The organism is Stenotrophomonas sp. 86428_Sma (assembly GCF_056481585.1).
In genome coordinates this window covers 992,989-1,222,439 of record NZ_CM151156.1, presented here as the reverse complement: position 1 = coordinate 1,222,439, position 229,451 = coordinate 992,989, and the positions used below count along the sequence as shown (strand labels likewise).

General features: G+C 65.2%; 197 protein-coding genes, 1 tRNA gene and 1 pseudogene (2 of these 199 only partly in view). 99 read left to right on the top strand and 100 right to left on the bottom strand.

Annotated features, from left to right (window positions below; translation table 11 throughout):
• From ACZK3J_RS05495 to ACZK3J_RS05470, 6 genes are all read right to left on the bottom strand, one after another.
• Positions 1-40 carry the start of an NMCC_0638 family (lipo)protein gene (locus ACZK3J_RS05495; RefSeq protein WP_049398870.1) on the bottom strand. It extends 542 nt beyond the left edge of the window, so 40 of the gene's 582 nt are visible here — the first part of the coding sequence; its start codon is at positions 38-40; the stop codon falls past the left edge of the window.
• Between the two features lie 128 nt (positions 41-168).
• Positions 169-672 carry a GNAT family N-acetyltransferase gene (locus ACZK3J_RS05490; RefSeq protein WP_197655670.1) on the bottom strand — a complete coding sequence of 168 codons (504 nt, stop codon included), beginning with the start codon at positions 670-672 and terminating at the stop codon, positions 169-171.
• 14 nt (positions 673-686) lie between these two features.
• Positions 687-1,124 (bottom strand): hypothetical protein, encoded by a 438-nt coding sequence (locus ACZK3J_RS05485; RefSeq protein ID WP_032127634.1) that lies wholly within the window; start codon positions 1,122-1,124, stop codon positions 687-689.
• 72 nt (positions 1,125-1,196) lie between these two features.
• The gene (locus ACZK3J_RS05480; protein ID WP_197655669.1) at positions 1,197-2,939 is read right to left on the bottom strand and encodes a GGDEF domain-containing protein; all 1,743 of its coding nucleotides are present in this window, start codon (positions 2,937-2,939) and stop codon (positions 1,197-1,199) included.
• A gap of 162 nt (positions 2,940-3,101) precedes the next feature.
• The gene (locus ACZK3J_RS05475; protein WP_012510371.1) at positions 3,102-4,127 is read right to left on the bottom strand and encodes an AI-2E family transporter; all 1,026 of its coding nucleotides are present in this window, start codon (positions 4,125-4,127) and stop codon (positions 3,102-3,104) included.
• A gap of 135 nt (positions 4,128-4,262) precedes the next feature.
• Positions 4,263-5,111 carry an isocitrate lyase/PEP mutase family protein gene (locus tag ACZK3J_RS05470; RefSeq protein ID WP_134950926.1) on the bottom strand — a complete coding sequence of 283 codons (849 nt, stop codon included), beginning with the start codon at positions 5,109-5,111 and terminating at the stop codon, positions 4,263-4,265.
• 108 nt (positions 5,112-5,219) lie between these two features.
• Here ACZK3J_RS05470 and ACZK3J_RS05465 point away from each other — a divergent pair, with 108 nt between their 5' ends.
• Positions 5,220-6,116 carry a LysR family transcriptional regulator gene (locus ACZK3J_RS05465; protein WP_134950927.1) on the top strand — a complete coding sequence of 299 codons (897 nt, stop codon included), beginning with the start codon at positions 5,220-5,222 and terminating at the stop codon, positions 6,114-6,116.
• Here ACZK3J_RS05465 and ACZK3J_RS05460 read toward each other — a convergent pair.
• Positions 6,104-7,156, bottom strand: a complete 1,053-nt coding sequence (locus tag ACZK3J_RS05460; protein ID WP_134950928.1) for a sensor domain-containing diguanylate cyclase — start codon at positions 7,154-7,156, stop codon at positions 6,104-6,106. The two genes, ACZK3J_RS05465 and ACZK3J_RS05460, sit on opposite strands and share 13 nt — an antisense overlap.
• 104 nt (positions 7,157-7,260) lie before the next feature.
• On the bottom strand, positions 7,261-8,268 hold the full coding sequence (locus ACZK3J_RS05455; RefSeq protein ID WP_049422751.1) for a LacI family DNA-binding transcriptional regulator: 1,008 nt from the start codon (positions 8,266-8,268) through the stop codon (positions 7,261-7,263).
• Between the two features lie 95 nt (positions 8,269-8,363).
• On the opposite strand from ACZK3J_RS05455, the gene ACZK3J_RS05450 reads away from it, so the two are divergent.
• From ACZK3J_RS05450 to ACZK3J_RS05430, 5 genes are read left to right on the top strand one after another with little or no spacing between them, the layout of a single operon-like run.
• Positions 8,364-9,416: a sugar phosphate isomerase/epimerase family protein gene (locus ACZK3J_RS05450; protein WP_478476526.1), complete on the top strand. Its 1,053-nt coding sequence runs from the start codon at positions 8,364-8,366 to the stop codon at positions 9,414-9,416.
• Between the two features lie 27 nt (positions 9,417-9,443).
• On the top strand, positions 9,444-10,661 hold the full coding sequence (locus ACZK3J_RS05445) for a nucleoside permease (protein ID WP_478476524.1): 1,218 nt from the start codon (positions 9,444-9,446) through the stop codon (positions 10,659-10,661).
• A 12-nt stretch (positions 10,662-10,673) separates the two neighbouring features.
• A complete protein-coding gene (locus ACZK3J_RS05440) occupies positions 10,674-11,798 on the top strand; it encodes a Gfo/Idh/MocA family protein (protein ID WP_478476522.1) in 1,125 nt (374 codons plus the stop codon).
• Positions 11,799-11,817: 19 nt separating this feature from the next.
• Positions 11,818-12,681, top strand: coding sequence for a sugar phosphate isomerase/epimerase family protein (locus tag ACZK3J_RS05435; protein WP_478476521.1), 864 nt, complete (start codon positions 11,818-11,820; stop codon positions 12,679-12,681).
• Positions 12,682-12,699: 18 nt separating this feature from the next.
• The gene (locus tag ACZK3J_RS05430) at positions 12,700-12,996 is read left to right on the top strand and encodes a c-type cytochrome (protein WP_478476519.1); all 297 of its coding nucleotides are present in this window, start codon (positions 12,700-12,702) and stop codon (positions 12,994-12,996) included.
• 30 nt (positions 12,997-13,026) lie between these two features.
• Here the strand turns inward: ACZK3J_RS05430 and ACZK3J_RS05425 are convergent, their stop codons facing one another.
• From ACZK3J_RS05425 to ACZK3J_RS05395, 7 genes are all read right to left on the bottom strand, one after another.
• Positions 13,027-13,770 (bottom strand): 3-keto-disaccharide hydrolase, encoded by a 744-nt coding sequence (locus tag ACZK3J_RS05425; protein ID WP_478476518.1) that lies wholly within the window; start codon positions 13,768-13,770, stop codon positions 13,027-13,029.
• A 14-nt stretch (positions 13,771-13,784) separates the two neighbouring features.
• Complete coding sequence (locus ACZK3J_RS05420; protein ID WP_369353425.1) at positions 13,785-14,360, bottom strand: gluconate 2-dehydrogenase subunit 3 family protein; 576 nt, start codon at positions 14,358-14,360, stop codon at positions 13,785-13,787.
• Positions 14,360-16,045: a GMC oxidoreductase gene (locus ACZK3J_RS05415; protein WP_478476516.1), complete on the bottom strand. Its 1,686-nt coding sequence runs from the start codon at positions 16,043-16,045 to the stop codon at positions 14,360-14,362. Before ACZK3J_RS05415 ends, ACZK3J_RS05420 begins: the two co-directional genes overlap by 1 nt.
• A 27-nt stretch (positions 16,046-16,072) precedes the next feature.
• A complete protein-coding gene (locus tag ACZK3J_RS05410; RefSeq protein WP_478476514.1) occupies positions 16,073-16,969 on the bottom strand; it encodes a hydroxypyruvate isomerase family protein in 897 nt (298 codons plus the stop codon).
• A 558-nt stretch (positions 16,970-17,527) separates the two neighbouring features.
• Entirely contained in the window at positions 17,528-18,310 is a 783-nt protein-coding gene (locus ACZK3J_RS05405) for a hypothetical protein (RefSeq protein ID WP_478476512.1), read from the bottom strand.
• 582 nt (positions 18,311-18,892) lie between these two features.
• Entirely contained in the window at positions 18,893-19,216 is a 324-nt protein-coding gene (locus ACZK3J_RS05400; protein ID WP_478476510.1) for a hypothetical protein, read from the bottom strand.
• A 185-nt stretch (positions 19,217-19,401) separates the two neighbouring features.
• Complete coding sequence (locus ACZK3J_RS05395) at positions 19,402-22,776, bottom strand: RNA-directed DNA polymerase (RefSeq protein WP_478476509.1); 3,375 nt, start codon at positions 22,774-22,776, stop codon at positions 19,402-19,404.
• Between the two features lie 889 nt (positions 22,777-23,665).
• Between ACZK3J_RS05395 and ACZK3J_RS05390 the strand changes: the two genes are divergently transcribed.
• Together ACZK3J_RS05390 and ACZK3J_RS05385 are read left to right on the top strand one after the other, a co-directional pair.
• Positions 23,666-28,750 carry a hypothetical protein gene (locus ACZK3J_RS05390; protein ID WP_478476507.1) on the top strand — a complete coding sequence of 1,695 codons (5,085 nt, stop codon included), beginning with the start codon at positions 23,666-23,668 and terminating at the stop codon, positions 28,748-28,750.
• 117 nt (positions 28,751-28,867) lie between these two features.
• The gene (locus ACZK3J_RS05385) at positions 28,868-29,647 is read left to right on the top strand and encodes a hypothetical protein (protein ID WP_478476505.1); all 780 of its coding nucleotides are present in this window, start codon (positions 28,868-28,870) and stop codon (positions 29,645-29,647) included.
• A gap of 1,186 nt (positions 29,648-30,833) precedes the next feature.
• Here the strand turns inward: ACZK3J_RS05385 and ACZK3J_RS05380 are convergent.
• The 10 genes from ACZK3J_RS05380 to ACZK3J_RS05335 all read right to left on the bottom strand — a co-directional run bounded on the left by ACZK3J_RS05380 (position 30,834) and on the right by ACZK3J_RS05335 (position 53,934).
• The gene (locus tag ACZK3J_RS05380; protein WP_478476504.1) at positions 30,834-32,888 is read right to left on the bottom strand and encodes a hypothetical protein; all 2,055 of its coding nucleotides are present in this window, start codon (positions 32,886-32,888) and stop codon (positions 30,834-30,836) included.
• 20 nt (positions 32,889-32,908) lie between these two features.
• Positions 32,909-34,450 (bottom strand): site-specific integrase, encoded by a 1,542-nt coding sequence (locus ACZK3J_RS05375; protein WP_478476502.1) that lies wholly within the window; start codon positions 34,448-34,450, stop codon positions 32,909-32,911.
• Positions 34,440-35,771 (bottom strand): site-specific integrase, encoded by a 1,332-nt coding sequence (locus tag ACZK3J_RS05370; protein WP_478476501.1) that lies wholly within the window; start codon positions 35,769-35,771, stop codon positions 34,440-34,442. The genes ACZK3J_RS05375 and ACZK3J_RS05370 overlap by 11 nt, the downstream gene beginning before the upstream one ends.
• Before the next feature lie 136 nt (positions 35,772-35,907).
• Positions 35,908-36,483: a single-stranded DNA-binding protein gene (locus ACZK3J_RS05365; protein ID WP_149908858.1), complete on the bottom strand. Its 576-nt coding sequence runs from the start codon at positions 36,481-36,483 to the stop codon at positions 35,908-35,910.
• A gap of 192 nt (positions 36,484-36,675) precedes the next feature.
• Entirely contained in the window at positions 36,676-37,230 is a 555-nt protein-coding gene (locus ACZK3J_RS05360; protein ID WP_132809494.1) for a toxin-activating lysine-acyltransferase, read from the bottom strand.
• Positions 37,227-44,123, bottom strand: a complete 6,897-nt coding sequence (locus ACZK3J_RS05355) for a cadherin domain-containing protein (RefSeq protein ID WP_478476500.1) — start codon at positions 44,121-44,123, stop codon at positions 37,227-37,229. The genes ACZK3J_RS05360 and ACZK3J_RS05355 overlap by 4 nt, the downstream gene beginning before the upstream one ends.
• Entirely contained in the window at positions 44,068-49,761 is a 5,694-nt protein-coding gene (locus ACZK3J_RS05350) for a calcium-binding protein (RefSeq protein WP_478476498.1), read from the bottom strand. Before ACZK3J_RS05350 ends, ACZK3J_RS05355 begins: the two co-directional genes overlap by 56 nt.
• Positions 49,754-50,374 carry a hypothetical protein gene (locus ACZK3J_RS05345; protein ID WP_100437499.1) on the bottom strand — a complete coding sequence of 207 codons (621 nt, stop codon included), beginning with the start codon at positions 50,372-50,374 and terminating at the stop codon, positions 49,754-49,756. Before ACZK3J_RS05345 ends, ACZK3J_RS05350 begins: the two co-directional genes overlap by 8 nt.
• Entirely contained in the window at positions 50,371-51,765 is a 1,395-nt protein-coding gene (locus ACZK3J_RS05340) for an HlyD family type I secretion periplasmic adaptor subunit (RefSeq protein WP_100437498.1), read from the bottom strand. Before ACZK3J_RS05340 ends, ACZK3J_RS05345 begins: the two co-directional genes overlap by 4 nt.
• A gap of 30 nt (positions 51,766-51,795) precedes the next feature.
• A complete protein-coding gene (locus tag ACZK3J_RS05335; RefSeq protein ID WP_478476497.1) occupies positions 51,796-53,934 on the bottom strand; it encodes a type I secretion system permease/ATPase in 2,139 nt (712 codons plus the stop codon).
• 258 nt (positions 53,935-54,192) lie between these two features.
• Here ACZK3J_RS05335 and ACZK3J_RS05330 point away from each other — a divergent pair, with 258 nt between their 5' ends.
• From ACZK3J_RS05330 to ACZK3J_RS05315, 4 genes are all read left to right on the top strand, one after another.
• Complete coding sequence (locus tag ACZK3J_RS05330; protein ID WP_423168390.1) at positions 54,193-55,224, top strand: LacI family DNA-binding transcriptional regulator; 1,032 nt, start codon at positions 54,193-54,195, stop codon at positions 55,222-55,224.
• Positions 55,225-55,353: 129 nt separating this feature from the next.
• Positions 55,354-56,256: an ABC transporter ATP-binding protein gene (locus ACZK3J_RS05325; RefSeq protein WP_032129584.1), complete on the top strand. Its 903-nt coding sequence runs from the start codon at positions 55,354-55,356 to the stop codon at positions 56,254-56,256.
• A gap of 12 nt (positions 56,257-56,268) precedes the next feature.
• On the top strand, positions 56,269-59,853 hold the full coding sequence (locus tag ACZK3J_RS05320; RefSeq protein ID WP_478476496.1) for an ABC transporter permease/M1 family aminopeptidase: 3,585 nt from the start codon (positions 56,269-56,271) through the stop codon (positions 59,851-59,853).
• A 170-nt stretch (positions 59,854-60,023) separates the two neighbouring features.
• A complete protein-coding gene (locus ACZK3J_RS05315) occupies positions 60,024-60,404 on the top strand; it encodes a hypothetical protein (RefSeq protein WP_149908861.1) in 381 nt (126 codons plus the stop codon).
• Here ACZK3J_RS05315 and ACZK3J_RS05310 read toward each other — a convergent pair.
• The 6 genes from ACZK3J_RS05310 to ACZK3J_RS05285 all read right to left on the bottom strand — a co-directional run bounded on the left by ACZK3J_RS05310 (position 60,394) and on the right by ACZK3J_RS05285 (position 67,198).
• On the bottom strand, positions 60,394-60,702 hold the full coding sequence (locus ACZK3J_RS05310; RefSeq protein WP_149908862.1) for a hypothetical protein: 309 nt from the start codon (positions 60,700-60,702) through the stop codon (positions 60,394-60,396). The two genes, ACZK3J_RS05315 and ACZK3J_RS05310, sit on opposite strands and share 11 nt — an antisense overlap.
• On the bottom strand, positions 60,699-61,163 hold the full coding sequence (locus ACZK3J_RS05305; RefSeq protein ID WP_149908863.1) for a GNAT family N-acetyltransferase: 465 nt from the start codon (positions 61,161-61,163) through the stop codon (positions 60,699-60,701). Before ACZK3J_RS05305 ends, ACZK3J_RS05310 begins: the two co-directional genes overlap by 4 nt.
• Positions 61,164-61,278: 115 nt before the next feature.
• Positions 61,279-61,665, bottom strand: coding sequence for an SseB family protein (locus ACZK3J_RS05300; protein ID WP_149908864.1), 387 nt, complete (start codon positions 61,663-61,665; stop codon positions 61,279-61,281).
• Between the two features lie 141 nt (positions 61,666-61,806).
• Positions 61,807-63,522: an alpha-amylase family glycosyl hydrolase gene (locus ACZK3J_RS05295; RefSeq protein WP_478476493.1), complete on the bottom strand. Its 1,716-nt coding sequence runs from the start codon at positions 63,520-63,522 to the stop codon at positions 61,807-61,809.
• Complete coding sequence (locus ACZK3J_RS05290) at positions 63,522-65,009, bottom strand: MFS transporter (protein WP_478476492.1); 1,488 nt, start codon at positions 65,007-65,009, stop codon at positions 63,522-63,524. The genes ACZK3J_RS05295 and ACZK3J_RS05290 overlap by 1 nt, the downstream gene beginning before the upstream one ends.
• The gene (locus tag ACZK3J_RS05285) at positions 65,006-67,198 is read right to left on the bottom strand and encodes a glucosidase family protein (protein WP_478476490.1); all 2,193 of its coding nucleotides are present in this window, start codon (positions 67,196-67,198) and stop codon (positions 65,006-65,008) included. Before ACZK3J_RS05285 ends, ACZK3J_RS05290 begins: the two co-directional genes overlap by 4 nt.
• Positions 67,199-67,435: 237 nt before the next feature.
• On the opposite strand from ACZK3J_RS05285, the gene ACZK3J_RS05280 reads away from it, so the two are divergent.
• Positions 67,436-69,487: a glycoside hydrolase family 97 protein gene (locus ACZK3J_RS05280; protein WP_478476488.1), complete on the top strand. Its 2,052-nt coding sequence runs from the start codon at positions 67,436-67,438 to the stop codon at positions 69,485-69,487.
• 251 nt (positions 69,488-69,738) lie between these two features.
• The gene (locus ACZK3J_RS05275) at positions 69,739-72,507 is read left to right on the top strand and encodes a TonB-dependent receptor (protein WP_253144219.1); all 2,769 of its coding nucleotides are present in this window, start codon (positions 69,739-69,741) and stop codon (positions 72,505-72,507) included.
• 244 nt (positions 72,508-72,751) lie between these two features.
• On the opposite strand, the gene ACZK3J_RS05270 is transcribed toward ACZK3J_RS05275, so the two are convergent.
• Positions 72,752-73,986 (bottom strand): IS3 family transposase gene (locus tag ACZK3J_RS05270; RefSeq protein WP_223224739.1). Its coding sequence is split into 2 segments (ribosomal slippage): positions 72,752-73,635 and positions 73,635-73,986, totalling 1,236 coding nucleotides; the frame shifts between segments, so codons are not numbered across the junction.
• Between the two features lie 119 nt (positions 73,987-74,105).
• Complete coding sequence (locus tag ACZK3J_RS05265) at positions 74,106-75,719, bottom strand: alpha-glucosidase family protein (protein WP_478476486.1); 1,614 nt, start codon at positions 75,717-75,719, stop codon at positions 74,106-74,108.
• A gap of 214 nt (positions 75,720-75,933) precedes the next feature.
• On the opposite strand from ACZK3J_RS05265, the gene ACZK3J_RS05260 reads away from it, so the two are divergent.
• Positions 75,934-76,932 (top strand): polyprenyl synthetase family protein, encoded by a 999-nt coding sequence (locus ACZK3J_RS05260; protein WP_100437486.1) that lies wholly within the window; start codon positions 75,934-75,936, stop codon positions 76,930-76,932.
• 96 nt (positions 76,933-77,028) lie between these two features.
• On the opposite strand, the gene ACZK3J_RS05255 is transcribed toward ACZK3J_RS05260, so the two are convergent.
• Positions 77,029-77,820 carry a dienelactone hydrolase family protein gene (locus ACZK3J_RS05255; protein ID WP_478476484.1) on the bottom strand — a complete coding sequence of 264 codons (792 nt, stop codon included), beginning with the start codon at positions 77,818-77,820 and terminating at the stop codon, positions 77,029-77,031.
• Between the two features lie 133 nt (positions 77,821-77,953).
• Between ACZK3J_RS05255 and ACZK3J_RS05250 the strand changes: the two genes are divergently transcribed.
• Positions 77,954-78,541, top strand: a complete 588-nt coding sequence (locus ACZK3J_RS05250) for an SMI1/KNR4 family protein (protein WP_134951842.1) — start codon at positions 77,954-77,956, stop codon at positions 78,539-78,541.
• A 61-nt stretch (positions 78,542-78,602) separates the two neighbouring features.
• Here the strand turns inward: ACZK3J_RS05250 and murD are convergent, their stop codons facing one another.
• The 3 genes from murD to ACZK3J_RS05235 form a co-directional block, all read right to left on the bottom strand.
• Positions 78,603-80,012, bottom strand: a complete 1,410-nt coding sequence (gene murD / locus ACZK3J_RS05245; RefSeq protein WP_134951843.1) for a UDP-N-acetylmuramoyl-L-alanine--D-glutamate ligase — start codon at positions 80,010-80,012, stop codon at positions 78,603-78,605.
• Positions 79,993-81,345 (bottom strand): UDP-N-acetyl-alpha-D-muramoyl-L-alanyl-L-glutamate epimerase, encoded by a 1,353-nt coding sequence (gene murL / locus ACZK3J_RS05240; RefSeq protein WP_478476482.1) that lies wholly within the window; start codon positions 81,343-81,345, stop codon positions 79,993-79,995. Before murL ends, murD begins: the two co-directional genes overlap by 20 nt.
• Before the next feature lie 76 nt (positions 81,346-81,421).
• The gene (locus ACZK3J_RS05235) at positions 81,422-84,016 is read right to left on the bottom strand and encodes a bifunctional aspartate kinase/diaminopimelate decarboxylase (RefSeq protein ID WP_478476481.1); all 2,595 of its coding nucleotides are present in this window, start codon (positions 84,014-84,016) and stop codon (positions 81,422-81,424) included.
• 75 nt (positions 84,017-84,091) lie between these two features.
• On the opposite strand from ACZK3J_RS05235, the gene ACZK3J_RS05230 reads away from it, so the two are divergent.
• Positions 84,092-84,964: a PhzF family phenazine biosynthesis protein gene (locus ACZK3J_RS05230; protein WP_478476479.1), complete on the top strand. Its 873-nt coding sequence runs from the start codon at positions 84,092-84,094 to the stop codon at positions 84,962-84,964.
• A 131-nt stretch (positions 84,965-85,095) separates the two neighbouring features.
• The gene (locus ACZK3J_RS05225) at positions 85,096-85,974 is read left to right on the top strand and encodes a PhzF family phenazine biosynthesis protein (protein ID WP_478476478.1); all 879 of its coding nucleotides are present in this window, start codon (positions 85,096-85,098) and stop codon (positions 85,972-85,974) included.
• Between the two features lie 162 nt (positions 85,975-86,136).
• Here the strand turns inward: ACZK3J_RS05225 and ACZK3J_RS05220 are convergent, their stop codons facing one another.
• Positions 86,137-86,568, bottom strand: a complete 432-nt coding sequence (locus ACZK3J_RS05220; protein WP_005408443.1) for an OsmC family protein — start codon at positions 86,566-86,568, stop codon at positions 86,137-86,139.
• Positions 86,569-86,940: 372 nt separating this feature from the next.
• On the opposite strand from ACZK3J_RS05220, the gene ACZK3J_RS05215 reads away from it, so the two are divergent.
• The 4 genes from ACZK3J_RS05215 to ACZK3J_RS05200 all read left to right on the top strand — a co-directional run bounded on the left by ACZK3J_RS05215 (position 86,941) and on the right by ACZK3J_RS05200 (position 89,184).
• Positions 86,941-87,339 (top strand): HU family DNA-binding protein, encoded by a 399-nt coding sequence (locus ACZK3J_RS05215; protein ID WP_010483539.1) that lies wholly within the window; start codon positions 86,941-86,943, stop codon positions 87,337-87,339.
• Between the two features lie 254 nt (positions 87,340-87,593).
• Entirely contained in the window at positions 87,594-87,902 is a 309-nt protein-coding gene (locus ACZK3J_RS05210) for a DUF3861 family protein (RefSeq protein WP_049398822.1), read from the top strand.
• A gap of 55 nt (positions 87,903-87,957) precedes the next feature.
• Entirely contained in the window at positions 87,958-88,506 is a 549-nt protein-coding gene (locus tag ACZK3J_RS05205) for a hypothetical protein (RefSeq protein WP_478476476.1), read from the top strand.
• An 81-nt stretch (positions 88,507-88,587) separates the two neighbouring features.
• Positions 88,588-89,184 carry a YceB family lipoprotein gene (locus tag ACZK3J_RS05200; protein WP_012510326.1) on the top strand — a complete coding sequence of 199 codons (597 nt, stop codon included), beginning with the start codon at positions 88,588-88,590 and terminating at the stop codon, positions 89,182-89,184.
• 72 nt (positions 89,185-89,256) lie between these two features.
• Here ACZK3J_RS05200 and ACZK3J_RS05195 read toward each other — a convergent pair whose 3' ends face one another.
• Positions 89,257-89,724, bottom strand: a complete 468-nt coding sequence (locus ACZK3J_RS05195) for an SET domain-containing protein (RefSeq protein WP_012479369.1) — start codon at positions 89,722-89,724, stop codon at positions 89,257-89,259.
• A gap of 209 nt (positions 89,725-89,933) precedes the next feature.
• Between ACZK3J_RS05195 and ACZK3J_RS05190 the strand changes: the two genes are divergently transcribed.
• The 5 genes from ACZK3J_RS05190 to ACZK3J_RS05170 all read left to right on the top strand — a co-directional run bounded on the left by ACZK3J_RS05190 (position 89,934) and on the right by ACZK3J_RS05170 (position 95,236).
• On the top strand, positions 89,934-90,389 hold the full coding sequence (locus ACZK3J_RS05190) for an SUF system Fe-S cluster assembly regulator (protein ID WP_005408436.1): 456 nt from the start codon (positions 89,934-89,936) through the stop codon (positions 90,387-90,389).
• 17 nt (positions 90,390-90,406) lie between these two features.
• Entirely contained in the window at positions 90,407-91,882 is a 1,476-nt protein-coding gene (gene sufB / locus ACZK3J_RS05185) for a Fe-S cluster assembly protein SufB (protein ID WP_043396952.1), read from the top strand.
• A 74-nt stretch (positions 91,883-91,956) separates the two neighbouring features.
• Positions 91,957-92,721: a Fe-S cluster assembly ATPase SufC gene (gene sufC / locus ACZK3J_RS05180; RefSeq protein WP_019337095.1), complete on the top strand. Its 765-nt coding sequence runs from the start codon at positions 91,957-91,959 to the stop codon at positions 92,719-92,721.
• The gene (gene sufD / locus ACZK3J_RS05175) at positions 92,721-93,983 is read left to right on the top strand and encodes a Fe-S cluster assembly protein SufD (RefSeq protein ID WP_478476474.1); all 1,263 of its coding nucleotides are present in this window, start codon (positions 92,721-92,723) and stop codon (positions 93,981-93,983) included. Before sufC ends, sufD begins: the two co-directional genes overlap by 1 nt.
• The gene (locus ACZK3J_RS05170; protein WP_005408431.1) at positions 93,980-95,236 is read left to right on the top strand and encodes a cysteine desulfurase; all 1,257 of its coding nucleotides are present in this window, start codon (positions 93,980-93,982) and stop codon (positions 95,234-95,236) included. Before sufD ends, ACZK3J_RS05170 begins: the two co-directional genes overlap by 4 nt.
• Positions 95,237-95,784: 548 nt before the next feature.
• Here ACZK3J_RS05170 and ACZK3J_RS05165 read toward each other — a convergent pair.
• From ACZK3J_RS05165 to ACZK3J_RS05135, 7 genes are all read right to left on the bottom strand, one after another.
• Complete coding sequence (locus ACZK3J_RS05165; protein ID WP_238380386.1) at positions 95,785-96,318, bottom strand: hypothetical protein; 534 nt, start codon at positions 96,316-96,318, stop codon at positions 95,785-95,787.
• 590 nt (positions 96,319-96,908) lie between these two features.
• Entirely contained in the window at positions 96,909-97,415 is a 507-nt protein-coding gene (locus ACZK3J_RS05160) for a hypothetical protein (RefSeq protein WP_157805892.1), read from the bottom strand.
• Between the two features lie 1,263 nt (positions 97,416-98,678).
• On the bottom strand, positions 98,679-99,146 hold the full coding sequence (locus ACZK3J_RS05155) for a hypothetical protein (RefSeq protein ID WP_149908883.1): 468 nt from the start codon (positions 99,144-99,146) through the stop codon (positions 98,679-98,681).
• Between the two features lie 146 nt (positions 99,147-99,292).
• On the bottom strand, positions 99,293-100,102 hold the full coding sequence (locus tag ACZK3J_RS05150) for an RHS repeat domain-containing protein (RefSeq protein WP_478476472.1): 810 nt from the start codon (positions 100,100-100,102) through the stop codon (positions 99,293-99,295).
• A 648-nt stretch (positions 100,103-100,750) separates the two neighbouring features.
• Positions 100,751-101,212: a hypothetical protein gene (locus tag ACZK3J_RS05145; protein ID WP_143048182.1), complete on the bottom strand. Its 462-nt coding sequence runs from the start codon at positions 101,210-101,212 to the stop codon at positions 100,751-100,753.
• 5 nt (positions 101,213-101,217) lie between these two features.
• Positions 101,218-102,156, bottom strand: coding sequence for an RHS repeat-associated core domain-containing protein (locus ACZK3J_RS05140; protein WP_100437472.1), 939 nt, complete (start codon positions 102,154-102,156; stop codon positions 101,218-101,220).
• A gap of 3 nt (positions 102,157-102,159) precedes the next feature.
• Entirely contained in the window at positions 102,160-107,478 is a 5,319-nt protein-coding gene (locus tag ACZK3J_RS05135) for a wall-associated protein (protein ID WP_478476470.1), read from the bottom strand.
• 241 nt (positions 107,479-107,719) lie between these two features.
• On the opposite strand from ACZK3J_RS05135, the gene ACZK3J_RS05130 reads away from it, so the two are divergent.
• The 13 genes and pseudogenes from ACZK3J_RS05130 to ACZK3J_RS05070 all read left to right on the top strand — a co-directional run bounded on the left by ACZK3J_RS05130 (position 107,720) and on the right by ACZK3J_RS05070 (position 121,136).
• Entirely contained in the window at positions 107,720-108,259 is a 540-nt protein-coding gene (locus ACZK3J_RS05130; RefSeq protein ID WP_032129242.1) for a GNAT family N-acetyltransferase, read from the top strand.
• Entirely contained in the window at positions 108,256-108,588 is a 333-nt protein-coding gene (locus tag ACZK3J_RS05125; RefSeq protein WP_100437470.1) for a non-heme iron oxygenase ferredoxin subunit, read from the top strand. Before ACZK3J_RS05130 ends, ACZK3J_RS05125 begins: the two co-directional genes overlap by 4 nt.
• Before the next feature lie 202 nt (positions 108,589-108,790).
• Positions 108,791-109,195 carry a hypothetical protein gene (locus tag ACZK3J_RS05120; protein ID WP_100437469.1) on the top strand — a complete coding sequence of 135 codons (405 nt, stop codon included), beginning with the start codon at positions 108,791-108,793 and terminating at the stop codon, positions 109,193-109,195.
• Positions 109,196-109,349: 154 nt separating this feature from the next.
• The gene (locus ACZK3J_RS05115; protein WP_134952094.1) at positions 109,350-111,638 is read left to right on the top strand and encodes a TonB-dependent receptor; all 2,289 of its coding nucleotides are present in this window, start codon (positions 109,350-109,352) and stop codon (positions 111,636-111,638) included.
• A 68-nt stretch (positions 111,639-111,706) separates the two neighbouring features.
• Positions 111,707-112,426: a tetratricopeptide repeat protein gene (locus ACZK3J_RS05110; RefSeq protein WP_149908885.1), complete on the top strand. Its 720-nt coding sequence runs from the start codon at positions 111,707-111,709 to the stop codon at positions 112,424-112,426.
• A 10-nt stretch (positions 112,427-112,436) separates the two neighbouring features.
• Complete coding sequence (locus tag ACZK3J_RS05105) at positions 112,437-113,114, top strand: Fe2+-dependent dioxygenase (RefSeq protein WP_061479225.1); 678 nt, start codon at positions 112,437-112,439, stop codon at positions 113,112-113,114.
• Positions 113,115-113,278: 164 nt separating this feature from the next.
• A pseudogene (locus tag ACZK3J_RS05100) lies at positions 113,279-113,672 on the top strand (hypothetical protein).
• 146 nt (positions 113,673-113,818) lie between these two features.
• Positions 113,819-116,239 (top strand): TonB-dependent receptor domain-containing protein, encoded by a 2,421-nt coding sequence (locus tag ACZK3J_RS05095; protein ID WP_478476469.1) that lies wholly within the window; start codon positions 113,819-113,821, stop codon positions 116,237-116,239.
• Positions 116,240-116,447: 208 nt separating this feature from the next.
• On the top strand, positions 116,448-117,086 hold the full coding sequence (locus ACZK3J_RS05090) for a PepSY-associated TM helix domain-containing protein (protein ID WP_005408421.1): 639 nt from the start codon (positions 116,448-116,450) through the stop codon (positions 117,084-117,086).
• A 26-nt stretch (positions 117,087-117,112) separates the two neighbouring features.
• A complete protein-coding gene (locus tag ACZK3J_RS05085; protein WP_049398798.1) occupies positions 117,113-117,631 on the top strand; it encodes a DUF2271 domain-containing protein in 519 nt (172 codons plus the stop codon).
• 76 nt (positions 117,632-117,707) lie between these two features.
• On the top strand, positions 117,708-118,511 hold the full coding sequence (locus ACZK3J_RS05080) for a DUF4198 domain-containing protein (protein WP_100437464.1): 804 nt from the start codon (positions 117,708-117,710) through the stop codon (positions 118,509-118,511).
• A gap of 52 nt (positions 118,512-118,563) precedes the next feature.
• Positions 118,564-119,535 carry an FAD:protein FMN transferase gene (locus ACZK3J_RS05075; protein ID WP_414576627.1) on the top strand — a complete coding sequence of 324 codons (972 nt, stop codon included), beginning with the start codon at positions 118,564-118,566 and terminating at the stop codon, positions 119,533-119,535.
• The gene (locus tag ACZK3J_RS05070) at positions 119,532-121,136 is read left to right on the top strand and encodes a sulfite reductase subunit alpha (RefSeq protein WP_414576625.1); all 1,605 of its coding nucleotides are present in this window, start codon (positions 119,532-119,534) and stop codon (positions 121,134-121,136) included. The genes ACZK3J_RS05075 and ACZK3J_RS05070 overlap by 4 nt, the downstream gene beginning before the upstream one ends.
• Before the next feature lie 342 nt (positions 121,137-121,478).
• Here the strand turns inward: ACZK3J_RS05070 and ACZK3J_RS05065 are convergent, their stop codons facing one another.
• The 4 genes from ACZK3J_RS05065 to ACZK3J_RS05050 form a co-directional block, all read right to left on the bottom strand.
• Positions 121,479-122,087, bottom strand: coding sequence for a HutD/Ves family protein (locus tag ACZK3J_RS05065; protein WP_478476468.1), 609 nt, complete (start codon positions 122,085-122,087; stop codon positions 121,479-121,481).
• 34 nt (positions 122,088-122,121) lie between these two features.
• Complete coding sequence (locus ACZK3J_RS05060) at positions 122,122-122,847, bottom strand: murein L,D-transpeptidase catalytic domain family protein (RefSeq protein ID WP_071228075.1); 726 nt, start codon at positions 122,845-122,847, stop codon at positions 122,122-122,124.
• A gap of 17 nt (positions 122,848-122,864) precedes the next feature.
• A complete protein-coding gene (locus ACZK3J_RS05055) occupies positions 122,865-123,950 on the bottom strand; it encodes a L,D-transpeptidase (RefSeq protein ID WP_478476467.1) in 1,086 nt (361 codons plus the stop codon).
• A gap of 352 nt (positions 123,951-124,302) precedes the next feature.
• Positions 124,303-124,629, bottom strand: a complete 327-nt coding sequence (locus tag ACZK3J_RS05050) for a ComEA family DNA-binding protein (protein WP_012510302.1) — start codon at positions 124,627-124,629, stop codon at positions 124,303-124,305.
• Between the two features lie 199 nt (positions 124,630-124,828).
• Here ACZK3J_RS05050 and ACZK3J_RS05045 point away from each other — a divergent pair, with 199 nt between their 5' ends.
• The 4 genes from ACZK3J_RS05045 to murU all read left to right on the top strand — a co-directional run bounded on the left by ACZK3J_RS05045 (position 124,829) and on the right by murU (position 128,459).
• A complete protein-coding gene (locus ACZK3J_RS05045; protein ID WP_010483606.1) occupies positions 124,829-126,322 on the top strand; it encodes a M20 family metallopeptidase in 1,494 nt (497 codons plus the stop codon).
• Between the two features lie 70 nt (positions 126,323-126,392).
• Positions 126,393-126,662, top strand: coding sequence for a GlsB/YeaQ/YmgE family stress response membrane protein (locus tag ACZK3J_RS05040; RefSeq protein ID WP_049398791.1), 270 nt, complete (start codon positions 126,393-126,395; stop codon positions 126,660-126,662).
• 64 nt (positions 126,663-126,726) lie between these two features.
• Complete coding sequence (locus ACZK3J_RS05035; protein ID WP_478476466.1) at positions 126,727-127,752, top strand: aminoglycoside phosphotransferase family protein; 1,026 nt, start codon at positions 126,727-126,729, stop codon at positions 127,750-127,752.
• The gene (murU, locus tag ACZK3J_RS05030; protein WP_478476465.1) at positions 127,749-128,459 is read left to right on the top strand and encodes an N-acetylmuramate alpha-1-phosphate uridylyltransferase MurU; all 711 of its coding nucleotides are present in this window, start codon (positions 127,749-127,751) and stop codon (positions 128,457-128,459) included. Before ACZK3J_RS05035 ends, murU begins: the two co-directional genes overlap by 4 nt.
• Before the next feature lie 519 nt (positions 128,460-128,978).
• Here the strand turns inward: murU and hda are convergent.
• The 3 genes from hda to ACZK3J_RS05015 are packed head-to-tail and all read right to left on the bottom strand — an operon-like array spanning position 128,979 to position 131,991.
• The gene (gene hda / locus ACZK3J_RS05025) at positions 128,979-129,686 is read right to left on the bottom strand and encodes a DnaA regulatory inactivator Hda (protein WP_032130359.1); all 708 of its coding nucleotides are present in this window, start codon (positions 129,684-129,686) and stop codon (positions 128,979-128,981) included.
• Positions 129,686-130,855: an AI-2E family transporter gene (locus tag ACZK3J_RS05020; protein ID WP_032130360.1), complete on the bottom strand. Its 1,170-nt coding sequence runs from the start codon at positions 130,853-130,855 to the stop codon at positions 129,686-129,688. The genes hda and ACZK3J_RS05020 overlap by 1 nt, the downstream gene beginning before the upstream one ends.
• Positions 130,852-131,991, bottom strand: a complete 1,140-nt coding sequence (locus ACZK3J_RS05015) for a DUF2066 domain-containing protein (protein WP_032130361.1) — start codon at positions 131,989-131,991, stop codon at positions 130,852-130,854. The genes ACZK3J_RS05020 and ACZK3J_RS05015 overlap by 4 nt, the downstream gene beginning before the upstream one ends.
• A gap of 99 nt (positions 131,992-132,090) precedes the next feature.
• On the opposite strand from ACZK3J_RS05015, the gene purM reads away from it, so the two are divergent.
• The 7 genes from purM to ACZK3J_RS04980 all read left to right on the top strand — a co-directional run bounded on the left by purM (position 132,091) and on the right by ACZK3J_RS04980 (position 137,017).
• Positions 132,091-133,149, top strand: coding sequence for a phosphoribosylformylglycinamidine cyclo-ligase (purM, locus tag ACZK3J_RS05010; protein WP_100437458.1), 1,059 nt, complete (start codon positions 132,091-132,093; stop codon positions 133,147-133,149).
• Between the two features lie 22 nt (positions 133,150-133,171).
• On the top strand, positions 133,172-133,660 hold the full coding sequence (locus tag ACZK3J_RS05005) for a hypothetical protein (protein ID WP_100437457.1): 489 nt from the start codon (positions 133,172-133,174) through the stop codon (positions 133,658-133,660).
• Positions 133,657-134,079 (top strand): hypothetical protein, encoded by a 423-nt coding sequence (locus ACZK3J_RS05000; RefSeq protein WP_032130364.1) that lies wholly within the window; start codon positions 133,657-133,659, stop codon positions 134,077-134,079. Before ACZK3J_RS05005 ends, ACZK3J_RS05000 begins: the two co-directional genes overlap by 4 nt.
• A 41-nt stretch (positions 134,080-134,120) precedes the next feature.
• The gene (locus tag ACZK3J_RS04995; protein WP_049398166.1) at positions 134,121-134,783 is read left to right on the top strand and encodes a DUF2238 domain-containing protein; all 663 of its coding nucleotides are present in this window, start codon (positions 134,121-134,123) and stop codon (positions 134,781-134,783) included.
• Positions 134,780-135,439: a phosphoribosylglycinamide formyltransferase gene (purN, locus tag ACZK3J_RS04990; RefSeq protein WP_100437456.1), complete on the top strand. Its 660-nt coding sequence runs from the start codon at positions 134,780-134,782 to the stop codon at positions 135,437-135,439. The genes ACZK3J_RS04995 and purN overlap by 4 nt, the downstream gene beginning before the upstream one ends.
• A 67-nt stretch (positions 135,440-135,506) precedes the next feature.
• Positions 135,507-136,331, top strand: coding sequence for a DUF3108 domain-containing protein (locus tag ACZK3J_RS04985; RefSeq protein ID WP_100437455.1), 825 nt, complete (start codon positions 135,507-135,509; stop codon positions 136,329-136,331).
• 2 nt (positions 136,332-136,333) lie between these two features.
• The gene (locus ACZK3J_RS04980) at positions 136,334-137,017 is read left to right on the top strand and encodes a DUF3108 domain-containing protein (RefSeq protein ID WP_100437454.1); all 684 of its coding nucleotides are present in this window, start codon (positions 136,334-136,336) and stop codon (positions 137,015-137,017) included.
• Positions 137,018-137,139: 122 nt separating this feature from the next.
• Here the strand turns inward: ACZK3J_RS04980 and ACZK3J_RS04975 are convergent, their stop codons facing one another.
• From ACZK3J_RS04975 to ACZK3J_RS04965, 3 genes are read right to left on the bottom strand one after another with little or no spacing between them, the layout of a single operon-like run.
• A complete protein-coding gene (locus tag ACZK3J_RS04975; protein WP_032130368.1) occupies positions 137,140-137,469 on the bottom strand; it encodes a hypothetical protein in 330 nt (109 codons plus the stop codon).
• A complete protein-coding gene (murA, locus tag ACZK3J_RS04970) occupies positions 137,466-138,737 on the bottom strand; it encodes a UDP-N-acetylglucosamine 1-carboxyvinyltransferase (RefSeq protein ID WP_071228066.1) in 1,272 nt (423 codons plus the stop codon). The genes ACZK3J_RS04975 and murA overlap by 4 nt, the downstream gene beginning before the upstream one ends.
• 21 nt (positions 138,738-138,758) lie before the next feature.
• Complete coding sequence (locus ACZK3J_RS04965; RefSeq protein WP_005408396.1) at positions 138,759-138,989, bottom strand: BolA family protein; 231 nt, start codon at positions 138,987-138,989, stop codon at positions 138,759-138,761.
• A gap of 54 nt (positions 138,990-139,043) precedes the next feature.
• On the opposite strand from ACZK3J_RS04965, the gene ACZK3J_RS04960 reads away from it, so the two are divergent.
• From ACZK3J_RS04960 to rapZ, 10 genes are all read left to right on the top strand, one after another.
• Positions 139,044-140,045, top strand: a complete 1,002-nt coding sequence (locus ACZK3J_RS04960; RefSeq protein WP_100437453.1) for a KpsF/GutQ family sugar-phosphate isomerase — start codon at positions 139,044-139,046, stop codon at positions 140,043-140,045.
• A 66-nt stretch (positions 140,046-140,111) separates the two neighbouring features.
• The gene (locus tag ACZK3J_RS04955; protein ID WP_049398160.1) at positions 140,112-140,660 is read left to right on the top strand and encodes a KdsC family phosphatase; all 549 of its coding nucleotides are present in this window, start codon (positions 140,112-140,114) and stop codon (positions 140,658-140,660) included.
• On the top strand, positions 140,657-141,232 hold the full coding sequence (lptC, locus tag ACZK3J_RS04950) for an LPS export ABC transporter periplasmic protein LptC (RefSeq protein ID WP_049421534.1): 576 nt from the start codon (positions 140,657-140,659) through the stop codon (positions 141,230-141,232). The genes ACZK3J_RS04955 and lptC overlap by 4 nt, the downstream gene beginning before the upstream one ends.
• A 104-nt stretch (positions 141,233-141,336) precedes the next feature.
• Positions 141,337-141,888, top strand: coding sequence for a lipopolysaccharide transport periplasmic protein LptA (gene lptA, locus ACZK3J_RS04945; RefSeq protein ID WP_423166852.1), 552 nt, complete (start codon positions 141,337-141,339; stop codon positions 141,886-141,888).
• Positions 141,888-142,607 (top strand): LPS export ABC transporter ATP-binding protein, encoded by a 720-nt coding sequence (gene lptB / locus ACZK3J_RS04940; protein WP_049400688.1) that lies wholly within the window; start codon positions 141,888-141,890, stop codon positions 142,605-142,607. The genes lptA and lptB overlap by 1 nt, the downstream gene beginning before the upstream one ends.
• 40 nt (positions 142,608-142,647) lie before the next feature.
• A complete protein-coding gene (locus tag ACZK3J_RS04935; protein ID WP_279913695.1) occupies positions 142,648-144,072 on the top strand; it encodes an RNA polymerase factor sigma-54 in 1,425 nt (474 codons plus the stop codon).
• 58 nt (positions 144,073-144,130) lie between these two features.
• The gene (hpf, locus tag ACZK3J_RS04930) at positions 144,131-144,448 is read left to right on the top strand and encodes a ribosome hibernation-promoting factor, HPF/YfiA family (RefSeq protein WP_004147311.1); all 318 of its coding nucleotides are present in this window, start codon (positions 144,131-144,133) and stop codon (positions 144,446-144,448) included.
• A gap of 21 nt (positions 144,449-144,469) precedes the next feature.
• Complete coding sequence (locus ACZK3J_RS04925; protein ID WP_032130191.1) at positions 144,470-144,922, top strand: PTS sugar transporter subunit IIA; 453 nt, start codon at positions 144,470-144,472, stop codon at positions 144,920-144,922.
• On the top strand, positions 144,919-145,869 hold the full coding sequence (gene hprK / locus ACZK3J_RS04920; protein WP_005408388.1) for an HPr(Ser) kinase/phosphatase: 951 nt from the start codon (positions 144,919-144,921) through the stop codon (positions 145,867-145,869). The genes ACZK3J_RS04925 and hprK overlap by 4 nt, the downstream gene beginning before the upstream one ends.
• 27 nt (positions 145,870-145,896) lie before the next feature.
• Positions 145,897-146,781 carry an RNase adapter RapZ gene (rapZ, locus tag ACZK3J_RS04915; RefSeq protein ID WP_032130190.1) on the top strand — a complete coding sequence of 295 codons (885 nt, stop codon included), beginning with the start codon at positions 145,897-145,899 and terminating at the stop codon, positions 146,779-146,781.
• A 142-nt stretch (positions 146,782-146,923) separates the two neighbouring features.
• On the opposite strand, the gene ACZK3J_RS04910 is transcribed toward rapZ, so the two are convergent.
• Positions 146,924-148,275 (bottom strand): IS3-like element ISStma2 family transposase gene (locus ACZK3J_RS04910; RefSeq protein ID WP_329916253.1). Its coding sequence is split into 2 segments (ribosomal slippage): positions 146,924-147,828 and positions 147,828-148,275, totalling 1,353 coding nucleotides; the frame shifts between segments, so codons are not numbered across the junction.
• A 329-nt stretch (positions 148,276-148,604) separates the two neighbouring features.
• On the opposite strand from ACZK3J_RS04910, the gene ACZK3J_RS04905 reads away from it, so the two are divergent.
• The 7 genes from ACZK3J_RS04905 to ACZK3J_RS04875 all read left to right on the top strand — a co-directional run bounded on the left by ACZK3J_RS04905 (position 148,605) and on the right by ACZK3J_RS04875 (position 154,466).
• Positions 148,605-148,997: a PTS sugar transporter subunit IIA gene (locus tag ACZK3J_RS04905; protein ID WP_049462131.1), complete on the top strand. Its 393-nt coding sequence runs from the start codon at positions 148,605-148,607 to the stop codon at positions 148,995-148,997.
• The gene (locus ACZK3J_RS04900; protein ID WP_005408385.1) at positions 148,990-149,259 is read left to right on the top strand and encodes an HPr family phosphocarrier protein; all 270 of its coding nucleotides are present in this window, start codon (positions 148,990-148,992) and stop codon (positions 149,257-149,259) included. The genes ACZK3J_RS04905 and ACZK3J_RS04900 overlap by 8 nt, the downstream gene beginning before the upstream one ends.
• 2 nt (positions 149,260-149,261) lie before the next feature.
• Positions 149,262-151,031 carry a phosphoenolpyruvate--protein phosphotransferase gene (ptsP, locus tag ACZK3J_RS04895; protein WP_100437450.1) on the top strand — a complete coding sequence of 590 codons (1,770 nt, stop codon included), beginning with the start codon at positions 149,262-149,264 and terminating at the stop codon, positions 151,029-151,031.
• 194 nt (positions 151,032-151,225) lie between these two features.
• Positions 151,226-152,587: a magnesium transporter gene (gene mgtE, locus ACZK3J_RS04890; RefSeq protein WP_010483662.1), complete on the top strand. Its 1,362-nt coding sequence runs from the start codon at positions 151,226-151,228 to the stop codon at positions 152,585-152,587.
• Between the two features lie 59 nt (positions 152,588-152,646).
• Positions 152,647-152,913, top strand: coding sequence for a hypothetical protein (locus tag ACZK3J_RS04885; RefSeq protein WP_010483664.1), 267 nt, complete (start codon positions 152,647-152,649; stop codon positions 152,911-152,913).
• A gap of 70 nt (positions 152,914-152,983) precedes the next feature.
• Positions 152,984-153,802 (top strand): carboxylesterase family protein, encoded by an 819-nt coding sequence (locus ACZK3J_RS04880; protein WP_189720659.1) that lies wholly within the window; start codon positions 152,984-152,986, stop codon positions 153,800-153,802.
• Between the two features lie 172 nt (positions 153,803-153,974).
• Complete coding sequence (locus ACZK3J_RS04875) at positions 153,975-154,466, top strand: REP-associated tyrosine transposase (protein WP_071228058.1); 492 nt, start codon at positions 153,975-153,977, stop codon at positions 154,464-154,466.
• 88 nt (positions 154,467-154,554) lie between these two features.
• On the opposite strand, the gene ACZK3J_RS04870 is transcribed toward ACZK3J_RS04875, so the two are convergent.
• From ACZK3J_RS04870 to ACZK3J_RS04860, 3 genes are read right to left on the bottom strand one after another with little or no spacing between them, the layout of a single operon-like run.
• The gene (locus ACZK3J_RS04870) at positions 154,555-155,505 is read right to left on the bottom strand and encodes an aspartate carbamoyltransferase catalytic subunit (RefSeq protein ID WP_032130186.1); all 951 of its coding nucleotides are present in this window, start codon (positions 155,503-155,505) and stop codon (positions 154,555-154,557) included.
• A 15-nt stretch (positions 155,506-155,520) separates the two neighbouring features.
• Complete coding sequence (gene ruvX / locus ACZK3J_RS04865; protein WP_180846525.1) at positions 155,521-155,988, bottom strand: Holliday junction resolvase RuvX; 468 nt, start codon at positions 155,986-155,988, stop codon at positions 155,521-155,523.
• 19 nt (positions 155,989-156,007) lie between these two features.
• Positions 156,008-156,574 (bottom strand): YqgE/AlgH family protein, encoded by a 567-nt coding sequence (locus ACZK3J_RS04860; protein WP_014036231.1) that lies wholly within the window; start codon positions 156,572-156,574, stop codon positions 156,008-156,010.
• 91 nt (positions 156,575-156,665) lie between these two features.
• Here ACZK3J_RS04860 and ACZK3J_RS04855 point away from each other — a divergent pair, with 91 nt between their 5' ends.
• Together ACZK3J_RS04855 and ACZK3J_RS04850 are read left to right on the top strand one after the other, a co-directional pair.
• Positions 156,666-158,453: a DUF4153 domain-containing protein gene (locus ACZK3J_RS04855; protein ID WP_478476464.1), complete on the top strand. Its 1,788-nt coding sequence runs from the start codon at positions 156,666-156,668 to the stop codon at positions 158,451-158,453.
• Positions 158,450-158,992: a DNA-3-methyladenine glycosylase I gene (locus tag ACZK3J_RS04850; protein ID WP_478476463.1), complete on the top strand. Its 543-nt coding sequence runs from the start codon at positions 158,450-158,452 to the stop codon at positions 158,990-158,992. Before ACZK3J_RS04855 ends, ACZK3J_RS04850 begins: the two co-directional genes overlap by 4 nt.
• 73 nt (positions 158,993-159,065) lie before the next feature.
• Here the strand turns inward: ACZK3J_RS04850 and ACZK3J_RS04845 are convergent, their stop codons facing one another.
• From ACZK3J_RS04845 to ACZK3J_RS04835, 3 genes are all read right to left on the bottom strand, one after another.
• Positions 159,066-159,773 (bottom strand): YitT family protein, encoded by a 708-nt coding sequence (locus ACZK3J_RS04845; RefSeq protein WP_032130182.1) that lies wholly within the window; start codon positions 159,771-159,773, stop codon positions 159,066-159,068.
• A gap of 93 nt (positions 159,774-159,866) precedes the next feature.
• Positions 159,867-160,316 carry a GNAT family N-acetyltransferase gene (locus tag ACZK3J_RS04840; RefSeq protein WP_071228056.1) on the bottom strand — a complete coding sequence of 150 codons (450 nt, stop codon included), beginning with the start codon at positions 160,314-160,316 and terminating at the stop codon, positions 159,867-159,869.
• Between the two features lie 96 nt (positions 160,317-160,412).
• Positions 160,413-160,625, bottom strand: coding sequence for a DUF4287 domain-containing protein (locus ACZK3J_RS04835; RefSeq protein ID WP_049400678.1), 213 nt, complete (start codon positions 160,623-160,625; stop codon positions 160,413-160,415).
• 302 nt (positions 160,626-160,927) lie between these two features.
• Between ACZK3J_RS04835 and ACZK3J_RS04830 the strand changes: the two genes are divergently transcribed.
• The gene (locus ACZK3J_RS04830) at positions 160,928-161,827 is read left to right on the top strand and encodes a LysR family transcriptional regulator (RefSeq protein WP_049463612.1); all 900 of its coding nucleotides are present in this window, start codon (positions 160,928-160,930) and stop codon (positions 161,825-161,827) included.
• A gap of 55 nt (positions 161,828-161,882) precedes the next feature.
• Here ACZK3J_RS04830 and ACZK3J_RS04825 read toward each other — a convergent pair whose 3' ends face one another.
• From ACZK3J_RS04825 to ACZK3J_RS04815, 3 genes are all read right to left on the bottom strand, one after another.
• A complete protein-coding gene (locus ACZK3J_RS04825) occupies positions 161,883-162,866 on the bottom strand; it encodes an aldo/keto reductase (RefSeq protein WP_100437446.1) in 984 nt (327 codons plus the stop codon).
• 181 nt (positions 162,867-163,047) lie between these two features.
• Positions 163,048-164,211 (bottom strand): PilT/PilU family type 4a pilus ATPase, encoded by a 1,164-nt coding sequence (locus ACZK3J_RS04820; RefSeq protein WP_049400675.1) that lies wholly within the window; start codon positions 164,209-164,211, stop codon positions 163,048-163,050.
• 79 nt (positions 164,212-164,290) lie between these two features.
• Positions 164,291-165,328 (bottom strand): type IV pilus twitching motility protein PilT, encoded by a 1,038-nt coding sequence (locus tag ACZK3J_RS04815; protein WP_006422551.1) that lies wholly within the window; start codon positions 165,326-165,328, stop codon positions 164,291-164,293.
• Positions 165,329-165,415: 87 nt separating this feature from the next.
• Between ACZK3J_RS04815 and ACZK3J_RS04810 the strand changes: the two genes are divergently transcribed.
• Complete coding sequence (locus ACZK3J_RS04810; protein ID WP_100437445.1) at positions 165,416-166,093, top strand: YggS family pyridoxal phosphate-dependent enzyme; 678 nt, start codon at positions 165,416-165,418, stop codon at positions 166,091-166,093.
• Positions 166,094-166,111: 18 nt separating this feature from the next.
• Positions 166,112-166,933, top strand: a complete 822-nt coding sequence (gene proC / locus ACZK3J_RS04805) for a pyrroline-5-carboxylate reductase (protein ID WP_100437444.1) — start codon at positions 166,112-166,114, stop codon at positions 166,931-166,933.
• Between the two features lie 59 nt (positions 166,934-166,992).
• Here the strand turns inward: proC and ACZK3J_RS04800 are convergent, their stop codons facing one another.
• The gene (locus ACZK3J_RS04800) at positions 166,993-167,868 is read right to left on the bottom strand and encodes a LysR family transcriptional regulator (protein WP_100437443.1); all 876 of its coding nucleotides are present in this window, start codon (positions 167,866-167,868) and stop codon (positions 166,993-166,995) included.
• A 100-nt stretch (positions 167,869-167,968) separates the two neighbouring features.
• Here ACZK3J_RS04800 and ACZK3J_RS04795 point away from each other — a divergent pair, with 100 nt between their 5' ends.
• Positions 167,969-168,571 carry a short chain dehydrogenase gene (locus ACZK3J_RS04795; protein WP_100437442.1) on the top strand — a complete coding sequence of 201 codons (603 nt, stop codon included), beginning with the start codon at positions 167,969-167,971 and terminating at the stop codon, positions 168,569-168,571.
• A 73-nt stretch (positions 168,572-168,644) separates the two neighbouring features.
• On the opposite strand, the gene soxR is transcribed toward ACZK3J_RS04795, so the two are convergent.
• Positions 168,645-169,079 (bottom strand): redox-sensitive transcriptional activator SoxR, encoded by a 435-nt coding sequence (soxR, locus tag ACZK3J_RS04790; RefSeq protein WP_071228048.1) that lies wholly within the window; start codon positions 169,077-169,079, stop codon positions 168,645-168,647.
• A 29-nt stretch (positions 169,080-169,108) separates the two neighbouring features.
• Here soxR and ACZK3J_RS04785 point away from each other — a divergent pair, with 29 nt between their 5' ends.
• A complete protein-coding gene (locus ACZK3J_RS04785) occupies positions 169,109-170,530 on the top strand; it encodes an MFS transporter (protein WP_478476462.1) in 1,422 nt (473 codons plus the stop codon).
• A gap of 38 nt (positions 170,531-170,568) precedes the next feature.
• On the opposite strand, the gene ACZK3J_RS04780 is transcribed toward ACZK3J_RS04785, so the two are convergent.
• Both ACZK3J_RS04780 and ACZK3J_RS04775 read right to left on the bottom strand, forming a co-directional pair.
• The gene (locus tag ACZK3J_RS04780; RefSeq protein ID WP_478476461.1) at positions 170,569-172,590 is read right to left on the bottom strand and encodes an esterase/lipase family protein; all 2,022 of its coding nucleotides are present in this window, start codon (positions 172,588-172,590) and stop codon (positions 170,569-170,571) included.
• On the bottom strand, positions 172,590-173,564 hold the full coding sequence (locus ACZK3J_RS04775; protein ID WP_478476961.1) for an Lnb N-terminal periplasmic domain-containing protein: 975 nt from the start codon (positions 173,562-173,564) through the stop codon (positions 172,590-172,592). The genes ACZK3J_RS04780 and ACZK3J_RS04775 overlap by 1 nt, the downstream gene beginning before the upstream one ends.
• A gap of 171 nt (positions 173,565-173,735) precedes the next feature.
• On the opposite strand from ACZK3J_RS04775, the gene ACZK3J_RS04770 reads away from it, so the two are divergent.
• Positions 173,736-174,140: a GFA family protein gene (locus ACZK3J_RS04770; protein ID WP_012510263.1), complete on the top strand. Its 405-nt coding sequence runs from the start codon at positions 173,736-173,738 to the stop codon at positions 174,138-174,140.
• Positions 174,141-174,408: 268 nt separating this feature from the next.
• Here the strand turns inward: ACZK3J_RS04770 and ACZK3J_RS04765 are convergent, their stop codons facing one another.
• Positions 174,409-177,510 (bottom strand): efflux RND transporter permease subunit, encoded by a 3,102-nt coding sequence (locus ACZK3J_RS04765; RefSeq protein ID WP_423163225.1) that lies wholly within the window; start codon positions 177,508-177,510, stop codon positions 174,409-174,411.
• Positions 177,511-177,514: 4 nt separating this feature from the next.
• Positions 177,515-178,699 (bottom strand): efflux RND transporter periplasmic adaptor subunit, encoded by a 1,185-nt coding sequence (locus ACZK3J_RS04760; protein WP_100437438.1) that lies wholly within the window; start codon positions 178,697-178,699, stop codon positions 177,515-177,517.
• Between the two features lie 152 nt (positions 178,700-178,851).
• Between ACZK3J_RS04760 and ACZK3J_RS04755 the strand changes: the two genes are divergently transcribed.
• The 3 genes from ACZK3J_RS04755 (at position 178,852) to ACZK3J_RS04745 (ending at position 183,088) form a co-directional block, all read left to right on the top strand.
• Positions 178,852-179,535, top strand: coding sequence for a response regulator transcription factor (locus ACZK3J_RS04755; RefSeq protein ID WP_100437437.1), 684 nt, complete (start codon positions 178,852-178,854; stop codon positions 179,533-179,535).
• Entirely contained in the window at positions 179,513-180,898 is a 1,386-nt protein-coding gene (locus tag ACZK3J_RS04750; RefSeq protein WP_100437436.1) for a sensor histidine kinase, read from the top strand. The genes ACZK3J_RS04755 and ACZK3J_RS04750 overlap by 23 nt, the downstream gene beginning before the upstream one ends.
• 99 nt (positions 180,899-180,997) lie before the next feature.
• The gene (locus ACZK3J_RS04745) at positions 180,998-183,088 is read left to right on the top strand and encodes a TonB-dependent siderophore receptor (RefSeq protein WP_478476460.1); all 2,091 of its coding nucleotides are present in this window, start codon (positions 180,998-181,000) and stop codon (positions 183,086-183,088) included.
• Here ACZK3J_RS04745 and ACZK3J_RS04740 read toward each other — a convergent pair.
• Complete coding sequence (locus tag ACZK3J_RS04740) at positions 183,072-184,589, bottom strand: MFS transporter (protein ID WP_134951853.1); 1,518 nt, start codon at positions 184,587-184,589, stop codon at positions 183,072-183,074. The two genes, ACZK3J_RS04745 and ACZK3J_RS04740, sit on opposite strands and share 17 nt — an antisense overlap.
• Before the next feature lie 107 nt (positions 184,590-184,696).
• Between ACZK3J_RS04740 and ACZK3J_RS04735 the strand changes: the two genes are divergently transcribed.
• Positions 184,697-185,632, top strand: a complete 936-nt coding sequence (locus ACZK3J_RS04735; protein WP_478476459.1) for a LysR family transcriptional regulator — start codon at positions 184,697-184,699, stop codon at positions 185,630-185,632.
• Between the two features lie 39 nt (positions 185,633-185,671).
• On the opposite strand, the gene ACZK3J_RS04730 is transcribed toward ACZK3J_RS04735, so the two are convergent.
• Complete coding sequence (locus tag ACZK3J_RS04730) at positions 185,672-186,535, bottom strand: DMT family transporter (protein ID WP_049400660.1); 864 nt, start codon at positions 186,533-186,535, stop codon at positions 185,672-185,674.
• A 133-nt stretch (positions 186,536-186,668) separates the two neighbouring features.
• On the opposite strand from ACZK3J_RS04730, the gene ACZK3J_RS04725 reads away from it, so the two are divergent.
• On the top strand, positions 186,669-188,048 hold the full coding sequence (locus ACZK3J_RS04725) for an aminotransferase-like domain-containing protein (protein ID WP_478476458.1): 1,380 nt from the start codon (positions 186,669-186,671) through the stop codon (positions 188,046-188,048).
• Here the strand turns inward: ACZK3J_RS04725 and ACZK3J_RS04720 are convergent.
• Positions 187,987-188,931, bottom strand: a complete 945-nt coding sequence (locus tag ACZK3J_RS04720) for a LysR substrate-binding domain-containing protein (protein ID WP_478476457.1) — start codon at positions 188,929-188,931, stop codon at positions 187,987-187,989. The two genes, ACZK3J_RS04725 and ACZK3J_RS04720, sit on opposite strands and share 62 nt — an antisense overlap.
• Positions 188,932-189,046: 115 nt before the next feature.
• On the opposite strand from ACZK3J_RS04720, the gene ACZK3J_RS04715 reads away from it, so the two are divergent.
• Together ACZK3J_RS04715 and ACZK3J_RS04710 are read left to right on the top strand one after the other, a co-directional pair.
• Positions 189,047-189,745, top strand: a complete 699-nt coding sequence (locus ACZK3J_RS04715) for a glutathione S-transferase family protein (RefSeq protein ID WP_478476456.1) — start codon at positions 189,047-189,049, stop codon at positions 189,743-189,745.
• 87 nt (positions 189,746-189,832) lie between these two features.
• Positions 189,833-190,507, top strand: a complete 675-nt coding sequence (locus ACZK3J_RS04710; protein WP_423163218.1) for a class I SAM-dependent methyltransferase — start codon at positions 189,833-189,835, stop codon at positions 190,505-190,507.
• 3 nt (positions 190,508-190,510) lie between these two features.
• On the opposite strand, the gene smqnr is transcribed toward ACZK3J_RS04710, so the two are convergent.
• Positions 190,511-191,158: a SmQnr family pentapeptide repeat protein gene (gene smqnr, locus ACZK3J_RS04705; protein ID WP_478476455.1), complete on the bottom strand. Its 648-nt coding sequence runs from the start codon at positions 191,156-191,158 to the stop codon at positions 190,511-190,513.
• A gap of 160 nt (positions 191,159-191,318) precedes the next feature.
• Here smqnr and ACZK3J_RS04700 point away from each other — a divergent pair, with 160 nt between their 5' ends.
• A complete protein-coding gene (locus tag ACZK3J_RS04700) occupies positions 191,319-192,095 on the top strand; it encodes a DeoR/GlpR family DNA-binding transcription regulator (protein WP_049400656.1) in 777 nt (258 codons plus the stop codon).
• A gap of 11 nt (positions 192,096-192,106) precedes the next feature.
• Positions 192,107-193,240 carry an MFS transporter gene (locus ACZK3J_RS04695; protein ID WP_478476454.1) on the top strand — a complete coding sequence of 378 codons (1,134 nt, stop codon included), beginning with the start codon at positions 192,107-192,109 and terminating at the stop codon, positions 193,238-193,240.
• 9 nt (positions 193,241-193,249) lie between these two features.
• Here the strand turns inward: ACZK3J_RS04695 and ACZK3J_RS04690 are convergent, their stop codons facing one another.
• From ACZK3J_RS04690 to ACZK3J_RS04675, 4 genes are all read right to left on the bottom strand, one after another.
• The gene (locus tag ACZK3J_RS04690; RefSeq protein WP_478476453.1) at positions 193,250-194,755 is read right to left on the bottom strand and encodes a PepSY domain-containing protein; all 1,506 of its coding nucleotides are present in this window, start codon (positions 194,753-194,755) and stop codon (positions 193,250-193,252) included.
• A gap of 11 nt (positions 194,756-194,766) precedes the next feature.
• Entirely contained in the window at positions 194,767-196,905 is a 2,139-nt protein-coding gene (locus ACZK3J_RS04685; RefSeq protein WP_478476452.1) for a TonB-dependent receptor, read from the bottom strand.
• 129 nt (positions 196,906-197,034) lie between these two features.
• Complete coding sequence (locus ACZK3J_RS04680; protein WP_149908928.1) at positions 197,035-197,430, bottom strand: DUF2946 family protein; 396 nt, start codon at positions 197,428-197,430, stop codon at positions 197,035-197,037.
• Positions 197,431-197,621: 191 nt separating this feature from the next.
• Positions 197,622-198,002 carry a tautomerase family protein gene (locus ACZK3J_RS04675; RefSeq protein WP_049463481.1) on the bottom strand — a complete coding sequence of 127 codons (381 nt, stop codon included), beginning with the start codon at positions 198,000-198,002 and terminating at the stop codon, positions 197,622-197,624.
• A gap of 288 nt (positions 198,003-198,290) precedes the next feature.
• On the opposite strand from ACZK3J_RS04675, the gene ACZK3J_RS04670 reads away from it, so the two are divergent.
• Both ACZK3J_RS04670 and ACZK3J_RS04665 read left to right on the top strand, forming a co-directional pair.
• Positions 198,291-198,854 carry a hypothetical protein gene (locus ACZK3J_RS04670; protein ID WP_182267339.1) on the top strand — a complete coding sequence of 188 codons (564 nt, stop codon included), beginning with the start codon at positions 198,291-198,293 and terminating at the stop codon, positions 198,852-198,854.
• A gap of 251 nt (positions 198,855-199,105) precedes the next feature.
• On the top strand, positions 199,106-200,284 hold the full coding sequence (locus ACZK3J_RS04665) for an integrase arm-type DNA-binding domain-containing protein (protein ID WP_478476451.1): 1,179 nt from the start codon (positions 199,106-199,108) through the stop codon (positions 200,282-200,284).
• A 30-nt stretch (positions 200,285-200,314) separates the two neighbouring features.
• Here ACZK3J_RS04665 and ACZK3J_RS04660 read toward each other — a convergent pair whose 3' ends face one another.
• The gene (locus tag ACZK3J_RS04660) at positions 200,315-200,932 is read right to left on the bottom strand and encodes a hypothetical protein (protein ID WP_478476450.1); all 618 of its coding nucleotides are present in this window, start codon (positions 200,930-200,932) and stop codon (positions 200,315-200,317) included.
• 103 nt (positions 200,933-201,035) lie between these two features.
• On the opposite strand from ACZK3J_RS04660, the gene ACZK3J_RS04655 reads away from it, so the two are divergent.
• From ACZK3J_RS04655 to ACZK3J_RS04625, 7 genes are all read left to right on the top strand, one after another.
• Entirely contained in the window at positions 201,036-201,248 is a 213-nt protein-coding gene (locus ACZK3J_RS04655) for a MerR family transcriptional regulator (protein ID WP_478476449.1), read from the top strand.
• Between the two features lie 73 nt (positions 201,249-201,321).
• Positions 201,322-201,681, top strand: coding sequence for a S24 family peptidase (locus ACZK3J_RS04650; protein WP_478476448.1), 360 nt, complete (start codon positions 201,322-201,324; stop codon positions 201,679-201,681).
• Positions 201,678-201,968 (top strand): hypothetical protein, encoded by a 291-nt coding sequence (locus ACZK3J_RS04645; RefSeq protein WP_164221793.1) that lies wholly within the window; start codon positions 201,678-201,680, stop codon positions 201,966-201,968. The genes ACZK3J_RS04650 and ACZK3J_RS04645 overlap by 4 nt, the downstream gene beginning before the upstream one ends.
• Complete coding sequence (locus tag ACZK3J_RS04640) at positions 201,965-202,219, top strand: hypothetical protein (protein ID WP_478476447.1); 255 nt, start codon at positions 201,965-201,967, stop codon at positions 202,217-202,219. The genes ACZK3J_RS04645 and ACZK3J_RS04640 overlap by 4 nt, the downstream gene beginning before the upstream one ends.
• A 5-nt stretch (positions 202,220-202,224) precedes the next feature.
• Positions 202,225-202,659, top strand: a complete 435-nt coding sequence (locus ACZK3J_RS04635; RefSeq protein WP_478476446.1) for a hypothetical protein — start codon at positions 202,225-202,227, stop codon at positions 202,657-202,659.
• Between the two features lie 736 nt (positions 202,660-203,395).
• Complete coding sequence (locus tag ACZK3J_RS04630) at positions 203,396-204,826, top strand: phage major capsid protein (RefSeq protein WP_478476445.1); 1,431 nt, start codon at positions 203,396-203,398, stop codon at positions 204,824-204,826.
• 191 nt (positions 204,827-205,017) lie between these two features.
• The gene (locus tag ACZK3J_RS04625) at positions 205,018-208,734 is read left to right on the top strand and encodes a phage tail protein (protein ID WP_478476444.1); all 3,717 of its coding nucleotides are present in this window, start codon (positions 205,018-205,020) and stop codon (positions 208,732-208,734) included.
• Positions 208,735-208,839: 105 nt separating this feature from the next.
• Here ACZK3J_RS04625 and ACZK3J_RS04620 read toward each other — a convergent pair.
• The 14 genes from ACZK3J_RS04620 to ACZK3J_RS04555 form a co-directional block, all read right to left on the bottom strand.
• A tRNA-Val gene (locus ACZK3J_RS04620) sits at positions 208,840-208,914 on the bottom strand.
• A 134-nt stretch (positions 208,915-209,048) separates the two neighbouring features.
• Positions 209,049-209,402 (bottom strand): PilZ domain-containing protein, encoded by a 354-nt coding sequence (locus tag ACZK3J_RS04615; RefSeq protein ID WP_004146965.1) that lies wholly within the window; start codon positions 209,400-209,402, stop codon positions 209,049-209,051.
• Positions 209,399-210,355: a DNA polymerase III subunit delta' gene (locus ACZK3J_RS04610; protein WP_197655864.1), complete on the bottom strand. Its 957-nt coding sequence runs from the start codon at positions 210,353-210,355 to the stop codon at positions 209,399-209,401. The genes ACZK3J_RS04615 and ACZK3J_RS04610 overlap by 4 nt, the downstream gene beginning before the upstream one ends.
• Positions 210,352-211,017, bottom strand: a complete 666-nt coding sequence (tmk, locus tag ACZK3J_RS04605; protein ID WP_197655865.1) for a dTMP kinase — start codon at positions 211,015-211,017, stop codon at positions 210,352-210,354. Before tmk ends, ACZK3J_RS04610 begins: the two co-directional genes overlap by 4 nt.
• Positions 211,014-212,075: an endolytic transglycosylase MltG gene (mltG, locus tag ACZK3J_RS04600; RefSeq protein ID WP_049400647.1), complete on the bottom strand. Its 1,062-nt coding sequence runs from the start codon at positions 212,073-212,075 to the stop codon at positions 211,014-211,016. The genes tmk and mltG overlap by 4 nt, the downstream gene beginning before the upstream one ends.
• Positions 212,076-212,286: 211 nt before the next feature.
• Positions 212,287-213,651: an aminodeoxychorismate synthase component I gene (locus ACZK3J_RS04595; RefSeq protein WP_149908906.1), complete on the bottom strand. Its 1,365-nt coding sequence runs from the start codon at positions 213,649-213,651 to the stop codon at positions 212,287-212,289.
• 156 nt (positions 213,652-213,807) lie between these two features.
• A complete protein-coding gene (gene fabF, locus ACZK3J_RS04590) occupies positions 213,808-215,070 on the bottom strand; it encodes a beta-ketoacyl-ACP synthase II (protein WP_049400645.1) in 1,263 nt (420 codons plus the stop codon).
• A 143-nt stretch (positions 215,071-215,213) separates the two neighbouring features.
• Positions 215,214-215,453, bottom strand: coding sequence for an acyl carrier protein (gene acpP, locus ACZK3J_RS04585; RefSeq protein ID WP_005415509.1), 240 nt, complete (start codon positions 215,451-215,453; stop codon positions 215,214-215,216).
• A gap of 152 nt (positions 215,454-215,605) precedes the next feature.
• On the bottom strand, positions 215,606-216,349 hold the full coding sequence (gene fabG / locus ACZK3J_RS04580; protein WP_004146899.1) for a 3-oxoacyl-ACP reductase FabG: 744 nt from the start codon (positions 216,347-216,349) through the stop codon (positions 215,606-215,608).
• Between the two features lie 82 nt (positions 216,350-216,431).
• Complete coding sequence (gene fabD, locus ACZK3J_RS04575) at positions 216,432-217,376, bottom strand: ACP S-malonyltransferase (RefSeq protein ID WP_032127764.1); 945 nt, start codon at positions 217,374-217,376, stop codon at positions 216,432-216,434.
• A 135-nt stretch (positions 217,377-217,511) separates the two neighbouring features.
• Positions 217,512-218,294, bottom strand: coding sequence for a BUD32 family EKC/KEOPS complex subunit (locus ACZK3J_RS04570; protein WP_032127765.1), 783 nt, complete (start codon positions 218,292-218,294; stop codon positions 217,512-217,514).
• Between the two features lie 77 nt (positions 218,295-218,371).
• Entirely contained in the window at positions 218,372-219,349 is a 978-nt protein-coding gene (locus ACZK3J_RS04565; protein ID WP_005408309.1) for a beta-ketoacyl-ACP synthase III, read from the bottom strand.
• Positions 219,350-219,440: 91 nt separating this feature from the next.
• Positions 219,441-219,635 carry a 50S ribosomal protein L32 gene (gene rpmF / locus ACZK3J_RS04560; protein ID WP_005408308.1) on the bottom strand — a complete coding sequence of 65 codons (195 nt, stop codon included), beginning with the start codon at positions 219,633-219,635 and terminating at the stop codon, positions 219,441-219,443.
• A 107-nt stretch (positions 219,636-219,742) separates the two neighbouring features.
• Positions 219,743-220,252, bottom strand: coding sequence for a YceD family protein (locus tag ACZK3J_RS04555; protein ID WP_100437418.1), 510 nt, complete (start codon positions 220,250-220,252; stop codon positions 219,743-219,745).
• A gap of 113 nt (positions 220,253-220,365) precedes the next feature.
• Here ACZK3J_RS04555 and ACZK3J_RS04550 point away from each other — a divergent pair, with 113 nt between their 5' ends.
• A complete protein-coding gene (locus ACZK3J_RS04550) occupies positions 220,366-220,935 on the top strand; it encodes a Maf family protein (protein WP_149908908.1) in 570 nt (189 codons plus the stop codon).
• Positions 220,936-221,033: 98 nt separating this feature from the next.
• Here ACZK3J_RS04550 and ACZK3J_RS04545 read toward each other — a convergent pair whose 3' ends face one another.
• Complete coding sequence (locus tag ACZK3J_RS04545; protein WP_032127769.1) at positions 221,034-222,869, bottom strand: glycosyltransferase family 39 protein; 1,836 nt, start codon at positions 222,867-222,869, stop codon at positions 221,034-221,036.
• Between the two features lie 42 nt (positions 222,870-222,911).
• Between ACZK3J_RS04545 and ACZK3J_RS04540 the strand changes: the two genes are divergently transcribed.
• The 4 genes from ACZK3J_RS04540 to ACZK3J_RS04525 are packed head-to-tail and all read left to right on the top strand — an operon-like array spanning position 222,912 to position 227,278.
• Positions 222,912-223,865: an AAA family ATPase gene (locus ACZK3J_RS04540; RefSeq protein ID WP_032127770.1), complete on the top strand. Its 954-nt coding sequence runs from the start codon at positions 222,912-222,914 to the stop codon at positions 223,863-223,865.
• A 23-nt stretch (positions 223,866-223,888) separates the two neighbouring features.
• The gene (locus tag ACZK3J_RS04535; protein WP_162292253.1) at positions 223,889-224,812 is read left to right on the top strand and encodes a DUF58 domain-containing protein; all 924 of its coding nucleotides are present in this window, start codon (positions 223,889-223,891) and stop codon (positions 224,810-224,812) included.
• A complete protein-coding gene (locus ACZK3J_RS04530; RefSeq protein WP_149908909.1) occupies positions 224,805-226,754 on the top strand; it encodes a transglutaminase TgpA family protein in 1,950 nt (649 codons plus the stop codon). The genes ACZK3J_RS04535 and ACZK3J_RS04530 overlap by 8 nt, the downstream gene beginning before the upstream one ends.
• Positions 226,751-227,278 carry a Slp family lipoprotein gene (locus ACZK3J_RS04525; RefSeq protein ID WP_032127773.1) on the top strand — a complete coding sequence of 176 codons (528 nt, stop codon included), beginning with the start codon at positions 226,751-226,753 and terminating at the stop codon, positions 227,276-227,278. The genes ACZK3J_RS04530 and ACZK3J_RS04525 overlap by 4 nt, the downstream gene beginning before the upstream one ends.
• A 98-nt stretch (positions 227,279-227,376) precedes the next feature.
• On the opposite strand, the gene ACZK3J_RS04520 is transcribed toward ACZK3J_RS04525, so the two are convergent.
• From ACZK3J_RS04520 to dnaX, 4 genes are all read right to left on the bottom strand, one after another.
• Entirely contained in the window at positions 227,377-227,736 is a 360-nt protein-coding gene (locus ACZK3J_RS04520) for a histidine triad nucleotide-binding protein (protein WP_014646179.1), read from the bottom strand.
• A gap of 66 nt (positions 227,737-227,802) precedes the next feature.
• Positions 227,803-228,402: a recombination mediator RecR gene (gene recR, locus ACZK3J_RS04515; protein ID WP_032127775.1), complete on the bottom strand. Its 600-nt coding sequence runs from the start codon at positions 228,400-228,402 to the stop codon at positions 227,803-227,805.
• Between the two features lie 141 nt (positions 228,403-228,543).
• A complete protein-coding gene (locus ACZK3J_RS04510) occupies positions 228,544-228,864 on the bottom strand; it encodes a YbaB/EbfC family nucleoid-associated protein (RefSeq protein WP_004154630.1) in 321 nt (106 codons plus the stop codon).
• A gap of 6 nt (positions 228,865-228,870) precedes the next feature.
• A protein-coding gene (gene dnaX / locus ACZK3J_RS04505) for a DNA polymerase III subunit gamma/tau (RefSeq protein ID WP_478476443.1) crosses the window boundary here: on the bottom strand, positions 228,871-229,451 show its 3' end. Its footprint extends 1,456 nt past the window's final position; 581 of the gene's 2,037 nt are visible here — the last part of the coding sequence; its start codon lies off the right edge, out of view — the gene reads right to left on this strand; it ends in the stop codon at positions 228,871-228,873.

Sequence of the window (229,451 nt, the reverse complement as noted above, 5' to 3'; positions counted from 1 at the left end):
TGGGCAGCAGGGCCAAAGCCAGCCAGAACACAGGACGCATCGGGATTCCACGCTACGGAAAACAGCAGGGAGGATGGCAAAGCCCGGGCGCCACGCGCAATGGGTCATGGCTTGACATGCGTAGATGACGCCCCCGGGTGCACCGATGATGCCGGCCAGCGGCCGGCACTACCGGGTGCTGTAGCGGTAGACCAGATCATCCGCATCGCTGCGCGCGGCCTGCACATCGAGCACGCCGCCCAGCCGCTGCGCAACGGCCTGTGATGCCATATTGTCCGGCGCCATGTAGCTGACCAGGGTCGGCAGCTGCGCCACCACGAAGGCCCAGTCGCGCAGCGCGCCGGCCGCCTCGGTGGCGAACCCCTGCCCTTCATGGCCGTCGTACAGCAACCAGCCCAGCTCCTTTTCAGGAAACAGCGGGCCATGATTGATCCCGACCTGGCCGATGCAGGCTCCCGTATCGGCACGCTCGATCATCAACGCGCCATGGCCGAACAGATGCCAGCTGGCGAGGTCATGGCAGAACTGCCCCCACGCCGCCACCTCACCGAACGGCCCGCCCATGCCCCGCGCACGCGGCGAGGCCAGGAACGCGGCATAGACGCCGAAGTCATCCAGCTGCTGTGGACGCAGCCGCAGGCGCACGGTGTGCAGGGTTGGAATCTCAAGCACGACGGCGCACAGGATCAGTACACGGCCAGGTGGCCACAACCGCGGCGCTGCGGCTGCCCTTCCATCGTCACCTGCACGCTGGCCAGGGTGTCCACACCTTCGGCAGTGCGACACGACTCACGCTTGATCTCGACGATGGCGGGCTGCTGGCCAAGCTCGCCGTTGAGCACGATCAGCGAGCTCGGTGCATCGGCCGGCTGCCCCGGATAGCGCAGCGTGCCCTTGTGGGTACGGCCGTCAGCGCTGAGGCTGGCATCGTGGTTGCCCTGGCCGGTGGAGGCGATCTCAATGCTCCAACCCGCACCGCCGCCGGTGAAAGCCGGCACCGGGCTCAGGTCGGCGGCAACCGAGGGGTGGCGTGGCGCATCCGCAGCGGTCTGCGACGAAGTGGAGGTACAGCCGGCCAGCATCCCGGCCAGCAGCGCTGCAGCAACGACGGGGCGAACGGTCATGATGCGCTCCTGCCAAATGGTCGAAGGTCCAGTCTAGGCAGCCATGCGTGCGCCAGCGATGAACATGATGTTTCAGCGTGGAATGCGCCCACCACCGGCGACCCGCACGCGGTCGCGGCCCTGCGCCTTGGCCTGGTACATGGCCGCATCGGCGGCACGCAGCAGGGTCCGCCAGCCCAAGGCGTCGGTAGCACCGCGGGCCACGCCGAAGCTGGCGGTCACCCGCAGCACGGTACCGCCGGCCACCACGATGTCCAGCTGCTGCAGCGCAAGCCGCAGCGATTCGGCCAGCTGTCGGCCAGCGGCCAGGTCACCGTCGGCCAGCAGCACCAGGAACTCCTCGCCACCATAGCGGGAAATGCTGTCGCTGCGGCGAAGATGGCGCTGCAGCAGTTGCGCCACCTGTACCAACACTTCATCACCCGCATCGTGGCCATGACCATCATTGATCGATTTGAAGCGATCAACGTCCAGCAGGATCACCACTGCGCTCATCCGCCCCTCGTCGTGGCGCTGCTGCACCAGTTCCTCCAGCGCGCGACGGTTCAGCAGTCCGGTCAATTCATCGGTGCCGGCCAGCTGGCGCAGCTCGCTGGTCAGCGCCGAGCGTTCGCGCGACTTCTCGCGCAGCACTTCAATCGCATCGAACAGGCGCTGCATCTCGGCCAGCGGATGGGTGACATGCTGCTCGGGCCCCGGCGCGTCGGAGGCAATCTGGATCACCTGCCGTTGTGCCTGCAGCAGAGGCCGCAGGATCTGCAGATGCGCGATACGCAGCGCCACACCCAGTACCACCAGGGTTCCCAGCGCGGTGGCCAGAAGTACCGCCAGCCGCGTGGCCTCCCGGTTGCGGGTGTGCTCGAACCTGGCGATGGACACACTCAGGTAACCGTCACGCAGCGCCTCAAGCGACTGCAGGGTCGGCACGTAGCGCGTGGTGAACTCGGCAGCGGTCCACGGCGGCGGCAGGCCACGCCGTCCGTCGTCGATCAGCTGTTCGATCATCGGCAGTGACTCGCCGAAGAACTGCCGGCGCGCCATATCCCAATGCCAGGACAGCGTCGGATCACTGCGGAACACCGATTCGTGGCTGCCGGCCAGCCGCCACAGTTCCAGCAGGCGGCCCTCGGTCTGCAGCGCCGCGCGCACCTGTTCGTTGCGCCAGGCACCGGGTACCGCCACCGGCGCCATCACGTTGGAGGCCAGACGCCCGCCGTGCTCGCGCAGGTCGATCAGCACCTGCCCCTGCATGGCTGGAATCGCCGCTTCGCGGTCGGCCCGGACCAGTACGTTGATCTGTGCCGAGGTCAGCAGGTGCAGGCGGTCGACCACGGCAAACATGCCGCTGATCGCGCGCTCCACGTCTTCGACGCGTCGTGCGTCGCGCGGCTGCGCTGCCACCCGGTCCACGCCCGCGCGCGCCGACTGCAGGCGACGTTGCGCGTCTGCCAGCATCCCATGCTCATCCACCACGCCCGGATCAGCCGTGAACACGGCATCCAGCTGCTGCAGCGCGGTGTCCACACGCCTGCGTACCACCGCCAGCTGCAGCGTAAGCCGCGCATGCTCGCTGGCATCGGCCGGGTCGGCACCGAGCAGGCTGTTGGCCGGGCCGCGTTCGGCCGAGACCAGGTTGGCCAGTTCGAAGGTCTGGCGCAGCTGGCGCAGGCTGACCAGGTTGTCCTCGGCAGCGCTGTAGCGCAGCGCGCCCTGGAACAGCGCGATGGCCATCAACGGCAGCGTACAGACCACGAACGACCCTGCCAGGATCCAGACCCAGGTCCGCAGTCCGATGGGCGATGCCTTGCCGGCCATGCAAATTTCCCCTGAAGTGCGGATCACTGTAGCCGCCGGTCCCGGCAGCGCCAAGCCAGTGCCGCGCGAACCGTGACCATAGGCATACCGCAGCCACCGCGAACGCGCCGGCAAGGTCTCACCCCGCGCCGGGCTGGGGCGAATGCGTCACACCCTGCCGTACTAGATCCAGCGCTGGTCGACCAGTTCGCGCTTCACGTAGGCGTAGAACACCGGCGCCGCCACCAGGCCGGGCAGGCCGAACGCCGCTTCCATCACCAGCATCGCCAACAGCAGCTCCCAGGCGCGGGCCTGGATTTCGCCGCCAACGATGCGCGCATTGAGGAAGTACTCCAGCTTGTGGATCACGATCAGGTACAGCAGCGCCGCCACGGCCACGTAGAACGAGACCGACAGCGCGACGATGGTGATGATGGTGTTGGAAATGATGTTGCCCACCACCGGCAGCAGGCCGGCGATGAAGGTGATCAGTACCAGGGTCTTGGACAGTGGCAGGTGCACGCCGAACAACGGCAGCACGCCCAGCAGGAAGATGGCGGTGAACACGGTGTTGAGCAGCGAGATCTTCACCTGCGCGAACACCACCTGGCGGAACGCGGTGGCCAGGCGGCTGGTGCGGCCGATCAGCTCCTGCGCCAGCGGGCCCATCTTCGGCAGCGGCAGTTCGTCATACAGCGCGATCATCGCGCCCAGCACCATTCCGATCAGTACGCGTACGCCCACCTGCACCACCGAGGTACCGGCCACGCCCAGCTGGCGCTGATGCTCGGCGGCCCAGTCGTTCAGTGCCGTGCGCAGCGCCGGCATGTCCTCGGGGATGTACGGCTGCAGCAGCGCCGGCACCTGGTGCCGCGACGAATTGAGGATCTCCATCAGCCGCGCCAGCAATGCGTCCGGTCCACCGGTCTCGTTGCGGAAAAATGACGCCACGCCGATCCCGGCCAGCACCAGCGCGCTGATGATCACCGCTGACAGCACGATCACCGCGATCGCCCGCGCCCGGCCTGGCGGCAGCTTGCCCTCCACGGTGGAGGCCAGCAGGTGGGTCAGCTGGAACACCAGCAGGCCCGACAGCAGGGTCACCACCAGGCCCAGCTTCAGCGCCAGCCACATGCCCAGCAGCATCATCAGCCAGGCCGCGATCCTCGGGACGGGGGGCTTGGGCTGGGCAACGAGGGCGTCTTGCATGGGCGGCACGTCCGGGCAGGGTGGCCCATGGTAGAGGATTGGCGGCGATGATTCCGGGTGCAGGATGAACAGGCAACACACGCGGATTCCGCCGCCCCTTCTCCGTCCATCGGCACGTCCGCAATCACGCCCGGATCACACCCGGTCCAGTGCCAGATACCGCGCCGTGCGCACGATCGTCTCACGCTCGCCGAAGCTGGCCAGCTCGCCGGCAACACGCCCGCTGTCGCCAGTCGCTGCGATCTCCTGCAGGGTGCGCTGCATGGCCCGGATCGCAGCGCGCTGCAGGTCCGAGGGAATGATCACCAGCCGGTAATCGAGTTCGGCCAGCCGCGCCACCGGCACCAGCGGCGTCTTGCCGCTGTGGAACATGTTGATCAGCTTCGGCCCGGGAACCTGCTGCGAAATCACCTCGATCTGCTCCAGCGCTTCCGGTGCCTCGACGAAGATCATGTCCGCGCCCGCGTCCACATAGGCCTGCGCCCGTTCGATCGCCGCATCCAGGCCTTCGCAGGCGATGGCATCGGTACGCGCGATGATCATCAGCTCCGGGTCGATCCGCGACTGGCAGGCGACACGGATCTTCGTGCACATCTCGCCCGCGTCGACCAGCGTCTTGTCATCCAGGTGTCCGCAGCGCTTGGGGAAGGCCTGGTCCTCGATATGCAGTGCGGCAACCCCTGCCCTTTCGAACGCGCGCACCGTGCGTTCAACATTCGCGGTGCCGCCGAAGCCGGTGTCAGCGTCGGCGATCACCGGCAGATCGCAGGCATCGACGATCCGTTCAACCTGCGCAAGCACTTCGCTGAGGCCGAGCAGGCCGATGTCCGGCACGCCGGCCGAACGCGCGATGGCGCCGCCGCTGGCATAGACCGCATCGAAGCCGGCCAGCTCCACCAGGCGTGCCGACAATCCATCGAATGCACCTGGCGCAATCACGCTGCCCTGGCGGAGCAGATCGCGCAACTGACGTGTCTTTTTCATGGGGTCTCCCTTGTCGTTGGACATCTGCCGTGGGATACCGATGATGTTGCCGCCAGCGGCGACCGTCCAATACCCTGTTCGTACAGCACCAGAACGTTTGAGGTTCCAATGGAACTGCGGCACCTGCGCTACTTCGTCATGACTGCCCAGCTGCAGAGCTTCACCAAGGCCGCCGAGGCCCTGCATATCGCCCAGCCGCCGCTCGGGCAGCAGATCCGCGCCCTGGAGGAAGAGATCGGCACACCGCTGTTCCACCGGCAGGGACGCGGCATCGTGCTCAGCGATGCTGGCCAGGTATTCTGGAGAGCCGCGGAGGACATCCTCGCGCGCGTCGACCAGGCCAAGGAGGAGGCGTTGCGCGCCGCACGCGGCGAGGTCGGTACGTTGACATTGGGGCTGACCGAATCGGCGACCTACAACGAGGCGGTCACCGCGCTGATGCGCAGCTTCCAGCGGGCACATCCGGCGGTGCAGGTGCAGCTGGTCGAAGATGGCAGTGAATCGCTGGTCCGGCGCCTCGATGATGGCGAACTCGATGCAGTGATCGTGCGCCCGCCGTTTTCCGATAGCGGTGAACGGATGACACAGCAACTCAGTGCCGAGCCACTGGTGGCAGTACTGCCGGCCGATCACCCGTTGGCGTGCCGGACAAGCATCGCGCTGGCCGAGCTGCGCGACGAGCGCTTCATCCTGTTCTCGCGGAAATCGGGCCAGGGCCTGAGTGCAGACGTCGTCGCTGCCTGCCGCAGCCAGGGCTTTGCGCCTACCATCCAGCAGGAAGCGCCGCAGGTGGCTTCGGCGATCAACCTTGCCGCTGCCGGCCTGGGCATCGCCATCGTGCCGGCCTCGATGCAGAGCATGCACCGCAGCGGCCTGGCTTTTGTTGCGCTGGAACTGGGCATGCCGACCACTACGCTGCAGTTGGCGGTGCGCTGCAAGCCTCCGGCAACGGCCGCCCAGCTGCTGGCCTGCGCCAGAGACGTGTCAACACCTCATTCGCCATAGCTGGCGTTGTTCTTGCCCTGGCGCTTGGCGTGGTACAGCGCGCGGTCGGCCAGTGCCAGCCAGTCCTCGACGCTGCCACCGCGCGGCGTCGCCGCGATTCCGATGCTGACGCTGAACTCGATGCCCGGGGTTGCCTGCCGTGCTGCCTCCAGAAGTTGCAGCCGAACCCGCTCTGCCACATGCATCGCATCGACGGGCGCACAGTCCTGCAGCAGCACGACGAACTCGTCGCCTCCCAGCCGCGCAGGGGTATCGCCGGGCCGGGCGAAGGCGCGCAAGGTGGAGGCGATATGGCGCAGCACTTCGTCCCCGGCGCGATGACCGTGCGAGTCATTGATGCGCTTGAAGTCATCCACATCAAGCATCAGCAGGCAGGCAAAGCCACCCTGCCCCTGCGCCTTGTCCAGTGCCTGCTGCGCACGGATGATCAGGAAGCCGCGGTTGGCCAGCTCCACCAGCGGGTCCATGCGGCTCAGCCGCTTCAACTGGCGGTTCTGCGATTTCACCCGCCGCGCCAGCTGCCAGCTGAGGATGCTGAGGCCGATGCCGTAGACGAACAGGAACGGAACGCTGAGCACGATCGTGCGCTGCGATGACACCGGCTGGTAAGGAAACCCGAGCCCCCACCAGGTGAGCGCGAATCCCGCTACCAGTGCCAGTGTGGCCCGTACCGCCAGCTTCACCCCACCGGCGGCGATCTTGTCGGCGACCAGCAGCGCGGCGAACAACGCACTGGGTACCACGCTGAGCCCCATGAAGGCGATCCAGCCACCGCCAAAGAAGGAATCAACCACCATGCAACGGAACTGGACCACCGCAGGCTGCCGTGAGCGCTGGGTCAGCACCAGCGCGAGCGCCGGCCAGGCCAGCGCGTTGAGCAGCAGCAACACCCAGGCCCACGGGCCGTCCTGACGTTCAAGAATGATCGAGGCGATGGGAATCGCGCCCAGCCCATTGCCCACGAAGCGCATCCAGCCGATGCGACGTGCCGCGCCGATGCCTTCGACCGCGACTTCCGTCGAGTCCGTCAAGAACGGCATTGCCGACCCCCTTGCGCGATCGCACGCCCTTGCCGGGCGGCCTGTGGTGAGTCTGACACCTCTGCGTCAATTCGGGATCAAGGATTCACGGCGGTTACCCTGCCTCACCCACGCCTGGGTGGCGCCGTTGAACCCCGCAGCATCAGGCTGAAATCCAGCGTCTGCTGCAGCGGCACATCCATGTGCTCGATGATGGCAAGCAGCAGGTTGACCGCGCGCTCACCGATCTCCCGCATCGGTTGCCGGATGGTGGTCAACGGCGGCGTGAGGTAGCGGGAAGATGCCAGATCATCGAAGCCGACGATGGACAGGTCCTCCGGCACGCGGATGCCCAGATCGCGGCAGGCCGCCAGGGTGCCCAGCGCCATCTGATCGCTGAAACAGAAGATCGCCGTTGGCGCAGACATGCCGTCCAGCAGCGCCATGGCAGCCGCATGGCCGGATTCCACCGAAAAGTCACCCGGCACGATGTTCAGCTGGCGCAGGCGTCCACGCGCCTTGCCGGCCGCCCGCACCCCTTCCAGCCGTTGCTGGTGCAGCGGATTGTCCGGCGGTCCGCCGACCACGGCGATCCGCTCGTGTCCCAGCCCATACAGATGTTCCATCACCACGCGCGCGGCCGCGGCGTTATCGATATGGACGCTGGGAATGCCCAGTGCGGGGTCGAACTCGCAGCCGTTGATCACCGGCGCGGCGGCACCGCGCTGCTGGACGATCTCGCGCGCCGTGGGCGGCAGGCGGTGCCCCAGCACGATCATGCCGTCGGCCTCGTTGCGCCGGAGCATCTGCGCATAGCGCTCCTCGCGGTCGGGTTGATGCTGGGTATCGCCGAGCAGAACCGCATAGCCGACCGCCTGTGCGGCGTCCTCCGCCCCCTGCAGGATCTGCGCGAAGAATGGATTGGCGATGTCCGGGACGGTAACCAGGATCTTGCCGCTGCGCTGGGTCTTGAGCGTGCGGGCCACCGTGTTGGGCACATAGCCCAGTGCGGCGGCGGCCTGCTCGATGCGCGCGCGGGTAGCCGGCAGCACTTTGTCCGGCCGGGAAAGCGCCCGCGACACCGTGCCTGCGGAGACGCCGACGTGCTTCGCGATGTCGTAGATGGTGGCCATGGCGTTAGTTCTCCTGTCTGCTGTGCAGTGCACAACAGGTCCTGCGTGAGCCCCTGCTAGGATAATGCAATCGATTGCATCGAGGGCGAATCACGTTGAAGACGCTCAAGGGTCCAGCGCTGTTCCTGGCGCAGTTCATCGGCGACACAGCTCCTTTTGATCGGCTGGACACGCTGGCCGGATGGGCCGCGGGTCTGGGCTATTCTGGCGTACAAGTCCCCACCGGCGCGCCCCACCTGTTCGATCTGGCCGAGGCCGCGCGCAGCCAGGCGTACTGCGACGACGTCGCCGGCATGCTGGCCGGTCATGGCGTGCGGATCACCGAGCTGTCCACCCATCTGCAGGGGCAGCTGGTCGCGGTGCATCCGGCCTACGACAGCCTGTTCGACGGATTCGCGCCGGCGGACAAGCGCGGCGATCCGGCTGCCCGCCAGGCTTGGGCAGTCGAGCAGCTTCTGCTGGCCGCCAAAGCCAGCCAGCGCCTGGGGCTGACCGCGCATGCCACGTTCTCCGGCGCATTGGCCTGGCCCTATTTCTATCCCTGGCCGCAGCGTCCACCGGGACTGGTGGAAGAAGCCTTCGCCGAACTCGGCCGCCGCTGGCGCCCGATCCTGGATGCGTTCGACGCCTGCGGCGTGGACCTGTGCTTCGAGATCCACCCGGGTGAGGACCTGCACGACGGCGCGACCTTTGAACGCTTCCTCGATGTGGTGGACCATCACCCCCGCGCGAAGATCCTGTACGACCCCAGCCACCTGCTGCTGCAGCAGATGGACTACCTGGGCTTCATTGACCGCTACCACGCGCGCATCGGCATCTTCCACGTCAAGGACGCGGAGTATCGCGCCAGCGCGAGCAGCGGCGTGTATGGCGGCTACCAGGACTGGATCGATCGTCCGGGCCGGTTCCGTTCGCCCGGTGATGGCCAGATCGACTTCAAGGCGATCTTCTCCAAGTTCGCCCAGTACGACTTCCCCGGATGGGCGGTACTGGAATGGGAGTGCTGCCTGAAGCACCCGGAGGACGGCGCACGCGAAGGTGCCGCCTTCATCCGCGACCACATCATCCGGGTGACCGAGCGCGCCTTCGATGACTTTGCCGACAGTGGCACGGACGCCGCATCACTGCACCGCATGCTGGGAATCTGAGCCATTACCGCCCCGGGAGGGCAAGCCATGTCGCACGCCATGTCGCGCTTGGGCGCGATGATGTTTCTGCAGTTCTTCATCTGGGGAGCGTGGTTCGTGACCCTCGGGACGTACCTGGTACAGGGCCCGCTGCAGGCCAGCGCCAGCCAGGTCGCAACGGCCTTCCTCAGCCAGTCGATCGGCGCGATCGTCGCGCCCTTCCTGGTCGGCCTGATCGCTGATCGCTACTTCGCCGCGCAGCGCATCCTCGCGGTGCTGCACCTGGCCGGCGCGGTACTGATGTGGCTGGCGTCCACCGCCACCAGCTTCAGTATGTTCTCGGCCTGCGTGATGGGCTACATGCTGCTGTTCATGCCCACGCTGGCACTGGCCAACAGCGTGGCGATGCGGCACATGCAATCGCCTGAGAAGCAGTTCCCGCTGGTGCGCGTGGCCGGCAGCGTCGGCTGGATCGTGGCCGGTGTGCTGATCGGCTGGCTGGGTTGGGAACAGGCGCATCGGCTCGAACTCACCTTCCAGATGGCGGCAGTGGCCTCGCTGGCGCTGGGGCTGTACGCGTTCACCCTGCCGCACACGCCGCCGCTGGCGCAGCAGCGCGACGCCGGGCTCGGGCAGATCCTCGGGCTGGATTCGCTGCGACTGCTGAAGTCGCGTTCGTACCTGGTGTTCTTCCTGGCCTCCATCGCCATCTGCATTCCGCTGGCGTTCTACTACAACTTCACCAACCCCTATCTCAACGACCTGGGCGTACGCGGCGCTGCGGGCCTGCAGTCGCTGGGCCAGGTGTCCGAAGTGCTGCTGATGCTGGCGATGCCGTTCCTGTTCGTGCGGCTGGGGGTGAAGACCATGCTGGCGGTCGGCATGGCGGCCTGGGTGCTGCGCTATGCCCTGTTCGCCTTCGGTGATGCCGGCAGCGGCTTCCCGCTGCTGGTGATCGGCATCGTGCTGCACGGCATCTGCTACGACTTCTTCTTCGTCACCGGCCAGATCTACACCGATGCGCATGCCGGCCCCGCCGTGCGCAGCAGCGCGCAGGGCTTCATCACCCTGGCCACGTACGGCGTGGGCATGCTGATCGGCACCTTCCTGTCCGGCGCGGTGGTGGAGCACTTCACCACCGAGGCCGGCCCCGACTGGCAGCAGATATGGCTGTTCCCGGCCGGCGTTGCACTGGTGGTGTTGATCGCCTTCCTGCTGCTGTTCCGCGACCGGCCCGCCGTGGCCGCCGCTTCTTCCACACCCTGAGGATTCGAGCCGATGCCAACGCTTGGAATCGCCATCGTCGGCGCCGGCATGATCGGCACCGTGCACCGCCGCGCGGCCTTGCTCGCCGGTGCCGAGGTACGCGGCGTCGCCGCTTCGTCAGCGCAGCGCGCGCGTGAGATGGCGCAGCTGTGGAATGTCCCGCGCGCCTATCGGGATATCGAAGAGGTGATCGCCGATCCGCAAGTGCAGGTCGTGCATGTCTGCACGCCCAATCATCTGCACCGCGCGATGGCACAGGCCGCGCTGGAAGCCGGCAAGCACGTGATCTGCGAGAAACCGCTGGCGACCACGCTGGACGATGCGCAGGCGCTGGCGGCGTTGGCCGCCTCGACCGGCTTGGTTGCCACGGTCCCCTTCGTCTACCGCTACCACCCGGTGGTGCGCGAGGCGCGCGCACGCATAGCACAGGGTGATCTGGGGCCGCTGCACCTGATCCACGGCAGCTACCTGCAGGACTGGCTGCTGGACCCGGCCAGCAACAACTGGCGCGTGGACCCGGCGCTGGGTGGCGCATCGCGCGTATTCGCCGACATCGGCTCCCACTGGTGCGACCTGGTGGAATGGGTCAGCGGCGAACGCTTCGCCGAGGTCAGCGCGGCGTTCTCTACGGTCATCGCCGAGCGCGGCGCCGTCAGCGGGCAGAGCTTCAGCACGCCAACCGCAGCCAGCGCAATGCAGGCGGTCTCAAGCGAGGACGTGGCGGCGGCGATGTTCAGGACCGGCGCCGGCACATTGGCGTCGTTGACGGTCAGCCAGGTCTCGGCCGGACGCCACAACCACCTCTGGTTCGAGATCGACGGTGCCAACGCCAGTGTGGCCTTCAACCAGGAGGATGCCGAGCGGCTGTGGATCGGCCTGCCCGACCAGCGCGAGGAGGTCTTCGTGCGCGGACCGGGCGCCGGCGGTGCCGAACAGCGCCGGCTGTCGGTGTTGCCGGCCGGCCACGCGCAGGGCTACGCCCAGTGCTTCGAAGCGTTTGTCGCCGACACCTATCGCGCCATCGAGGGCGAGCGGCCGCAGGGCCTGCCCACCTTCGAGGACGGCCTGCGCTCGGCGCGGATCGTCGATCGTGTCATTGCATCGGCCAGGTCGCGCGCCTGGACTGCCATCGGTTGAAACCCGGGAGGATCTGTTGATGAAAGCCCTTGTCCATGGAACTGCAAGCCTCATTCTGCTGCTCGCTGCCCTGCCCGCTTTTGCAGTCGAAGCCGCCAGCACGCAGAAGCCGATCGCGGTACAGATGTACACCCTGCGCGATGCCGGCTCGCTCGAGCAGCAACTGAAGATCGTCCACGACGCAGGCGTCCATGCGGTGGAAACGGTCGGCACGCAGAACACCAGCGCGGCCGAACTCAAGCAGCTGCTGGACCGGTATTCGATCAGGGCGGTTTCATCGCATGTGCCGCTGGCCGAGCTGCGCAGCAATCTGGACGGGGTGGTGACCTTCAACCGGTCGATCGGCAACACGACGCTGGTGGTGCCGTACCTGGACAAGAAGGATCGCCCGATCGATGCCGCCGGCTGGACCGCCCTGGGCCAGGAACTGGGCCGCATCGCAAAGCAGGTGCGCGGCAAGGGCATGCGTCTGGCCTACCACAACCACGACTTCGAACTGGCCGACTTTGATGGCAGGACCGGACTGGAACTGCTGTTCGCCGCCGCCGGTCCAGACCTGCAGACCGAGCTGGACCTGGCCTGGGTCGCGCGTGCAGGCCTGGACCCGGCAGTGATGCTGGCAAAGTTCCGCGGCCACGTATTCGCGGTACACGCCAAGGACAATGCACCGAAGGGCCAGGCCCAGGACGAAGGCGGATTCGCCGCGGTTGGCCAGGGCGTGCTGGACTGGAACGCGATCCTGCCTGCTGCGGCAGCCGCCGGCGTGCATTGGTACATCATCGAGCACGACCAGCCACGCGATCCGGCCAGGATCATCCAGACCGGTGCGGACTATCTGCGCGAACACCTGACCACCAACGTGCCCGCCCGTGCGCGGCGCTGACGCATCAAGGAGCCCCACATGAAAATGATCCTGACAATGGCGGTGGCCCTGGGTGGCATGAGCGTTGCGACGGCCGCCTGGTGCAAGGACGATCCGGCTGCGGGTGCAAAGCTCTACACCGCGAACTGCGTGGCCTGCCACGGCGCCGATCGTGCGGGCATGCCGGGCGCGTTCCCGGCGCTCACCGACATCGGCAAGCGCATGGCACCCGCACAGATCAAGGAAAAGATCAGCAAGGGCGGTGGGCTGATGCCGCCCTTCTCCCAGCTGTCACAGCAGGAGATCAATGACATCACCAGTTACCTGGCGAAGTAAGCGGCCGACGATCACGCCGGCCGCGTGCCCCTACAGCTCGCGCACCCAGATGTTGCGGTAGCTGACCCTGGAGTCGTGTTCCTGCAGATAGAGCGGCGCACACGCATGCGGCGCGTACGAAGGCGCGCCGATGTACTCGGTCTTGCCCGCCAGCACGGTGTCATCCTGCACCAGCACGCCGTTGTGCAGCACCGTGATGCGCGCGGGCGAGACAAGCCCGCCGCCCGCCGAGAAGCGCGGTGCTTTCCAGAGGATGTCGTAGGCCTGCCACTGTCCCGGTGCGCGCGAGGCGTTCACCAACGGCATGGCCTGCTTGTAGATCGAGCCCGCCTGGCCATTGGCATAGGTCGGGTTGTTGTAGCTGTCGAGCACCTGCAGCTCGTACAGCTCCTGCAGGAAGATGCCGCTGTTGCCGCGGTTCTGTCCGTCGAAGCCCTTCGTGTCGGCAGGCGTGCGCCACTCGACATGCAGCTGGACGTCGCAGAAGCGTTGCCTGGTGCGAATGCCCTTGCTGCCGGGCACGACGGTCATGGCGCCATCGGCAACCTTCCAGGGCACGCGTCCGCCCTGCTCCGACTCCCACGCGGAGACATCCTTGCCATCGAACAGCACGATTGCGTCGGACGGGGCCCTGCCTGGCGGCGTGGCAACGGTCGCAGGCACCGGCGTCCACACCTCGGTCTTCTTCGGGTCGCGCGCGGCGTCGGCACCGTTCTGCGCGAACACGGGTGCGGCGGCCAGCACGGTGGCCGCGATCAGCAGCGGCTTGATCATCCTGTTGCGCTCCATCAGCTGGTCCCCCAGGCGGGCGTGCCGGGAACATAGGCAAGATCGCCGTCGTAGCGCCCCGGCACGGCGACGTACTGCAGCACCCCGGTGGCGCCGACCTTGGAGGTGAAGAAGCCGAAGATGGCCAGCTGCTTGAGCATCGTGAAGTAATGCGGCATCGCCTCGCCCTCTTCAGGCGTACCGGTTTCGGTGACATCGGCATGGCGTGCCTTGGCTTCGGCGTCCAGCGTGCGCAGCAATTCGGTGCGGGCTTCCGGCGTGAGCGACACGAAGCGGCCACCGGCCCGCTTGTCGATATCGGTCAGCCCTGCGCGGAAGGTCGCCTGCTGCCGGGCGGTGTAGCAGTCAGTGACGAAGGTCGCCATGAACAGACCGGCGCCGGCATCCTTCGCCCCTGGTGTCCGGGTCCGAGGCAGGATGGTCTCGGCGATCTCGTCCAGCGTAGCGACGTCGGTATCGGAGAAATGAATCTTGGTGGCGCCCGCCGGCGCCTGACCCTGCACAAGGGCAGGCAACCCAACCATGGCCGCACCGGTGGCGGCGACGATCATCTTCAACAGCTCGCGGCGATCCATCAGAGGTTCCCCGCTTTCAGTTCGCGTACCGCGTGGTCGGCCGCGCGCGCAGTCAGCGCCATGTAGGTCAGCGAAGGATTCACGCAGGCGCTGGAGGTCATGCAGGCACCGTCGGTCACATAGACGTTGGGTGCATCCCAGACCTGGTTGTGCTGGTTCAGCACCGAGCTCTTCCGATCACGTCCCATGCGCGCGGTCCCCATTTCGTGGATGCCCTTGCCCGGGGCGTAATCGTTGTCGTGCATCTTCACGTCCTTGACGCCGGCCGCCTCCAGCATCTCGGCGGCATCGGCGGCCATGTCCTTGCGCATCGCCAGTTCGTTGGCGCGCATGGCAACGTCCATCGCCAGCACCGGCAGCCCCCACTTGTCCTTGCGGTCGCGGTCCAGGCGGATCGTGTTGTCGTGGTGCGGCAGCATTTCACCGAACCCGGTCATGCCGATGCGCCAGTCACCGGGCACGGTCAGCGCCTCCTTCAGGTCGGCACCGATGTTCAGCTCGGCGATCTCACGCGACCAGCCGGTGCGGCTGGCGCCGCCCTGGTAGCCGAAGCCGCGCAGGTAGCCGCGCTTGTCGGCAGCGACGTTGCGGAACCGCGGAATGTAGAAGCCGCAGGGACGACGGCCGAAGTAGTACTTGTCTTCGTAGCCCTCGACCCGGCCCGAGGCACCCGCACCGAAATGATGGTCCATCACGTTGTGCCCCAACTCGCCCGACGAGGAGCCCAGCCCGCCGTCCCAGACATCGGTGGCCGAGTTCATCAGCAACCAGGTCGAGTTGAACGACGACGCGTTGAGGAAGATGACCTTGGCCGTGTACTGGTAGGTCTGCCCGGTCTCGGCGTCGATCACCTCCACGCCACGGGCACGCTTGCGGTCCTTGTCGTAGAGCACTTCCTTGACGATCGAGAACGGCCGCAAGGTCAGGTTGCCGGTCTTCATCGCAGCTGGCAGTGTCGCCGCCTGGGTCGAGAAGTAGGCACCAAAAGGACAGCCCAGGATGCACTTGTTTCGGTACTGGCAGTTGACGCGCCCCTGCTCGGGCATTGGCTTGGTGATGTTGGCAGTGCGCGAGTGGATCATGTGCCGCTTTCCGCCGAAGGCCTTCTTGATACGCGCGGCCACATCCTTCTCGACGATGTTCAACGGGATCGGCGGCAGGAACTCGCCGTCCGGCAACACGTCCAGTCCTTCGCGCGTACCGGCGATGCCGGCGAATTTCTCCACATGGTCGTACCACGGCGCGATATCGGCGTAGCGGATGGGCCAATCGGCTGCGATGCCGTCCTTGAGATTCGCCTCGAAGTCCAGGTCGGAGAAGCGATAGCTCTGCCGGCCCCACAACAATGAGCGGCCGCCGACGTGATAGCCGCGGAACCAATCGAAGCGTTTGGTCTCGATGTAGGGTGAGTCCTGTTCGTTGGCCCACATTCCTTCCAGATTTTCGGCGAGGCCGTAGTCGCGCATCAGCACCGGGAACTTGGCCTTCATCGCCTGCGTCGGACGGTTTCTGTGCGGGAAATCCCACGCCTCCTTCATCGCGTTGACGTAGTCCTTGACGTGCTCGATGTTGCGGCCCCGCTCCAGCATCAGGACCTTCAGGCCCTTTTCGGTCAGCTCCTTCGCCGCCCAACCGCCACTGATTCCCGAGCCAACAACAATGGCGTCGTAGTGATTATCTGCCATGGGTTTCTCACCTGGGTGGATATCGTTTCAGACGTCGCAGAGGCGGATCGCCTCGCGCAATGAGCCAACGGGATCGGGCGCTGCAGGCGTGAACTCCTGCGCCAGATACCCCTTGAAACCGGTGTCGCGGATCGCGCGGCAGATGGCCGGATAGTGGAGCTCCTGCTGGTCTCCAATCTCGTTCCGGCCGGGCACGCCTGCGGTGTGGTAATGCTTGAAGCAGGCGTGATGCTTGCCGATGGTGGCGATGATGTCGCCCTCCATGATCTGCATGTGGTAGATGTCGTAGAGCAGGCCGAAGTTGTCCGAGCCGAGCCGCTGGCACAGCTCCACACCCCATGCGGAGTGGTCGCACAGGTAGTCACGATGGTCGACCTTGGAATTCAGCAGTTCCATCACCAGCACCACCCCGCGCCTCTCGGCGTGCCCGAGGATGCGCTTGAGGCCGGCCTCGGCATTGGCCATGCCGTCCTGCGGGTCCATACCGTTGCGGTTGCCGGAAAAGCAGATGAGGTTTCGATAGCCGGCATCGGCGACCAGATCGATGTGCCGCGTGTAGCGTTCCACCAGCTGGTCGTGGAACTCGCGGCCGGCAAAGCCCTTGGTCAGGCCCAGTTCTGCGCCGTTGCACATCGAGCTGTACACGCCATTCGCCTTCAGCGTGGACCAGTCTTCCGGGCCGACCAGGTCGATCGCGGCAAAGCCGATGTCCTTCACCGTCGCGCAGAGCTGGGCGACCGACAGTTGCGGGAAGGTCCAACGGGCCACGGAGTGCTTCAGGTTGCCCTTGAGCGGCGCCATGGCGGCGAATGCAGGCAGCGTACCCGCAGTACCCAGAGCTACGCCTCCAGCAACCGCCATGCGCAACGCATCGCGCCGCGTGAGGCCCGCCGCCGGGGCCGGTCTGATCGAATGGATGGACATCCACCTGCCGGCCTCCCAACCGGTATCAAACGCAACGATTCACAGCAATGCAATCGATTGCACCATAGGGGAGGAAATTGTCTGTTTGCAAGTCGCGGTGCACGAAAACCGATGCTGCGGGGCACAACTCCGAAGGGATTCCGGATAAAGAAAAGCCCCGCATGAGCGGGGCTTTCTTTTCTGCTGCGAACGAGCGTTCGATCAGAACGGTTGTGTACACAGGAGCAAATCAGACTAGCGCCCGAGTGGACGAAAAAAATACATTTAAATCAATAGCCTAAGAGGAAGCCAGGAGACATTTCCCTCAACCATGCGAGCTGATTCAGTAGATTTTCCAGCCCGCTAGCGCATGAGCCGGCCCTTTAGAGCGCAACTGCCATCTGCCGCTGGCGCTTGTCTAAGCCCTGGTAGCACAAGAAAAGAATCGGCCTACTCGGCATCGGACCTCAAACAGCGGTAGCAGGACCGGTGCCACGCAGCCCCTCCACGCCCAACATGCACGTTGGTTTTGCCTGAGGTCCCGCCGAGCAACAGGCCGCGGGGCGACGCATCGTGCAATCACATGCGTCGGATTCTGTAGCCACTAATCACTGGATTGCGCATGGCGTAAGCCCAGCTCCAACCTCCTCCCATCAAACGTCCTCCAAGCAGCGCCACATGCCCCAGCCTCCTCGCTGCCGGCGACACTGCGAACTCAGCCGGAAGCCCTTTCTTCACCGCCTTGTCTAAGGCTTTCGTCAATCCAGCATTGGGCGTGATGAGTTCGATTTGCTCACCAGGCAGTAGTCCATTGAGCAGTCCCACCAACGCCGCTCTCCCGCCCAGAACGCCTATATTGGAGGTTTGTTCGGGCTTCCACTTTTGAATTCGAATCAATCGCATAAATCGAGACTTCGACCGCTTCACTACGTGGAGCTGCACCTTCCCGAATCCAATCGGCTCCAGTACATATCGATACGCAGGACTCCACTCGCAGGCGGGCTGGCCACGGTCGGGGTTCGACAGTACAAGCACGCGGGTCACGTTCCACTGCCACTGCAGCCAAACTGCGACTGGCAGTATCGGGGCCAAGAGCATCATCATTCCCGCTCGGAACATCGAAGGGCTCATTCCACCGGAGACGGACTTTAGAACCAGTCCCGTCACACCAAAAATGCTCCAGACCACCGTCCAAGTCATCGCTGCGCTCTGCGTCACCAAGTATCGCTCACGTCCCTGGCGCCGTTCGATGATGCCCCAGAATGCGAACAGCGCAACCACAGACAGCAGCGAACTTATGTAGATCCATGACCACGCCGGTATCCATTTCCAATAGAGAACCTCCCAATCCAGCCAGTTCATGCTTGCCCTCCAATGAGTTGCCTTCTATATCGGCAGCTTGGAAGAAAAAAAGACCCCGGCGAATGCCGAGGCGCTATTCTTCATGCACATAGCTAGAGCATCTCTTAAACAGCAGTAGTGGCCCAAGCGACTTTTCCACTGCGCACCCTATATAACCAGCCGAGACTGTACGCACCTGGCACGCAGCAAACGCCTGAGGCGCTGCTTATCACCCGACGCTATCAGCAGAAAAACGAATGGTTGAGCGAGCGACCCGAACCTGAAGGAGCAAAACGCGCGCCAACATCCCAAAGCTAGATGAGGGCTGCTCCGGTGATTGCTGACGAGATGCCTCTCCACATCCGACAGTCCCTCATCACGCATTGCAGCGCCCCGGACGCAGCCTATGCCACGACAATAGCCTCATGAGCTGCGCAAGAACTGGTTGGGGGACCAAGGACATACTTGCTGGCAGCAAGCTCCGTCTGATGGTAGCCCAGAATTGACTGATGCTCGGCAGCAGCCATGGGCACACATAGAACGGACGCAATTAGAGCCGCAGGGCAAAGCAGCATCGACTCCGCAGAAACTTCAAGGCGCTTCTCAAATAAGAGCCCAACCCTCGACAAAACTGGGGAAGAGAAGCTGCTTTCCACCATCATCTACTGCATCGAGCCTCGTCTTAACCTCGTCGAGGCCGAGAGTCTTCGCAAGGTGATCCGCGATCTGCTCCAAAGGGAACGACTTCTTTGTAGCAAAAAGCGTGAAATTAATATTCCCCCAGCCTTTGCGGTTGCAGACGATGAAGTAAAGCCAGTAGTCGTGAGCAGAGCTGAGCTGCTTCTTGTTCAGGGTGATGTTGAACTCGAGCCCATTCTTCGCGATGTAGCTGGGAACGTTGAGCATCTCTGAGACTGGCGAAGACATTATTGCTCCTATTGATTGAAAGACACACAGATACAGACAGCACCATCTGAACATTCACAACTTTACAAGAACATACCAACAAATACCAAGAATGGAAATAAACCTGCCGAAAAATCTCAGAACTCCATTCCACCCGAAGAATCGCTCAGACCCATCACATCAGCAAACAGATCGTCGAAAGGCACCTAGGCGCGATCTAGTCCCGCAGGCGGCGCCTTGCCTATGCGCTCCTTCACCTCCTTCATCTTCGCCACTGCGGGCAGCGCTGCCTCAAGCTCAGGCCCGAAATCCTCCAAGCGCACATCTATGACCGACACAGCCAGCTGATTACCGCCATGAGAATGAGACATTAGTCTCTTATGCTCCTTTTCGTAGGGCGCCTGAGCTGTAGAGCCGCCGAATTCGCCGATGTTGGCAATCAAAACATGCTGGTACATGTGATATCGAAGCGCAGCAACCATTCCATCAAAAGTCTTTACATCTTTGTTCATAGCCGCGACGACGTACATGTGACTTTCATTTCGTAGATCCGAGGCCAGAGAAAGGTCCGTAGCATCGAAGCACACTGAGCCTGTCACTCGGTAGGACCTTTCGATCGCCCTACCGGAGTCAAGAAGTTCGATGACGACCTGGTAAGGCCGCCACGGCCTTATACCTAGCCTACGCTCCTCAGGAGTGAGGTTGAATTTACCCTGATCTACCTCAATCCAAGAGCGGCGGCCTGCATGTCGCTGCGGGACAAGCCACCGAGCCGCATTGATAGGCTCGCCAGTGGTCGGCTCCTTCGCCCCCAATAGTCCATAGAACAGCATCGCCCCAGTCGAGTCTGAGAAGGCCCTCATGAGATCCTGGTCGTCGACATGGATGCTGAGCTCAGGGAACAACACGACATCGATATGAGGCTTCTCCGAAGCTCCCAATACATACTCGCGTGCTGCCAAGTGCTTACTGGTAAGATGCAGCAAAGCTGCAGTGTGATTCCGGTGCTTCTCCCGGTAACCTGGATCATCAAGGCATGACAGCCCATCATTGAAGTGATGATGAAGCGGCATGAGACCCTGAACCATTGCAACTCTCAGTCCGCGCTCTTTGTTTAAGGGCCATTCGACTGGATAGCGGTATATGGGCAAGCGGCTACTGACACCATAGAGTCTGCCTTGGAACTCAAGGCGTTTACTAATTGCGTCCTCAAACTCTCGCCGAGTTGAAATCGTCGCTACCCTTAAATTCTTCCGTTCCGCAACACCCGGCCACCTCAACAAGTGCATCAGCAAATCCGAAAACCACGGCGTAATTGCGGCCGTGGTGCCTCTCAGGCCCTCTGCGGAGTGAAGCATGCCCAAGCGACGCTTCTGCCACGTACTCCTTAGGCCACTATACCAACCCGCGCCCTCGCTGGAGAGCCAGTGACGCGTGGTGAAGTCGGGCTCACCTGTGGCCGCAGCGCGCAGCAAGCGCCCAAACGCATACATCCAGGCATCTTCGCCCCGACACCAAGGAGGAGTGTCATACGTACCATCTGTTCTCTTAAGTGAAGCAACAGCACGCGCCTCCAGCGTAGCGAAGAGTGGATTGTCCAACTGGTCCCAGTCATCGGACCTGACTTCGACGTTCAATGGAGTGAGAAGCTCAGCATCAAAGGCTCGCACTGTCTTTGATCTACCTAACGCTTCGGCGAGCTTTAGCAGAGAATTCTCCTGACTGAAGATCTGACGCGGGTGGGTCACAACAGTCAGAAGCGGCAACCACTTCTTCAAAGGCAGAGGCGAGCTTCCGGCTGACCATCGGCTCTCCGCGAACCGGACCAGATGCCTGGGTGCACAAGCGATCAACGACTGCATCCCATTCCGCTTGGAACCAAGAAGATGCCTAAGCAGATCAGGAGAAGCTCCAGCCACTATCTCCCAAGCCTTTGACACCTGCCTTCTGCTCCTCTTGCTGCCAAAATTTATGAACCACTGCGTGTAGCGCCCGGCATCCTTAAAAATCTGGTGGCCAACTAAGGACACCACGATCTCCTCCTCGAAGGAGATGCCCACAGCAGGCGACCTTCCTCGAGCGAAGAGATGGAGGGCCCTATGGAATCGAAGCTCAGGTGCACCCCGTGGAACTCTAGCTACTTGCCCAACTGATGCCAGAAGAAGACTTGCCTGCTGCTGTACGTACCAAGGGGTCTCCCATTCATCCAGCATTCTTGACGCGAGGTCCGCGAGTGCAACTCGGTATGCTTCCACGTCAGAAATTTCGAAGTTAGGATCCCGCAGAGCCTCCCTACCAGTTTCAGTTGCGCCAGCTTTAAACAAGTCGGCAAGAACATAATAGGCAACCCTCCGCCCCAGCTCGGAGTTGTGGCCAGAGTCCCCCAGCTTGCTCAATAGCGCCTGCTCCACAGGCTCCAGAAGCTCGATACTGGGCCAGATATCCAGCGCATATCGAAGCACCTGAACAAGAGAAGGATTCAGTGCCCATGCAGAGACCAAGCGCCGTGCAGCTGCTTGGTAATCATGCCGCAACGCATCAACCGCCCGCTCACCATCGCTGGACTCCGTCAGGTCAGTAATCCTCCTACGTTCGCGAAGTGAGCGCACCAATCGGTACGCGGAGAAACGCGTAAGAGTGTCATCCCTAACTTCATGCTTCAACGTTGCCACCGTTGCCAGACTAAGATTTCCCTGTGCGGACCTGGCGCCCTCCATGAGTCCAAGCTCAGCTAACGAGAGAAGGCCATTGAACCCGGCTTCAGCGTGCCGTAGGGAATCAAGATCAAAAGGGCCACTCAGTTGCCGTTGAAGCGTCTTCATACGTGCCCCTGTGCCGGACTCAGCTCCAATCTCAACGAGCGTCTCCAGCTGGGTCTTCTTCGCGTTGAGCCGAAGATACGTACCACTTGGCTCGATTGGCGTGGTGTGCTTCTTTAGAAGCCCCTGAACCCAACCAGTAATTTCCTCACCCAACCTGGCGAGATCGTGAGGCATCTTGTCGTTTGTCCCGACTGAGATCACCAGCTTCAGGTCATCGACGTAGCGGCAGTAGTCGTGAATTCGGAAGCTTCCACCTCGGGGCTTACGGCCGATGAAGGAGCCAATCTCACGATCAAAATCAAGCAAGTATGCATTGGCAAAAAATCCACTCGCGACTAATCCCTGAGGAAGGCCAATCGGGAGTACACCATCCCGGAACAGCGAGCTAAGAGCCAAGTCTTCATCACGCCACTTGAAACTCAATGCCCTCAGTGCAATATCCCAGAACGCATCGTCCGCAGGCTGCAAATCACCCTCAGAGTTATCAAAGAACTCTTTATATGCGACCTTCAGCTTCTCTACCAGCAAAGCAATGTCCACGTTGTCAAAGAATGCACTCAGATCCAGACTGACAATGAACACCTTGGCATCTGCGCCAGCTTCAACTTTCTTCGCAATTGTTAGTGGTCGTTCGACATACTTCTGGTAGTCCTGAAAATACCTGCTGTATGTATTTGAATTTCCCCACGCGAAGGATGCGTAAGCGTGATCCTTCGACCAATTGCAAAATAGCCTGTTGCCGTAGCTAAAGACACCCATTTCCGCAGCACTCTCCGCTGGAAGGGACGTATCCCCTTGTGCCGATTCAATACAATCCGCCAGACATAGCATTACGGCGGTCGCAATCGACTGTTCACGCACTCCGATATGAGCAAGAGGGCGCATGACGGGGGCTTGATCACCATCGCTGCGCTGCGGCTGCCACCCCCCTCCGACTCTGGTGCGAAGCACCACACCCCGTTCTTGGGTGCCGGAACTAGCCACGCGGCATCTGTCGCGTAATTCCCACCCGCAACATCTGCGGACCAAGCGGCCAGATTCTCCGGCAGACAGACCCCGGACACGTCGAGCTCCAACACATCGGCGTACCAGTTGTAACGCCGCACGAAGGTGTGAGTCTTCTTCCACGCCTGAGCAAGAACGACCTCATCTTGAACAATCCTTGCTCGCGGAAAGAGCTTGTCGTAACGCGAATCAACAACGCTCATACCTACCCCCATGTATTTGCCTGACGTAAAAGCCCGTACACTTTACTATCAGACTAGCACTCAGCCGGCCTTCGCTTGAATAGAGGGCGAGGTCTCCGCCTCTCGGCCCGTGCTCGCCCCTGCCTAACCTCAGCCGTCGATACCCGCGCACCCAAACCCACGGCACTACATCGGTGACAGAAGCGCCGGAGGTTAAGCTTCGCCCATACGTTTAAGCCTGGCGGACCAAGCCTCTGCCCAACCCCGATTGATCACTCTCTTGGCAGCCAAAGTCGGAAAGCAGATCGTCGGGTTTCCGGGTGCATCCAGCAGATTTGAGGACAAGTTCGATAGCGCTTCCCGTCACCCTTTCTATGCACTGCTCATTCCGCGTGACGGATGCCGCATATCCTTTATGATTGATCACATATGGCACCATCGATCAGCGAGGGCATTGGTAGATGACAAAGAAGAAACTCACCCCTCGCCTGCCTCTACAGGGCACTCAAGTAACGAGCACCATTGCCACTGGCGGTGGTGGCGGCGTCTTTCAGGCCCGGGTTGGTGCGCTCTACTTAGCCAACATGCTTACGGGCATACCAACAGCCTTCTGCCTGCATGGCATCCGGGTTTCGGAGCTGCGCTTTGAAGCTCGCTATAAAGGTGCCCACACCGACGACATATACTGCCGGCTCAGCAGCTCGGCAGAGGGTTGGCTACAGCTAATCCAGTGCAAGCGCGGCCTCAACGCCACGGCTGGCAACAAGGACTTTATCGATGGGCTGCAGGGCGCTTGGCGTGATTTCCTCGGCATCGAGAAAAGCCCCTTTGATCGCTCCTGTGATGTCTTGGTTCTTGCGGCAGCGTCCCCGGCGACGTCCGCAAACCAGGCAGCAAAGCGTCTTTGTGAACTTTCTCGTGCATCAACGGATCTAGCTGACTATCTACAGAAGCTAGATTCAAACACCTTCGGCAAGATCTACAAGGATGCCTGGGAAGCATTCAAAACGATTTCGAAGAGTACATTGACCATCCAGTATAGCGAGGAGCTTCTCTTTCAGCTGCTCCAGCGCCTTCGCATTGACATTCATGACCTTGGAACCGATTCCTCCCAGGAGCTCAGCCTCGTTCAGGCCCTGCTAACCTCCGGGCATCCAGGCGACTCAGGTGAGTTGATTTGGGATGGTCTTGTCTCCTATGTACAAGAGCAAGGTATTTCCGTCGGGACTATCACTTCGACGACGTGGCCTCACACCGCCAAGGAGGGACTTAGGGCAGCGGTGAGTCGCTTGTCCCCTCACCATGGATTGAGCAGTGTTCCTGATCGACTGACGCAACGAGCGCTGCTTCAGCTCGCTCTCATCTCGACAAGGCTACCCAATGGCAGGCACATTCCCCGAGGCGAATGCGTGGGTCGCGTGCTGTCAGCACTTGATGAAAGGCAGCTTGCCATCATTGTAGGTGGTCCAGGAGCTGGAAAGTCAGCCTTGGTGTCTGAGCTATCGTCTCTGCTTCGCGAGTCTGGCCAGTTGCTTTTCTTCAGGGCTGATGAACTGGACGCCCCTACCTTGGCAGCAGTTCAGTCTCTGCATGGACTGCAGGATCCAGTCCAGAGTGTTGACACTCTTCTACGAGCAGGCACCCCCACTATAATCATCGATTCTTTAGAGAAGGCACTCGAAGCACAGAATCCAGGCGCACTTGAAGAGCTTCTCGCACTTGTTCGCAAGAACAAGTCATCGCGGCTCTGCGTCACGACCCGAGCCTACGCTTTGAACGGCCTGTACACAAATTTCCTCTACAGCTTTTCTAGCCAAGTTGTGGACGTTCCATTGCTCACAGAAGCCGAGCTCTTCACTGCGATAGCCTCAAGCCCACTCGAGGCTGTCGCTGCCAACGACCAAGGCGTAAAGACGGTTCTGCTCACCCCCTACTACCTGCAGCTTGCTTTTAAGTACGTACTCAAGGGAGCGGCCCTTCCAAGTGCCTCCGGCAATGACCTTAGGAGGGCACTCTGGACAGAGCGGATTGCACCGACCAGGGGGTTGTCTTCTGCCCTCCGCGCACGACGCCAATCGACATTCGATCGAATTTGCTACCTACGCACCGAGCGCTTTTCACAGTTCGTCAATCCCCCTCCTGACGCAGAAGCTGTTGCATCGCTTTTGCAGGACGGCGTACTCGCAAGCGATGAAGCTTCTCGAGTAGCCCCTGCACACGATGTTCTAGAGGACTGGTCCCTGTTCTTTCAAGTAGAACGAGAGGTACTTTCTGCGGAGCGTGATTGGACCGCGCTATTCACCAAGCTTGGAGTACATGCAGGCATGCGTCGAGCACTGCGCTCTTGGACGGCGCAGCGATCCGCCGAGGGCGACGATAGGGCTTATGCGCTGCTGGAGGAAGCAATCCAACCCGAATCGGCTATAACACAGCTCTGGAGGGATGAGATTGTCATAGGACTCCTGCGATCTGAGCGGGTTGAGGAACTAGTGGCGAAGTTAGGAAGCGATGGCTTGTTCAACGGCACTGCTCTTCTTCAGCGTTTGAGCCACTTGCTGAGAGTTGCTTGCAAGGGACCGACCCCCGTCAACTACTCGCACCTGGGAGACGACGCCGCAAACAGAGAGATTCTCGCCAGAATCGGAATGGCTGCACCAGTAGGAAAAGCTTGGGACGTGATAGTGCGTCTGGTCGCTGAGGCATTCCCGTCTATGCCGCAGGAGGCCCACTCGTGGGTAGCTCAGCTAGCCGAGGACGCGGTTGCGCACGATGACGACTGGCAGAACCCGACCCCTCGGGTCAACGCCATATTTAGCATGGCTGAGCGCTACTGCCGGCAAGACAAAGAAACTTGGTACCGAGGTAACACTCTAGGGAAGCGATTCTACCAACTCCTGTGTCGTTGCTCTGGAGCCGCGCCTGCAAAGTTCAGGGCATTCATCGACGCCTTGGTGAAACAGGTCGCAGACGACCGAGCGGACCGTGACGCCTACGCAGAAGATCGCCTGGAATTCATTACCAACATACTGCACTCCCGGGAGCCTGCGTACTTCAACCCTGAATTGGTACGCGCTTCATTTTGGGCGCTGTACGTCGAAACTTTGCCTCAGAACAAACGGCAATTTGACATGAGCGGTTGGGAAGCAGCTATGGGACTCAGTCAGAGGGCAGCCCACTCGTTCTTTCCTCCGTCTGTACTGCAAGGACCCTTCCGGTGGCTTCTGCTTTTCTCTTTTCTCGAAAGCGTTCATTTTATTGTCGATCTCTGCAATCACGCAGCAGCGTCATTTGCCCAGACTCATCCGGAGGAAGTGATTATTCTCCCACCGGAGCAAAGTCCAAACGGACGGGCACACGTCCACGACTGGCGACTTTGGGCGGCCTATCGCGGACAGTCCGTCTCGAGCTATGTTCTAGACTGTGCATTGATGGCGCTGGAAGAGAGGCTACTGAATGCAGCGGCTGCGCACCCAGAAATCATCTCGGAAGTTCTTGAATTCATCTTGGAACGCGGAGAATCGAGCTTCACTACGGGACTAGTGGCAGGTGTCCTGATGGCACATCCGAGCCTAGCCTCGCAGAAGCTCCTGGCGCTATTCCGCTCCCCGCAGTTCTTCGCAGACGACATGGCGCGTTACGTGAGAGAAACGAGCACCCTGGCCATCCGCGGAGGGCACGATGGCTTAGATATCGAAAGGCAGAAAGAGCGTACCGCCAGCAACCGACTTCCGCACAGAATGCAGCACTTGGAGATGCTGGCGCTGAGGCTGCAACTTGAGCGCCCCGACCTTCGGGACGAGATCTTTGCGATCCTCGATAAGCACATTGAAGGCCTTAGCCATGCAACAGACGTCCCTAGCGGCTGGCGGATGGCAATCAAGCGCATGGACAGCAGGGGCATGAAGCTCGGCGAGCCAGTCGGCGATGGTCAGTCTGTGAAACTAGAGATCGCGGACCTAGAGCCAGAGTTGAAGCAAGTAAGCGACCAAGCGGAATTGAGAGGCCAACTTTTGAACCGCGCGTCCATGCTGCGCCTGTGGGCGGGAGCCGTGACCCAGCCAACCTTCGCATCATCACGAGGGGCAGCAAGTCGGTTTGCCTCCGCATCTGAGGCGTACGAAGAGTTTCAGCGCCTCCGTGAAGAGGCGAAGGGTGAGGAGGAGACCCTACTACTGGGACTGGAAGACGATCTCCCCTGTGCGTTGATTCTGCGCTGGCCGGCCGAGAACTCGGAAGGCCTACGGTGGGCAAAGGACTATCTTTTCGAAGTCACCTCGAAGTATCTGGACAGCGATAATTGGATCCGGCGCAACCCTGCGACGGGCGAGCTGAGGGCCAAGACGCTTGTCTTGCTGGCAAGTGCAGACCCAACACATCCCAAGCTTCCACGGTCACTCGCCAATATCATTACGGAGCCCGTCTGGTCTGTACGTCGTGCAGCAGCCGTTGCCATCTCAGAAGCTCTGCGCCCCAAACAACCTATTCTCGCCGATATTCTGACAACGGCGTTGGCGGAGTATGCCGAAGCAATCGAAATCGCCACTGGCGACGCAAGAAGGCGCGGGAATGGCTACATTGATGATGCACGACAAGCCATCAACAAGCGCTTGGTGGCGGCAATTGAGGCCGGGACGGCTGCAACCAGAGCGAGTCCAAAGCGACTGACCGCCGTTAAGGAATGGACCATAGCAATCGACGCATCCCTCAGCGAAGCTTCAGAAGCCTGGAGGATCCAGGCACTTACGACGCTTGCTCGTCAGATGGCCCACCAGGAAAGCAAGCTGCGCGCCGATCGTTACGCGCCGGACTATGTAGACTTTGAGGCGCGCAGGGAAGTGGGATCCCTTCTAGCCGCTGAGCTGCTAGCGCAGGACAACAACAACGCTCCTATCTTTGCGCTCCTCGAATACTGCATCGACCACGGACCGGAACTCAGTGAAAGGCTGCTGGAATCAACGCTTACGGAATGCATGAAGCGAGATTACGCTAACGCGGATGCGTTCTGGCGAGTCTGGGACAGAGCCGCAGCGAAGATTCTGCCCGACGAGTCATTGCGCACGAGCTCCCGGCGTGTCTATAGCAGGAATGAGAAGCTACTGGCTGTTCTGCTGTTTCAATCCGTGCCATGGCACACGAATTTTCATGACTTGCCGCTTCTGCGAAGCCGCCCGCGCTTCGTCGCCACCTGTCTGGTCGCTGCTGGGGACAGCCTGCACGCGCTTGACCGAATCCTTGCGCTGATGGCGGGTGTCGGTAGGGCAACGGCGGTACCCACCGCATTGGGCCAAATGAGAGACGCCATAGCGAAGGCGCCGGCAGCCCTGTTCGACGATGGTGACAGCCTTTGGCACGCCGAGACCATCTGCCAGACTGCGGTTCACGAACATCGCCAAGCGCTTCTTCAGGATGTAAACCTCAGGCTCGCCACTCTGGAGGTGCTTGACAGGCTTGTAGATTCCGGTTCGTCCCTGGCCTTTCAGTTGCGCGACTACCTAGCGACGTCGCCAATCGCTACACCGTCCACACCTCAGGTCTCAGGTAATTAGCTTGTCGAATTTCCACTGCAGCAACAGCAGACGCCACGCAGCGCCATGGACACCTGAAGAATCCTGCTATCTTAAATCGCCCCTCTCAGCCCTATGCTAGTTTGAATAAAATGGTCTATGCGAATCATTCTCCCCTGCCCAACATGTACTGAAGAGCTCATAGCAGATGGGGGCGGGATTCCTTCCGACGGCGTAGTCGTTGAAAGCAGAACAGCGCCTGTTCAGGACGATGGCATCTATCGCACCAAATGTCCGAATGACCATCCACTCCTCGTAGTTCTTGGAAACCTGCCATTTGAACTCCTGTTCGAGAGCGGGCTAGAGGCTCTCGTGGATGGCTACTTTCGTGAATCAATCAGCAGCTTCGCCTCAGCACTGGAGCGACTCTATGAATTCTCCATTCGGGTACAACTGACTTCTTGCTCAACTTCCAATGCGTCGATTGAGACGATGTGGAAATCAGTAGCCATGCAGTCTGAGCGCCAACTTGGCATGTACATAGCCTTGAGAACATCTCTGGATGGTAGCCCACCTCCACTTCTAGACCAGAAGCTCACTAAGCTTCGAAATGCGGTAATTCACAAGGGCTACTTCTCATCGAGTCAGGAGGCCGCTGAGTTCGGCAACGCAACGTATGAATTGATCATTCATGAAGCCGAGCGCCTGAACACTCGCTTCCCTAACGCGGTTAACATCACGAAAGAGGCACGCCGTGTGAAGGCGTTTAGCGCACTGCAGGAGGGGGATACGCCACAGTATCTTTGGCTGGGCTTAGCCGTGGCCACGCCAACAGAGCGGCCGTTCGCTGAAATCTTGCGAAATGCATCAATCGCCATGACAGGACGACGGACCGGCCAAGCGCCATGCGCGCCAGATTCTTCTTCGCTAGATTGCTAAGAGGCAGTCTGTTTAGCACTGCAGAACATGCAGGGGTACCGCACGCGCCGCCTTCATCAACCTCTGCCACGACGTAGATCCAAACAACGCACCAACTATCACCGCTGGTATCGGACGGAAGCTACCGGACTCATCTACACAGATGAACGTCCAATTCTCTCCCTGACGAACTATCTGCCGCTCGTAATCACGCACCAGATACCAGCCACTGAATGTAGCCATCATGCCCGCACTACCCATCGAAATCGGCTACGACATAGGCTATAGCAACGCCCGTCCATCCCCCCCCGTCTTGGGCCGAAGCTACCGTACTCATACACATAGACAAGTATGCAACTCTCCCTATGACGAGCTCTGTGCAACATGTGGTCACCCAGCTGGCTTCCAGGACATGCAGCCATACTGCCCGCAATTTATCCCTTCAGATGGGAATTCCGTCACGCAAGGCGCTGAATGCAGCCATCGTGCCCGCACTACCTACCGAAATCCTCAGATAAGATAGCGCGAATCTGATCCATTCATGGAGCAAACGCCGTTGAACTCGACTGATCAGGCGATTCTAATCGTTGGCCTATTCATCACCGCCTGCGCGGTATCGTTCACGCTCTGGGCGACATGGCTAGCTGCGCGAAAGCGCCTTAGGGCTAAGCGTCAGACGAAAAAAGTCAAGCATGGATAACGGTGTGCGCGCCTCCAACGCCACTCACGTCGTGCTCAGCATATCCATACGCACGTGTTGACCGCCATCAACCTTCCCTCTGCTTGCGCTGTCTAGAGCGCCCTCCGGATAGGCCGTTCGCACGATCCAATGAAGGTAGTGGTTGATCCAACTGAAGTAGATCAATCCGAACATTGTTGGCATAGGCGTTGTACTGCCAACGACGGAATTGGTCCAGCAACAGGTTGTTCGTTTCCTCGAGTCTGCGGACCTGAGCCTCCAGATCTGCAATGCGTCGGACTGCTCCCCTCAAAGTGAAGTCCCTGGGAAGTGCATCCTTTGTCTCCCTCAAGTCCCGTTGGCGTTGCTGGAAACGCTCTTTGATCGTGGGATAGAGGTACATCGTGTGCTTGGATACTGAGCCGACGCCCAACACCAACGCGACTCGCGCGCAGAACAACGGCCAGGTGAGCTTTCCCTCCCAGCGGTCAAGTTCACGCAGTATTTTTGGCAGAGCCGCCTTTGTCACTACAATCCTGGGCACTTATCCGTACTCCCGTGCGTTGTGATGTTGAGGGTGTCGACTGATTCTGAGGCGGGATGTTCAATCAACCCAAGATCCAGCAGCGCTCTACGAACTGGTGAGGGATCGTGCCCCTCCGGTATTCTAAGAATAGCCCCTGACGAAACCTCAGGATGCTCGAGCGCGAGCCTCATAGCCCTGACGTGTGCAAGCTTCCACTTGTGGCTATCGACCCAGCGATCGGCGCCGAAGTCGCCTTCAGAGTGCGCTCTCCTCGCGCGTGCGAGAAGTGTTTCGGTCTGCAGTTCCAGCAAGCGGATTCGCTCAAGCGTTACATGATCTCCCTTGATACAGACATGCTCCTTGCAGGTCATGCACTCTCTCTGCTTCTGGCAAGGTGCCATGGCGTAATCGTGGACACACATGCCGTAGAGGGTAGCCTTTGCAGTTCCAAGCCGATCAACACCAAGCTCCTGATAGGTGACCGGCGCACGTTGACTGAAGCGTTCCAACGGCGATATGTGGCGCAGGGACAGGAGCTCTCGCGCACCCGCCAGGCGCTCCTGTGGGCTGCGATGGTCGTAGTGCCTATTGTCTGAAACTCTCGCACGCCCTGCCCATTGAGCGAGAGTGAAATCGTCCATTCCTGCCCTTTCAGACATCGTACTGAGCCAATGTCGTAGCTGATGGGTAGTCAGCTTGATCGCACGCCCGCCCTCCCCCTTCAGCCCCCTTCGTTCGAACAACGACGGGCGGCCCGCTTTACCGAGGCGGCTATTGACTTCGTTGGCGTTGGGAAGCCGCCACGAGAACTGCTTGGCCTCGAACTCCATATGAAATTCATTGATCCTGTGCAAGCACAATGAATCCCAAGCCAGGACAGTTCGCTCGCCGTCAATGTACGGCCAGTACGCATCACTGCACTCGCGCAGGACGTGTTCGGCTAGATCCCGGTAGCTGGTCCTTCCTTGATTAACAAGAGCCTTCAACCTGCTGTCCAAGCGAACTTCATGCCATGCGCGGAGGCCGGCGCGTGGCTTATGCCTCGGGTACCGAACATTCACCGCGGCACAAAATTGCTCCGGAGTGAGGGGGGTCTCATCGACGCCTTTCGTCTCTCGCAGACAGCCCGAGTGATACATGAATTGCCCCGGATTCGCCGACGCGAACTTCGCTGCATCGCGTGCAGGTTGACCTATCTCAAGAAGACGCTTTACCGCCTCCTGAACCACCTCATGCATTACGGGTACAATCCATTTCTTCATCCCCCCTTTGCCCTTGGCCGCTCTCCAGCGTAGGTACATCTGGGACTGCCCGGCTTCATCCAACTCCCATTGCACACAGTCAACCGGCAACCGAAGCACCTCGGAGATCCTGCTAGGGGTGGCCATCAGAATGATGATCAGCGAGCTGAAGTAGCGACTCTCCACGTCGTCCGCCACCGCAAAGAGATCGGCAACTTGCAGCATGACCTGTGTGGAAGGAAGTTTCGATGCACGGTATGCCGCTCCGGCTTCGCCCACGCCCTCTGTCAGGATCGCCGGCTTCTTGAAGGGTGATTTCCAAGGCGGCAGGAATCGAACAAGCCTTTTTCCACGCAGAAAGTCGAAGATCAATTGAATGTGGCGACCAACCGAGTACTGAATCTGCTTGGTGCCGCAGAACTCAGCGCACTTGTTCGCGCACACGTCCATAACTGCAATGCCGAGAAGTCCAACATCCGCTCTCCCACAGGCCGCGAGCAATCCGGCCTCTACGCATCGGAGCGCCAGGATCATAAAGGACAGATTTCTGACGGGCCTTTGGCTCCATGAGTAACGAACATAAGCCTTGGCGAACTGCTTGAATGGCTCAGCCATGGGAGTGAAGCTGTAGGGATCGAGCGGCGCCGTCTTTGTCGCAAACACGACCGTCGTCGCCCCGTCCTGCCATCTATCATCTACCCAAGAGCCGTCACCTCCAAAAGAGGTGAGCTCCTCCCTCGTCAACCGGATGAACTCCATGAGATTCGCATCTGCGTCCTTCTCAGTGCGGGGCACGAACTGAACGATGTCACCCATGAGTACTCGCTCCCAGGAGGCTACTCCGTTGACCTTGCGGTTCTGCACATTGCCACACAGTGCTCAACCGCAAGTATCAGTTGATCATTCGCATTCACAACCGCATCGGCACATCCTGCAGCTCGAGTTCGGTCCTTCTCTGCGTAAAGATCAGCCAGAACTTCCTCGTGAGGCCCATCAACCCAAGGCTGAAAGTGACTACACGTATAGCAGGCGCGATACCCACTAGCACAGAACCCATAGTTGCCACAGGTTCCAACGGCATTCTGACGCTCGTTGGCTACACGACTCCTAGGATCACCGCCGCGGATCGCCTCCCTCTCCGATGCTACAAGCTTGCCCAGGCAGGCTTGCGCGAAAGGAGCCAGCTGGGCACCAACCAGCTCGTTGATCAGAACGGCCTCCTGCGCTGTGTTCTTGGTATAGATGCTGACGTTCTGAACATCAGAATGATCGAGAAGCTCTGCGATCACAAAGGCGCCAAACCCCTCACGACGCAGCTTTGTTCCCCGGGTGTGTCGGAAGCGAGTCGCGGACAGCCGAATGAACTCACCGGTCCGCTCTGAGCGAGCGGTCGACGCTCTCGCGCAGCGCTGCAAGGCCAATGAGAGGGAGGAGGTGCTTGCATGCAGCTGATCCGGCGCATCACCCATTAGAAGCTCTTTCATTTCATGAACGCTGCGCACCTGCATCAGGCGCCCTCGATTGATGAAGACTGGAAGTTCGTCCGCCAATTCTGGCTCGATGGCTTGCTCTACTATCTCGCTGGCCAAGGCGACGGAACGCTGGTGCAGCTGTTGAAGCACCAGGTAAAGGTCTTCGATGACAGCTAGCGTGCGAAACGCGCCGCGGAACTTGATCCCACGCTGCTTCGCACGAGGAATTCGAAGCCTGAAGGTCTCCACGCCTCTTGTGCTATCACGGATCAGGTCCCGACCTCGAAGTGCCGCGAGCTGGACAGGGCGTCTTGCCGTCATTGCCAACGCCAGTAAGTACGCGTAGTCCTCTAGAGAAATGTTCCGACGTGTAATTGCCAGATTTGCCCAGTCCAGCAGGGCCGCCATCTCGAGGTCGGTGTACGGCCCGCTATCGGGACAGCCGCTAGCAACCGCCGCCCCCTTCTCGTTGCCCTGAATCCGCCAGCCCTGCAGGAGATCGACGACCTCCGTGGAGACGCCATCAAACCCATAGTCATGCCATGCGAGCAAAAACCCCTTCAATCCACCGAGCTTCCATTGACTGTGGGTGCCCAAGATGGCCCTCCAGTTGATGAGATCGGCCACGGACACCTCCGACGCTCCCGTATCGCGGAGGTACCTCTTGAATCTATTCTCCATGTTGCGTGTATGAAGGGCTGAAGCTTCTTCAGCGTAACGAAGCAATGTGGCGCGGAAGCCAGATTCGACGGACGGGTCAATACTGTGCGGAAGTACCAGAGAGAGCTGGACGTCCTTGTTTAGCCGCCACTGGTTGCTGGATGGATCGAAAGGATAGCCGTCCTTTGACAATGCGCTGAGCGCGGCTTGCTTGACTCTTCCAAGAGGCCTTCGCTCAGTCTTCATCTTCTTCGGCCATGTCTTTATTGATCTTCCGCATCATCCCGGACTGCACCAGACGTGTGGCCTTTTCGCTGACTTCGCGGATATGGCGGCGGTTGTACGCCGCGCCAGATGCTCTATGTCGGTGACCATTGAGGAAAGCCCTTACATCTTGCTCTCTATGCTCGCTGATCGGTACAGCGTGGTCAGCCGTGACGTCCGATTTAATCTCTGCGTTGTGCTCATCAATGCTTCTGGACAGTTCATAGTTGAAATGGTGTCGGAACGCATGGGGATGGATCAGCTCAAAGTCCCTATCCACAGCCCGCATTCGACCGAAGATCTGGCTGTTGAGAGCAGAAATGGAGAGTGGCTGTCCCCAGCCAGCGCCCTTTCGATGCGAAATCAGAAGATACGGGTGCCGCCGCGCAGGACGGATGCCAGCGCGGACCTGCAGCATGTATCGGCTGAGCTGCTCAGCGAGCTCAGCCGGTAGCGGGAGAGGTCTTTCCTTGGTCTTAGCGACGGGCTGATAACATCGAGAATCGTGCTTGTCATCTTGGTTGCGCCTAACCCAAACAAGAGGCTCGTGGCCCAAGTCAAACTGATCCAGTCGAAGACTTAAGAGTTCTCCGCGTCGCATGCCGGTATGTCTTAACAGGCCGAAAATGATCGCGTTGCGGAGTCTGATATCCGGGTGCTTGAACGGATTTCTTGAATCACATTCAGATCCGACTGCCATGAAGTGATTCACGAGGTCGGTCGGAGGGGAGCGACGTTCTGGCTCTTCCTCAAAATGCTTCGTCAAACCGCGCGGACGATGCTTTCGGATGGCAGTCCCCATACGAGCGATTTCTTGTCCCATTTGGTGAGAACCGTTGTGCTGCGTGAGGACGCTTGCCGTGAATTCCAGATAGTCGGCAATCGTACTTAGACGATTGAAATGTTGTTGCGAGCCAATTGCGGCCCGAGCTCGGCTCGGGGCAACCCTCGCCTCCAGAAAGGCTAGGACACGGATACTTGACTTCTCTGTGCAGTGCCCATCGGATTTCCAGTTCCGCATATCAAGCTTGGCGAAATCGCGTAGCGAAACCACATCGGCGATGGTCAGAAAGCGTCCACACTGAAACTCCGAAATCAAATTGCGACAGTTCGCAACCTCCCATCGCAATAACACGATCAGATCGGCAAGCTTGTTGCGGATGGTGTTGACGGCCAAGCCAGCATTTCGCAGCTGCGAGGTCGCGTACAACGTGGGATAGAACAGCGGAAGGCCCGACTCGTCCTGGAGCATCGGAACTCGCTCGCCGTCTTGCATCACATGGACCGACAGCTTGGGGCTCATCCCTTGCTCGCCTGATTTCACGTATGTATGACTATAGCTCTTTTTTTTGCCGTCCCGAGAACGCGAAAAAAAAGGAGGAGCCCCATAGACAGGGCTCCTCCTTGGCTTATTTCAACTGTTAGTACTTAAGTGTTCTCTAGAACGGAATATCGTCGTCAGCGAAGTCATCCATCGGCGGCGCCTGCTGCGGCTGCGGACGCTGGTTGCCACCCTGGTTGCCGTAACCGCCGCCCTGATTGCCGCCCTGGTTGCCATAGCCACCGCCCTGGCCGCCGCGCTGGCCACCGCCACCGCCGCCGTACTCCTGGCGCGGCGCCTGCTGGCGCTGCGGACGGTCGCCGCCGTAGTTGCCACCGCCGCCGCCACCGCCGCCGTCACCACGGCCGCCCAGCATCTGCATTTCATCGGCAACGATGTCGGTGGAGTACTTCTCCACGCCGTCCTGGCCGGTGTACTTGTCGTAGCGCAGGCTGCCTTCGACGTAGACCGAGCTCCCCTTGCGCAGGTACTCGCCGGCGATCTCGCCGAGCTTGCCGAAGAACACCACGCGGTGCCATTCGGTACGTTCCTGCTGGTTGCCATCCTTGTCCTTGCGGACGCTGGTGGTGGCCAGGCTGATGCGGGTGATCGCCATGCCGCTCTGGGTGTACTTCACGTCCGGGTCGTTGCCGAGGTTGCCGACCAGGATGACTTTGTTGATGCCGCGCGCCATAGGTAAGTGATTCCATTGTCCGGGGGCTGGTGCCTGTCATAGCACACAGCCGGAGTTGCCGATACCCGGCCGCCCATGGGTGGGCACTGCCAGAAACCCGGCATTCTATCATCGAGCCCCGGCCCACCGGGCTTGCCTCTACTCCCCCGACCGCCAGCGTGGCGACCGGGGCGGACGTTCACCTCTCCCGGATCAGGCCGCCTGCGACGGCACGCCGCCCAGGGTCACCTTGTCACGCCGGCCGGTGGCCGGATCGGTCCGGTGCATGGACAGACTGCGCCCCGCAAACGGCCCGGTCAGCAGATCGCCCAGCATGGCCTCGGCCAGGCCGTTGCCGGGCTGGGCGAAGGGGGTGATGAACTCGATCAGCCACAGGCGATCGCCGCTGTTCCAGTCGTCCAGTTCCAGCCGCTCGCCGGCTTCCAGCTTGCGCTCGGCCTCCTCTGACAAATTGGCCCAGATTGCAACTCCAAGCGGCAACTGTTCCAGCGCCTGCTGGGTCACCCCGGCGAAGGCCGCACCGGCCTCCTGCATGCCCGGCAACGGCGGCAGGGTGCCGAAACGGAACACCCGGAACTGCTCCTTCAGCAGCGGCGGCATGAATGACCATTCGAGGTCCTTCAACTGCATCTCACGGTGCAGCGGCGACTGTGAAAGCAGCCAGACGATCTGGCCGAGGGCCTCGGCAACGGTACGCGGCGCCCCGTCGGTGGTGGTGGTGGCGGTGGCGGTCGTGGACGTGATCATGAACGGGAAATCCTGTAGTCGGGAATGGCGGTCAACAGTTCCATGGTGGCCGGATCGCGCGCCGCTGTGCTGATGCCCTGGGCATAGGGCTGGGCGTCGAACGTGGACATCGCTTCGATCATCTGGAACCGCTTCTTCTGTGCCAGCGCCAGATTGTCATGCAAGGCTGAGCGCTGTGATGCCTGGCCGGAGGGAATGCTTTCGTCGATGGGAGCACGATGTTCCGAACGAGCCGATTGCTGCATCCGCTCGGCGGCTGTGGGCTCAACGCCACCGAAACGATCCCCCGGTTCCGTCACTGCTTGCGCCACCGGGGCCTGCGGCAGGTCAGCTGCAGGCGCGAAGCGTGGATCGCCGCCTCGACGGTTGACCCGGCCGGAGGCGGCATCACCGCTGCCCAGGTCGCGTCCGCCCTTGCCGGCGCCAGCATTCAGATTCAGGCCGTCACCGTTGCCCTCCTCATCGCGCTCGCCGAAAGCGAAGAACATGTCCGACAGGGCCGCCTGGGTGCCATCGGTACGGGTGTACTGACCGTTGGCATAGGTAGTGTTGTCCACCGATGTACCCGGCATCTGCCCGGTGCGGCGCGCATCGAGGTTGATCGACGCCACGCCGGCCTGCTGCAACGTCAACAGCTCACCCGCCTGGCTGATGCCATCGCGGTTGGCGTCACGCCAGACCTGGAACTCTTCGAAGCGGGCGTCATTGGCATCCAGACGCCGATCACCATTGCTGTCATAGGCAGCCAGACCTTCGAGGTCGGAATGGGCCCCCTCCAGATCCATCGTGAACGAGATTTCGGCGCCGGAATCAATCGTGCCGTTGCGGTTGCGGTCGAGCACCAGTAGACCGTCGTGCGGCCCGACCCAACCGGTCAGATCACGCACGCCATCACCGTCCATGTCAAAGCGCGTGGCGCTCTGCGCCCAGCCCACGGTCTCCACGCCGTCGCCATCCAGGTCAAGTACGACCGGACCGAGGCGCCCGCCCCATTGGTTGACGACAAACTTCAAAGGATCACTCCACTGCCCTGCAGAATCCACCGCCTGAACGACGATTTCATACCAGGTGTCGTAGTAGGTTTCCTGGTAGTAGCCCGCGCCGCTGCCTCGCGGATCGCCCCAGTTTCCAGATATCTCCGTTCGACGGCCGCCACGGCCCACGATGCGCGAATCGAAGATGTTGCTTCCGTAAGAAGTAAGGAAACCATCGCCCGAGATACCGCGCGTTGTAATACCTCCATCGAGCATTTCGGTTTCACCCGAGTAGGTATCCCAATACTGGCTGGAGATGCCAGTGAACTCCACTGCACTGGTGACATGCATGATGGCGTAGAAGTCCTCCTGGTCACTCGCTGAGAGCACCTGATAGAAATTCCCATCCTGCCAAGTCACGACCGTCGGCCGCTCATTGACGTTCTGCACATTGATCGTCACCCAGGTGCTGCTGGACAGGCCACCACGATCGGTGACCGTCACCTGTATCTGGTGGCTCTGCGCGGTTTCATAGTCCAGCTGCCCGTGCAGCGCGATCTGACCCGTGGTGGCGTTGATACCGAACAGGTTGCTGGCACCACCTGTGATGGCAAAACGGTGGTCGCGGTTGTACCACTGGCTGTCGGGGTCGGACCAGTTGGTGAACTGGAACACGGTCTGGCCCGCGCCCGGCGCCGATTCGGCCAGCGTCAGACTCTGGCCCCAGGTCGTCGGTGCCTCGTTGACGTCTTCGATGCGTACCGTGATCTCGCGATTGCCCGACACCAGCGCACCATCCGTGGCACGGACCGTGACGTTGTAGTAAGCCTCCAGCTGGCCGTCGCCGTCGCCGTCGATCAGCTGCAGGTACGGTGCAACCGCTTCGAAATCGAAACTGCTGACGTTGTACTTGAGCTGGTTTCCGGAAATGACGAACCAGGCAAAGGGGTCGTTGATGATCTGATACGAGGGTACGGTCCCGTCCGGATCAGACGAGGACAGCGTGGCTACCACCTGCCCGGACACGCCGGTGTTCTCGGAGGTGAGCGCCACGTGCTGTACGACGTCCGGCGTTCGTGGTGCTTCGTTGACGTTGGACACGCCCACTTGGAACACCTGGTCGCGGGTCGCGCCGTGGGTGTCGGTCACCCTCACCGTGATTGCATGCGAAGTGGCGGCCTCGTAGTCCAGCAGCCCGCCATTGGCGACGCTCAGTACACCAGCCGCGGTGATGGCAAAGCGGCCGCCAGCGTTGTTGACCAGGGTGAAGGTCAGACCGTCGGTAACGTCCTGGTCCTGGCCGCTGAACCTGCCGACCTCGGTGCCGTTGCCCGAGTTCTCGGCAATGCTGAGCGAGCGGTCGGCAGTGATGCCATGAGGCGCGTCATTGACGTCCTCCAGGCGTACGGTAATGGTGCGCGCACCTGCCGAGGTCAATCCACCGGATACCGCCTTCACCGACACCGAGTACACCACTTCCTGGCGGCCATCGCTGTCAGCATCGCTCAGGGTCATGCCGGCGGCCTTCAGCGCCTCGAAATCCAGTACCAGGCCATCACGGAACTTCAGCTGGTTGCCGACCAGGGTGAACCAGCCGCGCGCGTCGCCCTCCAGCACATAGCTGTAGGTGCCATTGCCACCGCTGGAAGCCAAGTTGGCAATCACCACACCACCCAATGCTGCATTCTCCGCAGCAATCGCCACCGGCTGGCTGGAGACGATCGGCGTGGCCGGGGCTTCATCGACGTTGGTCACCGCGACGGTGAAGGTCTTGTCGCGGGTCAACCCGCCCGAATCGGTCACCCGCACCACGATCTGGTGCGAGGTGTTGGCCTCGTAGTCGAGCAGGCTGGCATTGGCCACGGTCAGCACACCGGCTGCGGAAATCGCAAAGCGGCCGCCCGCGTTGTTGGTCAGGCTGAAGGTGAAGCCATCGTTGTCCGCATCGACGCGGGCGAAATTGCCGAGCACCGTGCCATTGGCCACCGGTGCATCCGCGGTTGACTCGACCGTACTCAACGCGCGGTCGACAGTGATGTCGGTCGGACGCGCATTGATGGTGACCGACAGCGTCTGCGTCTTGCTGCTGGTCTTGCCCGTCGCGGTCTCCTTGGCGATGGCAGTCACCGTCAGCGCCGCAGTGCCGGTCAGGTCGGCCGACCACGTGGCCGGACCGACCAGCGCCAGACCGGCCAGCTGCGCCGGCGTCAGCGACCACACGCCGTTGCCCAGGTTCGTGCCCTTGTTCAGGGTCAGCCCGGTCGGCAGGTTCGAGATGCGGATCTCCAGGGTCTCCGAACCATCGGCATCGGACAGCGCCGCCTGCACATCCAGCGTCAGCGTGCCACTATCAAGTGTCTTGCCGACCTGCACGGCACGGGTAATCACCGGCGCGTCCACTACCGGCGCCACATTCATGAAGAACACGCGCTCGGTCACCAGCCCACCGGCATCGGTTGCGATCAGCTTGATCGCAACGCGTCCGCTGGCGTTGCCCTTCGGCACCAGCGTCACCGTACGCTCGCCGTTGGCCCCCGCAGTGATCATCGGAGTATTCATCCAGGCCACCACCGTCGTGAGGTCAGTGGCATCCACCGCCACGGCACGTACGGTGACCCCGGATGCCGGGGTCAGGTCATCACCGACGGTGAACTGCAGGGCGACCTGGCCATCCTCGTTGATCGACTGATCCGGCACGATGCTGATCGACGGCAAGCCGTTGCCATCCCAGTAGTGCCGCCACTGGTTCTCGAACGTGCCGTCGGCATGCAGTGCCTGATAGGCCGCGACCGTGGCCGGCCTGGTGCGACCGGCCATCAGCGCGACCAGTGCCTCCGCATTGATCGTGCTGCTGGCGTGCTCGCCGGCCAGGAAGAAATCAATCTTGTAGTTGGCGCGATCATTGGCATTGGTGGTCGTGTACCAGCCCTTGATCGTGGTCACCACGCTGGTGCCGATCACCGAGATCACCAGGTCATCGCCGGTACGGCTGAACCACAGGTCATTGCGGCTGATGTCGCGATAGCCGATGACGTCGATATCGTCGCCACTGGAGTCGTAGTTGCGGATTTCGTCGGCACCGGAGTTGCGGTCGATCAAGTAGACGTCGCTATCATCGCCACCAATCAGGATGTCGTTACCGGCGCCGCCATACAGGGTGTCATTGCCTGCCTGCGCATCGAGCAGGTCGTCACCATCACCGCCATACAGCGTGTCATTGCCAGCGCCGCCGTAGAGCTTGTCGTTGCCCGTGCCACCCTCGATGTAATCATCCCCCGCGCCACCAGTGATGACGTCGTCGAACCCACTGCCGATCACGCGCTCGAACGCATCTTCCAGCACATCGCCGGCGGCCGCCCCGCCATGTGTTCCGGTAGCCAGGTTCAGCACGATGCCCGCAGTCGCCGAGGCGTAGGTCAGCGTATCGACACCGGCGCCTCCGGACAGGGTGTCGGCACCGACGCCGCCATCGAGGATATCGTCGCCATCGCCACCGCGCAGGATGTCGTTGCCGACGCCGCCGCGCAGCGTGTCATTTCCGATGCCCCCTTCCAGCAGGTCATTGCCGGCACCGCCATCGAGGATGTCATTGCCGGCGTCGCCGTACAGGCGGTCATCACCGTCTTCGCCATACAGGTTGTCATCGCCATCACCACCACGCAGTTCGTCGACGCCTGCGCCACCGTACAGCGTGTCGCGACCCAGCTCGCCCCACAGTTTGTCGTCGCCAGCCTCACCGCGCAGATTGTCATCGCCATCGCCGCCGTACAGGTCGTCGTTGCCGCCGCCGCCGTTGATGATGTCGTTGCCGCCGAGCCCCTGGATCACGTCCCGGTTGGCCTGGCCGACCAGCGTTTCGCCAGCGGCAGTGCCGTACAGGTAGTCATCCCGGTTGACCACGGTGAAGACCAACTGCTTGCTGACGCTCAATCCGGCGCCGCCGCGATCGGTCGCGGTGACCGTCACGGTGACGTTGCCTCCCGCTTCATAGTCAACGATCGCACCGGCCTTAAGGCGCAGCTGGTTGCCGTTGATGATCTCGAAGCGGCTGTCGGACACGCTGAACACCATCGTGGCGAAATCACTGCCGGCGGTGGTGTCTGGATCGGTGGCCGACAGCGTACCGAGCAGGATCGCCGGCAGCGCGGTTCCGGTGGGAACGCGATCGGTTTCGCTGAAGCTAGTGGTGGTGGCCGCGAACACCACCGCCGTCGGCGCTTCGTTCTCATCTTCAATGGCATAGGTGAAGCTGAGCGTCGAGGCCGATGCTAGGCTGCCGTCGTACGCCCTCACGCTGGCGGTCAGCAGCACCTCCTTGATGCCGTCGCCATCCAGATCGACCAGGGTCGCGCCCTGGGCGGCGGCCAGCGTCTCGAAGTCGATCGCAACGCCCGCACGCACACGCACCTGGTTGCCCACCACTTCCAGCAGGCCACCCGGGTTGGTCACCAGCTGCAGGGTCGGCGTGGTCTTGTCGGGGTCCCCGATCACGAAGGTGCCCACCACCGTACCGGCCCCGGTCTTCTCGCCGGCCAGTACGGCCGCAGTGTTCGGTGGCCGGGTCGGCGTGAACGGCGCCTCGTTGACGTTGCGGACGTCGATCTTGAAGTCCTTCTCGAACCACGCGCCGGCGCCGTCGGTCACGCGCACCCGGATGGTGTGCGCGGTGGCGGTCTCATAGTCCAGCTTGGTGCCATCACGAACGCTGAGCGTGCCATCAGCGGTGAGCTTGAAGCGGCCGCCGCCATCATTGATCAGGGTGAAGCTGGCCGTATCTTCCGCGCCGTCGCGATCGACATGGCCGAAGCGGCCCAGCGACAGGTTGTTGGCGGCGTTCTCGTCCACGGCCAGCGGACCGGGTGCGAGGATGTCGCTGGGCGCGTCGTTGACCGAGCGCACCTCCAGATCGACGATCTGGTCGGCGGTATTGCCGTCGGCATCGGTGACCCGGACCACGAAATGGTCATTGCCGTGGCGGTCCGCCGCCGGCGTGTAGACCCAGGCGCCGGTGGCCGCATTAAGCGTGACGGTCCCCATGCCGGGGGCGTTGATCACCGTGTACCCGGTGATGTTCCCGTCATGGTCGACGGCATTGACGCTGCCACTGAGCGGCACGTCCTCATCGGTGGCCAGGTACTGCGTTTCGACCAGCGGTGCCGGCTTGCTCGAGTTCTGCCAGTAGCTGCCGAGCATGCCCTGCAAGCTGGAGGACATCCCAGCCGGCACGGACGCCGACTCTGCCGCCATTGCCGCAAGCAGCGGCTCGGCGTGGGCGAGGAACAGCGAGCCTGCACCGGTCGCGATCTCGGTGATCCGGCTGGCGCCGGTGTAGTAGCCCGCGATGGTGATCCGAGTGCTGCCTCCAATCACGCTGACCAGCAGATCGTTGCCCACCTTCTGCAGCCAGACCTCGTGGTTGGCCACGTTCTGCAGCACGATGCGATTGACGCCCAGTGCGTCTTCGATGCGGTCGTTGCCACCCTCCCGATCGAACAGGTAGGTGTCATTGCCATCCCCGCCCCGCAGCAGGTCGTTGCCGGCCTCACCGGCCAGGGTGTCGTTGCCGGTGCCGCCATCCAGCAGGTCGTCGCCTGCGCCGCCCACCAGGGTATCGTTGCCGGCCTCGCCATAGAGCTGATCGTCTCCGTCCTGGCCCCCCAGGGTGTCATTGCCTTCGCCGCCCCAAGCCTTGTCGTTGCCCACATCGCCGCTGATCTGGTCGTCGCCCAGCCCGCCGTAAAGCTCGTCGGCACCGGCGCCGCCGGCCAGCACATCGTTGCCCCCGCCACCTTCAAGCCGGTCATCGCCGGCATCACCGGACAACGCGTCGTTGCCGTCGCCGCCCATCAGGGTGTCATTGCCATCACCACCGATGAGCACGTCGTCGCCCCCCCCGCCCATCCAGCCAGTCGTTGCCACCCAGCCCGATCAAGCGATTCGCGCGTGAATCACCACTGATCGTATCGGCGAAGCCGTCGCTGCCAACTACGTTCTCCAGCGTGCTGACGCCGTTGACTGCAACCAGGGTATCGCCATCGGCGTGCCCGCCCGACAGAGTACCCGCAGCCAGGTCCAGCACCAGCGACGCAGTGGAGGTCACGTATCGGACGGTATCGCCATAGGCTTCACCCGCCACCGCGGCCTGGCCGAGGCTGATGCGATCGCTGCCGCCGTCGAGGATGTCGGCACCGGCGCCGCCCTCCAGCGTGTCGTCGCCGTCGCCGCCCCGCAGCGCGTCATTGCCATCTCCACCCGCCAGCACGTCGTGACCTGCAAGACCCGTAAGCGTGTCCGCGCCATCGGACCCGAACAATACATCGTCACTCGCGCTACCGCCGTGGGAAAGCTGGCGGAACTGGCGCAGATCCAGCACCAGTCCGTCCTTCAACTGCATGAACTCGACGCGACGCTGGGCATTCGTATGATTGGCGAGCTTGATCGTACCGTTCTGTGCGGCGAAGACATCCACCTGGAGCGTCGTCCCGCTCAGCGCCAACCGAAGATTTGAGAGGCTGAGCCCTGCTCCCAGTACCAGCGTATCCTGGCCCCCGTCGGTGGCCTGGAACACTTCGCGCACGATCTGTTGCCCATTTGGCCCGTTTCGCCAGGTCGACGAACGGAACTGCCCCTGCGCCGATGGCCACGTGGTGGAGGCTGGCGCGTTCGCCACTGGGGCGTCAAACAGGAAGTCCACCTTGTCCACGCTCTGGTAGACAACGGTGCCGGATGCGATCTCCTTGACCGTCAACCGATACTGATGCTTGTTGCCCGCCGTTGTCTCGCCAAGGCCCAGATACTCCCAGGACGCCGTGTAGGCTGATCCAAACGTCCCTGAGCTGGACATCACCTCATCCAGATAGAAGGCGCCTTCATAGATGACATCACTACCGTCGCCGACGTTGTACTCATAGGCATCGTCGCCCTCACCGCCGTACAGCGCATCCGCGCCACCACCACCGCGCAGCACGTCCGCGCCGATGCTGCCGCCGAGGCGATCGGCACCGGCACTGCCTTCAATACCCTCGATGCTGCTGTAGACATCTCCCTTGGCGTCGCCGGTATTGGCGAACGTGCCTTCCAGGTAAACGCGCACCGCCGCACTTCCCGCGTAAGAGGCGATGTCCACGCCACCGCCGCCGAACAGGGTGTCCGCGCCGGCACCGCCGTGCAGCAGATCATCGCCCTGGCCGCCGTACAGGATGTCGTCACCCGCACCGCCACGCAGCGTATCGTCGCCTTCGTTGCCCATCAGCAGGTCATTGCCCGCGCCGCCGTCGATGACGTCATCGCCACCGTTGCCGGTCAACCAGTCCTTGCCGGCCGTACCGGCAATGGTGTCATTGCCATCGCCGCCCCCCAGCAGGGTCATGTCGGTGAGCGCATGGCGGCCGGTCGCGGCAAACACCATGTTCTCGATCGATCCACCCAGCGCGTACCAGTCCTTGATCGTGATGCGGTCACTGGACGCCGAGAGGCGCTCCTTCTCACCATCGCGGCCGATCACCAGGCGCAGGTCATTGCCATCGCGCTGCAACATCACATCCTGGATGTCGATGCCAACGCCAAACTCCAGCGAATCAACACCCGCGTTGCGCGCAATCAGGCCATTGAGCGCGCCCTTGTGCCGGCGCAGCACCTGCGCCTCATCATTCCAGTCGTTGTGGCTGATCCAGGTGGAGCCATCGAAGTAGACCACGCCATCCTTGCTGACAGTGCCATCGGCATTGCGCACATAGCCGTTGACATAGGCGCCCCTTTCCCAGACCAGATCCCAGTTGTCGACATAGTCGTCCATGACGATGTCGTCGCCATCGCCGCGCTGGTAGCGGAAGACGTCATCGCCTTCACCGCCCACCACTTCGTCGTTGCCACGGCCGCCGACCACCAGGTCCGAACCCGTACCGCCATACACACGATCATTGCCATCATCGCCAAACACCGTGTCATTGCCCGCGCCGCCCAGCACCTGGTCGTTGCCGGAGCCGCCCATCACCCAGTCCTGGTCGCCATCGCCAGCAACGAAATCGTCGCCCGAGCCACCATTGCCGAAGTCATTGCCGGCCAGGCCCCGGATCTCGTCATTGCCGGCGCCGCCATAGAGGAAGTCCGCACCGTAGGTGCCCAGGATCACATCCGAGCCACCGGTGCCGATGATGTACGAGGTCATGTCGCCGATGCGGATGTCCTCGCCATCGGCAAACCGCAGCCACTCCACGCGATGCGAGGATTCGAACCAGTCCTTGATGGTCAGCTCATCGCCGGTGAGGGTCGCGTTGCCGGCGGCGTCATAGCTGACCAGGGCGATGATCAGGTCGTTGCCGGCACCGCTGGCCGAGGAGCGGCGCATCTGGATGTTCTGCAGCGACAGGCCGGTGCCGAACACGATCGCGTCCTCACCGCCCTTCACCGAACCGTTGACCTCGTACTCGCCGCCACCGGCCCAGTTGCGCGCCAGCTGTCCATTGGCGATCTTGGCGAGGCGATCATTCAAGCTGTCGCCGCTGCCACGGATGGCGCCTGCGCCCTCTTCGTCGTAGATCACGTCGCGGCCGTCACCGAGCCGGAACAGGTACTGGTCCGCGCCGCCCCCACCGAACAGGCGTGCTTCGCCATTGGCACCCCGATCATCGCCGGCGCCACCGGCGATGATGTCGCCGCCCTCGCCACCCACCAGCAGATCGTTGCCGGCGCCGCCTTCCAGCCAGTCCGAACCGGTGCCGCCATACAGGCGATCGTCGCCGGCACCGCCGTCGAGGTAGTTGCCGTTGCCACCACGCGCGGCGATCGCCAGCGCCTGTGCGCTGGCATCACCGATGGCGAAGTTCACATTGGTGACATTGCCGGCGAACAGCACGTCGTTGCCGTCACCGCCAAGCAGCCAGTCATCGAGCAGGCCCCCCACCAGGGTGTCGTTGCCGCTGCCGCCGAGCAGATCGTTGCCGAGGTCTCCGCCGCGGACCAGATCGTCGCCAGCACCGGCATCAATGACCGCAGCGATGCCAATGCGATGGGTGGCCGGGGCGGCCTTGCCATTGATCAGCAGGCCGGTGGTGCTGGACAGCGTGGCACCATTGACGATGATGCTGTCGTTGCCGATGCCACCGAGGATGCGATCCTTGTCTGCGGTGACGATGGTGTCGCCAATAGAGAGGAGCTGCTCGCCGCTCCATCCCATGAACAGGAACTTCCGGCCACTCGTACTGTCAAGCGATGCAACGACGTTCGCCGCATTCAGGCCTACGCCATTCAGCTCCCCATCGGGCAACTGATCCATCCATGCCGCAAATCCGCCTACCCAGTCAGTCGATGCACGCTTGTTCAACCCAAGCTCTGTGGCACGCGCAAATGTGATAGCCCATTGTGCTGCCAGTCCGCTTTCTGGAGCGCCGGCAATGAGCGCGTTGATCTGGAAGGGGTCCATCAGATAGCGCCCGTAGTCGGCCGCCATCGCAAGATCCCCGACCAGAGACGTCACGTTGAACTCACGCGAAGACGGCAGCATCCCCAGGTGTTGCACGAGGGCGCGCTTGATATGGACGTCGCCGCCGATCATTTTCCCAGCAAGATTGGTCAGTGCCAGTGCCGATCCGTATCCAATCAGCTCTTCCGCGCTGGAGAACGCGACGGGAGCCGCCGACCAGTATCGATACTCCTTTCCATACGCGCCAAAGGTGCCGCCATCGATAGAGCTACCAGAGGCTACCCGGCTTCCGGACAACTTCAGCACAGCATTGAGATTCTCCGCCACGGCACTGGCGAGGATCTTCGCACCGGCCTTGGAGCCACCGGAGCGTGACCGCACTCCGCTGATGACGAAACTCTCCGATGTCTCTTCCCAGCTGACCGTGGCCCACGACCGCGGCTTTCCACTTGAGAAGAACGAGCCGATCAGTCCTCCCAGGATGTAGCCGACCAATGCGCCGACTGCCGCGCCGATCGCGCCGTATGCCGCCCCACCCACTTTACTGCCCGCTGCAGCCCATGTCGTCGCCGCAGATGCACCGACATAAGCACCAATGGCCGATCCCACCTGCGCACCGATCTGGCCACCGATGGTATCGAACTCTACCAGGCTGGCACCGATGCGCGCGCCAACATAGGCCCCCACCGCGTTGAACAGCTGGGCGGATTTGATGCCATTGAACAGGCTGATGTTCGCGCCGTTGGAAATCGCTGCCGCGTTCTGGATGATCTGCGCGATCGCCGTCGATGCGACGGTCTGCCCCAGCTCTCCAAGCGTTCCTTCAATACCAAGCGAGCTGATCAGCTCTGCGGCCAGGTAGGAGGAGATCGCACCCACACCTGCACTGCGCAGGTTGGCCTGGAATTCTTCCGGAAGGTCGTCAAGGACGTTCTGGACCACTCCCGACGGAAGCGTTACAGAAACACCGCCGGCTTGGATGGCCTCTGCCAGATTCTCGCCGACGGTTGTCAGGATGGTGGAACTCAGCACCCGCCATGCAGGATCCTTGATACGCAGTGCCGATGAAACGGCGCCGCCGATGGCTCCGCCGAGCCCACCCGCCAAGGCAATCTTCTGCAGGAGCCCATCGTCGGCATTGAACAGCCAACTCAATGCATACGGGGAGTTCCAGCCGGGTGTCGCTGAGCCCTTACGCGTGATGGTCGTCCAGTTGTTCGGACCATCCGAGATTCCCAGGGTTTCACTGTTCCCGGTGAAATAGAAGCCAGATGCCTCCAGCTTTGCTCTGTCCACTCCGAGTGATGCAAAATCGATGGTCAGCGCATTGGGCTTTCCGGCCCCCAACATGCGGCGATACTCGGATTCGTAATACAGAATCCTGTTGATCGCTCCGAGCGTGTAGTACTCGTGATAGCTCAGATTGGCGTTCGGGCCGAGCTTTGAACCTGGATCATCGAAGTAGCATACGGCCACCGCTTCGATGTTGGCCGCTGTCTGTTGCAGAACGAGATTCTGATCAAGCACGATCCCGGGGGCAGTTTCGTAAAGCCCGCTGGGTAACCTTGTTACGCAGTCCGGGCGCACGAAGTACATGCGCTCCAACAGCGCCTGGCGATCAATTGGCTTGCCTCCATTGCTGGCAACCATTTCATTGCGGACAGCATTCCACCCGTTGATTGTTGCGACGGCCTCGTTGGCACGTGCTGCAAGCACATAGTTCTTGATCGCTATGGTGTAGTTGCGATCCGAATCACGGAACTGCGACAGATTGATCACTACATTCGAGAAATTCCCAGAAGCAGCATCGACGGCACCACTGAACAAGCCATGCCCGATCTCATGACCCAGCGTGGATCTCAGGTTGTCCATCACTGCCGTGCCGACGCCTCTGGAAAGCGCGTTCCTTGACAGCCGCATGACCCCGCCGTCGAGATGCCCGCCCTCGCTGGCACTCTCCGGAAGAAGTTCAATCGCCTTCAGCTTCCCTTGAAGCGCCGCGCGATTGAACTGCAGGATGAGCTGCGGGGAGCCCTCCAGTGCTCTCTGAATCAGATTCGCGGCGCGCAGCGATTCGCCACCTCGCGCCCTGAGAATATCGAGAATCGACTTCAACTGCGAATTGAATTCAGCCATTTCCCTGCTCCGATGGTTCGACCTGGATGCTCTCCACACAGGATTCGCCGCTGACGGATCCAGTGGGGACGTAAGTGATCACGACCACGGGCAGATGTGGTCGAGAAAAAAAATGTATGCGTGGCGAGCCTGGCGGCACCTGGGGACGCGTGTGATCAAAGCCGTTTCTTCTCAATCGATCGGCAAACTTCGCGAAAGAGAAGGTGCAGTACCCTGGCACCCGGCGGCCTTGCTCCCCCACTACGTAGAACGCGACGACGTTCCCGCCATTGGGACGCTCTCTGGATTCAATCCAGTAGCTCCAGCCTTCGCGAACCTTGGCGTCCATCCGCAACACACCAGTACGGTAAGGCGAGGGCACCATGGGGCGAGCGGAAAGACGATTCCAGCTCGAGCTCGAGATCCCCTTGAATCCGGGTGCTGCCCGCTGTTCGGACAGTAGGCTGACAATCCGCTCGGCGAGAAGGTCGGCACTGATATCTCCAGAGGGTGCTGGCTTGCGCTTGGTGATCTCGGCGGCCATGGCATTGGCAGGCACGATCAGGATTATTCCAAGCAGGAAGCCGCCCGCTTCCCGAATGAACATCTGCCTGAAGCCGTTGACCAGGTTCATCGCTCCCTCCCCGCTTCCTGCACGCGCCTGGACAGCGGCGACAACAGGTATTCAATGATGCGGCGGTCACCGGTCTTGATTTCCGCCGTTGCGGCCAGGCCCGGCGCCAGCGCGCGGCGCCGGCCATCCACTTCGATCCAGGGCCGCAGCAGGCGCACGCGCGCCGGATAGCGCAACCCTTCCTTCTCGGTCTGCACCGCATCACGGCCCACAGTCTCGACCACGCCATCCACCACACCGTAGCGGGTGAACGGATAGGCCTCCAGCTTCACCTCCACCGGCTGCCCGTCGCGGACGAAGCCGGCATCGCGATTGGGCAGCATCGCATCGACCACCAGCTCGCCGTCATGCGGCACCAGCACCATGAGCGCGTCAGCCGGCTTCACCACGCCGCCGATGGTGTGCACCTGTAGTTGCTGCACGACGCCATTCACGGGTGCGCGCAATACCGTGTGCCCAGCCTTGTCATGGGCCTTCTTCAATTCTTCGCCTCGCAACGCGCGTGCCGCTTCCGCCTCAGTCAGGGCGTCCAGTGCTTCACGTGCGAACTCGCTGCGGCTCTTGCTCATCTGCTGGCTGGCCGCCAGCTGCGCAGCGGTCGCTTTACGCTGCTCTTCGCGACGGATCGCCAGGTCCTGGCGCATGCCGACAACACGCTCCTTTACTTCGGCCACCTGCAGTCGCGGCACATAGTTGTCGCGGCTCAGCTCCTCCAGCTTGTTCAACTGGTCGGTAGCCAGCGGCAGCTGCTCTTCCAGCTTGGCGATCTCGGCCAGGATCATGCCGTGCTCGCCATCGCGCTGGCTGCGCTCCTGCTGCAAGCCACCCACAGTGGAATCGAACTCGCGCTGCTTGGCGGCCACCAGTGCCTGCTGGATGGCAATGATGCTGTCAGGTGCTCCCTCCGGTGCGATGAAGCGACCGGCCCGACCGGCAACGTGGTCAACCACGGCCTGCGCCCGTGCCACATCGATCTGCGCGGTCAGCAACGCCTGGCGCGCCTGCTCGACTTCGGCATGGCTGACCGTCGGGTCCAGTTCGAGCAGCGGCGTGCCGGCCTTCACCGACTGCCCTTCAACCACGTGGATCGCACGGACCACACCCTGGTCCGCAGCCTGGATCACCTTCACGTTGCCGCGCGGAATCACCTTGCCTTCGGCCACCGCGACCATGTCTAGGCGGCCAAGGCACGACCAGACCAATGCGATGGCGAGAAAGGCGATCAGCAGCCAGAGAACGGTGCGGCCGATCGGGTTCGGGGGCTTTTCCAGGATCTCCAGCGCCGCCGGCAGGAAGTCCGGCGCCGCCGAGTCGCGTTGGTCCGGCTGCGCACGCTCCGCGCGCAGGCTCTCGCGCAGGATGCCCAGGTGATGCCTCAGTCCCTTCAACATGCGTGCTGTCCTTGGCTGGGCCCGCGGTGGTCAGTTCAGCGGGGCCGCCACGGCGGGCAGGCCCATCTGTTTGGTGTAGAGCAGTGAGTAACGGCCTCCCGCGCGGAGCAGATCCTCGTGCGTGCCGGTCTCGGTGATGCGGCCACGTTCGAGGGTCACGATGCGGTTGGCCTGGCGTACCGCCGAAAGACGATGCGCGATGATGATCACGGTGCGGCCAGCGGACATCCGCTTGAGGTTGTCCTGGATGACTTCCTCGCTCTCCGCATCCAGCGCCGAGGTCGCTTCGTCGAAGATGAGGATCTTCGGGTCGATGGCCAGCGCGCGAGCGATCGCCAGGCGCTGACGCTGCCCGCCGGAGAGGTTGCCGCCGCGCTCGTCGATGCGCGTGTCGTAGGCCTCGGGCAACTCCAGGATGAAGTCGTGCGCCCCCGCCAGCTTGGCCACCTCCACCACCCGGCTCATCGGCATCGCCGGGTCGGCCATGGCGATGTTCTCGCGCACGCTGCGGTTGAACAGCAGGTTTTCCTGCAGCACCACACCCACCTGTCGCCGCAGCCACGCCGGATCCACCATGGACAGATCGACCCCATCCACCAGCACACGGCCGCGCTCCGGGGTGTGCAGGCGCTGGATCAGCTTGGTCAGGGTCGACTTGCCGGATCCCGAGGGCCCGACCACGCCGAGGATCTCACCCGGAGCAATCTCCAGACTGATCGACGACAACACTTCCTGCCCCTCAGGCCGATAGCGGAACGACACGTGCTCCAGCGCGATGCGGCCATCCACTGCCGGCAGGCTGGCACGCGAGGGTGAGCTGGCCGGTTCGGTAGGGGAGTTGAGGATGTCGCCCAGCCGCTCCACGGCAATGCGCGCCTGCTGGAAGTCCTGCGCCAACTGCGCCAGGCGCAGCACCGGCCCGGCAACCTGCCCGGCAAGCATGTTGAACGCCACCAGTTCGCCCACGGTCAGCTTGCCGTCAATCACCAGCCGCGCGCCGAAGAACAGGAGTGCCACGGTGGCCAGCTTGTGGATCAGCTGCACCGCCTGCGAGCCCCAGTTGGCCAGCATGCTGGCGCGGAAGCTGGCCTGGATGTAACCCGCCAGCTGCTTGTCCCAGCGGTTCTGCGCCTGCGGCTCGACCGCCAGCGCCTTGATGGTCTCCACACCGGTCACTGCTTCGACCAGGAACGACTGGTTTTCGGCACCGCGCACGAACTTTTCATCCAGGCGGCGCCGCAGCATCGGCCCGACCACCATGACCACCACCGCGTACAGCGGCAGCGTGATCAGTACGATCAGCAGCAATGCAGGGCTGTACAGCCACATCACGGCCAGGAACACGATGGCGAAGAACAGGTCCAGCACGACCGTCTGCGCCGAAGAGGTGAGGAACTCGCGGATGGTTTCCAGTTCGCGCACGCGCGCCACCGAATCGCCCACCCGGCGCGCCTGGAAATAGGCCAATGGCAGATGCGTGAGGTGGGAGAAGAGCTTCGAGCCAAGTTCGGCATCAACGCGGCTGGTGGTGTGCGAAAACAGGTAGGTGCGCAGTCCGCCCATCAGCACTTCGAACACCGAAACCACCAGCAGGCCGAGGGCAAGCACTTCCAGCGTGGTGATGCCTTTGTGCACCAGTACCTTGTCGATCACCACCTGGAAGAACAGCGGCGTGATCAGTGCCATCAACTGCAGGAAGAACGAGGCTACCAACACGTCACGCAGCAGGCGGCGATACTTCACCAGGGCAGGAATGAACCAACCGACATCGAAGCGCCTCACGGCGCCGGCCACGCTTTCACGCGTGGTCATCAGCAACAGGCGGCCATCGAACTCCCGCGAGAACTCGCCAAGGGACAGCGTGACCGGGCGTCCGTCGGCCGCCGCGTCGAAGCACAACACGTTCTCGGCGTCAGCCTTGAGCACGAGCGTATAGCGCCCGTCGGCCAGGCAGGCGATGGCGGGCAGCGGATGGTCGCGCAGCGCGGTTACCCGCGCCTGTACCACGCGTGCTTTGACGTCCATCCGCTTGGCCAGGCGCAACAGATCCTGTGTATCGATACGGCCTTCGGGGTGGCCCAGCTGGTGCCGGAACTGGTCGGGGTCGGCAGGCCGATCCAGAAACCCCAACAGGGCGACGAAGCACGCCAGCGCGCCTCCATCGTCCACGCACAGTGACTCCTGCAGATCGATCCCTGATCCGTTACTGCCCACGTCAACTGCCTTGTTGTCCCCTGGTGCGCGGACTCTAGGGCCATGCCATGGCAGCTGTCCATCTGCTGAATGCGCTTTTGTGCAAATCAGGTCAAAGTGACAAATTGGTCACATTTTTCAACATCAATCCCGTTCATCCAGACAGGAGCGCACCTGCGAGCGGAGGGCCAGCCTCATGGCATCATGATCGCTGCACGTTCCCTATCCGTTCCCATGACGATCAAAGGCAAAGCCACCTCCCTGGACATCGCCCACCTGGCCGGGGTCTCCCAGCCGACCGTGTCGCGGGCCCTGCGGGGCAGCCCGATGGTCAATGCCGAGACCCGCGAGCGCATCCTGCGCATCGCCCGCGAGCTGAACTACAAGGTCGACAAGAACGCCTCCAGCCTGCGCCTGCGCAATGCCGGCACCCTGGCCCTGCTGTTCTTCGAAGACCCGACCAACGACGATTCGCTGATCAACCCGTTCTTCCATTCGATGCTCGGCTCGATCACCCGCGCATGCGCCCTGCACGGGCAGGACCTGCTGGTCTCGTTCCAGCAGCTGTCCACCGACTGGCAGGCCGATTACGAGGACAGCAACAAGGCCGACGGCATCATCCTGCTCGGCTACGGCGACTACCACGAATCGCGCGACCGCCTGCAGCGGCTGGTCGAACAGGGCACGCACTTCGTGCGCTGGGGCGCCGCCCTGCCCGGCCAGCCCGGCGTGTCGATCGGCAGCGACAATTTCCAGGGCGGGCATGACATCACCACCCACCTCCTGCAGCAGGGCTGCCGCCGCATCGCCTTCCTCGGCCATGCCTCCAGCCATTACCCCGAATTCCAGGAGCGCTACCGCGGCCACGTCGCGGCCCTGCAGGACCACGGCCTGGCCGCCGAACCGGCACTGCAACACGATGCGATCACCACCGAGGCGTCGGGCCAGGAAGCCTGCCAGGCGCTGCTGGCACGCGGTGAACCGATCGATGCGATCTGTGCCGCCAGCGACCTGATCGCCATCGGTGCGATGCGCGCCCTGCGCGAGGCCGGGCGGCGGGTGCCGCAGGACGTGGCGGTGACCGGGTTCGACGACATCCCGCTGGCGGCCTCGGTATCGCCGGCGCTGACCACGGTGCAGCAGGACACCAAGCAGGCCGGGCAGCTGCTGGTGGAACGCCTGTTGGCCCTGATCGGGCGGCAGCCGGTGGAGAGCCAGAGCATCCCGGTGAAGCTGGTGGTGCGGGAATCGTCGCTGCGCGGGTAGGCACCGCAGGGCCGGCGCCCCTACCAACGCACGACGGCCGGATTCTCCCCCCATGACCAACGGCGGATGCGCACGGACGCTGATGCGCGGATAACGCGCAGACATCGCCCATGGAAAGGTGTACGTCGCATGCTGAAGATCGATTCGCTGTCCAAGACGTACGCCAACGGCGTGCATGCGCTCAACAACGTCAACCTGGATATCCCGCGCGGCATGTTCGGCCTGCTCGGCCCCAACGGCGCCGGCAAGTCGTCGCTGATGCGCACGCTGTCCACCCTGCAGGAGGCCGACAGCGGCACGGCCACGCTCAGCATTCCAGGCGAGGCGCCGATCGACGTGCTGCGCGACAAGGACGCGGTGCGCCGCCGGCTCGGCTACCTGCCGCAGGATTTCGGCGTGTACCCGAAAGTCAGCGCGCTGGACCTGCTGGAACATTTCGCAGTGCTCAAGGGCCTGACCCAGCGCGCGCAGCGCCGCGAGGTGGTCGATGGGCTGCTGCAGCAGGTGAATCTGTGGGATGCCCGCAAGCGCAAGCTGGGCACCTACTCCGGCGGCATGCGCCAGCGCTTCGGCATTGCCCAGGCGCTGCTGGGTGACCCGCGGCTGGTGATCGTCGATGAACCCACCGCCGGCCTCGACCCGGAAGAGCGCAACCGCTTCCTCAACCTGCTGGCGGCCATCGGCGAGAACGTGGCGGTGATCCTGTCCACCCACATCGTCGAGGACGTGACCGATCTGTGCCCGACGATGGCGATCATGAACAAGGGCCAGGTGCTGCTGACCGGCCGTCCTGCCGAAGCGATCGACGCCCTGCAGCACCAGGTCTGGCGCAAGCAGGTCGATCCTTCTGAACTGGCCGACCACGAAGCGCGCTATGTGGTGCTGTCGACCCGCCTGGTCGGTGGCCGCCCGGTGATCCACGTGCACAGCGCCAACGACCCCGGTGACGGCTTTGCGGCCGTAGCTCCCGACCTCGAGGACGTGTACTTCCAGCGCCTGCGCCTGCAGGCCCGTGCCCGCGCGGCAGCCTGAGCGGAGCACGCCATGATCCTCAACTTCTTCCGCTTCGAGCTGCGCGAGCAGCTGCGTTCCCCGCTGCTGTGGCTGCTGGCCGGGCTGTTCGCCCTGCTCGCCTTCGCCGCCGCCTCCAGCGACGCCGTGCAGATCGGTGGCGGCACTGGCAACGTGCACAGCAACGCGCCCACCGTGATCGCGCAGATGCTGGGCATCTTCACCCTGCTTGGCATGCTGGTCACCGCACTGTTCGTCAGCAACGCGCTGCTGCGTGACTTCGAACTCGGCACCGCCGAACTGATCTTCGCCAGTCCGGTGAAGCGCCGCGATTACCTGGCCGGGCGCATCGCTGCCGCCCTGGCGGCCGGGCTGCTGGTCTACGTCCTGATCGCCTTCGGCCTGTGGCTGGCGCCGTTCATGCCGTGGGTCGATCCCGAGCGCATGGGCCCGATCAGCTGGCAGGGCTATGCGTGGACGTTCGCGGTCATCGTCATTCCGAACCTGCTGTTCACCACCGCGCTGCTGTCGCTGCTGGCGGCGCTGACGCGCTCGATCCTGTGGGTCTACATCGGCCTGGTGGCCTACCTGGTGCTGTATGGCGCCAGCGCGGCCCTGCTGCGCGACATCGACAACACGTGGATCGCGGTGCTGAGCGAACCGCTGGGCATGCGCGCACTCGGCCGCACGATCCGCTACTGGTCCACCGCCGAACGCAACAACGGGATTCCCGAGCTGGCCGGTTACCTGCTGGTCAATCGCGCCCTGTGGTTGGGCGTGGCTGCCGCGCTGTTCGCCGCCACCTTCGCGCTGTTCCGCACCGAACGCAGTGGCAGTGGCCGTCGGCGCTGGGGCCGCAGGCAGGCGCAACCGGTTGCCGATGCCAGCGTGGTCCGTCCCACCCGCGCGACGCTGCCGCGCGTGATACCGGCGTTCACTGCCACCACGGCGTGGCAGCAGTTCCTGCGCCAGGTGCGCTTCGATACACGCGGCGTCCTGCGCAGCGTGCCGTTCATCGTGCTGCTGGTACTGGGCCTGGCCAACTTCCTGCCCAGCGCGCTGTTCCGGCAGACCCTGTACGGCACCTCGATCTGGCCGGTCACCTCGCAGATGATCATGGGCCTGCAGGGGGCCTTCAGCTGGCTGCTGGTGATCATCGTGCTGTTCTTCGCCGGTGAGCTGGTCTGGAAGGAACGCAGTGCACGCATCAATGAAGTGACCGATGCCATGCCGGTGCCGAACTGGGTGCCGCTGCTGGCCAAGTTCACCGCACTGCTGGCGGTGATCATCTGCTTCCAGGCCGCCGGCGCGCTGGCCGCGATGGGCGTTCAGCTGGCCAAGGGCTACACGCATCTGGAGCCGCTGCTGTACCTGCGCAGCCTGGCCCTGGATTCGGTGGTCTACATCCTGATGGGCGGCCTGGCGCTGGTGCTGCAGGTGCTCACCAACAACAAGTTCGTCGGCTACGCACTGCTGATCGTGGTGATGATCGGCCAGGGTGTGCTCGGCCTGCTCGACTACACGCAGAACCTGTACAACTTCGGCAGCTGGCCCAACGCGCCCTATTCGGACATGAACGGCTACGGCCACTTCCTGACCGGGCAGCTGGCGTTCCAGGGCTACTGGGCCCTGTTCCTGCTGACGTTGATGTGCCTGGCGTCAGCCTTCTGGGTACGAGGTGTCAGCCAAGGCCTGCGCCAGCGACTGGCCCTGGCCGGCCGCCGCCTGCGCGGCCCGACCGGGGTCTTCGCCGGAGTCGCCGCATTGGCCTTCGTCGGCGTGGGTGGCTGGCTGTACTGGAGCACCAACATCCGCAACGAGTTCGTCTCGCCCGACCAGCAGCTGGATCTGCAGGCCCGCTACGAGCGTGAACTGTCGAAGTACCGCAACCTGCCGCAGCCTCGCATCGTGGCGGTGGACAACCGCGTGGACCTGTTCCCCGAATCGCAGTCGATGGTGATCGATGCGAACTGGACGGTGCGCAACACGCATGCCGTGCCGATCCAGGACGTGCATGTCTCGATGGGCGACGACAAGCAGCTGGTCGCAGTTGACCTGGGTGGGCAGACCTTGTCGATGCACGACGCCGACCTTGGCTACCGCATCTACCGCCTGGCCGCGCCACTGCAACCGGGTGAAAGCCGCAACGTCCACTTCCGGGTGGTGCAGAAACCCAACGGCATCACCGCCGGCCAGGCGCCGAGCAACATCGTGGACAACGGCACGTTCTTCAACAGCCGCGTACTGCCGTCGTTCGGCTACAACGAAGGCGCCGAGATCAGCGACCGCAACGAGCGGCGCAAGCGCGGCCTGGGTGAGCCGCGGCGCATGCCCAAGCTGGAAGACGAAGCCGCGCGCGCCAACACCTACATTTCCAACGACGCCGACTGGCTCGATTTCCGCACCACGGTCTGCACCGCACCGGACCAGGTGGCGCTGGCGCCGGGCTACCTGCAGAAGGAGACCGCGGTGAATGGCCGCCGCTGCTTCAGCTACGCCATGGATCGGCCGATGCTGAACTTCTACGCCTATCTGTCGGCACGCTGGGAGGTGCGCAGGGCGAAGTACAAGGACATCCCGATCGAGGTCTACTTCGACCCGGCGCACGGCTACAACGTGGACCGGATGATCGAAGCGGTGCAGAAGTCGCTGGCCTACTACGAAGCGAACTTCACGCCCTACCAGCACCGCCAGGTACGCATCATCGAGTTCCCGGGCTATGCGCGCTTCGCGCAGTCGTTCGCCAATACCATCCCCTACTCCGAGGCCATCGGCTTCATCGCCGACCTGCGCGATCCGGACAAGGTGGACTACGTGTTCTACGTGACCGCGCACGAGATCGCGCACCAGTGGTGGGCGCACCAGGTGATCGGCGCCAACGTGCAGGGCGCGACGGTGCTGTCCGAATCGTTGTCGCAGTACTCTGCGCTGATGGTGATGGAGCAGGAGTACGGCCGCCAGCACATGCGCCAGTTCCTCAAGCGCGAGCTGGATGGCTACCTGTCCGGACGCGGTGGCGAGGCCATCGAGGAGCAGCCGCTGGAGCGCGTGGAAAACCAGCAGTACATCCACTACCAGAAGGGTTCGCTGGTGTTCTACCGGCTGCGCGAGGAAATCGGCGAGCAGGCGCTGAACCGTGCTCTGAAGCGCTTCCTGCAGGACAAGGGTTACCAGCAGCCGCCGTACACCACCTCACGCGAGCTGCTGGGCTACATCCGTGCCGAGACCCCGGCTGACCGCCAGCAGCTGGTCACCGACCTGTTCGAGAAGATCAGTTTCTACGACAACCGGGTGATGGCCGCCAGCGCCCGCAAGCGTGCTGACGGTCGCTACGACGTAACCCTGGACCTGCACGCCGCCAAGCAGTACGCCGATGGCAAGGGCAAGGAGAGCGACGGCACGATGGATGACTGGGTCGAGATCGGCGTGTTCGCCAACGGGCCGTCGGGCAAGGAACGCGACCAGAAGGTGCTGTATCTGCAGCGCCACCACATCACCAGTGCCGAGCCGAAGATCACGGTGACGGTGGATGAAAAGCCGGATGAAGCGGGCTTCGACCCGTACAACAAGCTGATCGACCGCGTCAGCAACGACAACCGGAAGAAGGTCTCGATGTGATGCAGGCGGTGGTGCCGGTCAGATGGCTGGCATCACTACTGCGGACTGGAATGACTTGCTAAGTCCAAATACGTCATTTGGCGACCTGATTGGCTAGGGATACTCAAGCATCATCAGGATTTCTGTAAAACCGAGCGATACTCTCCCCAAAATTTTCTTGGGAAGCCTCGATGACGTCCAGCCATATCTACTTCAACGCACAGGGGATTTCCGCATCACTGAACTGGGCGGCCGAGGTATTGGCCGACTGTGGTTTTGAGCTCGAGTTGGAGCTGGGCGAGGACAGTGTCCTCATTACGGGCGATGAAGACGTTCGTCTGGAGCTCCACCTCAGCGACGCCCCTCATGTCCTCCAGGAAGCCATCGAGCTAGCGCATGGCACCGAATTTGCACATGCCATGAGCCAGTGCACGGCCAGATTCGAGATCTCAATCACTGACCTAGAGGCGGTGCTGGATGAGATCAACACACTGATCGAGGTCCAGCAGACATTGCTCAACGCCGTGAATGGTGTCCTGTGGAACGAGTGGAACGAAGCACTCAGCCGGTGATTTCCGGCTGAGCCCCGCGCTTCGGCCCCAACAACGCCAACAGCACATAGACCACGATCGAGGCGACGGTACCGAGCGCGGCCGGCAGTCCGTAGGCCCACGACGAACGGCCCTGCTGGCGTGCCCACTGCGCCAGATGCCAGGCCGCGCCCAGATTGATCAGCCAGGCAATGACGAAGACCGGCCACAGCACCATGCCCACCGCGCGTAGCAGGGGCATGGAGACCAGTGCGGCAACGATGGCCGCGATCAGAAAGATCAGTGCGGAGCGGGAGTGCCGGGCCGTTGCGGCGCTCATGCGGCCAACCTGCGCACCATCACCAGCACGCGATAGCTTCGGTTGTCGGCTTCCTGCAGCGGTTTCCAGCCCAACCGCGCATACAGGCCGCCATCCAGGGATTCGGTCTGCAGGTACAGTTCGGAAACCCCCATCCGCACCGCCTGCGCCGCGGCCTGCTCGACCAGCGCGCCAGCCAGCCCACGCCCGCGATGACTATCGGCCACGAACACGCTGCCCAGCCAATGCTCGTACTGCGGGAAGGCCTGCATTTCCCGGCGCTTGAGCTGCACGGCACCGACCACCTGGTCTCCATCGAAGGCGGCGATCAGGTGCGGGAAACCCTCGGCGTCCCCCGGCTGATTGAGCCGCTGCAGTTCCTGCTCCAGCGACAGGCCAGCGTCGCGGCCCCATTCGGCGTGGTACCACCGGGCCAACTGCTGCCGTTCCAATGCATCGGCGGGTAGCACCCTGAATTCCATGGCAATGCCTCGATGGGGAAGCGTTCTGTAGAGTCGAGCCATGCTCGACTGATCTCGCACTGCGCGAAAGGCAGTCGAGCACGGCTCGACTCTACAAATATAGCGCGGTGGCCACTCAGCGCTGGGCGAAGTCCTTCAGGATCTCGCCGATGCCGCTCGGCGAGATCTCGAAGCCCAGCGTGGTGCCGGGGTTGATCACCACGCCATAGCCACCCGGCACGCGGCGCAGCACGTCCAGCATCAGCCAGCGGATCTGGTGTTCGGCCTGCTGGCTGTAGGTGCCCACCCGCGACGGGTCGGTGAACACGGCCACATGCAGGGTGCCCTGCTTGTCGAACAGCAGCGGGTCGAAGCCGCTGCCGTCGGGAGTGACCAGGCTGCCGGTCAGCAGCACCACTTCGGAGGCGACGAAGGCCTCCATGAAGGCGCGGATCGGCACCGCCCCGTCCATCGCCGCCTTCAGCAGGGTTTCGATCGGGGTCTGCGGGGCGAGGTCGGTCATGGCGGTACGGTGGGGCGTGAGGGGTGCCTATTGTAGAGTCGAGCTTGCTCGACTGCTCGAAAAGCGTGCCAACCAAGGTTGGCACCCACCAGAGCGGTAGGCAGGAGCCAGGAATCCGGGGTTGCCGGCCAGCGGCCGGCACTACCGCCCCAGCCGCTGATCCCGCGCCTTCTGGTCGGCCATCGCCTTGTCCAGCTCGGCCTGCAATGCCGGCTGCTGCACGGCGGCGTCCAGCACGTAGACCTTCACGCCGTGCGCGGGCACGTCGGCCTTCAGGGAGGCATCCACCTGCAACGAACCGCCGTCCAGTGCATCGCGCCAGCGGCCCGCCTGCACGTAACGCGACACGATGAGGGTCCTGGTCCGGTCGCCCTTGTTCAGCAGCACCAGCGCGGTCTGCGCCACGTCGCCATGCTGCAGCACGCGGAAGAACACCGCCTCATCACCCTGCAGGCGCTCGTTCACCTGCAGGCCACGCTGCAGCGCCGGCGTGGCTTCGCGCAATCGCGCGATACGCTGCAGCGGCGCGAAGATCGGACTCTGCGGTGCGGCATCCACACGCGGCTGACCGAAGTAGGCCCGGTTGCCGGCATGCTCGGCGCGGCCGCGCATGAAGCCGGTTTCCGAGCCGTAATAGACCACCGGAATGCCGCGTGCGGTGAACAACCAGTTGTGCGCATCGATGAAGCCGTTGTCGCTGGCCTGCAGGCGCGGCATGTCGTGGTTGTCGTAGAAGCTCATCAGCTCGTACGGATTGGCGTACGGGCCGCCGGTCAGGTGCAGCGGCTCGGCCAGGGTTTCAAAGCCTTTGCCGGCGGTGCCGAAGGTCTGTTCCAGCGCGCCGCGCAACGGGAAATCCAGCACGCTTACGTTGGCATTGGACGGCCAGGTGTGTTCGGCGATGCTCGCGGCGTTGTAGTCGAACGCTTCGCCGAACATGAACATGCCCGGGTGTTCAGCACGGATGCGTTTGACGAAGGCATGCCACCACGGATGTGGCAGCCAGCCGATGGTATCGATGCGCAGCGCATCCACGCCTTGTGCGGTCCACTGCAGGTAGGCGCCCACCAGATAATCCATCACCGCTGGATTGTCCTGGTTGAAGTCGGACAGCTCGGCAAGGTTGCCGTCGAAGATCGAGCCGTCCTTGCTGTCGACCGGACCGATGTTGTTGTAGAACGCGTGCAGCGGGTTGTGCTTCGGATCCAGCTTCTGCGGTGGCAGGTTCTGGTGGTCGGCAATCAGTTTGCCGTCCTTGTCGAAGATCTGGCCGAACTGCGGCTGCCGCGTCGGCATGGTCCAGGCCGGCGAGCCGTGGTTGCCGACGATGTCCAGCACCACCTTCAGGCCTGCGCCGTGCAGGCCCTTGGTCAACCCCGCGAAGTCCAGGTCCTTGCTGGGCAGGTGCTCATCGAGCTTGTAGAAGTTGATGCCCCAGTAGCCGTGGTAGCCGGTCTTGCCGCGATCGGTCAGCGTACTGGTGCAGCTGATCGGCTTGCTGCCGGTGAACGCCTCGTCCGGGTTGTCGATGATCGGCGTGATCCATACCGCGCCGAAGCCGAGGTTGCGGATGTACTGCGCATTGTCGAGCACGCCGCGGAAGTCGCCACCGAGGTAGCCGATATTACCGTCCACCTTGTCCGGGCACGGCACCGGGATATCGAAGGTGCGGTGCTTGCCGCCCTGGTCGCGGTGGTCGTTGGACGGGTCACCGTTGACGAAGCGGTCGGTGACCACGAAGTACACCGCATCGCTGGCGAACGGCTCAGTGGTGCCGACGTAGTCCGGGCGCGGCGCGGCCGCCGCATGGCCGGCCAGCAGCACCAGGGAAACAGCAACAGACAGCGCACCACGCATCACACCACCTCCGGACGGGACGGAACCCGCAGCACGCACAGGCCGGCGACGAACAGGCTGCAGCCGCCCAGCACCAGCACATGCATCGGCTGGCCACCCAGCCAGGCGCGCAGGGCGAAGCCGAGCGCACTGGCCGCGACCAGCTGCGGGATCACGATGAAGAAATTGAAGATGCCCATGTACACGCCCATCTTCGATGCCGGCACACTGTCGGACAGCAGTGCGTATGGCAGCGAAAGAATGGATGCCCAGGCGAAGCCGACGCCGACCATCGACAGCAGCAGCCAGTGTGGGTCGCGGATGAACATCAGCGAGACCAGGCCGGCGCCGCCCAGCCAGAGGTTGACCAGGTGGCTCCAGCGCAGGCCGATCGCACGCACCATCGGCGGGATCAGTACTGCGGCCAGCGCGGCGAAGCCGTTGTAGGCACCGAACAGCACGCCCACCCAGTTGGCGCCCTCGTTATAGGCCGCCGACTGCGGATCGGTCGAGCCGAAGTGGGTACCCGCCACCGCGGCGGTGGTGTAGATCCACATCGCAAACAGCGCGAACCATGAGAAGAACTGCACCCACGCCAAACGACGCATGGTCACCGGCATCGCGCGCAGGTCACCGACGATGGCGGCCAGCATATGCGTGGCCGGCAACGCACGCGCGGCCGCCAGCAGCAGGCCATAGCCGGCACACAGGCCGGCCAGCACGTACAGCATCCTGTCGCCCTGCCGCCAGGCGATCAGCAGCGCCAGCAGCACGCCCAGCCCCAGCCACAGCGCCACCTGTGCCCACGGTGCCGGGCCACTGATCGCAGCCCCTGCGTGGTGCGCCGGCGGCTCGGCGTCATCGAAACCGGCCAGCTCTGCCGGCGAGTACTCGCGGGTGCTGACCACCGTCCAGGTGATCGCCGCCAGCAGCACCACCGCGCCAAAGTAGAACGCATAGCGCACGGTATCGGGCACTTCGCCGGCAGCTGCGGTATTGGCAACACCGAAGTGGGCCAGGATGAACGGCAGGAAGCTGGCGACGATGGCGCCCACACCGATGAAGAAGCTCTGCATGGCATAGCCGGCCGGACGCTGGCGTGGTGCCAGCTGATCACCGACGAAGGCGCGGAACGGTTCCATCGACACGTTGATCGAGGCGTCCAGCACCCACAAGGTTCCGGCGGCGATCCACAGCGTCGGCGAATTCGGCATCACCAGCAGCGCCAGCGTGGTCAGTACCGCACCGATCATGAAGAACGGGCGGCGACGGCCCCAGCGCGTCCAGGTGCGATCGGACAGGTAACCGATCACCGGCTGCACCAGCAGGCCAGTCAGTGGCGCCGCGATCCACAGCCCGGGCACCGCGTCCATGTCCGCGCCCAGTGTCTCGAAGATGCGGCTGGCGTTGGCGTTCTGCAGGGCGAAGCCGAACTGGATGCCGAGGAAACCGAAACACATGTTCCAGATCTGCCAGAACGACAGCTGCGGTTTGGCGGGACGACTCATCGTGCGCCCTCTTCCATCGCCACCGGCGCCACCTTCAGCGCCTGCACCTGGGCCTGGTTGAGCACACCATCGCGTCCACCCTTGCCGCCGGTGTAGTGCGCGAAGTGCTGCAGCGCGCTCATGTTGAAGCCCTCTTCAAGCGCGACCGTGCATTGCCCCTTGGGCACCGTGAATGTCGCCGAGGTCGAGTCCTGCATCGCCACGCTGTGCGGCAGGGTGACCGTATGCTGCTGCAACGGCTGGCCCGGGCACTGCAGCACCAGCTGCTTGACCGCAGCGGTGACGCCAGTGTTGATCGGCCCGTTCGCGTTGCGGTACTGCAGGCGCAGGCGCATCTGCCCGGCCTTGACCGAGGTGAACTGCCAGCGTTCCTCGCCCTTCAGCACCTGCTGCGGACCGACGCAGCGCGTCGGGCTGTGCAGTGATTCCAATGCACCCTCGCGCCGGGTCAGACTGAAGCAGTGCTGCAGGCCATCGTCGCTGATGTGCGCCTGGCCATTGCTGGCGGCGACGGCCCTGCCGTCCTTCCACAGAACCTGCCCAGTCGTGACCGGCACGCTCCAGCCAGCGCCATCGCGTGTGGCCTGCGGTGCGGTCGGCGTGGCCGGCGCACGCGCATTGGCTTCGGCGGTTGTGCCGCCGAAGCCGGTCGCGGACGGGGCAGCCATCAGCTGCACCGTGGTCGTGTTGCCCTGGGTCAGCGTCCTGCCCGCCACCAGCAAGCCATCACCCAGCTGCTGCGGGCGCTCCAGCACATAGCGCCTGCCGTTGGCTTCCAGCGTGATGCGGGGGCGCGTGCCGAACAGTTCTGGCACCAGCACGGCCGGCAACTTGGGCTGCACGCGGCCATCGTCCTGCACACCGAACACGCCCTCGACCACCATCGACAGATAGCCGGCCACCGACCACAGCTGGCGTTCGGAGTTGACCACCGGGCCGCTCAACGCGCCCTCGTCAACATGCACGGCCTGGCTGACCAGCTCGTAGTTCTCCATGTTGGAACCGGCCAGCGCAGCGCCCTGCATCAGCGAACGGATCTCAGCGGCGATGCGCGGTGCATCATCCAGCTGCCGCGCCGCACGCAGCGAGTAGGCACTGACGAACGGCCAGATCGCGCGGTTGTGGTAGATCGGCTGCTGCGACTCCTGCGGCCACACCACCGGGCTGCCGGTCGGCCCCATCGGGTAGGCGGCCAGTGCTCGGCGCGCGCGCTCCGGCGGCAGCACCTCGGCGAGGATGCCCAGCGACAGGCCGAGCAGATCAACCTTGGCGTACGGCACCGGGTGCGCGGCTTCGCCGATGTAGCTCATGTACTGGCCGATATCCTCGCGCCAGAAGCGTGCATCGATCTGCTGCGCCAACGCATCGGCCCACGCCTTGTAGTCGGCCGCGCGGGCGTCGCCGTGCTGGCTGGCCAGCCGTTCGGCCAGGCGCAGCGCCTGGTAGTGCAGCACATTGGTGGACAGTGCGTAGGAGTCACCGATGAAGCGCACGTCCTCACGGGTCCAGTCCGGATAGGTCTGCTCGCGCCAGTCCAGGAACGAGGTCTCGCCACGGTACAGGCCCATCTGCGTGTCGAACACCATCGCGCGATCCTGCGCCAGCGTGCCCTGCAGCGCCTGCCAGACCTGGTCGGCAAACGCGCGATCTTCCAGCAGGTGACGTGCCGCCAGGAACCACACCACGCGGTCGCTGCTGATCGGCCAGCTGCCGCCGGAACCGGTGTCCTGCGCGACGAACAGGCCGGGTGTATGGCCATCGCGCGCTGCCGACAGCTTGAACTGCAGCGACTGCCGGGTGCGCTGCGGATCCAGCCGCGCCAGCGCCAGGTCGGCGGCGAAGCTGACATCGCGGGTCCACACGTAAGGCCAGCGCGCGCCGGTCTGGAAGCACTCGCATGGCACCGGCCGGCCTTCGTCGAACGCGGGATCGCGGATCGCATCCACGCGGTCCTGGTCCATCTCCTGCTGGGCCAGCGCGAACAGTGCATCGAACATCACGCTGCCGGTCTGGCTGCGCATCGGCATGGGCGCGATACGCACCTCAGCCTTCGGCGCATGCAGCACGTAGCTGCCCTTGGCAGCGGCTTCGGCGCGCGCATGGCGGCCGTCGAATTGCAGGTCGGCCGCCTGCGCGGTCGATCCCAGCGCTGCCCCAAGGGCAGCGGTCAGGCAAATGATCTTCAGCATCGAAGCGGCGGACCGGCTTGCGCCCGTCGGCCTCCCTCCCTCTCTGCACGCGTTGTAGGTCCGCACCGTCGTTGCCGGCGGGCGGGCGCGGCCCCTCCCTCAAGGTGCCTTGGCCCCATGGTAGACGCGGGGCTGTCGGCTGCGTCCAGCTGCATACGTATTCATGGCGTTGCGCGGTAGCGGGCCTGCCGCGCTGGCTTATGGTCCGGGTCTGCCAACGGCGCCTTGGGAGGGGAAATGCCGATGTCACCCACTGCTGTACGCGCGGTGTTCGCGCACCTGCTCGGTCTGGCTCTGCTGGGCCTGGCCACGCTGGCGCAGGCCGCGCCGCAGGTGGCCAGCGTCGAATCACCGGGAAAGGTGCTCAAGGTCAGCCTGGTGCTGGACGGTGGCACCGCGCGCTATCGCGTCGAGCGTTTCGGCGAGACCGTGGTGGAAGATTCGAAGCTGGGCTTTGCCTTGCGCGATGGGCGCCTGGACCGGGATTTCGCCCTGCTCGGCCAACAGCAACGCAGCGTCGATGACCGCTGGGAACAGCCCTGGGGCGAGCGCCGGATTACCCGCAACCACTTCAACGAGCTGATCGTGCAGCTGACCGAGACCACCGGCAGCAAGCGCCGGCTAAATGTGGTGTTCCGCGTGTACGACGATGGCCTCGGCTTCCGCTACGTATTCCCCGAGCAGCCGAACCTGCGCGAAGCCATCATCGATGACGAGCTGACCGAGTTCGCCATCGCGCAGGATTCCACCGCGTGGTGGATCCCTGCCGGGGAACCGATCCACTACGAGTACCTGTACCAGCGCACGCCGCTGCGCGAGGTTCCGCTGGTGCATACGCCGATGACCCTGCGCAGCCGCGATGGCCTACACGTGGCGATCCACGAGGCGGCGCTGGTGGACTATGCCGGCATGTGGCTGCGCCGCACCGAGGGCCAGCGCCTGCGCGCGCAGCTCTCGCCCTCGGCCGAAGGCTGGAAGGTGCGCCGCGCCCTGCCCTTCGCCACGCCGTGGCGCACGCTGCAGATTGCCGACCGTGCCGGTGGCCTGGTCGAATCGGACCTGATCCTCAACCTCAACGAACCCAATGCGCTGGGTGATGTGAGCTGGGTGAAGCCGGCCAAGTACCTGGGGGTGTGGTGGTCGATGCACCTGGACAACGAGAGCTGGGCGACCGGGCCGAAGCATGCGGCCACCACCGCGAAGACGAAGAAGGTGATCGACTTCGCCGCCGCGCACGGCTTCCGTGGCGTGCTGGTGGAAGGCTGGAATCCGGGCTGGGACGGCATGTGGGTGGGCAATGGCTACGACTTCGATTTCACCCGTGCCACGCCCGATTTCGACATTGAAGCGCTGTCGGCGTATGGCCAGAACAAGGGCGTGCACCTGATCGGCCACCATGAAACCGGCTGCGCCATCGAGCACTACGAGGACCAGCTGGACGCTGCGCTGGACCTGTACGCGCGGCTGGGCGTGGACCAGTTCAAGACCGGTTACGTCTGCGACGACGGTCAGGTCGACCGCCGTAATCCCTCGGGCGGCCCGCTGTGGCGTGAGTGGCATGACGGGCAGTTCATGGCGCGCCACCACCTGAAGGTGGTGCAGGAAGCGGCGCGGCGGCACCTGTCGGTGAACCCGCATGAGCCGATCAAGGACACCGGCCTGCGCCGCACCTATCCCAACTGGATCTCGCGCGAAGGCGCGCGCGGCATGGAGTACAACGCCTGGGGCCAGCCGCCGAACCCGCCGGAACATGAGGTCAATCTGGTGTTCACCCGCATGCTGGCCGGGCCGATGGATTACACCCCCGGCATCCTCAGCCTGAAGGGCCGCCACGGCCAGGCCATTCCCAGCACGCTGGCACGCCAGCTGGCGCTGTACGTGGTGCTGTACAGCCCGATCCAGATGGCCGCCGACCTGCCCGAGCACTACCTGCAGCATCGCGAGGCATTCCGCTTCATCGAAGACGTGGCGGTGGACTGGGAGCAGAGCAGCGTGCTCGATGGCGAAGTGGGCGACTACGCGACGATCGTGCGACGCGACCGCAACAGCCGCGACTGGTTCCTCGGCAGCATCACCGACGAGCACGGCCGCGTGCTGCCGGTGTCGCTGGGCTTCCTGGAGCCGGGCGTGCGCTATCGCGCCGAGATCTACCGCGATGGCGAGGGCGCGGATTTCCGCAGCAATCCCTTCGCATTCGCGCGCGAAACCCGAGAGGTGACCAGCGCCGATGTGCTGACGCTGGTGCTGGCACCGGGGGGTGGGCAGGCCATTCGTTTCACGCCGCTTTGAATGCCGCGGTAGTGCCGGCCGCTGGACGGCAACCCGGTGAACGCGATTGCCGGCCAGCGGCCGGCACTACCGCAAACAGAACCTGAAAGCGATTACATCCCTGCAAACGCCATTGAATACGTATGCAGGGTGATTCCCGCGAAGAACGCGCTGCCTACCATAGCGGCGACGACAGCGGCCACCGCGTCGCACGTCCACGGTCACTCCGGGACGTTCACGAATCGATCTGCAACATTGCCTGGGAGGGGAAAATGTTGAACCACAAGCGCAGCGCGCTGAGCATCGCGCTGGCCGTTGTCCTGGCGCCGACGCTGGCGTCGGCACAGTCCACGCAGAGCACCACCACGCCGGCCGCCACCGCCGCCACCAACCTGGATACGGTGCAGGTCACCGGCATCCGCCGCGGCATCGAGAACGCAATCGCGATCAAGCAGGACGCCACCTCGGTGGTCGAAGCGATCTCCGCCGAAGACATCGGCAAACTGCCCGACGTCAGCATCGCCGAATCCATCTCGCGCCTGCCCGGCCTGGCTGCCCAGCGCGTGGCCGGCCGTGCGCAGGTGATCAGTGTGCGTGGCCTGTCGCCCGACTTCGCCACCACCCTGCTCAATGGCCGTGAAGTGGTCAGCACCGGCGACAACCGCGGCGTCGAATTCGACCAGTACCCGTCCGAGCTGGTCAACGGCGTGACCGTGTACAAGACCCCGGACGCGGCGCTGGTCGGGCAGGGCCTGTCGGGCACCATCGACATGCAGACCGCGCGCCCGCTCAGCTTCGGCGAGCGCGTGATCGCAGTCAGCGGCCGCTACCAGAAGAGCTCCCTGGGCCGCGCCGCCAACATCGATCCGTATGGCAACCGTTTCAGCGCCAGCTACATCGACCAGTTCTTCGACAACACCCTGGGCATCGCCATTGGCTACGCGCACAGCGACATGCCGATCCAGGAGAACCAGGTCGGCCTGTACGAGCCGTGGACCACCGAACACACCGACAAGGGCGAGCGTCGCGGAATCGCACCTGGCACCTACTTCACCGATGGCATCAAGGCACTGCGCCGTACCGGCAACAACAAGCGCGACGGTGTGATGGCAACGATCCAGTTCCGCCCCAGCAACAGCTGGACCAGCACCTTCGATGCGTTCCACACCGAAGCCGAGCAGATCGACACCGCCAACCAGTTCGAGCTGAGCCTCAGCGGCAACGGCGAGGACAGCAACAACCCCAACGCGATCCTGCCGGTGTTCAGCAATGTCGGCCGCAATGCCGATGGCAGCTTCACCGGCGGCACGATCAACAATGCATACCCGCTGGTGCGCGGCATGTACAACAAGCGCAAGGACAAGATCGATGCGTTCGGCTGGAACAACGAGTTCAACGTCGGTGGCGTGAAGCTGGTCGCCGACCTGAACTACTCCAAGGCGACCCGCCGCGAGATCAACCTGGAAAACAACCTGCAGCTGGTGCCGCGCCCGCAGTTCGACACGATCGGCCTGGTGGTGAACAACAACAGCTTCTCGCAGATCACACCGGGGCGCGACTATTCCAATCCGGACAGCCTGTTCCTGACCAACACGATCTATGGTTCCGGCTACGGCAAGGTGCCAGAGGTCGAAGACCGCTTGAAGGGCGCCAAGCTGGCGGCGACGCTGCCGGTTCCCGAGGCCATGTCCAGCTGGTTCTCGGATGTGGACGTGGGCGTGAACTATGCCGACCGCCGCAAGCAGAAGGCCCAGGCCGAAGGCAACATCCTGCTCGGCGCCCAAGGCGAATCCACCATCGCACCGGACCTGCAGTACCGCCCGGTCAACCTCGGTTTCGCCGGCATTGGCTACATCCCGTCGTGGAATGTGCCGGCAGCCGTCGGTCGTTACATGACCTTCAACCCGGTCGACAACCTGGACTACCTGATTCCGAAATCCTGGACGGTCGAGGAGAAGATCACCACGGCGTGGGCACGCCTGAACATCAACACCGACATCGGCGTGGTCGGCGTGCGCGGCAACATCGGCGTGCAGATGCAGCATACCGACCAGAGCTCGGATTCGCGCTACTGGGACAGCTCGCAGCCGGCGGGCAGCAACATCCAGCCCTTCTCTGCCGGCAGGACCTACAAGGATTGGCTGCCGAGCTTGAACCTGGTGTTCATGTTCCCGCACCAGCAGACGCTGCGCTTTGCCGCCGCCAAGCAGGTCGCGCGCCCGCGCGTGGACCAGATGCGTGCCGGCCTGGAATTCGGCGTGGATACCAACAACGGCCGCCCCGGTGGCAGCGGAGGCAATCCGCTGCTGGATCCGTGGCGCGCCACCGCGCTGGATCTGTCCTATGAGAAGTACTTCGGCGAGAAGGCCTACGTGGCTGCGGCGATCTTCTACAAGGACCTGAAGAGCTACGTCTACACGCAGTCGGTGGACAACTACGACTTCAGCGGCCTGCTCGGCAACTACGTGCCACCGCCGGGCATGACCGCACCGGTGCTGACCACCGGCACCTTCTCCACGCCGCAGAACGGCAAGGGCGGCACGTTGAAGGGGCTGGAGCTGACCGGGTCGTTCCCGCTGGAGATGCTGACCGACAGCCTGCGCGGCTTCGGCGTGCAGGCCAGCGCGACCTTCAACAAGAGCGACATCACCATCCTGGATCCGGAGAGCGCCTCCAGTGTGGGCACCGACCCGATCAGCCTGCCGGGACTGTCCAAACGCGTGTACAACTTCACCGCCTACTACGAGCGCAGCGGCTTTGAAGCACGTGTGAGCCAGCGCCGCCGTTCGGACTTCATCGGTGAGATCGGCAACTTCAACGGCAATCGCACGCTGCGCTACGTGGTGGGCGAGAACGTGACCGATGCACAGGTCAGCTACACCTTCAGCGACAGCAGCAGCCTGCGCGGGCTGACCCTGCTGCTGCAGGGCAGCAACCTGACCAACGAGCCGTACCGCACCTACGCCGGCAGCAAGGACCGCCCGCTGGAGTACATCGAGTGGGGCCGCACCTACATGCTGGGCGTGAACTACAAGTTCTGACCACGACCGGGCAGTGCCGGCCGCTGGCCGGCAGGGACTCATCGGCAACCCGCTGCGCAGGCAGCGGGTTTTCTCTTGCGCGGATGCCGGCCATTGGTCGGCAAGGCCCATCCACGCATGGCGTGGATCTACTGGTTGGGGTGTCTCTGGGTAGATCCACGCCATGCGTGGATGCCTTTCGCCGGAAGCCCACTGACTCGTCCTGCCATAGGTTGACACCGATGGGTGGATGGTCCGGCCGCCGTCAGGCGGCCAAAGACGCCCGATGCATCGCATCGGGCGTCTGCATTTTAAGGGACAGGTGGGGGCGCTCAGCGTTGTAGATGTCTACGGCCTCAGCCACCATCTGGCGGGCTTGCCCCAGGTCCCGTGGGCGATGAAGCAGGAACTCGCACTTGAGGATCCCGTTGACTCGCTCTGCCAGAGCGTTCTGATAGCAGTCGTAGCCGTCGGTCATCGAGCAGGTCAGGCCGTGCCGCGCATGGATCTTCTGGTAGTAATCCGAGCAGTACTGGATTCCACGATCAGAGTGATGGATCAGCTTCTGCGGTGTCTTTCTCCCTTTCAGCGCCATCTCCAGCGCCTGAGCTACCTGCTCTGTCTGTAGCGTTTCATGCACGCTCCAGCCCACGATCTTGCGCGACCAGGCATCGGTGACCAGGCTCAGATACACGAACTTCCCCTGCGTCGGCAGATAGGTGATGTCCGCCACCCACACCTGCTCGCTACCGGTTGGTATTACGCATCCTTGGCCAGGTTTGAGCAGATTCGGATGCCTGCGAAAGCGATGATGGCTGTCGGTAGTCTTGTGATAAGCCCGACGTTTCGGTACCAGCAGGCGCGCTTCCCGAAGTACGTCAAACAACCGGTCACGCCCCATGGTGATTCCCGCCGCCTGCAGCTTCGGTCCGATCAAATGGTGCAACTTGCGCGTCCCGATCCGTGGCTGCCGCACGCGGCAATCGCTCACCAGCGCCAGTGCTTTGGTCTCGCTGGCGCGTCGTCGTTGATGCCGGCACCCCGCTTGATAGAACGCCTGTCGACTGATGCCGAAATGGCGGCAAGCCCTTGCCACGCTTACGCCTTTGAGGCGCCCTTGCGTGAGGACTTGCCTGAAGGCTTTTTTACGATGCGCACCCCGTAATCCTCTTTGAGGACATCCACGATGGCTTCGAAAAGCTGTGCTTTCTCGTTGGCCTCCCGCAACTGGACCTGCAGGGCCTTGATCTGTTGTTCCGGCGTCAGCGGCGTGGCCGGTCCACTTTTGGGAGAAGTCGTCATGGGGGCAGATGATGCACCACCTGACCAATCCTGCCGACCATGGCGGCGAAGCCACTTCAGAACCGTGCTGCTACCTTGGATACCGTATCGCTCCTGAGCCTTCTTATAGGTCAGTTCTCCACGCTCGACCTGATCGACCACGGACAACTTGAAGGCCAGCGAGTAATCCCGCTGACTGCGCCTGATTGTTGATTTCATTGAACATTCCTTTTCCAGAGGGAAAAGGTGTCAACCCAATTCAGGACGGGTCACACCCACAAAAAAGGGACGGGGCGCTTCGGCCCCGTCCCCGCAAGTACCGCCACCGGAGAAAACGGTCAGCTGCGTCGGGCGCAATACACCGCGCGCGGCGGCAGCTGGAGTTCATTGCCCTGCACCGTGCCCGCATCCGGGCCCGGCACCGCCACCTGCTGCCAGTTGCCCGGCGGCAGCGGATGGCTCACCGCCTCGGCCGACAGGTTGAAGGCCAGCAGGAGGGTTTCATCTGCAAGCATACGCTCGAACAGCAGCACTGGCTCGGCGCTTTCGATGAATCGGATGCTGCCATGCAGGAGCACCGGCTGGGTATGCCGCCAGGCCAGGTACGCCCGGAACGCGGCCAGCACCGAGTGCGGGTCGCGCTCCTGCACGGCCACCGCCGCGGCGCGGTGCTCGGCCGGGATCGGCAGCCACGGCTGGCCCGTGGTGAAACCGGCCAGCGGCGCTTCGGTCCACGGCAGCGGCGTCCGGCAGCCGTCGCGGCCCTTGAAGTTCGGCCAGAAGGTGATGCCATACGGATCCTGCAGGGCCTCGAACGGCACCTCGGCCTCGGCCAGGCCCAGTTCCTCGCCCTGGTACAGGCAGACCGAGCCGCGCAGCGAGCACAGCATCGCCACCAGCATCCTCGCCAGGCGCGGGTCAGCCGGGTGGCCGCCCCAGCGGCTGACGGCCCGCTCCACGTCGTGATTCGAAACCGCCCAGCACGGCCAGCCTTCGGTCATCACGGCTTCCAGCCGCGAGACCGTGTCGCGGATATAGGCCGCGCTGTAGTCGTCCACCAGCAGCTCGAAGCTGTAGCCCATGTGCAGGCGACCATCGCGGGTGTACTCGGCGGTGGTGGCCAGCGAGTCCTCCGAGGAGATCTCACCCAGGCTGACCGCCCCCGGATACTCGTCCAGCAGCGCGCGCAGGCGCTCCAGGAACGGCAGGTTCTCCGGCTGGGTGTTGTTGTAGTAGTGGTACTGGTAAGCGTACGGGTTGTCCGGGCTGAAGCCGCGCCCCACCCGCTTGTCGGCGGGCTTGGCCGGGTTGTCGCGGAGCTGTGCGTCATGGAAGCAGAAGTTGATCGCATCCAGGCGGAAGCCATCCACGCCGCGGTCCAGCCAGAAGCGCACGTTGTCCAGGGTCGCCTGCTGCACGTCCGGGTGATGGAAGTTCAGGTCCGGCTGGTCGACCAGGAAGTTGTGCAGGTAGTACTGCTCGCGGCGCGGCTCCCACTGCCAGGCGCAGCCGCCGAACAGTGACAGCCAGTTGTTGGGCGGGGTGCCGTCCTCGCGCGGGTCCGCCCACACGTACCAGTCGGCCTTGGGGTTGGTCCGGTCCTGGCGGCTCTCGCGGAACCAGGCGTGCTCGATCGAGGTATGGCTCAGCACCTGGTCGATCATCACCTTCAGGCCCAGACCGTGCGCCTTGGCCAGCAGGCGGTCGAAGTCGTCCAGGCTGCCGAACAGCGGGTCGACGTCGCGGTAGTCGGCGATGTCGTAGCCGAAGTCGGCCATCGGCGATTTGAAGAACGGCGAGATCCAGATCGCGTCCACGCCCAGCGTTGCGATGTGGTCCAGGCGCTGGATGATGCCCGGCAGGTCGCCTACCCCGTCGCCGTTGGCGTCAAGGAAACTGCGCGGGTAGATCTGGTAGATGACGGCTCCGCGCCACCATGGATAGTGCGACATCGACAGCCCCCCTCCGGGCGTGCGGGACCCGCCGGGAGCGGGCCGAAATCCTGATGCCGCAAGCTTAGCGGTGGCCTCACGGGCATGGCGCAACCTGCATACGTATTCACGCAGGCGGCATCCGTGGCCGGGCCGCGGACGCCGGCCTGCCCGGTTTGCGCCCGAATTCACAGGCAACGCCTATAATCAGCGATGAGCCTGAAAGCCTGATCGCATGACCATCACCGAAGACACCCGTCCCGCCCTGGGCCTGCCCCAGATCCAGTCGCTTGCCGCGGCCGACATGGCCGCCGTCGACGCCCTGATCCGGCGCCGCCTGTCCTCGGACGTCGTGCTGATCAACCAGATCGCCGACCACATCATTTCCGCCGGCGGCAAGCGCCTGCGCCCGATGCTGGTGATGCTGGCCGGCCATGCGGTCGGCCAGGCCGGCCCGGACCACCACCAGTTGGCGGCGATCATCGAGTTCATCCACACCTCCACCCTGCTGCACGACGACGTGGTGGACGAATCCAGCCTGCGCCGTGGCCGCAGCACCGCCAACGCCCTGTGGGGCAACGCGCCCAGCGTGCTGGTCGGCGACTTCCTGTACTCGCGCAGCTTCCAGCTGATGGTCGAGCTGGAGCGCATGTCGGTGATGCAGATCCTGGCCGATGCCACCAACCGCATCGCCGAGGGTGAAGTGCTGCAGCTGCTGCACGTGCACAACCCGGATACCGACGAAGCCGCCTACCTGCGCGTGATCGAGCGCAAGACCGCCGTGCTGTTCGCCGCCGGCACCCGCCTGGGCGCACTGGCCAGCGGCGTGGACGAAGCCACCCAGCAGGCCCTGTTCGACTACGGCATGCACCTGGGCTACGCGTTCCAGATCGCCGACGACGTGCTGGACTACTCGGCCAATGCCGAGGAGCTGGGCAAGAACCTGGGTGACGACCTCGCCGAGGGCAAGGCCACGCTGCCGCTGATCCATGCCATGGCCCATTCGGACGCCGCCACCCGCGAACGCCTGCGCACCATCGTGCAGGACGGCGACGCCTCGGCGATGCCGGAAGTGCTGGCCGCGATCCGTGCCACCGGCGGCCTGGAGTACAGCCGCGCGCGTGCCGAGGAATATGCCGAAGCCGCCGAGCGCGCGCTCGATGGCCTGGCCGACAATGATGCCGTGGCTGCCCTGCGCGGCCTGGCCCGCTACGCGGTGCAGCGCTCGCATTGACCGCCTTCGGTAGTGCCGGCCGCTGGCCGGCATTCCCGATGACATCCGCAGCATCATGAGATTGCCGGCCAGCGGCCGGCACTACCGCTGCACGGTTCAACGTTTCTCGAAGCGCTCCTCGAAGAACTCATCCAGCGCCTTCCACGCACGCTTCGCCGCGCGCTCGTTGTACTGGCAGCCCGGCGGGCTGTTGGCATCGCGCTCGGCAAAGCAGTGCACCGCGCCGCTGTAGTTGGTGAATTCCCAATCGACCTTGGCCGCGTTCATTTCTTTCTGGAAGCTGCCGATGTCCTCGGCAGTCACGCTTTTGTCGTCGGCGCCGTTGAGCACCAGCACCGACGGGTGGCTGCCACCAGCCTGTGCCGGCAGCGGCGAACCCAGCCCGCCGTGCAGGCTGACCACCCCTGCCAGCGGCGCACCGGCACGGGCCAGCTCCAGCACCGTGGTGCCACCGAAACAGAAGCCCACCGCACCGATCCGGCTGGCATCGAGCGGCGCCTTGCCGGCCTGCGCCTTGAGCACGTTCACCGCTTCCAGCGCGCGCGCACGCAGCAGCGGCCGGTCGTTGCGGAGCTTGGTCGCCACCGGCCCGGCCTCGGCATCGGTCTTCGGCCGCACGCTCTTGCCGTAGACATCGGCCACCAGCACCACATAGTCATCGCCAGCCAGCTGCTTGGCCTTCTCGACCGCCGATTCGTTCACGCCTTTCCAGTTCGGCACCATCACCAGCCCGGGGCGCTTATCGTTGTCGCCGTCGTCATAGACCAGCACGCCGCTGAAAGTCGTGCCCTGGTGCTTCCACTCCACCGGCTGCGTCTTCATCGCCGCCCACGCCGGCATCGCTGCCAGCCCCAGCATCACCGCCACACCGCATCGCCAACGATTCATGCGCCTGCTCCGCAAGAAAAAGGGGACGGAGGGGATTAAGCCGTATTCGCCCCTCCCGCGTCGCATTCTGCATTGGCGACGTGACGCAGGTGTGGTTGGATACGACTTAATCCCCTCCGTCCCCTTTTTTCGCATGAATCTTGTTGATCGCTTCCTGTCTGGCCTTGTTCCGCGTCTGCCTGCCGAGGATGCCCCGCAGTGGGCTTGGGTCCAGGGCGCCAGCGCCGAAGACCTGCAGCGCCTGCGTGCGCAGTGGCCGCAGGTGCCGGACAGCCTGGTGGAACTGTTGTCCCGCGTGGATGGCACCCATTTCCGCGAGTATCCCGGCGGTGAGGTCTGCGTGCTGATGCTGGGTTCAGATGTGGGCGATTACCCCTACTACCTGCGCTCGGTCGCGCAGATCTTCGAGGACCAGCAACAGTGGGACGACAGCATCCGTTCCATCTACGAAGAGTGGCTGGATGACGAGCCGGAGATCCTGGGTGAGGGCATCGACGCCGATCTGCCGATGAACCGCCGCCTGTGCTTCTCGCACTGCATGAACAACGGCGGCACCTCGATGCTGTACCTGGATTTTGATCCCGCGCCGGGCGGTGCGGTCGGCCAGGTGGTGCGCTACCTGCACGATCCGGACAGCTATGCGGTGATCGCGCCCAGCTTCGATGCGTACCTGCAGCAGTTGATCGACGGCGGCTACGCGTTCATCGATCAGGAGCAGTAGATCCACGCCATGCGTGGATGAATTTCTCCGAGAGGTTGCCGGCCAGCGGCCGGCACTACCTTCAAGCGATACCCAGCCCGGGAATCGCGCTGATGCTCTCCGGGTCAAACCCAGCCAGCTCAGCGAAATGACGGCCACGCGCCACGTAATCCCGGTAGGCACCAAAGCTCGGCGCGCCCGGCGACAGCAATACCACCCCGCCTTCAGAACCCAACGCGGCACGTGCCAGCGCCATTGCCTCGGGCAGATCCGCCGCCGCGTGCAGACCGAAGCGACCGGCATCGGCCAGCGGCTGCAGCATGGCGTGGATGCGCGGGCCGTTGCTGCCCATCGTCACGATCTCCACCGGCGGCACGTCGTGCGCCATGTGCTGCATGAAATCGGTCCAGTCCAGGCCACGGTCATGCCCGCCCACCAGCAGCGCGATGCGCTGCCCGGCGAAGCACTCCAGCGCGGCCAGGCTGGCATGCGGCGTGGTGCTGATCGAATCGTTGACGTAGGTCAGGCCATCGGCCGCGCCGATGCGCTGCAGGCGATTCGGCAGCGGACGGAAATCCTGCACCGCCGGTGCCAGCGCCACGGCGTCCAGCCCCAGCGCTTCCAGCGCCGCCAGTACCGCACACAGGTTGCCGCGGTTGTGGCGACCCGGCAGCGGCGTGTTGCGGGTATCGAACACGGCCTGCTCGCCGCGATGCACGATGTCACCGCGCATATGCCAACCCTGCGGCTGGTTGAACCAGACCACTTCGCTATCGGGCAGCGACAGCGCAGCCAGATGCGGATCGGCGGCATTGAGCACGGCGATGCGCGGTGCGGCTTCAGTCACCAGCCGCAGCTTGTCCTCGATGTAACGCTGCTCGCTGCCGTGCCAGTCCAGGTGCTCCGGGAACAGGTTCAGCACCACCGCTACCTGCGGATGGGCGCCACTGCGCGCCACTTCGCCGGTCTGGTAGCTGGACAGTTCCACCGCCCAGTACGCGGGTGCGGGCTGCGGGTCCAGCACTTCCAGCAGCGGCAGGCCGATGTTGCCGACCAGGCCGGTGCGGTGGCCGGCGGCACGCAGCAGGTGCGCGACCAGCGCGGTGGTGGTGCTCTTGCCCTTGGTACCGGTCACGCACACGGTGTCGTGCACGATGCCATCGGCACCTGCATGTTCGGCAAACCACAGCGCGGTGCCACCGATGAAGGTGGTGCCCTGCCCCGCCGCCGCCAGCGCAACCGGCTGGTAGGGGCTGATGCCGGGCGACTTGATCACCACGTCGAACGCGGCCAGCGCTTCAGCAGAAGGCTCGCCACGCACATCCAGCACGCCCTGTGTTTCCGCACGCGCGGCCTCCACTTCGGCCGCCGGGCAGAACAGGCTCAGGCCAAGCGTGGGCAGGCGCTCGCGCAGCACCGCAAACGCGGCGCGGCCCTCACGGCCCCAGCCCCACAGCGCAACGCGCTTTCCTTCAAGCTTCGAAATCTTCACGCACCAGTTCCCACAGCGCAGCCGGAACGCGGTGCTCGCCCTGCAGCTGCAGCAGCGGTGCCAGTTCCAGTTCGGCGGCATCCAGCTGCGGCTGGATCTCATTGCAGAAGCGCTTCACCAGCACGTCTTCCTTCCACTCCGGGCGCTGCGCCAGGGTCGCCATCGCCGCACGCGATTCGCGGCCTTCGCCCACGCACTCGAACGGCTTGTGGTCCTGGAATTCCAGCAGTGCGTCGAAGCCGCCGGCCTGCTCGGCATCGTCCAGCAGGTTGCGGCCGAAGATGCGCACCAGGCGCGTCTTGGGCATGAACGGGGCCAGCGCCAGGAACACGAAATGGCACTTCGGGCAGACACCGCACCAGCGGTTCACCGGGCGCTCGCCGAGGATGTGGAAGTTGCGGTTGCAGCTGGAGAAGTGCGCGTCGTAGAAATCGGTCTTGGCGAACTGGCGGGCCACCGCCAGCTCGGACATCGGACGCAGCAGCGAGTAGTACTGCAGGTCCGCCGCCACGTGCGCCTGCACATGGCGGCCGAACGCCTGCTCGAACGCCCAGCCCTTGGACCACTGGTGGTTCACTTCGCCGGTGCCCGGAATCTGGCTGCCGTAGCTGGCCGAACGCTCATTGGAGAACACCACCTGGTCCACGCCCTGCAGCAGCGCGGCCAGCACCATGATCGCCGAGTTCACCGCAGTGACCGGGATATGCCCGTTCCACGCACCCTGGCGGTTCAGCTCGAACAGTTCCGGCGCCAGCGCGCGGCCCAGGTTCAGCGTCGGCAGGCCGGTGCGTTCAGCGCAGGCACGGATCAGCTGCGAGCCACCGATCCAGGTCACCGTCTCGTCCACGCCGGCACGGCGCAGCGCTTCGATGCTGACCAGCGAATCCTTGCCGCCACCGATCGCCACCAGCGCGTGCGGCTGCAGGCCCAGCACCGGCGCCTGCACTGCCTCGCCCTGCACCGGCAGGCGGAAGCGCCCGCGCAGGTTCAGGCCGTTGCGGTAGGCGAACTCTCCCAGACCGTTGAGGTAGACCGTCTCCACCAGCGCAGCGGTATCGGCATCGATGGCGTAGCTGTCGATGCTGACCGTCTCCGGCACGCCCGCCTTGTAGTAGCTGACACCGGCGATCAGGTGCAGCAGCTGCAGCGCGCGCTGCACAGCGGCGGTACGCGCTTCGTCCAGCACGAACGGGGCGCCCGGCACGGTGATGGTTTCCACCATCTCCGGGCCGTCATCAAAGGCGTAGACCAGCTTGGCCACGCCGGTGTCCGCGGCGAATTCGCAGCGGACGAAGCGGAAGCGGGAAACCTGGTGTTTGTCGAAAGCAGTCATGGTGTATCCGGTCAGGCACGGGCCCGCGCGATGGCGCGGGGCGTGTCGGTGGGCGGGTGCAGGGCGCGCGCGGTGGTCATTCGATCACGTCTTCGCGCGGCAGCATCCGCTGGTTGTAGGTGTTGGCCATCGAATAGCCGTAGGCGCCGGCATCGGCGATCAGCATCACGTCGTCCGGTGCGGTCGACACCGGCAGCTTGCGGCGCTTGCCGAACACATCGCTGGATTCGCAGATCGGGCCGACCACGTCGAATGCCGCTTCGGCATAACCGCCCTGGCGGCTGAGGTTCTCGATGTCATGCCAGGCGTCGTACAGGGCCGGGCGCATCAGTGCGTTCATGCCGGCATCCAGGCCAACACGGCGTACGCCGTCCTTCTCCACCACCTGGGTGACATGGGTCAGCAGCACGCCGGACTCGGCCACCAGGTAGCGGCCCGGCTCGATCGCCAGGCGGAATGCCGGATGCAGCGCCTTGACCTCGGCCAGGCCCTCGGCCCAGGCGTCCAGGTCGAACGGCTCGTCTTCGTCGCTGTACGGAATCGGCAGGCCACCGCCGATGTCGATGGTGTGCACGCTGCCGATGCGGCGGGCGAAACCGGCCAGCTCATCGCACATCAGGCGCCAGTGCTGCGCGGTTTCCACGCCACTGCCGAGGTGCGCGTGCAGGCCGACCACGCGGCTGCCCAGATCGGTGGCCGCGCGCACGAACTCATCGACGCGGGCGATCGGCAGGCCGAACTTGGAGTCCTTGCCGCCGGTACGGACCTTGGCATGGTGGCCTTCGCCACGGCCCAGATCCACGCGCAGCCACAGCTCGCGGTTGCGGAACAGGTCCGGCCAGCGCTGCAGCGCTTCGACGTTGTCGACGGTGACGGTCACGCCCAGCGCGAACGCGGCTTCGTACTCGCTGCGCGGGCAGAAGCTGGGGGTGAACAGCACGCGCTTGGGCGACAGTTCGGGCAGGTGCTGGAACACGTGCTTCAGTTCGCCGTGCGATACACACTCAAGGCCGAAGCCCTCGGCTTCCAGCAGCTGCAGGATGGCCGGGTGGCTGTTGGCCTTGATCGCGTAGTAGCGCTGGTCGATCGGCTTGATCGCGGCCAGCGCGCGGGCACGGGCGCGCACGGTCGGCAGGTGGTAGACATAGCGCGGCGTACCGGTGTCGGCCAGCTGCAGCAGGTGCGCCCGCTGGCCCCGCCACCACGGCGTGCCACGCGGGCGCACGGTGCCAGCGATCTCGCGCCAGCGTGGGCCGAACACTTCGGTCTCTTCCACCGGCATCGCACCGCTGTCGATCAGCTCGGCGTGCAGGATCGGCAGCAGGCCATCGGCATCGGCTTCGTCGATGACGAAGGTGAGGTTCAGGTCGTTGGACGACTGCGAGATCATGTGCACGCGCTCGCGGCCGAAGGTGGCCCACACGTCCGACAGCTTGTGCAGCAGCGAGCGCATGCCGCGACCAACCAGGGTGATCGCCGCGCACGGCACGATCACCTTCACCTTGCAGATCTGCGACAGGTCGGCCGACAGCGCGGCCAGCACATCGGTGTTGACCAGGTTCTCGGACGGATCCAGCGACACGGTGACGTTGGTTTCGGCCGAACCGATCAGGTCCACCGACAGGCCATGCTTCTTGAACAGGTTGAACACATCGGCCAGGAAGCCGACCTGCTGCCACATGCCGATGCCTTCCATCGACACCAGCACGATGCCGTTGCGGCGGCTGATCGCCTTCACGCCCGGGACCGGCGCAGCGCTGCCATCGATGCTGGTGCCCGGCAGTTCCGGGCGCTCGGTATCGAGGATGGCCATCGGCACGCCGGCATCGCGGCACGGCTTGATCGAGCGCGGGTGCAACACCTTGGCGCCAGTGGTGGCGATTTCCTGCGCTTCGTAATAGTCCAGGCGGGTCAGCAGGCGTGCGTCCGGCACGTCCTTCGGGTTGGCACTGAACATGCCCGGCACATCGGTCCAGATCTCCACGCGGCTGGCACCGAGCAGCGCACCGAAGTACGCCGCCGAGGTATCCGAGCCACCACGGCCGAGGATGGCGGTACCACCATCGGCATGCCGCGAAATGAAGCCCTGGGTGATCAGCAGGCGGGTCGGCTGCGCGCGGAAGCGCTGCATCCACTCCGCATCGGCGCGCCACTGGCAGTTCACCGACAGCCGCTGCGACCAGTCGCTCTGGTTCGGCTGCGGCGGCATCGCGTCCAGCCACTGGCGGGCATCCATCCAGCCCATGTCCAGGCCCGAGGCGTGCAGGTAGGCCGCGCCCAGGGTGGAGGACAGCAGTTCGCCCTGGCCCAGCACTTCGGCCTGCCACTGCAGCGGCCGGGTGGCCGCGCGCGCGTCGTCGAGCAGCCCCTGCAGCGCCGCCAGGCGCTCGGCCAGCACCTCGCGACCCAGGCCGAGTTCAACCAGGAAGGCCTCGTGGCGTTCGACCAGCGCCGCCACGCGATCACGGCTGTCCGGCGCGCCATCGGCGATCGCGGTCAGTTCATTGGTGACCCCGGACAGCGCCGAAACCACTACAAGCACGCGCGAGCCAGTCTCTTCCGCACGTTTTTTCGCCAGCTTCCCGATCGTGTCCCAGCGGTGACGACGCGACACCGAGGTGCCGCCGAACTTCAGTACGATCCAACGATCGACAAGGGGGGAAGCTGACATGGATTGGCTATGTAGAATGTGGGGAAGCCGCCCTCGGGGGCGGAACCTTTGATTCTAAGCGCAATATCCCCGTAGATGGCCGTCCTCCGTTACCTGCAGCTCGATGTCTTCGCCCCCCGCCCCGGCACCGGCAACCCGTTGGGCGTCATCCTGGACGCCGACGGGCTCTCCAGCAGCCAGATGCAGGCCCTGGCCGCCTGGCTGAACCTGTCCGAGACGGTGTTCTTCCTGCGCCCCAGCACGCCGGGCGCCGACTACCACATCCGCATCTTCACCCCGACCCGCGAGCTGGCCTTCGCCGGCCACCCCAGCGTCGGCGCCGCCTGGGCGGCGGTGACCTGCGGCCTGGCGCAACCGCGCAACGGTGCCCTGCTGCAGCAATGTGCGGCGGGGTTGCTGCCGGTACGGGTGAGCGGCCCGGCCGAGGCACTGAAGCTCCAGCTGGCCAGCCCACCGGCGCGGCAACTGGACACCGCGGCCGACGGAGCGCCCGAAGCGCTGCTGGGGCTGGCCGACAGCGGGCACGTGCCCGAATTGTGGGACAACGGCGCACGCTGGTGGCTGTTGCCGCTGCGCGACGCCGCCGCCGTACGCAGCCTTGTGCCGGACATGGCCACGCTGGCCGACTGGAGCCTCGCCACCGACGCGACCGGTGTGGCCGTGTTCGCCGACGAGGCCGGCGACGACCACACCCGGGTGGTGCGCGCCTTCTGCCCCGCTGATGCAGCCGCCGTGCCCGAGGATCCAGTGACCGGCAGCGCCAATGCGCTGATCGGTGCCTGGCTGCGCCAGCGCAATGCCCTGCCCGGCCGCGAGGGCCGCTACGTCGCCAGCCAGGGCCGCGAAGTCGGCCGCGATGGTCGCGTACAGGTCGAGGTTGATGCGCAGGGCACGGTGTGGATCGGCGGCCAGGTGCAGTGCGTGATCGACGGCAGCATCCGCTGGTAGCCCACGGGAAAAAGGGGACGGAGGGAATTAAGTCGCTTATGGCACATGAGGCAAAAGCGACTTAATTCCCTCCGTCCCCTTTTTGGTGCCCCGCGCTACGCTATGCGGCCTGTTTACTGGAGTGCCGCCTGATGTCCACCCGCCGTTTCCTGCAGCTGGACGTGTTCTCCCCGCGCGCCGGCGCTGGCAATCCGCTGGCCGTGGTACTCGATGCCGAGGGCCTGGACGACGCCAGCATGCAGGCCATCGCGCGCTGGACGCGCCTGCCCGAAACCACCTTCGTGTTCCCGCCGCAGGTCGCCGGTGCCAGTTACCGGCTGCGCATGTTCAGCCCGCAGAAGGAAGTTCCGTTTGCCGGCCACCCTAGCGTCGGCACCGCGCATGCGGTGCTGCAGGCCGGCCTGGCCGCAGCGGTCGATGGTGTGCTGGTACAGGACGGCATTGCCGGTGCCCTGCCGCTACGCGTCAGCGGTGAGGGTGCGCAGCAGCGCATCGCCATCCGCACGCCGCGCGCGCAGCTGGCCGAGACTGCCGAGGCGACCGATCCACGCCTGCAGGCGGCGCTGAAGGACTGGCCGTTGGGCTCCCTGCCGCCGGCGCGGATGCAGGGCGGACGCAGCTGGTGGGTGGTGCAGGTGGCCGATGAGGCCGCATTGCGCGCATTGCAGCCGGACTGGGATGCGGTGGCCGCACTGGCCGAGTCCACCGACAGCATGGGCGTGTTTGCCTATGCCTTCAGCGATGGCGGTGAGGGCTTCGATCTGGCGGTACGTGCCTTCGTCGGCAATGGACGCCGCTTCGAGGACGCCGCCTCCGGTGCCGCCAATGCGGTGCTGGCCGCATGGCTGGACCTGCGCGATGCGCTGCCCCGTGGTCGCGCACCGTTCGAAGTCAGCCAGGGCCGCGAAGTCGGCCACGACGCGCGCCTGACCCTTTTCGTCGATGAAGACGGGGAAGTCTGGTCCGGTGGCCAGGTGCAGACGGTGATTACCGGCACCCTTGATTGGTGATTGTGATGGGGGGTGGTAGAGCCGAAGGCAGCGGCAGGAGCCGCTGCCAACGTTGGATGCGACGGCCCGGAGGGTGGCGGCCAGGAAGGCCGCCATAACGCTGGCCGGCTGCTACCTGGACCTCGACATCATGCGGTTGCCGGCCAGCGGCCGGCACTACCCTCAGCCCAGCTCGGCTTCCAGGCTGATCGGCACCGCGCTCAGCGCCTTGGATACCGGGCAGTTCTGCTTGGCGTCATCGGCAATCGCACGGAACTGCGTCGCGTCGATGCCCGGCACCACCGCCTTCACCTTCAGCCGGATCTGCGACAGCTGCGGGCCGCCTTCCAGCGACAGATCGACCTTGGCTTCGGTATCCAGCGAGGTCGGGGTAAAGCCGGCCTCGCCGAGCTTGGCCGACAGCGCCATGGTGAAACAGCCGGCGTGCGCGGCAGCGATCAGTTCTTCCGGATTGGTGCCCTTTTCGTCGCCGAAACGGCTGTTGAAGCCGTAGCGGGTCTTGTCCAGCAGCCCACTCTGCGGCGTGCTCAACTGCCCCTTGCCCGACTTCAGATCGCCTTCCCAGTGCGCGGTGGCGTGTCGCGAGATTCCCATTGTGCTGCTCCTGCGTGGCGGTGATGAACGGTCACCCTCGCACGGGAGGCGTTAGCCCTGCGTCGCTCCGCCGCACGCCACAGGTCCGCCGGAAACCGGACAACTGGTCACTTCTTCGCCAGGCCGGCGCGCATTTTTCCCTTGTTTTCAGTGGTTTCGCGCATTCCTCCGATGGGCGGGCGCGGGCCATCGCGCGCGCTGCCACACCCCCTTCCCCCACTGCCGGCCATGTACTGAATCGGCCTGGATATGAAAAAACATGCACTTTCCGCGCTTCGGGCTATTGGCGGCGCCCGAGAGTTGCCCTACATTGCGCTTGCCGACGGGGTTCGGCGCCGACCAAACAACCAACCGTTCACGGAACAGGAAACCATGGCAAAGACCGCTAAGAAGGCTGCCCCGAAGAAGGCAGTGAAGAAAGTCGCGACGAAGGCAGCCGCCAAGCCGGCCGCTCCGAAGCCGATCAAGGAAGTGCTGACCAAGTCCGGCCTGGTTGCACACATCGCTGAAGCCTCCGGCGTCATCGCCAAGGACGTCCGCGCTGTGCTGGCCTCGCTTGAAAGCGCCGTCGCCTCCTCGGTGCACAAGAAGGGCGCTGGCTCCTTCACCCTGCCGGGCCTGCTGAAGATCACCACCGTCAATGTGCCGGCCAAGCCGAAGCGCAAGGGCATCAACCCGTTCACCAAGGAAGAGCAGTGGTTCGCTGCCAAGCCGGCCACCACCAAGCTGAAGGTGCGTCCGCTGAAGAAGCTGAAGGACGCCGCGCTGTAAGCGCGCGCCCCAACGCGGATTCCGACGGGACGGCTCTGGCCGTCCCGTTTTTTTTGTCCCAACCACAGCCCGCAACACAGCGTTGCCGCATCCCCGGGAATGCGCGTACAGGCCCGTCGCCATTGGCTGGGCGTGGTCCGTTGCGGCCCCGGAACGTACCGGGTGGAACACTGCGTGCAGCCCCGGCCATCGCCGCCGGGCACGGCCTTGCCTAAGGTGGGCACATCCTCCACAGCTACGGCGAGCACACCCTCATGGCCAGCCCCTCCACCCGCTACCGGATCTCGGTGACCCCCATCGAAAAGGACGGGTTGCAGTGCACCGGGCGCTGCACCATCGAACTGGAACATCGCGCAAGCCGCGACCTGATGCGCCTGCTGGAAGCGGCGCCGCGCACCGCTGGTATCAGCGGCGACGAGCGCGCGACCCTGGTGATCGCCACCCAGCTGCTGCGCGACATCGTGCAGCGCCACGCCGACACCGAAGGGCATGCCCTGGCCGCCATCGCCGCGCAGGTGCTGCCGGCACTGGATGCACTGGAACAGCTGCCCTCCTCCCGCTGATCGCGGCACAGCCGATACACTGCCTCCTTCCGTTCGCCTCGGGGAGGAGGCAGACATGCGCAGGTTCCTGATACTGCTCGCACCGCTGGTGCTGCTGGCCTGTTCCCGGCCGCCATCGCAACCTCATCCAGCGGATGCCACACCGTCGGCCACGGCCGAGGCGGCTGCCCGCACGAAGTCACAGGCCGCCGCAGAAGGCGATGCACCGGCCGTGCAGGCCATCGATGTCGATCCCCTGTTTGCCGCCGTCGCGGCCGAGGCCGAGCTGCCGGCGGGAATGCTCAATGCCTATGTCATGGCCCTGCTCAATCGCGATCGCAAGGCCGTCGACGCCGCGTGGACATTCCCGCCCAGCGATGCACGACGCGCCGACGATGCCGCATTGCGCCAGCTCACGGACGTGCGCAGCCTGCGCCTGACCAGCGAACTACCGATCGCGCGCGACGGTCACCAGCCGCCGCAGCTGCTGGAGGTTCCGGTACAGATCCGCGCAGTGACCCCTGAGGGCACCTTCCGCTTCGGTGGCTGGTACCGGGTGCAACCCCGTGCCGATGGCCGCGCCTGGCAGATCCAGTCGGCGCAACTGCGCCCATCGCTGGACTGAACCGTTGCAGCGGCATGCACGCGCGATTCAGCCGGCACGGCTACTCTTTGATTCGTCCATTCATATCCACCGGTCACTGCCATGCGCCTGCGTTCCCTGATGACCCGCCTCGCGGCCTCCACCGTGCTGATCGCCGCTGCGATCGGCGCCCAGGCCGCCCCTTCCATTTCCGGCCGCGAACTGTCGGTCGGCGCCAGCGACGTGCAGCAGTACCTCGATGGCAGCTTCCCGCGCACCCAGGACGCCCTCGGCGGCCTGATCGCCCTGACCATGAGTCACCCGCAACTGAGTCTTCCGGCCGGCGAACGGTTGAACCTGGGCATGGATGTGGCACTGGCCACCGCCGGTGGCAACCCGGCCAAGCTGGGCACGGTGAAGCTCAGCAGTGGGCTGCGCTACGACGCGCAGACCCAGGGCTTCCACCTGCAGCAACCGAGCGTGGATGACTTCACCCCGGCCAACCAGGGCGGTCGCCTCGATTCGCGCACCCGCGGCCTGCTCAATGCCTGGCTGAGCGACTACGCCCAGCGCGAACCGATCTACAAGCTGGACCCGGCCGTGGCCGGCCTGCTCGGCGCCCTGCAGGTGCAGTCGGCGCAGGTGAAGAACGGCAAGCTGGTGGTCACCTTCAACCAGAACCTGGGCAACCTGGTGCCGGCAGGCGTGCTGGGTAAGTAAGGTAGTGCCGGCCGCTGGCCGGCACGCTTTTCACATGTGTGCCGGCCAGCAGCCGGCACTACCCGCTGCGGGTCAGCGCTTGGGCTGCAGCATGGTGCCGGTGCACTTGGGCGAGCCGCAGCGGCATTCCCAGATCTTCTTCAGCTTGGCGGTGTGGCGCTCAGCCAGGGTGATGCCGTAGTTGTAGGTCAGCTCTTCGCCGGCCTTGATGTCACGCAGCGCCTCGATGAACACCTTGTCGCCGCGGCTGTCGCCGTCCTCGTCTTCCTCGATCACCGCCTCGCAGTTCGGGTCGCAGCTGTGGTTGATCCAGCGCGCGTCATTGCCCTTGTAGTTGGCATCGATCACCCAGTCGTCGTTGAGGGTGAACAGGAAGGTATGGCCACTTTCGACGTCGCCGCTGTCATCGGCATCAACGTCGCCGTGGCTGCGCAGCAGGCCCTTGTACTGGATCACGCGCTCGCCCTGCTTGATCGGGGCCACGGCGAACACGCCGTTGCCATGGATGGCGGACTTGCGGGCTTGGATCTTCTTCGGCATCGGCACGGGCTGTTTGCAGCGAATGGAACAGGGATTCTCGCGCATTCCGGGTGATTGCGAAAATCACCCCGTTGGCGCAGCATTGCGCCCTGGCAACGGCCCCGGTGTGTCCTCCCGACCCGGCCCCAGCGCCGGCTGAATGCCCGGGTTGGATGGCGGCGAATAAAAGCGTACAATTTCAGTCCGCTTTAAGAACCACTCGCATCCCCATGTTGCGCGTCACCAAACTCACCGATTACGCCACCGTCGTGCTGACCGTGCTCGCCGCCCGTCCGGGCGAGGTGCTCAGTGCCACCGAGCTGGCCGAATTCACCGGTCTGGAGCCGCCCACCGTCAGCAAGGTGCTCAAGCCGCTGGCCCAGGCCGGCCTGGTTGAAGGCCTGCGCGGCGTGCGTGGCGGCTACCGCCTGACCCGCCCGGCCATCGAGATCTCGCTGTTCGAAGTGGTCGAAGCGATGGAAGGGCCACTGGCCCTGACCGAATGCAGCCACGACCACCACCAGTGCGGCATGGCGCCCAAGTGCGGCGCGCGCAGCAGCTGGCGGCTGATCAACGACGTGGTTTCCGAGGCCCTGCGCGATGTCACCCTTGCGCAGATCCTGCCCCCTCTCCCCCTTGCCGATGACGAACAGCGCCGCACCATCGCTGTCGACGTCGTCTCCTGATCCGTAGGCAGCCCCCCATGGCCACCGAAACCATCGAAAACGTCGCCCACGACGACACCCCCAACCGCGAGATCCACGAGCAGCTCGGCCGCAAGTATTCGGCCGGCTTCATCACCGAGATCGAATCGGACTCCCTGCCGCCGGGCCTGGACGAGGACACCATCCGTGCCCTGTCGGCCAAGAAGGAAGAGCCGGAGTGGATGACGCAGTGGCGCCTGGACGCCTACCGCCACTTCCTGACCATGCCGATGCCGGACTGGGCCAAGCTGGAGATCGCGCCGATCGACCTGCAGGCGCTCAGCTACTACTCCGCGCCGAAGGGCCCGAAGTACGCCTCGCTGGATGACGTGCCGAAGGAACTTCTGGACACCTACGACAAGCTGGGCGTGCCGCTGCACGAGCGTGCCAAGCTGGCCGGCGTGGCGGTGGACGCGGTGTTCGACTCGGTGTCCGTCGGCACCACGTTCCGCAAGGAACTGGCCGAGAAGGGCATCATTTTCTGCTCGATGTCCGAGGCCATCAAGGAACACCCGGAACTGGTGCGCCAGTACCTGGGCACCGTGGTGCCGGTGGGCGACAACTACTTCGCCGCGCTCAATTCGGCGGTGTTCTCCGATGGCAGCTTCGTGTTCATTCCCAAGGGCGTTCGCTGCCCGATGGAACTGAGCACCTACTTCCGCATCAATGCCGGCCACACCGGCCAGTTCGAGCGCACCCTGATCGTGTGCGAGGACAAGGCCTACGTGTCCTACCTGGAAGGCTGCACCGCGCCGATGCGCGACGAGAACCAGCTGCACGCCGCAGTGGTCGAGCTGGTCGCGCTGGAAGACGCGGAGATCAAGTACTCCACCGTGCAGAACTGGTACCCGGGCGACGAAAACGGCGTCGGCGGCATCTACAACTTCGTCACCAAGCGTGCCGAATGCCGTGGTGCGCGCAGCAAGGTCACCTGGACCCAGGTCGAGACCGGCTCGGCGATCACCTGGAAGTACCCGTCCTGCGTGCTGCTGGGCGACGACTCGGTCGGTGAGTTCCACTCCGTGGCGCTGACCCATCACCGCCAGCAGGCCGACACCGGCACCAAGATGATCCACGTCGGCAAGCGCACCAAGAGCAAGATCGTCAGCAAGGGCATCAGTGCCGGCCGCGGCCAGAACACCTACCGCGGCCTGGTGCGTGTGGACCGCAATGCCGATGGCGCGCGCAACTACACCCAGTGCGATTCGCTGCTGATCGGCAAGCAGTGCGGCGCGCACACCTTCCCCTACATCGAGGTGAAGAACCCGGGCGCCACCGTCGAGCACGAGGCCACCACCTCGAAGATTTCGGACGACCAGCTGTTCTACTGCCGCGCCCGTGGCATCAGCCAGGAAGACGCGGTGTCGATGATCGTCGACGGCTTCTGCAAGCAGGTGTTCCGCGAACTGCCGATGGAGTTCGCGGTGGAAGCCAAGAAGCTGCTGGAAGTCTCGCTGGAAGGTTCGGTGGGCTGACCGCCCGCCCCTGCCCCTCGCAAACGCATTCTCTTTACCGGCGGGCCGCGGCCCGCCCCACGGAAACCCCCACCATGCTGAAGATCGAAAACCTCCACGCCCGCATCGGCGACAAGGAAATCCTCAAGGGCCTGTCGCTGGACGTCCAGCCGGGCCAGGTGCACGCCATCATGGGCCCCAACGGCGCCGGCAAGTCCACCCTGGGCAATGTCCTGGCCGGCCGCGACGGCTACGAAGTGACCGAAGGCAGCGTGCAGTTCGACGGCGTCGACCTGCTGGAGCAGGACCCGGAAGCGCGCGCCGCTGCCGGCCTGTTCCTGGCGTTCCAGTACCCGGTGGAAATCCCGGGCGTGAACAACACCTACTTCCTGCGCGCGGCACTGAACGCCCAGCGCAAGGCGCGCGGTGAGGAAGAACTCGATTCCATGCAGTTCCTCAAGCTGGTGCGCCAGAAGCTGGCCGTGCTGCACCTGAAGGACGAACTGCTGCACCGTGGCGTCAACGAAGGCTTCTCCGGTGGCGAGAAGAAGCGCAACGAGATCTTCCAGCTGGCCGTGCTGGAACCGAAGCTGGCGATCCTGGACGAGACCGACTCGGGCCTGGACATCGACGCGCTGAAGAGCGTGGCCGACGGCGTCAACGCACTGCGCGCCGCCGACCGCTCGTTCCTGGTCATCACCCACTACCAGCGCCTGCTGGACTACATCAAGCCGGACGTGGTGCATGTGCTGGCCGATGGCCGCATCGTCAAGAGTGGCGGCCCGGAGTTGGCGCTGGAACTGGAAGCGCACGGCTATGATTTCCTGAAGGACCGGGTCGTGCCCGAGGCGGCGGTCTGATGAGCGCCCTGCTTGATTCGATGGCCCAGGCCTTCTGCGGCAGCGATGCGCGCCGCGAAGTGCTGGATGCGGCCCTGCGCGACGGCCTGCCGGCCGCCCGCAACGAGGCCTGGAAGTACACCTCGCTGCGCCAGCTGGAACGCCGTTCGTTCGCCGCAGCACCTTTGCAGGGCCCGGCGCTGGACGCCACGCTGCTGGACGACATCCCGGCGCCGCGCCTGGTGTTCGTCAATGGTCGCCTGGATGCCGCGCTGAGCGACGTGCAGGCCCTGCCGTCCGGCGTGCAGCTGCAGCCGCTGTCGGCCGCACTGGCCGCCGGCGAAGACGCCGTGCGTTTCCTTGGCCGCCGCTACGAACGCAGCGAGGAGATCTTCGCCCGCCTGAATGCCGCGCTGGCCGATGAAGGTGTGGTGTTGCGCGTGGATGAAGGCGTGCAGATCGAAACGCCGCTGCAGCTGGTATTCGCCAGCGTCGCCGGCGACACCGACCTGGCCTGGCACCACCGTCACCTGATCGAACTGCGTGCCGGCGCCAGCCTGGGCGTGGTCGAGCATCGCTTCAGCGTGGGTGACTCCGCCCACCTGGACAACACCGTGCTCCATGCCCACGTCGCCCGTGATGCCGTGCTCAAGCACGCCCGCGTGCAGGCAGGCAGCGCGCGCCAGACCAGCTTCCTGCGCACCGACGCGGTGCTGGCCCGCGACGCGCAGTACCACCGCGTCGACCTGGAACTGGGCGCCGCGCTCAGCCGCCATGAACTGAACGTGCGCCTGGAAGGCGACAATGCCCAGCTGACCGCCAACGGCGTGCTGCTCGGCAATGGCCGCCGCCACGTCGAAACCCGCCTGGGCATCGACCACATCGCACGCGATACCGCCTGCGAACTGCTGTGGCGCGGCGTCGCCGCCAACCGCAGCCGCGTGGTGTTCCATGGTGGCATCCAGATCCGCGAAGGCGCCGATGGCACCGACGCGAACCTGTCCAACAAGAACCTGCTGCTGTCGGCCGATGCCGAGATCGACACCCAGCCGACGCTGGTGATCGACGCCGATGAAGTGAAGGCCGCACACGGTGCGACCGTCGGCCAGCTCGATGCCAATGCGCTGTTCTACCTGCGCTCGCGCGGCCTGCCGCAGGCACAGGCGCAGGCACTGCTGAGCGCCGCGTTCTGCCACGAGCCGCTGAAGATCCTGCCCGACGCGCTGCGTGCGCAGCTGGCACGTCGCCTGGACAAGGCCCTCGCCGAGGCGGGTGTGGCATGAACCTGTCCACGCCGCGACCGATCGAAGAACGCACCGGCGCCCCCGACTGGGACCGCGTCCGCCTCGACTTCCCGCTGTTGATGCGTGAAGTGCACGGCAAGCCGCTGGTCTATTTCGACAACGCCAACACCGGCCAGAAGCCGGTGCAGGTGATCGGCGCGGTGGACGAGTTCTACCGCCGCTACAACGCCAACGTCAGCCGTGCAGTGCATGCACTGGGCAGCGAAGCCACCGATGCCTACGAAGGCGCACGCAACAAGCTGGCGCGCTTCCTCAACGTGCGGCCCAGCGACCTGGTGCTGTGCAGTGGCACCACCTTCGCCATCAACCTGGTGGCCTATTCGTGGGCGCTGCCACGGCTGAAGGCTGGTGACGTGATCCTGATCACGCGCATGGAGCACCACGCCAACATCGTGCCGTGGCAGCTGGTCGCGCAGCGTACCGGCGCCACCATCCGCGTGGCCGAGATCACGCCTGACGGCGCACTCGATCTGGATGCGCTGCGCGCGGCAATGACCCCGGAGGTCAAGCTGCTGGCGGTCACCCACGTCTCGAACGTGCTGGGCACGGTCAACCCGGTGCGCGAGATCTGCCGCGAAGCGCGCAAGCGCGGCATCATCACCGTGGTCGATGGCTCGCAGGCGGTACCGCACCGCAAGGTCGATGTCGCCGCGATCGGCTGCGATTTCTACGCCATTACCGGCCACAAGATGTGCGGCCCGACCGGCACCGGTGCGCTGTGGGCCCGTCGCGAGCACTTGGACGCGATGCCGCCGTTCCTCGGCGGCGGCGAGATGATCAAGGAAGTCAGCTTCGACGGCACCGTGTTCAACGATGCCCCGCACAAGTTCGAAGCCGGCACCCCGAACATCGCCGGTTTCATCGGCCTGGGTGTGGCTGCCGACTACCTGCAGCAGCTTGGCCAGGAGAACGTGGAAGCCCGCGAAGCCGAACTGCTGGCGCACTTCACCGAAGAGCTGCGCCGCGTTGACGGCCTGCGTATCATCGGCGAAGCGCCGGAGAAGGCTGCGGTGGTCTCTTTCCTGATCGATGGCGCGCATGCGCACGACCTGGCGACCCTGCTCGACCTGGAAGGCGTGGCCGTGCGCTCGGGCCAACACTGCGCACACCCGCTGCTGCAGTACTTCGGCGTCGCGGCTACCTGCCGTGCCTCGCTGGCGTTCTACAACACGCATGCCGAGATCGAGCGGTTCATGACCGCGCTGACCAAGGTACGGAAGCTGCTGGGCTGAGGATTCGCCAGAACCAGGAAAGTACAAGAACGCCGCAGGAAACTGCGGCGTTTTTTATTGCGCGCTGGACGCAAGCAAGCAGAGGTGTAACCGGGAAACGCTGAGCGATGTCAGGAACGAGCAATCTCACCGTAATGCCGATCCATCCACCATCAACGGCCTTGAGGCACCGTCTTTTACATGCCAACAAGCATGGATACCCCGGAGGCAATCAAGAAGACGTACATCATCACGACGCCCCTCAACACCCACCGTGCCCCCTGATGGAGCGTCTGCCCTTTGGAAGTAAGGGCAAGCACTGCAATACCGCGCAAGCACCTAAGCCACCAATCAACCTTGATGATTCCGACTGCAGCGAGCACTTCCGGCCGTTCACGCTCGATTTTCAGCAACATCCTGTGAGCCGCAAATGCGTTTATCCACATGGCACCTAGAATGATGGAAGCCCAAATGGGGAAGCTTTCAACAAACCCTGGCACTCAGCTCCTCCTTTTGAGGCTACTCCATCACATAGCACCTGCACACCCAATCTTCTACGCAGCAATCAGCTATGGAGTCGATGCGTTCAATGGCGCAAGAAGCCCCTTGACGTACCCACCGAGGCCAACAACGTCCTCAGCTGTACCAATCAGGTCCCGTCGCATCATCTTCTCGACATGCTCTACACCACCAAGTCGCGCGACAACATCCTCAAGGAAAGTGACATCTCCCGCAAACAACGTCACGTCCTGATCCAGCTTTACAACCCAGCGACCATCATGCGAATACAAATAATGATCACGCATGAAGTTCCCATCTTCGAGCCAGTAGGAGCGCAGGCCATCCAGACCTCGCTCAATTTCCACGGGGCTTCCCCCGTCGAAGCACTCTGAACATCGAACCGCGCACATCGCGATATCTTCAAGGTCCTCCGAAAGTGCGCTCAGCCACGCCACCCAAACATCATTCGGAGCAAAATCCTCATACAGGTTGCGATCAAACGCCATCCCGGCCCAGTCTTCCCGGAGGAAAGGGAGATCCGGAGGGTTAGCATCCGAGAGGGATGCCGCAATGAAATCTGGCCAGCAATATGTAATGCTCATGGCTTCTCTGAATGTACTCAAGCCCAGTCATCAGCACACCGCCTAACGGCCAACACCTGTGCTTCGGCATAGCGGGGATCGCGAATACGGATATCGGCATCATCAAGATAGTGCCATATCACGCGAGGAACTCCGATTTCATACGAACTTGACCGAAGCACGTTTTTGATAGGTTCCGCCCTCTGGCACCAGCCAGACACCTGTTCCACGGAAGCGGGCTCGAATTCCAACAGCCTCCGCAGACAGGCTAAAACGAGATCCTTTTCATCGATAGCGCTCAATGCGAAACCTCGCATTCTTCAACCAAGCGGAAATTGCCCCAAAGCCTATCGACGTGATCGATCAGCTCGCAATGACACAGACGCAATCGCGCAACGTGTAGAATTGAACAGCCCAGGAGTGAAATGGCGTACTGTGATATCTGTGACTCTGCCAGCCATCGAGAATGTTCCGAAGTCTCTGTCTGGCAAGTGTCAATCCTAACATGGAGACCATGCGATCACATGTTAGGCGCGCCTGTGGATCATCCCGCTTTCCTGCCACAGAAGGCAGAAATGAAAGCACATAACGCCATTTCCACAACCTATCGCTCACTTCAGATCTTCAAGATTGACGAGCACATCTCCAAATTCCGCACGTGGAACGGGACCAGGGATTCGTAGGGAGCGAACTTCAAGGGGGGCGTGAATTTCGCCAAGCAGCAGGTCACCTGTCGAATTGTCACTCTCTCTTGTCCTGAACACCCCGATTATCGAGACCCATGAATACGCGTATTCATCAAATACGCTTTGCTGCAGATCTATTGGCCCTCTAATTCGAACTTGGGTCTCCTCAGTCACTCCGGCCTCAAACAACTCTTTGCTTGAATTCAGTACAAAGAGCTCCCGGCTCACCCCGAGATAGCCCTCCATCCGCACCAACTTTCCATCGAATAGCCGGGGCGTAGCAGCCAGTTCCCGGAAGCTGACCCGGCAGGCGGAGCTGCCCTCGACGCCACAGGTCTTTCCAGACGGTGCGCCCCCACCTTCTTGATACCTGCAACCAGCCCCATAGAAAATAAAAACAATAACCATGAAAAACCGGAAATTAAAATTCATGCCCACACCTCCGCGTCGCCATCCAGCGCCATGGATACCCGCTCACTTTCTTCGCTCCACACCCACAAACCCCAAGCCCCCCCCTGTCAGCCGAAAAATTCACTGAATCACTGATAGCCAAGCTCATCAACAAAAGCCCTGCACTTGGAATCCCAATCGACATGAAATGACTTCAGCTCATCGGACTGCAGTTTCCCATTGTCCGAACGATTCATTACTGCATATCCGCGCCGCCCTCTCACTGCCCCTCAGTAGCGGTGCCGTATACATCCCATCCGACCGCCGCGACGCCTTATACGGGCCACGCGCACCAATACCGCGAGTGCCGTCCGAATCAGTGGGGAGCCAGCCCTTTTTCCAGCCGACAGCTCACCCTCGACCTCTCGGCAATAGTCATCACGCACTCATTCATAGGAAGCCCACAGGTGTCCGCCGACCTGACGACACCTTGATGATCGGCCAAGACGAAATATACCCTCACCCTTTCGCTTCCAGCCTGATCAAATGATTTCCTGACATCAATTAAATGTACCCTGCATATTTGCGCTTCTGGCACGCTCCCGGAAGAACTAAAAACTGACTCGAGCGCAAGTGCGTAGTGATTAGCCGCTGCGTTTCCCGGCTCATGATTTATGACCACACCCAAACCTTCATCTCTTCCGCCACAGGCTGTAAGCCCTAACAAGCAAAGCGCCGCTACAATAATATCGACCAGCCGCCCAAAGCGATCAAGCATTTGGGAATTTTTCACTGAAATACCTCCCAAAACTTAGCGCACCCGCAATCTACATCCTTTCACAGAACCCGATCATTCGCTTCAAAATGACCGAGGCACACTGGTCTTCGTCAATGCCGCAAGTCCCCGCAGTCAAGAACTTCCCGCCGCCATCAGTCAATACATAGAAGATCCTTCTATTTCTCTGACCCTCCCGAGAGAGTTCGAGCTGCGATACCACCAACTCTGCATTCACTTTCCGCGCCCCATCCACAGGACGCGAATGTATGAGCTCATCCATATCAGCATGGATCTTCTGAGATGAGGAGCTGTCGTGGTCCTGGTTGGCCACCCGAAGAAGACAACCGCGGTCCTGCACACAGGAGGCGAGAAGCGGCATCGATAAGGCAGCAGATAGAAAAACTATGATCCTCATCGAAACCTGCCCATCCAATGACCTCGAGTTCAAACCAGAATACGCTCCACACCACCCGTTCCTATCATTGAATCCGAACGAATTATTATGGACATTCGCGCAATTGCAACCTCTAATTGGAAATCCCCACCCCGCAAGGTGGAATCCCGACCCGTTCATGCCGCAACCTCTGAAGATCCATCTCCATCAATTCGCGCGTAGTCTCCGGCGGATCAAGACGCAAGCCTTCCTCGAGGATTTGCATTGCGCGCCTACAGTCCCCCCCGCCTTGCTCAAGGGAGAGGAACAGTGCCAATCGCTGCATTGAACTAACGTCAATTCGTGCGACTCCCTCCTCAAGCCAGTAGCGATACCGCTCCATGTCGCCACGCGTCGAGTAGTGCCATTCGAGCTTTAGACGGGCCTCTGCACTCCCGTTTTCAGCCATCGAAGTCTGACGTTCCAACTCCTCCTCGGAAAGGGCCAGACTTGGCGCCTCATCATATTTCTCATTTCGGGAAAGCCGCTCTTCCTGGGGCTCCCCGTTACCGCAGCCAACAAGCAGCAAAGACAAAGCAACAGAATTCGAAAGAATTTTCATTGCTTCACCTTCACCGTTTCTACTCTACGAATTCTGGACCCCAATTCAGGCTCAGCAAACTGATAGGATATTGAACCATCAGCTTTGATCGTAATCGAACGAATGGCGGGACCTGCCGGCCCCGTCCCTCCAGGCGAGAACCTCTGTCATACACCTGCACCTCCGGTTCCGTTCTCACCCATACTGACACGGAGCGTCATATCATCTCCAGGCTTGTAGTTTTTTGGATAGCGAACGAATCCGTTGGGAGCATATACGGACGACTTATTCAGGTTCGCCCATCCCTGAGAAAAAGCCTTTGCCTGACCGATTTCCGCCCCCAAGTGGCAACCTGCCATGAATATTTCCCGGCCCTGTTTTAGCCCAAACTGGGTCCGAGCCATATCCCAGGAGCTGACTGTGGAGTAGTTTTCCATGCGCCCCCCTCGCTGGTCCTGAATGACCATGTTATTGGCGTGCCCTGCGACCGTGAACTTGCCCGGAATGTTGAGCGCATCTCCTCCTGCTCTCAGCCCGTTCGGATCAGCTTCACCGAACACGTTCATGTCTGCCCTGCCGTCCGGATCCTTGAACTTATACAGATTGGCAGAAGCATAGCGATAGCGATTGAATGAAGCCCCTTCCGAACTAGCTGCAACTGGATCAGCCCCCAGAAATGCGACAGTTTGGAAGTCATAATATCGCTGCTGCATGTAACTCAGCCCGGCCCCCGATTCCGTCACATGCCCCGTATATCCCGGCCCATCCTTCAACGGCCGATTCACCACCGCCCCATACGGCTCATGGATTGTACGCTCGATGACGTTTCCGCTGGCATCGGTGATCGCCACCGGTGAACCCAATGCATCAGTGTGGATGTACTCGACCACTTCCTGGGCGGTCGCTGGCGCCATACAGGCCACCAGCACCACTATCGCAAGCACCACTCGAATCAACAACAAAGAGAGTCCATTCATGGCTTAGTCCCAGCTCGGTACACTCTGGGTGACAGGATGGTTGCTCCACCACGGCAAGCAATCTTCTGCATTGCAGGCACGCGCGCGATACTCATGCGCGCAATAGGTCCCGCCACTCGACTGCACGTAGGTCTTGCCGCGAAAAAATGCCGATGACGCAGTCTCCCGTTGCGACTGGCGCTTCAGCAGCCTGCAAGATAGCTACGCTTAAGAAGAGGCCCCATTCGGTGGACGTATCGCGTCTGCACAAGGCTGCTACGAACTCTTCCCGCGTAGCAAGCCAACGAAAAGAGGTATGTAGCCCACCGTGAACGCCGCCAGAAGTATGAGCGCCCATTCAATGAATGAAATCCATGTATGCCCGTACACGAGACGCAACAATCCATAGCTTACGATCGTGAAAACAGCAGTTTTCGCGTAATACACGGCGACGCCCTTCAAGATCAATTTGATCTTCATATTGGACCGACCAGGATTTCGTAGGCAGCTCAGAGCCATAATCAATGGTAACGAGAGGGGTGTCTATGGTGAGCAAGCAGTACAGTCTCCTCAACCTGAGCTGTCATTGCCTCTCAGGTTGCCGGCCAGCGGCCCGCACTGCCCGGGAGTTCTTCAGAGCATCCCTAAACAACGACGTTAGTCACACCTTCAAGAGAACGGATTGGAGATGGCCGCATAAATCGCCTCAGGCGGCCCATCAAATCCGAACGCCTCTCTATGCATCATCTCCTCAATATAACGATGCTTTTCTATGTCCCCGGGATATGGGCTTGCCACCCCAAGAAAGTCACGACCACCAACAGCTATAACAAAGCGCTCATGAACATCCCAATAACACAATGAGCCCGACGAATCATGGCGCAGCACAACTTCAAAACCCGCGGCACGACTATCAATCTCATAGATATCGTAGGCATCAGCAATGAGAACATCCTCAATCTGCCTGCCATTATCAGATATCCTCGACAGCAGCGGCCGATCACTCCCAGAGACCTTGGAAAATGCGAGCCACATAAAATAGCAATCTACAATTGACAACGACCACGGGTATACAGCATTACCCCGCCCCTTCACATACCTCATGAATAGCGTGGAATCATCACCAAACATGCCACCTACTCCTCTTTAAATCTAACTTTAATAACCTCTTTAATCTTGGTTCCGGTTCGTTCAGCGCTGAGCCGAACTGAAGTCTCGCCCGAACCATCCCTTGTAATTCTTGCACTCATCTGAACCACTGAGCCGTCGCCCAGTTTCCCTAACTGCCCCCCATCCCGCGCCTCAGACTGACCGCGAGTCAATATATTGAACATTTTTTTTGCGCCAGCGGCGCCACCATGCCCCTCGTACTGGTTGGTTCTTCTGCCAGCACGTCCCCCGGTGGGACCCAACTGATCTGCAACCGAGTCAATGTACTTCCGTGCTTGGGAAAAATCCTTCCCGGCCATTATGGCGCCACGCATTGCCGCAGCCAACGCTGAAACGAATCCTCCACCCTCTATCGCTGCACCACCGGTTGTGCCCGCGACCGCCGATCCTCCAACAATTCTCAGCATCAGACGGCCATCTCGCCCGACTTGCTGTTGTGCCTGATCAAGGGTCAGGCAGCTGGAAGTGTCGTGGCAAGAACGTGGATCCGACACTTGACGCCCATCTGGGTCAGTAAAGCGGTAGGGATTGCCATCTCCGTACCTGTAGCGACTGAACTGTCCAATCGGGCTCTGATATGCAGCGACCGGATCGACAGACAGAAAGCCTGCCAACGCAGGATCATAGTACCGCTGCTGCATGTAACTCAGCCCGGTCCCCGAGTCCGTCACATGCCCCGTATATCCCGGCCCATCCTTCAACGGCCGATTCACCACCGCCCCATACGGCTCATACACCGTACGCTCGATGACGTTCCCGCTGGCATCGGTGATCGCCACCGGTGAACCCAGTGCATCAGTGTGGATGTACTCGACCACTTCCTGGGCAACTGCCGGAGCCACACAGGCCACCAGCCCCCCCACCGCGAGTACCGCCCGAATCAACAGCGAACAGAGTCCATTCATGGCTTAGTCCCAATTCAATACGCCGCGGGTGACGGGGAAGTCTGCGGACCATGCCGAACAACCACCGGCGTTGCAGGCCCTGACAATGTAGAGACTGGCGCAGTAGGTCCCGCCGCTCGACTGCACATAGGTCTTGGGGCCGGTGTACAGGCGCCGTCCAGCTCCGGAAGGCTCCAGCTGATACTCCGTTGCCCCCGGAACCGCGCGCCAGCCGACGCTGCACTGCACCTGATAGGGCGCCTTGCGCGTGCTGAGCCACTCCGCCACGTAGATCTGAGTGGCCGCGGGAGGAAGCACGACGGAGACACTGGCGATGCCCGAATAGGGACTGCACCCCGCGAAATTGCACGCCCTCACACGATAGGCATAGCTGCCATTACCACGGCTGGCACCAAAGCTGTTCCCGCCGCCGTTATGCACCACCGTCCAGCCACCACCGTTGGCACTCTCCTCCAGCACGAAGCTCTCGCTGTTGGCCGGCACCGACCAGCTCAGGCTGTACTGCGGCACGTTCACCAGGCCCGGTGCGCTGATCACCGGCTCGATCGTCGGCGGCCCGATCACCGCTACCGTCGACGTGGCCGACCACGGCCCGCAGCCTGCGCCATTGCAGGCGGCAACCCGATAGCCATAGCTGCCCACACCCCGCGCAGCGGTGGCATAGGAACCTGCGTTGCCGTCGAACAGCGTGACCCATCCGCCACCATTGCTGCTCTCCTGCAAGGTGTAACGCGTGGCACCAGCCACCCCGTTCCAGCCAATGCCGATACTGCCCGGCGCAGCGCGTGCCGGCGCAGAGAGTCCTGGCGCAGTGGCAGGCGGATATACGACCGTCACCGCAGCCGTGGCGCTGTATCCCGTGCACCCTACCGGGTTACATGCGCGAACCCGGTAGTTGTAGCTTCCCGCTGCCTTGCCACTGAAGGCCTTGGACTGACCGATGGCGTTGTGCACCTGGGCCCAAGCGCCACCATTGGCGCTTTCCTCCAGCTCATAGCGCTCGGCACCGGAAGCCGCAGACCAAGCTACGTTGTAGCTGCCGTTGAAGGCTGTGGCAGGCACGTTCAGGGTCGGCACGGTGGATGGCGCCAATGCCACGGCCACTGACGCGACATTGCTCCATCCGCCGCACACCGCCCGGCAGCCGCGCACCCGGAATTGATAGGTCCCCGTGACCAGGCCGGTGCTGGTGAACGATTGCGCCGCGCCATCGAAGACCGTGCTCCAGTTGCCCGCAAGGGCACGCTGCAACTCATAGCGGTTGGCACCGCCGGCCGGGCTCCAGGTCAGGTTCACGCTGCCCTGGGTGATGTAGCCCGGCGCACTCAGCGCGGGAACGCTGGGTGCCGCTTCACCATGCACCTGGGAAACCAGGCTGCCTGACAGGTAGAGATAGTCGGTCTGCTTGCCGGTACGTTCGTTGCGCTGGAATCGCAGCACGCCGCCGTTGTCGTAGAACGAGTAGATTGCCCCCTTGCCACTGGCACCAGCCTTCACCCGGCGACCGTGGGCGTCGTACTCGTAGCTCTCTGCTGTTCCCGCCGCGCGCAGCCGGTTGCCGTAGTCAAACGCGAAAGCCTGACCATTGCGCACCGAAAGATTGCCCTGCACGTCATAGCCAAGACCGGTCACGGTTGCCCCGGTTCCGGTTTCGATCACGTTGACCAGCCGATTGGTCGGATCGAAGTAGTGCGTACGATCGCGGCTGCCGACCTTGGCACGGCGCAGGTTGTCCAACGCGTCATACTCATACAAGGCGTTGCCGAAGCCCGGCGCAGTGACCGTCCGCAACCGGTCCAGGCCGTCATAGGTCATGTCCCGGTTGCCGGGCGCCCCGGGCAGACCATCGGAAATGGCCATCACGTTGCCACCAGCATCGTAGTCATAGCTGTCATCCAGCACTGCGGCCGCTGCAGTGGCATCGCGGCTGCGGTCGGGCAGCCCGCGGGCATTCTGGGTCAACGTGTGCACGATCCCATTGCCATATACGAAGCGGGCCAACGCGCCGTTGGCAAAGTAACTGGCCTCCTTCGCATAGCCGCCGACCGTCGTCGCCCGACCCAGTGCGTCCGGCGCATAGCTGACGACACGCCCACCCGGATAGGTATTGCTGGCCAGCGTGCCGTTGGCATCGTAGCCATATACCAGGCTCAGGCTTCCCAGATCCGGATGCTGCAGGGTTTCGCCGCTGAGCAGGCGGCGGCGGTTGTACTGGTAGCGGTTGACGACCATCGGCCGGGCCGGATCGTTCTGCGTGCTGATCTCGGCCGGCAGACCATCAGGCGCGTAGGACCAGTTCTGATTTCCGCGCCCATCCGGGAAGATCAGGGTCGACAGGCGGTTGGCGGCGTCATAACTGCGCTTCACCGCACGTCCGCTGGCCAGGGCTTCACTGCGGTTGCAGTCGGTGGTGCTGGTCAAACCCGTGCCGGCCGCCGACCACAGCACGTTGCCTGCCGCGTCGTAGTCCTGCACGGTCGCACCGGTTTCCGGCTCGATGGTCTTGCACAGCTGCTGGTAGCCGTCATAGACGTAGCGGCGGGTGAGCGATTGGCTGCCGTCTGCATTGCGGCGGGTGATCGCCAGCGGCTTGCCCAGCGTGTCGCGCTGGATCTCGGTCACCACGCCTTCCGGGTGCTGCAGCGTCAGCGGCATCTCGTAGCTGGGCTGGTCGTAGGCAAGATGACGGGTCGTCGTGGCCTGGCCGCGGGGATTGGTCACCTTCACTGACAGGTTGCCCACGTACTCGGTGCGGGTAACCAGTGCCCCCAACTCGGACGATTGACTGACCACGGTGGGGCGGCCCAACGCGTCGTACTGCGTCGTGGTGCCAGTCAGGGTGGCATTGATATCGGAGAGCTGCCGCGTGGGATACGAGGCAAACACGGTCTTGCCGCTGGTGTCGTAGCGGGTCACCACGGCGCTGTCCAGCACGTTGTTGGCGTTTTCGGTCACCAGCACCGGGCGGAACATCGCATCCAGGTAGGTATCCGTACGCCGCCCGCCCTGCGTGCGGGAGTGCTTCCACGCACCGGCGGGCACCCCCAGCTGCGCGCCACCCAGCCGCTGCAGGTCCATGGTTACGCCATTCCAGTTCACGCTGTCGCCGCCAGGGAACTGCTGGCTGCGCAGCCTGCCCATGCTGTCGTAGCTGAAGCTGGTGGTTGCGCCGGTTTCGTCGGTCAGCGAGGTGATCCAACCGTTGTCGTCGACGGCAACCGTGCGCACCGCACCATTGGGCGCTTCGGGCGTGGCCGGCATGCGGAGCTGCTGCGGAACACCACGCTTCCATCCCGATAGATGGCTGGTATTTCCACGGCCATCGGCCACCGACGCAACCGTGCCGTCGGCTGCATAGGTCACCTGCTGCGCCAGGCGGCCAAATGCGTAGGCGCGCAGCGGCAGTGCTTTGGCCGTATCGAATTCGGTGCGGGACTGTTCGATGCCATTGAGCACACTGCGCGCTGTCTGGCCGTTAACCCATAGCGCGGGATTGTCGTAGTAGCTGGTGCTGGTGGTGCGACTCTGGCCGGCGGAATTCGCTTCAACGACGGTGACTTCGCGCGCAAATGCATCAAAGGCCTGCACGGTGCGGGTGAACTGCACGCCATCCTGTTCCACCACAGTGGATTGGACGGGGCGATTGTAATGGGCCTTGAGATCGCTCGCACCGTACTTGAAGTCCTTGCCGGCCTCTTTCGGGAAGGGCGCCGCATCCAGCTGGGCATCTGGATAGTAGTTATTGCGGTCAACGCGCACGACGGAGCCGCCCGATCGCGTTGTCGTGGACAGCAACAGGCCGTCGTTGTAGGCAACTTCCTTGCCGAACTCGTAGACGCGAACGACACCATCGGGCAACGTCTCGGTGGTGATCTTCGGCTCTGCCTGGCCTACGGGGATTACTGGACCGCCCAGGTCCTGGGCGAAAGCACCATTGAGATTGGTGTATTGATAGGTCCACTGTGCAGTGGGCATGCCCGGACCGCTGATGGTCTTGGTCACCAGCGACATTGCGTCACGGTAGACCGGCGTGTAGTTCCAGCCATCGGCAAACAGGTGATTGTCGCCAGAGGTCTGGCAATCCAGCTTCACATTCTTGCGCCCATGGCGGAACGGCCGGAACAGGAACGTCCCCAGCGCACCCGACGGATGCTGGATGCTCAGGGTGATCTCGCTGGGCACGATCTTGTTGACGCGCGAACATGTGGCCGGGTAGTCCATGTACTCCCAGATGCTCTGCCCGTTATAGTCGGCATACTTGTGGGTGACTGACAGCGGCGGCAGGTTGTAGACCCATTGGGTTCCGTCCGGCAGCGTCACTGTCCGCAGGATATCGGCCTCCGTGTACCCGTAAGTCCAGGTACGCCCAGCAGCGGTTGCGGATGCGATCAGTCCTTTCGCGTTGTAGCCCAGGCTGATCTCGCGGCCATCGTTGGCAACCATGCGCAACAGCCGGTCGCCACTCCACTCGTAGCGCACCCAGTTGCCGAAGCGATCCACAACCTGCGATGGGTACAGGAACACACGCTTTCGATTCAGCAGTGCATTGCTTTCTGGCCCGTAGGGTTGCAGCGTTGCACCGTTGTGAGGCTTGGCGACCATCCAGTCGAAGTAGTACTTGGTGCCGTCGGGAGCATGACCAAGGAAGCCTTGTCCCGGCTGTCCGCTCTTCAGGGCGGTCAGACAACTGAACGTCCAGCCGCCCTTGGTATTCCAAGGCGCCGGTTCGCCAAACTGTGGCTGCGGCTGGCGCGCATCTCCGCTGCCTCCCAGCACCGGCTCACTGCCACCACCCGGTAGAGAGAGTCGCACGCCATCCCAGAATGTAGTGGGACTGAAATTGACGGTCTGGGTTTTGCGACGGTTCCAGACCTCTAATGACGGAGGCGCCGCCACCGTACTGCAGCGCGCGGCAGGCGCCCAATAGCCGACAGACGCGGTCTCCGGCAGATCACCATAGACGCCGGACATGGACGGGATATCCAGGCCCCAATTCGAGAATGAGTTCTCTCCGCCGCCATCGTCATCGCTGTAGCTGCGGCCCAAGGTCATCGTCAGACCGCCATTGCCTGGAATCGAAATATCCGTGGCCTTGAAGCTAATCGAGCCGTCATAGAGGTTGACCTGCTCGCCGAAGATCTCGCCCTTCAGCGGTTCGACAAGGTCCCCGTACTTCAGCCGCTTGTCGTACTCCTGGCGCCAGGTGGGAACGATCTGGGCTGAAACGCCGACCGGTGCCAGCACACACAGGGCAATGACACCGAGAAACAGACCCTTGGCAGCCGTTGCGGCGCGCGGATGAGAAATGAGGCGAGACTGCATGAAGATCCTCCCTGGATCGACTTCCCTGTGTGCCCCACCCGCGCCGAACGGCAGTTGGCCTTCGACCAGGCGGCACCCACTCCGGCAGACAGCCACGCGTTGCTTCACGGTGGGCGGGTGCTGACCATGGATATGAACGAATAATGAAGACGGCGTCAACCCTGTGTATTGGCCACACTCGGCAAAGTTGGCCCAAGCGGTAGCCTCCCGCGCCCTTCCCCGCTCCACCTAGAATGTGCCCATGAGCACCCTGACCTTCCGCGCCGCCACGCCGGCCGACATCCCCGCCCTGATCGCCCTGGTCACCTCGGCCTACCGTGGTGACGCCAGCCGCGTTGGCTGGACCACCGAAGCCGACCTGCTGGACGGCGCCCGCATCGATGCCGAGGGCATCCAGGCCGACCTGGACCGCCCGCGCTCCACCATCCTGCTGGCCGAACGCGACGGCCAGCTGGTGGCCTGCGCCCACGTCGCCGATGTCGACGGCAAGGGCTACTTCGGCATGTTCTCGGTCGACCCGGCCCAGCAGGGTGGCGGCGTCGGCAAGCAGCTGATGGACGCCGCCGAAGCGCACGCCGCACGCGAATGGAAGGTGCCGGTGATGCAGATGACGGTGATCGACGTGCGCGACGAGCTGATCGCCTTCTACGAGCGCCGCGGCTATCTGCGCACCGGCATCAAGAAGCCGTTCCCGTACGGCGACGAACGCTTCGGCATTCCCAAGCGCGACGACCTGCGCTTCGAGATCCTGGAAAAGCCGCTGGCCGGAGCCGCCGCGTGAGCGATACCTGGACCTTCGTCTGTGCCGGCACCGAGCTGCTGCCGGGTGAAATGAAGAGCGTGTTCGACGAGGTAACCGGCACGCCGATCGTGGTGTTCAACCTCGACGGTGAGTTGTACGCGCTGGAAGACCAGTGCACACATGAAGAGTTCGAGCTGTCCTCGGGCGAGTTCAACACCACCGAGGGCAGTGTGGAGTGCGTGCTGCACGGCGCGCGCTTCGACGTGCGTGACGGCCGCGCCCTGTGCGCCCCGGCCTACAGCCCTGTGCCCAAGTTTCCGGTGAAGCGCGAGCACGACGCTGTCTGGACCCGCGACGACCGGGATTGAGGCGGCGCTCGGCCCAGAGAGCCCCCCAGAGGGCGCCCCGCGGGAGAGCATCCACCCATGGGGTGGATCCATCGCAAGGCCATTAGAGCCTCCCCAGGGCGCCCCCGGGTCGCCTCGAGGGCCCGGCATGGCCCGTACATGCGAATCATTATCGTTGATGTTATTCTACGTAACATCTTCGTAACGACTCCGCCCCCGCGCCATGGCTTCGCCCGCGCCCACCGCCACGCTGTGCCAGCTCGCCCGCCAAGGGTGGCCGCTGCTCGTGGCCGTGCTGCTGACGCTGGTGTTGGGCTGGTCGGCACTGCACGAAGGACGCGGCAACAACCCGGCTACCCACGGCTGGCAGGCACACGCTGAAGATCTGCAGCAGGTCATGCCGGTGCCGGCCCCGCCGGCCGACGAGTGCCCGCACCATGCCGCGCCAGCACCCGAGCCGCCGCTGGATGGCGAGGGCGCCACGCCCTGTACCGGACTGGCTCCCCCGCGCGCCGCCCTGGTCGCGCATGTTCCGCTGTGGCGTTCCGACGCCCTGCGCTGGCAGCTGCGCGATCCCGCACTGCGGTTGAACCCCGGCCACGCTCCGCCCGCACCGCACGCCAGCTGAGGCGCCCTGCGGCCGTTGCCGTGCGCCTGATTGCGTTTCCCGCCAGCCGAGCATGGCTCGGCTCTATAGAACCCACCTCCCGCCTGTCGCCGCACGTCCATCTGCGCCGGCTCGCGCTCGCCCTTTCCCGATCCAAGCCACCGCCACCCAGACCATGACCCACATCACGTCCCGCAAGCACGCTCCGCGCGTTTCCCTGCTCGCTACCGCCACCCTGGCCGCCGGCTTCGCACCGCTGGCCGCACAGGCTGCCGACAGCGCCGATGCCGGCTCCCGCAAGGCCACCGACCTGGACAAGGTGCAGGTGCGCGGCAGCTGGTTCAATCCGTCCTCGCCGAAGTTCACCGCCGAGCTGCTGGACACCCCGAAGTCGGTGTCGATCGTCTCGGAGAAGCTGATCGCCGAAACCGGTGCAACCAACCTGCAGGATGCATTGCGCATGGTCCCGGGTATCACCTTCGGTGCCGGCGAAGGCGGCAACCCGACCGGTGACCGCCCCTTCATCCGTGGCTTCGATTCGCAGAGCAACGTCTTCGTCGACGGCCTGCGCGACGTCGGCTCGCAGACGCGCGAGATCTTCGACCTGGAGCAGGTGGAAGTGGTCAAGGGCCCGAGCTCGGCCTACGGCGGCCGTGACTCCGGTGGTGGCAGCCTGAACCTGGTGAGCAAGACGCCGAAGCTGAAGAACGAGACCAGCGCCAGCATGGGCATCGGCACCGACAGCTACGCACGCGGCACCGTGGACGCCAACTACGTGCTGGGCGATGGCATCGCCGCCCGCCTGAACCTGATGAAGCACGAGTCGGACATCGCCGGCCGCGACGCTGCCAATGTCAGCCGCTGGGGCATCGCGCCGTCGATCGCGTTCGGCCTGAACGGTCCGGCACAGCTGATCGCCAGCCACTACCACATGCAGAGCGATGACCTGCCGGATGCAGGTGGTTTCCCGTACGGTAATCCGAACGGTGCGCCGGCCTCGAAGTGGGTCGATGGCCGCCCGATGGTGCCGGACCGCAACAACTACTACGGCCTGGTCGACCGTGACTTCCAGCGCACCCGCGCCGACATCAGCACCCTGGACGCCAGCTACGACTTCGGTGGCCACAAGCTGCGCAACATCGCGCGCCTGGGCAACACCAGCAACGACTACCTGTGGACCCAGCCGGACGACAGCCAGGGCAACCCGAACAACTACGGCACCTTGTGGCGCCGTACCAACAGCCGCGCCGTCGACGTCAAGAGCTTCGCCGACCAGCTGGGCCTGACCGGCGCGTTCCAGACCGGCGCGCTCAAGCACAGCTACAGCGCCGGTGTGGAGTACAGCGACGAGAAGATGACCCGCGGCAGCTACCTGATGACCCCGGGCACCAGTAACCCGCTGACCGGCAACAGCAAGTGCCCGACCACCGGCGCGGCCACCGGCTACAACTGCACCAGCTTCGCCAATCCGAACCCGAACGATCCGTGGGCGGCGACCCACGCGGTGTATCGCAGCGACAAGGCGCTGGACGTCGAACAGCGCACCAAGACCACCTCGGCGTACCTGTTCGACACCATCGAACTCAACGCACAGTGGAGCTTCAATCTCGGCCTGCGCTACGACGACTTCCGCACCACCCTGACCACGCCGGTGGCCGGTGCGGCGCCGACCCGCGTGCGCAATGACAACGACTTCCTGAACTACCAGGCCGGCGTGGTGTTCAAGCCGGCGGCCAACGGTAGCATCTACCTGTCCTGGGGCACCTCTTCGACCCCGCCGGGCATGGACGGAGGTGACGGCTCCGACGGTCTGAGCGCGGCTGTGGCCGACCTCAAGCCGCAGGACACCAGGAACCTCGAACTGGGCACCAAGTGGGACCTGCTCGACAACCGCCTGAACCTGACCGCGGCGATCTTCCATACCGTGATGAACAACGCACGTGTGACGATCGACAACGGCACCAGCCAGAACGCAGGCAAGAAGGAAATCAACGGCTTCGAGCTGGGCTTCAATGGCCAGTTGACCGATGCCTGGAGCCTGTACGGCGGCTACACCTACCTGGATTCGGAACTGAAGGACAACGGCTTTGTCTGCGCCGTATCGGGCCGCACCTGCCCGAGCGGCATCTACGTGCCGTCGCCGAACAACGGCAACGTGTTCCCCAACACCGCCAAGCACAGCGCCAACCTGTGGACCACCTACCGCTTCCCGACCGGCCTGACCATCGGCGCCGGTGCGTTCTACTCGGACAAGCAGTACGGTGACGTCGCCAACACCAAGTGGATTGCCAGCTACACCCGCTTCGACGCGATGGCCAGCTACGCGATCCAGGACAACATCAGCCTGCAGCTCAACGTGCAGAACCTGACCGACAAGACCTACTTCACCAAGGCCTATGCCTCGCACTACGCGAGCATCGCCCCGGGTCGCTCGGCCACCCTGGCACTGAACGTGAAGTTCTGATGTAACTCCGCTCCACCACGGCGGCAGGCTCTCCTGCCGCCGTTTTTGCTTCCGGCGATACTCACCCCATGGTTACCCGCACTCCCATCGACAGCGACGCCCTGGCCGAGCTGCTGCAGCACGATCCGCAGGCCGCGTTCGCACGCGTGCGCGACGCCGCGCAGGCTGGACAGGTCGAGGCACAACTGCTGCTCGCGCAGATGCACATGGAAGGCAAAGGCACCGCGCAGGACGCCTCGGCCGCGCTGCTCTGGTACGAAACCGCCGCCAACAACGGCGCGCCGATGGCGATGAACATGCTCGGCCGCTGCCATGAGCTGGGCCAGGGCACCGTCGCCGACCCGACGCTGGCCGCGGTCTGGTACCGGCGCGCGGCCGACACCGGGCTGGACTGGGGCCTGTACAACCTGGCCAACCTGCTGGCCACCGGCCGCGGTGTACCGCAGGACCGCGCGCAGGCATTGGCCCTGTATACCCGTGCCGCACACCTGGGCCATGCCAAATCGATGAACCTGCTGGCCCGCCACCTCGAAGACGGCCTGGAGATCGAACGCGATCCGCAGGCCGCCCTGGGCTGGTACCGGCGCGCGGCCGAGACCGGCGATTTCCGCGGCCAGGCCAACTACGCCTCCATCCTGCTGCAGGCCGGCCAGGTCGAGCAGGCCGTGCGTTGGCTGCGGCTCGCACTGGCGCACGGCAGCCCGGCGTTCATGGCGCACATCGTGCCGGAACTGGCCGCGTCGCCGCATCCGCAGGTGCGCGCCCTGGTCGCACCGCCGTCCCTCTGAGGAGTCCCGCATGCTGCTGCACATCCCCGACATTCTCAGCGCAGACCAGGTGGCCGACTTCCGCCGCCGACTGGATGCCGCCGACTGGACCGATGGCCGCGAGACCGTCGGCCATCTGGGCGCGCAGGCCAAGCACAACCAGCAGCTGCCCGAGGCCTCGCCGCTGCGCCGCGAACTGGGCGAGATCATCCTCGTCGCGCTGGCCCGGCACCCGCTGTTCTTCAGCGCAGCGCTGCCGCTGAAGTACCTGCCGCCGCGTTTCAACCGCTACAGCGGGGGCGGCACCTATGGCTTCCATGTCGATGGCGCGGTGATGAACCTGGCCAACGGCGAGCAACTGCGCTCGGACATCTCCTGCACCCTGTTCCTGTCCGCGCCCGAGGAGTACGAGGGTGGCGAGCTGATCATCAGCGATACCTACGGCGAGCACGAGGTAAAGCTGCCGGCCGGCGACCTGATCGTGTATCCGTCCAGCAGCCTGCACCAGGTGCGGCCGGTCACCCGCGGTGCGCGCGTGGCCTCGTTCTTCTGGGTACAGAGCATGATCCGCGACGATGTGCAGCGCCGCCTGCTGTGGGAAATGGATGGCTCGATCGAGCGCCTGCGGCAGACCGGCGGTGACGCCGAGGCGATCCTGCAGCTGACCGGCGTTTACCACAACCTGCTGCGGCGCTGGAGCGAGGTCTGAGCCGGATCCGGCCGGCCTGCGACATTTTGGCAATCATTCTCATTTGCAACAGCTAACAGCTCTCATTACAATCACGCCCCGTTGATGCCGGCCGCTGCCGGCAGACCCCTGGGGACCCCTGCTTGCTGCGCCCGCTTCGCCCTCGCCCACTCATCCATCGAAAGATGGGCACCGCCATGCGCGGCCAGCGTCCTGCGCTGGCCAGTCTGCTGGCGTGGGTGGCGATGCTGGCTTTGCTGCTGGGCACCTTGCCGCTGCTGCCACACGGCCAAGCCGGAATGGCCGTGCAGATGCCGCTGGAAGAGCGCGGTGGCGAAGCGTCCCCGCAGGAAGAAGCACCGGCCAAACTGCGCCGCTGTGCTGCCGCCCCGGTGAAATCGGCCGAGAAGGCACGCCCGCCGTTGCTGCTGGCCAGCCAATGGCTGCGCACCGAGCTTGAACTCGTACCCACCACGCCGGCCATGCCCGGCGTGCGCCCGGACTGGCCGCTGGCCGCTCCGGACACGCCCCGCGCCCGGGCGCCGCCAGCAACGCGGCCAGGCGCCGCCGCTCGCCTGAATCACGGCCCCGCGTGACCGCCTGCGCGGTCGTGCCCGCACGCCGCTGCCTGCTTCATCCCTGCCGCCCCTGACCGGGCCTCCCCGTGCATGCCGCGCCGTTCGCGCCTGGCATTGCACCACCCTGCATCCTTCGAGGTTACTGCCATGGCCCAGCGCCATCGTGTCCGTTCGTCCCTGTCCCGTACCCTGCTGACCAGCGCCGTGCTGGCAGCCATGACCGCCCCTGCCTTCGCCCACGGTGACGCTTCCGGCGCGCCACAGACGCTGGACAAGGTGGTGGTCACCGCCTCCGGCTTTGAGCAGAAGGTGGTCGATGCACCCGCCAGCATCAGCGTGGTCAGCCGCGAAGAACTCAGCAAGCGCCCGTACACCAATCTGGTCGACGCGCTGCGCAACGTTGAAGGCATCGACGTCGGCCTGGAAGCCAGCGACAAGAACGGCCGTGCCACCATCTCGATGCGCGGCCTGCCCTCCGAGTACACCCTGGTGCTGATCGACGGCCGCCGCCAGAGCAATGTCGGCCAGCTGTATCCGAACAACTTCGGCGGTGGCCAGTTCGCCTACCTGCCGCCGCTGGATGCCATCGAGCGCATTGAAGTGGTGCGCGGCCCGATGTCCACGTTGTACGGCTCGGATGCAATGGGCGGCGTGATCAACATCATCACCCGTCGCAACCAGGACAGCTGGCACGGCGCACTCACCCAGGGCTTCACCGTGCAGCAGGACGATCAGTTCGGCGATGCGCGTACCACCGACGTCTACCTCAGCGGCCCGCTGGTCAAGGACCGTATCGGCCTGGCAGTACGCGGCAGCTACTACGACGCCAAGGCCTCCAATCCGGAGTGGGATGCACTGACCCTGCCCGACGGCAGTCTGTGGGAACGCAGCATCGGCTTCGGTGGCGGCGGCAAGTCGGTGGCCAACACCAACTGGAACACCGGTGTGCGGCTGAACTTCCACGTCAACGATGACCACGAACTGTGGCTCGACTACGACGTGTCGCGGCAGAAGTACGACAACAGCGAGGGCCAGACCGGCACCCTCGACAGCCTGGCCAGCCTGTGGCGCGTCGGCAATGCCGTCATCCCCAACCCGAACGGCAGCGGCACCGTCACCCGCCGCGTGGTGCAGCCGCGCGTGGGCTACACCGCCTACCAGCGCTACGAGCGCGACCAGTTGTCGCTGACCCACCAGGGCCGCTACAGCTTCGGCACCTGGCAGACCTCGCTGACCCACAGCAAGAGCAGCAACCTGGGCCGCTCGCTGCCGCTGACCCTGGACGAACGCGCCAACCTGCAGACACTGTGGAACGACGTCTGCCGCCGCACCGGCGGCGCCAACAACTGCGCGGCCGGCCGCGGCAATGCACTGGCCGCCCTCAACCCAAGTGAAATGGCACGCCTGCAGGCATTCCTGCCGCGTCCGCTGCGCACCATGGAGCTGGAAGGCTACGTGCTCGACACCATGCTCGACCTCGACTTCGGCGCGCACAAGCTGACCGTCGGCGGCCAGTACAACAACACTGACATGATCGACGGCGTGTTCGGCATGGATGGCGCCGGCTACCGCAGCAACACCAAGCAGAAGCACCGCATGTGGGCGCTGTTCGCCGAGGACAACTGGTCGCTGACCGACACCCTCACCGCCACCTTCGGCCTGCGCTACGACGACCACAACGTGTTCGGCAGCCATGTCAGCCCGCGCGGCTACCTGGTGTGGAACGCCACTGACGCCTGGACCTTCAAAGGTGGCGTCAGCACCGGCTACAAGACGCCGCGTCCCGACCAGCTGTTCCCGGGCATCACCGGCTTCGGTGGCCAGGGCGTGCTGCCGCTGGTGGGTTCGCCGAACCTGAAGCCTGAAACCAGCACCAACTACGAGCTGGCCGCGTACTACGAAGGCCAGCGCTGGGGCTTCAATGTCACCGGCTTCTTCAACAAGTTCGAAGACAAGATCGCCAGAGGCGGCACGTTCCCGAACTGCGAAGTGGCCCGCGCCGGCAGCGGTTACTGCGTGGACATCGGCCCGGGCTGGGCAGCACTGGGCTACAGCACCTTCACCCAGAGCGTGAACATCGACAAGGCCGAGACCCGCGGTGCGGAACTGGCCGGCCACGTCGACCTGCTCGACAACCTGCAGCTGCGCGGCAACTACACCTGGACCAAGAGCGAACAGACCAGCGGCCCCGACAAGGGGCGCCCGATCTCTGGCACCAAGCCGGCAAAGCACATGGCCAACGCCAGCCTCAACTGGCAGATCAACGAAGCGATCAGCCTGTCGCTGATCGGCGAAGGCCGCTACGACCGCTATCGCGACACCCTCATCGACAGTGCCGGCGCCCGCCACGTGCGCTATTACGAGGACTACACGATCTTCCATCTCGGTGGCAGCTGGAAGGCCACGCCGTGGCTGACGGTCAACGCGCGGGTCAACAACCTGTTCGACAAGGACTTCGTTTCGCAGTCGTGCCTGCTGCTCAATCCCAGCGAGTTCAGCTGCGTGGACGACTACGCGACCAAGGACCAGCGCCGCAGCTACTGGATTTCGTTGAACGCGAAGTTCTGATCTCTGCGCCCTGCCCTGGTGGGTGCCGACCTTGGTCGGCAGCGCTCCATCCACGCATGGCGTGGATCTACTGATCTGCGGGATTGCCGGCCAGTCGGTAGTGCCGGCCGCTGGCCGGCAATCCCCCTGGGATACAGAACGACACGCAATTGCGAGCTATTCTCATCAATGATGTAATGGGCAGTCCCCGTCCGCCTCGAACCGTGCCGTGAGCCGTCCTGCCTCTTCCACCGTGCAGCAGCAACAGAACCGTGGCTTCTGGCTGCGGACGCTGCACCAGTGGCACTGGATCAGCTCGGCGGTGTGCCTGATCGGCATGCTGCTGTTCGCGGTGACCGGCCTGACCCTCAACCATGCCGCGAAGATCGAGGCCAAGCCCGAGGTGCAGAACCAGCATCTGGAACTGCCGGCCGCGCTGCTTGGACAGCTCGGCACGCGCGAAGACGGCAACGCACCGATTCCGCGCCCTGCCCGGCAATGGCTGGACACGCAGCTGGGCATCGCCATCGGCGGGCGACCGGCCGAGTGGTCGCCCGAAGAGATCTACCTGTCGCTGCCGCGCCCCGGTGGCGACGCCTGGCTGAGCATCGATCGCGAGACCGGCGCGGTGGAATACGAATCGACCTCGCGCGGCGCGGTGTCCTACCTCAACGACCTGCACAAGGGCCGCAACGCGGGCCCAGCGTGGGGCTGGTTCCTGGACCTGTTCGCCGTGGCCTGCCTGGTGTTCTGCATAACCGGCCTGTTCCTGCTTCACCTGCATGCACGGCAGCGGCGCATGACCTGGCCGCTGGTCGGCCTCGGCCTGATGATCCCGCTGCTGATCGCCCTGCTGCTGATCCACTGACTTTCCTTCGTTTCCGGAGCCGCCCCATGCGCGTCACCCTGACCATCGCCCTCAGCGGCCTGCTGGCCACCTCGCCGGCCTATGCCACCACCCTCGACATCAACGTCGAAGTGCCCAAGCTCAACGTGGCCGAGTACCACCGCCCGTACGTGGCGGTGTGGCTGGAAGGCGCCGACCAGAAGGTCGCCGCCAACCTGTCGGTCTGGTACCAGCAGACCAGCAACAGCGAAGGCCACGGCACCAAGTGGCTGCCGGACCTGCGCCAGTGGTGGCGCAAGAGCGGCCGCACCCTGCAGGTGCCGGTGGACGGCGTGACCGGCCCGACCCGCCCGGCCGGCAAGCACGCGCTGTCGTTCAACGACAAGCAGCCGGCGCTGAAGCAGCTGGCCCCGGGCAACTACACCCTGGTGGTGGAAGCGGTGCGCGAAGTCGGCGGCCGCGAGCTGCTGAAGATCCCCTTCACCTGGCCGGCCACCGCCGCACAGACCGGCAAGGCACAGGGCGCCACCGAACTGGGCCAGGTCACCCTCGCCGTCAAACCCTGAAAAGGGGACGGAGGGGATTAAGTCGTAATTCCCCTCCCCTCGCCGCACCACCCTGCATCCACCTGGAGTCTTCCGCATGAAGCGCACGCTTGTCCTCGCCGCCGCTCTGGCCGCTGCCCTTCCCTTCTCCGCCCTGGCCCACAAGGCCTGGCTGCTGCCCTCGCAGACCGTGATCGCCGGCAACGCGCCGTGGATCACCGTCGACGGTGCGGTCTCCAATGACCTGTTCTATTTCAATCACGTTCCGCTGCGCCTGGAATCGGTGGTGATCACCGCGCCGGACGGCAGCACCGTGCAGGCGCAGAACGCCGCCACCGGCAAGTACCGCAGCGTGTTCGATGTCGAGCTGAAGCAGCAGGGCACTTACCGCATCGCGTCGGTCAATGACGGCCTGTTCGCCACCTACGAGCAGAACGGCGAGCGCAAGCGCTGGCGCGGCAGCGTGGCTACCTTCGGCGAACTGCCCAAGGATGCGAAGAAGCTGGAAGTGAGCCAGTCGGTCGGCCGCGTGGAGACCTTCGTCACCAACGGCGCCCCGAACGACACCGCGCTGAAGCCGACCAACCGTGGTATCGAGCTGGTCGCCGTCGGCCACCCGAACGATCTGTTCGCCGGTGAGGAAGCCACCTTCCGCGTGCTGGTCGACGGCAAGCCGACCGCCGGCCTGGAGTTCGAGATCGTGCGTGGCGCCACCCGCTACCGCAACGCGCAGGACGAGCTGAAGGTCACCAGCGATGCCAAGGGTGAGATCAAGGTGACCTGGCCGGAAGCCGGCATGTACTGGCTGGAGACCGGCACCGAAGACAACAAGACCTCGGTGAAGCAGGCCGCCAAGCGCCGCCTGAGCTACGTCGCCACGCTGGAAGTGCTGCCGCAGTAATGTGGACTGCGATGCCGGGCAGCCCCCGGCATCGCCGCTGCTACGCATCACCATGACCGATTCCCTGCTCGACATCGCCCGCCTCGGCGGCACCACCATGGGCACCACGTGGAGCGTGTCGCTGGTCGCATCGCGCCAGCGCGACCTGCACCCGCTGCACGCTGGCATCCAGGCGCGGCTGGATGAAGTGGTCGCACAGATGAGCACCTGGGAACCCGGCTCGGATCTAAGCCGCTACAACCGCGCCGACGCCGGCCAATGGTGCGCGTTGCCGGCCGAAACCCGTCACGTTCTGGTCTGCGCACAGGCCATCGCTTCCGCCAGTGACGGCGCCTTCGATCCCACCATCGGTCCGCTGGTTGCACTGTGGGGCTTCGGTGCACATGCCGGTGAACGCCGCCAGCCCGACGACGCTACCCTGCAGGCCACGCGTGATCGCTGCGGTTGGCAGCGCCTGCAGTGGCAGGACGATGCGCTGCTGCAACCGGGTGGACTGGAACTGGATCTCTCTGCGATCGCCAAGGGCTTTGGCGTCGACCATGTCGCTGCGTGGCTGCGCACACAGGGCATCACTGCCGCGCTGATCGAAGTCGGCGGCGAACTGGCCGGCTACGGCCGCAAACCGGACGGCCAGCCGTGGCGCGTGCTGGTGGAATCCGCACCCGAAGAAGACGTGCACACCGATACCCCGCCACGGGTGCTGGCGCTGGACGGCAAGGCGGTGGCCACCTCCGGTGATCGCTGGCACCAGTACCAGGCCGATGGCGAGGCCTACAGTCACAGCCTGGACCCGCGCTCCGGCAGACCGGTGCGGCAGGTTGCCGCGGCAGTAACCGTGGTGGCCGATGACGCCATGCACGCCGATGCCTGGGCCACCGCACTGACCGTACTCGGGCGCGAACAGGGCATGGCACTGGCCGAGCGCGAAGGACTGGCTGCGCGCTACCTGAAGCGTGCGGCAGACGGCCCGCAGGAATTTCTCAGCAGCGCCTTCCAGCGCCTGCTCGACGAGCAGGACGCATGAGCGCACGTCCATCGCGCGCCTGGCTCGGCAACGCACTGGTTCTGCTCCTGCTGGCAGCGATCGGCTGGGCACTGCTTCGCCTGCATCTCGGCGAAGCGTGGTGGCGGGGCGCACCACCGGCGCGGCAGTCGCAGATCGCGGTGCTCGCCACGGTGCTGTATGCGCTGGCCTGCGCGGCCCTGTGGTGGCGTGGGCGCCCGCGCGACGACGCCGCAACCGGAGACACCGCGCCCATCCTGCTGGTCTGGTCCAGCCAGACCGGCTTCGCCCGCGAACTGGCCGAACGCAGCGCCGAGGCCCTGCGCGGTGCCAGCGTGCCAGTGCGCGTGCGCGGACTGCATGAGGTGGATGCAGCACTGCTGGCTTCCAGCCAGCGCGCGCTGTTTATTGCCAGCACCACCGGCGAAGGCGATCCACCCGACCACGCCCTGCCGTTCCTGCGCGGGGTGATGGCCACCCCGCCCCCGCTGCAGCACCTGCACTACGGGGTGCTCGCGCTGGGCGACCGCAGCTATGGCCACTTCTGCGGATTCGGCCACCAGCTGGACACTTGGCTGCGCCAACACGGCGCGCATCCGCTGTTCGACGCCATCGAGGTCGACAACGCCGATCCGGCAGCGCTGCGTCATTGGCAACAGTTGCTGGGACAACTCGGCGGTAACGCCAGCGAACTGCCCGACTGGAGCCCGGCCGAGTACCAGCCGTGGACGCTGCTGCAACGCGAGCATCTGAACCCGGGCAGCCCCGGTGGTCCGGTGTACTGGTTGCGCCTGCAGCCCCCGGCCGATGCAAATGCGCAGTGGCAGGCCGGTGACATCGCCGAGATCGGCCCGCAGCACGCATCGCACACCGTGCGTGCCTGGCTGGATGCACAACGCTTCGACGCGGACACCGTGCTGGATGACGGGCAGACGTTGCTGGCACGCGTCGCGCGCTCGCACCTGCCCTCATTGGTTCCCCCGGGTGATCTGCCTGCGCTGCTGGCGACCCTGCAACCGCTGCCGCATCGCGAGTACTCGATCGCCTCGGTCATGGCCGACGGTGCGGTTGAGCTGCTGCTGCGCCGCCAGCTGCGCGCTGACGGTACACCCGGCATCGGCAGCGGCTGGCTGTGCGACCACGCTGCCATCGGCGAACCGGTACAGCTGCGTCTGCGCCGCAACGACAATTTCCATGGCGCGCCCGCCGATGTGCCGCTGCTGCTGATCGGCAACGGCACCGGCATCGCCGGCCTGCGCGCGCATCTGCACGAACGCGTACGCAGTGGCGCACGCCGCACCTGGCTGCTGTTCGGTGAGCGCACCGCCGCGCATGACTTCCACTTCGGTGAAGAACTGCAGGCGATGCTGGCCGACGGCACGCTGGCGCGGTTGGATGCAGTGTTCAGCCGCGATGGCGGTGCGCACCGCTATGTGCAGGACCGGCTGCTGGCCGAAGCGGCAACGCTGCGCCAGTGGGTGGATGAAGGCGCCACGATCCTGGTCTGCGGCAGCCTGCAGGGCATGGCCCCGGCGGTGGATGCAGTGATCGAGCAGGTGCTGGGTACCGCGGGCAAGGAAGCGCTGTTGCTGGCCGGTCGTTACCGGCGCGATGTGTATTGAGGCCACCGCATCCACGCATGGCGTGGATGTACTGCTCCACTTCGGCGGATGCGAATCGCCTTCTGGTGGGCGCGAACCGCATTCTGGTGGGTGCGAACCTTGGTTCGCACCATGACGCGGTATCGGCGGCCGCATCCACGCATGGCGTGGATCTACTGAACAGATTCGGCTGGCGCGAACCGCATTCTGGTGGGTGCGAACCTTGGTTCGCACCGTGACGCGGTGTCGGTGGCCCCATCCACGCATGGCGTGGATCTACTGAACGGTGTGTCCAGACATGGTGGCAACCGCACCCCAGTAGATCCACGCCATGCGTGGATAGTGCCAACCGGCGCCCAGGAATCATCCCGCCGCCGCACTGATCCGGATCGCCAGCAACTCGCCACCGCCCTGCAACGCGTGCCGCTGCCGTTCACCGGCCGCCAACCACGCAGTGTCTCCCGCCTGCAACGCCGGCAAGCCGCTGTCGGCACCGAACTCCGCCTGACCGGCCAGCAGATGCAGCGCCCAGGCCACACCCGTTTCGCAGAAGAAGAACATCGTGCCCACCAACGGCCGGTGCAGCAGTTCGGCCTGCAGCAGCTCGCGCTTCCACATCAGGTTGAAGTCGTGGGTGGTGCCGTCCACCAATTCGCCGTGCAGCGCGTCCTCGCCGGCAAAGCGCACGCGCCCGTGCGGCGGCAGCACCTCGGCCACACGGCCATCCTCGAAACGCAGGCGCACGCCATTGCCCTGCAGCAGCACCAGTTCGCGCTCCACGCCGGGGAAGGCAGAGAACGCGGCATCCTGCTCGATTTCGGCCACCGACAGGCGTAGCGCCCAGTCATCACCCTGCGCCGGCAGTCGCAGGATCTCGCGAGTCCAGCCCAGGCCGTTGCGCCAGCGTTCGCGGCGATAGTCCAGGCGGGAGATCACCTGGCTCGGAGTGTGCAACAGGGAGTCGATGTTCATCGGCGCATTGCATCATGCCGCGCGCCGTCATGCATCACCGCGTGGCGAGCGTGCCCTGGCCACCACACTCACCGCCCAGCAGCTGCGAGTGCTTCAGCCAGTCCTGGTCGGGGTAGTAGGCGAACACCATCGTGCCGCCACGCAATGCGTCGATCAGTGGCTTGGCCACCGACAGGCGCACTGCCGGACAGCCCAGGCTGCGGCCGAGCCGTCCCTGCAGCTGCGCGGTCGCCGGATTCACATAGGGCGCGCCGTGGATGACGATCGCACGGTCTCGCGCGCGGTCGTTGAAGCCCGGTTCCAGCCCGGCCAGGCGCAGCGAGTACCCATTGCCGCCCATGTAGGTCTCCTGCGCGGTGAACGCGCCAAGACTGGACATGAAGCTGCCATCGCGGTTGGAGAAGTGTTCGGTGCGGTTCTCACCGCTGTTGCGGCCATGCGCCACCCATTCCTCGAACAGCAGGCGCTGGTGGGCCAGGTCGAACACCCACAGGCGCGGCTCGGTGGACGGCCGCGAATAATCGATCACGCTGAGGCGATCACCATTGATGCCCAGCTCCGGCCGCTGCAGCGCGCAGCGCATGGCGTGCGCCGCCAGCTGCAATACGTGGCGGTCGGCCTTGGGCGCACTGCGCGACAGCAAGGCGGCCAGATCATCGGCACTGGTGGCAAGGGCGGGCGTCTGTGCCAGCGCCGGGGCGCTGGCCGAGGTCGCCAGCAGGCCGAACGCGGCCAGCCGGCACAGGCGGGATGCAGTCATGGGCACAACGAGGGCACTCAGTTGCCCTTGAGGGTGGACCCTGGCGGCTCGGATTCCAAGACCGGCTGCATTCCGGATTCAGCCGGGCTTGGGCGGACCGCCGGCAGCGAGGTCACCAGCAGGGTCGTCCCCGGCACCAGTACCTGGTACAGCTGGCGGGCGAACTCGGCCGGCAGCGCCATCGGCAGCGAGGGCGTGGCCAGCAGGTCCGGCGTGGCCTGGGCGCGGTCCTGGCCCAGCAACGGGTAGGCCGTCCACTGGTGCAGGCGCTGGTTCACGTCCAGCGGGCTGGGGGTGTCGCTGTAACCCTGCCCCATCACGAACAGCGTGGTGCCCTGGAACGCCGGCAGGGCGTCAGCCTTCAGCGGTGACTCGCCGATCATCACGCCATCGCGCAGCACGTACAGGCGCTGGTCGTGCAGGCTGACCAGGATGCCGACCTGCCCGGCCGGGGCCGCACTGTCATCCCACCAGGCCTGCGCCGGCGCCCCGCCCTCGGCCTCCGGCAGGGCCTGGCCGCGCGCGTTCACCGGCGCCAGCACCGACGGATAGGCCAGGGTCATCGGTGAGCTCTTGGCATCGGCCACGACCACGGTATCGCCGCGCTGGGTTTCGCTGAACAGCTTCTGCGCGAAGGCCTGCGGCAGGCGCACGCAGCCGTGCGAGGCCGGATGCCCGGGCAGGCTGCCGCCATGCAGGGCGATACCGTCCCAGGTCAGCCGCTGCATGTACGGCATCGGCGCGCTGTTGTAGAGGTTGGACCTGTGGTCCTTGTCCTTCTGCAGGATGGTGAACACGCCGGTTGGCGTCTCGTGCCCGGCCTTGCCCGAGCTGATCGTGGTCAGGCCGATGGCAATGCCGTTGCGGTAGACGTAGGCGCGCTGCTCATCGAGGCTGACCACCAGCACGATCGGGCCGGTCGGCGAGATTTCCGGATGCCAGAGGTATTCGCCCGGCTTGAGGTCGGTCGGCCCGCGCACTTCAGCGCTGCTGGCTGCGGCAGCCGTGGGCTTGGCAGCCGCTGTCGGCGCAGCGGCATGGGCCAGCAGCGGCAGGGCCAGTGCAAGGGCGAGCATCAGGGTGGTGGGGCGGTGCGGGAGCATCCAGCGGGGGTCCTTTCCATGCGGTGCGGCCACCGTACACCATCGGCCCGTGGTGGCCGCGGCAAAACCAGGCGCCGGAAATGAAACTGCCCGGCGACACAGCCATGTGTCGTACCGGGCAATCGTTACGTCCTTGTCGGCCTGCTGCCGCCCCCTCGCATCCTGCGCTGTGGGGGTAGCGTTGCATCCTGCACGCGGCCGCGTCTGTCCTGTTTGTATCTCAGCCCCTTCCACAGGTCTGTGATGCCACCATCCTGGTGATTGGTGCCGCGTCCTGCGGCGGTCGGTGGTCACGGCCTTCCTGTCCGTGTCCGGTGAACCAGCCTCCTGCCGGTTCCGACGATTCCTGCTGTCAGCGCCTCGGTACGGTTCGCACCGGTACCGATCCGGGTACCGGATCCGCCGGCAACAACCTGTTGCCTACGGTGATCCGCTGTCGATTCCGTTCGACGATTGCTTTCCCTATCCCCTTCACCTGCGTCAGGTCCTCGACGCGATGAAACGGGCCGTGTCTGCGCCGGTGCTCGACGATCGCCTCGGCCTTGGCGGCTCCGACCATCGTCAATCCCTGCTGCAGCGCCTGGGCATCGGCGCGGTTGATGTCGATCGGTTCGGCGGCATGCGCCCCAGCGATCCACACGACCAGCACCAGTGCCCTCAACACGACACTCCAAGGCACGACGTGTATCTCCTTGTGATTCTGGCCGTCCCGACCGGCAATCCCGTCGGTAGGAACAGTGTCCGTCACCACATGCACACAGCCTATCGGTTTCCTGGATTTCTAAAAGCCAGCCAAATACCCGACGTGATGTAGGAAAAACCCTACCCGCGGCACAGGCGTAGAATGGCCGGATCAGCCCATGCAACCGGAGTTTCAGATGGACAGCGCCAAGCTCGGCCAATTCGTCAATGACAAGTGGGACAGCGAAATCGTCCCGCAGTTGGTCGACTACATCCGCATTCCCAACAAGTCGCCGATGTTCGACGCCAATTGGGTGCAGAACGGCTACATGGAACAGGCGGTCACCCTGATGGAGAACTGGGCCAAGGCCCAGCAGCTGCCCGGCCTGAAGGTTGAAGTGGTGCGCCTGGAAGGCCGTACCCCGCTGATCTTCCTGGAAATTCCGGCTACCGGCGCCGAAACCGGCGACGACACCATCCTGCTCTACGGCCACCTCGACAAGCAGCCGGAAATGACCGGCTGGGACGACGACCTCGGCCCGTGGACCCCGGTCCTGCGCGGTGACAAGCTGTATGGCCGCGGCGGTGCGGACGACGGCTACGCCATCTTCGGCTCGCTGGCCGCGGTGCTGGCACTACAGGCCCAGGGCCTGCCGCACGCCCGCTGCGTGGTGCTGATCGAAGCCTGTGAAGAGTCGGGCAGCTATGACCTGCCGGCCTACGTCGACCACCTCGCCGACCGCATCGGCAAGCCGTCGCTGGTGGTCTGCCTGGATTCGGGCTGCGCCAACTACGACCAGCTGTGGTGCACCACCTCGCTGCGCGGCCTGACCGGCGGCAACTTCACCGTGAAGGTGCTCAACGAAGGCGTGCACTCCGGCGATGCCTCCGGCGTGGTGCCGTCCAGCTTCCGCCTGCTGCGCCAGCTGCTGTCGCGCATCGAGGACCAGGACACCGGCCGCATCCTGATCGACGGCATGAACGTTGAGATCCCGGCCGAGCGCCAGGAACAGGCCAAGCGCGCCGCCGAAGTGGTCGATACCGAGATCTTCGAGAAGTTCCCGATGGTCGACGGTCTGCGTCCGATGAACGAGGACCTGACCGAACTGGTGCTCAACCGCACCTGGCGCCCGGCACTGTCGGTCACCGGCGTCGGTGGCATGCCGGCGCTGGAATCGGCCGGCAACGTGCTGCGCCCGCAGACCTCGGTGAAGCTGTCGCTGCGCCTGCCGCCGACCGCCGATGGCAAGACCTGCGGTGAGCTGCTGAAGGAAGCGCTGCTGCGCGATCCGCCGAACGGCGCGCAGGTCACTCTGGATCTGGAAAAGGCCTCCACCGGCTGGAACGCCCCGGCCATGGCGCCGTGGCTGACCCAGGCCATCGACGACGCCAGCCAGGCCTTCTTCGGCAAGCCGGCGATGTACATGGGCGAAGGTGGCTCGATTCCGTTCATGGGCATGCTGGGTGAGAAGTTCCCGGGCGCCCAGTTCATGATCACCGGCGTGCTCGGTCCGCACTCCAATGCACACGGCCCGAACGAGTTCCTGCACATTCCGATGGGCAAGAAGGTCACCGCCTGCGTGTCCAAGGTGATCAGCGAGCACTACGCCGCCAGCCTGCGCGGCGAGACCAGCGGTTCGCCGGTGGCTGCCGACAGTGGCACCCGCCACGGCGACCACGGCTGCTGCTGAATCCGGCACACCGTGACGGACGCAGCCTGGCCTTGCTAGGCTGCGTCCACCCTTGGTGGAAATCGCGCGCATGAATGGTCTGTTCGGCAGCAGCAGCTGGCTCTACATCATCCTGGTCGGCTTCTTCGTCGGCCTGCTCGGGCGATTCTTCATGCCCGGCAACAACCGCATGGGCTGCCTGCTGACCATCGTGCTGGGCATCATCGGCGCGCTGCTGGCCGGGTGGTTCGGCCAGTACATGGGCTGGTACGCCCCCGGTGAGCCGGCCGGCTTCCTCGGTGCGGTGCTGGGCGCGGTGGCCGTGCTGGCCGTCCTGCGTCTGTTCAGCGGTCGCCGCTGATCCCGCACCCTCTTCCCTTCCTGTTCCCGACGTAGGCGCGCCCGGCGCGCCCGGATATGCCTGCATGACCGAACCCGCCTCTGATCCCCAGCGCAGCGCGCAGCGCCTGCAGTGGGCCCGTACCCAGCTCGATGATTCCAGTGCGGTGGTCGAACGCGCCTCGGTCGATGCCGGCATGCGCAGCTACTGGCGCACCACCAGCACGCGCGGCAGCCACATCGTGATGGATGCCCCGCCGGGGCTGGAAGATCCGCGCCCGTGGCTGCGCATGCGCGGCCTGCTGGATGACAACGGCCTGCGTGTGCCCGCGCTGCTGGCACAGGATCTGGATGCCGGCTTCCTGCTGCTGGAAGATCTCGGCGGCCCGACCCTGGCGAAGATCCTCGACGAGCGCAACGCGGACGAATGGTTCGGCCGCTCGATCGAACAGCTGCTGCGCCTGCAGGCGATCCCGGTGCCGGCCGACTTCAGCCAGTTTGGCGAAGCGCTGCTGCAGCGCGATGCCGGCCTGTTCGACGAATGGTTCCTGCAGCGCCACCTGAACCTGGAACTGGACTGCGGTGAGATTGAAGGGCTGCAGCTGGTGCACCGCAGGTTGATGGACAACGCGCTGGGCCAGGCCCAGCTGATGACCCATCGCGACTACATGCCGCGCAATCTGATGCCGGTCGAGAATGGTCCGGCAGTGCTGGATTTCCAGGACCTGGTGCGCGGCCCGATCGCCTACGATGCGATGAGCCTGTTCAAGGACGCGTTCCTGAGCTGGCCGCTGCAGCGTGTGGACGAGTGGCTGGCGCAGTATCACGAGCGCGCCCGCAACGCCGGCCTGCCGGTGCCCGACCGCGCCACCTTCCTGCGCGATGCCGACTGGATGGGCATCCAGCGCCACGTGAAGATCCTCGGCCTGTTCTGCCGCCTGCGCTACCGCGACAACAAGGGCCATTACCTCGACGACGCGCCGCGCTTCATCACCTATCTGGATGAAGTGCTGCCGCGCTACCGCGAGCTGGCACCGCTGCAGCAGCTGCTGGAACACCGCATCAAGCCGGCGCTGACCGACCTGGCCGCACCGATGCGCGTGGCCCGATGAAGGCGCTGGTCTTTGCTGCCGGCCTCGGCGAGCGCATGCGCCCGCTGACACTGCACACGCCCAAGCCGCTGCTGGAAGTGGCCGGCAAACCGCTGATCGTCTGGCACCTGGAACGCCTGGCCGCACTCGGCGTGCGCGAGGTGGTGGTCAACACCGCATGGCTGGCCGAACAGTTTCCAGCGACGCTGGGCGATGGCAGCCAATGGGGCCTGCGCCTGCATTTCATGTACGAAGGGCAGACCCCGCTGGAAACCGGCGGCGGCATCCTCAATGCACTACCGGTGCTGGGCGAGGCCCCGTTCCTGGTGGTGAACGGCGACATCTGGACCGATTTCGATTTCGCCACGCTGCCGCGCGAGCCGCAGGGCCAGGCGCACCTGGTGCTGGTCGACAATCCCGCGCAGCACCCGGACGGCGACTACCGTCTCGATGCACAGGGCGTGTTGCATCACGACCGCGAAGGCCCGTGCCTGACCTATGCCGGCATCGGCGTGTATCGCCCTTCCATCGTGGCCGACTGGCGCACGGTGATCGGTGATGCACCGGGCAGCGAGCGGCTCCCACCGAAGTTCTCGGTGGTGCCGCTGCAGAAGCACTTCATGGCGCAGGGATTGATGACGGGGCAGCACCATCGCGGGCGCTGGACCGATGTCGGGACCGTGGATCGCCTGCGCGCGCTGGATGTTGAGTTGGCCGCGAACGGCTGAGCCCCTCGTGGCTGGATGCCTAATCAGTAGAGTCGAGCTTGCTCGACTGCAAAGCCGTGCTTGGCCGGGCGGGATGGGTACGCGGGGGACGCCGTGAATCCATCCATGGAGGCTTGTCCGCGGCATCCATGCCGCAGACACCCCCGCGTACCCATCCCGCCCGGCCTCTGACAGTTTCCGTGCGCGTCCAGCCACGGAAAAGAAAAAAGAAAAGCAAAAGCGGGTCGCGTCGCTATGCTCGCTCTGGTGTCGACCAAGGTCGACACCTACCACAAGCAAGACGCGTGTCGACCAAGGTCGACACCCACCAACAGCCGCGGGAACCTGTCGAAGGCGGGGTGGCTCAGGTTGCGGGGGCGTGAGCGCCATGGATGGCGTGATCGAGGCTACATGGACGTACTTGCGCCGTCCCCCGCAACCTGAGCCACCCCGCCATCCCACGAATAGCCCGCTTTTGACGTTGACGTTGCCCTGGCATCGGCGGGTGCAGGGCGCAGCCCTGCAAAGCAAACCCCAACCTCAGTAACGCGGCCGGCCTTCTTCCAGCACCTGGCGCAGGAACGGCACGGTGATCCGCCGCTTCGCCGCCAGCGACTCGCGGTCCAGCCAGTCCAGCAGCGTGATCAATCCACCCAGCTCGCGACCGGTGTGCGACAGCAGCCACTCGATCGAGGCCTCGTCGATCGCCAGCCCACGCCGCAGCGCGCGCTCACGCAGCACCGCTGCCCGCCCTTCCTCATCCAGCGGCTGCAGCAGCACGCGCACGCACTGGCCCAACCGCGAGCGCAGATCGGGCAGTACCAGGCCCAGTTCTTCCGGCGCCTTCTGCGCCGTGTACAGCACGGTCACGCCCGCAGCGCGCGCGCGGTTGTGGAAATCGAACAGCGCGATCTCGTCCTCGCGGTTGCCGGCAACCTCGTCCAGGCCGTCCAGCGCCACCAGTTCGCGCGCTTCCAGCCCATCGAGCGCCGCGCGTACGCGGCCGGCGGCGCTGGCCAGCGGTACGTAGGTCGGCAGTCGCCCGGCCTGCTCGGCGCTGGAGCACATCGCCAGTGCCTGGTGGGTCTTGCCCGTGCCCGCCGCACCTTCCAGATAAACCCAATCGTGGCTGGCACCCACCGCGATCGCGCGCAGCTGCGCCAGCGCGCCGTCCGGCGCGCCGATGAAGGTCTCCAGGCGCTGGTCCCGCGGGTAATGCAGGGCCAGCGGCAGTTGCGGCACACCCATCACTTCAGGTCGGGGCCCTTGTCGTTCGGAATGATGATATGGGGGGCATCGACCACGCCATCAAGCACGATCGCCGGCTTCTCACCCACGTACAGCTCGCTCTGGCGATAACGCTGGTGCGCGTAGCGCAGCAGCACGTTGGTCACCGCTGCCACCGGCAGCGCCAGCAGCATGCCGAGGAAGCCGAACAACTGGCCGCCGGCCATCACCGCGAAGATCACTGCCACCGGGTGCAGGCCGATCTTGTCGCCGACGATGCGCGGGGTCAGTACGTAGCTTTCCAGCAGCTGGCCCACGGTGAACACCACGCCGACCAGGATCAGCAGCTTCAGGTCGAAGCCCTGTGCCTGCACCAGTGCGGCGACCACCGCCATCAGGATGCCGGTGGTCGCGCCCAGGTAGGGAATGAAGCTGATCAGGCCGGCAATCAGGCCGATCAGCAGACCCAGCTTGAGGCCGACCAGCGACAGGCCGCCGGCATAGATCACGCCCAGCGCCAGCATCACCAGGAACTGCCCGCGGATGAACGCACCGAGCACTTCGTTGGATTCGCGTGCCAGCGCGGAGATGGTGCCGATCTGGTTGCGCGGAATCACCGACGCCACGCGCTCGACCAGCTTGTCCCAGTCACGCAGGAAGTAGAACGCCAGGATCGGCAGCAGCAGGATGTTGACCACCCAGGTCACCATCGCAAAGCCCGAACGCGAGACGTAGCCCATGAACGTGGTGGCGAAGCCGCCGGCCTGCTGCCAGTGGCTGCGCACCCATTCGATCAGGCGGTCCGGGTCCAGCCACTGCATCACTTCCAGGCCGGTCTTCTGCTCGAACCAGGGAATGCCCTTTTCCATCAGCCACGCCTGTGCCTGCGGCGCGACCGCAATCAGGGTGGTGATCTGGCGCTCGATCATCGGCACCAGCACCAGCAGCAGCGCCACGATCACCAGCACCATCGCCGCGAACACCAGCACCACGCCGGTCATGCGCGAACGGCCGGTGGCCTCGATGCGGTCCACCAGCGGATCGCCCAGCCAGGCCAGCGCCAGCGCCAGCACGAACGGGGTCAGGATCGGCGCCAGCAACCACACCACCCAGCCGATCAGGCCGGCGAACAGGATGTACTTCAGGCGGCGCAGAAACTGCGCGATTTCCGCTTCCGGGGTCAGGTTCATCGCAGGCGGTACTCGTTGCTGACCGGCGCAGCGACCGGGGCACCGGTGGTGTCGTCGATCGGCGTCGGCAGGGCCGGCAGCGGTGCGCTCGGCACCAGCACGCCGTTGTCGCCCAGCATGCGGTTGAAGCCGGCCAGGCCGGTGGTCATCTCCAGGCTCAGCTCCAGCTGGCCGGCCGAAGCGTGCAGCGGGGTGACGTTGCGCACCACCGGCACCTCACGCAGGCCCGCAGCCAGGCGCAGGTAGTCGTCGGCACTGTTGATGCCGGTCACCACCACCCGGTAGGTGCCGGCCTGGCCGACGGCCGCGCCGGCCTTGGCATAGCGCTTGACCAGCGCATCGGCGGCACCATCGGCACCGGCGGCCATCGCGCGCATGGCGTTGGCGTCCTTGCTGGTCCACTTGTTCAGCTCACGGCCGTTGTCAACGAACACCCAGTCCGCCTGCCAGCCGCCATTGGCGCGGTACAGCTTGCCGATCAGCTGCATCGGCGGCGAGTAGCGCGAAGAGGCACGGGCCACGGCGGCACTGTCCTGGCGCCAGATGGCACCGGCCAGCGCCTGTTCGGCGGCACCACCGCTGGGCAGGCCCAGCTTGTAGCCGCGTTCAATGGCGCGGTTCAGCAACGGGCGGGCGGCGTTGGCCTGCTGCACGCTGACCAGGCGCGGACCGCTGCCGTCATCGACGGCCAGCCACAGCACCGGCTTCGGTCGGGGCTGCGGCCACAGCGGCAGGCCCAGCGCCGACACCAGCGAATCGACATCGTCCTCGCGGAAGCGGGCCACCAGCAGGGTGCGGAAGCTGGGGGCGCCACTGGCGCTCACGCTCTGGTCCTGCTTGTAGTCGTAGCTGGCCACGTAATCCTTGGCATTGCGCAGCGCCTGCGCCACGCCAGGGCGCGACATCACGCTGCGATCGCCGGACAACTTGCCCAGTACAACGCTCAAGGCGCGGGCCAGCGCACCGTTGCGGTCGGCTTCGGCCTGGCTGTTGACGGGCACTTCGGCCTCGTACGCGCCAGTGGCGGTGGCAACATCACCCTCGGTGCGCAGGCCGCTCTGGGCCATCGTGGCCACCGGCAGGCTCAGCGCAAGGAGCAGGGTCAGAATCAGGCTGCGGCGCATCAGGACATCCATTGGCTCGACGTATCCGGGGGAATTGTTGCCCGAATACGGCCTTTGCGCCAATGCGGCCTGTTAAAATCGCCCGTTCAACCCCTGCCAGCGCCGACGCCCGTGACCAACACCCCGTCTTCCGCCCCCTCCCCCCTCACCTACCGTGACGCGGGTGTCGACATCGACGCCGGCAACGAACTGGTCGAGCGGATCAAGCCCCTGGTCAAGCGCAGCTTCCGCCCGGAAGTGATGGGCGGCCTGGGCGGCTTCGGCGCCCTGTTCGACCTGTCCAACAAGTACCGCGAGCCGGTGCTGGTGTCGGGCACCGACGGCGTGGGCACCAAGCTGAAGCTGGCCCACCAGCTGAACCGCCACGATACGATCGGCATCGATCTGGTCGCCATGTGCGTGAACGACGTGCTGGTGCAGGGTGCCGAACCGCTGTTCTTCCTGGACTACTTCGCCACCGGCAAGCTGGACATCGACACCGCCGCGGCGGTCGTGGGCGGCATCGCCAACGGCTGCACCGAGGCCGGCTGCGCGCTGATCGGCGGCGAAACCGCTGAAATGCCCGACATGTATGCCCCGGGCGAGTACGACCTGGCCGGCTTCACCGTCGCCGCCGTCGAGAAGAGCGAGCTGAAGGATGGCGCCAGCGTGGCTGCCGGCGATGTGCTGATCGGCATCGCTTCGTCCGGCCCGCATTCCAACGGCTACTCGCTGGTGCGCCGCATCTACGACCGCGCCGGCCGCCCGGCCGAGCTGGAGCTGGAAGGCGGCGTGAAGCTGGTCGATGCGCTGATGGCGCCGACCCGCCTGTACGTGAAGCCGATCCTGTCGCTGCTGAAGTCGCACGGCGCGGCCATCCACGGCATGGCCCACATCACCGGTGGTGGCCTGACCGAGAACATCATCCGCGTGGTGCCCGAAGGCCTCGGCCTGGACATCCAGGCCTCGTCCTGGACCCTGCCGCCGGTGTTCCAGTGGCTGCAGAAGGAAGGCGCGGTCGCCGACAGCGAGATGTGGCGTACCTTCAACTGCGGTATCGGCTTCGTGCTGATCGTGGCGCCGGACCAGGTGGCCGCGGTATCCGATGCGGTCAAGGCGCAGGGCCTGGAGCACTGGACCATCGGCCAGGTGGTCACCGCCGAAGGCGCCGAGCGCGTCCACATCGCCTGATCCCGACAACCCAGGAGCCCGCATGGACGCAACGCCCCCCTTGTCGCCCGCCCCCGTGCCGCCGCCGCTGGCGACGGTACCGGTGTTCAACGCGCAGGATGCCGACCACCTGCGCATGCTGGCCATCGCGCACTACGTGGTCGGCGGCCTGATCGTGCTGTTCTCGCTGATCTTCATCATCCACATCGTGCTGGGCATCACCGCGCTCACCGGCAACCTGCCGATGAATTCCGGCGGCCAGCCGTCGTCGCCGGCCGAACAGCGCCTGTTCGGCTGGATGTTCACCCTCATCGGTTGCATCGCCGTATTCGGTGGCGTCAGCCTGGGCGCGTTCGTCGCCTATGCCGGCCGCTGCCTGGCCCAGAGACGCCGCTACCTGCTGTGCCTGATCGCGGCCGGCCTGGCCTGCCTGTTCACCCCCATCGGCACGGTGCTGGGGGTGTTCGGCCTGATCACCCTGCTGCGCCCGCAGGTGAAGGCCGCCTTCGACCTTCCCACCACGCCCGCATGACCGCCTCCGGCAATCCGCCGCCGCTGCCGCATCAGACCCTGGCGCAGCTGCAGCTGACCAGCCATCTGCAGACGCTGAAAGTGCTGTTCTACGCGTTGGCCGGCTTCCATTGGTTCGCCACAGTGGCGTTCCTTGGCCTCAGCGGATGGGTGGCCCACTCGCGCGGGCTGGACGACGCCTGGATGCTGACCACGGTCTATGCGTCCATCGCCGTGCTGGCGGCCGTGCTGGGGTTCGTGCAGTTGTATACCGCGCGCCAGCTGTCACATCGCACCGGGCTGGCCTGGTGCCGGCGCGCGGCGTGGCTGGGCGTACTGGCCGGCCCGCTGGGCATGGCCTTGGCCGCCTATGCCTGGGTGTTCCTGTCCAAACCTGACATGGCCGCGCTGTTCGACCGCGGCGACCACCTCAGTGTCTGAACCTGCCGGCAGACGCCCCGTCCTTTCCTGATCGATTTCCCATGTCCGCGCCTGCCCTCCCGACGTCCGCTTCGCCCACCACCCACCGTTTCTCGGGCCCCAAGAAGCTGGCCTTTGCCGCCGTGCTGGCGGTGTTCGCAATCAGCTGGGTCCACCCGCTGTGGCCTACCGAACAGGCCCTGCACAGCACCCTGACCGTGATCGGGCTGGCCGCGCTGCTGTGGGTCGACCGTCGCGGCGGCTGGCTGGGCAATGGTGCCTTCATCGCGATCTGCGGCTTCATCGCCCTGCACTGCGTGGCCGCGCGCTGGCTGTATTCCAACGTGCCCTACGACGCCTGGGCGCAGACGCTGAGCGGCTGGTCGCCGAATGCGGCCTTCGGTTGGCAGCGCAACCATTTTGATCGCCTCATCCACTTCCTGTTCGGCGTCTGCTTCACTCCTGCGCTGCTGCAGCTTGCCCGTCATGCGTGGCCGGCGCTGCGCCTGGGCCAGGCCTTCACCCTGGCGGTGATGACGGTGATGTGTGCCAGCCTGGTCTACGAATGGTTCGAGTGGGCCATCGCGCTGGCGCTGTCACCGGATGCTGCCGAGGCCTACAACGGGCAGCAGGGCGACATGTGGGACGCGCACGCCGACATGCTGATGGCCACCCTCGGCAGCCTGCTGATCTGGCCGCTGATCCGCCGGAGCGCCCAGCAGTGACCGCGACCACCCGCATTGCCGTGCTCGCCTCCGGCCGCGGCAGCAACCTGCAGGCCATCCTCGATGCCATTGCCGACGGCCGACTGCCCGCCGAGGTGGTCGGCGTGTTTTCCGACCGCCCCGCCGCAGAGGCCCTGCAGCGCGTCGCACCGAACCTGCGCTGGGCGCATGCACCGAAGTCCTTCAGCGACCGCGCCAGCTACGAGCAGGCGCTCGGCGATGCGCTGGCCGCAGTACAACCGGACTGGATCGTCTGCGCCGGCTACATGCGCATCCTCGGCGCGGCCTTCGTACAGCGCTTCAATGGCCGGCTGGTCAACATCCATCCATCGCTGCTGCCGCTGCACAAGGGCCTGGACACCCACGCCCGGGCGCTGCAGGCGGGCGACGCCGAGCACGGTGCCAGCGTGCATCTGGTCGTGCCCGAGCTGGATGCGGGCGCCGTGCTGGCGCAGGTGCGGGTGCCGGTGCTGCCCGGCGATGACGCCGAGAGCCTGGCCGCGCGCGTGCTGGCGGTGGAGCATCCGCTGCTGATCGCCACCCTGCAGCTGTTGTGCGCCGGCCGCCTGGCTGAACGGGAGGGCCAGCCGCAACTGGACGGTCACCCCCTGTTTAGCCCGTTGGCCCTAGATTCCGCCGGGAACCTGAACCGGTAGCCCCCATGCACACGCCCCGCTGACTGCGGGGCTGGCATCCTGCCCCCTCCTGCGGTCCCTGTCCTCCATGAAGACCACGACCCTGCTGTCCACTCCATTGCTGTTGTCGCTTGCCGTGTTCCCCGGCGTGGGCTGGGGCCAGGCACAGGCGCCCGCCGCCCCGCCGGCACCGGTGCCCGCAGCTCAGCCGCCAGCCGATGCGCCGGCCGTACCGATGCCACCGGCACTGGCCTGGGAGCCACCGCCGCTGCAACCGTTCAGCGCCACCTACCAGGCCTTCTACAAGGGCAAGGAAGCGGGCGATGCCAGCATGCAGGTCACCCACACCGGCGGCAGCCAGTGGCGGGTGGACATGCAGGTGGTCGGCCGCCGCGGCTTTGCCAGCGTGCTGGGCCTGAACATCGAACAGAGCACAGTGTTCGAGGAGCGCAGCGGCGTGTATGCGCCGCTCAGCCAGAGCACGGTGCGCAAGGGCCTGTTCCTGGGCAAGAAGGCGGTCGGCACCTACAACTGGCAGGCCGGCACCGCGCAATGGACCGGTGACGTCAAGAAGGAACGCGCGCAACCGATCCCGCTGCAGGCAGGCGACCAGAGCGCGCTGCTGATCAACCTGGCGATCATGCGCGATGCGCGTCCAGGCGCCTCCATGCATTACCGCTACGTGGACATGGGCAAGGTCCGCGAACACGACTACCAGGCCGCGCCGCAGACCGAGAACGTCGAGGTCGGCGACCTGTCCTACAACGCACTGCGGGTCTACCGGACCAACGGTGGCAGAAACGAAACCATTCTCTGGATCGCCAACGGTGTCCCCACCCCGGTGCGCATCCTGCAACGCGAAGACGGCGAAGACCGCGTCGATCTGCGCCTGATCGAATACCAAGGAGTCTGAGCATGAATACCCTGACCCGCCCCCTCACCTGGATCGCAGCCGCTGCCCTGACCGTGGCCAGCCTGCCGGCCATGGCGCTGGAACCGTTCAAGGCCGATTACCTGGCCAGCTACATGGGCATGCAGGCCAACGGCACCATGACCCTGGCCAGCGAAGGCAGCAACAAGTGGCGCTACAGCCTGCAGGTGAAGAACCAGCTGGCCGACCTGAGCCAGAGCACCGTGTTCGAAGAGGTGCGCGGCCAGCTGCGCCCGCTCAGCAGCCAGGACCGTTCGGCGCTGCTGGTGAAGAAGCGCAACGTGCAGGCCAACTACAACTGGACCAGCAACCAGGCCACCTGGACCGGCGACATCAAGCCGGACCGCGCCGGCCCGATCGCACTGAAGTCCGGTGACATGGATGCACTGCTGATCAACCTGGCGATCGCCCGCGACCTGGCCGCCGGCAAGCCGCTGACCTATCGCATGGTCGACGAAGGCCGCATCAAGAACATGACCTACCGCGTGATCGGCAAGGAGTCGATCACCGTGGGCGGCAAGAGCTACGAAGCCACCAAGGTCTCGCGCGCCGACGGCAACAAGGAGCTGATCGCCTGGATCGTGCCGGAATTCCCGGTACCGGCGCGCATGCTGCAGCGTGAGAGCGGCCGCGATGCGCTGGACCTGACCATCAAGGCGATGAACTGACGCGCGAACCGGTAGTGCCGGCCACTGCCCGGCATTCTCGCGATGCTCCACGAGGTTGATGGGGTTGCCGGCCAGCGGCCGGCACTACCGAAAAGAAAACGCCCGCTTTCGCGGGCGTTTTCTTATTTCTTCGCTTCAGCCGGTTTCTGTTCCTCGGCCGGCTTGAACTCGGTGCGGCAGTCCACGCGGATCTGCTCGCCGGTGCTGCGCCAGACGAAAGTGCGGCAATGACGGTTGCCATCCTGGCTGTCATTCACCGCAACGGCATAGAACGACTCGATGATCTCGTCGCGCGAGACCGTGCCATCGCCGTTCCAGTCCATGTCCTTCTGCTCGATGCCCTGGGTGATGGCGATGTTGGCGTACCAGGCATAGCCCAGCCACGCCAGCACGATCAGCACCAGAGCCAGCAGCGCCTTGCGACGCGGGCTGAACTTGCCGCGCAGGATCATGGCACGCGCCGGATGGTGGCGCCGAGCGAAGACAGCTTCTCTTCGATGTTCTCGTAGCCACGATCAAGGTGGTAGATGCGGTCGATGGTGGTATCGCCGCTGGCCATCAGGCCGGCCAGGATCAGCGATGCCGAGGCGCGCAGGTCGGTGGCCATCACCGGCGCGCCGCTCAGGTGCTCGTTGCCACGCACGATGGCGGTATGCCCTTCGACCTGGATGTCCGCGCCCAGGCGCAGCAGTTCGTTGACGTGCATGAAACGGTTCTCGAAGATCGTTTCGTTGATCACGCCCACGCCGTCGGCCACGCAGTTGAGCGCCATGAACTGCGCCTGCATGTCGGTCGGGAATGCCGGGTACGGCGCGGTGGTCAGGTTGACCGCCTTCGGCCGCTTGCCCTGCATGTCCAGGGTGATGGTGTCTTCGGTGGTCTCGATCTTCGCACCGGCTTCGACCAGCTTGGACAGCACCGCGTCCATGGTGTTCGGGCGCGCACGGTTGACCGTGACCTTGCCACCGGTCATCGCTGCGGCCACCAGGAAGGTGCCGGTCTCGATGCGGTCGGGCAGCACTTCATGGCGGCCGCCGGACAGGCGCTCGACGCCTTCGATCACCAGGCGGGCAGTGCCCAGGCCTTCGATCTTCGCGCCCAGCGCGATCAGGCAGTGCGCCAGATCGGTCACTTCCGGTTCCATCGCGCAGTTGTCGAGGATGGTGGTGCCTTCGGCCAGCACCGCGCCCATCAGCACGTTCTCGGTGCCGGTGACGCTGACCATGTCGAAGGTGAAGTGCCCCCCCTTCAGCCGCTTCGCGGTGGCCTTGATGAAGCCGTTCTCGACCACGATCTCGGCACCCAGCGCCTGCAGGCCCTTGATGTGCTGGTCGACCGGACGCGAACCGATCGCGCAGCCGCCCGGCAGCGATACTTCGGCCGCGCCGAAGCGGGCCAGCAGCGGGCCCAGCACCAGGATCGAGGCGCGCATGGTCTTGACCAGCTCGTACGGTGCCACGTGCTGGTTGACCGAACGCGGGTCGACCACGATCGCACTGCCGCGCGACAGCGTGCCCTGGTCGATGGTGACCTTGGCGCCCAGCTCGCCCAGCAGCTTCACCGTAGTGACCACGTCGTGCAGGTGCGGCACGTTGGTGATCTCCACCGGCGCATCGGCCAGCAGGGTCGCGCAGAGAATGGGGAGGACGGCGTTCTTGGCGCCGGAGATGCTCACTTCACCGTGCAGCGCAGCGCCGCCGGTCACAACGATCTTGGCCATGTATTCGGGATCTTCTGCGGTTCAGCCGGCTTCGGCCGGGGTCACGGTTTTCAGCGCCAGCGCGTGGATCGCGCCGCCCATCAGGTCGCCCAGCGTGGCATACACCATGCGGTGGCGAGCCAGCGGCATCTTGCCGGCGAAGGCCTCGCAGACCACGGTCGCTTCGAAATGCACGCCATCGTCGCCCTGCACGTCGGCGCGGGCGCCGGGCAGGCCGGTTTCGATCAGATTGCGGATGGTGTCGGCGTCCAACGGGCTTTCCTAATAAAATGTGCCTCCATTCTACTTCCGCTGCGTGGCGTCCGCATGGCCGAATCCCTGTTGCCCCCCCGTTCCGTCGACCCTGCCGGCCTGGTCGCCAGCGGCCGCCGCGTCTTCGAGATCGAGCGGCAGGCGCTGGACGCCGTGGCCGACCGCCTTGGCGAGGCGTTCCAGCAGGCCTGCCAGGCGATCCTGGGCAGCCGCGGCCGGGTGGTCGCCACCGGCATGGGCAAGTCCGGGCACATCGCCCGCAAGATCGCCGCCACCCTGGCGTCCACCGGTACGCCGGCGTTCTACGTGCACCCAGGTGAAGCCGGCCACGGCGACCTGGGCATGATCACCGAGGACGACGTGGTGCTGGCCCTGTCCTATTCGGGCGAGTCAGACGAGGTGCTGATGCTGCTGCCGGTGCTCAAGCGCCAGGGCAACGTGCTGATTTCCATGACCGGGCGCCCACAGTCCAGCCTGGCCACCGCCGCCGACATACACCTGGACGTGAGCGTGCCGGCCGAGGCCTGTCCGCTGGCGCTGGCGCCGACCTCCAGCACCACCGCCTCGCTGGCGATGGGCGACGCGCTGGCGGTGGCCCTGCTCGATGCGCGCGGCTTCACCGCCGACGATTTCGCCCGTTCACACCCGGCCGGCAGCCTCGGCCGCCGCCTGCTGCTGCACATCACCGACGTGATGCACACCGGCGACGACCTGCCCAGCGTGGGCGCCGACGCCAGTCTCAGTGAAGCGCTGATGGAGATGAGCCGCAAACGGCTGGGCATGACCGCCGTGGTCGATGCCGGCGGCGTGCTGATCGGCCTGTTCACCGACGGCGACCTGCGCCGCGCGTTGGACAGCGCGCTGGACGTGCGCACCGCGAAGATCGCCGATGTGATGACGCGCAACCCACGCACCATCGGCGCCGACCAGCTGGCGGTGGAGGCGGCCCGGCTGATGGAGACCCACAAGATCACCGGCCTGATCGTGGTCGATGGCCAGGGCCGTGCGGTCGGCGCCCTGAACATTCATGACCTGTTGCGGGCCCGGGTGGTTTAACCGACAGTCCGTAGACCCCATTCAGTCTGTACTGCCCCACCCGAACCCACCGAGCCTGCCGCCCTGATGCCCTGGTCCCCCTTGCCCGCCTTCCCTGCCCACCTGCATGCCGCCGCGGCCCGTATCCGCCTGGCCTGCTTCGACGTGGACGGCACCCTCACCGACGGTCGGCTGTACTACGACAAGGACGGCAACGAGAGCAAGGCGTACTTCGTGCAGGATGGCCTGGGCCTGAAACTGCTGCAGCAGCACGGCATCCACCCCGTGCTGATCACCGCGCGCAACAGCCAGTCCGCGCTCAAGCGCGGCGCCGACCTCGGCATCGACACCCAGATCGCCGTGGGCGACAAGCTGGCCAGCGTGCAGGCGCTGTGCGCGCAGCATGGCATCGGCCTGGAACAGGTGGCCTTCATGGGCGATGACCTGCCCGACCTGGCGCCGCTGGGCGCGGTCGGCCTGGCCGTGGCACCGGCCAACGCCCATCCGTGGATCGCCGAGCGCGTGCACTGGCAGACCCGTGCCGATGGCGGGCGTGGCGCCGCGCGCGAGCTGTGCGACATCCTGCTGGCCGCGCAGGGGCATGTGGATGCGGTGCTGGCGAGGTTCGGCGCATGAACCTGCCGACCGTGAACTGGCGCACCCTGCTCGGCATCGGCCTGCTGCTGGCGGCCCTGCTGAGCAGCTGGGCGGCGCTGCGCAACCGCGACAAGGGGCCGGCCAATGACGGCAAGGAAGTCGGCGTGGACTACATCCTGCACGACTTCCAGATCGTCGCCCTGGATGAGCACGGCAAGGAATCGACCACGCTGCGTGCGCCGCTGCTGGAACGCCAGCGCGGTGACCAGACCATCAACATCGCCACGCCGTTGTTCGAGATGCCGGACAAGGATGGCAGGCACTGGACCCTGCGTGCCGAAACCGGCTGGCTCAGCGCCAAGGGCGACGAGATGAAGCTGCGCGGCAATGTCGCCGGCGACAGCCCGGTCGGCCCGGGCACGGTGCCGACCACCTTCCGCACCGACCATCTGGACGTGTTCCCGAAGGAAAACCGCGCCCGCACCGACGCCCTGGTGACCATGACCCGCCCGGGCATGGAACAGTCCGGCGTCGGCTTCGAAGTGGATTCGAAGAACAACACGTATCATTTCCTCAGCCAGTCCAAGGGCCGCTACACGCCCAAACGCTGATTCCGCCGCCAGCCTGCGACGTCTCCGGACAGGCGCAGGGCCGGCAGCCCCACCCGCCCGCCTCCGGTCCACCCGGGAGGCCCCCACCGGTAGAACGGACCCCGATGAAGATTCCCTTTGCCGCCGTACTCGCGCTCGGTCTTCTTGTCCCCAGCGCCGCCTTCGCCAAGTCCACCGACCGCAACGAAGACATGCACATCGATTCCGGCGCCCAGTCCGGCATGCTCACCGGCGACGGCAAGACCGTGCTGTCGCAGGGCGTGATCATCACCCAGGGCACGCTGGACCTGCGTTCGTCCGAGGCCGAGATCTACCTCAAGGACGGCGAGGCCGTGCGCGTGGTGTTCACCGGCAAGCAGGCCAGGATGAAGCAGCAGCTCGATGATGGCACCTGGATGGACGCGCTGGCCGATCGCATCGACTACGACATCAAGACCGAGATCATCACCCTGACCGGCAACTACAAGGTCACCAGCGCGCGCGGCACCAATGCCGGCCAGCGCATGGTCTACAACACCCGCACCGGCGAAATGAACTCCGGTGGCGACGGCAGCCGCGTGCGCACCGTCATCCCGCCGAAGAACAAGACCCCGGCCGCACCTGCGGCACAGCCCAAGGCCACCACGCCGGCACAGCCGGCCGGGAGCAGGAAGTAATGCTCGTCGCCAAGGGCCTGCGCAAGAAGTACAAGCAACGCGAAGTCGTCAAGGACTTCGGGCTGACCCTCGACGCCGGTGAAGTGGTCGGCCTGCTGGGCCCCAACGGCGCCGGCAAGACCACCTGCTTCTACATGATCGTCGGCCTGGTTGCCGCCGATGCTGGCAGCATCGTGCTCGACGGCAAGGACATCACCGGCGACCCGATGTATACCCGGGCCAAGCAGGGCGTGGGTTACCTGCCGCAGGAGCCGTCGGTGTTCCGCAAGCTGACCGTGGCCGACAACATCCGCCTGGTGCTGGAGCTGCGCGAGGGCCTGGATTCGGCTGGCCGCGAGCGTGAATTGAACAGCCTGCTCGACGAACTGCAGCTGGGCCACGTCGCCGACCAGCTCGGCGCCAGCCTGTCCGGTGGCGAACGTCGCCGCTGCGAGATCGCCCGTGCCCTGGCCGCGCAGCCGCGCCTGATCCTGCTCGACGAACCGTTCGCCGGCGTCGACCCGATTTCCGTCGGCGAGATCCAGCGCATCGTCACCCATCTCAAGCAGCGTGGCATCGGCGTGCTGATCACTGACCACAACGTGCGCGAGACCTTGGGAATCTGCGACCGCGCGTATATTCTCGCTGAGGGCAGCGTGCTGGCCCAGGGCTCGCCGGAAGCGATCCTGGACAATGCCGACGTGCGTCGCGTCTACCTTGGGGATTCCTTCAAGCTGTGACGGCAAGCGCCGGGTCCCTCTCCTTCCTTTCGGCACAGGCATGAAGACTCGGCTGCAGACATCGTTGGGACAGCAGCTGGTGCTCACGCCCCAGTTGCAGCAGGCGATCAAGCTGCTGCAGATGTCCACCACCGAGCTGGAGCTGGAGATCGCCCAGGCGGTGGAAAGCAATCCGCTGCTGGACTGGGCCGACAGCAGCGACAGCAGCAGCGCCGGCAACGAAGGCAGCGATGGCAACGACGGTGACGCCCCGGCAGAACGTACCGATGCCGGTGACGACTGGGCACCGGCCGAACTGGACTGGAGCGCGGCCGGCAGCGGCGGCAGCTTCGACGATGACGACGACACCGGCAGCGCCGCCGAGCGCGTAGCCGAAACCGAAACACTGGCCGACCATCTGCTGTGGCAGCTGCATCTGTCGCATCTGTCCTCGCGTGATCGCAGTATCGGTGCCGCACTGATCGATGCGCTGGACGACGACGGTTACCTGCGCGAGCCGCTGGCCACCATCGCCGAAACCCTGTTGCCGGCGATCCACGCCGACGAGGACGAGATCCTCGCCGTGCTGCATCGCATCCAGCGTTTCGATCCGGTCGGTGTGGCTGCACGCACGCTGGGCGAATGCCTGCTGCTGCAGCTGGATGTGCTGGCCGGTGACACGCCCGGCCTGGTGCTGGCGCGACAGATTGCCGCAGGCCCGCTGGAACGGCTGCCGCGCAGCGGCGTCGCCGGGCTGGCCCATGAACTGAAACAGCCCCTGGACGAGGTCGAGACGGCAGTCACCCTGCTGCGCTCGCTGGACCCGCGCCCGGGCACGCAGATCGCACCGCTGTCGCAGGACACCTACGTGGTGCCGGATGTGGTGGTGTGGCGGCAGAACGGCGTATGGCGCGCAGCGCTGGCCGCGCATGCCGGGCCGAAGGTGGTGATCCACCGCGGCTACGAACAGCTGATCCGACGTTGTGGCGACGCCGATGCCGGCTACCTGCGTGCCCAGCTGCAGGAAGCGCGCTGGCTGCTGAAAGGGCTGCAGCAGCGTGGCGAAACCCTGCTGCGGGTGGTACGCAGCCTGATCCTGCAGCAGGCCGGCTTCCTCGAATTCGGCGAGCAGGCGCTGCGTCCACTGACCCTGCGCGAGATCGCCACCGAGCTCGGCCTGCACGAATCCACGGTCTCGCGTGCGATCGCCCGCAAGCACGTGCGTACCCCGCGCGGCACCCTGCCGCTGCGCGCCTTCTTCGCCTCGGGCATCGATACCGAGGGCGGTGGCGAGGCGTCCAGCACGGCCATCCAGGCGATGATCCGGCGCCTGATCGACGACGAGAACCCGCGCAAGCCGCTTTCTGACGCCAAGCTGGCTGACCTGCTCAAATCGTCGGGAATTCCAGTAGCGCGACGCACCGTGGCGAAGTATCGTGAAGCCATGAACATTTCCGCCTCGCACGAAAGGGTCAGAATCGCTTGACGCGCCGCCGCGCCCGGCGGAGAGGTTCATTGGCACATCCGAACACAGGAGAAACCCGATGCGCATCGAAACGTTTGGCAAAGATGTCGAAGTCACCCCGGCCCTGCAGTCCTATGTAGAGGAGAAGCTGGCCCGGATCGGCAAACACTTCGACCAGCACTGCGAAGCGCGGGTGACCCTCAAGCTGCAGAAGACCGAACACCACGTCGACGCCAGCCTCAACATTCCCGGCCAGACCCTGCACGCCGAGGCCAATGCCCAGACCATGTATGCCGCGATCGACCTGCTTGCGGACAAGCTTGACCGTCTGGTGATCAAGCACAAGGAGAAAAAACAGCAGCACGCACCGCTGCCGGTGGGCGACAATGGTGGCTGATCGCCACCGTTCCCCGCAGACATGCCCCTGACTGACCTCCTGGCGGCCGTGCAGACCCAGCTCTGCACGGCCACCGACCGCGACAGCGTCCTGCAGGCCGCCGCCGGGTTGCTGGCCTGCCGCCAGGCCAACGCCGAACAGATCTATCTGAACCTGTGCCAGCGCGAAGCGCTGGGCAGCACCGCGATCGGTCACGGCATCGCCATTCCCCACGGCCGCGCGCCAACCCTGGACCGCCCCCGCGGCGCCCTGCTGCGGTTGGCCACCCCGGTCGACTTCGGTGGCGACGAGCCGGTGGACCTGGTGTTCGCCATGGCCGTCCCCGCCCACTACACCCACCAGCACCTGATGCTGCTGTCCGAGCTGGCCGAGCTGTTTTCGGCGCCCGACATCCGCCAGGCCCTGCGCGAAGCGGGCGATGCCCGGGCGCTGCGCGAGGCGCTGGACATGACCCCACCTGCGAGTGCCGCATGAATACCAGCATCACCGCCCGTGAACTGTTCGAACAGCAGCGCGAGCGGCTGGGGCTGCGCTGGGCTGCCGGCAAGTCCGGCGAGAAGCGCGAGCTGGAGGCCGGCAACACGGTCTCGCGGCGTCCATCGCTGGCTGGTTATCTCAATGCGATCTACCCCAACAAGGTGCAGATCCTGGGCACCGAGGAACTGTCCTGGCTGGATGCGCTGGAACCGCGCCAGCGCTGGGAGACCATCGAAAAGATCATGCAGTCGCACCCGCTGGCGCTGGTGCTGACCCGCAACCAGGCTTGCCCGGAAGACCTGCGTGCCGCCGCTGATGAATCCGGCACGCCGCTGTGGCTGTCGCCCAAGCGCGGCCACGAACTGCTCAACCACCTGTCCTACCACCTGGCGCGGACGCTGGCGCCGCGGGTGATCCTGCACGGCGTGTTCATGGAGATCTACTCCATCGGCGTGCTGATCACCGGCGAAGCGGGATCCGGCAAGAGCGAACTGGCGCTGGAACTGCTCAGCCGTGGCCATCGCCTGGTGGCCGACGATGCCCCCGAATTCACCCAGATCGCGCCCGATGTACTCGATGGCACCTGCCCGGAGCTGCTGCAGGACCTGCTGGAAGTGCGCGGCCTGGGCGTGTTGAACGTGCGCGAGATGTTCGGCGACACGGCTGTAAAGAAGAACAAGTACCTTCGGCTGATCGTCCACCTGACCAAGCCGATGACCGAACCCACCCCGCATGGCTACGAGCGCCTGACCGGCGATTCGGGCACCCGCCATGTGCTGGACCTGGATGTACCGCTGATCACCCTGCCGGTGATGCCCGGCCGCAACCTGGCCGTGCTGACCGAGGCCGCGACCCGCCTGCACATCCTGCGCACCAAGGGCATCGACCCGGCGGCCATGTTCATCGCCCGCCACAGCAACCTGCTGGAACGGCGAACACCCTGATTCCCCTGTCCTTCGAAGAGCCTGTCCATGAGCACCGTCACCCCCTCCGCCCCGACCCTGATCATCGTCAGCGGCCTGTCCGGCTCGGGTAAATCCGTCGCCCTGAAGACCTTCGAGGACCAGGACTACTACTGCTCGGACAACCTGCCGATCAATCTGCTGCCCGACTTCGTGCGCAGCCTGCTGGCCAACCACGACGGCAGCGCACCACGCCGCCTGGCAGTGGGCATCGACGTGCGCGGCCAGGCCGACCTGAGCCAGCTGGGCGACTGGCGGCAGCTGGCCACCGATGCCGGCGTGGAAGTGAAGGTGCTGTTCTTCGAGGCCAGCGACGAGGCCGTGCTCAAACGCTACGCCGACACCCGCCGCCGCCATCCACTGAGCCAGCTGGGCCTGTCGCTGCCCGAAGCGATCGCGCGTGAGCGTGAATTGACCGCGCCGCTGCGCCGCGAGGCCGATGCGGTGATCGATACCAGCAATCTCAACGTGCATCAGCTGCGGCGGCGGATCATCACCGAGTTCACGATGGACCATGCCACCGGCCTGTCGCTGCTGTTCGAATCGTTCGCCTACAAGCGCGGCGTGCCAGCCGAGGCAGACTTCGTGTTCGATGCGCGGGTGCTGCCCAATCCACACTGGGACCCGGATCTGCGTGCGCTGAGTGGCCGCGAACCGGGCGTGCGCGACTACCTGGAAGCGCAGCCGGACGTGCAGCGCTACCTGACCCAGCTGATGGATTTCCTCGATACCTGGCTGCCGAAGCTGGGGGATGGCACCCGCAGCTACGTGACCGTTGCCTTCGGCTGCACCGGCGGCAAGCACCGTTCGGTGTTCCTGGCCGAGCGCCTGGCCCGGCATGCCCGCGAGATGGGCTGGGAAGACGTGGCGACCTACCACCGCGAACAGGATTGAGGGGGTCGGCCGGGCTGCGCCCGGCACCCGCAGAGGCCACGTCAACGGCAAGAGCGGGATTACGTGGGATGGCGGGGCGGTGTGGGTCTGCAGGACACGCCGTAAACCCGTCCATGAAGTGACCCCCGAGACTTGGACGGGGTCAGGCGGCCGATTGGGCCTGCTCCCGGTACTTTATCGGGCTCAGACCTTTCAGTTTCAGTTTGATGCGTTCTTCGTTGTAGTACTGGATGTATTCCACCAGCCCAGCTTCCAGACTCTCGATGCTGTCAAAGCTGTTCAGGTAGAAGAATTCCGACTTCAGCGTCCCAAAGAAGCTCTCCATCGCCGCATTGTCCAGGCAGTTGCCGCGCCGGGACATGCTTTGCTTCAACGAGTGCTTTTCCAGCATATGCCGGTAGTTTTCATGCTGGTACTGCCAGCCCTGGTCGGAGTGGATCATGGGGCGCTCATCCGGGGAAAGCTTCTTGATGGCCTCCTCCAGCATTTGGCCCACCAGATCAAATACGGGCCGACGCTTGATCTGATAAGCCACGATTTCGCCGTTGTAGAGGTCCATGATCGGCGACAGGTACAGCTTCATGCCCTGCACCTTGAACTCGGTCACGTCAGTCACCCATTTCTGGTTGGGGCGCTCGGCATGGAACTGGCGATTGAGGTCATTGCCAACCACAACATTGGCCGCCCCCTTGAAGGCCTGGTAGCGCTTCACACGCACCCGCGATTTCAGTCCCATCTCCCCCATCAGGCGCTGAACCCGCTTGTGATTGGTCCGATGACCCTGATTGGCTAATTCCAGCGTCACCGTGCGATAGCCATAGCGCCCTTGGCTTTGATCGTAGATTGCACGGATGCGCTCGCACAGGGCTGCCTCATCCTGATCCGGATGGGCCAGGACATGGTTCTGGTAATAGAACGTACTGCGTGACAGCTCAGCTGCTTCGAGCAGAAGCGACAGCGTATGAACCTGCCTCAATCCTTGGACGGCTTGCGCTTTGCGTCCTGCGCCGCCTGCTCTTCCCGGATCAAGGCATCGAGTTTTTTTAGGTAGTCGGTCTCCGCACGCAGATAGGCGACTTCCTTGAGCAGCTCATCGCGGCTCATATCCTCAGGTGGCTTGGACGAACGGGTCTTTTTCATCGGCTTTCGGGGCGGCGGCGGAGGGGGTGCCAACGCTTGGGCACCGCCTTGAGCATACAGGCGCCGCCATCGTCCCACCGCGCCGGCATCGCCAATTTGAAAGTAGGTGGTGGCCTCCCGCCCGGACAGGCCGTCCTGGCTCATCTTCTCCAGGACAGCCAGCTTGAACGGGAGGTCATAGGACCGGGCCTGGCGATGAAATCCCCGCCAACCATGCAGCCGATAGGTCGCCACCCAGCGCCTGACCGTGGAGAACTCCAGGCCGTGGCGACGGGCAATGGCTTTGACCGATGTGGAGGTCTTGCAGGCCTCTTTGGCGACCTGCAGTTTGAAACGCGCGTCGTATTTGTTCATGTATCCCTCGGGGTTGGATCTGGTGTCCAACTCCCGGGGGTCACTTCACCATGGGGGCTCGATGGCGCCATCCATGGCGCCAACGGTCCTGCAGACCCACACCGCCCCACCTCTGACAGATTCCGTGTGCTGTTGGTAGGTGTCGACCTTGGTCGACACGGTAGATCCACGCCATGCGTGGATGAGTCCCGGTCAGGCATCGAAAAACGGATGGGGTCGGATCCTTTTCCAACGGAAAAGGGCTCCGACCCGAGCAACACTGAATACGGGACACAGTGCCCCTCATCTGCTGCTATCGCCAATTCACCTTTACCTGTTAACGTGCAGTAATGACCTGTGGCATTCTCCTCGTAACACATCCCGGGGTCGGGACCGCCCTGCTAGACGTGGCGACCCGGCTCCTGCGGCAATTGCCGCTGAAAACCGAAGCTTTCGAAGTACCGTTCGACGCAGACCTGGACGCCCTGCTCCCGCTCGCCTCAGCCGCTCTGCGGCGGGTCGACAATGGTGAAGGCGTGCTGATCCTGACCGACCTGTACGGCGCCAGCCCCGCCAACCTTGCCGGGCAGCTGGCCCGGCTGGGGACCCCGGTTCGCCGGGTGTCGGCGCTGAGCCTGCCGATGTTGCTGCGGGTGATGAATTATCCGGAACAGGGACTGGATCAACTGCCCGCCACAGCCGCGGCGGGTACCCGTAATGGAGCGATAGTCGACGATGCTTGAACGAGAACTCACCGTGAGCAACCGCCTGGGCCTGCACGCCCGGGCCACCGCCAAGCTGGTGCAGACCCTGGCGCCGTTCCGCTGCAACGTGACCATGGCCGCCAAGGGCCGTGAGATCAACGCCAAGAGCATCATGGGCGTGATGCTGCTGGCCGCCGGCCAGGGCACACCGGTCACGGTGCGCATCAACGGCGAGGACGAAGCCGCCGCGATGGAAGCGGTGGTCGGCCTGTTCGAACGCCGCTTCGACGAGGACAGCTGAGCGTGCCACGCGCGCGCGCCGGCCAGGTCCCCTCCGGCCAGCGGCCGGTACAGCTGCTGGCCGGGCACGGTGCTGCCCGTGGCGCAGCGATGGGCCGGGCGCGGGTGCGCCTGCCACATGCGCTGGAAGTGGCCGAGCAGCGCGTCGCCGCCCATCAGGTCGAGGCCGAGCTGGCCCGCCTGCACCGCGCGGTGGATGCCGCGCGCACGGAAATGCACGAACTGCGGCAGCGCCTGCATGGCGCCCTGAACCAGGAGGTGGGCGAGTTCCTCGACCTGCATGCCCTGCTGCTGGACGACCCCGAGCTGTTGTTCGGGCTGGACGAACTGATCCGCAGCGGCCCCTACAGCGCCGGCTATGCGTTGCGCCTGCAGCGTGACCGCCTGGCCAAGGTCTTCGATGGCATGGACGATGCCTATCTGAAGAGCCGCATGGACGACCTCGACCATGTGATCGGCCGCATCCACGCCTTCCTGCAGCCCGAACGCCCGCCGGTGATGAAAGGCCTGGCCGGTGAAATCCTGGTCTGCGACAACATCGCGCCCTCCGAGCTTGCCCAGTTGCAGGCGCAGGGCGTGGTCGGCATCGTCACCGCCGCCGGCAGCGCGCTGTCGCACAGTGCGATCCTGGCGCGCAGCCTGCACCTGCCCTTGATCGTCAACGTGCCGCAGCTGCTCAGCCGCATCGCCGATGGCGACGTGCTGATCATCGATGGCGCCGACGGCAGCATCACCGCCAACCCGCAGGCCGACAACCTGCGCGACTACCGCGCGCGCCTGAAAGAACATGCGCGCGAGCAGCGCGAGCTCGGCCGCCTGCGCAGCAAACCCAGCCGTACCCGCGACCAGGTCGACATCGCCCTGCTGGCCAATGCCGAATCGCTGGAGGACGTCACCCAGGCGCATGCGCTGGGCGCGCAGGGGCTGGGCCTGTACCGCACCGAATTCCTGTTCCTGCAGCGCAACGAGCTGCCGGACGAAGAAGAACAGTTCCAGACCTACCGCGATGCCGCGTTGGGCATGAGCGGGCGACCGGTCACCATCCGCACGCTCGATCTGGGCGCGGACAAGGCCGACCGCACCGGCCTGACCCTGAGCAACGAAGAAAACCCGGCCCTGGGACTGCGCGGCGTACGCCTGTCGCTGGCACGGCCCAAGGTGGCCGACACCCAGCTGCGCGCGATCCTGCGCGCCTCGGCCTACGGCAAGCTGCGCGTGCTGGTGCCGATGGTCAGCACCCGCGAGGAACTGCTGGCGGTGCGCCGGCGCATGCTCAAGCTGACCGAACAGCTGCGCAGCGAAGGCCACATGGTGTCCGACCATGTGCCGCTGGGCGCGATGATCGAGGTGCCCGCTGCGGCGTTGGCGCTGGAGAGCTTCATCGACCTGGTCGACTTCCTGTCGATCGGCACCAACGACCTGGTGCAGTACCTGCTGGCCGCTGACCGCAACAACGAGGCACTGGGCGAGCTGTATTCGCCGCTGCATCCGGCCGTGCTGCGGTTGCTGCAGATGGTGATCGAGACCGGCGCGCGGCATCGCATTCCGGTGGCGGTCTGCGGTGAGATGGCCGGTGATGCACGGATGACTCCGCTGCTGCTGGCGCTGGGCCTGAGCGAATTCAGCCTGCACCCCGGCACACTGCTGGAGGTGCGCCGCGCGATCCGCGAGGCCGACCTGGCCGCGCTGCGCGCGCGCGCGCCGAAGCTGCTGGCCGCACGCGACCGCCGCGCGATCGAGCGCTGGCTGGCGCTGGTGGCGGATACGCCCTGAGCGCCAAGGGTAGTGCCGGCCGCTGGCCGGCAACCTCATGGCCTTCAATGGGGACGCTTGCCGGCCAGCGGCCGTCACTACCACCGCCCGGCGGCTATGCGTTGAAACATCCCCTTGCGATAATGACGCGCTGAACACCCCTGTTGCCGCATCCTTGCCGGGATCGCGGCTTTTCTTATCCCGCGGGAGCTGCGATGGCTGAAGCTGTACGCCACGACAAGACTGCGCGCCAACTGCGGATGCTGTCCGACGCACTGGACAGCGGTCGGCTGGGCCCGGTGCGCCGCCTGGTCAACACCCTGGCCCCGGCCGAGATCGGCAACCTGCTCGAATCGCTGCCGCCGGGCAAGCGCGAGGTGGTCTGGGGCCTGGTCGATCCGGAAGATGACGGTGAGGTGCTGGTCCACGTCGGCGACGACGTGCGCGAGAGCCTGCTCGCCGACATGGACCCGGACGAGATCATTGCCGCGGTCGAAGACCTGGACATCGACGATCTGGCCGACCTGGTCGAGGATCTGCCGGACACGGTCATCGACGAAGTCCTCAAGTCGATGGACCGCGAGAACCGCGAGCGCCTGGAGCAGGTGCTGTCCTACCCCGAGGACAGCGCCGGCCGTCTGATGAACCCGGACGTGGTGACCGTGCGCGCCGACGTCAACGTTGACGTGGTGCTGCGCTACCTGCGCCTGCGTGGCGAACTGCCCGACCACACCGACCACCTGTTCGTGGTCAGCCGGCGCCATCAGTACCTCGGCCGGGTGTCGCTGGCGGCACTGGTGACCCACGAGGACACCACCCCGATCAACCGCCTGATCGACGACGAGCAGCCGGCGATCGATGTCGGCGAAAGCGACCAGGAGGTCGCCCGCCAGTTCTCCGACCATGACTGGATCTCCGCGCCGGTGGTGGACGACAACAACATCCTGGTCGGCCGCATCACCATCGATGACGTGGTCGACATCATCCGTGGACAGGCCGAGCACCAGGCGCTGGGCGCCGCCGGCCTGGACGAGGACGAAGATCTTTTCAGCCCGGTCTGGCGCGCCATGCGCCGCCGCCTGATGTGGCTGTCGGTCAATCTGTGCACGGCATTCCTGGCGTCCAGCGTGGTCGGCCACTTCGAGGGCACCATCGACAAGCTGGTGGCGCTGGCGGTGCTGATGCCGATCGTTGCGGGCCTCGGAGGCAACGCCGGCACCCAGGTGCTGGCGCTGATGGTGCGCGGCCTGGCGCTGGGCCAGGTGGGCGCCTCCAACGCGCGCACGCTGCTGTGGAAGGAAGTGCGGGTCGCCTTGTTGAACGGCGTGATGCTGGGTTCGGTGCTGGGCCTGATCGTACTCGCTTGGTTCCACTCGCCCGGGTTGTCGGCGGTGATCGCCATCGCGCTGACCTGCAACCTGCTGTTCGCCGCGTTGGCCGGCGTGCTGGTGCCACTGACCCTGAAACGCTTCGGCTTCGACCCGGCGCTGGCCAGCGGCATCTTCCTGACCGCCGTGACCGACTCGATGGGCTTCTTCACCTTCCTCGGCCTGGCCACCCTGGTGCTGCTGCACTGACCGCATCAAGGATCGGGCCCCGCCAAGCGGGGCTCGGGCCCCACTCAACGGGAACACCCATGGCAACAACGATAGAAAACTACTTCCAGCCCGGCTGGCGCGACCAGCAGCACACCTGCCCGGCCTGCGAATGGAAGGGCAGCTCGCGTGCCATGGAGATGGAGCTGGACGAGGACGCCACCGAGTACGACTGCCCGGTCTGCGAGAACCCGCTGCTGGTGGTGCTGCACCCGGATATGGCGCAGGTGCAGGCTGCGGCCGCCGAAGGCAATGCCGAGGCACAGGAGCAGCTGGACATCATCGCCAGCTTCCCGCGCCCGCAGTGACGCGGCGCATGATGCCGGGCCGACGTTGCCGGACTACGATGCAGGCGTTCTCGCCGCTTCGGAAAACCCCATGGTCCGTTTGCTGTCGCGCTGGCTGCCATTGCTGGCCCTTCTGATGATGAGCGGTTGCACTTCGCTGCCGGACAGTGCGCGCGGTCGCTTCGAAGCACGTGCGGTGAAGGTGGATGGACACACGGCTTACTACCAGGTGTTCATTCCCGCGGGCCTGCAGGCCCGCAGCCCTGGTGGGCAGACGCCCGCAACCTCCAACGTCCCGGTCATCCTGTTCCTGCACGGTTCGGGCGAGCGCGGCGCCGATGGCATCAAGCAGACCCACGCCGGGCTGGGGCCTTATCTGCGCGAGCATCCCGACTTCCCTGCCCTGGTGGTGTTTCCACAGGTACCGGGCCATGAGGAATGGAGCGGCCGCAACAACCGTGCGGCCGTTGCCGCGCTGGACGCGACGATCGCCGAGTTCGGCGCCGACCCGGCACGGCAGTACCTGACCGGCATGTCGATGGGCGGCTACGGCAGCTGGAACATCGCCCTGGACGACCCGCGCCGCTTTGCCGCGATCGTGCCGGTGTGCGGCGCAGTACTGGCACCACGCGCAAAACGCCCGACCCTGTTCGTCGAGCAGGTCGCCCAGGAAACCGATCCGTATGCCGTGATCGCGCAGCGCCTGCAGCACACGCCGGTCTGGATCTTCCACGGCGCGCTGGACGACGTGGTGCCACCGGATGACGACCGCAGGCTGCACAGCGCATTCCAGAGCGCCGCTGCACGCGACGTGCGCTACACCGAGTACCCGGAAGGCAATCACAATGCCTGGGACGCTACCTACGCCGACCCGGCAATGTGGGCGTGGCTGTTCGCGCAGAAGCGCTGAACCGCAGTTTCTCGTAGCTGCCAACCTTGGTTGGCATTGACTGCTCTAGTAGTTGCCAACCTTGGTTGGCATTGACTGCTCTGGTAGTTGCCAACCTTGGTTGGCACTGGCCTACCTGAAACCAAGCCATTCCCCGATGTTCACTGGAAGCAGGCCCATCCATGCTTGCTCCATGCAGAACACACGTCTCCTGCTCGGTCGTCGCTCCAGCGTCGGCCTCAGCTATATCCTCACCACAGTCGTCCATGACCGCGCACCGCTCTTCACCAACGCCGCAGTGGCCGCCTTGGCAGTGCGCGAATTCCAGCGACTTGATCAGGAAGGCTTCACCCGCTCGATTGCCTACGTGGTCATGCCCGACCACATTCACTGGCTGGTCGAACTGCGCGCCGGGTCACTGGAAACCGTCATGAAGCGTTTCAAGTCGCGCACAGCCCAGCAGGCAAACCGGCTGCTGGGGCGAGTCGGGCGCTTCTGGCAGGCCTGCTATCACGATCATGCGATCCGCTCGGACGAATCGTTGCACCGACATGCGATGTACCTGATGGGAAATCCGATCAGGGCCGGGCTGACGACGCGGTTGGGGCAATATCCCCATGCCTGGTGCGAATGGGAGCTTGGGGCATCATGTGATCTACCCGATGACATGAGCTCCGGTGGATAGTGCCAACCAAGGTTGGCATCTACCAAAGCGGTGCGCGGACAAGCCGAGCGGTGAGTGTGCCAACCATGGTTGGCACCCACCAAAGTGGTCAGCCCAGCAGCGTTTCCAGCACGGCCATGCGCACGGCGACGCCGTTGGCGACCTGGCGCAGCACCCACGACTGCGGGCCGTCGGCCACCTCGTCGGTCACTTCCACGCCGCGGTTGATCGGGCCTGGATGCAGCACCGCGGCGTCCTTGCCGGCGCGGGCCAGGCGTTCGTTGGTCAGGCCGTACTGCGCGTGGTACTGCTCCAGCGACGGCACCAGGCCTTCTTCCATGCGCTCGCGCTGCAGGCGCAGCATCATCAGCGCGTCGACGCCTTCCAGCATCGCGTCGAAATCATCGCCGACCACGCAGCCCTTCAGGGTCTCGTCGTCCGGCAGCAGCGACTGCGGGCCGCACACGCGGATCTCGCCCACGCCAAGCGTACGCAGCGCATGCAGGTCGGTGCGGGCCACGCGCGAGTGCTTCACGTCGCCGACGATCACCACCTTCATCTTCGAGAAATCCGGGCCCTTGGCCTGGCGCAGGGTCAGCATGTCCAGCAGGCCCTGGGTCGGGTGCGCGCTGCGGCCGTCACCGGCATTGATCAGCGCGGTGCCCTCGCCCGCCGCTTCGGCCAGTGCGGCCACGGCGCCATCATCCGGGTGGCGCACCACGAAGCCGCGCACGCCCATCGCTTCCAGGTTGCGCAGCGTGTCGCAGGCGGTTTCGCCCTTGCGCGTGGACGAGGTCGAGGCATCGAAGTTCAGTACGTCGGCGCCCAGGCGCTGCGCGGCCAGCTGGAACGAGCTGCGGGTGCGTGTGGACGGTTCGAAGAACAGCGTGCACACCGCCGAACCGGCCAGCACGTGGCGCTTGTTGCCGACACGACCGACCGCGGCGTCGCGGATCTGCCCGGCCCGGTCAAGCAGCTGCAGCAGGGTGTCGCGCGGAAGGCCTTCGAGGGTCAGCAGGTGGCGCAGGCGGCCGGAGGCATCGAGTTGCTGGGCGGTCATGGCGGTGTCGGGCAGTCAGGGAATGGGGGTGGCGTCGTCCGGCGACGACAGCCAACGGTCGATGATCACCGCCGCGGCAACGGCATCGAGGGCGGCCGCATCACGGCGGCGCTTGCGCCCTTCGGCGCGCTCGACAGCGAAGCGGCGGGCGGCCTCGACCGAGCTGGAACGCTCGTCGATCATCACCACCGGCAGCTTGAAACGTTCCCGCAGCTGGCGGGCAAAGCCCTGCGCACGCTTGCGGTTGGGCTGGTCCTGGCCATCCAGGGTCAGCGGGTCGCCGACCACCAGGCCGTCGGGTTTCCATTCCTTGAGCAGGCGTTCGATCGCGGTCCAGTCCGGGCCATTGCCGTGCACGTCGACCACCGCCACCGCGCGCGCATGCGCAGCGAAGGCACTGCCGATGGCCACGCCGATGCGGCGAGAGCCGACGTCGAACCCCAGAACGGTGCCGTCACGGCGGATCGCCGGGGCAGCAGACACCGGTGCGGGCGCGGTCGGCTCAGACATGGCCGCTGTAATCGGTCAGACGGAACAAGTCCACGCCGATGCGCGAGGCCGCACCCTGCCAGCGCTGCTCCAGCGGCAGCTGGAACACCAGCTCGGCATCGGCCGGCACGGTCAGCCAGCTGTTCTCGGACAGCTCGCTTTCCAGCTGCCCTGCACCCCAACCGGCACAGCCGAGGGTGACCACGGCATTGGCCGGGCCTTCGCCGCGCGCCATCGCTTCGAGGATGTCGCGCGAGGTGGTGAGGTACAGGCCCTCGCCCACGGTCAGGCTGGAATCCCACGCGCGCGCGTCGTCATGGATGACGAAGCCGCGCTCGGGATGCACCGGGCCGCCGTTGAGCACCATGCGCGCCTGCAGGTCGCCATCACCGGTGGTGATGTCCATCTGTGCAAGCACTTCGCCCAGCGTGTACTCGGAAGGCTGGTTGACCAGCACGCCCATCGCCCCGTTCTCGTCGTGCTGGCAGATCAGCGCGACGCTGCGGGCAAAGGTCGCGTCGAGCAGCGACGGCAGCGCGACGAGCAGGTGATCGGCAAGGGAAGTCGGCGTAACAGGCATGGGCCCATTCTACCTGCTGGGGGCGGGATGGTCGCGCGATGGCGCCGAACCGCGATGGGCTAGGATGATGCTTTGCCATGGAAGGTCATCGATGCAGTCTTCATCGCCCCTGACCCTGCCGGCACGCAGCGCCATCGTCCTGATCGCCCTGCTGCAGGGTCTGATGCTGTATGCCGCGCAGGAACTGTCCGATGCGTGGCCGTTCCGCGATATCGGCTGGCGCTACTGCTGGTACGCCTGGGTACTGGCCATTCCCAGCGCGGTGGCATTGAGCCTGGTCGAGCTGGGCCAGCGCCGCCTGTGGCTGCAGGCGGTGCTCGGCTCGGTGGTGGTGCTGGCGCTGGCCGCCTGGATCGGCTGGAACCTCAACGGCGAGACCGCGCTGGATTCGGGCGCGCTGCAGTTCCCGCTGACCGTGGGCATGGCCGTAGCAGTGTTCGTGGCCCTGCCCTGGTGGCAGTTCCAGTTGCAGCACGGGCATTGGCGCGCCAGCTATCCGGAGCTGTTCGAGCGCGCCTGGCAGAACGGCCTGACCCTGGCCCTGGCGGCGCTGTTCACCGGGCTGACCTGGCTGCTGTTGTGGCTGTGGGCGGCGCTGTTCCAGCTGCTCGACGTGACCGTCTTCCGCGACCTGTTCCGGCAGGACGCGTTCATCGCGCTGGCCACCGGCAGCCTGGCCGGGTTCGGCGTGCTGATCGGGCGCACCCAGCACCGCGCGATCCAGATCACCCGCCAGGTGCTGTTCGCGATCTGTCGCGGGCTGCTGCCGCTGCTCTCGTTCATTGCCGTGCTGTTCGTGCTGAGCCTGCCGCTGACCGGGCTGGAACCGCTGTGGAAGACCCGCTCGGCCGCCAGTCTGCTGCTGGTGCTGTCGCTGCTGCTGGTGTCATTCACCAATGCGGTCTACCAGCAAGGCGACGACACCGCGCCCTACCCCGTCGTGCTGCGCCGGCTGGTCGAGGCCAGCCTGCTGGCGCTGCCGGTCTATGCGGTGCTGGCGCTGTATGCACTGGGCCTGCGCGTGGTGCAGTACGGCTGGACCCTGGACCGCTTCTGGGCGGTGCTGATCGCGTTGGCCGTGGCCGGCTATGCCGTGGGCTATGCACTGGCGGTGCTGCGCCGACAGCCCCGCTGGTTGCAGACACTGGAGCCGGTCAACCGCTGGATGTGCTGGGTGGTGCTGGCACTGGCATTGCTGGGCAACTCGCCGCTGCTGGACCCGGTGCGGCTGACCCTGTCCAGCCAGTTGGCGCGCCTGCGTGCGGACCCGCCGGCGATCACCAGCAGTGACGTCAACGTGCTGCGCTTCGATCTTGGGCGCCGTGGCGTGCAGGCGCTGCGCGAGCTGCAGCGTGATCCGGCCATCACCGCCGATGCCAACGCGCCACAGGTGATCGCTGCCGCGCTGGCACGTACCTCGCGCTGGGACGATGGACAGCGCCTCGACAAGGGTCTGCAGGACGTCGCCGCCCTGCAGCGCGCGCTGAAGCTGGCCAAGGGATCCAGCTCGCCACCGGACGATTGGTGGCAGGCACTGGCCACCCGCGCGATCAATGGCGAATCCTGCGCCCAGAGCGAGCGCGACTGCCTGATCGTGCATCGCGACCTGGATGGCGACGGCAGCACCGAGGTGCTGCTGTGCGAGCTGTACACCCACCGTGGGCCGGACTGCGTGCTGTACGCACGTGGCGGGGATGGCCAGTGGCGCCGGGCCGGTTCGCTGTTCGGCACCGTCAGCGGCCAGGCCGAGGCGATCAACCAGGCCCTGCGTGACGGCAAACTCACGCTTGTGCCACCGCGCTGGCCGATGCTGTCCATCGGCGGGCGCCCCGCGGTGGCCATCGATCCCGAACCCGAATCCAACGAGTCTTCCCCATGAGCGGTTACTGCCTCATCGCCCCGGGCCATCCGGTGCACGACTACTACCACGCCAACGAGTACGGCTTCCCGCAGCGTGACGAGCGCGAGCTGTTCGAGCGGCTGGTGCTGGAGATCAACCAGGCCGGGCTGAGCTGGGAGACCATCCTGAAGAAGCGCGAGGGCTTCCGCGCGGCCTATGACGGCTTCGATGTGGATCGGGTTGCAGCCTACGCCGAGCAGGACATCGAACGGCTGCTGTCGGACGCGGGCATCATCCGCAACCGGCTGAAGGTGCTGGCGGCGATCCACAACGCACAGGTGATCCAGCAGCTGCGGGCCAGCCACGGCAGCTTCGCGGCGTGGCTGGACGCGCACCATCCGCGCAGCAAGGCCGACTGGGTGAAGCTGTTCAAGAAGACGTTCCGCTTCACCGGCGGCGAGATCACCGGCGAATTCCTGATGAGCCTGGGCTACCTGCCCGGTGCGCACGCCGAGGACTGCCCGGTGCATGCGCGGCTGCTGACGCTGTCGCCGCCGTGGTTGCAGGCCTCCCAGTAGCGCCGGCCGCTGGCCGGCAACCTCGGAACGCCTCAGGTGTTGCCGGCCAGCGGCCGGCACTACCGTCGAATCGTCACACGCCCATGTAACGGCCCGGGCGGTGGTTGAACATCAGCACCAGGCTGAGCACCACCGCGCCGATCGCCGAGTACAGCACCTTCGACGGCGACAGCACGAAGAACGCGGCCACCATCAGGCAGGCGTCGTAGGACATCTGCACCTTGCCCGCGCTCCAGCCGCGGGTGCGCTGCAGGTACACCGCCAGGATACCGATGCCGCCGAGGCTGGCGCGGTGGCGGATGAAGAACAGGATGCCCAGGCCGGACAACGCACCGCCCACGATCGCCGAATACAACGGGTTGATGTGCGAGAAGTCGATCCAGCGCGGCAGCAGGTCGGTCAGCACGCCACAGGCGGTGACCGCGGCGAAGGTCTTCAGGGTGAATTCCCAGCCCATGCGCCGCAGCGCCACCCAGTAGAACGGCAGATTGACCAGCACGAACACCAGGCCGAAGTTCCAACCCATCGAGTAGTGCAGCAGGAAGGCCATGCCGGCCATGCCGCCGATCATCAGCCCACCCTTGGCGAAGATGGCCAGGCCCAGCGAGGCCACCATCGTGGCCAGCACCATGCCCTGCACGTCCTCGGCGATCGAGTGGCGCAGCGCTTTTTCGTCGGCGGTGGTGCCGGCACTGTCGGGCGGCGGGGTCAGCGGACCGGCGGTGACCAGGTGGCCGTCAGCGTCGTCGCACGGCGCGGGGCCATGGGCGGGAAGGGACATACGGGTGGGGGAACAGCAGGTGGGGAGCGCTATTAGACACGATCTGCATGACAGTTGCAGATGAAATCGTTCAGCTGCGCTCGCCCATTCAGGTTATTCCGGAGGCGTCACCGGCAGCACGGCCAGCATGTCCTCGCCATCATCGTCCATGCCTGTCTCGACGAAACCGAAGCTGCCATAGAAGGCGCCCGCCACCGGATTGCGCGGGTTGTAGCAGATCTCGATCTCTGCCAGGCCGGGCGTGTCCCGGATCTGCGCCAGCGCCACTTCCAGCGCGCGCCGCCCGATGCCACGCCCCTGCCAGCGCTGATCGACCATGAAGCGCCAGATCGAGATGCGCTGCGGCGTCTCCGGCACCCACATGAAGAACCCGACCAGCTCGCCATCGGCCTGGATGGCGCGGGTCTGGTAGCCGGGATGGAATGCTGCCTGCACCAGCGACCAGGTATTGCCGGCCACGAAGTCCTGCTGCGCCTCGCTGACGTCGAGATCGCACACGGCTTCGTAGTTGTCGACGGTGATCGCGTCCAGCGTGACCTGCATGAGGGCGTCCTGCCTCGGGATGAACGCCCAGTCTGCCTGACCCCGGAGGCCGTGTAGCCTGACCCCCACACGACCGTTCAGCGCCGGGTTGCCTGCTCAGCCCTTTCCGGCCAGATGGTGCGCCACCAACGCATTGGCATGGCCGTGGCCCACCCCATGCTCGCTTTTCAGGAAGCTGACCAGTTCCATGTGTTTCAGGCCCTTCTTGCCCGCCAGCAGCCCGAACCAGTGCGTCACCGGCTGCCCGTAGGTCTTCTCGATGGAGGGGAAGTACGAGGCCGGGCCCTTCGGCTTGGTGTCAGTGCTCATGTGCAGCTCCTGTTGAAGTCATTCATTCGACGAACCACAGTCCCTGAAATCGACATCCCCACACGCCTACACAGAATGGGGTCGGAGCCGTTCCAACAGCTCGCGGGAAATTGTCGAAGGCGGGGCGGCTCAGGTTGCGGGGGCGTGAGCGCCATGGATGGCGCGACCGAGGCTACATGGACGTACTTGCGCCGTCCCCCGCAACCTGAGCCCCCCCGCCTCCCACGGGAAGCCAGCTTTTGACGTTGCCATTGACGTTGTTTCGGCGGGTGCCGGGCGCAGCCCGGCCGTATCATCCCGTCATGCCCCGTGAAAACCTCAACGACCTGCAGGCCTTCGTCCACGTTGCCCGCGAAGGTAGCTTCACCAGGGCCGCCGCCCAGCTGGGTGTCTCCCAGTCCGCGCTCAGCCATGCCATGCGCGGCCTGGAAGAGCGCCTCGGCGTGCGCCTGCTGACCCGCACCACCCGCAGCGTGTCCACCACCGAAGCCGGTGCGCGCCTGCTCGAGACCCTCGCCCCGCGCCTGGCCGAGATCGAGGACGAACTGGCCGCACTGGCCGAGTACCGCGAACGCCCGGCCGGCACCATCCGCATCAATGCCACCGGCCATGCCGCCGAATACATCGCCTGGCCGCGGCTGGCGCCATTGCTGCAGCAGTATCCGGACCTGAAGGTGGAACTGGCTGCCGACTACGGGCTGGCCGACATCGTCGCCGAGCGCTACGACATCGGTATCCGCCTCGGCGAACGGCTGGCGCGCGACATGATCGCGGTACCGGTCAGCCCACCGCTGCGCATGCGCGTGGTCGGTGCGCCCAGCTACTTCCGCCAGCATGTGGTGCCACGGCATCCGCACGACCTGGCCAACCACAACTGCATCACCCTGCGCCTGCCTACGCATGGCGGACTGATGCCGTGGGATTTCGGCCAGGACGGCAACGAACTGAGCGTGCGCGTGACCGGTCAGTGGACCTTCAACACCATGGGCATGACCCGCGCGGCTGCACTGGCCGGCAGCGGGCTGGCCTGGCTGCCGGAAGACCAGGTGCAGCCGATGCTGGACGATGGCCGGCTGCAGTCGGTGCTGGACGATTGGTGCCCGCACTTCGATGGCTACTACGCGTATTACCCGTCACGCCGCCACGTCACCGTGGCGATGCGCACGGTGCTCGACGCGTTGCGCGGGCCGATGGGGAGTTGAGGAGTGCGGACCAACGGTCCGCACCCACCACCAACGGTCCGCACCCACCTGGTGATCAGCCCTTGGCCTGCGCGGCGCGCTGCACGTTGTAGCGCTCACCGACAATCGACACTTCATCCAGCGCCTGCGCGATGCGTTGCAGTTCCTCCGGCGCCAACTGCAGGTCGGCCGCGCCCAGGTTTTCTTCCAGGCGATGGATCTTGGTGGTGCCCGGAATCGGCACGATCCACGGTGCCTGCGCCAGCAGCCAGGCCAGCGCTACCTGCGCCGGCGTCGCGCCACGTGCGGCAGCGATCGTGCTGATGCGGTCAACCAGCGCCTGGTTGGCACGACGCGCCTCCACTTCAAAACGCGGTACGGTGTTGCGGAAGTCGTTGGCGTCGAAGGTGGTATCGGCGTTGATCGCGCCGGTCAGGAAGCCACGGCCCAGCGGGCTGAACGGCACGAAACCAATGCCCAGTTCCTGCAACGTCGGCAACAGTTCGCGCTCCGGCTCACGCCACCACAGCGAGTACTCGCTCTGCACGGCGGCCACCGGCTGCACTGCATGGGCGCGACGCACGGTGGCGGCACTGGCCTCGGACAGGCCGAAGTGGCCGACCTTGCCTTCGGCGATCAGGTCGCGCACGGTACCGGCCACATCCTCGATCGGCACGTTGGGGTCGACGCGGTGCTGGTAGAACAGGTCGATATGGTCGGTGCGCAGGCGCTTGAGGCTGGCCTCCGCCACCGCGCGGATGTTCTCGGGACGGCTGTCCAGCCCGGTATCGACGCGCGCATCCTTGAAGCCGAACTTGGTGGCGATCACCAGCCTGTCGCGGTACGGCGCCAGCGCCTCGCCGAGCAGGTCTTCGTTGGTGTAGGGGCCATACACTTCGGCGGTGTCGAAGAAGGTCACGCCACGCTCGACGGCGGCCTGCAGCAGGGCGATGCCCTGACTGCGCTCCACCGGTTGGCCGTAGCCATGGCTCAGGCCCATGCAGCCCAGGCCGAGGGCGGAAACCTTCAGGCCACCGCGGCCGAGTTCACGTGTCTGCATCGTCGTGCTCCAAAGGGGAGCGCGCTGACGATACGCCTGCAGAGCCCACGGATTGAATGGGCAGCATTGCAGTTGGTCATGACTGGAATTCATCAATACGCGCAGCCGCCCGCCCGTAGCGTCGAGCTTGCTCGACTCGACAAGAACAGTCGAGCAGGCTCGACGCTACGGAACACCCAGGTCACCGGATCTCGGAAATCTCCACGCCATCCAGCCCCTGCGACAGGGTGCGGGCGTCGCCGCCCTGGCTGAGCTTGATGCGCAGGCGCACTTCGTTCTGCGAATCGGCGTAGCGCAGCGCGTCCTCGTAGCTGATCTCGCCCGCCTGGTACAGCTCGAACAGGCTCTGGTCGAAGGTCTTCATGCCCAGCTGGACCGAGTCCTTCATCACTTCCTTCAGCTTGTGGATCTCGCCGTCGCGGATGTAGTCCTGCACCAGCGGCGTGCCCAGCAGGATCTCCATCGCCACCTTGCGCGAGCGGCCATCGGGCGACGGCACCAGCTGCTGCGCGACCACGCCCTTGAGGTTCAGCGACAGGTCCATCAGCAGCTGGTTGCGGCGGTCTTCCGGGAAGAAGTTGACGATGCGGTCCATCGCCTGGTTGGCGTTGTTGGCATGCAGGGTGCACAGCACCAGGTGGCCGGTTTCGGCGAACGCGATGGCGTGGTCCATGCCTTCGCGGGTACGCACCTCGCCGATCATGATCACGTCCGGCGCCTGGCGCAGGGTGTTCTTCAACGCGGCTTCCCAGCTGTCGGTATCGATGCCGACTTCGCGCTGGGTGATGATGCAGCCCTCGTGCTTGTGCACGAATTCGATCGGGTCTTCGATGGTGATGATGTGGCCAGTCGAGTTCTGGTTGCGGTAACCGATCATCGCCGCCAGCGAGGTCGATTTACCGGTACCGGTGGCACCGACGAACAGGATGATGCCGCGCTTGGTCATCGCCAGCGTCTTGATGATCGGCGGCAGGCTCAGCTCTTCCACGGTCGGAATGCGCGTCTCGATGCGACGCAGCACCATGCCGACCTGGTTGCGCTGGTAGAAGCAGCTGACGCGGAAGCGGCCGACGCCGGACAGGCCGATGGCGAAGTTGCACTCGTGGGTCTTCTCGAATTCCTCGCGCTGCGCCGGGGTCATCACGTTCAGGACCAGGTCGCGGCTCTGCTGCGGGGTCAGTGGTGTCTGCGTGATCGGCGAAATCTTGCCGTTGACCTTCATCGCCGGCGGCATGCCCGCGGTGATGAACAGGTCCGAGGCGCGCTGGTGCGCCATCAGCTTGAGGAACGAAGTGAAATCGATGGTGGTCGCGGTGGTGTTCACGGCGGGCTCCCAATGGGGCATGTACCAGGAAACGGTCGGAGGCGGAAACGGCGCGGAAACGGCGGCGCACTGGCGCACGCCGTCCCGTTGCGGCCCCGCCTTACTCGAACAGGCGCTTGTCCTTGGCGTAGTCGCGGGCCTGGTTGCGGGTGATCAGGCTGCGCTTGACCAGGTCCTGCAGGTGCTGGTCCAGGGTCATCATGCCGTACTGCTGGCCGGTCTGGATGGCCGAATACATCTGCGCCACCTTGTCCTCGCGGATCAGGTTGCGGATGGCCGGGGTGCCGACCATGATTTCCCATGCAGCGGTACGGCCGCCGCCGACCTTCTTCAGCAGTGCCTGCGAGATCACCGCACGCAGCGACTCGGACAGCATCGAACGCACCATCGGCTTTTCGCCGGCCGGGAACACGTCGATGATACGGTCGATGGTCTTGGCCGCCGAGCTGGTGTGCAGGGTGCCGAACACCAGGTGGCCGGTTTCCGCGGCGGTCAGCGCCAGGCGGATGGTTTCCAGGTCGCGCAGTTCGCCGACCAGGATGATGTCCGGGTCCTCACGCAGTGCCGAGCGCAGCGCTTCGTTGAAGCCATGCGTATCGCGGTGCACTTCGCGCTGGTTGATCAGGCACTTCTGCGAGGTGTGCACGAATTCGATCGGATCCTCGACGGTGAGGATGTGGCCGTATTCGTTTTTGTTGATGTAGTCGATCATCGCCGCCAGCGTGGTCGACTTGCCCGAGCCGGTCGGGCCGGTCACCAGGATCAGGCCCTGCGGCTGCTGGATCACTTCGCGGAACAGCGGCGGGCAGGCCAGGTCCTCGAGGGTGAGCACCTCGGACGGAATGGTACGGAACACCGCACCGGCACCGCGGTTCTGGTTGAACGCGTTGACACGGAAGCGCGCCAGCGACGGGATCTCGAAGGAGAAGTCCACTTCGAGGAATTCCTCGTAATCGCGGCGCTGCTTGTCGGACATGATGTCGTACACCAGCGCGTGGACCTGCTTGTGGTCCAGGGCTGGGATGTTGATCCGGCGCACGTCGCCGTCCACGCGGATCATCGGCGGCAGGCCTGCGGACAGGTGCAGGTCGGACGCTTTGTTCTTTACGGAAAACGCCAACAGCTCGGCGATATCCATGAGCGGCTACTCCCCAATAACGGCTTCGACTGGAAGGATCTTTCCCCGGGCGGCAGTATAGCCTCCTGATTCAACGGAACGCGTTACGTGGCCACTCCCCTGCCCCAGATCCTGAGCAACCTGCACGCCGCCGCCGAGGCCGCTGGCAGGCCCGACCCACGCCTGCTGGCGGTGTCCAAGACCCAGCCGGCCGAGGCCGTGGCCGCGCTGGCCGCACAGGGCCAGCACGCCTTCGGCGAGAACTACGTGCAGGAAGCACTGGCCAAGATGCAGGCGCTGCAGCACCTGGCGCTGGAATGGCACCTGATCGGCCACCTGCAGTCGAACAAGGCCGATGCCGTGGCCAGCCATTTCGACTGGGTGCAGAGCGTGGACCGTTCCAAGCTGGTGACCGCGCTGGCACGCCATCGCCCGGCCGCGCGCGGCCCGCTGAACGTGCTGATCCAGGTCAACATCGACGATGAGTCCAGCAAGCACGGCTGTGCGCCGGAGGCCGTGGACGCATTGGCCGCCACGATCGCCGCCGAACCCCAGCTGCGCCTGCGCGGCCTGATGGCGATTCCCGCACCGTGGCCGGAGGCCGAGCGTCGTCGGGATGCATTCGTGCGCATGCGCGCCCTTTTCCAGTCACTGGCCGCCCAGTACGCGCAGGTCGATACGCTGTCGATGGGCATGAGCAGCGACTACGCCGAAGCCATCGCCGAGGGTGCCACCCTGGTGCGCATCGGCACCGCCCTGTTCGGCGCCCGCCCGGGCCCGGCCTGATTTTCCAAGGAGACTTCCATGGCAGCTGATTCCATCACCTTCATCGGCGGCGGCAACATGGCCCGCAGCCTGATCGCCGGCCTGATCCGCCAGGGCGTGCCTGCCGCGCACATCCACGTGGCCGAACCGGTGGCCGCACTGCGCGAGTCACTGGCTGCCGACTTCGGCGTGCAGGTGCACGACAACGCCGCCGATGCCGCCGCACAGGGCAATACCTGGCTGCTGGCGGTGAAGCCGCAGGTACTGCGCGATGTATGCCAGTCGCTGCAGGCGCTGGCACAGGCGAACCGACCGCTGGTGGTGTCGATTGCCGCCGGCATCACCAGCACGCAGCTTGAACGCTGGCTGGGCGGGAACCTGCCTGTGGTGCGCGCGATGCCGAACACGCCGGCCCTGCTCGGCGCCGGCGTGACCGGCCTGTACGCCACCGCGTCGGTGGACGCGCAGCAGCACGCACGCGCCGAACAGGTGCTTGCCAGTGCCGGGCGCACGGTGTGGATCGACAGCGAGTCGCTGATGGATTCGGTCACCGCGGTCTCCGGCAGTGGGCCGGCCTATGTGTTCCTGCTGGCCGAAGCGATGGAAGCGGCGGGTATCGCACAGGGCCTGCCTGCAGAAGCGGCGCGCACGCTGGTGGTGCAGACCCTGCTGGGAGCCTCGCGCATGCTCGATGAAGCCGGCGAAAGCCCGGCCGAACTGCGTCGCCGCGTGACCTCGCCGAACGGCACCACCCAGGCCGCGATCGAGAGCTTCCAGGCCGGTGGTTTCGAGGCGCTGGTGGATACGGCGCTGCGCGCCGCGCAGGTGCGTGGGCAGGAACTGTCTGCGGCGAATGATTGATCCCGATGTGTGTCGACCAACGGTCGGCACCTACCATCATCCACGCATGGCGTGGATGTTCATTGCCCCAATGTGGCCATGACGAAATCGACGAAGCACTGCAACCGCGGGCGCGGCCGTCGATCCGGCAGGTAGATCAGATGCATCGGCCGCGGTTCGGGCAGGTAGTCGCGCAGCAGCGGCTTCAACCGCCCGGCCGCGATTTCGCCGGCCAGCAGCGCGGTCGGCTGCAGCACCAGCCCTGCGCCGGCCACGGCGGCCTCGCGCAACGCGACACCATCATTGCAGGTCAGGCGCGCTTCCCAGTCCACCTGTTCGCCGTTGGCCAGCTGCCAGCCATGGCCGCCGCGCCAGGCCAGGTGGCTCAGGCAATCATGCCCCTGCAGATCCGCGGGCGTGCGCGGCGTGCCGCGCCGGCGCAGGTAGGACGGTGCCGCACACAGGCTCATTGCATACGGCGGCAGCGGCCGCGCCACCACCTCCTGCGATGGCAGCGGCCCGACCCGGATCGCCACGTCGAAGCCATCCTCGATCAGGTCCACGCGGCGGTTGCTCAGGTCCAGCTCGATGTTCAACTGCGGCTGCGCGCGCAGCAGGCCGGCCAGTTGTGGCGCCAGCACGCAGCTGCCCCAGGTGGTTGGCGCGCTGACCCGCAGCAGCCCGCGAGGTTGAACCTGCAGGCCGGCCACGTCCGCCTCCGCCTGCTGCACCTGCTCCAGCACCTGCCGGCACCCGGCCAGGTAGGCGCCGCCGGCTTCGGTCAGGCGCTGGCGGCGGGTGTTCCGTTGCAGCAGCGCGGTACCCAGGTGCGCCTCCAGCTGCTGGATGTACTTGCCGACCATCACCGCCGACACCTGCAGCTGTTCGGCAGCTCCTGCAAAGCTCCCGGACTCGGCCACGGCGACGAAGGCCTGCATGCAGCGAAGGGTATCCATTACTAATCCAGAGTTAGGAATCTGCGAAGCATACGCCGCTTACCTAACCCCACTGTGAGGGCGCAGACTGCGCCCATTCCCCCTCTCGCAAGGAACGGCCATGAAGATCCTCCTCGTCGGTGCCAGCGGCACCCTCGGCCAGGCAGTCGCCCACCAGCTCGGCCAGCAGCATCAGATCCTCGCCGCCGGCCGCAACAGCGGTGAGCTGCGCGTCGACCTGACAGACGACGCCAGCGTCGCCGAACTTTTCGCGCGCACCGGTCCGGTCGATGCAGTGATCTCCACCGCTGGCAAGCTGCACTTCGGTCCGCTGAAGGACATGACACCCGAGCAGTTCAACCTCGGCCTGCAGGACAAGCTACTGGGCCAGGTGCGGCTGGCACTGGTCGCCCAGCACCACCTCAACGCCGGCGGCTCGATCACCCTGACCAGCGGCATCGTCAGCGCACAGCCGATCCGCGATGGCGTCAACGCCACCTCGGTGAATGCCGCACTGGAAGGCTTCGTGCGTGCCGCCGCGTTGGAGCTGCTGCCCCGTGGCCTGCGCATCAACGTGGTCAGCCCGAACGTGCTGATCGAATCGATGGCGGCTTACGGCCCCTATTTCCCAGGCTTCGAAGCGGTGAGCGCGCAGCGCGCGGCGCTGGCCTTCCAGCGCGCGGTGGAAGGCATCCAGAGCGGCGAGACGATCACGGTCTGGTAAGAAAAAAGGGGACGGAGGGGATTAAGTCGTTAATGCACAAACGACATAATCCCCTCCGTCCCCTTTTCGCGGATCACTCCCAGCGCATCGGGCCGTCGCCGCGTTCGCCGAGGACGTCTTCGGGGTTGGCCAGGCGGCAGCGCTGCAGCGACAGGCAGCCGCAGCCGATGCAGCCGGTCAGTTCATCGCGCAGCAGTTCCAGCATGCGGATGCGCTCCTCCAGCTCGGTGCGCCAGCGCGCGGACAGCTTGGCCCAGTCGGCCTTGGTCGGCGCGCGGCCCTCGGGCAGGCTTTCGAAGGCACGGCCGACAGCTTCCAGTGGCATGCCCACCCGTTGCGCGACGCGGATCACGGCCAACCGTCGCAGCACGTCACGGCTGTAGCGCCGCTGGTTGCCCGAGGTGCGCAGGCTGCTGATCAGCCCCTTGCGCTCGTAGAAATGCAGCGCGGAAACCGCCACGCCACTGCGCTGGGAGACTTCACCAACGCTGAGTTCCTGGGAAACCATTGCTTGACCTAAACTGCAGTTGAGGTGGCATGCTGCTATCTTCGCCGCCAGTTGACAAGCGCGGCCCGCATCTGACTCGTATGTCCCCCACTCTTTCGCCCGCCGACGCCCGTGCGCCGGCTGATACGTCGATCCTGTCTCCCCGCTATCGCGCCACCACCATCGGCATGGTGGCACTGGTGGCGCTGCATGCCTTCGAGGCCCTGGCGGTGGCGGCCGCCATGCCGACCGTGGCCGAGGCGCTGGATGGCCTGCGCCTGTATGCGCTGGCCTTTGGCGGCACCCTGGCCACCAGTGTCATCGGCATGACCCTGGCCGGACGCTGGGCCGACCGCCAGGGACCAGCTCGGCCGCTGTGGTATGGCCTGGGCTGCTTCGTGCTGGGCCTGCTGCTGGCCGGCTTCGCCATGCGCATGGGCATGCTGGTGGCCGGGCGCCTGCTACAGGGCCTGGGCGCAGGCGCGATCTCGGTCTCGCTGTACGTGATGGTTGGCCGCAGCTATCCCGAACACCTGCGCCCGAAGGTATTCGCCGCGTTCTCCGCCGGCTGGGTGGTGCCGTCGATGATCGGTCCCGCGCTGAGCGGGCTGATCGTGCAGCATCTCGGCTGGCGCTGGGTGTTCCTGGCGGTGCCGCTACTGGCGGTCCCGGCCGCGCTGCTGCTGCGCCCTGCACTGGCACGCATGCAGCCCACTGATGCTGCCAGCAGCGACGATGGACGCGGCAACGTGGTGCGCTGGGCCAGCGGTGCTTCGTTGGCGGCGCTGCTGCTCTACTTCGGCGGCCAGCAGCAGGGCCTGCCTGCGCTGCTCTGCATCGGCGTGGCCATGCTGGCGCTGCTGTTCTGCGTGCACCGCCTGTTGCCAGCCGGCACGTTGCTGCTGCGCCGCGGGTTGCCCAGCGTGATCGCGCTGCGCGGCGTCGCGGCGGCCGCATTCTTCGCCTGTGAGGCCTACCTGCCACTGCTGTTGCAGCGCGAACGCGGGCTCTCGCCCAGCTGGGCCGGCGCGGTGCTCAGCCTCGGCGCATTGGGCTGGTTCGCCGGTTCATGGCTGCAGGGTCACCAGCAGCGCGGCTGGTCACGCCAGCAGCTGCTGCGCGTTGGCACGCCGCTGATGACGATCGGTATCGCCGCCACACTGGCCGTGCTGTTCAACGCAGTGCCGCTGCCGGTGGCCCTGGTCGGCTGGGCCATGACCGGCTTTGGCATGGGCATGATCTACGCCAGCCTGTCGGTGCTGACGCTGTCGTTGTCCGCACCGCACGAGCAGGGTGCCAACACCTCGGCACTGCAGCTGAGCGAGGCGCTGTCGGTGACCACCGCACTGGCGGTGTCCGGTGCTCTGTTCGCGTTGTTCGTGGAAACCGCACCACACACCGGCTACTTCCTGTGCCTGGCAATCACCTTCGGCCTGGCACTGCTGGCCACGGTGATCGCGCGGCGGGTGTAGTACCGCCGCATTGCGGGATTGCCGGCCAGCGGCCGGCACTACCGGCTGCCGGTCCCCATGTCATCGATATCCCGGTGCAGGATGCGCCTCACCTCCAGCACCGCCTGCGGGGTTTCCTGCACGCTGTGGCCGGAGATGATCACCTTCTCCGACAGCGCGCCCGGCAGATGTGCGCTCCAGTACGGCACCAGCCCATCATCGGATTTTTCCACCGGCAGCTCCGGCTTGCGCTGGGCGATGATCGAGTGGTACTTCAGGCCCGTCTCAATCGGCAGCTGTGCGGCGGCCTTCACGAACGGATCGCTGGCCTTGAGGTTGTCGATGCTGTTCGGGATCTTCGGCTTGGCGGTGCCATCGACCTGCTGCTCGGCCTGCGCCAGCGCCATGAACACGTCCTCGAACTTGCCGAGGATTGTCAGCGGCAGGCGTACCAGGCGACCAATCAGGCGACCGACCTTGTTGCCGGCAATGTCGGTGCCCTGGTGCGGCGCGGCGATGAAGATCGCACGCTCCACGTTCGGCTGTGCCTTGAAATGCAGCAGCGGACCCAGCTTGTTCTGCACCCGCTTCAGCCGTTCCCCCTTCAGGTCGTAGTTGGCCAGCAGGTCGTTCCACAGTACATCGCCGGAATCGCTCACCAGCAGGCGCGCCAGCACGCCGCCCATGCTGTGACCGATGTAGACCATGTCCTTCGACGCACGCGTGCTGCCGTTGGGATCGAAATGCTTCAGCGTGTCGTTGAATGCATTGGCGATCTCGTAGCGGTTCAGCGCGATCGGCGCATTGGTCGGGTAATAGACCTGCCACACCTGGAACTGCTGGCGCAGCTCGGGGTCACCCATGATCTCGTTGGCCAGGTTCACCCACGCTTCCGGGCTGCTGGCCAGGCCGTGCAGCATGAAGATGATGCGGCGGTTCGGGTCCCACGGCTGCATCAGGTAGATGTGCGGCTCGCCGATGCCCTCGCTCATGCCGAACAGGGTGCGCAGCGACTGCCGGGCGAAGCCACTCTGCGCCAGCCACAGGCCGTAGGCGGCAGTGAAGTTGCCGGCCAGCGGTACCTGCTCACCGTGCAGAGTGATGCGCTCGGTCGCTTCCGGCGAATAGGCATCCAGCTCGACCCGGCGCGTGCGCATCACGTCTTCCAGGCTGCTGCCCTCGAACCGCAGCAGTGCGGTGACGTTGATCGAGGACATCTCACTGAACTCGGGCACCGAATCGTCATGGCGGTGGCGGCGGCCACGACGCTCGTCGTCTTCGTCGTCCTGCGCGGTTTCAGCCTTCGGGCCGTCGGGCGCGATCACTGGCGCGACCAGTTTCGGCGGGTCCATCACCATCACCAGCTCGGCACCGAAGCCATCGCGGCGATAGGTGCTGCGCAGGCCGACAAAGCTGACGGTACCGGCCGGAACCAGCTGCGCCGGAATGCTCTTCAGACCCAGCTGCTGGTAGTTGGAAGCCAGCGACCAGCTACCGACCGTGAGCGGCTTCGTGTAGTCCTCGCCGGCCAGCGCAGCGGCACGTGCGCGCACGAACAACACCACCGCCGCCTTCTCGGCCGCGTAGTTGTAGTAGTCGCGCACCTGCGTCTGCCGGTCCTCGAAGGCCCGGTCGGACGGTGAGCGGCCGCTGTAGAACAGGTAGGCATAGGCATAGCGCGCGGCTTCCAGCCAGGCATCCAATGCCGCATCGCTCATCGGCGGGTCGCCTGCGGCGGTCTTCTTTGGCGTCATCGCCAATGCAGCCTTCACCCACAGCTCGGACAGCGCCGACAGCCGCTGCTCGACATTGAGGTCGTCGGTCATCAGCAACGTGCTGCGGCAGACCAGGAAGTCCTTCTCGCACTGCGATTCGTCCAGGCCCGCTGCGCTGAGCGTTTCACGCGCGGCGGGGCTGAGCTTGCCAGTGTTGAGCACATCCGCGCGCTTGTTGACCAGTGAATCACTGGATTTGACCTGCTTGACGGTGACCATCGCGCAGCCGCTGCTGCCCAGCAGCAGGAAGGCGGCGAACAACACCGGCAGCAGGCGCTGCCAGCGGGTCAGAAAGAGTTGGGTCATTACTGCGGGTCCTGCTCGGTGCCGGGCACGCCCTGGCGGATCACGGTGGAGAAATGCTCGCCATCACCCAGGTCCAATGCGCGCTGGGTGATGCGGCCCTTGTCGTGCAGCTCGGCGTACGGCACGCCCGGCGTGAGTGCACCGACCTCCTGCGCGTACTCGGCCAGATAGCCGGACAGCAGCAGCCGATAGTCCAACGGCAGGTGCGGTGCGATGTGGCGGGCCAGGTCGAAGACGATGGTCGTGCAGTTGCTGGTCAGCGTGTTGTAGAAGCCCGGCTTGGCATCCAGTTCACGCGCCTGTTCGATGTACGCGGCGAACAGTTCCTTCAGCTGCGCGCGGTCCATGCCATGCAGGCGGTACAGGTAGACATCTTCGCCACGCGCGTTGGTGCGGGTGCGGATGATGTCGGTCTCCTCCGAAGCCACCAGGGTCATCTCGAACTTGCGGAAGAAGCCGCCCAGCGCGGAGAACGACTCACCGCGCTCCTTGCGGATCTCCAGCGAGAACACCACGTGGCGACCATCCTCGAAACCGAACGAGATCAGCGTGTGGGCGATCGCCGGGCCCATCCAGTACGACAGCACCAGGTCGGCCGAGCGCAGCTGGTCCAGGTCGTACTCACGCCGTACCCAGTGCGCGTCGTAGTCGGTTTCGCTGCGCCAGCTGAAGTCGCGCACGTTGTCCAGCACCACGTGGCGCCCGTCGAAGGACACCACGTGCAGGCGCTGGGCCACGTCATCGGCCCACACGCGGTCCTGGCGCGGGGTCAGCAGCAGCCACCACAGGCCGGCCAGCGCCAGCGCCGCACCGAAGGCCGTGCCCAGGCGGCGCGAGGCACGTCCCCGCGCGACCCGCCACGACGCCCACAGCGCCACCAGCAGCCACAGCACGGCCACGCCGGTGGCCAGCCAACCCGGCCCCGGCAGCTGGTAGGCCAGCAGCCCGCTCACCCACAGCGCCGCCAGCGCCATGGCACTCCCTGTCATCCAACGTCCTGCGGCGTTCACTGGCATCCTGTCGCGGTCTTGAAGCCGCATAGTTAGCCACAAGCGGGTTCACCGTGGCATCTACGGACCGTTCAGGCTGGGCAGCGCACCGTCGGCGGCGGCCTCTGCGGCCAGGTTCACTTCACAGGAGCAACGATGGGCATCACTTCCGTGGCCGGCGTTCCGGTCCAACCCCGGCACCGAGCCACCTGCCACTGCGGCACGGTCGAACTGCTGCTGGACCTGCCGGACGGTATTGTCGAACCCCGCCGCTGCGACTGCTCTATGTGCCGGCGCCGGGGGGCCATTGCCGCCAGCGTCAGCCGCGCGGGCCTGCAGGTGGTGCGCGGGCAGAACCACCTGCAGCTGTACCAGTTCAACACCCATGTGGCCGAGCACTATTTCTGTGGCGTGTGCGGCATCTACACCCATCACCGGCGCCGCTCCAACCCGGAACAGTACGGCTACAACGTGGCCTGCCTGGAAGGCATCGACCCGTTCGCGCTGGGTGTGATCCCGGTCAACGATGGGGTCAACCATCCCGCCGACCGCACCGGTTAGTGGCGCGTGCGCCGTGGTGGTGCGGCAACCTTCTGCCAGGGGGCCATGCCGCTGCGGCCGGCCCGCACCGGGCGCTTCAGCCAGGGCCGGCGGGGCGTCGCCTGCGGTTCGGTGGCGACCGGGGGAGGAACAGGTCTGCGGCCGGGCCAGAGATGATCGAGCAGCCACATGGCAGGTCTCCGTGGGGGACGGGGACGACCTACGCTAGCGGCACCTGGGCAAAGAACGGGTGAGGGTGCTGCGGCAGCCAGATGACAGCCGCCCCCCCTCAGTCCTGCGGCCGTGACCGGCCCAGGCGGCGCACCAGCACGAAGAACAACGGCACCAGCACCACTGCCAGCACCGTGCCGGAGACCATGCCACCGATCACGCTCATGCCGATTTCACGGCGGCTGACTGCGCCCGCGCCGGTGGCCAACGCCAACGGGATCACACCGGCCACGAAGGCCAACGACGTCATCACGATCGGGCGCAGGCGCAGGCGTGCGCCCTGCAGGGCCGCTTCCACCGCTGAACTGCCAGCACGATAGCGGGCCTCGGCAAACTCCACGATCAGGATCGCGTTCTTGGCCGACAGGCCGATGGTGGTCAGCAGACCCACCTGGAAGTAGATGTCGTTGACGAACCCGGCCGCGGTGGTCGCCAGCACCGTACCAATCACGCCCAATGGGATCACCAGCACCACTGCCACCGGCACCGTCCAGCTCTCATAGAGCGCTGCCAGACACAGGAAGATGAAGGCAATGGAGGCGATGTACAGCCACAACGTCTGGTTGCTGGCCAGTTGTTCCTGGTAGGACAGGCCACTCCACTGCAGGTCGAACCCGGGTTGATCGGCAACCAGCGCCTGCATGCGCTGCATCGCCTCGCCCGAGCTGCGGCCTTCGGCAGCGCTGCCCTGGATCTGCATCGCCGGCAGGCCGTTGAAGCGCTGCTGCAGTTGCGGCCCGCGCGCCCAGTGGCTGCTGGCGAAACTGGCAAACGACGCCATCTGGCCGTTGCCACCGCGCACATACCACTGGCCGATGTCGTCGGGCACGCTGCGGTAGGGCTGGTCGCCCTGCATGTAGACCCGCTTGACCCGGCCACGGTCGAGGAAATCGTTGATGTAGCTGCCGCCCCAGGCCGCGGACAACGTTGAATTGATGTCGGCCTGGGCCAGGCCCAGTGCGCTGGCCTGGGCATGGTCGATGTCCAGCCGCAGCTCGGCCTTGTCGCCCAGACCGTTCAGGCGCACCGAGGTGAGCCCGTCGTCTTCGCCGGCCGCACGCACCACCTGTTCCTGCGCCGCCTGCAGGGCCACGCGCCCGGCCGCGCTGGTGTCCTGCAGCCACAGTTCGAAGCCGCTGGACTGGCCCAGTCCACGCACCGCCGGCGGTGCCAGTACATTGACCTTGGCATCCGGCAAGCGGCGGAAGTAGGCATTGGCTCGCGTGATGATCGCCGCAGCGGTGTTGTCGCCCGTGCGCTCATCCCAGGGTTTCAGGGCGAGAAAGCCCTGCCCGGCGTTCTGGCCGGTGCCGGCATTGTTGCGGCCGACCACCACGAACACCACATCCAGGTTCTGCTTTTCGTGCTCCATGAAGTAGCGGCTGATCTGCTCGCCCAATGCTTCGGTACGCGCCATCGGCGTGCCTTCCGGCGTGGAGAACTGGAAGGTTACCTGGCCCTGGTCTTCCACCGGCAGGAAGCCGGTGGGCATGCGCGCGTACAGCGCGACCATGGCGACCACCAGCAGCAGGTAGAACGCCATCCAGCGCCGCGGCCGGGAGACGACGCCGCCGAGTCTGCCCTGGTAGGCCAACTGGCTGCGCTCGACGCCCCGGTTGAACGCCCGGAAGAAACGACCCTGTGGCTTCTGCGCCGAAGACGGCTTGAGCAGGGTCGCGCACAGCGCCGGGGTCAGCGTCAGCGCCACCAGCGCCGACAATGCCATGGCGGATGCAATCGTGATCGAGAACTGCCGGTAGATGATGCCGGTGGAACCACCGAACAGCGCCATCGGCAGGAACACCGCGCCCAGCACCACGGTGATGCCGATCAACGCGCCGGTGATCTCGCCCATCGATTTTTCGGTCGCTTCGCGCGGCGGCAGATGCTCGTCGTGGATGATGCGCTCCACGTTCTCCACCACCACGATCGCATCGTCGACCAGCAGGCCGATCGCCAGCACCATCGCGAACAGGGTCAGTGTGTTGATGGTGAATCCGGCAACGGCCAGCACGCCGAAGGTGCCCAGCAGCACCACAGGCACCGTGATCGCCGGAATCAGCGTGGCGCGCAGGTTCTGCAGGAACAGGAACATCACCACCACGACCAGCACGATGGCTTCGATGAGGGTATGGATGACCCCCTCGATCGAGACCCGCACGAACGGTGTGCTGTCACGCGGGTAGGCCACCTGCAGGCCGGGCGGGAAAGTCGGCCGCAGCCGTTCGATCTCCGCGCGCACCGCATCGGCCGTGGCCAACGCATTGGCACCGGAGGCCAGGGTGACCGAGAAGCCAGCCGCCGGATAGCCATTGAGATAGCTGCTGGTCTGGTAGTTCTCCGCGCCAATCTCGACCCGTGCGACGTCGCCCAGCAACACCGCCGCGCCATTGGGCAGCGTGCGCAGGATGATCGCGCGGAACTGTTCGGGCGTCTGCAGGCGCGACTGCGCGGTGACCGTGGCGTTGAGGCTCTGCGTCGGGCTGGACGGCATCGCGCCCAGCTCACCCGCCGTCACCTGGGTGTTCTGCGCCTGGATCGCAGCGCGAACGTCCGAGGGCATCAGGTCATAGGCGCGCAGCTTGTGCGGGTCCAGCCACACGCGCATTGCGTAAGCCGAGCCGAACACGTTGATCTCGCCGACACCGGGAATGCGGCTGATCGGATCCTGCACATTGCTGACAAGGAAATCGGAGACGTCCACGCGCTCCATGCGCCGGCTGGTGTCGTACAGCGAGACCACCATCAGCGAATCGCCCTGCGACTTGGCGACCGTCACGCCCTGCTGCTGCACTTCCTGCGGCAGCCGGTTGATGGCCTGGTTGACGCTGTTCTGCACCTGCACCTGGGCGATATCCGGGTTGGCGCTCTGGTCGAAGGTGACCGTGATGCGCGCCTGCCCCGATGACGAACTGGTGGAGGAGAAATACAACAGGTGATCGATGCCTTTGATCTGCTGCTCGATCACCTGGGTGACGCTGTCTTCCACCGTCTGCGCCGAGGCACCGGTGTAGTTGGCGGTGATGTTGACCTGCGGCGGCGCGATGTCCGGGTACTGCTCCACCGGCAGCTGGGTCACCGCGATGGTGCCGAAGGCCATGATGCAGATCGCCAGGACCCAGGCGAATACCGGGCGATGGATGAAGAAGCGCGGCAGCATCTGCTCAGTCCTTCCCGGCCGGTGCCGGTGCCGGTGCCGGCTTCACCCGTACCGTCATGCCATCGGCCAGGCCCTGCGCGCCGGCTACCACCACCTGCTCACCGGCGGCCAGGCCATCGAGCACCAGCCACTGATCGCCCACCGCACGCGCGGTGCGGAACAGGCGCAGCCGCGCCTTGCCGTCCTTGTCCACCAGCCACGCCTGTGCCTCGCCCTTGGGGCTGCGGTCGACCGCAGCCTGTGGCACCAGCAGCGCCTGCTGGCGGGTTCCCTGCCCCACCAGCGCGCGCACGTACATGCCTGGCAGCAGCTGCCCATCCGGGTTGGGGAAACGCGCCCGCAGGGTGATGCTGCCGGTCTCCTGCTGCACGTCCACGTCGGCGAATTCCAGCGTGCCGGGCAGCGGGTAGTCGGTGCCATCGGACAAGCGCAGCCGCACCGGTGCTGTGTCGGCCTGCACGCCACCGTCGGCGATGGCGCGGCGCAGTGCCAGGTACTCATTGCTGGACTGGGTGATGTCCACGTTCATCGGGTCCATCTGCTGCACCCGTGCCAGTGGATCGGCCTGGCCCGAGGTGACCAGCGCCCCCGGCGTGAACAGCGCGCGGCCGATGCGCCCGGCAATCGGCGAGGTCACCGTGGCGAACCCCAGCCGTGTGCTGGCCGTGTCACGCGCGGCCTGTGCGGCCTGCGCCGCGGCGGCAGCCTGCTGGTCGCTGGCGATCGCATCGTCCACGTCCTGGCGCGCGGCCAGCTGGTCCTTGCCCAACGCCTGCATGCGCTGCGCCCGCAGGCGCGCGGTCACCGCAGCGGCCTCGGCGGTCTTCAGGTTGGCCTGCGCCTCGTTCAGCGCAGCCTGGTACAGCGCGGGCTCGATCTGGAACAGTGGCTGCCCGGCCTTCACCCACTGGCCCTGCTCGAACAACCGCTTCACCAGCACGCCATCCACCTGCGGACGCACGTCCGATTCCTGCGAGGCAACGCTGCGCCCAGGCAGTTCCTGCTGCAGTGCCAGCGGCTGGCTGCGCAGGGTCAGCACCGTCACCTCAGGCGTCGTCGCGCCGGGCTTGGGCGCGTCCTTGCCGCAGGCGCTGAGCAGGCCGGCCAGGGCGAGCGCCAGCAGCGGCAGGCCCGCGGTTCGCGGCAGCCGCCAAGCACGGTACGGACGGGAGGGGTTCGGAAGGATCATCGGCTGCAGGTTCCACGCGTGGGGGAGCGTTCGGCGCCGAATATAGAAGACGTGGCGGCACGATCCTGCTAAATGGCGCATGAAACATTTTTCATTTGCAGTCGCTGCCCACGATTGCGAGGATGCCCCTGTCCCACTCTGCACACTGGCCCATGCCGCGCGTACTCACCATCGAGGACGATCTTGTCACCGCCGAGGAGATCGCCACCGAACTGCGCAGCCACGGCTTCGACGTGGACCTGGCCAGCGACGGCAGCAACGGCCTGGCGCTGGCACGTGCAGGCGACTACGCGGTGATCACCCTGGACCGCATGCTGCCCGGCATCGACGGGCTGGCCCTGGTCACCGCCTTGCGCCGTGAAGGCATCACCACGCCGGTGCTGATGATCAGCGCACTGTCGGACGTGGATGAACGCGTGCGTGGCCTGCGCGCCGGTGGCGACGACTACCTGACCAAGCCCTTCGCCTCCGATGAGATGGCCGCACGCGTGGAAGTGCTGATCCGGCGCCAGGGCCAGGCCGCTGCCATCGACAACGTGCTGCGCGCCGGTGACCTGGAACTGGACCTGATGACCCGTTCGGCGCGACGCGGCGGGCATGAAATCGCGCTACTGCCGACCGAGTTCAAGCTGCTCGAATTCCTGGTCCGCAACGCCGGCCAGGTGGTCACCCGCAGCATGCTGTTCCAGGAAGTCTGGGGCTACCACTTCGATCCGGGCACCAACCTGATCGACGTGCATATCGGCCGCGTGCGCAAACGCATCGAACAACCCGGCCGACCGCAGCCGATCATGACCGTACGTGGAACCGGCTATGTCTTCGACGCGCAATCCTGACCACTGGCGCTCTTCCAGCAGCAGACTGCTGGGCCTGTACTGCATCCTGTTCGTGGCGTGGTCGAGCCTGCTGCTGGGCGTGATGTACTGGCGCATCTCGGATTACCTGAGTGACCTGACCGAATCAGGCCTGCAGCAGCGCGCCCACCTGTTCATGAGCTTCGACGGGCCGGCACTGGATGAAGCATTGCGCGACAGCCAGCGCTTCGATCTGCACCAGGTCTATACCTATGGGTTGTTCGACAAGGGCGGCATGCCGATGGCGGGCCCGCTGACAGCGATCCCCGAGGGGCTGCCGCTGGATGGCAACTCGCATGCGGTGGACGGTTGGACGCTGGCCGATGGCCGCCACGACAACGGCGGCAGTGCGCTCGGCGTGGTAACCCGCGATGGCCGCACGCTGGTATTCGTGCGCCAGAACGGCAAGCTCATGGCGGTCAACAGCATCATCCTTGATGCACTGCTGTGGGGCGTGTCGCTGACCGTCATTCCCGGCCTGGTGGGCTGGCATCTGCTGCGCCGGCGCCCGTTGAAACGGATCCAGCAGATCGAAGCGGCCACCAACCGCATCGTTGCCGGCGACCTCGGCCAGCGCCTGCCGGTGTCCAGCCGTCGCGACGAGATCGATCGGCTGTCGAGCATCGTCAACGCCATGCTGGAACGCATCGAACAGCTGATGACCGAGGTCAAAGGCGTGTGCGACAGCATCGCCCACGATCTGCGCACGCCGCTGACCCGCCTGCGCGCGCATCTTTACCGCATGCGCGTGGGCCTGGACGAACGGGACCCGCATGCCGATCCACTGGACAAGGCGCTGGCCGAGACTGACATGCTGATGGCGCGCTTCGCCGCGCTGCTGCGGGTGTCGGAACTGGAGAGCCACCAGCGACGTTCAGCCTTCGACGCGGTCGACGTCACCGAGCTGCTGCAGGAACTGCACCAGTTCTACCTGCCGCTGGCCGAAGAGAAGCAGCAGTTGCTGGAGCTGCAGGTGGACCCGAAGGTGGGCCCGCTGCGTGGCGACCGCGAGCTGCTGTTCGAAGCGCTGGCCAACCTGCTGTCCAATGCCCTGCAGTTCACCCCTGCACACGGCCGCATCCTGCTGCGTGCGGTCGATGATCACGGCGCCCCGAGGATCGATGTGATCGACAACGGGCCGGGCATTCCGCCACAGGACCGCACGCTGATCTACCAGCGCTTCTTCCGTGGCAGCAGCAGCGCCGGCCAGGGGCCTGGATTCGGCCTGGGCCTGTCGATCGTGGCCGCCATTGCCGGCCTGCACGGCTTCCGTGTCCGCGCCGGCAGCGCCCCCGGTGGCGGCGCCTGGATGAGCATCCGCGGCGCGACGGACGGCCTGCCCTGACGCCGGGCCAGGGCGCCCCAATCGCACTTGGGAATCATTTGTATTTGAGGGCGGGCATCCGGATAATCCGCCGTCACCGCCCTTCCCGGATCACTCCCGATGACCGCTCTGCCGTCGCGTCCGCTGCTGTACACGCTCGCCCTGCCCACCCTGCTGGCCTCGGCCATCGCCCAGGCCCAGGACAACCCGGCGGCGCGCACCCTGGACAAGGTAACGGTGGTGGCCGAGCGGGCCAGCACCGCGACCAAGACCGACACCGCCCTGACCGAGACGCCGCAGGCGATCAGCGTGGTCACCCAGCAGCTGTTCACCGATCGCGGCGCGCACAACCTGCAGGAAGTGCTGCGCTACAGCGCCGGCGTCACCGCCGATGCCTGGGGCCTGGATACCCGCAACGATGCCACCTCGGTGCGCGGGCTGGACCCAGTGCAGTACCAGGATGGCCTGCGCCGCAGCTACGGTTTCAGCCCCCTCGCCCGCCCGGAAATCTATGGCCTGGAGCGGGTGGAAGTGCTGCGCGGCCCGTCCTCGGTGCTGTATGGTGCCGGCGCCACCGGCGGCATCATCAATGCAATGAGCAAGCGCCCGACCTTCGGCGCCCTCAACGGCGAGGTCGGCGTGCAGCTCGGCAGTTTCGACCGCAGGCAGCTGCAGGGTGACATCGGCGGCGCATTGAACGATGCCGGTACGCTTGCCGGCCGCTTCGTCGGGCTGGTGCGCGAATCGAACATGCAGACCGATGTATTGAAGGATGACCGCGTCTATCTGGCACCGTCGATCAGCTGGCGCGGTGAACGCAGCACCTTGACCCTGCTGGCCAGCTATCAGCATGACAAGACAGGCTCCAGCCAGCAGTTCCTGCCGCTGGCCGCGACCCTGCTTGCCCCGCCCGGACGCCGCCTCGCCCCGTCCACCTTCATCGGCGATCCCGGTTTCGACCGCATCGACTCGCGCGTCTACAGCCTGACCGCGCTGTTCGACCACAGCTTCAACGACACGCTCAGCCTGCGCTCGGCAGTGCGTTACATCGATGGCAGGACCACTCTGCAGCAGATGTACGTGGACAGCTACAGCAATCCGGAAAATCCCTTCATTGACGCCGAGCGCCGCGTGGTCAACCGCACGGCCTATGGCACCCGCCCCGACGTGCAGATCTTCAGCGCCGACAATGCGCTGCAGTTCGACTTCGCCACCGGTGCCTTCCAGCATCTGCTGCTGGCCGGCGTGGACTACAGCCAATACAAGGAGCAGCTGCAGCGGCTGGACGCCACCGGCACGCCGATCGACATCTACACCCCGGTATCGGTCGCACCGATCGTGCGTGGCTGGGATCGTCAGCCGGACCAGACCTCCACCCAGCTCGGTGTCTATGTGCAGGACCAGATCCGCTGGGCCGACCGCATCTCGCTGGTGCTGGGCGCGCGCCGCGACCATGCACGCTCGAAGACCGAAGGCCAGCCCAGCCAGACCGACAATGCCACCACCTACCGCGCCGGGCTGATCGGCGAACTGGGTGCGGGCGTTTCGCCCTACCTGAGCTACAGCGAATCGTTCCTGCCGGTGTCCGGCCAGGATCTGTTCGGCAGCGCCTTCAAGCCGATGCGCGGCCGCCAATCCGAGGCCGGCATCAAGTGGCAACCGGCGCGCAACCTGCTGCTGACGCTGGCGGCGTACCGCATCACCGAAACCAACCGGCAGACCAACGACCCGGACAACGTATTGAACGTGGTGCAGACCGGCCAGATCCGCTCCAAGGGCGTGGAGCTGGAAGGGCAGTTCCAGTTCGCCAACGACCTGACGGTCACCGCTGCCGTTGCGCGCAACGAGGCCGAGGTCAGCCGCAGCAACTTCGCACTCGAAGTGGGCCAGCGCCTGAACGACACCCCGCAGGACCTGGCCTCGGCCTGGGTGTCGAAGGGCTTCCAGCTGGATGATGCCGCACGCCTGCGCCTGGGCCTGGGCGTGCGCCATGTCGGCAATACGGTGTCGCTGGGCAATGGCGGGCGCATCATCACGCCCAGCTACACGCTGGCCGATGCATTGCTGGAAGTGCAGGTGACCGACTGGACGATGGCGTTGAACATCACCAACCTCACCGGCAAGCGCTACTACGCGCCGTGCCGCACCTTTGGCGACTGCTTCGCCGGGTACCCGCGCGTGGTGACCGGCACCATCAGCTATCGGTTCTGATCACGGCCAACGCTGGCCGCCGCAGCAGCAGGTGCAACAGCACAGCGCATGCGGCAGTCAGCAGCGCCAGGACACGCAGCAGTATCGCCAGCGCCTCGGCACTGGCCTGCTGCAGCTGTGCGCCGCTCATCGCCGGAAGCAGTGCCTGCGCCTGTGCATGCGCACCCGTTGCCAGATAGGCACCGGCGCGCGCCAGGGATGCGGGCGATGCTCCCTGCAGCTGGTGGCCGATCAGCAGCGCAAGCAAGGCCGTGACTGCGGCCAATGCGATGCCTTCACCGGCCACCCGCACGGTTCCGAAGATGCCGGCGGCCATGCCCGCACGCTGCACCGGCACCACACTGACCGACAGCCCATCCATCAAGCCCCACGGCAAGGCCGTTCCAGCGCCGATCAGCATCAGCAACGGCACCCACTGCGACGGCGACGGATGCGATGCATGGCGCGACAACAGGTACAACCCAGAGGCACAGACCAGCAGGCCCAGCGTACACAGCCGCGTACTTCCAACGCGTTCCGCCCAGCGCGCGGCCAGCATCGGCAGCACCAGCATCGGCGCAGACAAGGCCAGCATCTGCAGCCCGACCAATGTCGCGCTCTGTGCATGCACGCCCAACAGCTGCAGAGGCAACACCACCAGCAGCACCACGTAGCCGAAGCAGGTTGCGACCGGCAGCAGCTGGACACCGAGGAACGCCGGTTGCGAGAACAGCGAGAGGTCCAGCAACGGTGAGCGGTGCAGTCGTTCGATGCAGACGAATACCCCGCCCAGTACCAGCGTCGCCAACAGCGCCAGCTGCACGCGCATTGCATGCAAGCCGAATTCACCCAGCCACAGCAGGGCCAGGGTCAACGCCGCCAGCATCAGGCTGAAGCCCAGCATGCCGCCGACATCCAGCCGCCCGCGTTCACCATGGCTTTCGGGCAACACGCGCGCGCCCACGGCGAAGGCCGCCAGCGTCAGTACACCGCCCGCGGCGAACACACTGCGCCATCCCAATGCCTGCAACAGCAGACCCGCGAGCAGCGGCCCCAGCGCCAGCCCCGCACCGAATGTGGTGCCCAGCAGCGCGAACACACGGGCACGCACCGGCCCCTGCCAGGCATGCGCCAGCGCAGCGGTGCCGGACGCCAGCGCCGCTGCAGCGGCAACGCCCTGCAGCCCGCGCGCCAGATCCAGCCACAGCAGCGTAGGGGCCAGGCAAACGACGGCCGTGGCGATGCTGAAGCCCGCCGTACCCAGCAGGAACAACCGCCGCCGACCATAACGATCGGCCAGGCCACCGGCAGCGAGCAACAGGCTTCCGAAGGTGAGCATGAAGGCGTTGGTCACCCAGGCCAGCGCAGTCGGCGACGACGCCGCGGAACGGGCCAGCGCCGGCACCGCGACGGCACCGGCCGAGAAGGACAACGGCAGCGCCAGTGCAGCCAGGCAGACGGCAAGCAGGGCCCAGCGCTGATGCGTGTGGGAAGGTACGGGAAGCATCGAAACCGGGGCCATGCGGGCCTCCATCCATCAGGGGCATTGATGATGGACAGGCCGCTATTCCAGAAAAACAGGCTCGATGGACGTTGATTGCGGCCCGATGTTCCGTAATCATGCCCCGCATGGATTCCATTTCTGCCCTGCTGGCCTTCGTCCGTACCGCCGAAGCAGGCAGCATCGTCGGCGCCGCTCGCGTCCTCGGCCTGTCCGCGTCGGCCGTGGGCAAGCGCATCGCCCGCCTTGAACAGGAACTCGGCACCCGCCTGTTCCAGCGCACCACCCGCCGCGTGCACCTCACCGACGAAGGCGAACTGCTGCTGCAGCGCTGCCGGCGGGCACTGGATGAACTTTCCGAAGCGCAGGCGGATCTGGCGCAGCGACAGCACGCCCCGAGTGGACTGCTGCGCATCGGCCTGCCCACCATCGGCTACCGCTTCCTGTTGCCGGTACTGCCGGGGTTCCAGCAGCGCTACCCGCAGGTGCAGCTGGAGCTGGACTTCAACGATCGCATCGTCGACGTGGTCAGCGAAGGCCTCGACGCGGTGATACGCAGCGGTGAACTGGCCGATTCCAGCCTGACCGCACGGCGGCTGGGCGGCTTCCGTTTCATCCTCTGTGCGGCGCCGGGCTATCTGCAGGCCCATGGCACGCCCGGTAATGTGAGCGAGCTGCGCCTGCATACCGCGCTGCGCTTCCGTTACCCCACCACCGGAAAGCTGCACCCGTGGCAGCTGCCGGGCATCGAAGGCGATGCTGGAGCGCGCCTTCCCACGGCGATGACCTGCAACAACATGGAGGCCGTGCTGGCCGCTGCGATCGGTTGCATGGGCCTGGCCTGGATGCCTGACTTCCTCGCAGCCGACGCGCTGGCCGATGGCCGCCTGCAGCGGGTACTGCCAGCACTGCCCACGCACCAGGGGCAGTTCTCGTTGCTATGGCACGGTGGGCGCCATCCCAGTGCACGCCTGCGGGTGTTCATCGACTATGCCGTTGCGCATCTGTTCCGCGGCCACCCGGAAAAGGGGACGGAGGGGATTAAGTCGTTTCAGGCACAGTAGGGCCGATTACGACTTAATCCCCTCCGTCCCCTTTTTCGCTCAGCGGCTGAAGCGGCGCGCGCCGGCGACGCAGATCACCGCGACCACGGTCACCAGCACCATGCTGAGGCTGACCGATTCGTGCAGCAGCAGCGCGGCCAGGGCCAGGCCAAAGAACGGTTGCAGCAGCTGCAGTTGGCCGACGGCCGCAATGCCGCCCTGCGCCAGCCCGCGGTACCAGAACAGGAAGCCGATCAGCATGCTGAACACCGCCACGTAGCCCAGCGCCCACCACGCCGACGCACCGACCGCGGTGAACGAGGCCGGGCGCATCAGCACTGTCAGCGGCAGCATCACCGGCAACGCCAGCAGCAGCGCCCAGCTGATCACCTGCCAACCGCCAAGGTGGCGGGCAAGTCGACCACCTTCGGCATAGCCGAGCCCACACACCACGATCGCCGCCAGCATCAGCAGGTCAGCCTGCAGCGAGGCCTCGATGCCGTTGCGCACCGCATAGCCGACCACGCAGGCACTGCCCAGCAGCGAGAACAACCAGAACGCCGGGCGCGGTCGATCGCCGCCGCGCAGCACGCCGAACACCGCAGTGCTCAGTGGCAGCAGGCCGAGGAACACGATGGTGTGTGCCGATGACGCATGCCGCAGCGCGAGCGCGGTCAACAGCGGAAAGCCGACCACCACCCCCAGACTGACCACCGCCAGGCCTGGCAGGTCATTGCGCCGCGGCCACGGCTGGCGCAGCAGAAGGAGCAGGCCAAGGCCGAGCACAGCGGCAATGGTCGCGCGTGCAGCAGTGACGAATCCGGCGTCAAGCTGCAGCACCGCCAAGCGGGTGGCCGGCAGGGAGCCCGCGAAGATCACTACACCGATGAAGCCATTGATCCAACCACTCGCCGACCGTTCCACGCCTGTACTCCTGAAGATGCCGGACGATGCCCGGCTGGACCTGTATGGAAGCATCCAGCGCGGAACGACCCCAGCTACAATCCAGTACAGTCACAAGTAACTGTACTGCCCACACTTCCACTACGGTTCCGCCATGCCACGTTCGCTCACCCGCATTGAATCGGTCATCCAGACCGTCCGCGCCCGCATCGGTGCGCGGGTGGATGGCCCCGGCTCGCGCCTGCCTTCGGTACGTGCGCAGGCGGCGGCGATGGGGGTGTCGGTCTCGACCGTGGTCGAGGCCTACGAGCGCCTGGCCGCCGAAGGCCTGATCAGTGCGCGCGCAGGATCCGGCTTCTACGTCAGTGGGCCGACCGCACCGCTGGCGCTGGCTGAAATGGAACCCCGGCTGGATCGCGCCGTGGACCCGCTGTGGGTGTCGCGGCAATCGCTGGAAACGCCCGCGGGCCACCTCAAGCCGGGTTGTGGCTGGATGCCCAGCGATTGGCTGTACCACGATGGCGTGCGCCGCGGCCTGCGTCGGCTGGCGCGTGCCGATGCCCTACAGCTGGTCGACTACGCCGGCCCGCTCGGGCTGCCCGCACTGCGCCAGCTGCTGCAACGACGCAGCGCCGCGCTGGGCATTGATGCACCGATGGAGCAGATCCTGCTGACCGAATCCGGTACGCACGCGGTCGATCTGCTCTGCCGTTTCCTGCTCAAACCCGGCGACTGCGTGCTGGTGGATGACCCGAGCTACTTCAACTACCACGCGTTGCTGAAGGCGCACCAGGTGCAGGCCATCGGCGTGCCGTACACGCACAGCGGCCCGGACCTGGAGGCGTTCGCGCAGGCAGTTCAGGCGCATACGCCGCGGCTGTACATCACCAACTCGGGCCTGCACAACCCGACCGGCGCGGTGCTTTCCGCCAGCACCGCGCACCGCCTGCTGGGCCTGGCCGAACGCAATGAACTGATCATCGTCGAGGACGACATCTTCGCCGACTTCGAACTGCAGCCTGCGCCGCGGCTGGCCGCGCTCGATGGACTGTCGCGGGTGATCCACGTCGGCAGCTTCTCCAAGACGCTGTCGGCGGCTTCGCGCTGTGGCTACATCGCTGCGCGCCACGACTGGATCGAAGCGTTGACCGACCTGAAGCTGGCCACCAGCTTCGGCGGCGGCCATCTGGCGATGCAGTTGATGCACATCGCGCTGACCGACAGCGGCTACCGCCGCCACATGCAGTCGGTACGTTCGCGCCTGGCCGATGCGCGCCGGCACACGCTGCGGAAGCTGCAGGCGCTGGGCATCACGCCGTGGCTGCAGCCGGAAGCCGGGCTGTTCCTGTGGTGCCAGCTGCCCGATGGCCGCGATGCCGCCGCACTGGCCCGGCAATGCCTGCGCGAGGGCATCGTGCTGGCACCGGGCAACGCGTTCAGCCAATCGCAGCGCGCGACTGACTATGTACGTTTCAACGTTTCGCAGTGCCAGGACCCGAGGATCTGGCAGGTACTGGCGCGGGAACTGCGTTGAGCTGGTAATGCGCGACCAGCGCATCCACCACCACGCGCACGCCCGGCAACTGGCCGCGACGATGCGGCAGCAGCACGCTGGTGGTCACTTCGCCGGCATGCCACGCCGGCAGCACCTGCTGCAGGCGGCCAGCGGCAAGGGCCTCGGTACACAGGCTGTGTGGCAACACGGTAATACCAAGACCCGCTTCGGCCGCCGCGATCAGCAGCTGCGATTCATTGCCGACCAGCGCCACCTGCGGCTCCACCTGCACGGTGCGGGCGTCGGGGCCGTGCAGCGTCCAGCGCGTTGCATGACGCGCGGTCAGCAGGCCGGCATGCGCACGCAGCTGCTCGGGCGTATCCACTGCCGGCGCGGCTGCCAGATAGCCAGGGGACGCCACCAGCACGATGCGCTCGCTACCCAGCGAGCGCTGCACCAACCCGGAATCCGGCAGCGGACCGAAGTGACTGCGCAGAGCGATGTCGATGCCCTCCTGAGCCAGATCGACGAAACGATCACTCACTTCAACTTCGATGCGCAACCGTGGATAGCGGCGGGCCAGTGCAGGCAGGCACGCGGCGAGCTCGCCCTGCACCACCGGAATCGAAGCGCTGATGCGTACGGTGCCGCTGGGTTCGGCCTGGCGGTCGCGGACGATGGCCTCGGCGGCCTCGACCTCGGACAACGCTGCGCGTGCGCGCTCGAAGAACTCCTGACCGACCTCGGTCAATGCGAAGCGGCGCGAACTGCGTTGCAGCAGCCGCACCTGGAGCTGTTCTTCCAGCAGCGCCACGCGCTTGCTCAGGGTCGAGCGCGGCAGGCCCAGATGGCGCCCGCCTGCGGCGAAACCGCCCTGCTCCACCGCAGTGACGAACAGGGCCAGATCGTTGAGGTTGAGCATGCGTAACGTCCACATATGTAGACTTCAGGATGCCATTCGGACGGCTTCCGGAGCAATGTCCACGCGGGCACGCTTTCCTCACCCGCCGCATCGCGGCTCGAACCGGAAACCTGCCATGACCCCGATCCTCTTCTACGGCGTGCCCTCGGGCTGCTCGTTCGGCTCCATCATCGCGCTGGAGTGGCTGCGCCAGCCGTATCACCTGTGCCGCATCGAGATGCCCGGCCAGGTGCAGGGCGAAGACTACCGCCGCCTCAATCCACTGGGCGAAACCCCGACCCTGCGAACCACACAGGGCGAGCTGCTCAGCGAGAGCCTGGCCATCCTCAACCACCTGGCCGCGAAGGGCATCGCACAGGGCCTGGGCTTCGCACAGGGCACCTCCGGCTTCGATCGCCTCAACCATCGGCTGGCCTATCTCAACACCAGTTTCTTCGGTGCCTACGCGCCGCTCTGGCACGCACTGGAGCATGCGGAAGGCGATGAAGGCGAGGCGCTGCGCGCCTATGGCACGACCAAGGTACGCCACGCCCACCAGGCGCTGGAGCAGATGATCGGCACGGGCCCGTGGCTGCTGGGCGAACAGCGCAGCTTTGCCGACGCCTACTTCGCAGGCATCGCGCGCTGGAACGACTATCACCAGGTGGTCGATCGACGCGAGTTCCCAAGGGTGCAGCAGCTGTTCGAGCGCCTGCAGGACGACGCCGGCGTGCAGTTCGCCCACGCCATCGAAGCGCAGCAGCCGGCAACCAGCGGCGGTGGATTCCTCGGCGAGGTGCGGCTGGAAGACGTGCTTGAGGCCGCAACGGCCTGAGCCCTGTCCTGCCCGTGCGGCAGCGGCGCGCAATGCCTCTTGCGCGCCGCGCTACAGTGGTATGTCCCCCGCTGCAGGAATCCGCGCATGTCCACGTTCTCCGATCCGCAGGCGGTGGCCCGCTATGCCGAAGCGCCGCTGCGCCAGGTGCCCGGCTTCCTCGCCCTGCAGCAGATGAGCCGGCTGCTGCTGGCCGAACGCGTCCCTGCGCACGGCCGCGTGCTGGTGCTGGGTGCCGGTGGCGGGTTGGAACTGAAGGCCTTTGCCGAGGCTCAGCCGGGCTGGCAGTTGCTGGGCGTGGACCCGGCTGCGCCGATGCTGGCCCTGGCCGAGCAGACACTGGGTCCGCTGATGTCGCACGTGCAGCTGCTGGAAGGCTATATCGACGATGCACCGGATGCGCGCTTCGACGGCGCCAGCTGCCTGCTGACCCTGCACTTCCTCGATGCCGGGCAGCGCCTGCACACGCTGCGCGAACTGCACCGGCGCCTGCAACCCGGTGCGCCGCTGGTGGTGGCGCACCACAGCGTGCCGCAGGACCCGGCCGGCAAGCTGCGCTGGTTGCAGCGCTACGCGGCGTTCGCCGAAGCCTCGGGGGTTGCCCACGCCGATGCGCAGCGCGCGATCGACGCCATTGCCGAACGGTTGCCGCTGCTGGCACCCGAGCAGGAGGTTGCGCTACTGCAGGAGGCCGGCTTCGACGGTGTGGAGCTGTTCTATGCCGGCTTCAGCTTCAAGGGCTGGGTGGCGTACGCCGGATGATGCCTACGGCACCACCGTGATGCCGATACGCTGCATCAACAGCGCCACCTGCTGCACATCCAGCGTGGCGCCACGCAGGTTGGTGCTGCGCAGGTCCAACTCGCCCAGCTCCGAGTTGGTCAGGTTGCAGTCTGTGAAGTTGGCACTGTTCCAGTCGATCCCCTCGAACTGGCCACCGGACAGATCCGAACCGGCGAAACTGGCACCGCTCACGTTCGCGCCATCCCAGCGGTTTTCCCACAGTTCGCACTTCTCCAATGTCACCCGCGAGAAATTGGCATAGCGCAGGTTCGATTTCTTGATGAAGGCACTGCAGAACCAGCTGCGCGTGGTGATCTGGTTCATGAAGCTGGCGTTGCTGAAATCCGCGCCCTGCGCACGGCACTCGCTGATCTCCAGGCCCAGCGCCTTGATGAAACTGAAGTGGCACATGCTGATGTCGCAACTACGGAAGCTGGCTTCCTTCAATGTGGCGCCGTTGAAGCGGCAACCGGCGCGGTATTCAGCGTCGTAGAAGCTGCAGTTGATGAACTCGGTGGCGGTCAGGTCCGCGCCGGAGAAATCGCATTCGTGGAACTGCTGGTCGACCACTTTCTGGCCGGTGTACTGGTCCGCGCCGATGCGCAGCTTGCGGTGAACGGTGGGGGACATCGTGGATTCCATGCCAGGTGCCCCGCCATGATGCCGGGCCGCGAGGGCGATCCATAGACGTGGACGCGGGCGAATTCACCAGCAGTCCAGCCGCCCTGTGTCCCCCCAATGCCGGATGCACGTTGTTGCACATTAATGCACGAACGTGCAGACTTGCGGCATGAGCTCCGATCCCAGCCCCCTCCCCGCCCAGCGCACCCTGCAGATCCTCGAGGAACTGCGCCAGCAGGGCCGCGTGGTCGCCGCCGAACTGGCGCGCCGCTATGCCGTCTCCGAAGATTCGATCCGCCGCGATCTGCGCGAGCTGGCCGCCCAAGGCCTGTGCCAGCGTGTCTACGGCGGCGCCGTGCTGCCGCCCCCCAAGGAACGCCCGCTGCGCGAGCGCCTGACCCGCGACCGCGGCGACAAGGCCGAGCTGGCCGCCCGCGTCTGCGCGCTGCTGCAGCCCGGCCAGGTCGTACTGCTCGACGCCGGTTCAACCAACCTGGCGATCGCCCAGCAGCTGCCGACCGCTCTCGGCCTGACGGTGATCACCAATGCTCCGCAGATCGCCACCGCCGCCAGCATGCTCGAAGGCACTTCGGTGCAGCTGATCGGCGGCCGCCTGGCCAGTGGCGGCGGCGCGGTCGGCGCTGAAGCGTTGGCGCAGGTGCAGCGCCTGCGCGCCGACGTATACCTGCCCGGCCCCTGCGCGGTGGACGGCGACACCGGCGTCTGGGCAATGGATTCGGAAGAAGCCACGCTGAAACGCGCGATGGTGGCCTGCAGCAGCCGCGTCATCGTCGCCGCCACCACTGAAAAGCTCGGTGCCCGCGGCAACTGGCAGATCGCCAGCCTCGATGAAATCGACGATCTGGTGCTGACCACCTCGGCTCCGCCGGCGCTGGCCGCGCGCTTCCGCGCAGCCGGCATCGCGGTACACCCCACTCCGCCCTGACCGTACCGCTCATGTTCCTTGCCAACCGCGCGCGTGCCGAACAGCACGCGACCCGCGCTGCGTTCTTCATTCCCGGCTTCGCCACTGCGCTGTGGGCCACCCTGGTGCCATTCGCCAAAGCGCGCACCGACATCAACGACGCTACGCTGGGCCTGGTGCTGCTCTGCCTCGGTGCCGGTTCGCTGCTGGCCATGCCGCTGTCCGGTGTACTGGCCGCACGCCTGGGCTGCCGGCGGGTGATGGTGGCCAGCAGCCTGCTGATCTGCCTGACCGTGCCCGGCCTGGCGCTGGCCGATTCGGCCTGGTCACTGGGGCTGGTGCTGTTCGTGTTCGGCGCCGCCGTGGGCGCGATGGACTGCACGATGAACGTGCAGGCCGTCATCGTCGAGCGCGAAGCGCGGCGGGTGATGATGTCCGGCTTCCATGCCTTCTTCAGCATCGGCGGCTTCCTCGGCGCGGCCACCATGACCGTGCTGTTGTCCGCACAGCTGCCGCCACTGGCATCGGTGCTGATCGGCGTTGGCGCCATGCTGCTGGTGATGCTGCTGTCGGCGGCGTACTGGCACAGCGAACGCATGCCGCACGACACACCGATGTTGGCCCTGCCGCACGGCATCGTGCTGTTCATCGGCGTGCTGGCGTTCGTCGCCTTCCTCGGTGAAGGCGCGATGCTGGATTGGAGCGCGGTCTTCCTCAGCGATGTGCGTCGCGTCGATGCCAGCCTCGCCGGTATCGGCTATGTAACCTTCACCCTGACCATGACCGGGGCGCGCTTGTTCGGCGACGCACTGGTGGAGCGCGTAGGCCGTGAGCGCGCGATCGTGTTCGGCGCGCTGCTCGCCGCCGCGGGAGTGCTGGTACTGACCCTGGTCACGCCGTGGCAGGCGTCACTGTTCGGCTATGTGCTGGTCGGCCTCGGCTGCGCCAACATCGCACCGGCACTGTTCTCGCTGGCCGGCCACCAGACGCGCATGCCGGGTGCGCTGGCAATCACCGCAGTATCCACGCTGGGCTTTGCGGGCATCCTTGCCGGACCGGCGCTGATCGGTTTTGCTGCCAACCACTTCGGCCTGATCGCTGCGTTCATCGGCGTGGCCACGGCCTTGTTGCTGGTGGCCGTGTCCACACGTTGGCTGCGGATGTAGCCCAGGTCCTCAGCGCCGCCTGTGCCGCAGCTTCATCCGCAATCGCCGATAGCCGATCACCGTCGCCGTGGCACACAGCGCGGTGCCAGCAGCGCTCAGCAGCAGCAACACCGCCAGCCGGGCACCTTCCTGGCGCAGCATCGCCGGTAGGTCCCAGCTGTGCAGGAAGTAGAACAGCCAGCGCCCCAGGCGCTCACGGTGCCCCATTGTCAGCAACGGATCGCCGGTGGCCAGGTCGAGGTAGACGCGCGTGGCCTCGGCATCGCCGAAATCCGCCACCGCCACTGGGAAGCGCCGCACCGCCGCGCCGTTCATGGCTTCCGGTGCACGCGGATAGAAGTAGGCATCCGCTGCCTGCTGCACCACGAACTCCTGCATCGGCGCATCGGACAGCGCACGCACCTTCTGCTGCAGCCACGGGGCCGGCAGCAACCGCGCCACCTGCAAATGCCCATCGCTGCCAGACACGATGCGGGTATCGCCTTTCCCATCCAACAGCACCGCGAACAGCTCGCCTCCGATGCGGCGCCACTGGATCTCGACTGGTTGGAAGCGCTCAGCATCGGCCACCGCCAGAAGCTTCGCCGGCTCACCCAACGCGCCATCCACTGTTACCGCGCTGCCACGATAGCGTTCAACATCGATCGCCTCGCGCGTGCTGCTGAAGACCCCCAATGGATTCATCGACATCAGCCCGCTGAAGATCCAGGTGAACACGAAGGCCGCAGCCATCAGTCCGATCAGATGGTGCCAGCGCATCCACGGTTCGACGTACGGCGTCTTCGCACCGGAGCGGTAGCGCCCGCGGAAACGCCAGCGCCACACACCCACCACGATGCCGCTGACCGCCGCCACCGTGCACAGCGCGGACAGCACGATCACCACCCACGTCCATACCGGATCCACCGACTGCATGCGCAGGAAGTACAGCCAGTGCAGCCAGGCCCCCACATAGTTCCAGCGCTGCTGCACGTGCGGTGCGTCCAGCACCACTTCACCGGTGCGCGAGGACACATACAGGTCACCGGGCTGTGCGCCCCCCACCTCCACCCGGTACAGCGGCCGGTGCGCGTCCAGCGCGCGCGAATGCGTCCAACGGTCCTCTTCCACGCGCATTGCACCGACAAAGGCCGGGCCGCCAGCAAACTGTACCGCTGACGCTTCGGCGCGCTGTGCCGATACGGGCAGCAGGGCGTGGCCGGTGTACGCCGACCAGGCGCCCACGTTGCTTCCCGCGCGCACCACATACGCAGGCTCGCCACGCAGCGTGGTCAGCGCCACGGCCTCCGGCTCGGTCTGCACGGCTGCAGGCAGCACCGACAGCCCGCGCAGATCGCGGGCCTCCGGCAGCACCGGCAATGCCGCCAGACGTTCACCGGGCGTCAGCTTCGGGTAGCCGATGAACAACATCACCATGCCGCTGACGAACCACAACAGCATCAGCAGGCATCCGCCGATGCCGAGCCAACGGTGCACCAGGTAGGTCCAGCGCTTGGCAGTGGATCGCAGCGACATGGTGCGTGTCCTCAGAAGCGATGGTCGACGGTGAACTCGACGCGACGATCCGCGCCCAGCAGCCACTGCGTGCTGGTGTAGTACGCGGTGGCGTAGTACGCCTTGTCGAATACGTTGAACAGGCGCGCTGACAATCGCGTGCGCGGTGCTGCCTGCCAGGTCAGCGCCAGATCAGTGGTGCTGTAGCTGGGCAACTCCAGCGTGTTGGCATTGTCTGCGTAGCGCTTGCCGACATAGCGAACGCCACCCGCCGCGCTCCAGTCCGGTGCGAACTGCCAGCTCAACCACACATCGGCCAGGCGTTCGGCCACGTTCGGCGGCACGTTGCCATCGCGCGACACCAGCAGCGGCGGCGAACCGGTGGTCTCCAGGAAGTCCTCGAACTCGGCCTTCAGCACCGTGGCGTTGGCATCCAACGTCCAGTGCGGCGCGACGTTCCAGTTCAACGACGCCTCGATACCACGTGAGGTCTGCGCGCCCACCTGCACGTGGCGGTCCGGCACCAGCGGATCGCGGCTGAGCAGCCCGGTCTTGCGGATGCGATACGCCGCCAGCGTCCACTCGCCGCCATCGAAGGCCTGCTTCAGGCCCACCTCGATCTGCCGCCCCTTGGCCAGGTCGAAGGCACCGTTGGCCGGGCTGATCATCAGCAGGCCACTGACCGGGTCCGCCGCCTGCGAGTACTGCGCATACAGGCTCAGCGTCGGCTGCAGCGCGAATACCGTGCCTGCACGCCAGCCGGTGCTGCTGTAGGTCTTCGAGAACGCATTCTGGCCGCTGATCAGATCGGTACGGTCGATGCGCGCGCGGTCGTGGCGCAGCCCACCCAGCACCGACCAGCGCTCGCTCAGCGCCAACCGGTCTTCCGCGAACAGCGCGTACTGCTCGGCACGATTGCGGTAGCGCGGCAGGTTCGGCGCGTCGCTGACGAACTGGCCCGGCACCGGTTCGAACGGATCGACCGGGCCCGAACTGCCAGCAGAGGTGTTGTTCGTGTGCTTGAAGTGCGCGCGGTTGGCGTCCAGGCCCACCGCGAAGCTGTTCTGCAGGCCACCCGCGGTTCCCTGCACACGCAGCGTCGAGGTCAGCCCGGTCTGGTCCTGGTTGTGGGTGATCTCGGTGTTTCCCGAGCGATCGATCAAGCCGGTGGCGCGGTTGTAGACATAGGCTTCGGCATTGCGCCAATCGCGCTGGCTGTCGATCTGGTAGAGGCGCGTGCGCCATTCCACGTTCGCGTTCGGCGTCCACAGCGCATCGAGCTGGGTCCAGCGGTCGCGATAGCGGATCTGGCTGTCTTCCACGTTGTAGTTGCGGTGGCGCAGCGCCTCCAGCTGGCGGCCCTCGATCAGCGGCGTGCCGAAGTAACGCATCGGTTGCTGGTAGCCCTGCGCATGGGTGAGGGTCAGCTTCAGGTCCGCGCGCGGCTGCCACAGCAACGCACCGGAGAATGTGGCGTCACTGTTGCGCCCACGATCGACCCAGCCACCGCTGTAGTTGCCACTCACGTCCAGCCGGTAGGCCAGGTCCGGGGTCAGCGCACCGCCGCTGCCGAAGCCCAGGCGCGCGGTGTCCTCGCTGCCCACGGTTACGCTGATCTCGTTCTCGATCGCACCACGCGTGGGCTTCTTCGGCACGATGTTGATCACGCCGCCGATCGCACCGTCGCCATGGATGACCGAGGCCGGGCCGCGCAGCACTTCGATGCGCTCGATCGACCAGGTATCGAACGGGAAGGTGATACCCACGCCACCGTACTGGCGCAGCCCGTCGTACAGGCGCATCACCGAAGCGCCATCGGTGAAGCCGCGGCTGGACAGCGCACTCAGGCCGTTGCCGGGGTGCGGCATCGCACTGATCGCACCTGCCCGGCTGATCGCATCGTTGAGGTTGCTGTCGCCACGCTGCTCCAGTTGTTCGCGCGAAATCACCGTCAGGCTGGCCGGTGTCTGCAGCACGCTCAGGCCCAGCGCGGAACCGGCGTTGGCGGTGGACGACAGCTCACCGCTGCGGGTATCGACCACCCGCACGGTATCCAGCGTGGTCGGTGGTGCCGCATCGGCGGCAAGCAGGGGCGCGGCGTGCATGAGCAACGCGCACAGGACAGGCAGCGTCGCCCGGCGCAGGTGCGCGGAGTTGGGGTTCGTTTTCATTTGTTCACGGCATGCAAGGCCACCCCGCAATGGCAGGGCAGCAATCAGAAAGGGACAAACACGCGCGTGCGGGCACCGGCCGTGGCCGGCAACCTCATGGAAAAATGCTCAATGCAACGCGCGTGCGGCTCAGGCGGCCATCATGGCTGGCGGCCCACGCGCTCCCAATGTGCCGCTGATCCGTTGCGGCAACGTCTGCACCGCACCGCGCAGTGCGCGGCACACCGGTGCCATCGGCGCCAACAGCAGCACTGCCGCCACCAGCAGGGTGATCAGCCGTGCAGCGATCAGGCAGTAATCGCAGTCCACACCCATCTCATGATCGGCGTGTGGATCGGCAGGTGGCTTCTTTGCGGCCTCGCCGTGCGGCATCGCCATCGCGTGGTGGTCATGATGGCCTTCCATCGCGTGCTGCGCATGCTCTGCGTGCATCGCGTGGTCCATGGCGGCCACCGGTGCTGCAGCAGCCACGTGACCGTGCGCCAGCCAGCGGCTCACCAGCGGGGCGAGCAGCACCAGCAGCATGGCAAGCCATGCCAGGGCCTGGAACCGGCGGTGGAGAGCAGAACGGCGCACGCCGCCATTCTACGGGGCCCTGACCAACCTTGGACCAGGTTCAGGGTTTGCCCCCTGCGACACGGTGACGCAGGGCTGCCCTCCCCCGCGCACGCCCTCCATTCAGTAGATCCACGCCATGCGTGGATGCTTTTCGCGCATCAACTCACGTACTGGGCCACACCATTACCGAACGACCAATTTTCCCGCTTCACTTCCACCAGGTTGATGAACACATCCTCTCGGCGGATACCCACCGCCGCATGCAGGCCATCGGCAATGCCCAGGTACAACGCTTTTTTCTGCTCCAGCGTGCGTCCCTCGTTCCAGGTGATCTGGATGCAGATGAAATCGTCGGTGCGGTCCACGCCCAGGTAACCGGGGTCGTAGATCAACGTGCCCGGCTCGTGTTGCTGGAAGATCTGGAAGCGATCGTTCTCCGGCACGCCCACCGCGCGCATGGCCTGGTAGATGGTTTCGCCGACGCGTTGCAGGTAGTCGGCGGATTTACCTTTGCGAAGATCGATACGGGCGAGCGGCATGGTGGCACTCCAGAGTGGATGGGCACGGCAACGGGCTGAGACTACGCCTGCCCGGGGCGGTGGGACAGCGCAGGAATGGAACCCTCTGCTTCCATTCGTGGCACGGGCCCGCCCACGTGCGTAACGAAGGCGACCCGGACGAACAGTTGGGCGCCTTCCACACCGACGGGCTGATCGTGGCCGCGCGACAGCTGGTACGCGAGGCACATCATTGCCTCTCCGGCGACGTCGCCTGACCGGCCCGGATATGCGCCCGCTACAATCGAGCAGGGAGCGCAGGAGGCCGCAATGGACGCCGAACACCTGGAGTACTTCAAGGCCGCACTGGAAGGCCGCGCAAGCGTGGGCTGGAACGTCTGGTTCACCGCCAACCAGCAGGCGCTGGCACAACACCTGAGCCGCCCTGCACTGCTGCGCTTGAAGTTCAGCAAACTGGATGAAGCCGAACGCCTGCTGGCCGAGGCCGGCATCGTGCCCTGCAGCACAGCGGGCAAGCGCTACGAAATGTACTGCGCGCAGTTCTCGGTGGACGTGGTGGACGCGAACGGTCGCCCGCTACCGGCCATCTGGCGCGCGGCGCACGGCGGTGCCATCGGCCTGCTTGCCGATGGTGAGCAGGAGGCCGGCCAGGCGAAGCTGCTCGCGGAATTCCGCCGCGTCCGCAAGCGCGGACTGCAGCAGGCCCATGAATGGTTGGCCGATCTGTGCTTTGAAGGCGAGATGGAACTGAGCGGCGGCAATGCCGATGTGGGCCGTAGCCTGCTGGCGGTGGTGGTGCGGGCCGGCAGCGGTCACGACCTGCTGGATGCAACCGCGATGATCGCGCGCGAGCTGCTGGAGGACCTCGGCTGAAACGGTGATCGCTTCGGCGGGCACTACGGAATCACAGGCAACAAAAAAGCCCCCATTGCTGGAGGCTTCTTTCGTTCTGCAACATGGTGGGCGGTACAGGGATCGAACCTGTGACCCTTGCCGTGTGAAGGATGGCAACGGCCCTTGTGGCGCAACGCATCCGCCTGAAATCCCTTGATTTACCGTGTCATTGCGTCCCGCTGGATTTGGCCGCACACTGGGTTTTGCTGTTACCGTGCAGTTACGAGCCCATGAAGCAATCCAAGCGCCTCAGTCCCAGCGTTGTCGAATCAGCCAAGCCCGAGGATGCGCCCTACCGTCTGTGGGACACCATGGTTCCGCAGCTACACGTTCGGGTACAGCCATCGGGGGTGAAGAGCTGGAACGTCCAATGGAGCCGGACCAGCACCCGCGCGCTGGGCAAGTGGCCTGCCGTTACTGTGGAGGCCGCCCGCACCCGCGCGCGTGCTGTGCTTGCCGAGACGGACCAGCACGGCGCACCGCTGGCGGTCATCGCCCCCAAGAGCGAACTCACCGTGGCCGATGCCTGCCGCGACTACGTGACCGCCCTGGAGAAGGACGGACGCAAGACCGCATCGGATGACGCCAAGCGCCGGTTTGAGCGCTGCCTCTACGGCGACAAGCTGGGCAAGGTGCGCCTCAAGGATCTCCACCAGGATCACATCGAAGCCTGGCGCGATCGCGTGGAGAAAGGCGACCTCCCGCCGCTGCCCGTGAAGCGCGGCCGGCCACCGGTGGCGAAGCCCTTGGCACGCTCCAGCATCAACCGCATCCGCACGACGCTGGTGGCCGCCCTGAACCACGCCGTGGCCCGCCGCAAGGTATCCCCTGATCTTGCGTTCGAGTGGAACGCCGTGAAGCCGCTCAAGGATGCCGGGCAGCGCCGGGGGCTGTACCTGGAGCGAGAGCAGCGCCGCGCGCTGTTGGAGGCAGCTGAGGGGCCGGTGCGCGACCTGATCGAGTGTGTGGCGCTGACGGGCTGCAGGCCGGGCGACCCGTCGCTGTGCCTGCGCTCGGACTATGACGGCCGCACCGCCAGCGTGAGGTTCCGCAGCAAGGATCACGACCGCAAGATACCGCTCTCCCCCGCTGCCACTGCGCTGTTCGACCGCCTGGCCAAAGGGAAGCTACCCAAGGCGCACCTGTTCACCCAGGACGGGAAGAAGGTGTGGACGCCCAGCGACTGGAGCGAGCTTGTTCGGGATGCGTCAGCGCGCGCTGGACTGCCTGCCGGCGTGACGCTCTACACGCTGCGCCATTGCTGGATCACCGACGCCATCGTGGGCGGCATGGACCTGCTGACCGTAGCGAAGCTCGCCGGCACGTCGCTGGCGATGATCGAGAAGCACTACGGCCACCTGGTGCAGGGTGCAGCACGCGACAAGCTGGCGCAGGTGCAATTCCTGTAGCAAAACTCAATTTTGAGCTTTGCTCTGAAATCAGGGGTTTGCCGCAATATCAGCAACCAGTTCTTGGTGTAGTTGCTCCGCCGCCTCGGCCACAGATAGGCCGGCCTGTTCGGCTTCGGCCGCTTTCCCGCTGAAGTACTCGAGCAGCTCAGGATTACCCAGCGAGTTCATCACCACCATGACCGGTGTCACGGGGCCAACGTCTTCGCCGTTAGCCACGGCATCGCGCGCGCGCTGGAGGAGAACCCTGTAAACCTCACGGAAATAGCGCTCCGATGGGGATTGCAGGGACTCGGGCATGAAGAACGCACGTCCGGCAGCAGATGAGAGCAGCTGTGTCGCCATTTGCTCCGCCCCGGCGTCCGCCACCTGGAGCGCTAGCGGGTTTCCAGCCTGAAAGCTTTCGGTCATTACCGCGGCGACCCCGCTGACCAGCTTAGACGCGGCCACTCCATCCACCTGGTAGTCCCTCAACTGCTGCTCGATCAGGTGTTCAGCAGCCTGGCTGAGTGACGTGCGCCGATCCCGGGCAACTACATCCAGCCCGAACAGCGTTCGTGGATCCAGCCGGATCGTGAGCTGTGCAGGCTTTTCAGACGGATGTTTGGGCTTACGGCCGCGCTTGGCCGGCGTCTTGGGCGGGTTCATTTTTCGATTTTAGTGACTCTTGCAATTCACATGCAACCGTGTTCCACTGAATCCGAATTACGCGAGTCGCGCAATTCGCGATAAACAACAGGAGCCCGTGAACATGCATCGCACCAAATTGGCTTACCCGATCGAAGAGGCATTCGACCTGATCGGAGTAACCCGTACCCGTGGATTCGAGTTGGTGAAGGCCGGAGTGCTGCGCAGCTACAAGGACGGGCGCCGCCGCCTTTGTAGCCATGCGGCCCTGGTCGAGTGCCAGCAGGCTATGGAGAAAGCATCCCTTGAGGGCAAGCCCGATGCAGTACCCGCCTGAAATAGAAACGGCCCAGCTGGTTCGCACCCAGCTGAGCCGCAGAAGCCATCGAACCCTCACCAGGAACGAGACCATGACGCCCATCGTACACCAACCATTCCCGCCCGCAATCGGGCAAACCCCCGACGCGCATTCAGACTTTTCCGACACCGCGCGCTGGGCCACCGTCACGCTGACCGACAGCCAGAACACCCCGAGCTACCTTCCTGGCGACGTGCTGGTGATCGACCTGGAAGTGACGGAATACCGTTATGACGCCATGTACGCCGTGGAGATCGACGGCGAGGCGCTGATTCGCTTCGTGCAGCACCGCCCGGGTGGCCTGTACGTCTACGCGCTGTCGGGCATCTACGAAGGCCACCTGATGCCGCGCGCTGCGCTTCGGGTGCTTGGGCTTGTCACCTACGCCAACAAGCTGCGGAGGGTCGGATGAGCCGCCGATTCGAAGTGATCCCTATTGCCTGCGACTGCTGCGGCAAGCCGCTGCTGCCGGTGTTTGGCACGTTCCATCGCGTGGAGCGGGAGTTCGGCTGGGCCTCCCTGCCCTACGTGCTGTGCGGTGACTGCGCCCTGCAGCACCGGGGCAACCCGACCGACGCGCGCGTGCACGAGTGGATCCAGCGCCGCGCCGATCGCGCCGGCGCCGATTGGGGCCGCAGTGTCGGTCAGCTGCTGCAGAGTGCCGCTCGGGTGGTGGCCGCACGGGAGCGCATGCGATGAACGTGACCCGGATCACCGCGAAGGCTCAGGTGGAGCGAGATCTCCTGCTCCCAGCACATCTGCGAGAGCAAGGGTTCGGATTTCAAATCGATGCCCTGCTCGGCTATGCGTCAGCGGTCATCAACTGCATCCACCACGCGGGGCCAGATTGTGCGGATGAGCGCGCGCTGGAAGTGGTGCAGATGCTGATCGGATTTGCTCGCGATCTTTCCAAGGAGCGCGACGGCCACGAGCTGGAAGAGAACGTGTGACACGCATGTCCAAGCGGGCAAAGTTCACTGGCCGAGGGAAGGGGCCACCCTTCCTCTCGATCCTCCATGACATATCCGACTCGCCAGAGTTCGGAAGCCTAAGCGCCTGGGCGTGCAAGCTCCTCATCGAGCTTGCACGCCAGTACAGGCCCGGCAGGAACGGGGATCTGAGCATCCCCTGGTCGATGCTCAAGGAGCGTGGCTGGAACAGCAAATCAACGGTGGTCGCGGCCAAGCGAGAGCTACTGGAGTCCGGCTGGATCATCGAGACCCGGAAGGGCACCAACAACGTATGCAGCCTGTACGCGCTCACCTACTACGCCATCGATGAGTCAGACAAGCACCTGGAGCCGCCAACCACGACGCCGCCACACCTTTGGCGAGCAAAACGAAAAGAGGGGTCGCTATGTGTACCGACAGCGAGCAGCAGCAGTGCGTAGAAATTGAGAATCGGGTTCGCTATGCGTACCTACGAGGTCGCTATGTGTACCGACTCGAAGAGGTGTCGGTACACCTACAGACCTCCGGGTTCGCTATGTGTACCAGTCAAGGCTGTTTTGGCCTGTTCCGGGGTCGCTATGTGTACCCCTATCTACATATCTACCAAGCGGGAGCGCAGCGGACGCTTGGTGCTGTTGCTCACGGCTCTTGCTGCACGTCTTTTCAGGGCCTCAGGCCCGAACGGCGCGAACTGCACGGGGCGCACCCCATGCGCCCGCTGCACCCGATGCACCACGTTCACCAGTGCACGACGTTCACCACCAGGAGAGCGGCCGATGCCAGACAGCAGTAGGGGGAGGTCGAAACTTGAAGCGTCTGCCAGCCCGACACGCGCGCCCCCATTTCTTCGCGCTTCCGCAGAATTTGAATTTCGGTGCGAGGTCTGTGGTGGACCGCTCCGCGACCAGGCGACCGGCCGACCACGGCGCTACTGCACCGATGCGTGCAGACAGAAGGCACATCGAATTCGGCGCGCGCTGAAGCCCGCGTAACGAAACAGGCATCGCCAAGCAACAACAACGATAAACTGAGCGCGTCCAAGACAGACTGCCCCACGGGCAAACCTGACACTGGGCCGACACTGCGGCAGAGGCAACGCCAAAGCGCGCTCTGAGACCACTTCACCATGGTCCGGGCGCGCTTGTGCGTTTCTGGACCCCACATAGGGACCACCCAATGCCTCACCACAACGATTTCCAGCAGATGCGCGACCGCCACACCAACCGCAAGGCCGCATTTTCGGCCCGCGCGGAACTCGGCAAACTCGGTGTCACCATCGAAGAGCCGACCACCGACAAGCCGCTGGACCAGCTGCCGCGCGCTGAAGCACTGGCCTATCGCAACAGCCTGCGCCGCGCCTCCAACGCATTGATGGCTCACGCCAAGGAAAAGGACGAAAACCTCACCGATGGCGTGATGGATGCGCTGGAGTACGTCAACAACGCAATCAGCCTGATCAGCGCCGGCATGGATCACCAGGAGCAAATGGACCTGACCGCGGCCAATGCCATGGGAACCATGAGCGAGGGCGAGCGCCTGCGGGACACCGACGGTCGCCAGATCGGCACGCTGCTCACCGCATCCGACCTGCAGAACCAGGCAACCATCGCGCGGCGCCTGAATGCGATGCGCCCGGACGGCGGCGGCTTCAACAATGGCGATGACCAGGTGAGCCTGTCGGACTTCATCCGGGGCGTCGCCAACATGCGCACCAGCGACGGCGTGCGCGCTGCGCTCAGCGAGGGCACGAACACCGCAGGCGGCTACACCGTGCCGACCGTGCTGATGCCGGGCATCCTCAACGCCCTGGTGCCCGCCTCGTCCGTTCTCAGCGCAGGCGCCAACGTGGCCGTGCTGGATACCTCGGCCAGCTCCTTCAGCATCGCAGCAGTGGACACCATCCCCACCCCAGCCTGGCGCCAGGAACACGGCCAGGTGGCTGAGAGCGAGCCGGCGTTCCGCGCGGTCAAGGTCACCCCGCGCAGCCTGGCGTTCCGCTTCAAGATCTCTCGCGAGCTGCTGGCCGACTCGCTGGGCGGCCTGGACGCTGCGCTCCGCACGGCCATTGCCCAAGCGTTCGCCAAGGAGATCGACCGCGCGTCCCTGATGGGCAGCGGCACCGAGCCGGAGATTCGCGGCCTGCGCAACATCCCGGGTATCAACAAGTTGCCGATGGGCACCAACGGGGCGCCGATCACCGACTGGCGCCAGTTCATCCGCGCCCGTCGCCTCATCACCGAGGCCAACGCCCCGGTGCCGGACGTGGCCATTCTGTCGCCGCGCGAAGACGAAACCATGAGCCTGCTGGTGGACACCACTGGCCAGCCGCTGCGCCGGCCGGAAGCCCTGAGCAACTGGAAGTTCCTCACCACCAGCCAGATCCCGACCAACGAGGATGTGGGCACGGCCACCAACGCGGCCGCCATCTACGTGGGCGGTTTCCAGATGTTCACCATCTACATGCGCGAGTCCGTGTCGATCCAGCTGCTGAAGGAGCTGTATGCCGAGACTGGCGAGGTTGGTTTCATCTGCCACACCCGTCTGGACGTGGCATCGGCCTACCCCAAGGCGTTCACCGTCATCGAAGGCGTGACGGACACGGAGTAAAGGGAGGGGCCAGCCGGCGGTGCCCCTGACAACACCGGCAGCCTGGGCGGCGCCAGCGCGGGCAGCGTCCTCAGCGTCGTGACCAGGCAACGGGAGGGGGGAGGTCGAAACTTGAAGGGCCTCCCCCCTCGACACGCGCGCCCCCTTTTCTTCGCGCTTCCACAGAATTCAAATTTCAGGCCGGGACACCCATGAGCCTCTATACCCTCACCGTCGACCTGCTGATGAAGACGGGTTCGTTTGAAACGGGCATGACCAAGGCCGAGCGGCTGGCCAGCCAGAAAGCCACGCAGATCCACGCCTCCATGACTCGCGTCGCTACCGTGGCGGGTGCGGCGCTGGGCACCGCTGCCGCTGCTGTTGGCACGGCCGTGTTCACCTGGACCAAGCAGGTTGGGCAGCTGGCAGTGGAGTACGACCGGCTCGGCAAGCTTTCCGGCACCACGTCGCAGGACTTCCAGCGCATGGCCGCAGGCGCCCGCACGGTAGGTATCAGCCAAGAGAAGCTGGCCGATATCTTCAAGGACGTGCAGGAGAAGATCGGCGACTACGCCCAAACGGGCGGCGGCGAGATGAAAGACTTCTTCGACAACATCGCCAAGGGCAGCGGCCTCACCGTCGAGAGCTTCCGCAAGCTGTCTGGCCCCGACGCCCTGGGCCTGTACTTCAAAAGCCTGGAGAAGGCGAACCTGTCGCAGTCGGAGCTGACCAGCTACATGGAGGCCATCGCCAGCGATTCGGCGATGCTGATCCCGCTGCTGCGCAACAACAGCGCCGAGTTCAACCGCATGGGCAACGCGGCGGAGGCCGCAGGCAGCATCATCGACGTGCAGCTGACGCAGGCAATGCTGGGCATGCGTGATGTGACCAACCGGGCGGAGCTGTCCCTGCAAGGCATGAAAGTGCAGGTGGTATCGGGCATCATGCCTGCCCTGCAGGACTTCACCGACCAGCTCGACGCGGTGGCAGTCAACGGCAACTTCGCGAAGGAAGCGGCCGACGCTCTCTCCGGTGCCATCCGGGGCGTCACTGACGCGGTGCGAGACGGCGGCGCCGTCGTGGACTTCTTCGACCGCGTCCGGGGCGGCCTGGTGGGTGTGGAGAAGCAAGGCCACGCCGCGTTCAAGCTGGCGACCGGTCAATACGCGTTTGGTGGTGGCGGCTGGGAGGGCTTCAAGAACGAGTACGCACAAGGCACTGCCTATGCCGACAACGGCTGGAAGGCGATGCAGCCCAAGACTGCCAGGCGGCCGAGCGTCACAGTGCTGGAGGGGTCGGAGCGCATGCCCGAATGGGCGTTGTTGCCGGCCACGCCGGACGCCTACGAGCCACGCAAGCCAACGAGTAAGGGCAGCGCAGCGAAGACCGGGAACGCGGCGTATGACCGCCAGGCCGAGCTGCTGCGCCGTTACACCGCAGAGGCGGACATGGCTGCTGCCACGATGGCCGGCCCGCTGGCCGAAGCCGAGCAGAAGCACAAGCAGCGCCTGGCCGAACTGAACAAGGAGCTGGCCGCCGGCAACATCACGCGCGCTGCCTTCAACATGCTGGAGAAGGAATCAGCGGCTCAGGTTGCGGCCACCACCGCCGAGCTGGACAAGCGCAAGCGGGCGCCGCAGGCGCTGCTGGATACCATGAGCGGCGAGCTGGACATGATGCGCCTCATTGGGCCAGCGCGGGAGCGCGCACGGCGTGAGATGCAAAACCAGCGGGACATGCAGGAGGCCATCAACGAGGCGAACGCGGCCGGCGCGGGCATCACCGCCGACCTCAGTGCCTCGCTCATGGCGCAGGCGCGCGCTGCGGCTCAGGCCAGCATCGACGCGGACAAGTATGCCGCCAGCCTGCAGCAGTGGGCCGATGTGGGCACTTACCTGGTCAGCGACACGGCCGACGCTATGGCCAACTTCGTCGCGGGCGGCCTGCGCGATTGGTCGGGCATGTGGGACGACATGAAGGACATTGCCAAGCAGGGGTTGCGCGACATTTCACGCCAGCTGCTGGAGCAGAGGCTGGTGATCCCGATTCAGACCCGCATCATGGACGGCATCAATGGGCTCGGCAGCGGCAACGGGTTGAGCCTCAACAGCATCCTGGGGATCTTCGCCGGCAACGGCACTGCCGCAGGCGGCCAGAACGCCGGCAACATCGCCAGCCTGCTATCGAAGGGCCAGAGCGCTATCGGGTTCACCCCCGGCGCCGCAGCCGCGGCGGGTGGCTTCGGCCCGAACACCATGATGGGCTTCGGCAACAACGTGGCTGCACTGACGGGAGGTGGCACGGCCGCTGCCAGTGGGGCCGGTGCCGCAGGAGCCGCCACCGGTGCGCTTGGCGCCGTGGCGGCGTTCGCCCCCTACGCTGCCCTGATCGCGATGGGTATGCAGATGGCCGGCAGCGCCTACAAGGAAGGCTTCGGGCTGGAGAACCAGGACAAGTTCGACCTGCTCAAGCGTGGCCACTTCGCCTCCGGTGGCCTGTTGACGCCGGTCATGCTCGACAGCATGTCGCTGGACGTGATCGGGCGCGCGCTGGGCATGAACCGCAAGACGGCGGCGATCTTCTCGGGCAGCTCGCTGCTGGGCAAGGCGTTCGGGCGCAGTGCGCCCAAGATCACTGGTCAGGGCATCACGGGTGATTACGGGTTCGGTGGACTGGACGGGCAAAGCTACGCCGACGTGAAGCAAAAGGGCGGCTGGTTCCGCTCCGACAAGAAGTGGACCCAATACGGGGCACTCGACCCCGGTATCGATCGCACGTTCGACATGGCGGCCCGGCAGATTCGCGGCGCTGCCACGGACCTGGCCAAGCAATTGGGCGTGGACATGTCCCAGCAGCTGGCCGGGGTCAAGGTGAGCCTGGGCAAGCTGTCGCTGTCGGCGGATTCGGCGGAGGCGCAGCAGCAGCTGGAGTCCTACCTGGCCGGCATGCAGGACCGGCTCTACACGGAGGCCGTCAAGGCGGCGGGATTCGGTGGGCAGTTGGATGGCTACTTCGACTCGGCGGACGTGTTCGCGGCGCTGGGAGCATCTATCGAACTGGCGGTGGGCAATGCCGACGAGCTGGGCCGGGCACTCAACGGTCTGGAGATCGACAAGGTGAACAAGGCCGTGGACTACTTCCAAGACCTTGCGGGCGTCGCCGGTACGGACCTGGCCACGCAGATCAGCAAGGTGTCGGGCCTGTTGGGCAACTACTCGACCCTGATGGCCGACGTGTCCACGCAGCTGCTCACGGGCGACCTGACCGCCTACCAGCAGCAGGCACTGAGCATCGAGCGCACCTACCGCCAACAGGTGAAGTCCGCCAACGACTACGCCAAGGCGCTGGGCCTGTCCGGCGCGCGCGCTGAGGACCTGGCCAAGATCGAGGCACTGCGCGCCACCAACATGGGCAAGCTGCAGGCGCAGATCGACAAGGACAAGAAAGCCATTAGCTACGGGCTATCCGTGAGCGACCTGTCGCCGCTGACCGACCAGGAGAAGCTACAGCAGACCATGCGGGAGCTGGAGCGGGCCGTATCGGGTGGCGACAGCAGCGCGGCGCAGGCGGCCGCACAGGCGGCGCTGGGCTTCGGACGCAACCTCTACGCCAGCGGGCAGGATTACAACAGCCTCTACGGCCAGGTGACGGGCCTGATTGACGGGATGAAGGTGGGCGACCTGGACAAGGGTGGCGTCGGCATGGGCGAGCTGGCCGACACCATCGAGGCGCTGCCGGACAACTTCGCGCGCGCTGTGTTCGACCTGGTAGTGGACAAGGATGGCCAGGCCGCGACCACGGCGGCGGTGCAGCAGAGCAATGCTCTGCTCGCGCAGGTGGTGGATCGGTTGGACCGGCTGGAGGCCGTCACGACGCAGGGCGTGCGGGCATCCGGCAGCAGCGCACTGCGGGCATCGCTCAATCGGTAAATCACCGGAAAGAGGGTGATTTAAAACCTGCTGTTACCGTGCAGTTACGAAAAAGCCGGCTCAAGGCCGGCTTCTTCATAACACCTGAAAAATCAGGGTTTTATTTGGTGGGCGGTACAGGGATCGAACCTGTGACCCTTGCCGTGTGAAGGCAATGCTCTACCGCTGAGCTAACCGCCCGGTGTGTTGCTGAGCCGCTCATTATAGGGGCTTTTCAGAGGCCGTCAACAGTTTTTCACATTCGTGTTCACAGGCGTTTCGGGGCATGCAACCGAGCATGCCCGGCGCTATCGAGGGCGGCAATCCGCGCGCCGTTACATCGTATGCGTCGGCTTGTCCGAACTGGTCAGGCCGGCCAGCAGGGTCTCGATCTTGTGGCGCACGCCCTCGCCTTCGGCACCGTCGGCCAGCTGCACGCCGATGCCGGCGGTGCGGTTACCCTGCGCGCCGGCCGGGGTCACCCAGATCACCTTGCCGGCCACCGGCAGGCGCTCGCTGGAATCGGGCAGGGTCAGCAGCAGGAACACCTCGTCGCCCAGGAAGTAGCGCTTGGGCGTGGGCACGAAGATGCCGCCGTTCTTCACGAATGGCATATACGCGCTGTACAGCGCGGCTTTGTCCTTCACGGCCAGGGACAGGATGCCCTGGCGGGCGTTGCTGGCACTCATCGATTTCCCCTTGCGGCAGGCCGCTCGTTCACCTTGTTCCAGGCCAGCAGCAACTCGACGACGGCAAGGTCTGCACGCACCGTGGTGCGCAGCAGGTCGCGGGTGCGGTTGGCCGCATCGAACCAGGCTGCAAGCTTGTGCAATCGCTCCGGCGTGGTCAAGGCATCGGTGCTGGCCTGGGCCAGCGCCAGGTCGGCAGCGAAGCGCAGGCGCAGCGCCGCGTTGTCATCACCGCACCACTTCTGCGCCAGCTCCACCGCGCCGGTCTTGCCGGCGGCCAGCTGTTCCAGCTCGCGGCCCACTTCGCGGCGCAGGCTCAGGCCATCTTCGCGCAGCCAGTTGTCGGCCTGGCCGGGGTGGCCGCGCGCCGCGTCCAGCGCTTCGCGCGCGGCCGCTTCGCTGTGGCCCTGCTGCTGCAGCCAGGCCAGCGCTTCGTGCTGCGGCGGCAACTTGAATTCCAGACGCTGGCAACGGCTGCGGATGGTCTGCGGCAGGCGCGCCGGGTCGCTGCTGATCAACCACAGGTAGCGGCCGGGCTGCGGCTCTTCCAGCGTCTTCAGCAGCGCGTTGGCCGCCGAGCGGTTGATCGCATCGGCCGGGTCGACGATCACCACCTGCGCCACGCCGTACTGCGGGGTCAGCGCCAGCTTGTCGGTGATCTCGCGCACCTGCTCGATGACGATCTCGGTGCGCAGCTTGTCGCCGCTCTTGTTCGGAATGAAGCTGACCAGCTGCAGGTCAGGATGGGTGCCGGCGGCGATCAGCTGGCGCGTGCGCATGGCATGCGCGGCATCGCCGCGCGCCAGCACGTGGTCGGCCAGCGCCAGTGCCACCTCGCGTTTGCCCAGCCCGGCCGGGCCGCAGATCAGCAGGCCATGACCAAGGCGGTCGGCATCGAGCGCTGCCACGGTCTGATCGAAGGCGCGCTGCTGCCACGGCGAGAATGTGCTCATGCGCCCTCCCCGTCCTGCAGCCAGCGCTCGACCTGCGCGACCACATCAGCCGCTACACGCGCCTGCACCTGGCCGGCGTCGATCAGCGCGAAGCGCTGCGGGTCCTGCTGCGCGCGGCTGCGGAACACTTCGCGCACGCGCTGGAAGAAATCATCCTGTTCGCTCTCGATGCGGTCTGGCCACAGGTCGCGGCCATTGGCGCGCGCGCGGCCTACTGCCACGTCCACGTCCAGCAGCAGGGTCAGGCCCGGCAGCAGGCCCACCGCGCGTCGTTCCAGATCGGCAATCCACTGCGGATCGAGGCCGCGGCCACCGCCCTGGTAGGCATAGCTGGAATCGGTGAAGCGATCACTCAGCACATAGGCGCCGCGCTGCAGTGCCGGATGGATCACCTGGCGCACATGCTGCGCGCGTGCAGCGAACACCAGCAGCAGCTCGGCTTCGGCGCTGAGCGGCTCGGCGGCGATCTCGGCATCGGGTTTCAGCACCAGGCCACGGATGCGCTCGGCCAGCGGCGTACCGCCCGGCTCGCGGGTCAGCACCACCTCGTGGCCGTGGCTGCGCAGGCAGTCACGGATGGCATTGATGGCGGTGGTCTTGCCTGCGCCCTCGCCGCCTTCCAGGCTGACGAAACGCGGGTGGCGAAGCAGCGCGGGACTCATTGCGCCGGGGTCTCCTTGGTACGTTGCTGGCGCAGCTGCTGCAGGTAGCGGGCCACTGCGGCGTTGTGCTGGTCCAGGCTGGGCGAGAACACGTGCGCGCCACTGCCATCGCCGACGGCGACGAAGTACAGCGCGTCGCCCGCTGCAGGTTGCGCGGCCGCCATCAGCGCATCGCGGCTGGGCATGGCGATCGGGGTCGGGGTCAGGCCGGCGCGGGTGTAGGTGTTGTAGGGCGTATCGGTGGTCAGGTCGCGGCGGCGGATGTTGCCGTCATACGCAGCACCGATGCCGTAGATCACGGTCGGGTCGGTCTGCAGGCGCATGCCGATCTTCAGGCGGCGCATGAACACGCCGGCAATCTGCGGGCGCTCGCTGGCCAGCGCGGTTTCCTTCTCGATGATCGAGGCCATCGTCAGCAGCTCGTAGGGCGTGTTGATCGGCAGGTCCGGCGCACGGCTTTCCCAGGCTTCATCCAGTGCGTCCTGCATTGCAGCGTGAGCACGCTTGAGCACATCCAGATCGCTGTCGCCACGCTGGTAGACGTAGGTCTCCGGCAGGAAGCGGCCTTCCGGATGCTGGCCACCGAAGCCGAGGCGCTGCATCAACGCGGCGTCATCGAGGTTGTCGGTGGTGTGCAGCAGCGGCTCGGCGCGCTTGAGCGCGGCACGCAACTGGCGGATGTTCCAGCCTTCAATGATCGTGACGCGGTGCTGCAGCACCTTGCCGGCGCGCATGCGCAGCAGCAGATCACGCGGGGTCAGGTCGCTGCTGAGCGCGTACTCACCCACCTTCAGCTTGCCGGCCGCATCGAGCTGGCGCGCCAGCAGCTGCCACTGCGCGTCCTGGCCCTCGTCCACGCCGGCGTCGCGCAGCTTGCGCAGCACGCTGTTCATGCCATCGCCGCTGGCGATGACCACGCTCTCGGCGGACGGGGTGATCGGGGCGTCGGCGAACCGGGTCTGCTGGTAGAAGAACCATGCGCCCGCGCCGGCCACGACGGCGGCCAGCACCACCACCAGCGTTACCACGAACAGACACCCGCGCTTGGCTCCCGCCATGGACTACCTCTGAACTCGATTCCGTCGTGCAGGATACCGTGCCGGTGGATTGGGGTCATGACCGGGGGCATGCGCCTGTGCCGACCGACGGTCGGCACCCACCCGAACAATGGCACCCATCGGTACCGGTAGTGCCGGCCGCTGGCCGGCAATCGCGCGGATCATGGGTGCATGAGGTTGCCGGCCAGCGGCCGGCACTACCGGAATACGCCTACCCCTGCTGGCCGAGCGCGCGCAGCAGGCCGCGGGCCTTGGCGCGGGTCTCGTCCAGTTCCTTGTCCGGGTCCGAGTCGACCACGATGCCGGCGCCGGTGCGGAAGCTCACCTCGTGGCCATCCACTTCGGCGGTGCGGATCAGGATGTTCAGGTCCAGGTCGCCATCGCGGTTCAGCCAGCCGAACGCGCCGGTGTAGGCACCACGCGGCACCTGCTCCAGCTCGCTGATGATCTGCATGCAGCGCACCTTCGGGCAGCCGGTGATGGTGCCGCCGGGGAAGGTGGCGGCGATCACCTCGCCGGGGGTGACCTCCGGGCGCAAATGGCCGCTGACGTTGCTGACGATGTGATGCACGTGCGCGTAGCTCTCCACGGTCATCAGCTCATCGACCACCACGGTACCAGGCAGGCAGATGCGGCCCAGGTCGTTGCGCTCCAGGTCGATCAGCATCACGTGCTCGGCACGCTCCTTCGGGTGACCGACCAGTTCCTGGATGCGCGCAGCATCATCGTCCCCCTCGAAGCGCGGACGCGTGCCGGCAATCGGACGGGTCTGCGCGTGGCCGGCATGCACCGACACCAGCCGCTCCGGCGAGGAACTGACCACATGGCGGCCGTGCGCGCTGAACAGGCCGGCGAACGGTGCCGGGTTGGCACGGCGCAGCTGCGCGTACAGCGCCTGCGGGCTGACCGGTGCGGCAAACTGCGCGCTCCAGCGCCGCGACAGGTTCACCTGGAACACATCGCCGGCACGCAGGTACTCGATCACCCGGCGCACGCCGTCGGTGAAGCGCTGCGGCGCGTCCTCGCCGACCGACTGCGGTGGCTGCCAGCCCTGCCCGGCTTCGGGCAGCGTGGCCGAGGCCAGCGCCACCAGCGCATCCAGCAACGCCTGCTCGCCGGCTTCGGCGATGACGAAGCTGGCCTCGTTGTAGTGGTCGTGCAGCACCGCGGCCGGGCAGCGCAGCGCCAGCGCGGTCGGGCGGCCGTCCTCGCGTGCGCGCGCCGGCAGCACCGGTTCTATCTGGCTGGCCACTTCGTAGTCCAGCATCAACGCCCAACCGCCGCGGAACGGCAGGCTGTGGCTGCCGTCATGCGGCAGGCGTTCGTGCTGCCAGGCGCGGTCCAGAACCTGCAGGAAGCTGCCGGCCTGCACCGCATCATGCTGGTCGCGCACCTGGCCATCGGCATCCAGCCGCAGGCTATCGCCCTGCGCGGCCAGCAGCAGGCTCCAGCGGCCCTGGGCAGTGCCCGAGGCGGTGGATTCCATCAGCAGCGGGAAGCGCGACGGGTCGTGCTGCTGCAGGGCCAGCAGATCGATCGGGTGCGGCAGCGGGTGGATCAGCGGTGCGTGGGTCATGGCGGCCAGTTCGGGGATTCAGATGCACGGAAGCCGCCTTGCGGCGGCCTCCTCGTGCGTAGAGTCGAGCTTGCTCGACTGTGTTGCACGTTCAGTCGAGCATGGCTCGACTCTACACAAGGGCGGAGTCGAGCAAGCTCGACTCTACAACGCCGGTCAGACGCGCTTGAAGATCAGCGTGCCGTTGGTGCCGCCGAAGCCGAAGCCATTGGACATCACTACGTCGACCTTGGCCTGGCGTGCTTCGTTGGGCACGTAGTCCAGGTCACAGCCTTCGCCGGGCTGCTGCAGATTGATGGTCGGCGGAATGATGTTGTCCTGCAGCGCCATCACCGAGAAGATTGCTTCCACGCCGCCGGCAGCGCCCAGCAGGTGGCCGGTCATCGACTTGGTGGAGCTGACCATCATCTTGTAGGCGTGGTCGCCGAAGGCGGTCTTCATCGCCATGGTCTCGCCCAGGTCGCCCAGCGGCGTGGAGGTGCCGTGCGCGTTGAGGTAGCCCACCTGTTCCGGGGTCACGCCGGCGTCCTTCATGGCCATGACCATGCAGCGGGCGGCGCCTTCGCCGTTCTCGCTGGGTGCGGTCATGTGGTACGCGTCGGAGCTGGCGCCGAAGCCGGCCAGTTCGCAGTAGATCTTCGCGCCACGTGCCTTGGCGTGCTCATACTCTTCCAGGATCAGGATGCCGGCGCCGTCGCCCAGCACGAAGCCGTCACGGTCCTTGTCCCACGGGCGCGAGGCCTGTTCCGGGGCGTCGTTGCGGGTGCTCATGGCCTTCATCGCGCAGAAGCCGCCCAGTGCGGTCGGCGACGAGCCACGCTCGGCACCACCGACCACCATCACGTCGGCATCGCCGTACTGGATCATGCGCATGGCGGTGCCGATCGAATGGTTCGAGGTCGCGCACGCCGAGACCGCCGAGAACGACGGGCCCTTCAGGCCGGTGATGATGCTCAGCTGGCCCGGCAGCATGTTGATGATGGTCTTGGGCACGTAGAAGGGCGAGATCTTCTTGCCCTCATGGAACTCGATGGTCTGCTCTTCGATGCCGAGCAGGCCGCCGATGCCGGCGCCGACGATGGCGCCGATGCGCTCGGCATTGGCGTCGGTGATTTCCAGGCCCGAGTCGTGCAGGGCCATGAACGAGGCACCGAGGCCGTAATGGATGAACGGGTCCATCTTCTTGGCATCCTTGCCGCTGACCCGGAACTTGCCGAACAGTTCATTGTCGGCGGTGATGTCGAATCCTTTGACTTCACCTGCAATCTTGGTGGTGAACCGATCCAGATAGGCATCAGAAACGTTGGTCAGCGGACCGATGCCCGAACGACCCTGGGTGATGCCTTCCCAGCTGCTGGCCAGATCATTGCCCAACGGCGAGACGATACCCAGGCCGGTTACGACGACGCGACGCTTCATTGCTGATTCTCCTGGCCCGGATGATTTCAACGGGCAACTCGGTTTGCTTCGGTGTGATGCTCAAACACACGGGGCCGCAACAGCGGCCCCATGGGGTGCGGTGCGCGGCGAGCGTGAGCCCGCGCGCGCACTGCCGTCTGACATCAGGCCTTGACGTGGGCCTTGATGTAGTCGATGGCGGCCTGCACGGTGCTGATCTTCTCGGCTTCTTCGTCCGGGATCTCGCACTCGAATTCTTCTTCCAGGGCCATCACCAGCTCGACCGTGTCCAGCGAGTCAGCGCCCAGGTCATCGACGAACGATGCGCTGTTGGTGACTTCTTCTTCCTTGACGCCAAGCTGTTCGACGACGATTTTCTTGACGCGTTCTTCGATGGTGCTCATGGGATCTCGCTCCAGATGGAGTTGTGGTTCAAAAGTGGTCGCCATCAAAGGCGATGGCCGTGGGATAGTGTAGTGGAAACCGGCGCGGCCTTGCATCGCAGCAAAAACCTCCGCAGATCAACCACTTGCGGCGCAATCCCTGCGCCCCTTGCTTACGGCATGTACATGCCACCGTTCACATGGAGGGTTTCGCCGGTGATGTAACCGGCAGCCGGGCCGGCCAGGAAGGCCACCGCATGGGCGATGTCTTCCGGCGAACCCAGGCGTTCGAGGGCGATGTCGTTGATCAGCGCGGTACGCGCTTCTTCCGGCAACGCCTTGGTCATGTCGGTGTCGATGAAGCCGGGTGCGACAACATTGACGGTGACACCGCGCGAACCGATTTCCTTGGCCAGCGACTTGCTGAAGCCGATGATGCCGGCCTTGGCGGCAGCGTAGTTGGCCTGGCCGGCATTGCCGGTCACGCCCACCACCGATGCGATATTGATGATGCGGCCCTTGCGCGCCTTCATCATGCCGCGCATCACCGCCTTGCTGGTGCGGAACACGCTGGTCAGGTTGGTGTCGATGATCGACGCCCAGTCCTCGTCCTTCATGCGCATCAGCAGGTTGTCGCGGGTGATGCCGGCATTGTTGACCAGGATCGAGATCGGGCCGAATTCCTTGGCAATGCCATCGAGCACGCTGTCCAGCGCGGCGGCGTCGGTGACGTTCAGCGCGCGGCCGTGGCCACCGTGGGCGGCCAGGCGCTCACCGATCGCGGCGGCGCCGGATTCAGTGGTGGCGGTGCCGATGACGGTGGCGCCCTGGGCGGCCAGCAGATCGGCGATGGCGGCACCAATGCCACGGCTGGCGCCGGTGACCAGTGCGATTTCACCCTGCAGGGGCTTGCTCATGATGTTTTCCTCAGGCTGGGACGGCCGCCGTACCCGTACCGCTTGCAGCGGCCACCGGTACGGTCGGCAGGAACAAGGGGGATCAGGCCGACCATGCCTCGCGGGCGGCTTCGAAGTCGCCTGGCGTGGCCAGCGAACGGCCGTCGATGGCCTTGTCGATACGCTTGACCAGACCGGTCAGCACCTTGCCCGGGCCGCACTCGGCGATCCGGGTGACGCCACGGCCAGCCAGCGCCTGCACGCACCCGGTCCACTGCACCGGCTGGTACAGCTGCTGGACCAGCGCAGTACGGATCGCGTCAATGCCGTCATGCACCTTGGCGTCGACGTTCTGCACCACCGGCAGCTGCGGCGCCTGCCAGGCCAGGCCGGCCATCACTTCGGCCAGGCGGTTGGCGGCTTCGCGCATCAACGGGGTGTGCGAGGGCACGCTCACGGCCAGCTTGACCGCCTTGCGCACGCCCTTCTCGGCCAGCAGCGCCAGCGCACGGTCGACCGCGTCGGCGTCGCCACCGATCACGATCTGGCCCGGCGAATTGAAGTTGGCCGGCACCACCACCTGGCTGCCTGCGGCTTCGGCGCAGACGTCCAGCACCAGCTGGTCTTCGGCGCCGAGCACGGCGGCCATGGCACCGACGCCGGCCGGTGCGGCTTCCTGCATCAGCTGGCCGCGCAGGCGCACCAGGTGCGCACCGTCATGCAGGCTCAGCGCGCCAGCGGCGACCAGGGCGGTGTACTCGCCCAGGCTGTGGCCGGCCAGCACCGACGGGCGCGGACCGCCCACGGCGTTCCAGGCGCGCCACACGCCGATGCTTGCGGCCAGCAGGGCCGGCTGGGTGTATTCGGTGCGGTTGAGCATTTCCTCCGGGCCACCCTGGGACAGCGCCCACAGGTCGACGCCGGCACCATCGGATGCCTCGGTGAAGGCTTCACGCACCTGCGGGTGCAGTTCAGCCAGCTCGGCCACCATGCCCACAGACTGCGAGCCCTGGCCGGGGAAGACAAAAGCGAGGGTGGATACGGTCACGCGGTCATCCGCTTGTTGCAATCGAAGCGGGCCATGATAAGGGGGAACATGCCGTGTCGTCTGTACGTGCGCGTATGCACGCGTATGGTGGGCCAGCCGCGGAACGCCGCCGGGCATGGCCCGGCGGACGCACGGTCAGCAGAACAGCTGCAGGACGTCCAGATCGCCGTCGGCGAGGAAATCCACGCACAGGCCTACCAGCATCAGCACGCCAGCGGTGCTGGCGCCATGGGCGATGAAGATGGAGTGGGCCAGCGCGCGCGCCGAGCGGCCCAGCTTCATGCAGACCCGGGCCAGGCTGCGCAGGCGGCCAGTGACCGCATGCACGTGCTCGCGCACCGGCGCCTGCGCATCGCCCATCGCCTCGGCCATCATCGCCTGCAGGTGCTCGGGGCGGTCGGCGTAGTACTTGGCCACGCCATAGCCGAACATCAGCCAGTCGCGGGCCTGCGCTTCGGACAGATCCATCACTTCCAGCGGATCTTCCTCGAAGTCGATGAAACCGACCTTCTCGCCATCCCAGGTGAGATTGCGCGGCAACGGCTGACCGAAATAGGCGCCGCGCGCATGCGCTGCGGCAATGGCCAGCATGGCCGCCATCACCAGGCGGTCGCGACCGGCCTCGTCGGCTTCGCGCAGGCAGGTATTGAACGAACTGCCGTTGTCGCCGATCACCAGCGCAGCATGGCCGGTGCCCAGCACATCGGGCACGTTCACGCCCTGCGCCTGCAGTTCTGCAAGGCGACGGGCTTCGGTTTCGCGCGCGGCGTCACCGCCACGGTGCGGCGGCGGGCGCAGGGCATCCAGATGGAAACGACGGGCAACAAAATTGAGCAGGCCAAGGGCCAGCGCGCGGCTTCCCTTGCCGTACTGCTTCAGCCAGGCACGTTGCCCTTCGATGACGATGGGCTCAACCATGACAGGTCCTCCTTAAACGCGTTACGGCCCCAGAGGGGCCGCAACGACAAAGCTTCACGTTGTCGTAACTTGCACTATCAATAGCGCAGCAGGGCCGAACCCCACGTGAAGCCGCCGCCGAAGGCTTCCAGCAGCAGCAGCTGGCCGCGCTCGACGCGGCCCGAACGCACCGCGGCGTCCAGCGCCAGAGGCACCGAGCCGGACGAGGTGTTGCCGTGCTTGTCGACAGTCACCACCACCTGGTCCATCGACATGTCCAGGCGCTTGGCGGTGGCTTCGATGATGCGCAGGTTGGCCTGGTGCGGAATCAGCCAATCCAGGTCGGACTTGTCCAGGCCATTGGCAGCCAGGGTCTCGTCCACGACCGAGTCCAGCGCCTTGACGGCGTACTTGAACACGTCGTTGCCCTTCATGTTGATGGTGCCGCCACCGTTGGCGCCGTCCTTGAAGCCGGTCGAGACGCCCACCGGGTTCCACAGCAGCTCCTTCTTGCTGCCGTCGGCATGCAGGTGGGTACTGAGGATGCCGGTTTCCTCGTCGGCCTTGAGCACGACGGCGCCGGCGCCATCGCCGAACAGCACGCAGGTGGTGCGATCGTTCCAGTCGACCATGCGGGTCAGCGTTTCGGTGCCGATCACCAGCACGTGCCTGCAGTCGCCGGAACGGATGAACTTGTCGGCCACGCCCAGCGCGAACACGAAGCCCGAGCAGGCGGCGTTGACGTCAAAGGCAGGGCACCCCGCAACACCGAGCTTGGCCTGGATCAGGCACGCGGTGGAGGGGAAAATGAGGTCGGGCGTGGTCGTACCGACCACGATCATGTCGAGCTGCGAAGCGTCGATACCGGCCGCTTCAAGTGCGCGCAACGCGGCCTGGTAGCCGAGGTCGCTGGTGGTTTCGCCTTCGGCCGCGATGTGCCGTTCACGAATTCCGGTGCGCGACTGGATCCACTCATCCGAGGTTTCGACCATTTTTTCCAGGTCGGCGTTGGTCAGGACTTTTTCCGGCAAATAGCTACCGGTGCCCGCGATCCTCGAGTAGATCCGCTTGCTCATCATGTTTCCTGTTGCGCGGGCCGCCGATCACCGGCACGCCCGGGAAAGAAGGCAAAGGCCGCTGCCCGGGGGCAGCGGCCTTCCCGGCACATCAATCTTCTTCGACGGCCGAGGTCTTGGTCTGGATGACCTTCTTGCCGCGGTAGAAACCGTCGGCAGTGATGTGGTGACGCAGGTGCACTTCGCCGGTGGTCGGGTCGGTCGACAGCTGCTTGGCGCTCAGGGCGTCATGCGAACGGCGCTGGCCGCGGCGGGACGGGGTAACACGGGATTTCTGCACAGCCATGGGATTGCTCCAAACTCGGTTCGTTTTGCTTCGTCGTATCGTCGCGCAGGACGCCAGCGCCCAGCACACTTTCGCTTTCGCCGCAGCCGCCGACGACAATCCGGCTGCTATTGTTTCTTCAATGCCGCCAATGCCGCGAACGGATTGGCCTTCTTTGTTTCTTCTTCGCTCGGCGCCCAGTCCTTGTCGACTGCTTCACCGTCGGGCGACAGCGGCACCACAGGCACCGCCAGCACCAGCTCGTCTTCGACCAGGTCCAGCGGACGCAGCTGGCCGTCTTCCGGCACCAGCAACGCCTCGTACTCCTCCGGCAGGGACGATTCCTCGTCCTCGTCGCGGATCAGGCCAAGCCTCTGGGTCACCTTCACCGGCAACAAGAATCGCTGCATGCTGCGCTGACAGGTCAGCGGCAACGCGGTGTCGATGGTCAGTTCCACATAGGATACCCGCAGGACGTCGTCGCGACCGAATTCAAGCGAGTAGGAACACTCGCCGTCGGTATCTGCGACCAGCCCCTGCAGGCGGGTCAATTCAGCCAGGGAGACCTGGCCGTCGAAGCGCCTTCGCGCTACGACCATCCGCCAAGCATCCAGCGATTCGGGCACGTTCGCGGACATAAGCCGCTGAATACTAAGGATCGGGGGGGCTGCTGTCAAATGCCCGCCATACAGCACTTGCTGCTGGCGCTGCGCACAGGCCAGACTGCCGCACCCTGCCCCGGTATTCTCGCATGTCACTGGTCCTGGCCTCCACCTCCCGCTACCGCCGCGAGTTGCTGCAGCGGCTGGGCCTGCCCTTCGACTGCGCGCGCCCGGAGGTGGATGAAACCCCGTTGAACGGTGAGACGCCGCTGGCCCTTGCAACGCGCCTTGCCACGGCCAAGGCAACCGGAGTCGCCGCCCGCCACCCCGGCGCCTGGGTGATCGGCTCGGACCAGGTGGCGGACCTGAACGGGCAGCCGCTGGGCAAACCGGGCACGGCCGAGGCGGCCTGCGCGCAGCTGGCGGCGATGTCCGGGCAGACGGTACGCTTCCATACCGCCATCAGTCTCACGCGAGGCGGAGAATCATTCAGTGCCGTGGATCTGACCGAGGTCCGTTTCCGCGCGCTGGGCCAGGAGGAGATCGCACGCTACGTGGCCACCGAACAGCCGCTGGACTGTGCCGGCAGCTTCAAGTGCGAGGGCCTGGGCATCAGCCTGTTCGAAGCGATCGACAACCGCGACCCGACCGCGCTGATCGGCCTGCCGCTGATCGCGGTATGCGGATTGCTGCGCAGGGCCGGTTTCGCGGTGCCCTGAACTGTAGCGTCGAGCCCTGCCCGACGGCTTCTGCTGTAGATGGCAGGCGGCCCGGAAAAAGCAGTCGAGCATGGCTCGACCCTACAAAAGCAGAAGCCTCAACGGACCTCGAACGGCTGCTCCTGCCATTGCTCCACGCTGCCATCGCGGCCATACAGGCGCAGGCCCAGCCAATGCCTGCCCGGCGCCAGCGTGGTGGTATCCAGCGATGCGTCGAAGCCCACCGCCGGGTGCTGCGGATCGGTGCTGTCCGGCCACACGGGGCGCACGTCGAACACACGCCCATAGCGGGCGTCACCGATGGAACGGCCATCGACCAGCACTTCGACGCGTGCCAGGCCGACGCCATCCTTGAACGCCCAGCCCTTGATCGCGAACGTGCCGGACACCTTCTCGCCATTGGACGGCGCATCCAGCCACGCCATCGCCGGCGTCACGCACGGCCCTTCCGCGCGCTGCACCGGCAGGCGGAACAACAGGAAGCGCTGGAACCCGTGATCACTGCTGACCACGCGTGGCGCAGGCATCGGCCCCACCTGATCGCAGATGGCGTGATAGCGCTCCAGCAGCTCGCGATAGCGCTGGTCGCTGGGTGACAGCACCAGCAGCATCGGCGCCGTGCGCTCGCCCTCATGCAGCAGGCCCCACTGTGCCAGCTGCGCGGTGCGGCCATGCTTGTCATTGAGCGGATGCGGCAGCACCTCGATGTTGCCATTGCCCAGCTGGAAGCCCAGTTCGGCGCCGACCTTGAAGTTGCCGGCCAGCACGCGCGTCCCTTCCGGCATCTGCCGAAGCTCTTCATGGACCGCTACGGCCAGTGGTTGCCAGCCAGCGAAATTGCGCGGGTAGTACTTGCTGCCGGCCATCTGCTCGCGCAGTGCCGGCGTGGATGCCATCAGGTAGTAGCCGAACGCCAGCACCATGCCCGCGCCTGCCAGCCACCAGCCGGTGCGGCGCAGCCAGCGCGGCCAGCCGTTGAGCACTACCGGCACCGCCACCAGCAGTGCGAGGTAGCCCGGCAGCGGCCAATGGAAACTGATCCGCTCGACGTCAGTGAAGAAGCCAAGCACGAAAATGCCCAGTGTGGATACGCCGCCCACCAGGCCGAAATAGCGCCACTGCACGCGCGCACCGCCACCGCTCCGGGTTCCTGCCAGCGCCACCTTCCACATCGCCATGCACAGGATCGGCGTCACCAGCATCGGCTGGATCACCAGGAACCACAGCCCGCCCCATTCAAAGGCCCAGGGATGACGCTCGACCACCTGGAATTTCAGACCGGCATCGTGGTTGTCCGCATTCCACGCCAGCAGTGGCAGCCATGCCAGCACGCCCACCGCCAGTGCGACCCATACGCGCGGATCGGCCAGCATGCGCCGCCCCTGCGGCAATGCCAGCAGCGCGATGAAACCGACGCCGATGACACCGATGAAACGGTAGTGGCTGAGTGCACCGATCAGCAGGCCCAGCGCCAGCTTCATCGCCGAGGAGGCATCCACGTTGTGCAGCAGGCGCGCACCGGCGTGCAGGCAGATCACCGCCGCCAGCGCCATCGGCACGTCGGGTACCGCCAGCAGGCCCAGCGTCGCCGACAACGGCATCAACAGCGTGAGGCTGCCCGCCTGCCAACCCGCCACATTGCCGAACCAGCGCGTGGCCGTGCGCACCACCAGCAGCGGCAACAGCGCACCGATGGCCAGGAACGGCAGGCGCAGCGCAAGCACGTGATGACCGCCGAGCTCCACGCCCAGGCGGGCCAGCCAGGCGGTCAACCCGGGCAGATCCGAATAGGCCGCGGCCAGATGCTGGCCTTCCTGCCAATAGAACGCTTCGTCGACGAACAGCGGCAAGCGCGCGGCAACGATCAGCTTGGCCGCTGTGACCAGCGTCCATAACCAGAGAAATATCGTCCGTGCGCGCTGTTCGCCTTGCATTGCTCTATGGATAATCGAGTGGATTCCAGATCTGAGACGATCATGCCAGCTTCGTCCCCCAATCCCAGCATGCTAACCGATCAATTGCGTCAGGCCCTGCGGGAGGCACAGGATCAGGTGAACGCACTGGTACTGGGCAAGGTGCCGGAAGTCAGGCTGGCGTTCGTCGCATTGCTGTCCGGCGGTCACCTGCTGATCGAAGATCTGCCCGGCCTGGGCAAGACCACGCTGGCGCATGCGCTGGCCAGCAGCCTCGGCCTCAGCTTCCAGCGCGTGCAGTTCACCTCCGATCTGCTGCCCGCCGATGTGCTGGGCGTGTCGGTGTATGAAGCCGGCAGCCGTCAGTTCCAGTTCCACCCCGGCCCGGTGTTCACCCACGTACTGCTGGCCGACGAGATCAACCGCGCACCACCGCGCACGCAGAGCGCGTTGCTGGAAGCGATGGCCGAGCAACAGGTCACCCTGGATGGACAGACCCATGCCCTGCCCGATCCTTTCTTCGTGATCGCTACGCAGAACCCGGTGGATCTGTCCGGCACGTTCCCGCTGCCGGATTCGCAGCTGGACCGCTTCCTGCTGCGACTGGCGATGGGTTACCCCAGCGCGCAGGCCGAGCGCGAGCTGCTGCGCGGCAGCGATCGCCGCGACCTGATCGCGCGTGCCGTACCGAAACTGGATGACACCCAGGTGCGCGCGCTGCGCGACGCAGTGAACCAGGTGCATGCCAGCGACGCGCTGATCGACTATGTGCAGGCGCTGTTGACCCGCAGCCGCCAGCATGCCGGTGTGCGCGTGGGCCTGTCGCCACGTGCGGGCCTGGCGCTGCTGCGCGCGGCCAAGGCACATGCACTGCTGCTGGGGCGCGGCCATGTGGTGCCCGAAGACGTGCAGACCCTGTTCGTGGCGGTGGCCGGTCATCGACTGGTGGCGGAAGCCGAATCCAGTTCGGGTCCGGCACTGGCGCGCGCGATCCTGCAGACCGTCGCGGTGGACTGAGCGTGGCCACACGCTGGGCACGCATGCAGCTGCTGGCTCGGCCACGCAGGCCAGAAGCCTTGCCGAGGCGGCTGGACCGCCATCGCATCTATGTGCTGCCCACCCGCTTCGGCCTGTTCGTTGCCACCCTGCTGACGGCCATGCTGCTGGGCGCACTGAACTACAACAACAACCCGGCGCTGCTGCTGGCCCTGCTGCTCGCGGCAGCAGCAATCGCCAGTGCCATTGCCGCGCATCTCCAGTTGTCCGGCGTGCAGATCGATGCGATCTCCGCCGAGCCGGTAGCGGCCGGGCAACCGTTGCGTCTGCGCGTGGACCTCTCACTGCGTGACCCGCGTGCGCGGCACGGCCTGCATCTGCAGCTGGGTGACAGCAACGCCTGGACCTCGCTGCCTGCGCACGGCCGTGGCGAAGTGGAACTGGACGTTCCCAGCGAATGCCGTGGCTGGCTGGAACTGCCGCGCATCCGACTGTCCACCACCCAGCCGCTGGGCCTGGTGCGGGCGTGGTCGTGGGTGTGGCCGGAACAGCCGCTGCTGGTCTACCCGCTGGCCGAAGCCGTGGCGCCTGCACTGCCGGAGAGCGGCAGCGATCCGCTGCACACCCGCGCCCATGCCAGCGGCGAGGAACTGCATCAGCTGCGCCCCTACCGGGCGGGCGATGCGCCGCGCAGCATTTCCTGGAAGCACTCGGCTCGCCGCGACAGCCTGCTGGTGCGCGAGTACGAAAAGCCGGTCGGCATCGAAGTGATCCTCGACTGGCGCGCATTGGCGCCGTTGGGCCATGAAGCACGCATCGCTCGATTGGCGCGCTGGGTGGATGTGGCCGAGCGCGAGGGCCGCCGCTACACCCTGCTGCTGCCTGCACACCCGCCGTTCGGGCCCGGTCAGGGCGCCAGCCACCATCACCTGTGCCTGCGCGCGCTGGCGCTGATGCCGCATGACTGAGACCCCCGCCCTGCTCGATCGCAATGCCCGCAACTGGACCCTGGCCAGCGCGGCGCTGGCCTTGTTACCGTTGCTGCTGCAGCTGCCGCCACTGCTGGCTGGTGTGATCGCGCTGGCGGCGATCATCACCGCCGCCCTGTCGTGGCGGACAGTGTTGCCGATGCCGGTACGCCTGCTGCTGGTGCTGGGCATGCTCGGCGCCATCGTCTGGCAGATGGGCATGGTGCGCCCCGGGCGCGATACCGGTTGCGCACTGCTGGCCGCGATGCTGGCGATCAAGTCCAGCGAGCTGCGCAGCCTGCGTGATGCCCGCAGCCTGCTCGGCTTCGCGCTGTTCTCGCCCTTTGCAGCATTCCTGCTCGACCAGGGACCGCTGACAACCGCGCTGGCCGCGCTGGCCGGGGGCAGCGCACTGATCGCGCTGCAACGCCTGGCCCAGGATGAAGGTCATGCCGGCCGCCTGCCACTGCGCGGGCAGCTGCATGGTGTCGGCCGCCTGTTGGCGATCGGCCTGCCGCTGGCATTGGCCTGTTTCTGGCTGTTCCCGCGCCTGGCCACACCACTGTGGGGTGTTCCCGAGCGCGCCGTGGGTACACCGGGGTTGTCCGACAGCATGGAGCCCGGCCAGTGGTTGGACCTGATGGCCGACGACAGCCCGGCGCTGCGCGTGCAGTTCTTCGGCACTCCACCCGAGCCGGCGCAGCGTTACTGGCGCGGCCCTGTACTGACAGCCTTCGATGGACGGCGCTGGACACGCGACCGCGCCAGCGCGCGGCGGCCTGCTGCGGTGGTTGAAGCAAGTACACAGGGCTGGGATTACCAGATCGACTACGAGCCGACCGACCGCCGCCAGCTGGTGGCGCTGGACCTGCCCAGCCGCGCGCCTGCAGGCAGCATGCTGGATGCGGACATGAGCCTGAGCAGCGAACGCCCGCTGGCCTCGCTCAGCCGCTGGCGGTTGCATTCGGCCCCTCCCCTGCGTTTCGACAGCACGCTGTCGCCCTATCTGCGCCGCGCGACGCTGCAGCTGCCGACCGGCTTCAACCCGCGCACCGCCACGTTGGCGCAGCAATGGCGACAGGAGGCTGGCAGCGATGACGAGGCCATCGTGCGCCGCGCGCTGCAGTGGATCACCACCGACTTCTCGTACACGCTGGACACCCCTGCGGCGGGACGCGACCCGATCGACGAGTTCCTGTTCGGCTACAAGGCCGGCTTCTGTGAACACTTCAGCTCGGCCTTCGTGGTGCTGATGCGCAACGCCGGCGTCCCGGCGCGGGTGGTGACCGGTTTCGCCGGCGGCACCCGCAACCGCATCGGCGACTACTGGGTAGTGCGGCGAATGGATGCCCACGCCTGGGCCGAGGTGTGGCTGCCGCAGCGCGGCTGGGTCCGGGTCGACCCGACCGCAGCCGTGGCACCGGAACGCATCCTGGACACACTGGATGACCGCCTGCAGGCCGGCACGGACACGCCACTGCAGCAGCGTTGGCTGCAGCTGGGCCAGCTGGGCGACTGGCTGCGCCGCGGCTGGAACGACCTGGTGCTGTCGTTCGATGCGCGCCGCCAGCAACAGCTGCTCAAGCCGTTCGGGCTGGACGATCTGGGCCCCGGGCAGCTGGTCGCTGGCTTCGTGGTGGCCGCACTGCTGGCGCTGGCGTGGATGGCCTGGCTGCTGGCCCGTGGCGAGCGCGAACGCGACCCGCTGCTGCGCGCCTGGCACCGGCTCGGCCGGCGCTACGCCCGCCTCGGCCTGGCCCGTGAACCGCACGAAACCGCCCAGGACTGGGCACAGCGCGTACACCGGCAGCGTCCTGACCCGGCCCTGCTCGCGCTCAGCCAGCGTTTCGCTGATGCGCGTTACGCTGGAACTTGCACCGACCTCGCTTCATTATTGCGGGACCTGCGCAGGCATCGCCCGACTTCCGGAGCCTCCCCATGAACACCAAGTTCCTTCTCACCGCTGTGGCCACGCTGGCCCTGTCGGCCTGCGCCACGGCCCCCAAGCCGCTGCAGGGACAGTTCAGCCTGGTCTCCCCTCGCGATTCAGTCGCTACCCAGCAGGTCGGCACGCCGGTCCGTTGGGGCGGTCGCATCATCGAAACCAAGCCCGGCCAGGGCGAGACCTGCTTCCAGATCATCTCGCGCCCGCTCAATGGCAGTGGCCGCCCGAACACCACTTCGTCCGATGCCAGCGACGGTCGTTTCATCGCCTGCCGTGCCGGCTTCTACGACCCGGCGGTGTTCGAAGCCGGTCGTGACGTGACCTTCATCGGCAAGATCGACGGCTACCAGAACACCCGCATCGGCGAATACGATTACCGCCTGCCGAAGCTGTCGGCCGATGTGATCTACCTGTGGCCGGAACAGCGTCAGGTCGACGTGGTGCCCTATCCCTATGGCCCGTGGGGCCCGAGCCCGTATGGCCCGTACTGGGGCGGCTATGGTCGCTGGGGCTGGTGGTGATCATCACCGCACAGGCATGACGGAAAAGGCCGCCCTCGGGCGGCCTTTTCCATCCACGCCGGGATACGGTAGATCCACGCCAGGCGTGGATAGGGGCTTCAACGCCCCGGGGTACCGAAGTGCCCCAGCGGCGCACCGGCCAGCAGGTGCATGTGGATATGGAACACGGTCTGCCCGGCATCCTCGCGGCAGTTCATCACGATGCGGTAGCCGTCCTGAGCAAAGCCCTCACGGCGCGCGTACTCGGCGGCAGCCAGCGCCAGCTTGCCGATCAGGTGCGCCTGCGACGGCTGCAGGTCATCCAGGGTCGGAATGATCTCGTTCTTCGGAATGAACAGCACGTGCACCGGCGCCTGCGGTGCGATGTCCTTGAAGCCCAGCACCTCGTCATCCTCGTAGACGATGGTGGCCGGGATCTCGCGACGGATGATCTTGCTGAAGAGGGTTTCGTTGCTCATGATCGGCCTCGGCGGGGATGTCTCCCGCATTGTAGGCCGCCCGCGCCCGGCCATGCCGGCCGTGGCTCAATCGCGGAATTCGCTGCGCGTCCCGAACGCGTGCGACAGCGTGCCACGATCAACGTATTCCAGTTCGCCGCCCAGCGGCAGGCCCTGCGCCAGGCGGCTGGGCTGCACCTTGCGCGCGCGCGCCAGCTGCGCCAGGTAATGCGCGGTGGCCTCCCCCTCCACAGTGGCGCTGGTGGCGATGATCAGCTCCTGCACCTCGCCTTCGGCCAGCCGCCGCTCCAGCTGCTCCAGGCCCAGCTCGCGCGGGCCGATGCCATCGAGCGGCGACAGCCGGCCCTGCAGCACGAAGTAGACACCGCGGAAGCCGGTGGCGTTCTCGATGGCCAGGCGGTCGGCCGGTGATTCGACCACGCACAGCTGGCTGCGCTCGCGGCTGCTGTTGGCACAGGTCGGGCACAACTCGGTTTCGCTGAAATCGCGGCATTGCGCGCAGTGGCCGATGCGCTCCACCGCCAGCGCCAGGGTTTCGGCCAGGCGCTGGCCACCTTCGCGCTCGCGCTCGAGCAGGTGGTAGGCCATGCGCTGCGCCGTCTTCTGGCCCACGCCAGGCAGCACCCGCAGTGCGTCGATCAATTGTTCAAGCAGGGGTGCGGACACGGCGGCAGGCTTTCATTGCGTCGAGCAGGCTCGACGGCTGTTTGTAGAGTCGAGCCATGCTCGACTGAAGGTTGGAGCAGTCGAGCAAGCTCGACTCTACGGGATCCGTGGCACCCGGTTACACGGGTGCCACGCTGAAAATCAGAACGGCAGCTTCATGCCCGGCGGCAGCTGCATGCCGGCGGTGGCCGAACCCATCTTCGACTTCGACTCGGCATCGATCTTGTTCGAGGCATCGTTGAAGGCGGCGGCGATCAGGTCTTCCAGCATCTCCGGGTCGCTGGCCAGCGACGGGTCGATGCGCACCTTGCGGCATTCCTTGGCGCCGGTCAGGGTCACGCTGACCATGCCGCCACCGGCGCTGCCGGTCACTTCGATCTTGGCGATTTCTTCCTGGGCCTTCTGCAGGTTTTCCTGCATCTTCTGGGCCTGCTGCATCAGTTGGGCGATGTTGCCGCGCATAGTGTCTTACTCGTCAAAAGAACGGATGGAATCGGAAACAACCCGGGCGCCGTGCTGTTGGATCAGCACCTGCACTTCCGGATCGTCCATGAAAACAGCCTCTGCCACCTGCTGCCGCTCGCCACGCTGGCGATCGGCACGCTGGTGCAGGGTCTCGGCCGGAACGTGTTCGGTTTCCACGGTCTCGACCACGATCTTCGGCGCCTGGCCGAGGGCCTTCTCCAGCATCTCGCCCAGGGCGGCCAGCGCGCGCTCCGAGCGCAGATATTCAAATCCGGGCGAAAGACCCAGTTTCAAGGTCCCGTGCTGGCAACTGATGAAGGCGGCGTTGGCGGCCAACTGCCGCGACGGGCCGCTCAGGCCACTGTTGGCGACCAGATCCAGCCAATCCTCGGCGCTGGCCAGATCGCTGACACCTTCCTGCGGCACGGCATCACGTGCCGGGGCCGGCTCGGCCGGCGCGATTGCAATGCCTTCAGTGCGGAACGGGCGCTCGGGCGGCGCAGGCTCGCTGGGAGCCGCGACGGGAGCTGGCGGTTCATGCCAGGGCGCCACCATGGCAGCGTCCGGCCCAGCCATCTCGGCCG

What these genes read in the sequence shown, in the direction of transcription:
- ACZK3J_RS04855 (WP_478476464.1), top strand. Translation starts at nt 156,666, where the DNA reads ATGCAGTCTTCATCGCCCCTGACCCTGCCGGCACGCAGCGCCATCGTC.
- acpP (WP_005415509.1), bottom strand. Translation starts at nt 215,453, where the DNA reads ATGAGCACCATCGAAGAACGCGTCAAGAAAATCGTCGTCGAACAGCTT.
- sufB (WP_043396952.1), top strand. Translation starts at nt 90,407, where the DNA reads ATGGCCACCGAAACCATCGAAAACGTCGCCCACGACGACACCCCCAAC.
- ACZK3J_RS05225 (WP_478476478.1), top strand. Translation starts at nt 85,096, where the DNA reads ATGTCCACCCGCCGTTTCCTGCAGCTGGACGTGTTCTCCCCGCGCGCC.
- ACZK3J_RS05360 (WP_132809494.1), bottom strand. Translation starts at nt 37,230, where the DNA reads ATGATCACGTCCACGACCGCCACCGCCACCACCACCACCGACGGGGCG.
- ACZK3J_RS05405 (WP_478476512.1), bottom strand. Translation starts at nt 18,310, where the DNA reads ATGAACTGGCTGGATTGGGAGGTTCTCTATTGGAAATGGATACCGGCG.
- ACZK3J_RS05255 (WP_478476484.1), bottom strand. Translation starts at nt 77,820, where the DNA reads ATGAATCGTTGGCGATGCGGTGTGGCGGTGATGCTGGGGCTGGCAGCG.
- ACZK3J_RS04570 (WP_032127765.1), bottom strand. Translation starts at nt 218,294, where the DNA reads ATGGTTGAGCCCATCGTCATCGAAGGGCAACGTGCCTGGCTGAAGCAG.
- ACZK3J_RS04980 (WP_100437454.1), top strand. Translation starts at nt 136,334, where the DNA reads ATGAATACCCTGACCCGCCCCCTCACCTGGATCGCAGCCGCTGCCCTG.
- ACZK3J_RS04625 (WP_478476444.1), top strand. Translation starts at nt 205,018, where the DNA reads ATGAGCCTCTATACCCTCACCGTCGACCTGCTGATGAAGACGGGTTCG.
- ACZK3J_RS05000 (WP_032130364.1), top strand. Translation starts at nt 133,657, where the DNA reads ATGACCGCCTCCGGCAATCCGCCGCCGCTGCCGCATCAGACCCTGGCG.
- ACZK3J_RS04735 (WP_478476459.1), top strand. Translation starts at nt 184,697, where the DNA reads ATGGATTCCATTTCTGCCCTGCTGGCCTTCGTCCGTACCGCCGAAGCA.
- ACZK3J_RS05390 (WP_478476507.1), top strand. Translation starts at nt 23,666, where the DNA reads ATGACAAAGAAGAAACTCACCCCTCGCCTGCCTCTACAGGGCACTCAA.
- ACZK3J_RS05230 (WP_478476479.1), top strand. Translation starts at nt 84,092, where the DNA reads ATGGCCGTCCTCCGTTACCTGCAGCTCGATGTCTTCGCCCCCCGCCCC.
- ACZK3J_RS05415 (WP_478476516.1), bottom strand. Translation starts at nt 16,045, where the DNA reads ATGGCAGATAATCACTACGACGCCATTGTTGTTGGCTCGGGAATCAGT.
- ACZK3J_RS05205 (WP_478476476.1), top strand. Translation starts at nt 87,958, where the DNA reads ATGCGCAGGTTCCTGATACTGCTCGCACCGCTGGTGCTGCTGGCCTGT.
- ACZK3J_RS04760 (WP_100437438.1), bottom strand. Translation starts at nt 178,699, where the DNA reads ATGATCCTTCCGAACCCCTCCCGTCCGTACCGTGCTTGGCGGCTGCCG.
- ACZK3J_RS04520 (WP_014646179.1), bottom strand. Translation starts at nt 227,736, where the DNA reads ATGAGCAACGAAACCCTCTTCAGCAAGATCATCCGTCGCGAGATCCCG.
- ACZK3J_RS05475 (WP_012510371.1), bottom strand. Translation starts at nt 4,127, where the DNA reads ATGCAAGACGCCCTCGTTGCCCAGCCCAAGCCCCCCGTCCCGAGGATC.
- ACZK3J_RS05385 (WP_478476505.1), top strand. Translation starts at nt 28,868, where the DNA reads ATGCGAATCATTCTCCCCTGCCCAACATGTACTGAAGAGCTCATAGCA.
- sufD (WP_478476474.1), top strand. Translation starts at nt 92,721, where the DNA reads ATGAGCGCCCTGCTTGATTCGATGGCCCAGGCCTTCTGCGGCAGCGAT.
- ACZK3J_RS05075 (WP_414576627.1), top strand. Translation starts at nt 118,564, where the DNA reads ATGACCGATTCCCTGCTCGACATCGCCCGCCTCGGCGGCACCACCATG.
- ACZK3J_RS05465 (WP_134950927.1), top strand. Translation starts at nt 5,220, where the DNA reads ATGGAACTGCGGCACCTGCGCTACTTCGTCATGACTGCCCAGCTGCAG.
- ACZK3J_RS05145 (WP_143048182.1), bottom strand. Translation starts at nt 101,212, where the DNA reads ATGTTTGGTGATGATTCCACGCTATTCATGAGGTATGTGAAGGGGCGG.
- ACZK3J_RS04975 (WP_032130368.1), bottom strand. Translation starts at nt 137,469, where the DNA reads ATGATCCTGCGCGGCAAGTTCAGCCCGCGTCGCAAGGCGCTGCTGGCT.
- ACZK3J_RS04905 (WP_049462131.1), top strand. Translation starts at nt 148,605, where the DNA reads ATGACCTGTGGCATTCTCCTCGTAACACATCCCGGGGTCGGGACCGCC.
- fabG (WP_004146899.1), bottom strand. Translation starts at nt 216,349, where the DNA reads ATGAGCAAGCCCCTGCAGGGTGAAATCGCACTGGTCACCGGCGCCAGC.
- ACZK3J_RS05460 (WP_134950928.1), bottom strand. Translation starts at nt 7,156, where the DNA reads ATGCCGTTCTTGACGGACTCGACGGAAGTCGCGGTCGAAGGCATCGGC.
- murU (WP_478476465.1), top strand. Translation starts at nt 127,749, where the DNA reads ATGAAGGCGCTGGTCTTTGCTGCCGGCCTCGGCGAGCGCATGCGCCCG.
- ACZK3J_RS05375 (WP_478476502.1), bottom strand. Translation starts at nt 34,450, where the DNA reads ATGAAGACTGAGCGAAGGCCTCTTGGAAGAGTCAAGCAAGCCGCGCTC.
- ACZK3J_RS04960 (WP_100437453.1), top strand. Translation starts at nt 139,044, where the DNA reads ATGGCCGAATCCCTGTTGCCCCCCCGTTCCGTCGACCCTGCCGGCCTG.
- ACZK3J_RS04925 (WP_032130191.1), top strand. Translation starts at nt 144,470, where the DNA reads ATGCCCCTGACTGACCTCCTGGCGGCCGTGCAGACCCAGCTCTGCACG.
- ACZK3J_RS04670 (WP_182267339.1), top strand. Translation starts at nt 198,291, where the DNA reads ATGGACGCCGAACACCTGGAGTACTTCAAGGCCGCACTGGAAGGCCGC.
- ACZK3J_RS05020 (WP_032130360.1), bottom strand. Translation starts at nt 130,855, where the DNA reads ATGAACCTGACCCCGGAAGCGGAAATCGCGCAGTTTCTGCGCCGCCTG.
- ACZK3J_RS04845 (WP_032130182.1), bottom strand. Translation starts at nt 159,773, where the DNA reads ATGTCCCTTCCCGCCCATGGCCCCGCGCCGTGCGACGACGCTGACGGC.
- ACZK3J_RS05120 (WP_100437469.1), top strand. Translation starts at nt 108,791, where the DNA reads ATGGCTTCGCCCGCGCCCACCGCCACGCTGTGCCAGCTCGCCCGCCAA.
- ACZK3J_RS04610 (WP_197655864.1), bottom strand. Translation starts at nt 210,355, where the DNA reads ATGAGCACATTCTCGCCGTGGCAGCAGCGCGCCTTCGATCAGACCGTG.
- ACZK3J_RS05015 (WP_032130361.1), bottom strand. Translation starts at nt 131,991, where the DNA reads ATGGATGTCCTGATGCGCCGCAGCCTGATTCTGACCCTGCTCCTTGCG.
- ACZK3J_RS04540 (WP_032127770.1), top strand. Translation starts at nt 222,912, where the DNA reads ATGCCAGCTTCGTCCCCCAATCCCAGCATGCTAACCGATCAATTGCGT.
- ACZK3J_RS04650 (WP_478476448.1), top strand. Translation starts at nt 201,322, where the DNA reads ATGACGCCCATCGTACACCAACCATTCCCGCCCGCAATCGGGCAAACC.
- ACZK3J_RS05395 (WP_478476509.1), bottom strand. Translation starts at nt 22,776, where the DNA reads ATGGGTGTCTTTAGCTACGGCAACAGGCTATTTTGCAATTGGTCGAAG.
- ACZK3J_RS05045 (WP_010483606.1), top strand. Translation starts at nt 124,829, where the DNA reads ATGGACAGCGCCAAGCTCGGCCAATTCGTCAATGACAAGTGGGACAGC.
- soxR (WP_071228048.1), bottom strand. Translation starts at nt 169,079, where the DNA reads ATGGTTTCCCAGGAACTCAGCGTTGGTGAAGTCTCCCAGCGCAGTGGC.
- ACZK3J_RS05265 (WP_478476486.1), bottom strand. Translation starts at nt 75,719, where the DNA reads ATGTCGCACTATCCATGGTGGCGCGGAGCCGTCATCTACCAGATCTAC.
- ACZK3J_RS04900 (WP_005408385.1), top strand. Translation starts at nt 148,990, where the DNA reads ATGCTTGAACGAGAACTCACCGTGAGCAACCGCCTGGGCCTGCACGCC.
- ACZK3J_RS05215 (WP_010483539.1), top strand. Translation starts at nt 86,941, where the DNA reads ATGGCAAAGACCGCTAAGAAGGCTGCCCCGAAGAAGGCAGTGAAGAAA.
- ACZK3J_RS05350 (WP_478476498.1), bottom strand. Translation starts at nt 49,761, where the DNA reads ATGGCTGAATTCAATTCGCAGTTGAAGTCGATTCTCGATATTCTCAGG.
- smqnr (WP_478476455.1), bottom strand. Translation starts at nt 191,158, where the DNA reads ATGTCCCCCACCGTTCACCGCAAGCTGCGCATCGGCGCGGACCAGTAC.
- ACZK3J_RS05365 (WP_149908858.1), bottom strand. Translation starts at nt 36,483, where the DNA reads ATGGCGCGCGGCATCAACAAAGTCATCCTGGTCGGCAACCTCGGCAAC.
- ACZK3J_RS04770 (WP_012510263.1), top strand. Translation starts at nt 173,736, where the DNA reads ATGGGCATCACTTCCGTGGCCGGCGTTCCGGTCCAACCCCGGCACCGA.
- ACZK3J_RS04635 (WP_478476446.1), top strand. Translation starts at nt 202,225, where the DNA reads ATGTCCAAGCGGGCAAAGTTCACTGGCCGAGGGAAGGGGCCACCCTTC.
- ACZK3J_RS04655 (WP_478476449.1), top strand. Translation starts at nt 201,036, where the DNA reads ATGCATCGCACCAAATTGGCTTACCCGATCGAAGAGGCATTCGACCTG.
- ACZK3J_RS04675 (WP_049463481.1), bottom strand. Translation starts at nt 198,002, where the DNA reads ATGCCGCTCGCCCGTATCGATCTTCGCAAAGGTAAATCCGCCGACTAC.
- ACZK3J_RS05160 (WP_157805892.1), bottom strand. Translation starts at nt 97,415, where the DNA reads ATGAATTTTAATTTCCGGTTTTTCATGGTTATTGTTTTTATTTTCTAT.
- ACZK3J_RS05340 (WP_100437498.1), bottom strand. Translation starts at nt 51,765, where the DNA reads ATGTTGAAGGGACTGAGGCATCACCTGGGCATCCTGCGCGAGAGCCTG.
- ACZK3J_RS05235 (WP_478476481.1), bottom strand. Translation starts at nt 84,016, where the DNA reads ATGTCAGCTTCCCCCCTTGTCGATCGTTGGATCGTACTGAAGTTCGGC.
- rapZ (WP_032130190.1), top strand. Translation starts at nt 145,897, where the DNA reads ATGAGCACCGTCACCCCCTCCGCCCCGACCCTGATCATCGTCAGCGGC.
- ACZK3J_RS05290 (WP_478476492.1), bottom strand. Translation starts at nt 65,009, where the DNA reads ATGAGTCGTCCCGCCAAACCGCAGCTGTCGTTCTGGCAGATCTGGAAC.
- ACZK3J_RS04935 (WP_279913695.1), top strand. Translation starts at nt 142,648, where the DNA reads ATGAAGACTCGGCTGCAGACATCGTTGGGACAGCAGCTGGTGCTCACG.
- ACZK3J_RS05320 (WP_478476496.1), top strand. Translation starts at nt 56,269, where the DNA reads ATGATCCTCAACTTCTTCCGCTTCGAGCTGCGCGAGCAGCTGCGTTCC.
- hprK (WP_005408388.1), top strand. Translation starts at nt 144,919, where the DNA reads ATGAATACCAGCATCACCGCCCGTGAACTGTTCGAACAGCAGCGCGAG.
- ACZK3J_RS04665 (WP_478476451.1), top strand. Translation starts at nt 199,106, where the DNA reads ATGAAGCAATCCAAGCGCCTCAGTCCCAGCGTTGTCGAATCAGCCAAG.
- ACZK3J_RS04565 (WP_005408309.1), bottom strand. Translation starts at nt 219,349, where the DNA reads ATGAGCAAGCGGATCTACTCGAGGATCGCGGGCACCGGTAGCTATTTG.
- ACZK3J_RS04875 (WP_071228058.1), top strand. Translation starts at nt 153,975, where the DNA reads ATGCAGAACACACGTCTCCTGCTCGGTCGTCGCTCCAGCGTCGGCCTC.
- ACZK3J_RS04720 (WP_478476457.1), bottom strand. Translation starts at nt 188,931, where the DNA reads ATGCTCAACCTCAACGATCTGGCCCTGTTCGTCACTGCGGTGGAGCAG.
- ACZK3J_RS04850 (WP_478476463.1), top strand. Translation starts at nt 158,450, where the DNA reads ATGAGCGGTTACTGCCTCATCGCCCCGGGCCATCCGGTGCACGACTAC.
- ACZK3J_RS05250 (WP_134951842.1), top strand. Translation starts at nt 77,954, where the DNA reads ATGAATCTTGTTGATCGCTTCCTGTCTGGCCTTGTTCCGCGTCTGCCT.
- ACZK3J_RS05220 (WP_005408443.1), bottom strand. Translation starts at nt 86,568, where the DNA reads ATGGGAATCTCGCGACACGCCACCGCGCACTGGGAAGGCGATCTGAAG.
- rpmF (WP_005408308.1), bottom strand. Translation starts at nt 219,635, where the DNA reads ATGGCTGTGCAGAAATCCCGTGTTACCCCGTCCCGCCGCGGCCAGCGC.
- ACZK3J_RS04870 (WP_032130186.1), bottom strand. Translation starts at nt 155,505, where the DNA reads ATGACCGCCCAGCAACTCGATGCCTCCGGCCGCCTGCGCCACCTGCTG.
- ACZK3J_RS05310 (WP_149908862.1), bottom strand. Translation starts at nt 60,702, where the DNA reads ATGAGCGCCGCAACGGCCCGGCACTCCCGCTCCGCACTGATCTTTCTG.
- proC (WP_100437444.1), top strand. Translation starts at nt 166,112, where the DNA reads ATGGCAGCTGATTCCATCACCTTCATCGGCGGCGGCAACATGGCCCGC.
- ACZK3J_RS05470 (WP_134950926.1), bottom strand. Translation starts at nt 5,111, where the DNA reads ATGAAAAAGACACGTCAGTTGCGCGATCTGCTCCGCCAGGGCAGCGTG.
- ACZK3J_RS05295 (WP_478476493.1), bottom strand. Translation starts at nt 63,522, where the DNA reads ATGCGTGGTGCGCTGTCTGTTGCTGTTTCCCTGGTGCTGCTGGCCGGC.
- ACZK3J_RS04615 (WP_004146965.1), bottom strand. Translation starts at nt 209,402, where the DNA reads ATGAGTGCCAGCAACGCCCGCCAGGGCATCCTGTCCCTGGCCGTGAAG.
- ACZK3J_RS04685 (WP_478476452.1), bottom strand. Translation starts at nt 196,905, where the DNA reads ATGAAAACGAACCCCAACTCCGCGCACCTGCGCCGGGCGACGCTGCCT.
- ACZK3J_RS05455 (WP_049422751.1), bottom strand. Translation starts at nt 8,268, where the DNA reads ATGGCCACCATCTACGACATCGCGAAGCACGTCGGCGTCTCCGCAGGC.
- ACZK3J_RS05260 (WP_100437486.1), top strand. Translation starts at nt 75,934, where the DNA reads ATGACCATCACCGAAGACACCCGTCCCGCCCTGGGCCTGCCCCAGATC.
- ACZK3J_RS04555 (WP_100437418.1), bottom strand. Translation starts at nt 220,252, where the DNA reads ATGTCCGCGAACGTGCCCGAATCGCTGGATGCTTGGCGGATGGTCGTA.
- ACZK3J_RS05435 (WP_478476521.1), top strand. Translation starts at nt 11,818, where the DNA reads ATGAAAGCCCTTGTCCATGGAACTGCAAGCCTCATTCTGCTGCTCGCT.
- ACZK3J_RS05325 (WP_032129584.1), top strand. Translation starts at nt 55,354, where the DNA reads ATGCTGAAGATCGATTCGCTGTCCAAGACGTACGCCAACGGCGTGCAT.
- ACZK3J_RS04690 (WP_478476453.1), bottom strand. Translation starts at nt 194,755, where the DNA reads ATGTCGCTGCGATCCACTGCCAAGCGCTGGACCTACCTGGTGCACCGT.
- hpf (WP_004147311.1), top strand. Translation starts at nt 144,131, where the DNA reads ATGCGCATCGAAACGTTTGGCAAAGATGTCGAAGTCACCCCGGCCCTG.
- lptA (WP_423166852.1), top strand. Translation starts at nt 141,337, where the DNA reads ATGAAGATTCCCTTTGCCGCCGTACTCGCGCTCGGTCTTCTTGTCCCC.
- ACZK3J_RS05110 (WP_149908885.1), top strand. Translation starts at nt 111,707, where the DNA reads ATGGTTACCCGCACTCCCATCGACAGCGACGCCCTGGCCGAGCTGCTG.
- ACZK3J_RS05300 (WP_149908864.1), bottom strand. Translation starts at nt 61,665, where the DNA reads ATGACCGACCTCGCCCCGCAGACCCCGATCGAAACCCTGCTGAAGGCG.
- fabF (WP_049400645.1), bottom strand. Translation starts at nt 215,070, where the DNA reads ATGAAGCGTCGCGTCGTCGTAACCGGCCTGGGTATCGTCTCGCCGTTG.
- ACZK3J_RS05155 (WP_149908883.1), bottom strand. Translation starts at nt 99,146, where the DNA reads ATGAAAATTCTTTCGAATTCTGTTGCTTTGTCTTTGCTGCTTGTTGGC.
- ACZK3J_RS04840 (WP_071228056.1), bottom strand. Translation starts at nt 160,316, where the DNA reads ATGCAGGTCACGCTGGACGCGATCACCGTCGACAACTACGAAGCCGTG.
- ACZK3J_RS05410 (WP_478476514.1), bottom strand. Translation starts at nt 16,969, where the DNA reads ATGTCCATCCATTCGATCAGACCGGCCCCGGCGGCGGGCCTCACGCGG.
- ACZK3J_RS05400 (WP_478476510.1), bottom strand. Translation starts at nt 19,216, where the DNA reads ATGTCTTCGCCAGTCTCAGAGATGCTCAACGTTCCCAGCTACATCGCG.
- murL (WP_478476482.1), bottom strand. Translation starts at nt 81,345, where the DNA reads ATGACTGCTTTCGACAAACACCAGGTTTCCCGCTTCCGCTTCGTCCGC.
- ACZK3J_RS05480 (WP_197655669.1), bottom strand. Translation starts at nt 2,939, where the DNA reads ATGGCCGGCAAGGCATCGCCCATCGGACTGCGGACCTGGGTCTGGATC.
- ACZK3J_RS04955 (WP_049398160.1), top strand. Translation starts at nt 140,112, where the DNA reads ATGCCCTGGTCCCCCTTGCCCGCCTTCCCTGCCCACCTGCATGCCGCC.
- ACZK3J_RS05195 (WP_012479369.1), bottom strand. Translation starts at nt 89,724, where the DNA reads ATGCCGAAGAAGATCCAAGCCCGCAAGTCCGCCATCCATGGCAACGGC.
- ACZK3J_RS05200 (WP_012510326.1), top strand. Translation starts at nt 88,588, where the DNA reads ATGCGCCTGCGTTCCCTGATGACCCGCCTCGCGGCCTCCACCGTGCTG.
- mltG (WP_049400647.1), bottom strand. Translation starts at nt 212,075, where the DNA reads ATGGCGGGAGCCAAGCGCGGGTGTCTGTTCGTGGTAACGCTGGTGGTG.
- ACZK3J_RS05055 (WP_478476467.1), bottom strand. Translation starts at nt 123,950, where the DNA reads ATGCTCCCGCACCGCCCCACCACCCTGATGCTCGCCCTTGCACTGGCC.
- ACZK3J_RS05420 (WP_369353425.1), bottom strand. Translation starts at nt 14,360, where the DNA reads ATGGATCGCCGCGAGCTGTTGAAGATGATCGTCGCCGCCACCGGTGCG.
- ACZK3J_RS05035 (WP_478476466.1), top strand. Translation starts at nt 126,727, where the DNA reads ATGACCGAACCCGCCTCTGATCCCCAGCGCAGCGCGCAGCGCCTGCAG.
- ACZK3J_RS04545 (WP_032127769.1), bottom strand. Translation starts at nt 222,869, where the DNA reads ATGCAAGGCGAACAGCGCGCACGGACGATATTTCTCTGGTTATGGACG.
- ACZK3J_RS04755 (WP_100437437.1), top strand. Translation starts at nt 178,852, where the DNA reads ATGCCGCGCGTACTCACCATCGAGGACGATCTTGTCACCGCCGAGGAG.
- ACZK3J_RS04775 (WP_478476961.1), bottom strand. Translation starts at nt 173,564, where the DNA reads ATGGCGCTGGCGGCGCTGTGGGTGAGCGGGCTGCTGGCCTACCAGCTG.
- ACZK3J_RS04800 (WP_100437443.1), bottom strand. Translation starts at nt 167,868, where the DNA reads ATGGATACCCTTCGCTGCATGCAGGCCTTCGTCGCCGTGGCCGAGTCC.
- ACZK3J_RS05060 (WP_071228075.1), bottom strand. Translation starts at nt 122,847, where the DNA reads ATGACTGCATCCCGCCTGTGCCGGCTGGCCGCGTTCGGCCTGCTGGCG.
- ACZK3J_RS05345 (WP_100437499.1), bottom strand. Translation starts at nt 50,374, where the DNA reads ATGAACCTGGTCAACGGCTTCAGGCAGATGTTCATTCGGGAAGCGGGC.
- ACZK3J_RS04860 (WP_014036231.1), bottom strand. Translation starts at nt 156,574, where the DNA reads ATGCCTGTTACGCCGACTTCCCTTGCCGATCACCTGCTCGTCGCGCTG.
- ACZK3J_RS05170 (WP_005408431.1), top strand. Translation starts at nt 93,980, where the DNA reads ATGAACCTGTCCACGCCGCGACCGATCGAAGAACGCACCGGCGCCCCC.
- ACZK3J_RS05425 (WP_478476518.1), bottom strand. Translation starts at nt 13,770, where the DNA reads ATGATCAAGCCGCTGCTGATCGCGGCCACCGTGCTGGCCGCCGCACCC.
- ACZK3J_RS04750 (WP_100437436.1), top strand. Translation starts at nt 179,513, where the DNA reads ATGTCTTCGACGCGCAATCCTGACCACTGGCGCTCTTCCAGCAGCAGA.
- ACZK3J_RS04740 (WP_134951853.1), bottom strand. Translation starts at nt 184,589, where the DNA reads ATGGCCCCGGTTTCGATGCTTCCCGTACCTTCCCACACGCATCAGCGC.
- lptB (WP_049400688.1), top strand. Translation starts at nt 141,888, where the DNA reads ATGCTCGTCGCCAAGGGCCTGCGCAAGAAGTACAAGCAACGCGAAGTC.
- ACZK3J_RS05305 (WP_149908863.1), bottom strand. Translation starts at nt 61,163, where the DNA reads ATGGAATTCAGGGTGCTACCCGCCGATGCATTGGAACGGCAGCAGTTG.
- ACZK3J_RS05445 (WP_478476524.1), top strand. Translation starts at nt 9,444, where the DNA reads ATGTCGCACGCCATGTCGCGCTTGGGCGCGATGATGTTTCTGCAGTTC.
- ACZK3J_RS05065 (WP_478476468.1), bottom strand. Translation starts at nt 122,087, where the DNA reads ATGAACATCGACTCCCTGTTGCACACTCCGAGCCAGGTGATCTCCCGC.
- ACZK3J_RS05130 (WP_032129242.1), top strand. Translation starts at nt 107,720, where the DNA reads ATGAGCACCCTGACCTTCCGCGCCGCCACGCCGGCCGACATCCCCGCC.
- ACZK3J_RS05080 (WP_100437464.1), top strand. Translation starts at nt 117,708, where the DNA reads ATGAAGCGCACGCTTGTCCTCGCCGCCGCTCTGGCCGCTGCCCTTCCC.
- ACZK3J_RS05210 (WP_049398822.1), top strand. Translation starts at nt 87,594, where the DNA reads ATGGCCAGCCCCTCCACCCGCTACCGGATCTCGGTGACCCCCATCGAA.
- ACZK3J_RS05370 (WP_478476501.1), bottom strand. Translation starts at nt 35,771, where the DNA reads ATGAGCCCCAAGCTGTCGGTCCATGTGATGCAAGACGGCGAGCGAGTT.
- ACZK3J_RS05140 (WP_100437472.1), bottom strand. Translation starts at nt 102,156, where the DNA reads ATGAATGGACTCTGTTCGCTGTTGATTCGGGCGGTACTCGCGGTGGGG.
- ACZK3J_RS04510 (WP_004154630.1), bottom strand. Translation starts at nt 228,864, where the DNA reads ATGCGCGGCAACATCGCCCAACTGATGCAGCAGGCCCAGAAGATGCAG.
- ACZK3J_RS04725 (WP_478476458.1), top strand. Translation starts at nt 186,669, where the DNA reads ATGCCACGTTCGCTCACCCGCATTGAATCGGTCATCCAGACCGTCCGC.
- ACZK3J_RS05095 (WP_478476469.1), top strand. Translation starts at nt 113,819, where the DNA reads ATGGCCCAGCGCCATCGTGTCCGTTCGTCCCTGTCCCGTACCCTGCTG.
- ACZK3J_RS05085 (WP_049398798.1), top strand. Translation starts at nt 117,113, where the DNA reads ATGCGCGTCACCCTGACCATCGCCCTCAGCGGCCTGCTGGCCACCTCG.
- ACZK3J_RS05485 (WP_032127634.1), bottom strand. Translation starts at nt 1,124, where the DNA reads ATGACCGTTCGCCCCGTCGTTGCTGCAGCGCTGCTGGCCGGGATGCTG.
- ACZK3J_RS04595 (WP_149908906.1), bottom strand. Translation starts at nt 213,651, where the DNA reads ATGACCCACGCACCGCTGATCCACCCGCTGCCGCACCCGATCGATCTG.
- ACZK3J_RS04695 (WP_478476454.1), top strand. Translation starts at nt 192,107, where the DNA reads ATGTTCCTTGCCAACCGCGCGCGTGCCGAACAGCACGCGACCCGCGCT.
- ACZK3J_RS04530 (WP_149908909.1), top strand. Translation starts at nt 224,805, where the DNA reads ATGACTGAGACCCCCGCCCTGCTCGATCGCAATGCCCGCAACTGGACC.
- ACZK3J_RS04820 (WP_049400675.1), bottom strand. Translation starts at nt 164,211, where the DNA reads ATGCCCCATTGGGAGCCCGCCGTGAACACCACCGCGACCACCATCGAT.
- ACZK3J_RS04660 (WP_478476450.1), bottom strand. Translation starts at nt 200,932, where the DNA reads ATGAACCCGCCCAAGACGCCGGCCAAGCGCGGCCGTAAGCCCAAACAT.
- murA (WP_071228066.1), bottom strand. Translation starts at nt 138,737, where the DNA reads ATGGCCAAGATCGTTGTGACCGGCGGCGCTGCGCTGCACGGTGAAGTG.
- ACZK3J_RS04640 (WP_478476447.1), top strand. Translation starts at nt 201,965, where the DNA reads ATGAACGTGACCCGGATCACCGCGAAGGCTCAGGTGGAGCGAGATCTC.
- hda (WP_032130359.1), bottom strand. Translation starts at nt 129,686, where the DNA reads ATGGGTGTGCCGCAACTGCCGCTGGCCCTGCATTACCCGCGGGACCAG.
- ACZK3J_RS04885 (WP_010483664.1), top strand. Translation starts at nt 152,647, where the DNA reads ATGGCAACAACGATAGAAAACTACTTCCAGCCCGGCTGGCGCGACCAG.
- ACZK3J_RS04550 (WP_149908908.1), top strand. Translation starts at nt 220,366, where the DNA reads ATGTCACTGGTCCTGGCCTCCACCTCCCGCTACCGCCGCGAGTTGCTG.
- ACZK3J_RS04680 (WP_149908928.1), bottom strand. Translation starts at nt 197,430, where the DNA reads ATGCTGCTGGTGCTGCTCGCCCCGCTGGTGAGCCGCTGGCTGGCGCAC.
- ACZK3J_RS05315 (WP_149908861.1), top strand. Translation starts at nt 60,024, where the DNA reads ATGACGTCCAGCCATATCTACTTCAACGCACAGGGGATTTCCGCATCA.
- ACZK3J_RS05040 (WP_049398791.1), top strand. Translation starts at nt 126,393, where the DNA reads ATGAATGGTCTGTTCGGCAGCAGCAGCTGGCTCTACATCATCCTGGTC.
- lptC (WP_049421534.1), top strand. Translation starts at nt 140,657, where the DNA reads ATGAACCTGCCGACCGTGAACTGGCGCACCCTGCTCGGCATCGGCCTG.
- ACZK3J_RS05330 (WP_423168390.1), top strand. Translation starts at nt 54,193, where the DNA reads ATGACGATCAAAGGCAAAGCCACCTCCCTGGACATCGCCCACCTGGCC.
- ACZK3J_RS04780 (WP_478476461.1), bottom strand. Translation starts at nt 172,590, where the DNA reads ATGACCCAACTCTTTCTGACCCGCTGGCAGCGCCTGCTGCCGGTGTTG.
- ACZK3J_RS04830 (WP_049463612.1), top strand. Translation starts at nt 160,928, where the DNA reads ATGCCCCGTGAAAACCTCAACGACCTGCAGGCCTTCGTCCACGTTGCC.
- ACZK3J_RS05275 (WP_253144219.1), top strand. Translation starts at nt 69,739, where the DNA reads ATGTTGAACCACAAGCGCAGCGCGCTGAGCATCGCGCTGGCCGTTGTC.
- ACZK3J_RS04645 (WP_164221793.1), top strand. Translation starts at nt 201,678, where the DNA reads ATGAGCCGCCGATTCGAAGTGATCCCTATTGCCTGCGACTGCTGCGGC.
- ACZK3J_RS04535 (WP_162292253.1), top strand. Translation starts at nt 223,889, where the DNA reads ATGCAGCTGCTGGCTCGGCCACGCAGGCCAGAAGCCTTGCCGAGGCGG.
- ACZK3J_RS05285 (WP_478476490.1), bottom strand. Translation starts at nt 67,198, where the DNA reads ATGCTGAAGATCATTTGCCTGACCGCTGCCCTTGGGGCAGCGCTGGGA.
- ACZK3J_RS04785 (WP_478476462.1), top strand. Translation starts at nt 169,109, where the DNA reads ATGCTGCTATCTTCGCCGCCAGTTGACAAGCGCGGCCCGCATCTGACT.
- ACZK3J_RS04985 (WP_100437455.1), top strand. Translation starts at nt 135,507, where the DNA reads ATGAAGACCACGACCCTGCTGTCCACTCCATTGCTGTTGTCGCTTGCC.
- ACZK3J_RS05135 (WP_478476470.1), bottom strand. Translation starts at nt 107,478, where the DNA reads ATGCAGTCTCGCCTCATTTCTCATCCGCGCGCCGCAACGGCTGCCAAG.
- ACZK3J_RS04710 (WP_423163218.1), top strand. Translation starts at nt 189,833, where the DNA reads ATGTCCACGTTCTCCGATCCGCAGGCGGTGGCCCGCTATGCCGAAGCG.
- ACZK3J_RS05165 (WP_238380386.1), bottom strand. Translation starts at nt 96,318, where the DNA reads ATGAGCATTACATATTGCTGGCCAGATTTCATTGCGGCATCCCTCTCG.
- ACZK3J_RS05115 (WP_134952094.1), top strand. Translation starts at nt 109,350, where the DNA reads ATGACCCACATCACGTCCCGCAAGCACGCTCCGCGCGTTTCCCTGCTC.
- ACZK3J_RS05070 (WP_414576625.1), top strand. Translation starts at nt 119,532, where the DNA reads ATGAGCGCACGTCCATCGCGCGCCTGGCTCGGCAACGCACTGGTTCTG.
- ACZK3J_RS04795 (WP_100437442.1), top strand. Translation starts at nt 167,969, where the DNA reads ATGAAGATCCTCCTCGTCGGTGCCAGCGGCACCCTCGGCCAGGCAGTC.
- ACZK3J_RS05430 (WP_478476519.1), top strand. Translation starts at nt 12,700, where the DNA reads ATGAAAATGATCCTGACAATGGCGGTGGCCCTGGGTGGCATGAGCGTT.
- ACZK3J_RS04825 (WP_100437446.1), bottom strand. Translation starts at nt 162,866, where the DNA reads ATGCAGACACGTGAACTCGGCCGCGGTGGCCTGAAGGTTTCCGCCCTC.
- ACZK3J_RS05280 (WP_478476488.1), top strand. Translation starts at nt 67,436, where the DNA reads ATGCCGATGTCACCCACTGCTGTACGCGCGGTGTTCGCGCACCTGCTC.
- ACZK3J_RS04630 (WP_478476445.1), top strand. Translation starts at nt 203,396, where the DNA reads ATGCCTCACCACAACGATTTCCAGCAGATGCGCGACCGCCACACCAAC.
- ACZK3J_RS04745 (WP_478476460.1), top strand. Translation starts at nt 180,998, where the DNA reads ATGACCGCTCTGCCGTCGCGTCCGCTGCTGTACACGCTCGCCCTGCCC.
- ACZK3J_RS04835 (WP_049400678.1), bottom strand. Translation starts at nt 160,625, where the DNA reads ATGAGCACTGACACCAAGCCGAAGGGCCCGGCCTCGTACTTCCCCTCC.
- ACZK3J_RS04525 (WP_032127773.1), top strand. Translation starts at nt 226,751, where the DNA reads ATGAACACCAAGTTCCTTCTCACCGCTGTGGCCACGCTGGCCCTGTCG.
- ACZK3J_RS05190 (WP_005408436.1), top strand. Translation starts at nt 89,934, where the DNA reads ATGTTGCGCGTCACCAAACTCACCGATTACGCCACCGTCGTGCTGACC.
- tmk (WP_197655865.1), bottom strand. Translation starts at nt 211,017, where the DNA reads ATGAGTCCCGCGCTGCTTCGCCACCCGCGTTTCGTCAGCCTGGAAGGC.
- ACZK3J_RS05150 (WP_478476472.1), bottom strand. Translation starts at nt 100,102, where the DNA reads ATGAATGGACTCTCTTTGTTGTTGATTCGAGTGGTGCTTGCGATAGTG.
- ACZK3J_RS04880 (WP_189720659.1), top strand. Translation starts at nt 152,984, where the DNA reads ATGGTCCGTTTGCTGTCGCGCTGGCTGCCATTGCTGGCCCTTCTGATG.
- ACZK3J_RS05105 (WP_061479225.1), top strand. Translation starts at nt 112,437, where the DNA reads ATGCTGCTGCACATCCCCGACATTCTCAGCGCAGACCAGGTGGCCGAC.
- ACZK3J_RS04700 (WP_049400656.1), top strand. Translation starts at nt 191,319, where the DNA reads ATGAGCTCCGATCCCAGCCCCCTCCCCGCCCAGCGCACCCTGCAGATC.
- ACZK3J_RS05380 (WP_478476504.1), bottom strand. Translation starts at nt 32,888, where the DNA reads ATGGGTGACATCGTTCAGTTCGTGCCCCGCACTGAGAAGGACGCAGAT.
- ACZK3J_RS05440 (WP_478476522.1), top strand. Translation starts at nt 10,674, where the DNA reads ATGCCAACGCTTGGAATCGCCATCGTCGGCGCCGGCATGATCGGCACC.
- mgtE (WP_010483662.1), top strand. Translation starts at nt 151,226, where the DNA reads ATGGCTGAAGCTGTACGCCACGACAAGACTGCGCGCCAACTGCGGATG.
- ACZK3J_RS04715 (WP_478476456.1), top strand. Translation starts at nt 189,047, where the DNA reads ATGACCCCGATCCTCTTCTACGGCGTGCCCTCGGGCTGCTCGTTCGGC.
- ACZK3J_RS05005 (WP_100437457.1), top strand. Translation starts at nt 133,172, where the DNA reads ATGGACGCAACGCCCCCCTTGTCGCCCGCCCCCGTGCCGCCGCCGCTG.
- sufC (WP_019337095.1), top strand. Translation starts at nt 91,957, where the DNA reads ATGCTGAAGATCGAAAACCTCCACGCCCGCATCGGCGACAAGGAAATC.
- ACZK3J_RS04815 (WP_006422551.1), bottom strand. Translation starts at nt 165,328, where the DNA reads ATGGATATCGCCGAGCTGTTGGCGTTTTCCGTAAAGAACAAAGCGTCC.
- ACZK3J_RS04995 (WP_049398166.1), top strand. Translation starts at nt 134,121, where the DNA reads ATGTCCGCGCCTGCCCTCCCGACGTCCGCTTCGCCCACCACCCACCGT.
- ACZK3J_RS04765 (WP_423163225.1), bottom strand. Translation starts at nt 177,510, where the DNA reads ATGCTGCCGCGCTTCTTCATCCATCGCCCGGTATTCGCCTGGGTCCTG.